Below are 230,686 nucleotides of genomic sequence, written 5' to 3'. Positions count from 1 at the left end.
TAGCCGCATGACTTCCACGTGCCGATAGTCACACCCATATTCGTTGCACCTCCAAGGTCTGCCGGGTCATTCACGAAACCGCCTTCCCATTTGAGAATCCAAGGCGCTAATTTATACACATTCGCCATTCTTATTTTCCTCCTTGATTTTTGGTTTTACATAAAAATACAATATATTTGCAAACGCCTTTGTTTAAACTTTAAGTTGTGTAGTATTAAGGGAAAGGGAGCCGTTGTGAAACACCTTCCTTTCCGCGAATCAGTAGCCGTTTTGCGGTTCTCTGTCACCGCATTTCTTCCTCTCACACCGTTTCAGTGCCAGTTCCAGTTTCAGGTCAGAATTAGCCTCCTTCAGTGTAAACAACTCATCCTGCACCTTACGGAGCCGGTCTGTCTGCTCCACAAATCGCTGTTCCTTCTCCGAAAGCTGCTTCTGCAGGAACTCGTTGTACTCCCGTAATGCCTTGAACTCCTCGACATCAGCATGCGCGTCCTCAATACGCGCATTGGTCTTGCGCGACATCCACCACTTAACAAGCTGCTTGATGCCCTCGATGCCACCGAGTGCGGTCACCAACATAATCCAATCATTCATTTCCATTTCTCCCGGTTTAACAATCGATACAAATTATAAGCACCCCCACATAAGCACAAGCAAACGCTGCCATCTCCGCCCAGAACAGCCATTTCCGGTATCTCAACATGATAACAACGGCTATCGGGAAAGCAACCGCAGGCAAGTACCACATACCGGAGAGACAAACCCAAAGAATTGTAGCTAATCCGGCTATTACTGTCCCTGCATAATGTACTTTGCTCTGAAATTCCTCCTTGAACAGCGGGGCTGTCCCGACGAACATCAGCCCACCGCAAGCAAGAAATGCCAAACATTGCAGGTTCTCCGATGAGCATTCAATCCACACCGGCATAAGCAGCATGGCAGGAACGGCCATCGCCGCCTGAAACAGCCACGCCGGGCGGTTCCGTTTCTTCAGTTGATAATAGGTGTCAGAGAGCGACCAGGGCACTCCGCACACTCTCACCGCATACATTATGTACATAGTGAGCAAAAACAGCGACATAAAACATAAGTAAATCATAAGCTATCAATTTAAAGGTTGAACACTAATTTTTCAGGATAACCGGAAGTGTAATCATACGCTCCGACCTCCTCTTTCGTAGCAAGTCCCATAACCGCGGCCAGATGTTCCTGCGTGGCATTATAGCATTCCAGGGCATACAGTTCCAGTGCGGCCAGCATCTGCAAGGCAAGAGGAATGGGGATTACATACTTCACGGCATCATACCACAGCACGGTTGTCTCCTTACCCACAGCCTGCTCGATAGTAATTGAGTTTACCAGTCCTACCCGCGTATCCTTGTCAAGCCACATCCGCTTGCCGCCAAGCGTAAAGGAATTCACGGCATCGGACCCGTCGTAAACAGCAATTTCATTGACCTTCGCGCTCTTCACACCCTCCAAAGTCGGTTCATAGGGAGGGGTTAATTCACATTCGAGAATTTCCTTTGCAGACGCTGCCGGATGGGCTTCGTAAAATGCTTCCTGTTCCGCATTCAACGGTACCCAGGCTCCATCCAGGTAATCCTCATAGGTTGTACCCACTTCATAGTTTTCGTCCAGTTCAAAATCAAGACGGACAACTTTCTCCTCTGAATAAATATGTATATATTGCATTATTGTTAAAGCCTATTTTTATTCATTATGATAAATCGGTAATTCGTTCTAATACCTGATGTAAGCGGTGCCGTATTTATTTCAGTAAATGAGCCCAGATAATCCGAAGATTTGAACATACGATACGGAGAAGAACTTTCCTGTGCTATCGCATACTTTCCGTCAGACGAAAGCCCCAAAGCAAAGCTATTGCCAATAACGGAATGCTTCAATGCCCAGGTTTTTCCGTAATCGGCGGATATACGTGCACCGGAATAAGAGTACCCTCCCTCTATAACCATATATTTCCCGTCATAGGATATGGCCAATGTACGGGCAGAGAAACTCGAATCGGTAATTTTAGTCCACGTCTTCCCATAATCCCCGGAATAATAGGCATAGTATAACTTTGATGAACTCTCCCTGTTGCAGCAACACAACATGTATTTGCCGTCACCGGAAATGGCAATCTTTGTGATAGGCCCCCTGAATATTTCACTGCTGAAAGTTTCTCCATAATCGGAAGATATAAACAGCTCATGGGTAGTATAATAGGGAGAATTTGACGCATATGCCACTACGTATCTGCCGGAATGGGACATTTCCACCCCCATGAGAGGCACGGTATTGTCTTTTAATCCATTGGAGACCCGCCATGTCTTCCCATAATCCCCGGAAAGCATCAAATCATATTTGTTATTGCTATTCTGACACACAACAGCGACCAGATTCCCCCTGCCGTTGCAGGCTATCGAGTATACGGAATAGCAATTATCAGGCTTGAAAGGTTCTGCCGTCTCCAGAAAATCCGTAGAACGCAATAATCCCACATTTGCCATATAGCACGAGCAATAGATATGCCTGCCGTCTCCGGACATGGCAATCCTCGTTCTATCGTTGCTGAAAAAGTATTCGTTTACATTAGGAAGGTCGGAAGGTTGTCTTCTGGTCCATGTCATTCCACAATCCTTGGAAATATCTATTAAGGCTCTACTGTCGGAGAATGCAATCACATACTGACCGTCCTTTATATTATTGCTTCGTCTTTTTAATACACTCATAAACCTTAGTCCCTTGTTTTTACGGATATTGAATAGGCGCCAGCGGCATAGCACCAGATACTAATCTCAAAGATATCTCCAGCGGAAACACTGATTGAAGTACCGGACATCGAAGTGAACGCGCCGGTATTGGGTATCGGCTGTGTGAATGCCGCCGATGCGACGCAGCGGATATACAAGTCATTGCCCACTGACATTCCGGAAGCAAGGCTGATGTTCGTGGCAGAACCCAAACTTGCAGTGATACTTCTCTTGGAAATTGGCAGGGAGGCCAGTGTCGTGACCGTATTCGCACCGGTGACTGTCGGGTCACCGACACCTTGCGGCCCTTGTGGTCCTTGCGCACCAGTCGCCCCTTTAGGTCCAGTAGCTCCGGTAGCACCCGTAGCGCCTTTTGCTCCGGTAGCACCCTTCAGGTTCTTGAAAGCAAAGGAAAAGGTTCTGGCCAATGCGGTACCACCGAGAGAAACGGTCACGGAGGGCGTACCGATGTTGGCGTCAACCGTAGCAGTAGCACCGGTAATACTGGCACTTGCACCTGCTGCACCCGTGGCACCAGTAGCACCGGTAGCGCCTTTTGCACCCGTATCACCTTTGTCTCCTTTATCGCCCTTTGGACCTTGTATTCCTTGTGCACCAGTGGCGCCTTTTGCACCAGCAGGACCGGTAGCACCAGTATCACCTTTTACTCCTTGCGGTCCTGTGGCACCGGTATCACCTTTCATGCCCTGTGGACCTTGTACGCCTTGAGGACCTTGCGCTCCCGTATCCCCCTTCTCGCCTTTATCGCCCTTTGGACCTTGCAATTGTCCTTGACTTTGCCAATCACCGTTATACCAGGCATAATATGTATAAGGCAATGCAGTTCCAACGGAATAGAAACCAGTGATGTTTGCCCCGTCAGGTACAGCAGTCTTTAAGGCATCAAGCGTATCGTAACGTCCAAGAAGGGTGAATGTATCTCCCGGCTTGCCTTTCACATAGATATCCGTCTTAACGTATTCTTTAGCGCTCTTATCCCATTGGTATACATAGTGGTCTGCACCGATGTAGGTAGGATGTTCTGCCGTATCAGTAGCATTCGCAGTAGCCGTCTCCGATTCCTGCTTGAGGGCAGCAAATTCAGTGACACGGGTACTTTCAGCATTTACGCGTCCGGTTTCGGCTGTTTGGCGGTTAGTTTCCGCACTATTACGTGTATCCTCAGCAGTGCTTCGGGCATTCTCAGCAGTAACGCGCTTACCTTCTGCTGTAGCACGACTGGTTTCAGCATTGACACGACCCGTTTCGGCTGTCTGTCGGGTTGACTCTGCGTTGGCCCGCACTGTCTCAGCATTTTTACGTTCCTCCTCGGCGCTGACACGTTTACCTTCGGCAGTAACACGGCCGGTTTCGGCAGTTGCCCGTCCGGTCTCAGACGTCTGTCGGACCGCTTCAGCTTTGCCTCGCTCTGTCTCTGCCGTTTTCCTGAGACCTTCGGCTGTCACACGTTCCTTTTCGGCATTGATACGCGTAGTTTCAGCAGATGCGCGGGTACTTTCAGATGAAGCACGCTTTGTCTCAGCCGTTTCACGGGATTTCTCAGCTTCCTTGCGTGCGTTCTCCACTATGACACGCTCCGCTTCGGCTTTGCGCACTTCCTCAGCAGCTTCCTCAGCAGGGGCAGACAGCAACTCAAGCGGTGCCTCGACCACCGATTCTTCCATACCGGCAAGACGGAGGGCGGGCAGGCTCACGATATCGGCCAGCGAATCGACAATCTCCACATCGCCCACACCTTGGGAGCCGACAAGAAGGGCTTTCTTCACCTCCTCTACAAGCTGGTTGAACTGATTTGATTCCAATACCATAATTTTCAGAATTGATTTAAGATGGCTGGATGACGTTCAGTTGGTTAATTACCGCACGTTTCACGGCAGCTATGAGCCGCGAGTTCTTCACCACAAGTTCAAGAGCCTTGCAATACTGTTCCGGGATTTCCACCGCATCTTTCGAGTAGTAGATTTCCCGTGCCAGGTCTTCAAAGCCTATATCCAGAAGGATACTTCCGTTGTACATCATTTCATTGCCGACCGTTTCGGCTACGTCGAAGGTCTGCTTGGCGCCTTCGAATGAGGTCTGGGCCTCGATTTTCTTAAAGTTGATTTTCATACTTTCTATTTTAATTATTCTATATACTCATCCATGACAGATACCAATTCCCCAAAACCCGTTTTATCACATGCCATTCACGCCCGTTGATATTCGTCCTGGAAGAGTTCGCGAACGTACCGGAAGGAAAACTGATGGTATTCCCGTTCGGCATTATCCATATCTCATGCCCGTCAGAAGAGGACGGAAGGGATATAGTACAGTTGCCGTAAAAAAGCAGTGTGTGGTCGGTCGCCTTAATGCTGTACCTTGTAACCGAAGAGAGTATCACGTCAGTATTCCGGTATACACCTTGCGTCTTCAGCGGCCCGGCAATTTCCAGAGTCCCGGAGGACGGAGCATACATCTTCCCCACTATCACATCACCACCGAAATAGCTCTCGCCGGAAGATACGTGTATGGCCCTATTGCGCCCCGGAATGGTTGCAGAGATGGTTACCACCCCTTTGACTGTGCCCGCTTCCATAGTCTGGTAGGGCCTTATCAGGATGCTATTGGCTCCTCCGTCCGACGCTATCGCATGCAGATAGTAGCTCTTGCTGAGTTCGAATTGCGTAGTGCTATCTGTAAGGTCGGTCACGAACGCTCTCGAGTTGGTGGATATACCGTTACCATGCAGATACAGATAGTCACCTATCCGGCCGCTGGAGGCGTTTATCTTTCCGTTTACGGTGATGCCGTTCAATATGGCGTTGGCACCGGAAATATTTCCTTTCAACGTAAGATTATTGGCTGTGATATCGTTAAGCGTGGCATTGGCACCGGATATGGTACCTTTCAGGGTAAGGTTGTTCGCGGTGATATCATTCAGTGTAGCCCCCGCCCCGGTAATGTTGCCCTTCAACGTAAGGTTATTAGCAGTAATGTCGTTCAGGATGGCGTCAATACCTGAGATATTGCCTTTTAATGTCAGATTATTAGCTGTGATGCCGTTCAGCGTAGCATCCGTGCCCGTTATGCTGCCCTTTAGAGTCAGGTTGTTTGCCGTGATGTCGTTCATCGTCACACGCCCGTTTGTATCGACCACGAAACTGCCGTTGATGATGGTCTTTCCCGTAAAGTTTATCCGGTCAGCCTCGATTGTAGCATTGGATATCAGCCTGCCCGCTTCGCCTTCGGTGATGAACGCGCTGATTTGAGCACGCCTGACGATATCACCGTTGGGGTCGACCTTTTCCGCAAACATGGTGGCGATATTGCTTTCCGTCACTAAACCGGCTTTGTCGATATTGGTAATGTTACCTTTGGAATCGAAGGTTATCTTCTGCACGAACTGGTCTATACGGCTGGCCGTCTGGCTAATGGCTGAGGTGTGCTGTTCCACGGTACCCTTCAGGCTGTTTGTGGCGGTCACCATACTTTCTATCTTCTCGGCAGTCACATGAAAGCTGCCTGCATGGGCGAACAGCTTGCCGTCCAGGTCAGAGACGGACGCACTGAAGTCTGCACGAAGACCGCGGGCCGATATGTCAATAGCAGACTTATATGCTTCGGTGATTCCAGTCTCAAGGCCTACAAGACCGGACGTGAATTCAGATTTCAGACCACGGGCGGAGATGTCGATAGCAGAGGTGTATTCTTGCGTTATACGACTCTCAGTATTCGTCAGGTCCTCCGTGAACTTCGCTTCAAGGTTGCGCGCGGTAAGCAGGAATTCACTGTGATACTCTTCAAGCTTGCCTGCCGTGCTTCTGATTTCGTCAAGGTTCGCCTGAATCTTCTTGTCTGTAAGTTCAAAACGCATATTGAATTCCTCGCGCAAGTCAGCAAGAGCATCATCGGTTAGCGTAAGTGCATACAAGTACATGTCACCGGTAAAAGACATGTGGAAATCACCGGTTCCGTTCCACTTACCGGTTATCTCCATCTGTTTGAATTCAGTACTGGGATATAGGTCCTTAGAAAAGGAAATCGGGGTGTATTCCTCAAAACCTTCTTTGTTCTCGTTCTTGAAATGGAAGGCAAGAGTGCCGGGGCGCTTCACCAGATACTTGAAAGAGATAGTGAACTGCCGGGGGCGCTTGAGTTCGTCGAAGGTCTCAAAATCCGGATGGCGGTAAAAGTCTGAGTTGACCTGCTCGATATAGCTGTTCTTAAGGCGTAGCACATTCTTTGCGCGTTCGCTTACTATATCGGCGAAAGATTCCTTGTTCGCATAGAAGTTACTGTTGAAGTACAGCAGCCGACCGTCAACTCGGAAGATGCGTATGTTGCTGCTACCGGTCCAGTACTGCATGTCAGCGGCAAAAGACGCATTGTTAAGGTAATTGTTCAGGGCATTGATTTCATCACGCACGGATGAGATTTCAGACTTGATAAGTCCTTCAATGACAGTGAACATTGTCAGGATGTCCTCACCGGCCATCGTAAGGAATCGCCCTTTGATTTCTACGCCACCTTCCGGTGTGTACTTGATGTAAGTGCTCTCATCACGGGCGCCGATATAGGAAGTACCGTACACTTTCATGTAGGCATGCCCGGTGGATTTGTCAACACCGAAGGAGATTACATCTTTCCCCGTTAGGTTGAAGTCGTCAATGCCGGTGTAGAAAGTTATAGACGGGGATGTCTCGTTGGTAGACGATAGCACGATTGCGCTTTGAAGGTCTACATCTGTACGGTGGCCCAATCCTATAATGTCATCGCCCGCTTGGGGAACATCGCTGTCCTCATCGCAGATGGTCTTGGACAAATCGATGTAGTCACGTCCCACGGCCACAACCTCACGCCAATAGTAGCGATTGGAGGCATTAAGAGTGGTTCCTTCGACGATGTTGCACTCCTTTGCCTGCGCCAGCGAGCCTACACTGAACTCGTTGGCTATCGCCTCACCGTCCTGCTCGGCAAGAAAACTGCAGCGGTAGACGTCTTCCAGTTCCTCCACGCGGATGCACTTCATACCGGCATGGGTGATTATTTGTTCACCGCCTACATGGGTAGCTCTCTTGACTTGCAATTCATCAAAGACGGCCTTTATCTTCACATATAGACGGTCAACGACAGCCTGCGAGGTGCCGTCCTTGCGTACCGTGATACCGCTGCCGTTCTTGCCTATCAGCAATCCCTTCAAAAAGTTTATGATTTCTTCCGCTACGTCGCTTGCGTCCTTGCGGAGGAACATTCTCAGGGTACGCAAGGCTGAGAACACATTGAAGTTGCTTGCGGCCGTAGCGTCGTTGGTCTTGATGACATAGATGTTGCTTCCTCCCGAACCGGTGAAGGTCTGTCCCTTAAAAGTCAACTCTTCGACTTGCGTTTCAATATCGGAAATGCGGGAATAGGCGGTGCTTTCGCCAATCGTATACTGCGGGGAATCGTAAGGCTTGTCGAGGTTGATTTCAAAGCCGATGACACGGGACAAGCGCCCGTCCTTGAAGTAGGCAGGATTGACAAGGTTGATGCGCTGTCCTATGTCAAAGCTGTGATTTATTTGGTCTTTGTGTACCCAGATGGAGTTGAGCGTAGCCGTATAGGTGCCGTCGTCGATGCAGGTCTTTGCCACGTACTTCTTTGCAGTGGCAAGCAGTTCCTCTTCGGCAGCAGCCACCAGCCCAAGTTCGGTTATCTTCTCGGCATTCCAACCAGACAGTACATACTTGTCACCTTTTGAAGGGAACAACACTTCATCCGGCAAGGAACGGCCGTAGTCTTCATTCTGTACAATCTCCCAAAGTTGGGCATCAGGATTCCATGTGCCGTCGTCGTTCTTTTCGGTCAAACCAAGAGGATTAAAAGCTACGCCGAACTCCATGCCGTTGAGCTTGCCGGATTCGAACCTGATTTTGAGTTCCTGTCCTTCAAGGATGTATTCCTTCGAGAAGTTGATGCCTGAATCCTTGAACCGGTAGAAGGTAGCTTTTGTCTTTGTACCATCTTCATTATCTACCTCGCTCTCATAAAAGCTTACACCGGTGATTTCACCTACTCTTTTGGGGCAGATGTCATCAAATACAACAACGGCTTCGACAGCTTCCAAATCGGTCAAGCCCTCGTGGGCATCCACGTATGGAGTGCCTGCCGGAAGCATAAGGCGCTTCTGGACGATACCGTTGACAACAGCGGTCTGGTCTACCGGGCGATAGTTGGTAGGGATGTTTCTTGTTGAACCGAACGCATAGATTCTTGTAGCATAAGTACCCTTGCTATCACTCCGGCTCATGTCCTTGGCTTCCTTATCCAGTTCTATCTTAACAGCATCGGAGAACTCACAGCGTCCGAAGTTGATTACATGGTCCGTTACCCAACAATCACAACCCCAGTTATCAGCCATGCTGAACATAGCATCAATGAGGTTGGTATTGTCATAGGTCATCAATTTGGAGGAGTTCTCGACACTATCGTCAATGGAAAACACGAAGTCTTTTCCCTCATATTTATAACCAAGAGCTTTCAAATTGCGAAGGAATACACCCATCTGGACATCCAGTGAAGCGGTAAGGGACCAGGACGCTTCCAGTCCTCCGTACTCCGGGGTGTACTTGAATATCTTTGTTTTCCACTTGAAATAGTAAGCGTCAAAACGAAGTTCATAGGAGTAGCCTCCGTTCTTGTAGGTCGGATAGGGAATATCTACAATCTGATAGATTTTTGCCAATTTACCGCCCATGGAGGCATCGAGTACCCCACGCAGGTCAACGTAATCACCTACTTGGAAATCGACTGGGGACAGAGTATTAAAAGGTAGTACGACATAGTCCTCTTTCATTAAAGAGAACTTGCCTTTTGCACCGGGATTGATACCAGTTGAAAAGCGGGTATTGCCTTGTATGTCCTTAATATCTATCATGTAAACAAAGGTCGGACATAAAAAAAAGAAGCCCTAAAAATTAGAGCTTCCATACACGACAATGAATTTAATGTCGTAAATTTCTAGCCTACAACACGGTTAGATGGATTATACTCACAGAATTTGGCTGATATTTTCCCAAATGTCCGGTCTAAGCTTTGGGCATAAGAAACGCTCTTTCCTAAATATAGCAAATGATAAATATCACTACTGTTCTCAGGAATCTGAATATCAATTTTACCTTTGTAAAGTTCTTCATAAAAAGCTGTTTTCTTTGCCTGATAATCGGCAGGAGAATCACCTTCTACTGTAAAAACAAGAGTTAACTCACGCTCATCAAGCTTGGGGTTATCCATAAGAACTTGTTTCCCATGTTCCAAGCGTGATTTATTCTCTATAAACTCTTTCAGAGGTACCGGTGCTCCCAGTACATCAAGAAAGTTATCTCCCATTCTAACACCCCACTCTTTTAGGGCTTCTCTTCCGTTTATTATTAATTCTGCCATAACTATTATAGATTCTTTATATCCTGCTTGATATCATTTGTATTATCGAGTATTCGCGGACTATTCTTGGCAAGAATAACAGAGTTTTCAAGTATATCTCTACGGTCCATGTTACCTTCTACTTGGAATGTTCTCATTTCATCTACGATTCTTTCCATATTGGAGACTTTATCGGTCAATGCCTTTATGTCCTCTGTCGGGAAAACAATATGTACCTGCGACTGATAGCCGCTCGCTATTGTCTCTTTGGCTCTATCTGCGAAATTAGGAGTTCCAGATAACAAAGCTGGGACATCCCCACTTCTAAGATTGAGCAATGAAAGTTTGCCATTGATGGATGAAAGTAAACCGGTCTGTTGAATGGACTGGTTCTTTATTTCTTCCCCGGCAACCTGCAAAGCTGTAAAACGTCCGTTAAGTTCTTCGCCGGTATCTTGTGACATGGCTTCAAAACCCTTGCTACTCGCCTGCTGTAAAAACATGGTTCCAAAGAACTGGTTGATGGCATCAACTTCTTTCTTCATGTCGTCAACCATCGTCTGTTTCATGGAGTCGAGGAGCTGCTTTTCTTCGGAAGTCAGGTCGTCATCTCCCATGGCCTTTTTCCACTCATTGTACCACTTCTGCATCTGCGGTTTGAAGTTCTCCACATACATGGCCTTAATCAAAGCCTTGCGCATGTATTCGCTCATGTCATCGGAAATATCCTCCGCTGTGGCCTCTATATCGTACAAGGAATTCAGAATACCATCAGAGAACGACTCCCATTCCTGCTCAGCTTCATTACGGGCGTTCTCCGCTTCCTGGGCGGCTTCTTCCGCACGGTTGATGGCTCCCGTATCAAGAGTGGGGAAAAGCTTGTTAGCCGCATCCACAATGTCGACACCGGCTTTCTGAATTTCGGCTATCATCTCGTCCAGAGTCTTGCGCTCGGCCGTATCAATGGCACCGTCTTTCATAAATTCGGTATATTTGTCATACCAGGCCTGAATCTGAGGCTGGAGCTGGGCAGTAAACATGGAATCCACCAAGGCATTGCGCATATATTGATAGATATTGTCGGCTATGTCCTCGGCGGTAGCTTCTGCGTCATAGAGCACACTCTTGATACTGTCGGAGAAAGAGTTGAACGCTTTCCTTACCTCCTCTCCAGAGTCTTTCCACGCGTCACTGATTTCCCCGGCAGCATCGGCGACCTCCTTGCTCAACCCGTCAATGTCATTCTTGATGTTTGTACGCTCTTCATCGGTTACAAGTCCATCCTCTGAGTATTCCTTCCATTTTTCCCAGATGGCCTTGATACGCGGTTCGTACTGTTCAAGGTACATTGCCTCAATAAGCTCTTTCCGCATGGAATCGGAGATATTCTTGGCAACAGTCTCAGCAGTAACTTCCGTATCATACAAGGAACTTAATATTCCATCGGAGAATGATTTGAATTCCTCCTCAAGTTCTTTCTTTAGGTTGCTCTCAGTAATGCCAAGAGTATCACTCAGAATATCCTTAGCGGCCGTAATGTCGTTAGCCAACTTCTCCGCTTCGTTTCTTAACGCATCCTTTTCAGTGCCGGTTATGTCACCGTCAGACATGGCTTCCTGAACCTTCTTGTATAACTCCTCTATCTGCGGTTGGAAGCTATCGGTGAACATCTTATCAACCATCTGCTGACGGATGTACTCAAAGATGTTATCTGTCACATCCTCGGCAGTGGCTTCGACGGAGGACATGGCAGACTTGACGCTATCAACAAACGACTGCAAGTCTTCGGCGTTCTTCAGCTTGTCAGCAAACAAACTATTAACGTCCTCTACGCCCTTCATCATCTGCTCAATGTATTGGTCAATCCGAGAGCCGAGTTGTACCATGTCACTCTCGGACAATCCGTCTTTGGAAAGCCCTTCAAAGGTCTTGTACAACTCTTCCATCTTGCTCTTGTACTCCTTTTCATACAGAGCGTTAATCATTGCCTGACGGAAGTAATCATAGATATTATCAGAAACATCCTTGGCCGTCACATCAAGGGAAGTAAGAGAACTCTGCATACTACCGATGAAATCCTCATAGTTATCCGTGCTACTGTCGGTATCCTCTTTGGTCCATCCGAAAATTTCCGCAAGCTTGTCACGTTCGGCAAGTGCGGAACCGGCAATTGCGTCATACTGCTTCCGAAGAGCCTCCATCTCCTCCTTCGTAATGCCTCCTTGGTCTTTATTGGCCTGGGCAAAGGCATCGTACCACGTTTGAAGGTCCTCGGTAAATTTGTTGCCTACCATTGTGGTAAGCACGGCACGCTGCATATATCCGCTGAAACTGTCAGAAAAGTCTTTCGCGGAACTGCCCATATCCATGAGGGTATCCACAAAACTGTCGAAAACGCTATCGAACGTTGTCTGTGTCAGTTGTTCACTAATCTGGTTCTGAATATCCTCAATCCTTTCCTCTCCATCTATAATGCCGTTCAAATATTCTTGCACGTCACCGTCCATCTTCGCCCAGAAGGCAGGAGCTTCGGATTTAAGTTTCTCCAATTGCTCAACAGTGAGGTCAAACAGTCCGGTCATTCTTCCGGTCCCGACAAACTCTTTGGCGGCATTGACTGACATGTCGAGTGCGTCGGCAATGTCCTGCCAGTCGCTTGACGAGGTGTTCTTTGCCATCCGCTTGCCAATGGAATGGGAACCTGCGGATGCACCGGAATTAAGACGTTCTTTTCCCAGTAGGCGATATGCCTCAATTTGCTTTTCAACAAGGCCAAGCGCCTCTTCTCCTACCTTGTCTGCCTCCATGCCGTAGGAAATGCTGATGTATTCCTGCTTCTTGTCTATCAGTTCATCCCATATCTCATTGAGCCTGGTGTACTCCTCAACCATCTCGTTATAGTGGGAATAATCGGCACCGAACATCCCGTCCAATGCGGACACTACAGAGGAAATTCCAGAAACCGCACTCATTGCGCCTCCGACAATATCACCCGACATGATTTGCCCGACCCCGGATGCCGTTTGTCCTAAGCCGCCAAGCGCATCAATGGCACTTGTTATCTTACTGTCGTCAAATCCGAATATGTCGGCGATACTTGAGCCAAACTCATTCAATGCAGGGGCAAAAGACGTCACAGTATTTCCTATATCGGTGATTCCTTGACCGATTTTCTTGGAATCGTTGCCACCCTTTTTTATGGCTTCTATCCCTTTCTCCAAGTCAGAGACGAAAGCCTGCCACGGTGATTTGCCTTTCAGCTCATCCTTTAGCCCTCTGATTGCATCTGTTACGTCCTTTATGGAGATTTCACCCTTTTCTATCTTTTCAATGTCCTTATCAGTGAATCCGAGCGCTTTCAATTCGTCAAGTGTAACATTCGTTCCGTCACTTTCCTTTGTACCAGACATGTACTTGACAAGTGTTTCATACTTATCAATGATGGACTGAATAGCGGAAACGGACTTATTGCTGGCATCTTCAAAGAGGTCTGCCATCGCCTTTGTGGAGTGACCGAACTGTTCATCAAGCTGTTCAAGAGCCTTGTTCTTTTGGGCTACCTTGGAAGCGTACTCCGGGCTGTCGGTTTGCAGTTTGGCTATCTCGTCATTGTATTTCTGTACAAGGTTCTTGCGCTTCTCCTGATAGTTTCCGTACTCAATGAAGTATTCCTGCCATGCTTTACGTTCGGATTCCAACTTCTCTTTACTGGCATCTTTAACCCCTTTCCCGTATGACTTGTAAGCGTTTTCTTCCCAAGCGGACAAATCAGATTCCTGCTCATCGGTCAGTTTTCCATTTTGGGCCTTTTCCCACTCTTTGCGCTGCTTGTCTATCGCATCGAGTTCTTTCTGATAGTCTAAGTCAATCTGAGCCAGCTTCTTCTCAGTACCATCCTCCATGAGGTTGATTTCATCCTGCTGGTTTTTCCGACGAATGGAAAGAAGTTGTTCGGCAAGTTGTTCTTGCTGTTTGAGTTGTTTGGCTGCTTCTTTTTGAGCTTGGCTTCCTTGCTTGGAAAACGAATCGTAAACTTTCAGTTCTTTTTCGGCTTCTTTTAGCTTTCTGACATTATCCTTGTAACTATTTACAACAGCGTCATCTATGCCTTTGAATTTTCCTGCATCCAACAATTTCTTTTGAGAAGATGCAATGGAGTTTAAAGCGGTTTCGGCTTCTTTCTTCCGGTTAGTCCAAAACTCCTTATTTTTAATAACAACTTTTTTATCATCTTTTCCTTTTTGCTTATTAGCCTCTGTTCGTATCTTTTCAATGTCAGCTACCACTTTTTTAGCGGCTTCAAGTTTGGATTTAGCATCAGATAATTGAATCTCATATTGTCCTGAATATGTACCTCTTTTAGAATCCGCAGCAATTAATGCATTAATTTTATCAACTTCTTTTTGAGCCAATACAACGCCTGTTTTAGCCCCAACAATCTCTCTTCTATCAGCCGCTTTATTGATTTGTTTTAACAAAGAAAGCTGATCCATTAATTTAATCTTCTCAATATCCATATTTTTAAAAACTTCCGGCAATATTCTCTGAAGTTTTAAATAAGCATCGGCTTTTTGGTATTGAGTAGATGTTTCATCTCTGATTACGCTAAGTAATTCATTTATCTTATTTTTCAGATTTTCAGAAGCATTTTTCATTTTCTCCATTGACTCAGCAGCAGAACGAGCCGTCTTTTCAGCATAAGTTGTATGCTCTGCCAATGTATATACAGCAACACCGAGTGAAACAACAGCCATTCCCACTGCTACATAGGGATTCATTGCGAGAACCTTGTTATATGCAACTTGAGCAACAGTAGCAGCTTTAGTTGCTGTAATCTTCGCCCATATAGACTTTACAGAACCTTGTTCAACAATAGTATTTATCAGTAACCCAGCTCGATAAACACCATAAATTTCGATAAGAGCCAATACACTCTTACCTATAATGTCATAGTTCTTAACGATAGTATCGACAGCAGATATACTTCCTGAAATCAAATCTTGATTAGCAAGTCCTATTTCAGCCAAAGCCGTTGTTATCGTATCTTCCAAATTAGACATTTGTCCCTCAATAGTCTTTGCAATAGCTTCCGTAGAACCTTCAACGCCTTTCATTGAGCCAAATTGTTCAACGGCTTTCATTACAGATTCAACTGTTCGGTCACATTCAACTGTCATATCACGGAACGAAAGCTTAACTTTATTCCCTTCTGTTTGAACACGAACACCGAACTCTTTCCAACGCTCTGGATTATTTATATCAAGTATCGCCTCTGTTAGCTGGTCGAAAGGTTTTGCTACTGTATTGGTAAAATCTCCCATTTTTTTCATGGCATCCATCGAAGGAGTGACACCACGATTGACGAATTTTATAAAATCATCCGTCAGTTCATCAAGTTGGAAGTTTGTTTTTGCGGCAAAGCTATTTATGTCAGATAGATATGCTTTTGCTTTTTCGGAACTACCATTCAGAGCATTAGTTAATACAGATTCATACTTTTGAAACATTCCAGCTGTTGATACTACATTTGAAGCAACTTGTTTCAACATTGCGATTCCACCAATAGCAGCAAGTGTCTTCTTGAATGAGACTCCTACACCTTCATTAACGGTAACAACAGCCTTGCTTTCATCCTTGAACAAAGCGTATTCATCCTTTAGAGCTTTGGTAGATAATCTTGCAAGAGCTTGTTGTGATTGTAATTCACCAAGAGCATACTTTTGTTCTCCTAATGCTGCCTTTGCACGGTTTAATTCATCTGATAAAGATTGTCTTTTAGGGTCGTACTTTCCTAATTTCTTATATTGTTCTGTAAGCATTGAAACATCATTCTGTGTCTCACGTATGATGTCTTTTTGTTTAATGATCTCTTCGGATAAGGAATTGACAGCTTTTTCGCCATCGTATATACCTTTTTTGAATCCCGTTTCCATCTCTGCTCCAGCTTTAGCGGCATTAGTTACCAACTCATCCAACCTTTGATTAGATGCAGCAAGTTGAACATTTAAAGCCTTGAAAGCAGCAGGAGACTGCGTGCCATCCATGCTCATTAACTCTTGTTTTAACTTCGCAATTTCATTACGGAGCCTTACAACCTCTTCCCAGTCACTACCTACCTTAAAATATAATTTCGCCATATCTATTTCTTTTTCCTACGATTAGCCAATTCCTTACCACTGATTCTATTCACTTTTTGACCACCATATACTGCGTGTAATTTATCCCGTTGCATCATCAGCAAATTCCGATAAGGGATAACCTCAAACACTTCTGTATAACTCAGATGAAGCGTGTCAATCAAATGGGCTATCTGCCCGAAGAACGTTGCGTTTCCTACTGTTTCGGTCTTGCTGCCAGCATCGACACGTTCCTCATCGAGCTGACACACTGAAAAGCCGAAATATCCATCATAGAGAAACAGACTTCCAAGGCATCTTTGACTTCTTCAAAAGTGCCGTTCTCCAATTCTTTGACCAAACTATCATTCCCGCAGATGAAACATGAAATACCTTTCAGCATATCTTCAGTAGCTTCAGGAAGCTCTTTAATAGCCTCCATGATATTATCTCCTCGCAGGGCGATATTGGAAAAATGATGAATGGCACGACAGATAATTTTAATTGTAGGAGGTTTGATGGTATAAACGATTCCACCTATCCCTACATTTTTAAAATCCAGCCCTAATAGGGCATCAGAAACCGTTTTTGCTGCTTGATTATTCATAACATTAAATTAAAAAGGCGGTGAGCAACCACCCACCGCCATCTGAAAACAATCCTTTTACTGAAAAATTATCAACCTTCCGGCACTACAACTTCCGATTCGTCAAACCACTTTTCGGAAGCCAATCCATCTACACCTGTGGAAAGGGGAACGGCCGAAACAGCCAATCCGACAGCCTTATCGGTATTAGAGCCACGGGCATTGATAGCCGCTTTCGGAAACACAACATAAACTCCGTCTTTGGTTTTACCAATCACACATTTATGAATAGGCTTATACTTGCCTCTTTCCCAATTCTTTTCTGTGGCTTTACCACCTTGTAAATCAGCCTTTGTAGCATAATCATACTCACCAATGGTGAAGTTGATTTTCACCTCACCCGGTTCAGACGTTTCCCGGTAGTACTCACCAGTCAAAGCGTTTTTGTAACGAGTTACACTTGCCTCTGCTTCTTCGTATTGATACGTGTCACCATGCACATTCTTGACCCGCTTCGTTGCTGCGTTTTTCAAGATGGTGGCTACTTCTGCGCCTGTTAATCCGGCAGCTGGAGTAGTAACCGTTTTAATCGGTTCTGCATAATACAGTTCGTCAATTTCTACTGCTGTAATCATATCATTTTACATTTAATACATTAAACAAAATTCTCACATTCACATAATGACACTTCAAAGCTGTGTCCGCTTCTGTACCGATAGAATCAATAGAGTAACGATATGTCATACCATCATAGGTGCTTACTACATCATCAAACAGCTTGCCAGCCTTTCTTTCAAGTTCGTTAAGCCGGATTGTGTTCGCTTCATTCTCGCTTAAATTGGGTACACATAGATTCACTTCTGCGAAAGATTTCTTCCAATAAGTTCCCGGCTGTTGTTTCTTCGTGTGGATGACAATCCTTTCGGACTTCAATTCACCCGTCAGCGTTTCTCCTGCTGGTACTATGTCTATTCCGAAAATCTTGCAGTCCCGGTAGAGGATGTTTCCTATGTCGGTGGTTACTATCATCGTTCAAATCTATCTTTCAATCTTTTTTCTGTCCTTATCGCTGCACTTCCTGCAACTTCAAATCCTTTGGATTCCACGAATGAAGCATAATCAGCTTCGTTTTTCAGAATTAAGCCATCTTCATTAACCTCATAATCATTCGATTCTCTCAAATGTTTTGTGTGGTCTTGATAGTTTCCGGTAGCTTTTGCATCTTCAACAAATGCCTCTCCCTCTTCTTTCATGCCAGCAACGACTTCGCTTGTTCCGTCCTCAAAGAACTGGTCAACATCCGAAAAGTCTGCATCTATTCCAACCATATTACTCTATAGGAAAAATAGTTTGTTTCCAAAGGGCTTTTAGCAACTCCTTCACCTCTTATGCTTCCATCGGCATTCAAACAACGAACCTCTGCACCTGCTTCAACCTTTGACGGCTTGTCAAAGACTACCTTGTACTTGAAATCATACAAAGCACCATTGATAGATACTTTCTTTTCCGCACTTACATCATCACAACGGCATTTGCACACCTCCTTCCAGCTTTCACCACCGGTACCGGGAATAGGTCTTCCGAACTCATCCTTATCCATCGGGGTGATAACCTTAACCTGCAATATGTGGGAAGCGAATATCATAAGAAAGTCACTTTAGGTTTGTTACTCAGTTCGTCTTTCAAACCATACTGTTTGCACAGCCATGAGTACAATTTCATTAGGCTATCAACATAATTAGACCAAGACACAGAAAATCCGCTTTCGCTGACCGAAGATGGATTTTGTATCATCCACGGAATTTGCTTTGCACAAGCGACCTCTAATTTTGCCCGATTTTCCTCGGCAAAAGGTTCTTCACCATCCAATCCCGTTCTTGAAAGTATATTTTCAACTACAAGATTAGACGGGGTGTTCTTATCAAATACGCTTAATACAAACTCCTTGTTACTCATGGCTGATATCATTCAATATGGTGTAATCAGTTTACTATATGCGGTATAGCTATAATGCGTACAATGTTTAGATTTATAGATGTATCTGAACGGACATTTGGGAACATTAATTCGTACCCCTTGAATAGCCATTCCCTCTTTTATCGAACACATCATAGCCGGGTTATTTGCAACCAAAAACATGGGATGCGTCATGGTCAGTACAACACAATCAGCCGGAGCCGTTTCCAAAGTGATAAACTGAATATCCGGCAGACCAACATCAACAGATGGATTCACATACTCACACTTGGGAGATTCCACACTTGATGCCTGCACGTCCAACGAGACCAAAGACATCATCAAAAAGCCACACATGGCAAAAATAAAATTCTTCATTTCTTTTCTGGTTTATAAAATTAGACAATGGAAGGGTAGAAACACTACCCTATCCTTACTCGATACCTAATGCTTCTTTCAGCTTGGCAGTTGATTCTTCATCCAGTTCTGAGACCTTAGCCAAAAGAGTTTCTTCTTTCATATTGCCGGAAGCTTGCGCACCGATAGACTTCAAAGCATCAATCAAAGCCTTCTTCTCAAACTCCTTTTCAAAGAGGGAGATTTTCACCTCCTTCTTTTCTTCAGGGGCTTTCACTTCGGGAGCTTTCACCTCAACCCGTTCAGCGAGTTTACGGCTCTCCATATCCAACACACGGGATTCTTCAGCAACTTCAATCACTTCACCCGGACTGTAATACTTACCGGTGAATTTGTCGCGGAAAACAGATATAACCTTTACTTTCATATCCTACCTCCTTATGCTGATTGGATGGATGCAATTTCGCTCAGGTCGAAATTGGTAATCAAGTCCGGGTTGGAAATCTGCGGAATCCACTCTGCCGTATATTCCATGTAGCGACCGTTCTTATCACGGTAGTTGGAGATAAGCATCTGCCCCTCTGACGGGATATAAGTACGTCCTTGTACTGGGTCTGTCGCTTCATACGGGGTATGATGGCGCATATAACCAATGTTGTCAGAAGGCAACAGAGTAATGCGGTTATCCGCGTAAATCTGCACATTCTTTCCCGTCTGGTCTTTTACGTAGTCCTCCTTGATTTCAATATGCGGCAAACCGATGCCGGTGAACACTTCGGAAGCCAAAGAAGAGGAAACCAATCCCGTACTCAACTTCATTTCGTTGCTGCCGAGAATCATCTTGTACTGCTCACCAAATTCAGATGAACCAAGAATAAGCTTGTTGAAAGATGCACGGGTCATTATCATCTTGGCATAAACACCAAAATCCGGAGCTAAAGAATGAAGTTTCTCTCTCAAATAAGAGATAAGCATATTCTTTCCGTCCACAACCACATCTCCACTTTTCGGCTTGATAAAGTTGAACGGAAGGGCAATCTCCAGCAGTTTATTATTGGTCTGACCGGAAGTGATTGCGGCATCTTTGTTGTAAACGGTGGCTTCACCAAGCATCAACAGCGCACCGACAATAATATCCATACGCTTGTGGGCGGCAAGGGTAATCTGACGGTAGTCGTCTGCCAGGAAGTTTACAATCTCTTCCATTGCAGCCTTTTGGTCGGCTGGCTTAGCTGCATTGAACTTGTCAATCAAATCCTGCAATTCGGAAAGACGGTCAATAGACATCTGATAAGCATCACCCAAATAGGCAATCTCACCATATCCGGAACCGATGTTCCGACGCTCACGGATGGGTTTCTCTCCAAAACGTGAATTGATAGAGCCGGCCATAACTCCGGTTACAGAACCGATATAATCCTTGAACACACGAGTAGTCACTCTGCGGAAAGTAAGATACTGCTGCCAATAGATTGTGTCCTTGCGTGTCTGGTTCACACGTCTGATGATAGCGGAAACAATGTTCGCATCATCGAATAATGTTTGAATCGTTAAAAACATATCCTACCTCCTTACTCGTTAAATTCAAACCATCCCTTCATGTTGGCTTTATCGTTCTCGGAGAACGGCATAACCAATTTTGAGGGTTCAATTTCTGCGGCTGTACGAAGCAATGAAACCAATGTGACTCCGTCCTCAACCTTTGTACGGTTAAACAGAGCCGAATTAGCTACATGCTTTTGTTTTAAACCATCAACTGCAACCGCATTGAATAATACGGCATCTTTGGCGATATTCTCACCAAAAGCAGCCTTGATAGTCAATACATCATAACCGACATTAGATTTATCAATTGCCGTTACTTCTGCACCTTTCTTGCCGCTTCCGACAAACATACCCACATAAGCCAAAGAGTTCTTGGCTACTTTGATAGACAAAGCCTCTCCACCAGTGGTATAGGCTTCTACTACTCTCACATTGATTACCGTGTATGCGAACTTATTTTTCAAGTCCGCACAAATCGGTGTAAATCCGGGAAGAAAACTTCCCACTACCAGGTTCTGCGTGTCGAGTTTGAACGGGCCACGTCTACGAATACCGGTCTGGACATCGTAGCGTTCCTCTTGCTCAACAGGTGGAACCAAATCGTACTTAAATCCTGCTGACATAATTAAATTTTGCTTTGTTCAACAATAGTTTTTGTCCCTTCGTCAATCATCTTGGCGAGAGATTCACTCTCTTTCTCCATCTTCTGCTCTGCTGATTCGGGAGGGGTCACGCCTTTGAAGCCGTCATTCGCGAACTCCTGTTTCAAGTCCTTGAAATAAACGTCCAAGTCCTCATCATCCTTGATGGCGCATCGTTTGGCGTAGTTTTCGGGAATACCATACTCCTTTGCTTTTGCCAAAATCTGCTGGCTACGTGTTGCTTGAGCCTTCTCCGTTTCAAACTGTGTTAGCTTGTCAGAAAGGCTCTTGTTGGAATCAATTAAAGCTTGCGCCCATGCAGGCACATCGTCTTTATTCTCTTCCGTTTTGATGGTTGTGGTAGTCTCGATTGGCTTACCGTCTTTAAGGTTATGTTTCTTCTCGTAGTTGGAAACTGCGGTCTTGGAAGCATCCCCGACACGGAAATCACCATAGGAATTTAGCACGTCCGAGAAGCTGATACCCTCAACAATGGAGTTTACCTTTGTCTCGTCCGTTACACCCTCTGCCTTCTTAGTGGCAATTCGGGTTAAGATAGCAGTGTCCACCCCAGTAAACTTCTGTTGCAGCCCTGCCAAGATTTGTTCTAAGATTGTCATACCGTATGAATTTGATTTATAAATTTCTACGGTAAATTTCGGCATTAATAAGCTATGTGAAAAATTATCAGATAGGTGATACACGACAATGAAACGATTGTCGTAAAATGGTATAAAAAAGGCGTGAAACCGAATGGAATCACGCCTAAATAAAGTATTGTAACTTATGCCGGTACAGCCATTAATTCACGCCCTACTGAACGTATTGTTTCTATAATATCTTCAAAACGTTTCTTAGACGGCTTCTTTGTTCCGCTTACATATTGAGCAAACAAACTCTGAGAAATACCTAAACGTCGTGCTATGGCAGCAGCATTCAATTCAGGATGAGCTATAAATAAATCATAAAGAGGATTAGATTTCCTTTCCCGAAAGAATCCCTCAAAACTCAAATCTTCATCAAGCTCTTTCCAATGTATTCCGTCATGGCTCGTTGTGAAATTTGCGCGCTGCGCAGGAGTAGCCCATTTCAGCCTTTGGAAATCTGAAAACTTCTCACATGCCTCCTTCCCGTCAGTGGTACGTATCCATACCTCCGTATCAGTCAACCATACCTTTTCAACTATGATATTTTCCATAACCACTTATTTTGATTTATTAAAAAATTTATTCCAATGCTCTGCTATTACTTCTTGATTTTCTTCTATAACTGATTCTACAAGTTTCAGTTCAGATGACTTCAAGCCATTATTTTTGATTAATGTAACTGGAAATAAAGTGAATTTAGCACTTACATCCCCTTTGATTACATGAACATGTATAGGCTCATGGTCATTAGCGTAAAACATAAAACGAAAACCAAATAAAATAAATATCGTTGGCATACCTTTCTCTATTGATTACCCTACAAATATAGGTAATTATTTAATTACCTACAACTATTCAAGCAAAAAATTAGCGGCAATTCTTTGATGTTGCCGCAAAATATTCTATTTTTCTTGTACTAAAATTATAATCCCTATAATTTTTCTGACTAAGAGGCATTTTTCTGTCCCTTATTTCCGATTTGCTCATTCTTTGCCGCTTGCTCCTCCTTGATTTCTGCAAGCTCCTCTTCTACCCTATCAGCATTCCCGGCAAACATGATTCCCTCACGCGTTGACCAGATGCCACCACTGACAGCGGAAACGGCAGTAGTCACCTTATCATTCAAATCATCAATCATATATGGAACCAGTTCTGTTTCTATGTCAATGGTTTGCGATGCCTTGCTAAACTCGGTTGGATTGATAGAGCCTAAAGCGGAAACAATGAAATTTACTCTCCGCTGTAAAAACTCGCCGATAACCTCACCGTGATTTTCTACCGCCATGTGTGCACCCATGAACATAAAGCGGAAAGCGGTTCCTGATGCTTTGCCTACCCCCTTCAACGTCTCAAAGGATATTCTTGGAGTGTTTGACATATCATAAGCCATATTGGTGAGTGTTTCTGCTTCAAAACGTACCGTATCCGGAACTTGGTTCCACGTCAGATACTGGGCATCCGCACCTTCACCTGTAAGTTTGACCATTCTATCCTTAACCTTACCCATGAAACCCTCCACGTCACCGATAAGTTTCAATAAAGGGAAGAAATGATAATCGATGCAATCTGCATAATTGGATAATAATTTCTCCAACCGAACCCGAAAAGTCTTTATCTTTTTGCAATAAGGTTCAGGACGGTAGGCATAGAGAACCGGTAATTTGGGGAATCCATGAGTAAAAGGCGTTCTTTCTTCATACCCTTTAGATAAATCCCACTGATAGACCATCTTATCAGTGATAGTCATAAAGCAAGTTATCTCCGAATCATCCATGAGCTTCTTCTTGTACTCACGTGAGAAAGCAATCATTTTACCTTCATCGTTAAAGAACGGGTATAGTTTATCACCTCTGAATGGAGACCATAACACGCTTTTCAGTTTCTTGGTGGGCTTGACCTTGCCACCGAACGTAGTCTTAACTTTCTTCCAAAACTTTGCCCAAAACGAATCATCATCGGTAACATACCAATATTCTGCCGCTTCTTGTTCGGAGAGCCAGGCACGGACAATCTTCTTGTTTTGGTATTTGATTTTGTTGGATTTAAATACAGCCTTTACCGCATCCAGCAGCTTCTTTTCATCATCATCAGTCGGAGTGCAATCCATAGACGGTTCTGTGCCGACCGTGAAAGCAGTTTGAATATTCACTATATCCTGTTCCAATGGAATGGAAATACGGTTCACCGGTTCAGTCTTATACTTTGCTTCGATTTCATAAGTCTTACCAGTTTTTTCATCGAAGTGTTTCTCAGCTTCTTTTTCAAGAACCTTTCTGTCCGGATACTTCTTTTTGTCAACCATAATTTCATGGCGTTCCGGATTCCAATCGTCCCAAAGTTTACAACAGTCGGGAAGTTCAGTCTTCCTACCTTTCTTCAGGTAGTTTATCTTCTGCCCGATATCGGGCAATGCTAATATTTCTTCTAAATTCAATGGCATAGCTTATATTTTTAGTGTGTGAATATTCCAGTTAAATCTTTCGGCTTCAAAATGCGTCCAAGCAAACAACCCAATACATAATATCTAATGGCATCCATCAAATGATTATATTCATCTACTGGCTCATTGATGTAGTTTCCATCCTTATCTTTATCCCAAACATATTTCCGAAGTTCAGTAATAATATTGTAAGAGCGTTCTGTTACAAAGAACTCCATGTCTTTAATCTTATCAATACCCGCTTTGATGGAGCCGGGAAACTTATCTACCGGATAGATATTCACGCCTCTGTTCTTTATCTCTTGAATCAATCGAGGGTCTTGCGAATCGGCAAAAACTTTCATAGAGAAAGGCTTTAACCTATTGGCAATAGCCGACGAAAGCATATCCGTTTCATAGAAAAGTTCATCAACATACAAACGGTTATCAATAATGCCACATCTTACAGCAGCGGAAGGATCATTAGTAAAGCCGAAGTCCTGCCCTATTCCTACCTTTTTGCATTCCTGCGGGAACTCTTTCACAATTCCCCACTTCTTGAACACAGCACCTTCTGCAACGTCAGCCCACCGGCCGATAACCACATGACCATACTTTTCAGGATTACTCACCTTTATATCCTCCACCTCTTTTAGAAACTCCGGTGAAAGATTCTCCAAATTATCAAAGTAAGTCGTATGAATGTGGAGCACATTCGGATGAGTGGAAATCTGAACCTGCACACCATCAATCTCTACCAGCTTGTGAGTTTTCTCAATGTATTTCTTGTAGATGAAGTGATTGGAATCGCAAGGATTCATAATGATGATAATCCGGTTCTGAATCCCTTTCTTACGGATGGAGAGCATTATCTTGTCGAACTCATCTTCGCTTGTCCACTCTTCCGCTTCATCGCAGACGAAAGTCGTAATGCCTTGAATGGATTTCAGTTTTGCTGTCTGGTTCCCGGAAGAAGTCTTGATACCCCGGAACATGATACGGCTCTTAGTCATCTTATTGACTATGTCCGTCTTTGTGGTCTTGAAATATTTCGTGGTTCCGTCCAAATCTATCTTCTCCATCATTTCGGGGATGATAGACATACCGGCAGAAACCATCGTGTAACGGGTGTAAAGAATCTGATGAACTATCTTCTCTACGGGAGTCATTTCAAAAGTCAACCGCTCAATAAAGGTAGAAGCATTGAAAGACTTTCCGCTACCACGCCCACCGGTGATAAGAATTATAAATTTTTCCTTATCCTCGTATAATGGATGGTAAATTTCTTGAGGTACTATCATTTCAGCTTGTCTTTAATCCAGGAATCAATGTTGATGCCGTGCTCTATGTCTGTTGGAATATCAGCATCTTCATCTTGTCGACGTTCAATCTTTCTCCAATCCTCATCGTGGTGATACAGCCAAACGGACATTGCTTGCAAATTTGGAGCTAACTCGCTTTCGCTAACTTGTAATTCGTCCTCACCTGTCAAATTTCCCTCTGAATCACGGAGCTTTCTTACCACGGTGCTTTTGGTTTTTATGCCACCGAGAGCCATTGCAAGGAATTTAGCCCTTACAGTGGCATTGATTGTCGCGCGCCCACGCGCTAAGACTTCGGATATTTCGGTGTACTCACTTTTCTTTTCGCAGAAAGTTTGTGGTAAAATCCCTATGGCATAGGCTATTTCCTTGTCAGTGAATCCCTTTTTGGCATACGATTCCACGAGAGAAAGAAAGTCCTCGCTTGTATAATCAAACTTTGGCTTTCTTCCTCCTTTACCTTTTCTATTTTGAGATTCACTATTGCTCATATTACTTCTTTAATTTTCCACATTTCTCACATTGTTCATACCTGAACTCAGAGAACATCACACTACCTTTCCAAACATAATGATGAACACAAAACAGGTTTTGCTTTAGAACATTCTTTATCCAAAGTATAAAATCGCCAATCATAATTTTAACCGTTATTGTTACCCATATATACACGGCGAGAAATTGGCTTGTTTCCATAGACATCAACTCCTCTTTTTGAGAAATAGCTATCTATTTTCTCAGCATATCTTCCCATTATAGATTTCGTTCTATCCCTTATGTTTCTTTGTCTTGCAGAACCTAACCCGTATTGCCTTCCAGCGTTGTACATTATTCGTCTGGACTGCTGATATAACTGGCTATATGTTTTCTTTCTAACTCAGCTTTCCTCCCAATAATTAATCTATTCTTTCTACTTGTTCATCAAATACTTCTCCCTTTATGAACTTCATATCCGGATCATACCCGAACCTTTCGCAGAAAGCGGCTTTAGCTTCATAGGTATCAAAGGACAACATCACATAGGCATCCATGTTCTCGACTTGCTTCTGTGCGTTTTCTTTTACCTGTTGCTTGACTTCCTTCATGTGGGCAACCTTTTCGGCACGTTCCAACTGCTTGGCGGCTTTATCGGCTTCTTTCTGTTCTGTTACAGGCGACATCATGCTTTCCAGTTCGTCAGCAATGGAGCTTTCTTCTTCGGTCTGCAAAAGGAAATCAACCCCAATCATATTCAAGTCGGCATCCGTCAATCCTGCATCTTTCCAGTCAATATCAGGAACAATACGGGCAAGAGCGTCAAAATCCCAAGAACCTTGTGCATTAGGGTTGTTCATTAGAATATTCAACTCCTTTTCCTGCTGTTCGTCCACGTCAATGACATCGACACGAATGCGATAGTCGTTATCGGGAAACTTTTGTAATTCGTCCATGACAGACAAACGCTGGTGTCCGCTGACTACGGTAAGACCTGTACGCTTATTCACAACTATTCCACCTACCAATCCGAATTTCTTGATGCCACGTTTCAGTGTCTTACGTGATTCATCAGATAGTTTTCGGGGATTATAATCCGCAAAGTGAATGGCAGAACGATTAAGTTCCACCGATTCACTCTTTATGTATTTACTTAGTTCCATATCATCCATTAGTTAACCCCAAACGTGAACGCATTGCATTTACTGCGGCTCTATTTCCTTGTCTTTGATAAATAGGAAGCAATGCACCTGCATTTGCACGAAGTATTCTACCTTGTCTATTTATGCCACCACGTGATACATTTTGATTATTAGCAGCAAGAGCACGCATCGTTTGTCTTCCTATTTCTTCTGCTGTTTTTGTTCTTCTTCTAACTCGGCTTTCCTCCTTACTTTTGTTGATTATGATACTCCCAAAGCACTCTTTCAGCCATCGGGAAAACTTTGTAAATTCTCTGTAAATCCTGCGGGTAATTCTTCTCCATCCAAAGCATACAATCAAGATTGAAACCTACTCCCGAACTGGCTTTCAATGAATATCGAATTGGTTCGGGTAAATTGTGCTGCCTCATATAAGCAAGAATATCCTTTTGTGTCCAATCAGCCAAAGGATAAACCATACCGTTATTCTCGTAACCGTTTACCTCATACCCTTTCAACATAAGCCTACGATTCATACCATCAGCTTTTTTCATGCCCAAGAATGTATAATAAACTCCATGAGTAAGCTGCATAGCCTTTACCACATCTGCCAACTTCAATAGCTTTACTTTCGGATTTGGCACACAATACATACCGCCACGGAGAATATAAGTAAGGTTCCAATGTGGTACTTGAACAAACTCTATCTTCGGATACTTAGCTTTAGTCCAGTTTATCCAACGGTTAATATGCTCCAAATTCTTGACAAAGTACATGAACACGCAAACAATCCGGTCAAACTTTGGATAGACTAAATCAAGCAGAACAAGCGAATCCTTACCAAGTGATAAAAACAGTAAAGCCTCATTCGATTTTACCCGAATGAGGTCTATATACCGGTTCGCTTGTTCTACCTTGCTCATAGCTAACCACCGCTTAAACCAAATGAAGTACGAAGATCACTGTAACGCTGTCTGCGTGATCCTAACTGTGTGGCACTTGCTGTACCTCTACGATTGGCAACCAATCTACCACCTGCCCCTGCACCATTCATATTTCTGCGAGGCCCGGCTACTCTGTTAATTCTTCTTGCGACTCTGCTTTCTAATTTTAAAAGTTAAACAAATCAATCTATATGTTTCTCTAATATCTTGCCCAACGTGTAATCAATTTGAGCAGCTAAATACTCTTCACCTTGATGCTCGTAAATAATATCGTTACCGTTTTCATCAGTAAGGATAACCGCTTCTGCCGCCTTTACCTCAACAACGATATAAGGGCGTTTGCCTGTATAAGCACCTGTAAGAAGTTTGATGGCATCATACTGAATTGGCTTCAACTCAACTTCACCTTCTTCAGGTAATTCTGCATCAGCCGGATATTCTTTACCACCACAAAGGTAGGTGATATACTTCTTTGCGTTGGTAGGCCTGATTTCACGGTATTCGTGAGTTTTCTTACCGGCCAAGATTTCATCAAAATACTTTTGCTTAATACTAAGCGTCAAAATGTTCATAATCGTGTAAATTTAAAAGTTAATAATCATAGTTGCGGGGCAGGGATTCGAACCCCGGACCTCTACCAAGTCAAAGTAGCGAGCTGACCACTGCTCTACCCCGCGATAGTACCCCAAAGGTACTACCACAACCAAAGATAACGAAATATCTTCAATTGTTATACACGACAATCGGCTTATTGTCGTGAACTAAGCCATTTATCACGTCTTTCTCTACATGCCTCTAAGGTAGGCGCACAACAAGAAAAAAGTTCACCGCTATCAGTACGGTAGTCGTACTGGTACATTCTCACTCTTTTTCCTCTCAACCTGGTGTTGTAGGTAGTGTAATTCTCTTTACCAGTTTGGCATACGCTGCAACCATTCTTGTTTATTGAGTTCATAAGATATATGTTTTTTAGGTTTCAATCCTTATAATCATTCATACTACCCCATCCACCAAATATATCTTCATCATTCTCACAATTAAGTCGAGCACGTTCTATTTCTTTATTCATACTATGTGAAAAGCCACTCAAATCTCCTAATGACAGGTCTCCAAATGATGAGTATTCTTGTGTTCTGGGTCTATATGTTTTACATATTCTGTATTTTTCAATACTTTTACATACAGGGTTATCCTTTTCAGACACTTTGTAGGATGTATATTCTCCATTGAATGTAAACGGTGTTTTTAACCTTCCCAATGCTTCCATGTCCTTTATATGCTTGTACATCATTTCAACCGGAAAAGTCATTGGTAAGCGTTCTCTCTTAATCATTATAGCTATCGCATCATATAATGCTTGCTCTTCATCGGTCAGTTTAAACCAGTCAATATTCTCAAAGCACCACATTATATACCCTATGTGGGTAAGTATGATGTACTTTATATCTTGTCCTTTGTATTTACCAAAGGTTAATACTCTTTCTTGATTCATAATCTACAATATTAATGTTTCACATTCAACCTTTCTTCACTTGTATAAGCCACTACAAGCCCAGTTTCATCATGTTGTATGGTGATGTACTTTTCACCCCTTTCTATGGTGGTAAAATCGCACATACTACATAACTTACCCAATACCTTGCCCAGTTGTTTCATCAGTGGGGCTTCGGGGCTGATAACTAAAACTAAATCCGCTTCCATAATCGTGTGTATTGTGGTAGCCCGAAGGCTACCGGATTAAACTTCAGTCAATCTGCCATACGTTTCTTTGCCGTGTTATTTTGACGCCTTGCAAACTCTTTGGCTAATTCGTAATCTGCGAAATAATTGATACGATTACCTGTTTCAGTGTTTACTACCTCATAAACCTTGCAACCATACTCAATTGATTCGCGAACTACATATTTACTCTGCTGGTTCATATTCTTATAGGTTATGCAGGGCTTTCGCCCTGCTGATTAAACATTTAATACCGTAATCTCTTTGTTGCCTATCTCTGTATCTACATTCAGAACCTCGTACTTTTGAGCCTTGTAGTTATAAACAACCTCACATGTATTAAACCTCTGCCATCTTCTCTTTGGTCATAAACAGTGTTTATATGCTGATACATCTTATTACCTAACATGAAGCTTACCTTACCTGTTGTACAGAAGTAAAATGCTACCGCATACTTCAATGTTTTCTTCTCATCAATTTTCTTTGTTGCCATGATCGTATATTTAAGCGTTAATACCAATTGCGTTTCTCATAAAGCCGCTTGCTTGCTCTACTGACATACCCAGCTTCTTTTGAATCAAAATGAGCATACAGCTTACTTGTTCTTTTGTGTTCAAATTGCCTTGTACAAACTCTGACATGATGAACTTCTCTATTGTTCTTTGTTTAATTACTGATGCTGCCATAATCGTATATGTTTTAATTGTTATTACTTCGTTTCTGATGGTGCAAATGTATGGGTTTATAATTACACTTCAAATAGAATAAAGATAAAAATGTAGCTGTTTAATAAACATTAGTAAAAATGCAATTGTAAGGGTATACAATTACACATTTATTAATAAACCAATCTTCTTGATGCAATAAATAGCTACTTTTATTGCATTATTGATTTTATCATATTATATTTGTTCCGTTTATTATAATATACATTTGAAATGGATATAAAAAGCATCATTAAAGAAAAGGGCTACACCATTCAGGATGTAGCAAAAAAGATGGGTGTAAATAGAGTTACTCTTACTCTTACCTTACAAGGAAATCCCACCTACAAAAAGTTGAAAGAAATAGCCGACGCCATTGATTGCAATATAGTTGACTTCTTCCGAGACGAAACAAATAACTCTTCCACTTGTAAAGGAGAAGATAACGAACTCACTGCCCTTATCCAGCACAAAGGAGACTTTTATAAAGCCAGTACCATAGAAGAACTGGAACAAATTGTAGAGAAAATTAGAATAGAGAAAGGAGAATAGGTATGGATTGGATAGATACAAATTCACTTATTAGTATTTGTACTTTCGCTATAGGATTAACCCAATTTTTATTTTGGAGATACATAGCCAAACAGAAATCTTATGAAACTGAAAAAGGAAAAAATCTTGCCACTAAAGAAGATATAGGAGAAATCACTAAAGAAATTGAATCTGTAAAAAATACCTTTACTATTGAAACAGAAAAATTGAAAGCTAAATTAACATTATTCACAAATGTACAATATGGAATCATTTCAGAAGAAAGAAACGCAATCATAGAATTTGTAAAAAGTTTGTATAATTTGGAAAGCTCTATATTTAAAACTCCTACGAAAATTACCGATAATAAAGCTATAGAACGAGAAATGGAGAATATGGACAATGCTCATTATGCCCTGAAATGCGCTCAAGCTCTTTTTAATCTTTACATAGAAGATGATGAACTTAAAATAGAAGCTATAAATTTAATAAAAGACACTGTAAACCAAATAAATATACTGCAAAAAGCCTATGGGGAAATAATGATAAAAAATATAGAAATTGAGTTAAGAAAAAAAGAGGTATACGAAAATACAACAGCCAAGAGAGATATAATGAAAAAAGTTTTTCAAGAAAGACAGGAAATATATACTAACGCTCGCGAAAAAACTACAAATTTGTATTCTTCATATATAAAAGACCGCGCTATTTTTGAAAACAAATGTAGAACTCGAATATATAAATTATTAGAGCCGGAGCACTAAACTCCGGCTTTATTGCAACCATACAAATCTAATAAAATGAAAGCAAGTCACAACTAATTGATTAGCCCTTTGATTCTTAACCGATTGACGATTTCGGTGTAAAGATACTCTATATCCCCGCTGAAATCCCCATAATTCTGATAGAGAAACACGACATCAGCACAGTTGTCGGAAATTGTACTCTTGGACTGAACCCCAAGCACCTTTGACATCTCCTCACGTACCCCTGCTGCCATTTTTCCACCGGCAAGCGAACTTGGAGAAAATAGGTACAGGATAATGAAAATGAACTTCTTCCGCTGGGTTACACTGTCAATATTCGGGGGACATCCCCTTTCATTCAACACCTCAACGAATATTTTGTAAATTTCAAGGATAAGGCTTTTGTCTTTCAAAATCGGGGCGGTCAAGGCATTTTCTTCCTCTGAAAGTTCCGATTTCTCAATACGAATCTTTTTAATACGAATTATTTTGTTAAAATCCAGCTTCATAACACGATTATTTTAAATATAAATAGTATATTTGCATCATAATCGTGTGAGGAGCTGATTCATGGTCGTGCGTGGGTTGGCTCTTTCTTTTATTTAACAGACTTATCCTTTTCCTGAATAACCCGATTTTTCTCGTTCACCTCCCTACCCCACATCATAGCGGAATAGATGGCTTTTGCATACAAAAAGAGTTCCTCACAACTGGTAAGGAACTCAACTCGAAAGGCTGCGCATTTCGCATCAGTCCAAACTGTTTCATTTCTACTCATTGGCTATTTGTTAATTTTGTAAATCTATTACGTTAATGGTTAACATACATATCCGTTTGCTAAACCATGTTATAAGATGGCTGAACAAAGGCTCATAATTTGCATAACTCCCACAAATCCGTACCTTTGCAATGTGTTTTTTATAGTATTAGATTAAGGTTAAACAAAGATTGGCTGTCTGGGATAGATAGCCTTTTTTGTATCTATCAGTCACCTTTGTTCTCATCCCTATACTTATGCTTCCAATAGCTATTTAAACAGTTATATACAGTAACGCAGATTATCAAAACTGTTACAACAAACCAATACCAATCAAATTCCATATCCTACTTTATTACATTCCACTCACTTTCCATAATCACATAGTCACACTTGTTGCATCGATGCAGATAAGTCGGGAACGGAGCCGTCGTATAATCTTCGACAGCTATTTCTATACTGCCACATTCCGGACACTCAATTTTTACCTCTTTAATACCGGAATAGTCCCAGAAAGACAGTTTCCCTTTCACGTTCTCAATAGGTTTGGAGTAAAGGATAGGATTAGCCAGTACCCAGTTATAAACTCCTTTCTCTGCCCAGATGGAAGAGTAATCCACAACACAATCCACAATTTCGACACTTCCAATAATAGCAGAATTTACATATCCATTGCCGCAAATAATCTCACTCTGGAATCCAAGTGAAAAGCTATCCCATTGCCTTTTCGTAAATACACTATTAGGATTAATCATTTCCACGGGGACGGCGCTTGAATGAATCAGCACCCTCTGCCCTAAGTATTTCTTAGGACACGGCCAAGTTCGGTTCTCAATGTCTTTAATACCGTGGACTATCAAGGATGCCCAAGGTTGTTTTATGGTTATTGCTTTCATAAATTATTTTTTATATTTACATTTGCGGAAAAATTTAATCTCAAATCGAATGAAAACTGAAACGGATGAATCTAAGTATTTTGTAGCACCACACAGATTAGTAGAAATAGAGGAAGAAAGAAAGCATATAGAGAATATATTTTATGCCAGATTTAACTACTTCATTTTGTTTTTTACCCTCTTTCTAAGTATAGAAGTCGCTATTTTCTTAGGAGATGCTATCCAAGCTGAATATAAATTAACTATACTGATAATATTATCTTTTTTAGGCTTTATTATATCAGCATTTATTTGTTGTACACTCCTTAAAATCAGAAAAGCGTTGGAAGTAACACTCAAATACAGGGACAGAAGTTCTATAACTGCCAAACTCATACGAGAAGACTTAGGAGAAAGGAAAAAAGGTTGGAATAGATATTTCTGTTCAGCAAACTACATACTCAGTTTTACAATTCCTCTTTTATGTAGTTTGTTCATGCTGTTGATTGGCGGCCTGCTAATATGCTGTAAATACATGCACATAGAGCTATTCGTCCTTACTAAATGTCCATAATATATTGAATCCAAGTTTGGTAATATACTTCTAATTTCTATTTCACAATTTTACTTTCTTTTCCATAATCAATCTCCTTTCTCCTTAATCCGTTCCAGTACATCCTTGTTTGCTTCGAGTATCTCATCGAATGAGGGGATAGGTTTCCAATGAGTAACATATCCAGTCTTGATGTAGGGATATATCCATTTATTCACTTCTCGCATTGCCATTTCATCAATACTACCATCAACATATTTCACTTGACACATGCCTTTTGCTAGTTCGTTAGGTATTGCATCCTCTACGCTTATCCACGGTGATTGCTTTGCCTGCCATTCAGCACCAGCCTTGAAACCTCTCGTCAGCCCATTGTCATAATCGACCACATTTTTTACCTTAAAAGGCAGTTTATCTAAATTATTGGATTCATAATTGGCAAAGTTCATTGCCGCTTCTTCTACTGTCTGTCTCATAACTATTTAGAATATTGTTGTCTCTTTGTACAAGTACCAGTACCAAATGCACCAATCGGGCAATCATCACAATAAAAAGTTACGCTTCTATAATCTACATCACTCCCACATGGATGTTCACTAAGCTCCATAACTTTTTCATTCAGAAGCTGTACATCTTCTTTGAGTTTATCTACCTCACTAATAGGGGTTAAAGCTCTATATTCTTGTTCTGTTAATATGTATTGCATAATTCCTTACTATTCAGTTATGAGCAAAAGCCACCGGTTTCCGCTCGTGTTAATACTTCATGTGCAGAAATGGCTTCTTTTTGCACACGTTAATCTCAATTCATTTCTCTTTTTCTATTCCGCTCGCTCTGTACCTCTGCCATACACATCTTGCACCATGACGCTTTCAGATGGTATTCCTTACCGTTACGACGGGCTATTCTATCGAAGAACCGGGATAATGGAAGTGCTCTACCGCAACGGGTGCACAGTTTACGCTCCACTCCGTCAACCACCACCCGGTTACGGGGTTTCCTCCTCACGATTTCACATGGTCCGCATTCGGACGCACCGTACCTCCTGCAATAGGCAAGTGAGTGCTTGCCGCACTTGGCGAAGGAGGTGCAATCCGAACGGGGAACTATCTGGTGAATGTTCATACGGCATCATTCATTAAGTCGAACAATGTGGGTGCGCTGACCTCCATCTCTGCCTCATACAGATATGAAAGACTATCTTTCCAGTAGTCGTAATTGAGTTCGGTTGACAGACCTTTCCTCCCCAGATTGATAGCGCAATAGGGAACGGTGCCGATACCTCCGAACGGGTCAAACACCAGTTCACCCCTGTTTGAATACCGTTCAATCAATCTTTCGACAATATCTAACTGAAGGGGACAAATATGATTCTGCCGTTTCTTCTGCGACTGCTTGGTATTGAGCGTGCGCATACGGGTGACATCATCCCATATCCAATCTTTCTTGCTTACCGGGTCAACGGCCATGAACGTTTTAGGCAGCTTTCCGTATGTTTCCAATTCCTCAGCGAATGATACATGTTCCTCGTAGTTATATATATGCTCACGTTCGTAGTTCCTGAACAGATGGCGTATCTTATCTATTCCGGCTCCTTTCATGTCCTCATAGCTCAATAGAGAGTTACCAGAAGATTTCCAACTTGCATGGGCATCTATCTGCCAACGGGCAAGCGAATATTCACTCTTATTCTTTGTCACCGGCAAATCAGCATAGGCTCGTGAGGTATCAGAAGGCAACTTTCGGAAGAGAAGAACATATTCCGGGCAACCGATACCCATCTTTGAACCGTCCTTGCACATCTCCGTATATCCAAGCCGATAAGTCTGGTTGTTCTCCCTTACCACATCCGTATCCACCGTGATGCGCCCCATGTAGCGGAAACCGTGTTTCATGTAGTGGAATACAGTCATTTCACTGAACGGGTCGATAGTGGGCATACCGTCACCCGTAGCGTTGCCAAACAGTACACGGTCTTTCACATGGATGCAAGCTAACCTACCGGGTTTAAGAATACGCATAAGCTCCGGTGTAAGATAATCCATCTGCTCGAAGAACTTGCCGTTGTCCTCATTATGCCCGAAGTCGTTATAGGTCGGAGTGTACTCATAGTGGTTGGAGAACGGGATGCTGGTTACAATCAAGTCCACCGAATTACTTTCCATAGTCTGGCATTCAAGAACATTGTCATTATTGATTGCCCTCCACAGTTTGCCGGACTTTTCTTCCCTGCTGGCAAACATCCACCGCATCATCTTCTCCTCTGCCTGCAAGCCGAACAAACCGTTCTCGCGGACTATATCGGTCATCTTGGCTACCATCTCGCGGTGTTGCGCCCACTTCTGCATGAAGCTCTTGTATATCTCTCCCTCACTTTCCGCATAGACCAGATAAAGGTCAACCGGATGCTGCTGCATGAAACGGTAGATACGGGCTATCGCCTGGAACTTGTCGTTGAAACGGTAGTCGATGAACATGATTGCCTTATGGCAGTGGTACTGGAAGTTCAAACCTTCACCAAGCATCTCCGGTTTGGCAGCCAGATATTTCAGACGGCCGTCCTTAAAGTCCGCTATCACTTCGTCGGCTTCCTCATCATCCTGCGAGCCGTACACAGCCTTACATCCGGGTATGGCATCACACAAAGCCTTCCGTTCATTCTCCAGGTCATGCCATAAAAGGAAATGATCGTCTTTGTTTTCAGGACGGTTAATGATTTCCACCACACGGACAATCTTTTCCTGCATGTTGTCCCGACGTTCTTTCGCTGCGTCGGCAAGTCCGAGAGCAGCCTCACGGAACATCTTCACTTGTCCGTCACGGTCGGTTCCGGCAGTGGAGTTATCAACACTAACCACTTCTTCATGTACACGCAGTTCCGGCAATTCATATCCGGTATCGGGGTAACCAAGGTCGGACGGTTTGGTGAGGAACAACGCCCATGTACTTACCCACAACCAGAACTCCTTCTCCTTGTGCGGATAAAGGGTAAGGTTATTCGCCTTCGTGCTGTCACGCTGAAAGAAACGGGTAAGCGCCTGCCCGGTATCCATCACACCGAGATAACCGGCATAATGTATCAGTTCCTTATATCTGTTGGGCGATGGCGTGGCGGTGGCGACAAAGCGGTAGGGAACATCCGCAAACAAGGGAAGGAACTCCTGATAGGTCTTGGTACCGAAACCACGTAATACGCTCGCTTCATCCAATGATGTTGCGGTGAAGTAGGAAGGTTCTATTCTTACACCATCTTCACCGTCGCGCACACGCTCGTAGTTCGTAACCATGATGTCAGTCGGGCATATCATCACATCAGCCATAGCTCGTACATAGGTCACTTTCATGTGCAGATGTTGTTCCGCTTGTGTAAGGAACTCGACCACTACACGCTTGGGGCATACGATTAATCCTTTGCCGCCTTTGTGTTTCAAGACTACCCGAAGTATCTCCAACTGGGTTACGGTCTTCTGCATACCGAAACTGGAGAATATAGCACGGCATCCACCGGATATTGCCCAACGAACGGTATCTTTCACATGGGGATATAACGACAAGGTTAATTCATCCGGATTGACCTCGAACCCGGTCTGACGGCTGATGGCCATCTTGTCTTTTAAAAATTCTATATATTCTTTCATTAAGCTACTTCTTTTAATTTCTTCAATCTTAACTCTCTAAGTTTTGCACAAAGTGCTTCGGCATTCTTCTTTGCCTGTGTAACCTCTACCGCATTTCCGATAAACTTCTTCTGGTCAGCTTGTGTACCAACTAACACATAATCCTCCGGAAAGCCCATGATACGTTTTAGTTCAGGAATGCGAAGCATCCGCATTTTAATATCCACTATGCCATACAGTGCCATGAACTCCTTTATCTTCACGGTCATAGGACTATCATTGTCGTAGATTTCAATCGCTACCTGACCGCTTTCTGTTGCTACCAGATAGGGCGGCATCTTATCCATTCGTGCTATCAGGGTGAAGCAGGGGTTATCAACGGAGCCGCCAGCACTGTTGAACTGTGGATTCATCAGATAATGCCATTTCCGGTTTGCGGTTATTGTCTGTGCCGGTTCCTCTATGTTGCTACCAATATTTGAGAAAGAAGTATTCATAATCCAAAGCTTGCATGTTATAAGTTTTTGCTTGGGATTGGTTAAAATTGCCGGACAAATATTGTCAATACTTGTATGTTGTCCTCCACCGGAATACTCATTGGCGATAAACCTTGGAGTTACTAATGATAATCTGTCTTTTGTTGTAACTGTCGCAGACGGCTCGTCTACCGAACGGTTAAAGCCGTTCCCATAGTGCGCTGACACGAAGGCATGATGGTCCCTGCATGTGATTGTTCCGGCAGGCTCTTCCACTGATACATTCTTGCTTTCGGGATGTCCGCTGAATTGTTTGGAAAGAAAGCAAACTTGCGCTACTCCAAGTCTGTTTTGTGTTGCTACCACCGGACATGGTTCGTCAATCCCAGGAGCGTTATATTTCCCCGTACGGCTCATAGAATTATACTTCACGAGGAAGGCATCCTTTCCTCCGGCTACAAACTTGATAAGTCCGGCATAGATACGCTCAAGCGTTTTCTCTGCAAGAGGCTTTTCCCTGAAGATGGTAGTTCCTTCATCAGAGAAATCAAGCACATCCTTTACCGGCTTCCACTTCTCCAGCCGCGAAAACATATCTTGCCTACCACCCTTACAGTGGGTCGGTTCAGGGAATACTATCGGCAAACTCTTTTTAGCAAAGATGCCGAAGAAGCGTTTTCTTGTGGTATAGGCGCCGAAATCGGCAGCATTCAGGATACGGTGTTCAAAGTTGTAACCATATTTTTTCACGTTGCGTACCCACTTCTGATAAAGTCTTCCTTTATCCATGCTGATAGGTTTCCCATTCTCATCCATATCTCCCCATGACATAAACTCTTCTACATTTTCAATCTGAATGTAGTCAGGGTCTATAACATCAATATAACGGAAGAGATGTTCTGCCAGCGTCCGGCTATCAGCATCTCTCGGTTGACCGCCTTTAGCTTTCGAGAAGTTGGTACACTCCAAAGAAGCATGAAGCATTATCATCGAATCAGGATATAATTCACGGATACGTTCAACAATAGTATTTATCGGTGAAAGCTCCAGTGTACGAATATCCTCAATGAAATGAAGTGCATCAGGAATGTTGGCATCATGTGAAAGGACAGCATTCTTATCGTGATTCACACAGCAAACGACTTTTGCACATCTATTGCCATTTAAACGGGCTTCTTCCACGCCTTCCGACAAACCACCGGCCCCACAGAATAGGTCTATGACAAATAATTCAATGTCGGACAACCCTTCTAAGCTGCATAATATCTCTTTCAATGATTTCATAACTCAATCAATCTCCTTCGGTTTCCAGTCATTAGGAACTTTTGCCCATTCTCTGAAAGCACTGTTGAATCCGTCCAAATCGGAAAACATATCCATCTTGGCGGTATCGGTGGTTACAAGGGTGGCGAACTCTTTGAAATACTTGTCGGCAACTCTAACAAAGTCGTTGTGCAGCTTCTTCAAGTTTCCAAGCAGAAGACCGTTTTCAGCCATTAAGTCGCTCGCTTCTTCCACCAAGCTGTTGGCTTCACAGTTCAGCAGGTGTGCAGCGGATAGCAACATGTTCATTCTGTCAATGCTACCATTGGCTACGGCGGCGTCAATTAGTTGTTTTCTTGGTTTCATAATCGTGTATCTTTTTTTCATCAGTTACAAGTAAGTCCTTAAACAATAGTCCGCTATCCAGTAGCAGACAAAATAAAAAGCGGCATACGCTGTCAGGATTGACAGAATAGTCGCTATCAGTTTTATATCTTTCATCTTCGGCTTTCCCCCTCGATTTTTATCACATTGAACATCTCTTTCACCCGGTCGGCAATATAATCCCCATACCGTTGGGAAAACTCCTTGTCCGGGTCCAGATTGGTAGTCATGTGGGTGTAGAAACAATATCTCTGCTCATAGCGCAGTTGCAAGACGGTCTGAATGGCATTGATGCCCGTACCAAAGTGTTTGGCATCCATAGGTTCCCGTCCCACCTCGTCAATGGCAAGATTGTGCATACATGACCTGTCTGTGTATAGGTTCAACCCGACAATTCCTTTCTCGGCAAACAGCAAGGCAATCTCGGCAGCACTGGTGAACTGAAAGGTCAATCCGGCATCCGCACCGCCAATACAATAACGGGCAATTTTTGCCGCATAGTTCTGTAATCCTTTCAGCAAAGTGGACTTGCCCACCCCAATAGAGCCGTGTAATAATAATCCCTTGCTTACATCCAATATTCCGGGAATCCCCCAAACCCATTGATAAAGGGCTTTCAATAATTGGCGATTACTATCATCAACCATAAAGACTGGCGAGATTGTCTTCATAGATACTACGAGTTGGTTGCGCCAATACATGTCAACCTGCTCCCTGCTCCATTGCTTATGGTTAGCTCTGTTTGCCGAAGACAATTGATTTGATACCGGCAGAGCTTTCGTCCGGCTTTGCATCTGTTTTCCGATTGCTTCCATTGTATTTTAAATTTAGCCATTCTTGATAATCTCTCTCCGTTCCAGTAAACACCACACCTGTCCAACCAGATTCTATCGCTCTCTCAACCTGCCTGATAGCAAATTCTTCTTCAAATTTGGAAAGTTTATCAAGTGAAAGTTGCAAAGCGTAATTAAGTTTCTTTTTCCATTTCGGTGTCTGACGAAGCGTTTCCCAAGCGGACATGAATGCTATTGAAGAAAACGGATAGACCAGAGGTTTTTCATCCTTTATCTCCTTTCGGGATTTTTTCTTTGGAAGTGGGGAGCTCTCGTGCGTATGCGCGAGACTATCCTCTTGTTTTATGTTTATATTATCTATAATATGTGGAATTTGACTTTCATCCGCAAAATTTACGGATGATATTGCGAATGATGTTATTTTATCATTCGCAAATTTTGCGGATGATGTTGAAGATGATATTGAGGAGGTGTCTATATTACTACTAACGTTTTCACCCGCAATATCATCCGAAGTTTCATCCGCATTTTTTGAGGATGATATTGCGGGAGATATTGAGGACGATATAACATCATCATCTATGCTTTTGACAAATGAATAATAGCATCCTATACGTCTATCCTTGCTGGTTTTATAGTATATGAGCTGAGCGCCAGCAAGACTTTCCCTTGATTTACGCAAAGTATTATCAGATATATCCAAATTAGCACAGAGCAGGCTACTACGGATGAAAAACACTTCTTTCCACTTCATATCATTACAGATAGCAACAAGTTCGTGATAAAGAGCCTGAGAAGCTGTAGAAAGATAAGTGTCACCCCGAACCTTACGGAGTTTGGAAATCAATTGATAGCTGTTCATAAATGAAAATATCTGTTTGCCGCACATTCATCAAAAGACTTCACACGCTCAATAAGATGTTTCTGTCTTTGTCTGAAGGCTAAATTATTATCATACTTATTATGACATTCCCTGCATAATCCAACGACATTTAAGGGATTGGTATAGTGTTCCGGGTACATACTCTTAGGAACAAGATGTGCAGCGTCCGACATCGGTCTACCACAAATTGCACAACATGGAGGTAAGTTCTTCTTTATTGCAGCAACCTCTCTATTCAACTGTGCTTGTTTCCTGCTTATCTGTCTCATGGTCAAATAAATTAGTATTACGGTGTTTTTGAATCAATCTTTCAACACGGTCTATTTCACTATCAATAAATTTTTCTTGTTTTTTTGCTGGTACGTAAAGTACCAGAGGAACGAATACAAAAATATTTCTTTTGCAAACGACGAAGTTTTACGACCTCATCATAAAATTGTTTTGCATTCATACAATGACAAGTTGTTGATTTAGAATTAAAAGCCTCGAAGCGCATTCTACGGGATATTACATATAATTCTCATGCAGTTCAGTAGCACTGCTCACTTGATAGCATCGGGGACACTATCCGCATACGCATTACAGAAATAACCATTTGCAACCGAACACTTTCATGTCCCCTTTCCAACACAAGTTTGTGGGAACAGGTGGATTCGAACCACCGACTACCGTTTGTGGTGCTCTCCCGTTAAGCTAAGAGTATATCTTGAGAGACTCGAACTCTCAACCTTCCACCACACACGGCGCTCTATCCGCTGAGCTACATTCCCTCATTTACCCGCCATATCTTCACAGACCGGGCAGGCAGGTTAACAAAGTTATCTTTCATGAACCTTCGCATGGCACTCTTCACAAAGAGTTACCAAACAACCCAAATGTTCCAATTCATGTCCGACAATAGACATACCGCCTATCTGGTAGGTTTTATGATGAATCTCCAGATTATAGGTCTTGCCACACATCCGGCAACAGTGTCCGTCACGAACACGAACCTTACGTTTTACTTCTTCCCAATAGGGGTTATTCTTCAAACTCGTCTGATACTTCGACGGCCTTCCTTTCTTGTACTTCAGTCTCGTCATAGTTCTCCTCTTTTCTCCATGGACTTTCTTCAATCGAAACTCTGTGCCACTCATGGCGTTGTATAGGAATTATCTCACCGTTATTTTCATCAAGGAAATCCTCAATCCAATGTTCTAACCATACATTCTGACCTTCCTCTTCCCAAACCTCTACAACTTCCTCGCCTTTACCAAATTTGCGAAGATTCTTACGGGTATCCTTAACCTCAATATCCGGTAATTCATACCCAAGGGATTTAAATGCTTCCTGGTTCATTTCACCCGAATTGAACAGGTCATTATATTCATGCTTAGGAATCTCTTGCACCAAAGCCAAACGAAAAGCTTCATTCACCCATGAATAATACAAATAATACCCCATTACTGGAATGCGGAAGGTATCAATCATCTTCAAAGGATAATCCTTGAGACCTTTTTTAGCCAAATTAACCAAGTCTTTGAATTGGGTGTTTAAAGCCGAAATCTTTGCTTCAAAATCTTTCTTCTCTGCATTGAATTTTGCCTTCAGACTTTCAAACTGGCTTTCAAGTTCCGGTATTTGTTCCTCGACTATTTCACCATAATTGGCACGAATAATGGATATTTCATACTCATCCATCACCCGGTTAGCAATTACATCCTTTTCTTGGATGGTTACAAAATGTTCCGAAAGTTTTTTCTTCACATCATCCATGCAAATGCAATCAGGAAAAATCACTTCGGGGAATTTTACTGTTGTCGGTAATTTGAATATTATTTCATCCGGCAAATAATCTTTTAAATCTGTCATTTCTTATTGTTTATTCGTTTAATCATTTTCTTGCAACGCCTGCATAAATCTTGAGCGGGGGAAGTCTTAGGCGCATACTTCTCTATTCTTTCAGAACATTGCCTAAGAAGACGCTCTATCGTTTGAATATCGGTTTTGCACAGTTCCATTCATTCAAAATCATCAATGGCCACCGGATGAAGCAGTTTATGGCTCCATTCAGGAAGCTGCATGTCGATAATACCACGGGCACCTTCTTCTGCCTTGGCATCATAGCCGGGAAACCATTTCTTTTCAAAGCAATCTTTAACAATCGAAAGAGCGTAGTGATACTTATATTTCCCATTTGCCAAATCATCGGGAGACCAGAAGAGAACGGCTACATCATAAGGCTCTACCGTCTGCAACATAATCATTATAGTTACATTGAATTTTCGCCCGGTAATACTGCTCATTACTTCCTGATACATACCTTCTGAGAGCTCGTACTTGAGTTTGGCACAATCGTAGTAGAACTTACCAAGGTCATCGGCACGTGTGGTCTTAAAAGAGATTACGGCATTCACACCGATATTCTCTTCTATATTGAAATAATCCGGTCGAACCCTTACATCAAGTTGGGTTTCCTTGTCTCGTCCATAAAAAGAAACTTCCGAACAAGCACCTTTTAAAAGCTGCTGTATGATACCACCACCATACCAGTAGTAGTTCCTTTTCAGAGCATTAATAATCATGCTCATTTCTTCGCTGATGAAAGAATACCCCAAATCAATGCAGGTTTGTCTCAATCTATCCCGGTATTCTTTTAAAACATTGAAATTCCAATTAACGGAAGGAATATCATCTTCAACCTCTTTCACATAGCCTGCTTCTTTCGCTAATAGTTCATTATAATACCGAATCATAGCTAACACCCCTTCTTTGGACGCCTGATTACAATTAGGCTCTACTTTTACAAGTTCAAATAGACGTGGTTCCAGAAATGCCATGTGGGCAAAGGTTCCTAATTGAAAGTGAGGCTTCTCTTTCTCCTCAAAAACCCGTTCCCAATCATAATAGAAAGAGCGCGGTGTTTTAAGAGCATTTTTCAAATTAGAGGAAGAAATATACTTACTTTGAAGATACATTTCCATAGGGTCACGTTTTACACTTCCATTAACACTCAATTCCATCAGGTCAATATTGACAGGAGGCTCATTACAGTTCAAGGCGATAAAATCCAAAACAGTTTCTTTGGTAGGATAATCTTCCGGATTATAGGCAGAGGGGTTAAGTTCTTCCCCCTCTGAAAAATCATCAATATTAAAATCCTCCATCATCCGGCAACAGGTAGGTTAAGACGAAGAGGTCTTACAGACCAATTGTCAGACTGAAAATTATTGGTCTTATTCTTTTTCTTACCCATGTAGGTAATTTTAAGAGGCATACCACTTTTGAGAGAACCGTTTTCTAAATATTGTTCCAGAATACCAACCAACCTACGGGAACCGTTTGTCACTGTCTGAACAGTACCGTTTACTGTCTTTTCAAGAAATGTGGCACAATCCAAATCAATCAGTTCGTCCGGATTAGTTGCACTCAAGACCTTTTGTGGTTTGATTTCCACAAAAAACATTTTCTTGAACTCACCAGCATGTTCAGGCGTCCAGTAGTTGCCACACAAATCTATTGGCAACTCCTGCGCATCTTCCAAAGAAGGAAGTTCATTCTTACTTAAATCCGCTGTTTGGATTTCAAATGCAGAATCTCTTAATACTAAATCTTTCTCATTACTCATAATCGTAAAATTTAAAGGGTTAATTATTCTCTTTCTGTAGAATAGCATCTACATCACTTTTTCGGTACAATCTCTTACCTCCTATTTCCAACCTGCACAAATATCCAATTTTATGCCATCTCCATAAGGTTGACTTATCGGTATGTAGAATCTGACTTGCCTCTTTAATGGTCAAGTAGTCCTCTTCCGGTCTGATGAAAGAGTCCCTGATACCTCTCACTGTCTTTTTTACAAGATGTTCTGCGAACTCTTTCAAATCAGTGGACTTTATAGTCAAAGTAACATTGGCACCACTATTTAAAATATCCTCCATGTTCATTCTCTTACCCTTTCTATATGTCCAATTCTAAATCTTCGTAACCTCCTCATATCACCTTGTTCGTGGCAAAGCGACAGAGAAAATATACACAGTAAGCAACATGCGACGGACACACGGACTATAGGCGAAAAATCCATTGTGAGCCTCACACCGGCTATCCGTTCATAAAGCATTGTTGCAAGTTCTCTCCCATTCCGTACATGCAATATTTCAAAAGCCTTTTGCAATTGGTTATTAATCGTGCTAACCGCCCGGCATTTGAAATTGGCGATTTCCTTTTTCTCATACCCTTGTGCATACATCCGTGCTGTAATCTCGCATTCAGGGGTGAGTTCTGTGAATACCCGTTCCATAATCGTGTGAGTTAGATGACTATGACTCCCTTTTTACAACGACAATACCTTTTTTCGGATAAGACTTTGAAGCCCATTTTTTACCCTCAAGAAGATGCTTGGCATTTAGAAGTGATACGTTGTTGCGGATTGTCTCAAGTGAAGATATAGGCAGCTCTATCGTGGCTCCTCTCTTCATGTTTCTCATTTTCTCTTTACTTTCTACCTTTTCCATAAATGTTATATTAGAATGATTGGTGGGCGTTGACGGACTCGAACCGCCAGTCTCCTCCAATGAGGTGTGTTAACCATTACACCGAACGCCCCAATAAGAAAGGTGCGCTATCTTCACAGACGGTACACCCAGTACAAACACAAAATAAAACACGACAAAACAGTTTATACTAACACTTTTCATGTAACTCCATGCCGGTTATCACTGCAAGTATAACAGACAAAATAAACATTGCAGATGTCAACACGATTCCCGTCATGTACAAAGGGCCATCCTTTATTATGGAATTACATAATATCATTGTCATACAAAGCAGTACAAGCAACGAAAAAGAGAACATAACTATCTTCATAACATCGTCATTGCAACCAGTTCATCACTATAGAATTCTACAAAATCGTGCTTTCCGAACTCTACCATTACTTTATCCCCATTGATGGCGCAAATCGCCCCAATCTTGCTTTCCCATCCGGGATGTTTACACTTAACCGGCATACCTATATATGGCATACGTGATTTATACATACTTTTTCCCATACTAATCGTGTGATTTTAAATTTTACCGCCCGTACAAGGATGAGGTAAAGCGGTGCGCACTTCGCTTTGCCCGTGGCTTTTAGTACGGTAGTAGCACTAACCTTTGCTGCGGTTGTGTACCCTACCCGATTCTCGCTATCGGATGCCAGTCTTTAGCTGTCAATAGGGCTATATTGTCGATGTGCGTGTCGGTCGCCTAATCCGTCATTACTTACACCTCAAAGACTATGGTTACACATCTATTAATTGTTAAACATTGCACAGCTCGCAAGCCCCAACTTGCTTATGTGCGTTCGTTATCTTTGGTTGGCAAAAACGGCTTATGAATTACACCGTAATTGCTTTCACAGACTTATCAAAGAACCAATCAATAGTACCCTACCCGATTCTCGCTATCGGATGCCAGTCTTTAGCTGTCAATAGGGCTGTCGTGCGTGATATAATCGTGTGATTAATCATCGTAAAAGAACTTCTCGCCCGGCTTTCTGAAAAGCCTATAACTTGCATACAAGCAGCCTAATACTATCAACGCCTCTATCATACAGCCATTCTATCAAGTTGAAACTCTATGTAATCAATCTCTTCTTGAATAATCTCTAAGGCCTCTTCTTTGGTATCGGTATTACAGAAAGCACAAGCCTCTGTGTCAGACATCTTATCAACTCTATCAAGGTCTATACAAGCCTTATCCAAAGCCTTTTCAAGCCCGTAGGCTTCTACACTGTCACATACTCTAAACTGTCTCATATCAGGCGATTTTTAAAAGGTTAGCCTTTTTATAGCATCTGAACTCTTGGCGTTCTGTATCGAAATAAGTTTGAACGGTGTCGTTTTTCTTTCTGTTGTCAGTACCAGTGATGGCTGGCATCAGCTTTTCATTTAGTGTACCGTAGGCTTCTCTCACAGAACCGTCCACCTTTTGAAAGTAGAACTTCACAATCTTGCTTTTCATCTGCAATTTCAATTTCATGTTAGCCCAAGCGCATTTTAATGCTTCTGACATCGTGAAACCGTTCTTGCGAACGAACTGCCATGCAAGGCTCATAACTTCATGTAAAAAACTCTTCGTGCTCATAATCGTGTGATTTAATATGTTTATACTATTTGCATCATCAATCATTTAGTTTATCTTTGCTACGTGATTGATTGATGATGCAAATATATGAACTTTATTCATATAATCAACACTGTATATGAACTATTTTCATATACAAACGGTTAATTTATGTTTCATGGCTGTAAATCAAGAATTTAAAAACACAATCAATAGGATTAAATATGAATATTCACTCAATCAATCCCAAATTGCTGATAGATTAGGGGTTAAAAAGACATACTTATCTGATATGATAAATGGTCGCGTACCGTATAATGAAACAATGAATAAAAAAGTCAATGATGTTTTCCCCTTGCCGCCAATGAACAAAGTTCATATACAAAAAGAAGACACATTGAAAATCTCGACCTCCGACATTAAAGAAGGTGACTATTCTGGAACATTGGTTTATGATATGGATGCAACTTGCGGAACTGATGACAGAGATATTTATTTCACGCAGGAAGATATTATAGGTTCAGTCAACTTGCCAGGCATTAACAAGGAATCTAAAATAATACGTGCCAATGGTGACTCTATGGAACCCAAAGTGTACGATGGTAACATGGTTGTTATTCGCGAGATTCATAATTGGGATGATATATTTTATGGTCAAATGTATCTCATACTATTAGATGAATACAGGATGATTAAATACATAAGGCGATACGAGCAGGATGAAACAAATTATATTATCCTTCGCAGTGAAAACCCGCTATATGATGATATAAAACTCCATAAAAATAAAATAAGAAAGTTGTTTGTGGTAGAGAATGTACTGTCTGTTAAAACCCAACTATAAAACATGAGATTCAACCAATACACTTGGAACTTATATAAAAATTCCCCAGAAGGAGAAGCCACTATATCCAGCTTTTCTGATAGAAAAGAATGGATTGAAAAAGAGCAGATATTAGAGAAATACAATCCAAGATTGAAAGATAGTTTTAATAAAGATACCATCTGTAATATATTGGAGTGTTTTTGGTGTTATAAAGTATCAGAATATGAAAATATAGAATTTCCCGAATTAGAACAAGCTGGCATCTTATATGAAGAAATCATATCTACCGGGCTACGAATAGAAAATGAACAAGTATTAGATATTGGCGACTTCGACCGGATGCTTGAATACATTCCGTTCTTATCAATAGAACTAAATTACCTGCTTGGCGATTACTTCTTCCCATACCTCTATATTGACCGATTCTATGAACTAAAAAAGTTAGCCGACCATTTTGAAATAGAATTGCCACCAATCCCCAAGAAGCCTAACTACAAAAGCAGGTGCATGTATTATTGGGAACTATGCAAGGTGTTCTACCAGTTCAGAACAGAAAATAGCTTGACACCCGATGAATTGAGTGCATTCATGTACGACTATGTGCCAAATCTCCTATATATGGAGGAAAAAAGTGAAATTCCCAAACCATCACAAGCATGGTTTATTGGGGGATTGATTAGAGGGTATGGCGAGCAATGGACTACCGGATTTTGGCAGTCAAACCAGGAAACGAAAAAGGGAGATATTCTGATTCATTACGAAACAGTACCTATTAGTGCAATCACTTGTTTGTGGACAGCACAAACCGATGGTATTATCGACCCGTTCTTCCACTATTACAGCAACACTTATATAAGCAACAGAATAGACATTCCTCACATCACATTAAAAGAGCTTCGGGAAGATGAATACTTCTCCAGCCACCCGCTCATAAGAAAGAACTTTCAAGGAGTAAACGGATGGCCAATGAGTAGTGAGGATTACTCCGAACTTCTACGGATGATAAAGGCGAAAGGGTTTGATACAGAAACCTTACCAAAGCTGTATGCTCCTTCACTACCCCAAAATGTAAGCATAGATATAGAATGGGACGTAGAGCAACAGTTATTAGAACCTTTGCTTAACTCTATGGGATGGTATGAGAACAAAGACTTCATTCGCCAATTGCCAATACATGCAGGACGTGGGCATCGAATATTTCCCGACTACGCTCTGCATTACGACAACAAGCCAGACGAAGAAAAAGCAAAGGTCTTAATTGAGGCAAAATTCTACATGAAGAACAATCAAGAAATAGAAGAAGCATTTTTGCAAGCTCGCTCATACGCTTGCCTCCTTGAATCTACTGTAATAGTCCTCTGTGATAAACAATGCTTAATCGTTTATGAGAAGAAACAAAGTTTTGACCGAGACAGTTATAAGAAATACTACTGGGGAGAACTTGAAAATCCCGATGTGTTCAACGAATTAAAGAACAAACTAAATCTATAAAATAATGAGAAAAATAACGTTTTTAGTAATGATAATATTAAGCTGCCTTGCTTGTAGTGATGGCAAAAGTGAATATATACAATCTGTCTCCCATGTTAATTCATTAATAAATGAATATCGTAAAGAATACAACCAAATTTCAACAGAAATGACAAATATAGCGTTGGAAGACTTTTCTAAAATTGATTCATATAGAAATAATAATCAAAGTAAAATTTTAAAATTAGAAAAGAAAGCTTCAACTGTTGTCAGCGAAATAGATAAGTTACTCTCTGCCAAATATAAATCTGAAAAGTTAAACAAGTTATTCCAAGACACAAGACAGGATATCATGGAGAGCCTATATAACACGAAATATGAGATAAACCGCTCATCCTATGCAGAGAGGGAATACACTATAACTACAAATCAATTAAAATACATGCAGCAGTATGATATTGAATTTAGAAGCCTCGTTGCAAATTAATAAAGAACAAACTAAATATCTAAGATTATGATTGACTTTCTAACCATCATACTCCTAATATTCGGAGTACTGCAAATCATCCTCTTCTTCAAGGTATGGGGAATGACGAATGACATCAAAGAGATAAGGAACAAGTACCTTAAAGACGAGGATGAGAAACGAAGACAAAAAGCAGAATACGACCCATCTCCTAAAATCAGCGGTGGGGTTAAAACAACAATATAGCCGGAATTATTTCCCGGCTTTTTCTTTCCCTATTCGCAAGTTGTGCAAATGTTGTGCAACTATCATAAAAAGAAAATGCTAACAAGTTGTAAATGAACCTATTAGCATTTTTCCTTGTGATTCCGTTGCGATTCGAACGCAAGACCCACGCCTTAGAAGGGCGTTGCTCTATCCAGCTGAGCTACGGAACCAGCCTTAATTGCGGTGCAAAGGTACGCTTTTTTACGAATATTGCAAATTTTTGTATCACCTTTTTTCGTTACCTATGTATAAAAGGCTCATTTGCTACATAAAAAGTAATGATTAGTTACCTTTACAAACAAGATACACGGTATTTATATACAGATGTATTAAAACATTTTGCAAATTATCAATGTTACTAATTATAAAAAGTAAAAATATGGAGGAATATTCAAATAGGAAAAGTAGCATTGACCCGAAAATGAATGAAAGAGTAATAACAGCTAAATTTTAAAGAGATGGAATGGGAAAATCAGTTGATACAAGAATTGCAATGGTCAAATAAAATCAGCAATAAGGCGAGTAAGGAATTGGTAGCCCAGGAAATTGCCGGACTGGCCAAAGACGGTGATGCCATAGGAGCAGGCTCCGGCTCTACCGTTTATCTCACTTTGTTTGCATTAGCTCAGCGAGTTAAACAAGAATCTCTGCATATAGAAATCATTCCGGCATCTGCCGAAATTTCGATGACATGTATACAGCTTGGCCTGCCGCAAACTACTCTGTGGAATAAGCGTCCGGATTGGACATTCGACGGTGCAGACGAAGTGGATCCGCATAATAACCTCATCAAAGGACGTGGCGGAGCCATGTTTAAGGAGAAACTCCTAATTAAAAGCAGTGGCAAGACTTACATCATTGTCGATGAGAGCAAGCTTGTCAGCAAACTGGGGAGCAAATACCCCATACCGGTAGAAGTGTTTCCACATGCTCTCTCCCATGTGGAAAACGAGATACGCTTATTGGGAGCTTCAAAAATCAGCCTACGTCTTGCAGAAGGAAAAGACGGTCCGGTATTTACCGAAAACGGTAATTTCATTCTTGACATTCATCTCAGCAACATTGTTCCTGATTTGGAACAGAAACTGAAAGCCATTACCGGGGTTATCGAAAGCGGGCTGTTCATCGGTTATGACATTACAGTCCTAATGGCAAACCGCTGATGTACCAAAGTACAAATAAGGTGGTCCATGCCAATAGAATGACTAAAGAATATCTCCAAGTATACTTCAGTAGTGAACCATAAGTGGATTGCCTATCATATTGCTGCATATAGGTCAAGACAAGTGGCATGTAGAACATAAAAGGTGTTATGGCATTTGTTGCACTGTCACCTATACGGAACGCACATTGGGTCATATCCGGCGAAATGCCCATACTTGCCAATACCGGAACAAAAATGAAAGACATAAAAGCCCATTTAGCTGTGGCAGATACCATAAAGAGATTGACCAGCGCCGTAAAAAGAATGAAGAGAATCAATATCCATAAACTACTCAAAGAGGCGGAGGACAGCAGATTAGCGCCTAAAATGGCAATGCACTTGTCCAAGTGGGAATATTCAAAACAAGCAAACATCTGTGAGGCAAAGAAAGCTATCACAAAATAAACGCCCAGCAGTTTCATCGGCTGCGTAAGTCCTTCTATCACATCACCGTCCGTACGGTATCGGCCGGAGGCAAAACCATAGACCATCCCCATCAAACCTATTCCAAACGAAAGCAAAAACAGAATACCAACTATAAACGGAGAACGAATCAGCCCACCATTGACACTCCGCAATATCCCCCATGAAGAGAATGTAGCCCACAGAATAATGGCAATATACAGCAAGCCTGCAAATACAGCTCCCAACATAGCTCTCCGTTCCTTGCGGGACAGTTGTTTGTAGCCATTAAAATGAATATCCCCTGCATACATTCCCAAGTGCGGCAACAAGCTCCTGCGGGTAATATGATAAATGATGAATGCAAGCAGGAACGTGGAAACAAAGAGAAAATAATAATTGCACAGCGGTCCAGTCTGCCCCGGAGCAATATTCATCCTATCAGCCGCTTCTTGCGTTACAGAGGCAATCATGGGGTCTAATGTACTCAAAAACACATTAGCGCTATAGCCACAAGAGACTGAAACATAAGCTGTAATTATACCTCCAATGGGGTGCAGACCGACGGACTGGAACAAAGTTGCAGCTATCGGCAACAGAATGATATATCCTGCATCTCCCACTATATTGGACAACAGTCCTAAGACAATGACCAGCAGAATAATGCGCCAAGGATCACGTGGACGTCGTACCCCCCTGCGAATACATGCATCGATGAAACCCGAATGCTGTGCCACCCCTATTCCGAACATAGCCACAATCACCAGCCCTAACGGAGCGAATCCCGTAAAATTGGTTATGACATGGCGCAGCAGCCAGCGTATGCCCTCCGGACTCAGCAGGCTCTGCACCCGTATTTCTTCTCCAGTCTGCGGTTGCAGCACGCTCAGACCATAGACATCGAATATCCATGAAAGGAGGATGACTGCCAGCGTCAGCAGGAAGAACATCGTAGCGGGATGTGGCATTCGGAGTTTACTCATCGTCGGCTTCCAGATTGTCTATATTCAAGATTCGAAGTTCCAATGCACGCACCACCAGACGAGTGGCATTCACCCCCACCCGTTCACTAGGCGGGAAAAGACGGCCGACCAAGTCATTCTGCCGTTTCTCCAGCGACTTGACTCCAAAAGGCATTCCCCTAAGATTGGCAATCATTTCTTTGGTATAGCCCAGTGCCAAATGACGGAGGAAACGCTCGTCATACTCATCAATATCATAGCTTATGATTGCTTCCTGACGTTTTGCATCATTCAGGACAGATTTCTTGAAGCGTTCCACTATCTTCTCCAGTATCGGATAGTTAAAGACCAGCTTCTTGCCGTCCATCACTGCCTGCACATCGGTTTTGGTCAGCAACTCTCCGGTTTTCAGGATAATGCCGTCAGCGCCGGCTTCAAGTACGTCCACCCATAACTTCTCATTCAATATTTCTCCCGTGAATATCAGCACATGTACTCCCGGATAACGCTTGAAGATATTCCGGCAGATGTCCACCCCGATTGTGGTCGAACCTCCCAATCCCAAGTCCAGCAGAACAAGATCCGGCACGCCGGCTTCAATCAATGTCCAGAACTCCTGCTCAGTCATAGCAGTACCTATTACCTCCGCATTGGGAATTTCATGGCGGAAAATCTCTTCCGTCCCTTTCAGCTCCAACTTGACATCTTCAACGATGATTACTTTAAATTTTTTGTCTTCCATATTTCATTTTTTCGGTAGCGTAAAATATATTGTAAAACCTCCTTCCTTTCCCGGTTCGGCATTGATACGGCATCCCCGGCGTCCGGCAAACTCGTCATGGTCGCGGATAATCTGCTTGCACACCAGATATTCCGTACCATACAGTTCTCCTTTCTCACCGGCCGTCATGCGGGACAAGTCGGGATAGAACAATTGGTTCAATTCTTCACGGGTCTTTTCCCTGCGCATATCTGTAAACAGAAAACGTATAAATTCCCCATCTTCCCGGGCCGACAGACAGACAGCTCCATCCAGAGTTACGGAGCAAGCCTCGTCTATCAGGTTTTCAAGCAGGAAACGCAACTGGTTCCAGTCACCGGTAATCCGTCCTTCCAACGGTTGTATCTTAAAATCAATATGCGCCTTGTTTCCCTTATACACTTTGCGGAAATATTTCCCGGCAGTAGCCATAAGTTCCGGCACAGATATTGTCGCACGCCTAAAAGTCACCTCTTCCAACTGGCGGGAAGCGCATGAACTGAGTGTCGTAAAGATACCTTTGTAATACTCTATCAATTCGCTGATGGCAACCACCGTTTCCCGCTCCTCCGCTTCTGTCTGTTTGCCGGACCGCAGTTTCCCTATCAGCTGCTTTATCTTGTTCGGATAATAAATCGTTTCATGCTTGATGGTCGAAAGACAATTATCCAGCACCATGTTCTGTACATGCAGCAAACTGTCTTCCCAGGAAGCTCGCCGGGCTTCATCTTGAGCCACTTCGATGTCCCGGTATTTCGTAGCCAACTTAACCACTGCATTGAAGATTACAATGGAGACATAACGGGCTATCAGTTCCAAAAGCAAATGGTCGGTCTCCTGCTCCGTACCTTCCCTGCGTTCCAGACACAGCACACCTATGCAACGACACATATTGCCTGCATCCACAACAAGCGGCAATGCTTGTATACCCTTTTCCGATATGTACACTTGCTGCTCAAAACAATTCTCCATATATTTCCTTCGGACAGGCAACTCGTCCACGGCGGTATCTTCCACTGGATTGGAAGTGTATTCCAGCTTATGTGTAGTCTCGTTGTATACAGCTATGCTTAACCGGTCGATACTCAAAAGTTCGTTCACTGCATCAAAAGCGGAACCTACAATCTGCCGCGGGATTTCCTTCAATGTATCCTCCTCACGCTGCAACATTTCCTCCGTATCCGAAACCGGCAACAAGGAGGCATTGAACACCTTTCCATTAATTTCCAGCACTTGCTCCAGATTCCAGCGGTTCACCAGACGTTTACGGAAGTAAAGTATGTAATATCCCAACAGCAATACGAACAGCAAAATCACCGCCAGCAAAATGCCCACCATCTTGTTGTTGGTGGAACGCTCCAGCTGCCGGCAATATTCTTCCAAGGATTGGTCTTCTCCCAACAGTTTGTATAAGGTAGTGTAGGCAGCATTATTATAACTATAGTCATCCCATTGCTTCAATGCAAGAAATGAGACTGCCGCTTCATTCCTGATATCCAGAATTACATGGAAATCCGAATTGAACATCTGGTTCCACCAATCCAGTTCCGCAGGCGCCCCGTCTCCCGTCAGCGTCATATAGCGATGTATAGGATGGGCGTATTGCTTGTAATGTTCGTTCAGGCAATACATTGCCGAATCTATGTATTGTAAAGCCAGTTCGTATTCTCCGTCCACATTGCAGTAATAAGCTTCATTGGCATAATCGGAGGCTTCGTCCAGCAAAGCTTCGTATTCATTCTGTGCAAGCAGTGCCAAAGAATCCGGCAACACCTCTCCGGAAGCAGTCTGTTCCACAGCATGCCGGCAGGATGACATGCACAAAGACAACACGACGAGCAACACCGACACAGACTTACGGATACCGGCAGGCAGACGGAAATAAAAACGGCTGCCTTTTCCCAGCCCGCTCTCCACATTGAACAGACAGACCTTGAACAAATCATTCGTCTTGCGATATTTTTCAATGATGCCCTTACAGTTCATCAGTCCAAAGCCACTTCCTTTGTTCTTCCTCAATTCCTCCTTGTCGGGAGCGTCACTCATACCGATGGCTTTCGAGTCATATACTTTTTCTCCCACAATGCGGGCTACATCTTCCGGTGACAATCCACAACCATTATCCTCTACCGAGATTTCCACATAATCTTCCTCCTGCCGTGCATATACTTTCACCATACCGCCCTGAGGGGTATATTTACGGGCATTCTCCGCCAGTGTATTTATCATAAACAATGTAAGGGCTTTGTCTGCCTTTACCCGGATATCCGTAGGCTGCACCTCCAACGACTGTCTCTTCATCTCGAATGTACGGCTTCCCTTCCTAAGCAGCTCGAAAAGTTCATTCAATTCGAACGTCTCTATGTTCAGGCTAAGGCTTCCTTGCTTCATCTTTATCCAAAGGGCAAGAATATCATTGTATTCATTGATGGTAGTAACCAACTCGTCGATATACTGGTATTTCTCCTCTTTGATCCGCTCCTCTTTGATGAATCCTTTTTGAGTCAGTTTCTGCACTTCGTTGATGATACGGTCTATGTACGGGTGAATTCCGTTGACAATAGCCATACATGCTTTCTTTATCAGATTTTGCCGTTTGTTCCCCGCGATGTGCTGCTCGTAAATGTAGCGTTGCTTTTCCAGTCTGCGGCGTTCGTCACCAAGGGAGATGGACGTCATGCCGTTGTCGATTGCCCATTGGATATAGGGAGTTATCACCCGTACCATCGCCTGCTCATCCTTGCTCATCCGACGCGGGAACACTAATTGCCCGTTGTCTATGCGGATATCCTTCACTCCAAACAGCTTTTCCAATTCCGGGCAGACAGCCGTCCGGATAGAGTCGACGATTTCCTCCTCAGTCTGTGCATCTGCCGGAATGGATGCCGTTATCTTCTGACAGATATCCAGCATCAGCTGCAGACGGCGGAGATGCACTCTGTTCCGGTCTTTGGAACGCTTGTTGAAAAACCAGAAGAAGAGGGATACAAGCACGAAGCCCACAATGACCAGTGACAACACGACGTTGAGTTGCCCCGCCTCCTTTTCCAATGCCTGATAGCGGCTTTCCAGTTCTTTATCCTGGCGTGTATCTTCAAGGATATCCAGGTAAATATTGCGGTTATAGTCTGATTTTTCTTTCATTCCGAGTCCTGCATACGAAACGCTCAACTGTTCACGAATACGTGAAATCCACTCGGGCACGGTTTTCAGTTTCTGCTCCATCCATGCCTTCTCCGCACAAATCGTATCTCGACGGTCAAATGCTTTCAGCCAGTCCAAACTATCGTGGCAGTCATAGAAAAGGCGGTGATGGTCATTTACACATTCCAGAGCAAGTTTTAGCGTGTCAAGAGCTTCTGTATAGTGACTGTGGGCATTCAGGTATTTGCCGATAGATACATATGCACCTGCTATCTGATACAAATCCTTGTATTGGCTGAATTTTTGCAATGCCAACTGCCCCAGACGCATGGGAAGCAGCGAATCTACCGGTACTCCAAAACGTGTCAAGGCATGGGAGCGGCGGTCTTGAAAAAATGCGTAATTATCCGGTGAAGCCATCAAGTTGGCAAGTCCCTGCACTCCATTGCCCTCAAAGTAAAGATAGCCCTTGCGCGAAGCCAACTGCCATGCGGTATAGAGCTCATCAAATTCTCTCAGTCTTCGCTCATCCGGTGTCTCACCCTCGCATAAGGCAGCAGAACCTTTGATGTAGTGATAATACAACAGCTGATTGGTATCTGCCAGCAACTCTTGTTTTTTAGTAACTTCATTAATAGAGGCTACAGCTTCCGGACGCTGTTGCAAATAATAATAATACACAGCAGATACAATATAAAATTCCGAACGGGCATAATTCAAACGCATTTGCTCGTGTTGGTCCACAAACAGATTGTCATCCTCCGCTATTCTTTTCATACGGTGCAAGGCACTATTGCGATAATCGTAGAACTCCTTGTTCAACGCCGTCCGCTGATAAATCTTCATCAAACCGATGTCGGCAATAAGGAGTTCCAGTTCATTCTTGGTCAGATTATAGACATCCATATGAAACTTTTCGGCCTGCTCAAAATCCATGCGCATAAAAGCACAAAAGCCCAGATTATTGGATGCTTCCGCTTTTCCTTGTTTATAGAGGCTGACTTCACGGTAGGCCCTTGATGCCGCATGGCAGGATGAATCCAGGTTTTTATAACGAAAAGCATAAGCCACCTGGTTTAGAGAGTCGATAAGGCGTACTTCCTTCATGGGTGCCGTTCCCACACACGAAACCATTGTTGTACAAAGGCACAACAACCCCGCAAACCATATAAAAGAAAGTCGTTTCATAAAGCAAAGCTACGAATAAATCCGGGAAAGAAAAATAATTTTTATACAATAACTCTTGTTTTATGTAACGGGAAATTCCTACCTTTGCATGCAAATTAACAAATAGGTAACATCTATTACACAAATGAGCGAAAAAGCACCCTTTATGGTATTCTCCGGAACAAATTCGAGATACCTTGCAGAGAAAATCTGCGCTAGCCTTGATTGCCCTCTGGGAAAGATGAACATCACCCATTTTGCAGATGGTGAGTTTGCAGTCTCTTATGAGGAATCTATCCGTGGCTCGCATGTATTCCTGGTTCAATCAACCTTCCCTAATTCTGACAACTTGATGGAACTTCTGCTGATGGTTGATGCTGCTAAAAGAGCATCGGCAAAAAGCGTTGTAGCCGTTATCCCCTACTTCGGTTGGGCACGTCAGGACAGAAAAGACAAACCCCGTGTTTCCATCGGCGCTAAGCTGGTGGCCGACCTGCTCTCTGTTGCAGGTATCGACCGTCTGATTACGATGGACCTTCATGCAGACCAGATTCAAGGTTTCTTCAATATTCCGGTGGATCATTTGTATGCATCAGCAGTATTCCTCCCCTATATTGAATCCTTGAAACTGGAAGACTTGGTAATCGCCACCCCGGATGTCGGCGGTTCAAAACGCGCCAGCACATTCTCCAAATACCTCGGTGTACCCCTGGTATTGTGCAACAAGACACGCGAAAAAGCAAACGTGGTTGCCACCATGCAAATCATCGGTGATGTAAAAGACAAGAATGTAGTATTGGTAGACGATATTGTAGATACAGCAGGAACCATTACCAAGGCTGCCAACATCATGCTGGAAGCAGGAGCCAAATCTGTCCGTGCCATTGCCAGCCACTGCGTAATGTCCGACCCTGCTTCTTTCCGTGTACAAGAATCCGCACTAACGGAAATGGTATTTACCGATAGTATCCCCTACTCTAAAAAATGTGACAAGGTTAAACAGTTGAGCATTGCCGATATGTTCGCCGAAACCATCAAGCGGGTGATGAACAATGAATCAATCAGTTCACAATACATTATCTAACCGCGGAGCGGTTAGATATTAAAAATTAAAGGCTGCGCGGTTCTGAAGTGAACATTGCGCAGCCTTTAATTTTTAATTTCTAATTTTTAATTCTAATTCTCCAGCCTTCCCATCTTGTAGGTTCCTTTTCGTATCACCTTTCCGTTCTTGTCTGTTTCTACAAACGGACCGTGTTTCTTGCCTTGTTTGAAGAAGCCTTCATAACGGTTTCCGTTCTTGTCCTCCTGGATACCGCTACCTTCTTCCATACCGTTCACAAAACCGCCTTTATATTTGGTTCCATCGGTCTGAATCAGGGTACCTTGGCCGTTGAACTTATTGTCTTTCCATTCACCTTCGTAAGAGTCACCTACATTCCATTTGTAAGTACCGTATCCGTCACGTTGGTTATCTTTCCAATTACCTTCGTAAACGGCGCCGCTTGCCCACGTAAATGTGCCGTGGCCTTCCTGCTTTCCATCCTTGAAGCTGCCCACATACTTGTTGCCGCTGGCATGGTAATAAATGCCCTCTCCGGTACGTTCACCTTGAACATAAGAACCTTCGTAACGGTCGCCGGTATGGAAAAAGTAAATACCTTTGCCATGCTGCATGTCGTCCTTCCAGTCACCTACGTATTTGTCACCGTTGGCATATTCAAAAGTTCCTTTACCGTCCCGGACATCATTTTTCCACTCTCCGTCATATTTGGAACCGTCATTCCAGGTCAGTGTTCCTTTGCCGTCTTTCTTGTCATTCTTCCACGAGCCTACATACTTGGAACCGTTCTTCCAGGTATACGTTCCTTGGCCTTCGCGTTTATCATTCACCCAGTCGCCCTCATAAATATCACCATTGTAATAGTACATGGTTCCTTTACCGTGCTGGTAATCCTGAAACCACATGCCGTCATAACGGTTGTTATTCATAAAATAGTAGATACCCCTGCCATGCTGCTGGTCTTGAAACCATTGCCCCTCATACTTTTCACCGTCGGGAAACATATATGTACCGTAGCCTTCACGCTTGCCCTTCACATACTCACCCTCGTAGACGTCGCCGTTCTTGAAAACGGTCTTCCCCTTTCCATTGGGCTTGCGGCCTTTTATTTCACCGGTATAGACGGCCCCGTTATCTTTGAACGTATAGGTACCTATCTTTATCTCCGAAGAGAATGTATTTTTCACTTTATCGAAAAAGCCGCTTTTTTTTTCCTGAGCAGTGGCTCCACCTTGGCATAAGAAAGCCAGAATGAGTGCAGTATATAGATATTTCATTAATTGATAATTGATAGTTGATAATTGACAAAGGTAGGATTTATCCGGTAAAATGATGCGATAACTCCCGCTTTTTATGACATTTTTTTGCCGCACACTATTTCTTTTAATTTCTCTTTGCATAAATGCCGCCCTGCAAGTTCACGGATTTCTTGTGGGGTAACCTCCTTGACAGCATCCAATGCTTCGGCAAAGTAAGTATCCTGCAAGCCCGATACCTGCACAAAAATCCAGGCATCCGCCAGCGAGAATGCAGATTCATAACTACGGCACATGTCTCCCAACATATAGTTCTTCACCATGGAAAGCTCTCCATCGGAAACCAGCTCGTTCTGAAGGCGGTCTATTTCATGATAAACCTCACCGATAAGAGGCTCCACAAATTCGTTGGCGGCTTCGGCACTGACCGCCAACACTCCCTGCCCCGGATAGGGCATGATGGCTGCGGAGATACCGTATGTGTATCCTTTATCTTCCCGGATATTGGACATCAGGCGACTGCCAAAATAACCCCCGAACAGTGTGACCAGTACGCGGGCCTTCAAGTAGTCCGGATGATTACGGTCCAGGGAAAGCATGCCCATACGGACGGCACTTTGCAGGGCGTCCGGACGTTCGATGAAGATACGTTTTCCGGAAGCGGTAACCGGATGAAATTCTGTCTTCTCCGGTTTGCGGAAATCCGTACCGAAAGCCTCGCAGCCAAACAAGGACTCTATCCGGCGGATGCAATCGTCGGTAACCTTGCCCGAGAGGTAGATGCTGCAATTATTGGAATGATAATAACGGTCATAAAACTCGCGTAGCACCGCAGGAGTGATGCGCCGATAATCCTCTTCCTGCACCAGACGTCCGCCGGGATGCTGCCCGCCGTACAGAGCCTTCACCAATCCGCGGTGCGCCAGAAAGTCCACCTTGGAAGAGTTGACAAGAAACTGCTGGATATTGTTGTCTACAATCACTCCCAGCTCTTTCTCGGGAAATACCGGCTCTTTGACGATAGACTCCAATATGTCAAGCGTTTGGGGAAGGTATTTATTCAGAGAATAAAGGGTGACATAGGCATACTCGGATGCACTGGACAATTCCAGCCAGGCTCCGTAATAGTCCAGCTTTTCCGCTATCCGGGCGGCATCGTAGCGTCGGGTGCCCTCGCGAAGCATGCGGTTCGTAAACAACGCCTGCAAGGGCTGTTTCTGTTGCCATCGGCCGCCTGCCATGAGGAGATCGATACGTGTCACTTCATTGTCACCGGCATTGAGCACGCTCAATGGCACGCCATTAGGCAACTTGATACGTTCCGGCCTTTGCACCACCAGTTGTTCCGGTTCAAGAATCCGGGGTTGGTCACTTCGGTTCAGCATGGGCTTTCTAGTTTACAGCCCATGGCTTTTAAGAAATTCTTCTGCCCGTTCCAAATCTTGAGGAGTATCTATGCCGATAGTTTCTACATCCGTGATACCTGCTTTGATAGTGTATCCGTTTTCCAACCAACGAAGCTGTTCCAATGATTCGGCAATCTCGAGGGATGACTGCGGAAGGGCGGTTATCTCTTTCAGTACCTCTACGCGATAGGCATAAAGGCCGATATGCTTATAATACGTATGGTTCTTCAGCCAGTCTTCCTTCGCCGCATTACGCTGGTAGGGAATGATGGAACGGCTAAAATAGAGGGCATTCCTGTTTTTGTTGAGCACAACCTTCGGAGAGTTCACATTTTCCAGTGCCTCGAAACCATTATCTACCGTAAAGGGTTTCACCAGAGTGGCTATCTGGGTGGCCGGATCGTCGAAACATGCTTTGACGGCTTGTAACTGCGAAGGCTGGATGAAAGGCTCATCCCCCTGGATATTCACCACGACATCAAACTGTCCTCCTATTTTTGTACAAGCTTCCTGACAGCGGTCGGTGCCGCTTTTATGTTCGGTGGAAGTCATTACCACCTTTCCTCCGAATGCTTTTACTGCGGCTTCAATACGCTCATCGTCCGTAGCCACGTATGCATCGTCCAAGATTCCTGCCACTTGCTCGTATACTCGCTGTATCACGGTTTTTCCACCTAACACCGCCAATGGTTTGGCTGGAAAACGCGTAGATGCGTAACGGGCAGGTATGATTCCTAAAAATTTCATTTTCAATCTTCGTTTTTTAAAATGAGAGTGTGTCCGAAAGTGTTCATATACTATCGACCCATCTCCTTATATTCTTTATTAATTATAACAGTTGTTTCAATCCTCGCAGGATATAATCACGTTTCAAATCTTTTGGCTTATAGACAGTCCCGTCACAAGACAACAAGTCTATATCCAGCCGTACAATTTCCTGCTCCTTCTCCTCGGGCTTCCTTCCGGCTTCCCGTTCGATGGCTTTCAGGCAGGCGGTGACTTCCTCTACCGGATTATCGGAAGCAAAGCATGCCACCTGATTGGAGAACAGATTCGGACGGTGAAAGAACAAAGGTGCCGTCTCCTCCTCTTCCGAGAAACGTATTCCCGAAAAAAGTTCCGTCAAGCGTCTGCGAGCCAGTTCCATGTTCTCCCTCCGCTGCTCGTTGCTCCCAATACTAATCGTATAATCCATTTTTTAAGGTGAAAGGGGAAAAGGTGAAAATTGAAAGTTTACCTTTCCACTTTCAATTTTCACCTTTCAACTAATTAAACAGTTCGTCGAGTCCCTCTATCGGTTCTTCTATATGGGTGTCTCCTTCCAGATTCACATCATCCTTGCACGGGTCATAGCCTTCGGGCAACTGGAATGTTTCATTTTCATCATATCCCAGAGATTTGTCACCGAGCACTTTCACCATGTATTTGGTCCAGATAGGCAATGCCATGGAAGCACCTTGTCCGTGAAGCATCGTATCGAAGTGGATGTCGCGGTCCTCACCGCCCACCCAGCAACCGGACACAAGCGAAGGCGTGAAGCCCATAAACCAGCCGTCGGCATTGTAGTTCGTCGTTCCGGTCTTGCCGCCCATGTCGGCTTTCACACCCAGACGGCGCACACGGCCTCCGGTACCTTCGTTGACAACGGCACGCAGCATGACCAGCATCTTGTAAGCGCTGGATACGCTGATGACTTCCTGCATTTCGGGAGCAAAGGTTGCCAGCACGTTTCCGTCGTTGTCCTCGATGCGGGTCACGAACAGCGGAGCTACCCGGATACCCTTGTTGGGGAATGCGGTATAGGCACTTACCATCTCGCCGACGGAAATCTCGCACGGGCCCAGACAGAGTGAAACGGAAGGTACTATATCACGGTTGCGGACACCGAAAGTATGTATAAGACGTTTCAGATTATAGGGATTCAGCTTGCTCATGAGATAGGCCGTAATCCAGTTGTCCGAGTTTGCCAGCCCCCACTTCACAGTCACCATGTCACCAATCAGCTTTTTGTTGGCATTACGCGGCGTCCACGGTTTTCCGTTTTCATCAATCAGCGTGTATTCCACGTGGCGCACTTCGTCGCAGGGAGAAAAACCGTTCTCCATAGCCAATGTATAAAGGAAAGGCTTGATGGTAGAACCTACCTGGCGGCGTCCCACCATGGCCATATCGTACTGGAAGTAATGGTAGTTCGGTCCGCCTACGTATGCCTTGACATGTCCGCTGCGCGGGTCCATGGACATGAAACCGGCACGAAGGAAGAACTTGTAGTAACGGATGGAATCCATCGGGGTCATAATGGTGTCTTTCTCCCCTTCCCAACTGAATACGGACATCTCCTCCGGGGTATCGAAGGCTTTCTTTATTTCAGCTTCGGTGGCTCCGGCTTTCTTCATAATGCGGTAGCGGTCGGACAACCTCATGGCACGTCCCAGAATCTCGTCCACCTGCTCCTGGGTCAGACGGAAGGTGTAGGGAGCTTTCTTGGCCCCTTTCTTTTCCTTGAAGAAGTAACCTTGCAGTTCCTTCAGATGCTCTGTCACGGCATCCTCGGCATACTGCTGCATACGCGAGTCGAGCGTGGTATAGATTTTCAGCCCGTCGGTGTAGAGGTTGTATTTGGTACCGTCTTTCTTGGTGTTCTTTTCGCACCATCCAAAGAGCGGATTGTTCTCCCAATCAAGTGAATCCTCGTAGTATTTCTGCATCTGCCAACCGCGGTAGTTGGCCTTGTCGGGCTTCTTGGCGGTGAGCACGCCGCGCAGGTATTCGCGGAAATAAGTGGCCAACCCTTCCTTGTGGTCCACACGGTTGTACTTCAGTTTCAGAGGCAACGCCTGGAGGGAGTCGCGCTCGGCTTCCGTAATATATCCCGCTTTCCGCATCTGGTCGAGCACCACATTGCGCCGTCCGCGGGAACGTTCATTGTAGCGCACCGGATTATAGAGAGACGGATTCTTGCACATGCCCACCAACGTAGCCGCTTCCTCAATCTTCAAATCTTTCGGTTCGCAACCGAAGTAGGTAAAGGCAGCAGTCTTGATGCCTACCGCATTGTTCAGGAAATCGAACTTGTTGAGATACATGGTGAGGATTTCCTCTTTTGTATAGTAACGTTCCAGCTTTACGGCAATCACCCATTCGATAGGCTTCTGGAACAGACGTTCCATCACATTGTCGGCACTGGGGGAATAAAGCTGCTTGGAAAGCTGCTGGGTGATGGTACTGCCACCGCCGGCATTCTTCTGCATCAGGATACCGCGCTTCACTATGGCACGCGTCAGGGCGTAGGCATCAATGCCCGAATGTTCGGCAAAACGTACATCTTCCGTAGCTATCAAGGCGTTGATGATATTGGGCGACAAATCATTGTATCCCACAAACACGCGATTTTCCTTACTATAGGAATAAGTACCCAATACTTTTCCGTCCTCGGAAAAGACTTCTGTGGCAAATTTGTAATTCGGATTTTCCAGGTCTTCCACCGGAGGCATATAGCCTATCCAGCCCTTGGCTATGGAAAAGAATATAAAGACACACACCAGCGAAATCAGTGCGATGAAAATCCATAGGATTTTGACGACTTTCCTTATCATGTTTCAGTTGCTAAAATCAAAGTTCAATAATAGGGCAAAGGTACGGAAATATATTGGATGTGCCTATGCTTTTTATATCTTTTTCAGGATAAGATTTCCGGCATCCACAAAAAAAACGCCCGTTTATTTTAATGGAAACTCTCAGTGAAATGCAAAACGATTGCAAAACAATTAGAAAACTTGAAGAAAAAATCGGAAAGGAAAAATACATCGTAATGAGCTATAATACAGATTGGAACAATAAAAACTTGCCCTCGCGCGCGTAAGAGGAGATTAAGATAATAAGAGAAGAGAAAAAAACGACGTTGTCGTTAAAAAGAACGACGGCGACGGCGTAAAGAGATACCACACTTCACTGTCCGGAATGCCACACTTCGACAAGGCAAACGCCGCACTTGACTAAGGCAAATGCCACACTTGAACATTCGCGAAATGCGGCATTTACTTTGTCGAAGTGTGGCATTCCGGATGATGAAGTGTGGCATTCCGGACAACAAGCCACACGGTTAAAAAAACAGCCCATATTTCGCAAAAAACTTCCCCGCATATTTCCGTAGCCCGCATATTTTCCGTAACTTTACACTCTCGAAAAGTATAAATGAATTCAACGATATGGAAAACAGAAGTTTAGTCACCATTGCCGAGCATAGCCGGGAAAAAATCCTCTATATGCTTGAGATGGCGAAAGAGTTTGAAGCCCATCCCAACCGGCATATATTGGACGGGAAAGTAGTTGCCACCTTATTTTTCGAGCCTTCCACCCGTACACGCCTCAGTTTCGAGACTGCCGCCAACCGGCTTGGAGCACGTGTCATCGGGTTCAGTGACCCCAAAGCCACCAGCTCATCCAAGGGCGAGACGCTGAAAGACACCATCAAGATGGTGAGCAACTATGCCGACATCATCGTGATGCGCCACCACCTCGAAGGGGCCGCACGCTATGCCAGTGAAGTCACCACCGTGCCTATTGTGAATGCCGGAGACGGTGCCAACCAGCATCCCTCACAAACCATGCTCGACCTCTACTCCATCTACAAGACGCAAGGCACGCTGGAGAATCTGAATATCTTCCTGGTCGGCGACTTGAAGTATGGCCGTACCGTCCACTCCCTGCTGATGGCCATGCGCCACTTCAACCCCACTTTCCACTTCATCGCTCCCGACGAGTTGCGGATGCCCGAAGAATACAAAATTTACTGCCGCGAGCACAACATCAAGTACGTGGAACATACGGACTTTACGGAAGAAATCATTGCTGATGCCGACATCCTCTACATGACCCGTGTGCAGCGCGAGCGCTTCACCGACCTTATGGAGTACGAGCGGGTGAAGAATGTCTACATCCTGCGCAACAAGATGCTGGAACATACCCGTCCCAACCTGCGCATCCTGCATCCGTTGCCCCGTGTCAACGAAATAGCCTATGATGTGGACGACAATCCCAAGGCATACTATTTCCAGCAGGCACAAAACGGACTGTATGCCCGTGAAGCTATTCTGTGCGATGTACTGGGCATCACGCTGGATGAGGTGAAAAAGAGTAAAGGAGTAATTCAGTAGAATCGTCTAATAACAAATATTTCAAGATGTTAAGCGAAAAGAAACAAGAATTGCAGGTTGCTGCTCTGGAAAACGGCACTGTAATAGACCATATACCCTCCGAGAGACTGTTTACCGTAGTCTCCCTGCTCGGACTGGAACACATGAGCAACAATATCACTATCGGCTTCAACCTCAAGAGCAAGAAGCTGGGCACGAAAGGTATCATCAAGATTGCCGACAAGTTCTTCTGCGACGAAGAGATAAACCGTATCGCCGTGGTGGCTCCCAATGTAAAACTGAACATTATCCGCGACTACGAAGTGGTGGAGAAACGCGAAGTCCGCCTGCCCGAAGAGCTGCGCGGAATCGTGAAATGCGCCAACCCGAAGTGCATCACGAACAATGAGCCTATGCCTACGTTGTTTCATGTCGTGGATAAGGACAATTGCGTCATCAAATGCCACTACTGCGAAAAGGAGCAGACCAGAGAAGATATTGAGATTATATGAAAGAAGACTGGAAACCCGGAACAATGATTTATCCGCTGCCCGCCGTACTGGTGAGCTGCGGAAGCACTCCGGAGGAATATAACATTCTGACTATCGCATGGACGGGGACGATTTGTACGAACCCGCCCATGTGCTACATCTCCGTACGCCCCGAACGCCACTCCTACGACATCATCAAGCGGAATATGGAATTCGTCATCAACCTCACCACGAAAGATATGGCACGGGCCACGGACTGGTGTGGCGTACGCTCCGGAAAAGACTACAACAAATTCGAGGAAATGCATCTGACACCGGGGAAAAGCACCGTAGTCAGCGCGCCTCTCATCGAGGAATCACCGCTTTGCATAGAATGCCGGGTAAAGGAGATTATGGCTCTCGGTTCGCACGACATGTTTATAGCGGATGTGGTAAATGTACGTGCCGATACCCGTAATCTGAACCCTGAAACCGGCAAACTGGAACTGGCGGAAACGAATCCCTTGGTCTATGTGCACGGTGGATATTATGAGCTGGGAGAAAAGATAGGCAAATTCGGATGGTCAGTAGAGAAAAAGAAGTAATAATGCGATAAAGGTTTTAAGAGATGGAGTTGCGACGAATCTTGATGGGCTTATATCTGTTGGCCTTCCCCGCCATGATGTGGGGACAGACTCCGGTTGTGCCCGGTACTGCCGACGAAGAGCATTCCGGGCACCGCAAGGAAACTCCGGTAAATTTCGGTTTCAAAGGCGGTTTCACCTCTTCCTTGTTCCTTGTATCCCAGTTCAGTGTCAACGGAGTACCCATTGACGAAGTGCAGAACAATTACAAGATAGGATATTTCGGTTCCCTTTTCATGCGGATAAACTTCGACCGCCACTTCCTGCAACCGGAAATATCCTACAACATCAACCGGTGCAACATCACCTTCGAGAAACCTCTGCCCGAAGACGCCGCATCAGGAGCCCGGCTGGAGGAAGCCTCCATTACATCGTCCATCCACAGTATAGACATCCCCGTCATCTACGGATACAACTTCATCAAGGAGGGGCCGTACAGCCTTGCCGTCTTTGGAGGACCCAAAGTGCGCTATATATGGGACAGGAAAAGTGACATCGACTTCGAGAATTTCGACCAGGTGAATATCCGTGAAAGGCTGCGTCCGCTCAATCTCAGTTTCACCGTCGGCGTATCCGTCACCATCTCACGCGTCTTTTTCGACTTCCGTTACGACATGGGGCTGCACAACATCTCCAAGAGCGTGACATACGATATTCCGGCCGACAACAACGCTGCTGACGAAAACACGAAAAACGAAATCCGTTTTCACCGCAGGGACAATGTGCTGAGTTTTTCTTTCGGAGTGTTCTTTTGACAGTAAATTTCTTCCTTTTCTTTCAATTTATTCATTTATTTCCCGTAAATTTGTGCGCTTAATAAGAGAACACAGATTTATCAAACTTATCTAATAAGCAGAATGAAAAGAGATGATTTAATTTTCGAACTTATCGAAAAAGAACACCAACGTCAGCTCAAAGGCATTGAACTGATTGCATCAGAGAACTTTGTAAGTGACCAGGTTATGCAGGCAATGGGCTCCTGCCTCACCAACAAGTATGCTGAAGGATACCCCGGCAAGCGTTACTATGGTGGTTGTGAGGTAGTGGACCAGAGTGAGCAGATTGCCATCGACCGCTTGAAACAGATTTTCGGCGCAGAATGGGCCAACGTACAGCCGCACTCCGGTGCACAAGCCAATGCAGCCGTATTCCTCGCCGTGCTCAATCCGGGCGACAAATTCATGGGACTGAACCTTGCACACGGCGGTCACCTCTCCCATGGCTCACTGGTCAACACTTCCGGTATTATCTATACTCCCTGCGAATACAATCTGAACCAGGAAACCGGACGTGTGGACTATGACCAGATGGAAGAAGTTGCCCTGCGCGAGAAACCCAAAATGATTATCGGCGGCGGTTCTGCTTATTCCCGCGAATGGGACTACAAGCGCATGCGCGAAATCGCGGACAAGATAGGTGCCATCCTGATGATTGACATGGCTCATCCTGCCGGACTGATTGCAGCCGGTGAACTGGATAACCCCGTGAAATATGCCCACATCGTGACCTCCACTACCCACAAGACTCTGCGTGGTCCTCGCGGTGGCGTTATCATGATGGGTAAGGACTTCCCCAACCCCTGGGGCAAGAAAACTCCGAAGGGAGAAATCAAGATGATGTCCCAGTTGCTGGATTCAGCCGTATTCCCCGGTATCCAAGGTGGTCCGCTAGAACATGTCATCGCAGCCAAAGCCGTTGCCTTCGGCGAAATCCTGCAACCGGAATGGAAAGAATATGCCAAGCAGGTGAAGAAAAACGCTACTGTCTTGGCACAAGCCTTGATAGACCGTGGCTTCACCATCGTTTCCGGCGGTACGGACAACCACTCCATGCTGGTGGACCTGCGCAGCAAATATCCCGATTTGACCGGTAAGGTTGCCGAGAAGGCGTTGGTGTCTGCCGACATCACCGTAAACAAGAACATGGTTCCGTTTGACAGCCGCTCGGCTTTCCAGACTTCCGGTATCCGTCTGGGTACTCCTGCCATCACAACCCGTGGTGCCAAGGAAGACCTGATGCTCGAAATTGCCGAGATGATTGAAACCGTTCTGTCCAACGTAGACAACGAACAAGTCATCGCAGAGGTACGTGCACGCGTAAATGCGAAGATGAAAGAATACCCGCTGTTTGCTTATTAATAAGCAAACAGAATTAAAAATTAAGAATTAAAAATTAAAGGCTGCGCAGTTCAAAGCGAACATTGCGCAGCCTTTAATTTTTAATTCTTAATTTTTAATTCTAAACGCGCTCCGCGCGTTTAGCTCAGCCCTTCTATATTTCCGTCCACAATATCAATGTGTTCGGCTTGTGGTTTCTTGGGTAATCCCGGCATACGGAGAATTTCACCGGCGATGGCTACAATCATTTCCGCACCGTTATTGACCACAATATCCTTGATGTGGAACTCAAAGTTGTTGACTGCACCGTATATCTTCGGGTCGGCAGAGAAGGAGTACTGCGTCTTGGCAATACAGACGGGGTAATGGCTGATACCCATCTGCTCTATCAGTTTGATAACCTTGCGGGAGTGGAGACTGTAAGTCACTACGCTTGCCCCGTAGAGGTTGCAGGCTACCTTTTCTATTTTACGTTCCACGCAATCGCTCTCTTCGTAGGTGAAGGTCAGCGGTTCGGATGGTTTGTTCTCGATAGTATCTACTACCAGATTGGCAAGGTCAACGGCTCCCTCTCCTCCTTTGGCAAAGGCGTTGTTCACGGCAAAACCTACCTCGAGCTTTTCTTCGCAATGGCGGCGGATAGCTTCCACCTCCTCGTCCGTATCACTGGCAAAACGGTTGAATGCCACGATGACCTGCTGGCCGAATGAACGCAAATTGCGTACATGCTTGTCCAGATTGCCGAAGCCCTCTTTCAGTCCTTCCATATTGGGTTCCTTGATGCGGTCCAGACTGACACCGCCATGCATCTTCAGTCCTTGTGCGGTAGCAACGATTATCGTCAGCTTGGGCTGTAGGCCGCTCTTGCGGCACTTGATGTTGTAGAACTTCTCCGCACCCAGGTCAGCCCCGAAACCGGCTTCCGTCACTACATAATCGCCGAATGTCATGGCCATTTTTGTGGCAAGAATGGAGTTGCAACCATGGGCAATATTTGCGAACGGTCCTCCATGAACAAAAGCAGCAGAGCCTTCGGTAGTCTGTACCAAGTTGGGGTTGATAGCATCTTTCAACAGTACGGTAATGGCACCGGCTACTCCTAACTCCTTCACTGTGAAAGGAGTACCATCGAAACGGAATCCCAGAATAATATTTTCAATACGGCGACGGAGGTCGTCGAGGTCCGTTGCCAGACAGAGAATAGCCATAATTTCGGAAGCCGGGGTAATATCGAAGCCCGACTCCTCAGTAATGCCGTTGGTGCTCGGTCCCAATCCGGTGACAATGCTCCGCAAGGAACGGTCATTCACATCAAGTACGCGCCGCCAGATGATTTCTTTCAGTCCGAAGCCGTCTGCCTGATGCTGGTACAAGTAATTGTCGAGCAAAGCGGAAATCATGTTGTGTGCGGAGGTAATGGCGTGAAAGTCGCCCGTAAAGTGCAGGTTTATCTTCTCCATGGGAAGCACCTGGGCATATCCTCCGCCGGCAGCACCGCCTTTCATGCCGAAGCAAGGACCTAACGAGGGTTCGCGTAAAGCCACAATCGCTTTCTTGCCAATCTTGTTCAGCCCCAATGCCAGCCCGATGGACACGGTTGTTTTACCGATACCCGCTTTCGTAGCCGTGATAGCCGTCACCAGTATCAGATTGCTCTTCTTCACTTTCTCTTCATCAATCAGATGCGTAGGAATCTTGGCTATGTAACGGCCATAGTTCTCTACTTCGTCACGCGGGATATCCACACTTTCAGCCACCTGCTTTATCTTCTTCAGCTCTATGCTGCGGGCTATTTCAATGTCCGATTTCATACAGAGTCTTTTCTTTAAATAACAACTTTAATGTTTTGAAAGTTGCAAAAGTACGAAAGATGTGGCAAAGTACAAAAGAATACCGTATTTTCACCTGACCACCTGCATCTTCTATCTATTTGAACCGCGACGTATCCACTGCCTCCCGTTGCTTCTCCTTATATCCACCGAATTTATAGGTGAACGATACGCCGAATTCGCGGAAGCATGAGTAATGATTCGTCACATTCTGCGTCTTGAAACGGATGCGGGGAGAAATCTGTCCCGTCTCAAAAATATCGTTGCAATAGAGGTTGAGAATGGCTTTGTTCTTGGCGAAGCCGTAGCGCAGGGCAATATTCACATTGCCCGACGTAGGCAGGTCGTAGATGCCCTGAATGGCTTTACTATGCACAAATCCGGTCACCGTCAGCTTCAAGTCGGGTTTGGTGGAGAGAGTAAAAGTATTGTTCATCTGGGCAATGCCATAGCATTGCTTTCTGTCGAAAGGAATATCCCAGAAATCACCATCCTTTTCGCGATGCCACAAGCCGATGAGGGTAAGGCGAGAATTCAACCAATCCTTCACCTTAAACGGGATAGAGGCTTGTATACCTGCTTGTTGCTGATAATCAAAATTGAGTGTCTTGTAGATTTCAACCAGACGTTCGGAAGATTGGTAGAGCGTCTGTACGGAGTAGTCCTTGGTATGGTTGAACCAAGCACTGAAGATGTATTTGCTCTTCAAAATATAGGTCATTTTAAGCTCATACTCTTGCGCCGGTTTCAGCAACGGATTACCATGCAGCTCAGAGTATCCGCCACCGATGTAAGAGACGGCATCCTGCACCGCCCAGTAGTCGGGATAGTCCTTGTCGCTGCTCAGAGAGAGCTGAAGGATATGTCCCGGTGACGGCATATAGTTCAAGTTGACGATGGGATACCAGTCCCACTGGTTCCAGACGGGAGTCTTGTAATGCTCCACAGCCAGGGAAGCGTCCAAAGCGAGTTTGTCGCCGAAACTCTTGCTGGAACCTGCATAGATATTCCAGGTCTGCTCGCGGCGGCGGGACTTCATATTGCTCAAGGCATCCGATGAGGTCAGTTGTCCGCCGGTTTCGGGGTCATAATAATATTGGTAGCTGTTGTCGATGCTGGTAGTATAGATGGCTCCGTAATTCAAATCCCAACCTTTTCCCAGACTGTGCTCCTGGGCCAGAAAGAATTTCCATCGGTTGATACGTTGGCAATCTTCGGTGTAGAAGTCGAGTTCCTCGTCCTGCATGCGGCTATGCAGCAACTGGTCGGACGGGGAACGGTAGTAGGTCAGTTCGGCACCGGCTTTGAGGCCGAAAGGGGTACGATAGTCCAGACGGCCGTTGTGCAGCCAGTCGGTGCTATTGCCATGAGTTGTGGACACCTGCGTGCCCGTCACGCCCTTCCAGTTGTGGGAGGTGGAATAGCCACCGTTATAGACGAAACTCAGCTGATGGTCCTTGGCGATGTTATAGTCCGCCCCTACCCTGAAATTATGGGTATGACTGCGGCCACGGCCCACCTCATATGTTGTCATGGGGTGAACCGAGCCGTCTGCCAGGGTGTGCACAGCCTCTTTGTCGGTAGTAGAGTAGCCCCGGCCATGGCTGTGCGAGTAAAGAAAATCTGCTGAGAATTTATTTTTGCTGAAGAGCAGGCTGGCGCGTTCCTCAAAGCCTTCGTTATGCTTCTGGCGATACTTGGCATAGAGTTCGCCTTGCCAGGAGCCGGGGCCGCCTGCCGATTGTTTCAGGGTGATATTGATAAGTGCGCCACGCACCTGGTAGCGTGCAGGGGCGTTGTACATCACTTCCGCCTTCTCTATGCGGCTGGCAGGGATGCTGCGCAGCAAGGAATAGAGCTGCTCTGTGCTGAGGGTGGTTACTTTGCCGTCCAGGATAACGGTGACTCCCTGACCTGCCAACTGCAGCCCTCCATTCATCTCGATGACGCCGGGAAGCTCTTTCACGGCATCGTAGGCATTGTCTACAGGGAGGTTCTGGATAAGGCGGGGCAGGTCGTACACCAGCTTGCCTTGCGCTGCCTTAACGATGGGGCGTTCACCGGTAATCATCACTTCCGGCAAGGTCTGATAAAGACTGTCCAGACGGGCATCGGTCGTGATAAGGCTGTCGGCGCTGAGGATGCGGTTGTCGTCCGCACCGGAGGTGGTTGCAGTACCGTTGTTCTCTTGTGCCGAAAGGCTGATGCTCAAAGCACAGCATACAATAGGGAGTAAATAGAATCGTTTCATGTTCTTCTTTTTATTTATGTTTATATTCTTCTTCTGCAAATCTTCGTCTGCAAAGTACGGCAGAATCAGCAGAAACTTGTGTTATCAGCGGCTTACCAAGTGTTATCCAGTGTTATCGGGAGTGTTATTTAGTCTTATCGGATGATAGGGTTCACAATATTAATCTTACCTTTGTATGTATAAAAGTAACCGGAAACAAACATGAAACTGCCATTCAAATATATTGCCATACTTGTCATCGTCTCCCTGGCCGGCATCTTCGCCTACCAAGCCTACTGGCTGACGGGGCTCTACCATACCATGCACAGTGAAATGGAAAGGGACATCACCGAAGCCATGCGCATGAGCGACTATAACGAAATGATGATACGCGTGGATAAAATGAAGCAGGACGACATAAACCACGGTGAAGTCAGCGTATCAGCCGGATACAGCGATGACGGAAAATCATTTGTCCGTAGCAGTACCACCATCTCCCGTGAAGATTCTTTGGACAACACCACCCTGCACGAAACCTTCATGCCCAAAGGAGACAGTGTTTACGTGACCCACCCGAACGATTCAACCCGCGTGGAAGTCAGTGTCAGGGACTCAGACAGCTCTCCCCAATCCGCATTGAGTGCCAAAGGGGGACTGGATGTGATTTTGCGCGACCAAAACAGTATGCTGGAACTCGCCACCTACTTCCAGCGCGGACTGCATTCGGGACTGGACATCATTTCCGACCCCGACGTAGTGCTTTATGACAGCCTGCTGACTTCATTCCTGCATGACCGTAACATCAATCTTCCCCATAGGCTGCTACATCTTCACAAAGGCAGCAAATGGGACTCTACCATTCTCTATATAGATACATTGGTAAACATCGGTACCCCCGGCTATGTGCCTACCTCAAAAGCCGTGGAATATAATTATTCTTTCGACATCAATACAAGTCAAAGCTACCGTCTCATCATGGAACCGGCCGGCATGTTGGTCTTGCGACAGATGTCGGGCATTCTCACCACATCATTCGTTATTCTGATCGTACTCGCTTTCTCCTTCTGGTTCCTGATACGCACCATCCTGAAACAGAAGACACTGGAAGAGATGAAGAGCGATTTCACCAACAACATCACCCACGAACTGAAAACCCCCATCGCCGTAGCATATGCCGCCAACGACGCTCTGCTCAACTTCAACCAAGCGGAGGAAAAGGCCCAGCGCGACAAATACCTGCGTATCTGCCAGGAACAACTTCAGCGCCTCAGTGGACTGGTTGAACAGATACTTTCCATGAGTATGGAACGCCGCAGGACTTTCCGCCTGCACCCGGAGGAGTTTGCAATACGTGATATTCTGGAAACGCTCATCGAACAACACAAGCTGAAAGCGGAAAGCTCCGTCCACATATCGGTGGACATCGAACCGGAAGATCTGAGCGTACTTGCCGACCGTACGCATTTCAGCAACATCATCAGCAACCTGATAGACAACGCCATCAAATATTCGCACGGAGAGGCCGAAGTGGCCATCCATTGCCGCAAGGTAACCGTCGAAGGGCAGAATGAACAGACTGAAATCTCCGTCAGCGACCACGGTATCGGTATTGCTCCCGAGAAGCAGAAGCACATCTTCGACAAATTCTACCGCGTACCCACGGGTAATCTGCACGATGTGAAAGGCTATGGGCTGGGATTGTTCTATGTGAAGACCATGATAGAGAAGCATGGTGGCAGCGTATCGGTAAAGAGTGAGTTGGGAAAAGGAAGTACCTTTACGATAAGGATATGATAACATTATTTGTTAGGGTACTTTACATTACTTGTTAAGGAGCTTTACATTACTTGTAACAAAAGCGACAATTATGGAAAAGATAACCGTACTTCTGGTTGAGGACGAACAGACCCTCGCCATGATTATCAAGGACACATTGGAAGGGCAGAACTTCATCATCCACACCGCAGCAGACGGTGAAGAGGGATTGCGCAAGTTCTTCGACCTCCGTCCCGACGTGCTGGTGGCAGACGTGATGATGCCCCGCATGGACGGCTTTGAAATGGTGCGCCGCATCCGGCAGACCGACAAACAGACCCCGGTACTATTCCTTACCGCCCGTTCCGCCATCAACGATGTGGTGGAAGGGTTTGAGCTGGGTGCCAACGACTACCTGAAAAAGCCTTTCGGAATGCAGGAACTCATTATCCGCATAAAGGCCCTGGTAGGCAAAGCTTTCTCCTTTACAGAGGAAAAGCCCAAAGAAACTACCGTTTTTGAAATCGGTGACTACCGTTTCAATTCCGTCACTCAACGACTTGCTTTTGCAGGCACCCCAACTTCACCTAACGCGGATACGGAAGTGGAACTCTCCCACCGTGAGTCCGAGATACTGAAACGTCTTTGCGAGAACCGTAACCAGGTGGTCAACACCCAGAATGTATTGCTCGACCTCTGGGGAGACGACAGCTTCTTCAACTCCCGCAGCCTGCATGTGTTCATCACCAAACTGCGGCATAAACTGGCCGGAGACGAGCGCATCCGTATCGTCAATGTGCGGGGAATAGGATATAAACTAATAGTGAACTAAACTAAAACTAAACTACTATTTATGAAAAAGTTATTATTCATTACTTTTATCTGTTCCTCACTCTGCGCCTATGCACAGAGCGAGATTCCGGAAGACACAATAAAGAACCGGACTCCCGTAAAGAAAGAGCAGATTCCCTTTTCTCCAAAAGAGAACAAGCGTACGGGCCTTGATGAAAGCCAGCCCCAACAAAGTCTGCAGGGCGAACAGCAGGAAGAGATAAATCTCCATCTCCCTCCCTCCGACTATGTGGAGCCCCTGCCCTGGACGGACATGAAGAAGATACACTTTCAGAAAAACATCTTTGAATGGGACTTCCAGCGTTTCGCCGATTTCCTGCTCTCGCCGGAAGTCGTACTGACGATGTACGGCAGCCATAACACCTATCCTGCAATGGGCTCCATCATGCAGGCTGGCGCAGGAGTTACTTATTACAGTCCCGACGGACATTGGGAATTGAGCGGAGGGGTATATGCCGCCCATTATTCCATCTCCCAACCTTCATCCATTACCGGTGCCCAGTATGCCAAAAGGGATGCCCCCCGAGGTACTCAATGGGACATAGGCTACAATGCCTCCGTATCCTACCGCATCAATCCCTACATGCGCCTGCATGCCTTCGGCCAGTATTCGGGCTACGGGAGAAGCAACTCCTTTCATGGATATATGAACCCGATGTATCCGCAAAGCGGTTATGGCATGGTACTGGAACTGAAAGTGACGGACTGGCTCGACCTCAACGGAGGGATGGAACGAAGATACGACCCCACCAAAATGAAATGGGTAAATTCGCCCATTTTCGCCCCTACCATTCGTATAAAGAAATAGAAATAATACAAAGATATTTCCGGAAATAGAGGGAAACGAGTATCTTTGTTCAGTCTGCCCCTATGCGGCAGACAGCAACTGAAATTGTGAACAAAGAACAATGAAACGAATCTTCTTCTGCATCATCATTTTACTTGCAGGCATGTCATCCGTCAGCGCACAGAGCGAGATGCCTGCCGATACGGTACGTACTGCAGTACGTGGCAAAGCGTCTCCCGAAGGCATGTCTCCGTCTGAAAAGGAACTTCTGCCGGACGTGAAGAATTACGACGGCTTCCTGCTGGATATGGGGCTGATGAATCTGTCCGCCCCCACTCTTCCCAAATTCACTTTGGAGATACCGGATGCCAGCAAAGACTATAGCCGCATCTTCCAGTTGAACCCGAACGTGACTTATTCACAAGGTCTTTCGAACATATTCTCACTCAGCAACTCCCGGTATTTCAGTTCGAATCCCTTCGGACTGACGGGCTTCTGGGGCTCTACCGACAACCTGCAAATGGGAAGTTTCACTTTGAAGAACGGCATGCGCATCCATACGTACGGCGAATATGACAAGGACGGCTGGAAAGTGCCCAACCCTTCCGCACTGCCTTGGGAAAAGAACAATTTCAAAGGGGCGTTCGAGCTGAAATCAGCCAACGGAGCCTTTGGCATACGCATCGAGGTACAGCAGGGCAGACACGTGCCCTATTGATGCCCATCACTTAACAACAGAATCAATGACAAGAAAGAAAATATTGGTGATAGGCGCCAACGGTTTTACCGGCAGACGCATCCTGGATGATTTGTCCCACAACGTGTCTTATCAGACAACGGGCTGTTCCCTGCACGACGACATCTGTCCCCATTCGGGCGACTATCGCTTTATCCGTACGGATATATGCAACCGCCAGGCGGTGAAAAAGCTTTTCCAGGAAGTACAGCCGGATGTTGTAATCAATACCTCCGCCCTCTCCGTCCCCGATTACTGCGAAACGCACCATGCAGAAGCGGATGCCGTCAACATTACTGCCGTGGAGCATCTGGCAGAATGCTGTGAGGCGGGAGGCAGCCGTTTTATCCATCTTTCCACCGACTTCGTTTTCGGTGGTGATACGGACCGACCCTATACGGAGGAGGATATTCCCGCTCCCGTTAATTATTACGGCTACACCAAACTGGAAGGTGAGAAACGTATCGCTGCCGTTTGCAGGGATTATGCCATCGTGCGCGTAGTGGTGGTGTACGGTGCCGCCCTGCCCGGACAGCATGGAAATGTGCTCCAACTGGTGGCAAACAGATTAAGGAGCAATGAGGAAGTGTTCGTCGTATCCGACCAATGGCGTACGCCCACCTTCGTGGGAGACGTGTCGCAAGGAGTGGAGAAGCTGATAAGTCATCCGCAAAACGGTATCTATCATCTCTGTGGCAGCGAGTGCCTGACCATTGCAGACATCGCTTATCGGGTAGCGGACGTATTGGGGCTGAATCGCTCGCTCATCCGTCCCGTCACTACGAAGGAGATGAATGAAAAGACGCCACGTCCCCGTTTCAGCGGGCTGAGTATAGAAAAGGCAAGCCGGGAACTGGGGTATCAGCCGCGCACGCTGGAAGAAGGAATAAAGCAGATGTTCGGATGGTAAATAATGCAGGTGCGGATGGCAGCAGATTCGACTACAGCAACTCCGGCTCTGCCAGTCCTTTCTCTTTGCGATACACACGTACCATCTCCAGAATCACATCTCCATATTTCTCCACCCCTTTTTTTCCGAAATACGGAATGCGTACAAGCATGGCCTTATCCGAAGGAAGCAGATTGCTGATGCCTAGAATTGCCTTCTGCTGAATGACGGTGTATACGGGCAGCCCTAATGCGGAAGCTTCTGCATTGCGCCATGCTACCAAGCGGTTGTAAAGTTCCGGATGCAGCACATCCGTGGGTACTTCAACAGCCGCAGCATCGCGTTTCCGCTCACGCGGACGTTTCTCTTTATCAGCCTGCTTACTGCTTCCCTGCCCTTCTTTGGCAGAAGCACTTCTCCCTTTGCCTTTACCCTTCTGCGAAGCCGAATCATCAATGGAAAGCAGTGCTTTCTGCTTCAAGTATCCTGCCATATGGAAACCATTCTCCAGCACATAATCCAGCAAATCAGTCTTCATGTCAAACACTTCCTCCAGTTCCTCCATGGCATCCCGGAGCTTCTTCTTCAACTCTTTATTATCAGAAGTTACCGTACTCGCCATCACCGCATCCAGCGGTTGCAACTGCTCTTGAAAATAAGTGGCGGCAGAGTGTATGCGCCCCTGCAAAGTCGGGTCGGCTGCATAGTCCTGCGCAGTATCAATCAGGCGGGTATACTGGATACTGAACTTCTGGGCTACTTTCGTCACTTTGTCGTGAAAACGTTCCATTTCCTCCTTACAGGCTGCGAGTTGCTTGGGAAAGAGCTTGTACAAGTGTTCGTCTATCAGCCGCACATACCGCCGCAAAGCCTGCTCCATGGGCTGGAAATCGAACAAGCCCGACAGCAGTTCCAGGAAATAGGTCTGCTGCAAGGAACGGAAGCGTTTCTCGTCCGGCTCGTTTCTCCGTGCCTCCATCGTGAAGGTATCTACTGCATGGTCACTGATAACGGCCTTTGCAGAAAGCGGGGCACTGAGCACCACTCCCTCCAATGTCTTGCAGCGGCTCAGAGCCACATAGGTCTGCCCATGCGCAAAGGAGGCACTGGCATCAATCACGGCACGTTCAAACGTCAGTCCCTGGCTTTTGTGAATGGTAATCGCCCACGCCAGCTTCAGCGGATATTGCCGGAATGTTCCTTCAATATCTTCTGTAATCTCCTTGGTTTCCTCATCAAGCACGTATTTGGCATTCGTCCACTCTTCCTCTTGAAGTAAGAAGGTAGCGTCGCTTCCCTTACTGCGCACTTCAATTCCATCTGCCGACACGGCTGTCACCTCTCCAATCATGCCATTGTAGTAACGGTGCTCACCGGAGATGTCGTTCTTCACAAACATTACCTGGGCACCGCGTTTCAGTTCCAGTACTTCATCCGTGGGATAGGAATATTCGGGAAACTTTCCGTCAATCTTGGCACGAAAGGCATACGAGCGTCCCGGAAGTTGTTCCAGCTCATGGTCATTAATCCGTTGGGCCTGATAATTGTGGGTCACCAGGCGGATGTATCCTTCTTCTTTATCTGGTACGAAATTGGGAATATACCGGCGGTTCAAGGCTTCCAGCACTTGCCCGTCACAACGGTTTTCGCGAATGCGGTTCAGTAATTCAAGAAAAGTCCCATCGTTCTGCCGATAGACTTTCTTTAGTTCTATAGTGCAGTATTCCGTCTGCTTCAAAGCCTGGCTGGAGAAAAAATAGGGCGTGTCATAGTATTTGCGCAGCATCTGCCACTCATCGTCTTTCACTACGGGAGACAGCTGCTGTAAGTCGCCAATCATCAGCAGTTGCACGCCGCCAAAGGGTTTGTTCCGGTCGCGGAACCGCCTCAAGACGGCATCCACCGAATCGAGCAAGTCGGCACGGACCATACTGATTTCATCGATGACCAATAAATCTATGCTGCGTATAATGTTAATTTTCTCTTTCCCGTAACGAAAACGGTAGGTTGCCTTGCCATCTGCGCTGAATGAGCTTTCGGGCACATAAGGAGCGAAAGGTACTTGGAAAAAGGAGTGGATGGTGACACCGCCTGCATTGATAGCGGCAATTCCCGTCGGTGCAAGTACAATCATCCGTTTCGGACTCTCTGCCCTCAGTTTTCGCAGGAAAGTTGTCTTACCGGTACCTGCCTTGCCGGTCAAAAAAAGATGAGTGCCTGTGTTTTCAATGAATTGCCATGCAAGCGCTATTTCGGGATTATTCTCCATTGATATGTTTATTATTCAACCAATCCGCTCTCTCTCAGAATGATACGGATTTCATCAGTAGCCATATATGATAATAGGACAAAGATAGCGGTTATTTCGTTATCCTTGTCCTATTATTCCATTTATTTGTACCCATCCTGAGAAAGCCCTTTACGGGGCAATCCGGACTATTTCAAGCTACCGCCGATAATATCGAGCAGCTCATTCGTAATGGCCTGCTGACGGCTCTTGTTATACTGTTTCGTCAAATCTTGAATCAGCTCGTTGGCATTATCTGTCGCCGTCTGCATGGCAAGCATACGGGCAGCATGTTCCGAAGTATTGGAATCGAGAAGCACGGTAAATATCTTCTGACTCAACACTTTTGGCAGAAGTTCCGCTATCAGTTCGCCGACGGAAGGTTCCACAATGTAATCATTATTAAAACTGCGGGCATCCTCCGGTACATCTTCTGCCGCCTCCTGCGCTACTTGCGTCAGGTCAATGGGCAGATAATTCTCGCGGAGCAGCACCTGCGAACCCATCGATTTGAAGTGATGGTAAATCAACTCCACATGGTCAATCTGCTTTTCCACAAACTCATGCATCAACTTCTCTGCCAGCTCATACGCTTCAACGTACGAAGGCTTGTCTGCCATCACCTGGTAGCTGCCTTGCGGCACATATCCCATTTTCTTGACGGCTTCCTCCATCTTTCTCCCAACGGGATATATCAGAATATTCTCCTTGCCCAGCGACTGGTAATCTTCCAAAGCCCGTTCCAGCATCTTCGCCACATTCGAGTTGAATGCACCGCATAAGGAACTATTGGACGAAAACGCCACAACCGCTACTCTCGTCACGGGTCTTTTCTCGGTATAGGGCGACTCGAAGGAAGCATCCGTACGCAGAAAGTTCGTCAGAATCTCACTCAGCTTCCGTTGATAAGGCAGCATATTCTCAATCCGCCCCTGCGCCTTATGCAGTTTGGCAGATGCCACCATCTTCATAGCCGATGTTATCTGGCGTGTACTCTTGACGGAGCTTATTCTATTTTTTACCTCTTTCAGTGAAGACATGATAATTAAGGATTAAGGATTAAGGATTAGGGATTAGGGATTATATTGCATATACGGTGTAGTTGGATTGCCGGATATATCAACAAAATCACTTATCACTAAACGCTAATCACTATTTACATGAATTGCCTTGCAACCGCCTCTGCCGTCTCCTCAATCTTCTTGCAGACATCGTCATTGATGGCACCCGTCTTTAAAACGTCGAGTACCTCCATGCGATAGTTCATCTCAAGAGACTCAAGGAAGTTGCGTTCAAACTCGCTGACCTTGTCCAAAGGAACATTCCTCAACAAGCCGTGCGTGCCGCAATAAAGAATGGCAATCTGCTTTTCTACCGGCATCGGGCTGTATTGGGGCTGTACCAGCAGGCGTGTATTCTTCTGTCCCTTGTCGATGGTCAATGCCGTCACGGGGTCCATATCGCCACTGAACTTGGTAAACGCTTCCAGCTCCCGGTACTGTGCCTGGTCAATCTTTAATGTACCTGCCACCTTCTTCATAGCCTTGACTTGGGCATTACCACCCACACGGCTCACAGAGATACCCACGTCAATGGCCGGACGGTTACCCTGGTTGAAGAGGTTCGTATCAAGGAATATCTGCCCGTCAGTGATTGAAATCACATTCGTTGGGATATAGGCGGACACGTCTCCTGCCTGAGTTTCGATAATGGGCAATGCAGTCAGCGAACCGCCACCTTTCACCTTGCCTTTCAGACTGTCCGGCAGGTCGTTCATCTCGCGTGCCACTTCCTCCTGGCTGATAATCTTCGCCGCACGTTCCAACAAACGGGAGTGCAGATAGAAGATATCACCCGGATAGGCCTCACGTCCTGATGGACGGCGCAGAATCAGAGACACTTCACGATAGGCCACCGCCTGCTTGGACAAGTCGTCATAGACCACCAACGCATGACGGCCGGTATCACGGAAATACTCTCCGATGGCAGCCCCTGCAAAGGGAGCGTAATACTGCAATGCAGCCGGGTCTCCCGCCGTAGCAGCCACCACAATGGTATAGTCCATCGCACCGTACTGGTGCAGGGTATTCACGATAGAGGCAACGGTAGAACCTTTCTGGCCAATGGCTACATAAATGCAATATACCGGATCGCCAGCATCAAAATTGGCACGCTGGTTGATGATGGTATCGATGGCAATGGCCGTCTTACCGGTCTGGCGGTCACCGATAATCAGCTCACGCTGTCCACGGCCGATAGGTATCATGGCATCCACAGCCTTCAGACCGGTCTGTAGCGGCTGATTCACCGGCTGACGGAAGATAACTCCCGGCGCCTTGCGTTCCAGCGGCATTTCATAAAGTTCTCCGCCTATCAGTCCTTTGCCATCGAGCGGCGCACCCAGAGGGTCTATTACACGGCCCAGCATACCCTCTCCCACCATGATGGAAGCAATACGCTTGGTACGCTTTACAATGAAGCCTTCCTTGATTTTATCCGTAGGGCCAAGCAACACAGCACCCACATTATCCTCTTCGAGGTTCATCACAATGGCCTTGATGCCGTTGTCGAACTCCAACAACTCGTTGGCTTCGGCATTGCGCAACCCATAGATACGGGCTACACCGTCACTGACTTGCAGTACCGTGCCAATCTCGTCCAACTGTACGCGGGTGTCAATCCCTTCCAGTTGCTTGCGGAGAATATCGGAGACTTCGCTTACTTTTATATTTTCAGACAACATCTTAGTATTTACTATTTTACAATTTACTATTTACTATTTGAAAGAACCCGAATCATATACTGTTTGACCTCTACAACTTACGCATCACAAGACTATTAAATAAGTAAATTGTAAATTGTCAAATCGTAAATCACACGATTCTTCTATTCTTATCAATGAACTGCTGTTTCACTTTCTTAAGCTGCGTAGCAATACTGGCATCCAGACGGAAGTCGTTGATGTCGAAGATAAAACCACCTTCAATGGAGGGATCCACTTCAGTCTGCAGCTCCATGCTGGCATGCAGCAGGGAGGAAGCACTGTCATGAATACGCTCCCGCACTTCCTGGCTGACGGGAACGGCTGTTATCAGCTTTCCTACACCGATATGCTTGTCTTTCCGGTACAAATCCAGAAAACTCAGGCAGATGTACTGGAGAAAGTTTTCCCGCCGGTTCTTCAACACCAGGGTCATGAAACGCGCAAACTCACGGCCCGCAGGAGCATCCCCCACAGCAGCGGTACAGATAAGTGTTAACTTCTCACGTATCGTCAGGATGGGGTTTTCCAATGCCATGCGCAAATCGGGATGTTTCCTGAAGCTACGGTCGAGCATACAAAACTCCTTGTACAGAGTATCTTCTGCCCCCATGCTCTTGGCATATTCCATCAATGCTTTCGCATAACGCATCGAAACGATTCCTATATCCATTTCTTTGAGAATTAATTGTTTTTACTTGCGGCCAGCACTTCATCCAACATCCGGTCTATCATCTCCATCTGCTCATGTTTCTCGTCCAGATTCTTGCGGATAATTTTCTCGGCTATATCCACGGACAAGACTGCCACCTGGCGGCGAATATCGCGGATGGCCTCTTCCTTCTCTTGCTGTATCTGCTTTTTAACTTCGTCCAGCTCCTTCTGCGCGGCGGCTTCCGCCTGCTTGCGTGCTTCGACGATAATCTTGTCACGCTCATGCATCGCCTCCCGCAGAATACGTCCTTGTTCTTTGTTGGCAGCAGCAATCAACGCTTCACTCTCCTCTTTCAGTTTGGAGAGCTGGGCATTTGCTTCGCGTGCCACTTCCAAAGACTGGTCGATGTAGGTCTTGCGACCTTCCACCATCTTGGTGATAACGGGAAAACCGTACTTGGCAAGCACCACAAACACCACACCGAATGAAAGGAGCATCCAGAACAGCAGACCACTATCGGGTAATAACAATGACATAATTTTATTTACTATTTGACAATTTACGATTTACAATTTGGCTGCGCGGTGATGCTGCACGGACAAATTGTAAATGGCAAATGGTAGATTGTACATTATAAAAAGAATACCAATAAACACACAACTACTGCCAACAAAGCAACACCTTCAATCAAGGCAGCGGCAATAATCATGTTCATACGGATATCTCCGGATGCTTCCGGCTGGCGGGCAATGGCCTCCATAGCAGAACCGCCGATTTTACCAATACCTACACCAGCACCAATAACAGCCAAACCAGCACCAATGGCTGCACCCAGTTTACTAACTCCCACACCTGCCGCAGCAGCTTGCAATAATACAGATAGTAACATAACTTTCAGTTTTTAAATGGTTATTTTTATTAATATTTATATTCCCAATAATCGTATCACTTCACCGCCTTCTCCTTATGCTCTTCCTGCGCCAGACCGATGAACACGGCTGACAGCATGGTGAACACATATGCCTGGATAAAGGCAACCAACAACTCAAGTGCATTCATAAAGATATTGAACAACACCGATGCCACGGTCAGCGTTCCGTTCAAAGCAGGTCCCATACTGGCCGAGATGAATATCAGGCAGGTAAGCACCAGCATTGCCATGTGCCCTGCCAGCATATTGGCAAAAAGACGTATCATCAAAGCAAACGGTTTGGTGAAAATACCGAAGAACTCGATAAACGGCATCATGGGGACCGGTACCTTCAGCCACCAGGGCACATCCGGCCAAAAGATATCTTTCCAATAAGTCTTGGTTCCAAAGATATTCACGGCCAAGAAAGTACAGATGGCCAATACCATCGTAATGGCTATATTTCCCGTCACGTTGGCCCCTCCGGGAAAGAAAGGAATCAGCCCCATAATGTTGTTGATGAAAATAAAGAAGAAGGCCGTCAGCAAGTAAGGTGCGAATTTACGGTACTTCGGACCGACACAGCTCTTTATAATATCATCGTTCACCATCATGATAAACATCTCCATAAACCCGATGAAACCACCGGGAGCGGCACTTCCCTGCGGGTGCTTGCGATACCAGTGCGCCACACTCAAAATGATGAGAAGCAGCAATGCGCTGTTGATGAGCAAAGCCAGTGTCACCTTCGTGATGGAGATGTCCAACGGGCGTATTTCGTTTCCGGTGGCATCATACTCCACCAGCTTGCCTTCGTACTTGCTTCCTGCGGGAGCGATGGAAAAGCCTTCATAACTTCCACCGTTCTCCTCCAGACGTGAGGATAGAAAGGCATGCCATCCGGTGGTAGAGCTATGCACTATTACCGGCAAAGGAATCGTAACGTGAGTTTCGCCCCACGTCGTGATGTGCCATTCGTAAGAATCGCCGATATGCCCGAAGACAATCTCCTTCACGTCCACCGTATTCTCGGCCCGCACCGTGGCGGGTAGCAACATGCCCAGTGCCAGCAGAACTACAGTCAGTATGTTACGCAATCTTTTCATTGTTACTTTTCTTTTTCAGTTTCCGGTTCGCCTCAAAAGTGAAGAAGAACCAGGAATCATAAATCAAATATATCAGATAGTTGGCTATAAACGTCAACAGAAACGCCCTGGCTTCCTCACGTACTGCAACGCAATAAACCAGCATCACAATCATGGAGACCAGCATTCTCATCACACGCATCAGCAGATAAATCTGCAACATTCGTCCCGGCATCCGGTGACGGCAGCTTTCGGTCATATTAATCATGAATACTCCGAAAACAAAGAAGAAAAGCGGAATCAGCGGATAACCGCCGAAATAGTGATGCGGATTTATCGAAAAATACGCCCAACCGCCTACAATTCCTATCAATACCGTCAAGAGCGCTGTATGCAATAAGTAGTTTCTCTTAGTAATAGTCACGCCAACAACCTCTATTTTTTAATTTTTAATTTTTTAATAGCCTATTGCTGTTCTATACAGACGGCAACCCTTCCGTTACTCATCTCCACGAATCCGCTTTGAATATCCAACTCATGTTCCTCACCGTCCGTTGCGTAAATCAATTTCCCCGTTCCCAACGATGATACAATCGGTGCATGCTGCGGCAGGATAGAAAAAGAGCCCATAGTGCCCGGCAATGTAACACTTTCCACTTCCCCGTTGAAGAGTTCCTTCTCCGGTGAAACAATATTCAAATGCAACTTTTTCATCATCAAAGCTCCCAGACTTTTAATTTTTAATCGTTTTTCCCCCTGCCTGCTCCAGTAGTTTCTTACCCTTCTCAATGGCTTCTTCAATGGTTCCCACATTCAAGAAAGCAGGTTCGGGCAGGTAGTCCACCTCTCCGTCAAGAATCATCTTGAAGCCTTTGATAGTGTCCTCAATGGAAACCATTGTACCTGGGACACCCGTAAACTGCTCGGCAACGGCAAACGGCTGTGAAAGGAAACGCTGCACACGACGTGCACGGTTCACCAACGTACGGTCGGCATCAGAGAGTTCCTCCATACCAAGGATGGAGATAATGTCTTGCAATTCCTTGTTGCGCTGCAATATTTGTTTTACACGTTGTGCCACTTCGTAGTGTTCTACCCCCACGATGTGTGGGTCGAGAATGCGTGAAGTAGATTCCAACGGGTCCACAGCAGGATAAATACCAAGTTCAGTAATCTTACGACTCAACACCGTGGTGGCATCGAGGTGGGTAAACGTTGTGGCAGGTGCCGGGTCCGTCAAGTCATCGGCAGGCACATATACAGCCTGCACGGAAGTGATGGAGCCGTTTCTTGTAGAGGTAATACGCTCCTGCATGGCACCCATTTCCGTTGCCAGTGTCGGCTGATAGCCTACGGCAGAAGGCATACGGCCCAGCAAGGCCGAAACCTCGGAACCGGCTTGGGTGAAACGGAAGATATTATCAATGAAGAACAGAATGTCACGCGGACCGTCCGTCTCCGCTCCCATGTCACGGAAGGACTCGGCCACCGTCAACCCAGACAATGCCACGGACTGACGCGCACCGGGAGGTTCGTTCATCTGACCGAATATCAAAGACACTTGTGATTTGGCCACTTCGTCATAATCTACTTTGGACAAATCCCAATGGCCTTCCTCCATACCTTTCTTGAATTCTTCTCCGTAACGGATAACACCGGATTCAATCATTTCTCTCAGCAGGTCGTTGCCTTCACGTGTACGTTCTCCTACACCGGCAAACACAGAGAAGCCGTGCTGCTTCTTCGCAATATTATTAATGAGCTCTTGGATAAGCACCGTCTTGCCTACACCGGCGCCACCAAACAGACCGATTTTACCGCCCTTGCTATATGGTTCCAGCAAGTCGATAACCTTGATGCCTGTATAAAGCACCTCTTGTACGGTAGTCAAATCTTCAAACTTAGGGGGGTCGCGATGGATGGGATAAGCACCTGTACGGTCCAACTCCTTCATGCCGTCGATAGAGTCGCCCACTACGTTCATCAGGCGGCCTTTGATTTGTGTACCTATCGGCATGGTGATGGGGCCTCCCAGCGGATGCACTGTCATTCCTCTCTGCAGGCCGTCCGTACTGTCCATAGCAACAGTACGCACCGTGTTTTCACCAATGTGCTGCTGTACCTCTACAATCAGTCTTTTGCCGTTCGACCTTTTTATTTCCAGTGCGTCGTGAATACTCGGCAACATCATTTCTGCCTCCGTTCCTTCGAAATAGACGTCTACTACAGGCCCGATTACCTGTGAGATATGTCCGACAATCTGTGACATAAGCAATCTTTTTATTCTATATTTCCTTAATTATTTTTCCCAATACTAAGTTGTAAGTCGCGTGTATCCTCATTAACAAGTCAGCCAAGTCGCGTCTTTCATCAGCTATGTACTCGTACCTATTAACGTTTGTCAGCTATGGTTTGTTCATCCCAATAGTTACATAAACAACAACGCAAATGTATAAACAATTTGCATGTAGTTGTTACCGTGTATAGCATTTTTTGAACAAAAAAGACTATTTTGAACGATTAATACTACAATTGGAACAAATTGTTACAGACATGATAACGTCAGTTAACAATTAGCAAGAAAAAGGAATTGCCCACCCATCTTATGAAAAAACACTGAATTGACAACAGAGGTTCTGTATATAATATACAAAAAATAAGCCTTGTCTCTCGACAAGGCTTATTCACAACACAAACACAAAATAAAACACGACAAAACTACTATGCAATCTTACCTGTCTATGCCGGGGAGGCATACGTACTAGTTACGGATATTCACATATACATAAACAGCTTCAGGCTGATTTGCACATTATAAACAAATGCGGGGAGGCATTTGTTTATTGCCTATTTGTTAAAAAACACAAATTCAAAGTTTGTCATTGAATACCTCTTTCACGAAGCTTCAACTGCCATTTCCATGCAGAAAGTAAAGTATCTTCAATACTTGTTTCTGCCTTCCAACCCAGTTCATTGTTTGCCAATTCCGGGTTTGCCCATACCTTCTCAATATCACCGGCACGCCGCCCTACTATCTGATAGTTCAGTTTTACACCGGTAGCCTTTTCGAAAGCATTAATCAGTTCCAATACGGAAAGTCCACGACCTGTACCGATATTGAATACTTCCACTTTTTCCTTCTGCTTGTTCTCCAAGATACGGCGGATAGCCACTACGTGTGCTTTGGCCAAATCGACTACATTGATGAAGTCGCGGATACAAGAACCGTCGGGAGTATCATAATCGTCACCAAACACGCTCAGTTTCTCACGGATGCCGATAGCGGTCTGGGTAAGATAAGGAATCAAGTTCTGCGGTACACCGTTAGGCAACTCTCCCAGCAATGCTGTGGGGTGTGCACCTATCGGGTTGAAGTAACGCAACAAGATGGCGTTTATCGGAGCACCGGAAGCAACCGTATCACGTACAATCTCTTCATTGATTTGCTTCGTGTTTCCATACGGAGACTCAGCTTTCTTAATAGGTGCCTTTTCCGTTACCGGAAGTTCGTCCGGCTGGCCGTAAACTGTGCAGGAAGAAGAGAATACGATACCTTCCACTCCATGCTTCGGCATCAATTCCAGCAGGTTTATCAGTGAAACCAGGTTATTACGATAGTAAAGCAATGGTTTCTGGACAGATTCACCCACAGCCTTGCTGGCCGCAAAGTGAATGATGGCTTTAATGCCTTTATATTTGGTAAACACAGCGTCAAGACCGGCATAATCCAAGCAATCCAATTCCTCGAATGCAGGGCGGATGCCCGATACCTTCTCTATGTTATCTACAACATCTGCGCTGGAGTTTGACAAATTATCAATAATAACAACTTCATAACCTGCGTTTTGAAGTTCCACCACCGTGTGAGAACCAATATAACCGGTTCCACCCGTAACTAAGATTTTCCCTTTCATATTAAATATAGATAATTTAGCTTTTAGGTTATCAATACGCCACAAATGTAAGGAAATAAATTAATAAAAACAGAAAAAGGGGGATAAATTTTAGTTTATCCCCCTTCCACTTTATTTCCGGTTTTTCTTCTTTAAATCTTCACAACCCCCGAAAAGCCCATGAATGCCATTGCCAGCAGTCCGGCAGTAATCAAAGCTATCGGAGTACCCTGCATACCTTTCGGTACACTAACCAGGCTCATTTGCTCGCGCAGGCCTGCAAACAGTGTCAGTGCCAAGCCGAAACCAAGTGCCGTGGAGAATGCATAAACCACTCCCGTCAGCAAATCATAATCTTTTTGGATAACAAGGATAGCCACACCGAGAATACAGCAGTTGGTAGTAATCAACGGCAGGAACACGCCCAAGGCCTGATACAGAGAAGGAGATACTTTCTTCAGGATAATCTCTACCATCTGCACCAATGCGGCAATCACCAGGATAAAGGTAATAGTCTGCAAATAGCCCAAATCAAAAGCGTCGAGCACATACTTCTGAATAAGGAATGTCACGATAGTGGCGATGGTGAGCACGAATGCCACCGCTGCCGACATGCCCAATGCAGTCTCCACTTTCTTGGAAACTCCCAAGAACGGGCAAATTCCCAAGAATTGCGACAATACGATGTTGTTTACAAAGATTGCCGAGATAAATATCAATATATATTCCATAATCATTAAATTAAGAATTAAAAACTAAAAATTAAAAGCCCGGCAGCCTACCGCCGATACGTTCTCAATTTTTTCATTTTTAATTTTTCATTATTAATTCTTCTTCATACTGTTGATTAAAGCAATGAGATAGCCCAATGCGATGAATGCACCCGGAGCAAGGACAAATACCAACATGCCGTATTCTTCAGGAAGGATACTCAAGTTGAATATCTTGCCGGTTCCCAGGAACTCACGCACGGCACCCAGTAATGTCAGTGCAATGGTAAAGCCCAAGCCCATGCCCAGACCGTCGAACAAGGAAGCCACCGGATTGTTTTTGGCAGCAAATGCCTCGGCACGTCCCAATACGATACAGTTTACAACAATCAGTGGAATGAACAGGCCCAGTGTGGCGTACAATGCAGGAACGTAAGCTTGCATTATCATCTGCAACAGTGTCACAAATGATGCTATGACTACAATGAATGAAGGGATACGCACCATATCGGGAATCAGATTCTTGATGGCAGAAATCACCACATTGGAACATATCAGCACGAACATTGTAGCCAGTCCCATACCCATACCGTTAATGGCAGAGGAAGTGGTACCCAGTGTAGGACACATACCCAGCAGGAGTACAAACGTAGGATTCTCTTTGATAATCCCGTTCATCATAACTTTAAAATTATTCATATCTTCTACTCCTTTCTCATTTAGCGCTGAGTGTATCCACAGCTTCGGGAGCTGCGGAATCAGCAGGTTGTTCAACATTCTTTTGAGTAGCGCCGGTAGTGCCGTCGGCAGTTTCCTGACCGGCATAGGCAGCATAAGCCGCATTCACTGCATTCAAAAAAGCACGTGAGGTGATGGTAGACGCTGTAATGGCATCTACTTTACCACCGTCCTTGCTCACTGTCAATGCAGCTTCACCCGGATTCATGCCGGTGATGTCACCTTTATTGCCTTTCTTGAACCAGTCGGCAGCCTTGGAACCCAACCCCGGAGTTTCCACATGCGACAACAAGGAGTAGTCGATGATTTTGCCTTCAGCATCGAAACCGACCAACACTTTCAGCTCACCGCCAAAACCCATGGCAACAGCTTCCACAGCAGCTCCGATATATTCTCCGCCTTTGGTGGCAGGATATACAGAATACTGTACTCCGTTTACTTCCTGCATCTTCTTCTCGGCGATGGGGTCATTGTCGAAGCCCGGAACCACCGCACTTACGGCATCGCTCAAGGTCTTTGCATTGGCCTGCGCAATGGGCTCCTTCGTCAATTCGTTTACATAAGCCAGCAACGCTACGGAGATTGCGGTAACGCCCGTAAGTACCAGCAACATATTCTTCAAGGATGATTCTAACTTTTTCATTTCTTCTTCGCTACCTCCCCAAAGCGTTTAGGTTTAACATAGGTGTTGATGAGCGGAGTGAACGCATTCATAATCAGAATGGCAAACGACATACCCTCCGGATATGCACCGAACAGACGGATGATGACAGTCAGTAGGCCGATGCAAACACCATAAATCAGCATACCTTTGTGGCTCATCGGAGAAGTCACGTAGTCCGTAGCCATAAAGACAGCACCCAGCATCAGACCACCGGACAACAACTGTACGACCGGGGATACATAAAGTTCCGGATTGACCAGATACATGATACCGGAGAACACGAATACCGTCACCAGAATAGATACCGGAATGTGCCAGGTGATGATTTTCTTCCACAACATGTAGAACAAACCAAGCAGCAGCGCCAAGGCACTCACCTCACCGAGACATCCTCCATTATTACCTATCAGAAGGTCGAAAGCTCCCGGAAGGTCGCTCAGGGACATGCCCGGAGCACCATTGATGACACCTTTCATAATAGCCAGCGGCGTAGCAGCCGTCGTGGCATCCGTATAGGCTGTCAACTGGCCTACAGCCGGCCATGTCGTCATCTGCACGGGGAATGAAAGCAGCAGGAACACACGTCCTGCCAGTGCAGGGTTAAAGGGATTGCAACCCAAACCTCCGAAGGACATCTTGCCTACCCCGATGGCAAACAAGGCACCAAGGATGATAATCCAGATGGGCAGGTTGGAAGGCAGGTTAAAGGCCAGCAACACACCGGTAATGATGGCAGAACCGTCGGTAATGGTTGTGGTCTCTTTTTTCATGAGGAATTTGCCGATGGCCCATTCAAAGAACAAGCAGGCTGCTACGGAAGTTGCCGTAACAATCAGCGCACCCAGTCCGAAAAAGTAAAGCGAAACGAGGAATGCCGGAATCAATGCGATAAGCACACCGTACATATTCTTCTTCACGCTGTCACCGCCGTGAACGTGGGGCGAAAGGGATACGATTAATTTATTCATACTTCGTTATTTTTTAGCTTGACGTGCACGAATCATCGCTCCTACCTTACCCTTACCCAAGCGGATATAATCCAGCATCGGACGGTTGGAAGGACAAGTGAACTGGCATGAACCGCATTCTATACACGACATAATGTCTTCTTTCTCTACTCTTTCAAAATCTCCGTGGGCCGAAACGGTAGCCAGCAGATACGGCTCCAACCCCATCGGGCAGGCTCCCACGCACTTGGCACAACGGATACAAGGCTGTACTTCGCCGCGCTTGGCTTCCTTCTCGTTCATAATCAGAATACCGGAGCTTCCTTTGGCTGTCGGTACATCCGTATTTACCAGAGCTTTACCCATCATCGGGCCACCGCCGATAATCTTACCCGTATCTTCGGGCAGACCGCCGCAAGCTTCAATCAGCTGCTTCATCGGCGTACCGATACGTGCCAGGAAATTGGACGGCTTTGCCAACGACTTACCGGTCACGGTAATGACACGCTCAAACAGAGGTTTGTTCTTCTGTACGGCCTGGTAAACGGCAAATGCGGTACCCACATTCTGCACCACAGCTCCCGTGGAGATAGGCAACGCACCGGCTGCAACCTGGCGACTGATGACAGCATCAATCAACTGCTTTTCACCACCCTGCGGATATTGTACCTTCAAGGGTACCACCTCGATACCTGCATAGCTGGAAGCAACCTTCGTCATCAGCTGGATGGCATCGGGCTTGTTGTTCTCAATGCCGATGAATGCCTTGTTCACCTTTACCGCCTTCATCAGAATGGATACACCTACCATAATTTCTTCCGCATGTTCCAGCATCAGCTGATGGTCGGCAGTCAGATACGGTTCGCACTCTACGGCGTTGATGATGACACACTCTGCCTTGAATGCAGGAGGAGGACACAACTTGACCTGCGTAGGGAAGCATGCACCGCCCAGACCTACGATACCGGCATCAGCGATTTTCTTCACGATTTCCTCGGAGGTCAGACTGCATTCCTTCACCAACGTTTCGGAACGGTCAATGGATTCTTCCCATTCATCCCCTTCTACGTCAATGAATATAGCAGGCTTGGCGTAACCGCTGGCATCGACAATCGTGTCAATCTTAGCGACTTTCCCGCTGACAGACGAATGAATGGCTGCTGATACAAAACCGCCGGGCTCGGCAATCTTTGTACCCACTTTCACAACATCACCTTTGGCAACGATAGGCTTGGCAGGAGCACCGATGTGCTGTCCCAGCAAGATAGCGGCCTTGGCCGGAATCTCTGCCTTGATGATAGGCTGATGTGCTGAAAGTTTATTTTCGTGTGGATGGACTCCACCAATTGAAAATGTCTTCAACATACAATTCTGTATTTTTAGTCGTTTATTTACTTTATTAATTCATACCTCAACTTGGGAAGTCTAAACCTCCGCTTTAGGAGTCTCAACCTCAGCTTTAGGAACTGCAACCTTTACTTGGGGAGCTGTATCGTCAGCCTTCGGTTTGCGCGGCGGGAAGTTGAGGGCAATGATTGTGTTTTGCGGACAAGCTTCCTCGCACTTGCGACAGGATTTGCACTTATTGGGGTCAATGTAAGCCAGATTGTTTTCCAGCGTGATAGCCTCGAACGGACAAACCTTCACACACTTGCCGCAACCGATACATGCCACGGTACAAGCCTTGCGTGCTACGGCCCCCTTGTCCTTGTTTACACACTGTACGTAAATACGACGTGATTTCTTGCCTTGAGGACGGATTTCAATAATAGATTTCGGACAAGCCTTGGCACAAGCTCCACAAGCCGTACACTTTTCCTCATCCACTTCGGGAAGTCCGGTCTCCGGATTCATGTGGATAGCATCGAACTGGCAGGCAGCCACACAGTCGCCGCATCCCAGACAGCCATAACTACAACCCGTTTCACCACCATAGAGAGAAGCCGCAATGGCACAACTCTTGGCGCCATCGTATTGGTTCACACGAGGACGGTTGGCACAAGTTCCATTACATCTCACCACCGCAACCATAGGTTCGGCAGCAGCGGCATCCAAGCCCAGAATCTCGGCAATCTTTGTCATGACGGGCTGTCCACCCACCGGACAAAGTTTACCATCCAGCGAACCTGCCTTTACGCAAGCATCTGCAAATCCGCTACAACCGGGGTAACCACATCCACCGCAATTTGCCTGGGGAAGCACCTCTGCTACCTGGGCAATCCGCGGATCTTCATACACGGCGAATTTCTTGGAAGCCACGTAAAGAATAGCGGCCGATACCAGCGCTATAACTCCCAATGAAATCACTGCAATCAGAATTACATTCATAAATTAGTTGTTTATTAATTATTTGTTTTATTATTAGTTAGTTCATCGGTCGTACGGAGAATGAGAACTTCTTACCCATCCGCGACTTGTTCAGCCACAATATATAATAATAAGGTATAAGAAGTGCCAGCGAACAAAGTGCAGAACGCAGCTCGTCATTCCAGATAGCCATAAAGACAAACAGTGAGATTATCAGAATAAGGAAAGGAAATATAAAGGCAAACAGAACTGCCATCACTCCCATTGAAAGTTCGCCCGTCACCCATACACGGTCACCGGGCTGGTAGGATGCGGCATTGGCATCGGCCACATCGACAAGTTTCTCTTTCGTATCCGCAGAGGTACAATGCCCCTTGACACTACACGAAGCGCACGCTGAAGTCTGGATGATTCTCACTTGGAGATGAGAACCGTTTATGTTTTCCACAATACCTTGATGTTTTATAGTATTCGCCATTTTGCAAAGTGTGCATTACAAATCGCGGCAAATTTACGCATTATTTGTGAACTGCAAACCTTTCCTATGCATTTTCTGTGTTCGTAAACGTGCTTTTTCTATGTTTTTATGTTTTTTCACCTGCCACAGACTACAAAAAGACAAAAAACAGACGGTCTGTCAAGGAAAAACAGACCGTCTGACTAACCAAAACAGATAATCTGTTCACTCCGAACAGACCATTTGTTTATTTACCATTTATAATTGATACCGAAACTGAGCAATTCTTTTACCTGAAAATAGCTGTCCCCTTCCGTCGGCTTGGCACTGTCGTCATAGCGGGCGTGCACATAGAGCTTGGTGGAAAGATAGCGGTTCAGCACAAAGTTCACCGTGTTTTCCCATTCGATACGCGTCCACTCATAACTGGTCTGGAAGTCCAGGCGGGAATCCAGCGTAATGGAAGGAATGATGGTCCACGAAAGTGTAGGCTGTATCTGCGAACCGAAGTTATGCTTCACGCACTTGCCCTCCTCAAGACCGAAACTCACTTCATTCACACCCTTATTCCCCACATAGCGCAGCATGTACGTCAGCGGAGCCATGAAAACGGACAAGCTGAATTTCTGCTTCTTCAACTTGTAGTCCATACCGATACTGCTTGACCAGTCCGCCGGAGCAAAGAAAGCCGAAACCAGCTCTTCACTGTTGGCCTTGTAGCCATTGCAGAACTGGGTCTTAAACTCAGTCGTGATGGTATAATACCACTTGGACGCAGCCTGAATACCCAGTTTACTGTACAGCCGGAGTTGGTCGGTACTTACCAGATAGTTATGAAACTCGTCGGAAGGTGCGGAGCTGAAGCCCAGCTTGGCATCGAGCAGATTTTCCCACTGCACCTTTTCACGGTCATTATAGTTGGCAAACAATTGCAGGTTGGCAAGCACGGCGTTAGTGCTCTCACCTCCCTTGTACCAGTTGTCGGAGATATAGTTCTGGGTAATCTGCAACGAACCGTTTCCACCCGTCACCCACCAGTTGGGCTTGTGGATAATCACGTCGGCTTCCTCCTTCACTCCCACCATATTCTCTTGTGCAAACAGTTTCACGACGGACGGCTTGGAAGAAACCTCCTTCTCTATATTATCCTTGAATATCTTCCCTTTCATCACCTCCTTCTCGGTCATTACAACCAGATTGGGACAATTCACATACGTGTTCAGCAGCGTACGGTCCACCAGTTTGTTGGCTCGGTCCTTTGAGGTGAAACTCAGTGTGTCGAACGGCAACATCTCGCGCGTCAGGGCAGGCACCGTATCAGGCACCTGGAAATGCCAGTCCACCTTGGAAAGGCGTCTCATGGGGGCATAATAATAGGTAAGGGGAAGGAACAACCTATAGTAGTTCGGATTGGAAGGTATATAACGCTCCGGAGTCGTGGGGTCATTCAAATAATCCAGCACTCCGATATACCTTTCATATAATATGGAAACAGTATCCAGCCTGTACCCCATACCTTCCGGTTTCAATTTCAGAATCATGTATTCTTTCATTATATCCGGCAAGGTGTCGGCTTTGGCAGTTGTTTCCTGTCCACTGTTCTTCGAGGCGGTATCCAGCGTATTCTGTGCCATCACCGACGAAGAAATCATCGTAGCAATTAACCAAAATGCAATGTGTCTATTCTTCATAATGCCCTAAAGTCTATGTTTCGAGCGCAAATTTAGCTTAAAATGTTTAGAAAACATAGAAAAGCCATAAGAAAAAGGCAAGAAGGACTTTCTTCGATGAAATCGTATTTTTTAATAATTGTTTCATCGAAACTTTCTCTACTTCCTCTTTTTTTTATAATTTTGCGCTTTTTAAGTTCTACGTGTACTGACGGGAGCAGTGCGCACCTTGAACGACAAGCCGTATAGGCTCTTGGCATTAGATTAAACAATTAATAAAATAATATAGTTGTGGGAGAAACAAAGTATATTTTCGTCACCGGTGGTGTTGCCTCTTCATTAGGTAAAGGTATCATCTCATCCTCCATCGGTAAATTGCTGCAAGCAAGAGGTTACAAGGTAACCATCCAGAAGTTTGACCCGTATATCAACATCGACCCGGGTACACTGAACCCTTATGAACACGGCGAATGCTACGTTACCGTGGATGGCCACGAAGCCGACCTCGATTTGGGCCATTACGAACGCTTCCTGGGCATCCAGACCACCAAAGCCAACAATATCACGACCGGACGCATCTACAAAAGCGTCATCGACAAAGAGCGCCGGGGTGACTATCTGGGAAAGACCATCCAGGTTATTCCCCATATTACAGACGAAATCAAGCGTAATGTAAAACTGCTGGGAAACAAATACAAATTCGACTTTGTTATTACCGAGATTGGCGGTACAGTGGGTGACATCGAGTCTCTGCCCTATCTGGAAAGCATCCGTCAGCTGAAGTGGGAACTGGGAAAAGACGCCTTGTGCGTACACCTTACTTATGTCCCCTACCTGGCAGCTGCCGGTGAGCTGAAGACCAAGCCCACCCAGCACTCCGTAAAGGAACTGCAAAGTGCCGGTATCCAACCCGATGTCCTCGTACTGCGTACGGAACATGAGTTGAGTACCACCCTGCGCAAGAAAGTGGCTCTGTTCTGCAATGTGGACGAAAATGCCGTGGTGCAGAGCATCGACGCGCCTACCATCTACGAGGTGCCCATCTTGATGCAGCGCCAGGGACTGGACGTTACCATTTTGAAGAAAATGGGACTTCCCGTCGGCGACACTCCGGGACTGGGACCGTGGCGCGCTTTCCTCGAACGCCGTCACAAAGCCGAAGAGACTGCCCCGCTGCACATCGCATTGGTGGGCAAATATGACTTGCAGGATGCCTACAAGTCCATCCGCGAGGCCCTTTCACAAGCAGGAACCTACAATGACCGCAAGGTATCGGTAGACTTCGTGAACAGTGAAAAGCTGACTGACGAGAATGTGGCAGAAGCCCTGAAAGGCATGGCAGGCGTACTTATCGGTCCAGGCTTCGGCGAACGCGGCGTTGCCGGCAAGTTCGTAGCCATCAAATATGCGCGTACGCACGACATCCCCACCTTCGGTATCTGTCTGGGTATGCAGTGTATCGCCATCGAATTTGCCCGTAACGTACTGGGTTATGCCGATGCCAACTCACGCGAGATGGACGAAAAGACACCGCACAATGTCATCGACATCATGGAAGAGCAGAAGTCCATCACCAATATGGGTGGAACCATGCGTCTAGGTGCCTACGAATGTGTTCTGCAGAAAGGCAGCAAGGCATACGAGGCATATGGTACCGAGCATATCCAGGAACGTCACCGTCACCGCTACGAGTTCAACAACAGCTTCAAGGATGCCTACGAAGCAGCAGGCATGAAGTGTGTGGGTATAAACCCCGAATCGGACCTGGTGGAAATTGTTGAGATTCCCGCATTGAAGTGGTTTGTCGGTACCCAGTTCCATCCCGAATACAGCAGTACGGTATTGCATCCGCACCCACTGTTCGTAGCATTCGTGAAGGCCGCCATCGAAAATGAAAACGAAAAGAAATAATTTGTAATAAGTAATTTGTAATCAACAAAGAATGGATAAAAATACCATCACAGGTCTTGTTCTGATAGCGATATTGTTAGTAGGTTTCAGCTTTCTGAGCCGTCCCAGCCAGGAGCAGTTGGAAGCACAGCAACGTTACTACGACTCCATAGCCCAGGTGCAACAGCGCGAAGCCGACTTGAAAGCCAAGGCGGAAGCAGCCCTGGCCAACGAAAGCGGAGCGGAAGCAAGCGTTGACTCCACTGCCCTCTTCTTCGACGCCCGTCAAGGAACCAACTCGCAGGTAACCATCCAGAACAACCTGGCAGAAATAACCGTAGATACAAAAGGCGGGCGCATAGCTTCGGCCACGCTGAAGGAATACATGGGACAAGACAAGACGACCCCCGTCACACTGTTCAGCGGCAATGACGCTTCCATGAATTTCCTCTTTTACAACAAGAAAGAGACTATCCAGACGGAAGACTATTATTTCACCGCAGTAAACCGTACGGACAGTACCGTCACCATGCGTTTGTCGGCAGACAGCAACAGCTATATCGACTTTACCTACAGCATGCACAATGACACATACCTGATAGACTTTACTATCCAGGCTGTCAATATGGAAGGCAAGCTGGCCGCTACCAACAATTATGTGGACATCGAGTGGTCTCAGCGTGCCCGTCAGATAGAGAAGGGTTACACCTACGAGAACCGTCTGGCTGAGCTGACTTACAAAATCGCCGGAGAGGGTACCGATTATCTGTCTGCCAACAAGAACGATGAAAAGGAAGTTCCGGAACGCCTGGACTGGATTGCTTTCAAGAACCAGTTCTTCTCTTCAGTATTTTTGGCAGATGCCGACTTTGAAAAGACCAAACTGAGTTCCAAGATGGAGACTCAAGGCAGCGGCTACATCAAGGACTATTCTGCGGAGATGAGCACGAAGTTCGACCCTGCTGGCAAGGAACCTACCCAGCTGTTCTTCTACTTCGGCCCCAATCACTACAAGACTCTGACCGCACTCGACAAGGGGCGTGACGAGAAGTGGGAGCTGAACCGTCTGGTCTATCTGGGCTGGCCGCTCATCCGCTGGATAAACAAATGGTTCACCATCAACATCTTCGACTGGTTGTCCAGTTGGGGGTTGAGCATGGGTATCGTACTGTTGTTCATGACGTTAATCGTAAAAGCTGTAGTATTCCCCGCAACGTGGAAAACCTACATGTCATCCGCCAAGATGCGCGTACTGAAACCGAAAATCGACGAGATAAACAAGAAGTACCCCAAGCAGGAAGATGCCATGAAGAAGCAGCAGGAAGTGATGGGCCTCTACAGCCAGTACGGAGTCAGTCCGATGGGTGGATGTCTGCCGATGCTGATACAGTTCCCTATCCTGATGGCCTTGTTCATGTTCGTGCCGAGTGCCATTGAACTCCGCCAACAGAGCTTCTTGTGGGCAGACGACCTTTCCACTTACGATGCGTTCATCAACTTCCCGTTCCATATCCCGTTCCTGGGAAGCCACCTCAGCTTGTTCTGCCTGCTGATGACGGTTACCAACATATTGAACACGAAGTACATGATGCAACAACAGGATACGGGTGCCAATCCGCAGATGGCTGCCATGAAGTGGATGTCATACCTGATGCCTATCATGTTCCTCTTCATATTGAACGATTATCCTTCGGGATTGAACTATTACTACTTCATCTCTACGTTAATCAGTGTGGTAACAACGCTCATCATGCGCAAGACAACCAATGAGGAAGCCCTTCTTGCCCAGTTGGAAGCCAACAAGAAAGACCCGAAGAAGATGAAGAAAACCGGTTTCGCCGCCCGTCTGGAAGCCATGCAGAAACAGCAGGAACAGATGATGAAAGAGAGACAGAACAAAAAGTAGTAAGACTACCATTCAAGATATTCTTTTGCAGAAAGCCGGACAATGACATTTGCCCGGCTTTCTTATCCTTACACCAACGAAAAAATTCACAGACTCTAAATTATGCAGACTAAATACACCTACAAACAGATCTGGCTTATAGCCTACCCCATCCTAATCAGCCTCCTTATGGAGCAACTGATAGGTATGACGGACACTGCCTTCCTCGGGCGTGTGGGCGAAGTCGAACTGGGAGCATCTGCCATCGCCGGTGTCTTCTACATGGTCATCTTCATGGTTGCCTTCGGTTTCAGCATCGGGGCACAGATACTCATTGCCCGGCGCAACGGCGAACGGCAGTATAAGGAAATCGGTGACTTGTTCTATCAGGGCATCTATTTCCAAGTCGGAATGGCGGCAGTCATGTTCCTGCTATCCTATTGCTTCTCACCGATTATCCTGAAACGCATCGTCGCTTCGGAACATATCTACGAAGCAGCCACCAGCTACCTGCATTGGCGTGTATTCGGTGCCTTCTTCTCGTTCAGCGCAGTCATGTTCCGTGCCTTTTTCTTGGGAACCACCCAGACCAAGACACTGACACTGAACTCCATCGTCATGGTGTTGAGCAATGTCGTATTCAACTATATCCTGATTTTCGGTAAATTCGGTTTCCCAGCGCTCGGCATTGCCGGAGCCGCCATCGGCTCCTCACTGGCCGAGCTGGTTTCGCTGTTATTCTTCATCCTCTATACCCGCAGCCGCATCGACTGCCGCAAGTACGGGCTGGATCGTATTCCTAAGTTCCGGCTGGACGTATTGAAACGGATGCTGAACGTCTCTTTCTGGACCATGATACAGAATTTCTTCTCCCTCTCCACCTGGTTCCTTTTCTTCCTTTATGTGGAGCATTTGGGAGAGCGCTCGCTGGCAGTGACCAACATTGTCCGCAACGTGTCCGGCATACTGTTCATGGTACTCATGGCGTTTGCCTCTACCTGCGGGTCACTGGTCAGCAATCTCATCGGTGCAGGCCACTCCGATTGCGTGGCAGGCACCATCCGGCAGCACGTACGCATAGCCTACGTCTTCGTACTTCCGCTGGCATTGCTTTTCGCGGTGTTCCCCAAGCTGATTCTGGGAATTTATACCGACATACCCGACCTGCAGGACGCTGCCGTGCATTCGCTTTGGGTGATGTGCTCCACCTATCTGTTCCTGGTTCCTGCCAATGTCTATTTCCAGGCAGTTTCCGGAACCGGCAATACGCGTACTGCATTGGGCATGGAGCTGGCAACGCTGGTCATCTACACAGCCTATATCACCTACATTATTCTGATTCTGCAACTCGACGTGGCCATCTGCTGGACCTCGGAAATGGTTTATTCCAGCTTTATTCTCATTTTCTGCTGGCTATATATCAAACGTGGGAATTGGCAAGGAAGGAAAATTTAGTATCTTTGCATTGAAATAACTGAAACAAAAAGCATATATGAAACAAGTAAATCTACTACTTATGTCAGCAGCCATGACATTGGCCTCTTGCGGAGGCACAAAAGATGCCGGACAGCAGCAGGACGCAGCAACGCTCATCCAGCGGTCGGACATCAAGATTGAAGGAAAGCGTATGACACCCGAGGCACTCTGGGCGATGGGACGCATCGGCAGTGTGGCCGTATCCCCCGACGAAAAGCAAATTGCCTACACGGTATCCTATTACAGCGTGCCCCAGAACAAGAGTAACAGCGAAGTCTTCGTCATGAATGCCGACGGTAGTGACAATACCCAGATAACGCATGACGCCTGGCAAGAAGGACAGCCCACGTGGTTTAAGGACGGCAAGAAGCTTGCCTTCCTTTGCAACGAAAGCGGCAGCAGCCAGGTATGGGAAATGAATCCCGACGGCAGCGGACGCAAGCAGCTGACTCAATACGAGGGAGACATCGAAGGGTTCTCTTTCTCGCCCGACGGCAAGAAACTCCTTTTCATTGCCCAGGTAAAGACCGTGAAGAGTACGGCAGACAAACATCCGGACCTTCCTAAAGCTACCGGCATCATCGTTACCGACCTGATGTACAAGCATTGGGACGAATGGGTGACTACTGCTCCCCATCCATTCGTTGCCGATTTCGACGGCAATGCCATCAGCAATGTCACTGATATTCTTGAGGGAGAGCCATACGAAAGCCCGATGAAGCCCTGGGGCGGTATCGAGCAGCTGGCATGGAGCCCGTCTTCTGATAAGGTGGCCTATACATGCCGTAAGAAAACCGGACTGGCGTATGCCATTTCCACCAACTCCGACATTTATATCTACGACCTTGCCTCCAAGGAAACCAAAAACATCACGGAAGAAAACAAGGGATATGATACGAATCCCCAATACTCTCCCGACGGCAAATACATCGCCTGGCAGAGCATGGAGCGTGACGGCTACGAAGCCGACTTGAACCGCTTGTTTATCATGAACCTCGAGACCGGCGAGAAACGTTTTGTAAGCAAGGCATTCGAATCGAACGTGGACGCCTTCTTGTGGAACAAAGATTCCCAAAGCATCTACTTCATCGGTGTATGGCATGGCGAGACACAGATTTACAACATCGACCTTGCCGGAAACGACAAGCTTACCCGGCTCACCGACGGCATGTACGACTATGCTTCGCTTGCCCTTTGCGGAGACAAGATTATCGCCAAACGCCACTCCATGAGCATGGGCGACGAAATCTATGCCGTAAACAGTGCACGCAACGGCGACGCTTTTGCAGAAGCAGTGCAACTGACCACAGAAAACAAGCAGATTTACGACCAGCTGGAGATGGGTAAGGTGGAAGCCCGCTGGATGAAGACCACCGACGGCAAGCAGATGCTGACCTGGGTGATTTATCCTCCACAGTTCGACCCTAACAAGAAGTACCCCACCCTCCTCTTCTGTGAAGGCGGTCCTCAGAGTCCCGTCAGCCAGTTCTGGAGCTACCGTTGGAATTTCCAGATTATGGCGGCAAACGACTATATCATCGTAGCTCCCAACCGTCGTGGTCTTCCGGGCTTCGGTGTAGAGTGGAACGAAGCCATCAGCGGTGATTATGGCGGCCAGTGCATGAAGGACTACTTCACTGCCATTGACGAAATGGCCCAGGAACCTTTCGTCGACAAAGACCGCCTGGGTTGCGTAGGCGCCAGCTTCGGAGGTTTCTCCGTATATTGGCTTGCCGGACACCATGACAAACGCTTCAAGGCATTCATCGCACACGACGGTATCTTCAACATGGAAATGCAATATCTGGAAACGGAAGAGAAATGGTTTGCCAACTGGGATATGGGCGGTGCTTATTGGGAAAAGAACAACGCTACGGCACAACGCACTTTCGCCAACTCCCCGCACCTCTTCGTCGACAAATGGGACACCCCTATCCTCTGCATCCACGGAGAGAAGGACTTCCGCATCCTTGCCAACCAGGCAATGGCCGCCTTCGATGCAGCCGTGATGCGTGGCGTTCCTGCCGAACTGCTTATCTATCCGGACGAAAACCACTGGGTGCTGAAGCCTCAAAACGGCGTGCTGTGGCAACGTACCTTCTTTGAATGGCTGGACAAATGGCTGAAGCCGGCTAAGTAAAGCCCCTCAAAAACAATAAAAACAAATAATCCCGGACTCTTTGTCAAGAATCCGGGATTATTTGTTTTTATCGTACACCGCCCGATTCATTTTTTATGACTATAATTTGGGCAGTTCAAATAAAGTCAATACATTTGCTTTATGCACACTCCGAAGAAGTGTAAACAATATGTCCTAATATAACCCGATAAAAGATGAATGAAAATTGGCCTGAGATTGTGGAAACACTGATACCGTATTTTGAAACAAATTCGGTAGAAGGTGATTACCAGCGGGAAATAGAGAACTGCTTGAAATTTCTTGGATGGAAAAAGACCAATGGAACAATGGTATCCCAGTATACATTACCGATAGGCAATAGTAACTCCATACGCCCGGACATTGTACTTTGGCGAAAGAACGAACATGATACACAATCCCCCGTACTCCCAATTGAAATAAAACGTCCGTCTAATATACAAAATGAGAGGCAAGAAAATCAGTTGATGTCGTATATGCGCCAACTGAAACTTAATGTCGGATTATATATAGGAGAAAAGATACAACTTTACTATGACATTCCCAATGATGGAGAGAATCCCATTTGTGTATTTACAGCGGAAATTAAAAAAGAAGATACAAATGGTTCCATCATCTGTGACTTATTGAGCTACGACAAATTCAATCTGGAAAAAATAGAAACATTCTGTAATGAGCAATATAAAAAAATCCAAGCGCGTAATAATCTGCATAGGAGGGTGTCAGAATTCTTATCCGAAGGCAATGGGGTAAAGAATATGATTTCGTTGCTCAAAGACAAGTTTACAGCTGAAGGATTTGAGGAATCCGCCATTAATGAAGAATTTGCCAATCTTACGCTTACAGTACATTACGAAAATAAGAGCATTCTCCCTTCATTACAACTTAAAACGAGGCAAACATCTAAAAACTCACAAAACGACTATAAAGAAAGTGACTCCAAAGACCATACAAAATTCTCATTGGATGGAATCAACTTCTATGTCAAAAGACGTTTTGTATTGGAAGTAATCAAGCACTATATCAAAGACCATCCCAACATAAACTATGTTGAACTGGAAAAAGTCTTTCCATCCAATTTACACAGTAAAGCATTGGGTGTAATACGTACCTTGATAGAAGTCCAAGAAAAAATCAAATCTCATCCCGATTTAAAGAAACGTTACTTTCTTAAGCCTGATGAAGTTATTTTATTGGCAGACGGAACAAAAATTGTTGTCAACAACCAGTGGGGAACATTATTTCCAAGATTTCTTGAAGCAGCAAAGAAACTGTACCAAGTAACCAATGATACGGAAAGCAATACTCCAATATCCCGATTAAAGATTACTTTTGGTAATGGGAAAGTAATTCAAGAAACACAAGCAGCCGAGACTTTCCGGCAATTTGTGATGACAGTAGGTGTGGAACAAGTGCAATCTTTAAATATCAAGGTATGCAAGATTCCCTTGATATCAAACACACTTCATGAGAAATACCAGCGCGCTCAAAAACCATTAGGCAACGGACGGTTTCTTATGACCTGCAGCAATACAAAAACAAAGAAGCGTGATATCGAGCGTATTGCCAAAGCTTTGGGTATTCAGGTGACCGTGGAAATTGTATAATGGAAGACAGTAATTCAAGAGATATGTCTTGAAAAATACTTTTTCATGAAGAGTACGTATATTGCGCTCAACAGTAAGATACACCCTATCAAGAAGATATAGCCATACCGTTGGTAATAAATATATCCTACTATTATAAAAGTCTGTATTGTCATATAGGCCAGAGAGACTATGACATGAGGAATCTTCAGTTCATTCGCCATAATCTGATACAGATGCTTGCGATGCGGTAGCCCGATATTCTCATGAAGCATCAGGCGGTGAATGATAGTCAGTACACTATCCACACCATAAACGGATAAAAGGACAATCCAACTGAAATCTTCCGTTTCAATGATGAGCCTGCCTATCAGGAAAAGAAGGATAAAGGCAATGCTCACCGAACCCACATCACCGGCAAAGCATTTGGCACGCTTGCGGAAATTGAAGAAACAGAAAACTAGAACGGAACAGATAACGGTATAGATGAAATCCGCTTCCACAAAAGTAACAACCTCCTTATTGATATAGGCCAACGCAGCAAGAATAACCAGAGAATAACCACCGGTTATGCCGTTAATGCCATCCATAAAGTTGTAGGCATTGATGATACCCGTACAGACTATCAAGGCTATGACTATCCACCACCAGGACAAGGAGAACAGTCCCCACTGATAAAACATCATAGCCATAGCAGAGAAATGAAAAAGCAGCCTTGTCATCTGTCCGGTGGATTTTATATCGTCCACGAAGCTGATGAACGTCACCAGTGTCAAGGCAAGCAGGAAACAAGGATATTCAAAGCCACTCGTCAGGAAATAGGCCAACGCTCCGAAATAGAAAATAATCCCACCACCGCGTAAAGTCACTTTCGTATGGGAACTCCGCTCATTGGGCTTGTCGATGATATTGTACCTATCAGCCACTCTAAAATAAAAAAGTTCTGCCAAAAACAGCAGAACCAATATTAACAGATAATACATAACAGTATTTTCCTCTTTAATTTTTAATTATCAATTTTTAATTCTTAACTTTTAATTTGAGAACGATTTTATCGTTCTCACTATCCCCTCCTCTGCCCTCACCGGCATTCTGTCAATTCCCAGGGCAGCCTTTATCTTCGCATTACTCACCACATAATTCTCTGTCAACTTGCGCAGACGCTCTGTATTCAAAGGCAAATGGAGCAGAGTCCCAAGCCGGGCACAGAATTCCATCAGTCCTCTGTTTATCTTCCAGATATGCGGCTTGCGGTCCAAAGCCCGACACATCAAAGCTATCAGCTCATTCGTGGACAAGGCCTCGTCATCTCCCATGTGGTAGATACCACTCCCCACCTCCTTAGTCAACAGCCCTTCCACCACGTAGCAAAGATTGTCTATCGAAGTAAAAGACCTCCTGTTCTCAAAAGCCCCCAAAGGCCAGGGAATGCCTTTCCTCACCACATTATAAAGAAGATTCAGATTGCCTTTATTGCCGGAACCATGAATCATGCAGGGACGCAGGATATAAACCTGCTTGTCATCATAAGGATTAGCTTTCAATTTCCCATTCTCAACCTTCAACTTGTCAAGGATGTAATTCTCGGCAGCTATCTTACTTTCCCCATAAGGCCCTACCGGAGCAGGCACCACATCTTCAGTCAGCATATCACCCACCACACTGTCTGCAGCGGCTTTCACAGAACTGAAGAATACGAACTTCTTCGCAGACGATTCCAGAAAGAAATCAAATATCTTTTGAGTCAATCCCGTATTAATATCAAAATAGGATTGGGCTGCGGACCGGTTTTTCGTATCATGGGCTTTACCAGCCAGATGAATAATGGCATCGAATTCAGGAAGATTCCGCATCGGAAAAGAAGCCGGTTCGATATCCTTCCAGAAAAAAGTCTTTACCACCCCCTCCTTTTCAGGAGCGACAATATCCAGCCCGTAAAGGCTATGACGTTCCTTTAGGGCAACAACGAGATTGGAACCCACAAAGCCGTGGATTCCAGTGACGAGTATGTTCATTGAAATATGCTAAAAAATATACTGACCGGAAACGTGGTTATTGGTTATGTATTTGATAAAATAAGTATCTCCGATGACAGAGAAGAAAATATACCACGTCGTATTAGAATTACGTTGATAAGTGATGTAATACATATCCTTACCATAACGCTCAAAAAAAGCGGGCGCTTTCTTTTTTAATTTAGAATGAATGTTCTGTTGAATATCAGCTATCAGTTCTTCCACATAAGAAATAGCAAAAGGATAAGTACCCAAATACTCCTTCTCAACAAGTATTTTTATAAGCCCATACAAATCCTCCTCTACTTCGGGAGCGAATACGACTCTCATCCAAACAAAGCCTTTATACGAGGGCAAAGCCTATCCAATAATTCTTCACCGGAAATAGCATGCCTAATGTCATCACGTCCTTCCGTAACGATATTCGGATTATTCTCATTACCCGTATATACAACTACCGGTTCACCAACATTCGGCACCATCGGTTCTTGTTCCTTATATGGCTTGTTCTTCTTCATGAATCCAATCTTTCTACAAAGATACCCGGGAATATCAAGATATCCTAATAATTGATTGATAAATATCGTATGTTCATAAAGCTTCAACTAAGTCTACATATTTTTGAGTTACCACATCCTTGGAATATAATCGCTTAATCACCTCTACACCATTTCGACCCAGTAAAGCCAGTTCGCTTTTTGAGACGGAATTCAGCCAGTCCGCCATTTCTCCCACCTTCTTTTCCAAACTCTTCTCTGTAATCAATTTTGCACAGCCATGTTCCTGCAGGAAGTTGATGATAGGCGTATCCTTTCCCGAGCAGACCAATAAAGGCCTACCACATGCCATGATTGTATAAACCTTGGAAGGGAATCCCTGCATCTCCATCTCAGGGTTCATGAAAATAAACTGGATGTCTGAATAGGCAAGAATGGACGGCATCAAACTTCTGGGCTGATAGGGCAAAATATGCACATTATCCAGCTCCAACTCACGTACTTTCTCCTCAAGAACGGGTTTCATGACTCCCTCACCGATTATAAAGTATTCAATGGAAACCCCTTTCGTCTTTTCTGCCAGACAAATTAAGGGCTCCCAATCTTGGGCATAACCAATATTCCCGGCATAAAGTAATTTCAAAGAATCTGTGGCAGGGAAAAAATGGGGATTCAGACATTCTACATTTCCACCTTGAGAATTATACAATTCTGTATCTACAAAATTAGGTATTATACAAAGCTTGGACTTATCCTTAAACCTTCCGGCTATTACATTATAAAAAACCTGGTCTATTGTCGTTACGGCCGTTGAGTTATTATAAACATACCGTTCCATCCTACGTAGCTGTTCTATAACAAGCCCGTCCTTTCGTTTCAAGATGTCAGGATATATTTCCTGCACATTATATATGGTTTTACATCCCTTGATTTTCGCCAGCCAAATGTTTATTACACCGATAGTCAAAGGAGGGGAAGGTGACAGTATGACATCTATATTTCTCTGGAACAAACCAATCAGGAAAGAGATAATATGCCAATAGACAAATCCCAGGACACGCAGAAATGTATTTCTGAATTTCTTCTGGGGTACATGAAGAACTCTGATTCCATGAAAACAGCTTTCTTTACAAATCCCCCAAACCTTCCATTTCAGAGGTTGTACTGCCAGTTGTGATTCCACAACATTGTAATGAGGCGTAGTTGTCAATACCAATACTTCATAACCGTTTTCTTGGAATTTCAGAGCAATATCATTATAAAGATAGGCTGTCGAAACTCCATCCGGACTGAAAATCAGGCTATGTATCAAGATTTTCTTAGGCATGTCTCACCATTATTTTCTCCAAACCATCTTGTTCACCACCCCCGTATAGCTCTGAATCAACTTCACAACCTTGGCCGATACATTCTCATCCGTATAATTGGGCACCGGCAGGCCATCGTCCTCATTCCTATTCATCTCCACGGCAGTATCTACAGCCTGAAGCAAGGATTTCCCATCAATGCCGGCAAGGACAAAGATACCCTTGTCAAGAGCCTCGGGACGCTCCGTACTGGTACGGATGCATACAGCAGGGAAAGGATGCCCCACAGAAGTGAAGAAACTGCTCTCCTCAGGCAGAGTACCGCTGTCACTCACAACGGCATAGGCGTTCATCTGCAGGCAGTTGTAGTCGTGGAAACCGAGAGGTTCATGCTGAATCACACGTCTGTCAAGTGCAAAGCCGCTTGATTCCAGACGTTTCCTGCTACGGGGATGACAACTGTAAAGTATGGGCATGTCATATTTCTCGGCCATAGCGTTAACCGCGCTGAAAAGGGACAGGAAGTTCTTCTCCGTGTCAATGTTCTCTTCCCGATGCGCGGAGAGCAGGATGTATTTACCTTTCTGGAGATGCAATCTCTGGTGAATATCGCTAGACTCTATTTCGGACAAATTCTCATGCAGGACTTCCGCCATGGGCGAACCGGTTACGTATGTACGTTCTTTCGCCACGCCCGAAGCGTTCAGGTATCTGCGGGCATGCTCCGAATAGCAGAGGTTCACATCGGAAATGACGTCCACAATACGGCGGTTGGTCTCCTCAGGCAGGCACTCGTCAAAGCAGCGGTTGCCTGCCTCCATATGGAAGATGGGGATATGCAGACGTTTCGCGCCTATCACGCTCAGGCAGGAGTTCGTGTCTCCCAACACCAGCACAGCATCAGGTTTCACCTGCACCATCAGCTTGTAGCTGGCGTTGATAATATTCCCCATCGTGGCACCGAGGTCATCACCGACGGCATCCATATACACATCGGGGGCTTTCAGCTTCAGGTCACGGAAGAAGACACCGTTCAGGTTATAGTCGTAATTCTGGCCGGTGTGGGCCAGAAGACAGTCAAAATAACTGCGGCATTTGTTGATGACAGCCGCCAGGCGGATGATTTCCGGACGGGTGCCCACTATAATCAGAAGTTTCAGTCTGCCGTTCTCCTGAAACCTGACTTGCGAATAATCCAATTTTATATCCATCTGTTCCTATATTCTTTAACTCGTTTCAGACTTTTTCAAAATAAGTGTCCGGACGTGCCGGGTCGAAACACTCGTTGCACCACATGAAAGTCACCAGGTCTTCCGTTTCCGAAAGGTTGACAATGTTGTGCGTATAACCGGGAATCATCTCCACGACCTCCATCCTCCCGCCGCTTACCTCGAAGCTGACAACCTCCTCCGTACCTATCTTGCGGAGCTGTATCAGACCGTGCCCGCTCACCACCACAAACTTCTCGTTCTTGGTATGGTGCCAGTGCTGGCCTTTCGTAACGCCCGGCTTGGAGATGTTCACCGAGAACTGCCCGCAGTCGGAAGTACGGATAATCTCTGTAAAACTGCCGCGGTCGTCCACATTCATCTTCAGGGGATAGCTGAACCGTTCTTCAGGCAGGTATGAGAGGTATGTGGAATAGAGTTTCTTTGTAAAGGCATCGCTCAAATCCGGAACGGACAAGGTACCGGGCATTTGCCTGAAAGACCTTATCAGTTCCACAATGCCGCCCAAGGTAATGGTATGTACTACGGGCACTTCGCAATAATCCCCGTTGCGGTGTTCCCTGCCGCTCAGGGCAGAGATAAGCTCGTCCACCACATCGTCTATGTAAACCAGATGCATCACCACCGAAGGGTCGTTCACCCGGATGGGCAAGTCATGGGCGATGTTGTTGCAGAAAGTGGCCACCGCGCTGTTATAGTTGGGGCGGCACCATTTGCCGAAAACATTCGGGAAGCGGTACACCAGTACCTTTGCACCCGTTTCCCTGGAGTACTCGAACAACAGTTGCTCCCCTGCCCGTTTCGATTCACCGTAAGGGTTGTCGAGTGCGGCCTGCGTGGAAGAGGAAATCATTACCGGACAGGTATTGCCGTGCTTCTTCAATGTATCAAGCAGCGTGGAGGCGAAGCCGAAGTTCCCCTTCATAAACTCAGACGCATCCTTGGGACGGTTTACGCCCGCCAGATTGAAGACAAAGTCAGCCTGTCTGCAATAGACATCCAGTTCGGCCGGGTCACTGTCCATGTCATATTCGTAGATGGCAAGTTCCTCACCCGCAATGCCGTAATTACGGGCTTTCCCGTCACGGATGTTGTGCAGCTGGGATACAAGGTTCCGGCCGACAAACCCTCGGGAGCCGGTTACTAAGATTTTCATAAACTAATGGGTTCTGTTTGTCACAGAAAAGAGAAGATATTCATAGTGAATGACAGAAATCATCCAAACCTATAAAACTTACTTTTGGGAAATTATATTGCTTCAATATATGAAAATGATGATCTTCCGTAACAATAAACTTGGCATTAGCCACAACTGCACAGTCCACAAACTTATTATCATCCGGATCTGATTTTATCAGATTGAAGTTATAATAAGGAGTAAAGAACAAAGTGTAAGGGTTATTGAGAATGACATCAATCACCAGCTTGGCTATTTCCACACCTGCCAAACGTTCTAAAATTTCCTCATATTCATTAAGAATTTCATCAGAAACGCATAACTGATTCGTTCCATCCAGAAAGCAATCCCAAATCTTACGGTACCTGCTTTTGGGAGAAATGCACTGTATCAGGCTATTTGTATCTAATACAATTCTATTCATCTCTTCGGAAGTGTACGGACATCAATTTTTCTCAGTTCATCAAGTTTTTCTTGGTTTAAAACTCCCGAATCCCATAAGTCATTCAAGCGGTCATCTAACTTCTGAGAAAAATATTTGGTCAACACTTCTTTAACTTCATTCAATCGCTCCTCCGAACCATCAAAAGCAAACATCTTCAAAAGATGTTGTTGAACTGAATTTAATACTGTTGCTGCCATATTCTCAATTATTAGTTTCAATATGGCAAAGATAGTTTTTTTTTCTAAAGGAACAATACATTCCCTCTTTCTTTCCTGTTGTATTATTCAAATTAAAGACTTATTCACTCTTGATTTCCGCACTCTTCGCCTTTTCCTCCATCCCGAGGTCTTCGCGGATGAAACGGAGTTTCAAAAGAAGCTTTTTCATGCCCTCCACATCCAGGCGGGCGGTGTTATGGCTGTGATAGTCCTCTATACGGGCAATATCCTCATTGCCTTCCGTGAAGAACTTGTCATAGTTCAGGTCACGGGTGTCGCAGGGAATGCGGTAGTAGTCGCCCATGTCGACAGCCTTTGCCATCTCCTCGCGGGTTACCAGTGTCTCATACAGTTTCTCGCCGTGGCGCGTACCGATGGTCTTCACCTCCGTCTCACCGTATTTCGGATCAACCTGCGCGTATGTTTCCTTCAAGGCCTGCGCCAGTACATCCAAGGTGGCGGCAGGAGCCTTCTGCACGAACAAGTCACCGTTGTGCCCGTGCTCAAACGCATAGATTACCAGATCTACGGCATCGTCCAGCGTCATCATGAAGCGGGTCATGTTGGGGTCCGTTACCGTAATGGGCCTGCCGTTCTTTATCTGCTCCACCCACAAAGGAATTACAGAACCGCGGCTTGCCATCACATTGCCGTAACGGGTACAGCAGATGGTCGTACCGGCTTCCTCACCCAACGCACGGCCCTTGGCTATGGCAACCTTCTCCATCATGGCCTTGCTGATACCCATGGCATTGATGGGATAGGCGGCCTTGTCGGTAGAAAGCACTACCACATTCTTTACACCATGCGCTATGGCGGATTCCAGTACATTGTCCGTACCGATCACATTGGTCTGCACGGCCTGCAAAGGAAAAAATTCACAACTCGGAACTTGCTTTAGAGCAGCAGCGGAAAATACATAATCCACTCCCATCATTGCACCGTCCACAGACTGGCGGTCACGGACATTGCCGATATAGAACTTCACCTTGGGATTCTGCAGATGATGACGCATATCATCCTGCTTCTTTTCGTCACGGCTAAAAATACGGATCTCTTTGATGTCACTATCAAGAAAACGACGCAATACAGCGTTACCAAAAGATCCGGTGCCTCCGGTGATTAATAAAACTTTGTCCTTGAATATAGACATAACTCACTAATATTTTTCCTATTTTCTAATTCTTTTATCCAATCCCAATAGTTGATAAAGTCTAATGCCAATCTTAAATGCCCAGGCATTATTCTTATAGTGCAAGTATTTTTTCGGCAATTTATGATATGACATTAGTTCTTCCTTACTAATAGCCAGTTTCTCTGCCACTTCATCAAACATCTTTTTACACTCCTCATCAGAAGCAGGAGGATTCTTTAAAATTTCAAGAGCTTCTTCACGGCTCATTTGTCCTGTAATAATCAAACTTGATAATTGCGCCCTACGAATATCATAGCCAAACCGAGTAGGAAGCCACCAAGCTTCAAGAAATTTAGTTAGCAAGTCTTCAAAATGCTTCTGACCATAAGGCTGATAATTATATTCACGTTGAAGAGTAGCAATCATTTCAGCTTTTGTAAATGGGACATAATTCAATAGTTGTAATGTTTTCACTCCTTTTATGTACGGAAGAATAAATTTGTGTTTAAGCCCTGTCGTATAAACATAATTTTTAGTTTTCACATTACCGTGCTTTTTTAATACATCTTTTACATAGGTCTTATCTGCCGTAGGTCCTGCACCATCAAACCAAGATTCTGGGTCTGCAATAATTTCAGTACAAATATTGTATCCGTTCAAAATGTATTTCACACCCAATTCCTCCGAATATTTATCTATTTGAGCAATGAAAGCATGGTCTTGAGGTGTATCCAAAGCAGCATGTCCTGTCTTAAAGAATGCAATCTGCATCTGCTTCAACTCTTCAAAATCCAATTTTTGAATATGAAGGTGGACATTCAGTTTGTCGCAAAGTTTTTTTATGTTTTCCTCTGCTATAGGTAAATTCCAACCAGCATCAATATGGAACACAAAAGGACGAAGTCCCCACTCCTTGACAGCGAGGTGCAACATATAACAACTATCCACTCCTCCGCTGAGTCCCAGAATACAATCATATTCTTTACCTTTCCCGGAGATTTTTACTTGTTCCAAAATGGCTTCTAATTCAGCTTCGTGACCTTTACCGTGATTCCACCAAGGTAATATATGTTGTTCATACTCTCGGCACCTGTCACATACACCATTTTCATCAAAAGTCAGATTAGAATCAGTTGTATCCATTACACAATGGGTACATACTTGGTAACCCTCAATAGCCATACATTTATTTATTAAGTAATTTATTATACAAATTTAAGTATTCTATATACCGCTTATTTTTGTCATATTTCATCACTGCTCGATTTCTACAAACCTCATAATACATTGATTTATCTTTAGCAGACAACATTTCTACCGCTTCACAAACAGCATTAACATCTCCAACAGGGACTACTAAGCCGGTTTCTTCTGATATCAATTCAGGACTTGCAGTCACATCATATACAATGGAAGGCGTACCACAAGCAAAGCCTTCTACAGTAGTTAATCCAAATGTTTCTGCGCATGAAAGGTTCATGACAATATCTGCTGCAGAATAATATTCAACTAATTCATCACAATTATCTGTTCGAGTTATTCCTATAATATTGTTAGGAAGAGAATCTTTTTGTTTAGGAGTAAGACCTACAAGAACAATCTGATACTTGTTTGGCAAAATATCAGCTAATTTATAATAGTCTATAAGTCCCTTTCTTTCCTCCCATGTGCTAGCAACACCAAGTAACATTTTTTTATCTTCTATTTTCAATCTCTGTTTTATTCTATTTGGACGAAAACGAAAAACATCTGTGTTAACTCCATTGACAATAGTTTTTATATCTTTCTCTTTGAAAAAGGACTTTTTTATTAAGGAAGTCAACCATTCTGAAACTGCTACAATATGCAAATTATTATTAGCAACAAATAGGTCACGTTTTAAATTATAGTTTCTTCTTGATTTATCAATTATAGATTGCGGATAAGTCTTCGTTAACGAACAATTTCTACAACCTTCTTCTGTTTCCCATTTATTACAATCTCCCAAATACGCACAATGTCCTGTAAAAGCCCAACAATCATGAAAAGTCCATACGACAGGAATATTTTTAGCATTTAAATATTCAAATAATAATCTATAATTCAGAAAGTACCCATGTATACAATGTAAATGAATAATATCAGGTTTCACATTTTCAATTTTGCAAATTAGTTTTTTCGTTCCTACTATCGTCCCTAAGCCATGTTCGTCAAACAAAAAACTTTTTGCAAAATGCATATATTCTTCCCATATTGAACCCACTTGAACAGATTTCATTTTGCTTGCTCCAACATATCGTGCACCATGTGCAATATAGCAATCCCATCCAAAATTTGTCATTAACGTACTAATATCTTCCGTAATCCGACCTGTGGATCCAACTCCTAAACATGTATCTATTTGAAAGAGCTTCATTTATAAAATAAATATTTGAATAAAAAAATCAAATTACCACCACATTATTATTGCCTGCACTTTTAGTATATTTTATAGTCTACTTACACACTCAACAACTTTCTTTTGGAATACCATGAGCGACGTAACAAACATTTATCGCATAAATGTATAAGCCGCATATACAAATTAGCCATATATATATAGACACATGGTAAATTCATCTCATTAAAATAATTACAACATGCTACTATATTAAAACACTTTTTCTTAGCTCCAATTCCTCCTCTGATATCTTCAATATGATGAGTTACCATTTGAGAAATGGGATATGCATAAAAACGCCCCTTAGGAGCAAAAGGCATTCTTTTTAAATAACTTGGTAATTGCACATTCATATTTTCTTTTATCAATATGTATGAATAGCCTAAGTGAATCAAATAGTTACAAACTTTGCATTCGGGGTATGTTTCAAAATCAAAAATTTCTGTATGCTTTTCTAAAAAAGAAGATTTTATGATGGCAAAATCTGTCGCCAACGAATAAAAGCGATCATACCATCTTGCACTAGCCCAAACTGCACTACTCACACTCAATTTGCCGACATATTTCTCAATCAATTTATCTGAATACAACCATGTATCAGCTTCCAATATAATTAAGTAGTCATATACAGTAACATCAATGCTATTCATACCTTCTAATAAAAGCTGAGAATTTCCTTTTAAATGCCCTGCATTTTTTTCTAAAACAACAACCTTATCAGCTTTTCTGTATATATCTTCAGTTACATTATACCCTTTATCTTTTCCGTTTGAAACAACGACTAAATCATAAGTGTATTTTTTCCATGTGTTTTTTATAATTTCAAGATTATAACGCAAATCTTCTATACGGTCATAAACTCTTATTAAGACACAAATTTTCATTTTTATTATCTTTAGAAAGATTTATTATTACAATAGGCAGAAAGAGAAACCAAATATGATCAAATGCACCTAAATAGGGATTAGTAGCATTTGCAATCATAAATAAATTCACTGCTACTATTAAAGACAAAACATATCTACACTCTACAATCGATTTTTTCAAACCCTGTATACTCCAAAACATTAAAATCAAATATTGCGTTACAAATATTAACATACCGATTATACCTCTTTCAAACAACATAGCTATATAAGAGAGCTCATATGTACCAGGTATATCAGAACGAATCACACTAGCATTAACCCCTGTACCATTTCCCAACAAAGGTTTTTCTACCCAACCGGCTATTAAAGATTCAAATTGTGCAATTCGGGGATCATTATTATCATTTCCAATGGTATTATCTAAAAAATCTCCTATCGCCTCAAAATCCACAAGACCATAAAATAAAGAAAATACAACAATTATTGATAAAATGAAGAACATAAAACCCACTTTCTTTTTATAAACAGTTATCAGTTCTGTTCTCTTGTTTTGATTCAAAAAACGTATCAATAAAAAAACAAAGAAAAAAGCCAAAAAAAAATTCAGAAAAATGACACGTCTAGAGGTAAAGAAGATATAAAATACACCAAGTGTAATATTTATCCAATCAAGCTTAACAAGCTTTCTTGTGACGAGAAAAAGAGAGAAGAAAAAAAAATATAAAAAGATAACACTTGTTACCGCTCCTCCAGATATTGCAATAAAAGGGAAACCAGGGCGTATCGTTGCATCATACCCTAAAATTTCTCCTTCTTTCATTAAAGTTAGATTGAACATTAAAAATGCAAATATTCCCATTATCAATATCACAAATAGGCAATATCTCATGCAAGAAATTAATGAATAGAAATATGATTTTGATATCAATAAAGTCAGGTATACAAATATTAATGGCCATAAACAATAAATTAATACGTATACATAAGGAGCCGGATTAGAAAGGAAAACACCGTAACATATTGAAAACAAATTAGAAAACACATAAACATATCCCCATATTAATAGTTTTTTAGATACTACAATAGTTTCTTTCCTTTGAAAAAAAGGAGATAATAGTAAAAGAAACAAAAGTATTGCTTTTATCCCTTGATATTTATAAGGGAAAATCAACATAAGTCCTATTAGAACATATCCAATATATTTTCCTAATATGCGACAAAATTGAAACACGATAAAGATTTTTATTAATCAAAATAAAGTTCCAAACTAATTTTCATAATAAAATGTTAGTCTTTTATAATACTCTTTCAAAACCACCAACAAAAAACACACAGTCCATAACAACAACAGATAGATTGTCTGACAAACAAAATCATTGAAATAGTCCCAAATAACAAACAAAGTAAATACTAATATAAAATTAGGATACAATATTGATTGATTTATCAAATATCGAAAATAATTGGGAAGTGACTGCTTTGCACTATTTTCATCCACATTTCCCAAATAAGAATCAAATGAAATAAGATTACGCATCACAAGCTCCACTGATATTATAGTTATAAAAATACAAGCCAGCATTGTCGCATCATACTTATCTGCTTGCAAATAAGTTATCCACATAGCTATATTCATCAAAGGATGACAAATTAAATGAGCCATATAATCCATTTCTTTACCGTATTTAGAAAATTGCTTTGTCGTACGAGCAACCTCTCCATCGCATAAATCCATTGTAAACCATAAATAAAAGCATATATATCCCGCTATTTTACACCATAAACAAGGAATCGCAAACAATGCGCTTCCAAGTACTCCCCACCCTATCATCATTAGAGTCACTGTATTAGGGGAAATTCCCTTCTTTATAAACATAGCAGAAAGATAGGGAGACAATGGTCTGCACATATGACCTGCCAACATTCCTTTTCTAATATTCGTAATTCTTGATTTAGACAAGTTTTTTATCTCATTTACAACATCTATATACGATTTCATAAGAATTATTTTTAATCATTTATTTTTCGCAATATTTTAAACAATACAGAACAATTTTTCCATGCTTCTATTCGCATTCTCCAAGCTATCATCATATAGATAGTAATATATATCACAATATTTACTCCAAAAGGTAAAAATATCCACCGATTGAATAACTGAACAAATACCGCTACTAAAAATGACAAACAAAATATGGGAAACAATCTCTTCAATTGTTCCACAAACGGATAATGGCAACACTTTGATACCAGCAATGCATTCACCACATAAATATTCAATGAGCTAATCACCATTCCCCACAAAATGCCATGTATCCCCCAATGCATGCCACTAAGCAAAAGAACAAAAAGCATACCCCATTTATAAAAACTCCACCTAAAAAGAGGTTTGCTTTTGCCCAAAGCAGCTACTGCATAGTAATTTACATTTTGCAAGCAAGCAAACAATCCTCCCACACACAAAATCTGGAAATAAGGAATAGCCCCCTCCCATTTATTCCCATACAAAAAACAAATCATAGGATGAGCTACCAAAATAAGTATTGCAATCAAAGGAAAAGTTACAAAAGAAATAATCTGAATACTCATATCCAATGTATTTTTCATCTGCTTCAAATCATTCTGCAACTGTGAAAAAAGAGGAAACATCACCTGCATTATCACATTAGGCAATGTCAGACAAGCTACATCGTCCAGTTTTTTTGCCTGCGAATAAAGTCCCATTTCTGTAGAAGAGAATTTACGGCCTATAATCAGCCCCTGCAAGTTTTTGCATATTTCCTGCAATATATTAGAAGCTAAAAGATAGCCCCCAAATTTAAAAAGTTCCCTCAAAGTACCGAAAGAGAATATACAAGAAGGGTGCCAACGAGTCACCAACCACAACATATTGGCGTTCACCAAAGCATTGGTCAATTGCATAGCAACCAAACTCCAAACTCCCCACCCCCGATATGCCAAATAAATGCCTACTAAAGAAGCTATAAAAAAAGAAGAGATATTAACTAATGATATTTTCTTAAAAGCCAATTGCTTACGCAACCTGTTATTTTGAATAATACCCAAAGAATTTATTATCAAAATAATGCCTAAGACCTTTAAGACATCACTTAATAATGGCATCTTAAAATATGAAGCTATCCAAGGGGATAACAAAAACAAAGTACCATACAAAAAGCAGGCAAAAAAAAGATTCCAGAAAAAAATCGTAGAATAGTCTGCTTGCGTTGGCTCTTTCTTTTGGATTAATGCACTACCAAAACCACCATCAACTAATACTTGGGAAACTACCAAAAAAATAGCAAGCATTCCGATACAGCCATAATCTGAAGGGGTCAATAATCGTGCCAACACCAAATTGACAGAAAATTGCAAGAGCACTGTACCAAACTTGTCAAACGATGCCCAAATTGTACCAGAGAGAACTTTTGAACTTAAAGACATAAAGCAACAACTACATTCAAAAATCAGATTAATATTCTTTTCTATGTATTGATAGTAGAACAGACAAACAACCTCTTTGATGTTATTTTCTTACCATATTTTAGTAAAAAATACAACTATAGTAAGATTAAAATTTCTGATATATCCTAGACTTGTAGTAGATACATTTAAGTAGTCAATTCCACCAATGGATTAGTCTTATAACTTTATGTCACCGCATACACACGCTTCATCAATATCTCTGCCTACAAGCCTGCCATTCACCAAATACTCCTTCCCCATAAGATTTTGTGCCCAATAAAGCACCTTATCTATATTCGGTGTTTCAACTGAAACCAATTCAGCAAATGATTTTATCAATACAAGACCATATGGTATGTCTTCTATAAAATAGCGGTGATGATTATCTAACTGATATCCCCCTTCCACTTCAATCATGTGTGGCTGTACCCCCTTAAAAGGAACAATAGACTGCATCTTTTTCGTCAACTGTTTTACATCATTACATCCATAATATTCCAAGACAGTAGGTATTTCAGTCCGATTAATCGGTAAATGAGAAATAACATCGCTCAATTCATCATCACAGGCAACCCACAAGGCCGATGATTCATCGTCCCAATCAACATCATATAAATTAGGAATGGTTTGATAAACTTTTTCCGGTGTCCAGTCCTTAAACAACACATATAAACGGCAAGGATGCAACAAGGGATTACTATTGCTTAAGGTTGCTTCCAAATAGTGAGACAATTTATATACCGGCGTAGAATACCACTCATTCAGAATTCTTACTACCTCATCCGAATTATCAATATTCATTGTCGCCACCTTCAAATAAGGCTTATACCCTTTTAGTTTGGCAGAATGTCCATATTCCAATGAACGTCCCGTAAAAGGTACACGCTGGAGAGCAAAAGATTTTGTATCAGTTCCCAAGATTTTCTGAACATCCAGAAAAAAACCAGAGCCACCAAACACACTGCCAACCCATGTGCCTTTTTGCAAAAATGGCTTTATTTTCTTCAATCCATCGCAAATTGCATAACCGGGCAAACATATCAATACAATATCAGCCACCGATATCACTTCTTCTGGATTATCTGTCATCATGTTCAAATTTGCGATGTATTCTTTTCCATCCAAATTTACTGTTTTAAAATTATGAGACCACAAATTGGGTTTTCTTGTCAATATATTAACTTCATAATTAGGATTACTACCTATCACTCCGGCAGAGATATGGCCTTGTGAACCTCCACCACAAATACAAACATTTATCATCGCAATTATATTTTCTTTAAAGCTTCAATCAATTTATTATTATCAACACTGTTACGGATGGCTATCCGTATATAATTCTTTCCTTCAAATCCGAATTTGGAAGCACAATCTTTAATAAATATATTGTGTCTCACCAGCAGTAACCTCATCAAATCTTTGGAGCTATACTTGCCTTGCACCTCACAGAGAAAATAATTAGCCTGTGAAGGAATGACACGAAGCCAGGGAATGGCAGCAAGTTCTTGTTGGAAACGCGTACGCTCCTCTACAAAAAGACGGGATGCCCGTTTGTAGTCATTTTCATATTTTCCAAATATCTGCATGTAGAACTCGGCAAAAGAATTGATATTCCAAATGGCCACATCTTGCCGCATCCAATCAATCAAACCACTGTCTGCCGAAGCCAATACCCCCAACCGAAGTCCCGGAACGCCGTAAGATTTTGAAATGCTCTTCATCACCACCAGATGAGGATAACGGGAAAGTATATCGTTGTGCAACAAAGTATTCCGTTCATATCCCACACTGAAATCCACAAAAGATTCATCCACCACCAACCTGATATCGTGCTCCCCGGTCCACTCAACCAAAGAAAGCAAATCGGCATATGGGATGAAATTTCCGGAAGGGTTATCCGGATTTATCAAGAGAAGCGTGGAAACAGATTTGTTCGCAAAGAACTCCTTCAAGTCTGATGCAGAATAAGAAAAGTTCTCATTCTGTGGGACAAACTTCACCAAGCGTTCTTCAATATAACGGTTAGGATACTCCTCAAATGTAGGGAATACCACCCCCACCTTTCCATCCAGACGGCGCATCAACGACTTTATCAGTTCAGCCGCTCCGTTGCCCACCACTGTGTATTTTTTATCAATATGGAAATACTTGGAAATAAGCAATGAATTGATTCTCATGCCCGAAGGGTATTCACTAAGCAGAACGTCAAAGTTGGCCTTCAACTCTTCCTTCAATTTCTTCGGAGGAAAATACGGATTGACCAGATAACAAAAATCCAGTAAATCGGGAAAACGCCAATACCCGCCATAACGCTTTTGAAAAAGGGGAAGTTGGTTATCTTCATCGCTAAAGATAGTCTCGGCAATATCCAAATCCTGCACATCGTCTATCTCATACCACTTTTGGCCATCAAGAGGAAGGGCTTTCAACGGGCAATTGTCAAGCAACGTAATTACTCGCAAAACCTGTTCATAATACTCATTGTTGCCCAATGCCTTGGTATAAGCCTCTAAAAAAGGCACATATTGCGAAGAAGAAAACTCACGACTAAACTTATAGACATTTACTGTCTTATAATAAGAATCCACATCGTTGTATTTAAAAGCCCGTTTAGATACAAAGTTCGTAATATTATTCGCTTTGTCTATGCATACCATAGTTCCATCCATCCAAGTTTCATATTTAGCTACCAATGCAAGATTGGGGTAGGGATTCTCTATCAACATCGGAAAGAGAGTGTCATCCAATATTAAATCAGATTCAATCAGTAAAGAATCATCCTCTTGAAGCTCTTGCTTAGCTAATGATAAAGAATAAATATTGTTAGTCTTATCATAAATAGGGTTCTCAATATATTTCAACGTAATTCCTTTATATGAATCACCTAAATATTCTTGCAATTTTTTCCCTTGATAGCCTACCACTATAATAACCCTTGAAAGATTTATTACAGAAAGTTGCGTTAAAACACGATCTATTAATGATATACCATTTACCTTAACCAGGCACTTAGTATTATCCTTGGTTAATTCTCCAAGGCGTTTGCCCATACCAGCAGCTAAAATAATTGCTTGCATTATTTTTTGAATTTTAATGTATTACATGAAGAAAAAACGTCTTAACAATTATCTCTCTTTTAGTAAGCACTCAACTCAGAGTATACCCCTTAATCAAGATACTAAATAGTGCCCCAAAATGAATTTGATAAAAAATATTTTTTGAATTTAAACATTGACTTATCGCCAAAGGATGTTGTCGAGAATCATTTTGACATGATTTCTATATGTTAAAATATTTTCATAAGAAAATATACCTTCCCCCGTCATACCTCTCCTATCTCCTCCACCAACGACGCATGCACAAACGTCGTCGCCACCGCCATCACCCCCTCGATGTTCACCACCACCCTCCTGTCATGGCGCACACGCACAAACACCCCTTCCACTCCTTCGAAGATGCCGCCGGTGATACGTACTCGGGTTCCTTGGGAGAGGTTCAGTTCGGTGGGTTCAAGATAGAGCACGGCCTGGTCGTAGGTGCCCGACACGGCGATGAAGCTGCGCATCTGTGAGTCCGGGATGACGATGGGCTGGCGGGTTTCGCGGTCCATGATATAGCGGATGGGGATGTTCATGCCCGGTTCGTTCTTTATTTCATCCATACGCTCGCGGGTGGAGCGGACGAAGACCAGGTTATGGACCGCAGGAACAAGCTTGCGCAGGCGGCGCTCTTTCCTCACGACATACTCATAGCGCATGGGAATATAGTTTTCAATGCCCTCTGCATCCAGGTAATCCTTGAAAAAAAGCTCTCGGCTATAGGTGACACGCACTGCATACCAGTGCATTTCTGCATTCTCGTTCACGAAAAAATATGATTGGGGGACACCGGAGTAGCGAAGTACCTCCCGGTCAAGTAATGTAATGCGGTTACTTTAAATAGGCTATATGCATTCATTTTATTTCAAAACCCTCCACCATCTCGGAAGGAAGGCGACGAAATAGTTATATTCAAGCTATCTTGCGATAAGCCGTTATCAACGAAACGTTTATGATGAAAGAAATGTTTTATAACACGTTCCGTTTAATGAACGCAAAGGTAACGTCAAGAAATGAAAGTACAAAATATTCTGATTGATAAAATGATAATCTTTTTTAATGCAGACATCATCACACTATATATCAAAGAATTACGCCTATTAGGTAAGATACACGCGCACGCGCGTCATTTCTTATCTTTTTAAAGAAAGGGTGTGTTACATATATAACCATAGGTTCCGGTACCTCACCCTATACATACAGACTACACACACGCTTCACTTGTTCACGGAGAGGGGCACCACAGATTACACAGATTGGCACAGAGGAGCACAGAGAAAAATTCTTCGCTACGTTCTGAGTGACGGATACTCACGGAAACAAAAGGATGATACGCACGGACATACACAAAAGTGATACGCACAGAAACTACAAAAATCCGTGCCAATCCGTGTAATACATAGTGCACAGACTTCTCTTTTTTATTAATTTTGCACCCGATTCGTTAACTTAATATAAAATTAGATTTTCAAATTGTAATTATGAGAACAAAAAAACGCCAATTAGCGTGATGCAAATCAAAGGGAGAGATTACCAAGTGCTGTACACCAAAGAGAGCAAAGAGGTGCAAGTGGCCATCGACCTGCTTTCTATGGTAGAACACAAGTCGTTAACCGTGGAATACAAGGAGCGGAAGGCTTTCCTGACACCCTTCATCCCGCTGCTGATAAATCCCCAAAAGGAACACGGACTGAAGGGTGTAAGCCCCTTCGCCAAGCTGCTGCATCTGCTTGTAAACTTTATGGACGCGGACGGAAGCGGCAATACGCTGAACCCCGATTGCATTGAGGATGAGATATATAAGCTCTTCAATGAGCTATATCCCAAGGAGTAAAACGGACCAAGGAATTCAAATTGTAAAAAAACGGCTGTCCCACTGCGGATGGCCGTTTTTGCTTCCTAAGGAAATAAACGGCATCTTTGCGCCGCCAATAAGGCAAACTTAATACAAATCGAATGGAAAACATTCCAGTGACCACCTACCGTGGTTTCAGCGCCGTCAGCGGGGAGACAACCTTCACGCAGGACATGGCTGACATAAGAAACGGCAAGCATGCCAAGTTAATCATCAAAATCGCCAGCCTCGTGGCGCAGGGAAAGGTGGAGGAAGCCAACCACGTCAAGAAGCAGCTTCCCTTCAGGACCCTCACGGCCAACTACCGGGAAAGAAGGCTCGCACCGAGCATCACCCGCTACAACCCCGTCATCACGCTCGACATCGACGACCTGGAAGAGAGACAGTTGGAGCAGACCCGGACCCTCATCAACGAAGACCCGCACACCCTGGGCAGTTTCCTCTCCCCCAAAAGGCACGGCTACAAGCTGTTCGTCTTCATGCAGACGGAATACGCCCGGCGTCTGTATGACCGTCTCCGGCAGGGCGAGGTGACCTACGCCACGCTCGAGGAGATACACCTGAAGCTGTACAGCGCCGCCAAAGAGCACTACGAGGCCCTTCTCGGAGTAGAGGTGGACGGAAGCGGAAAGGACATCTCGCGGGGATACTTCATGTCCTTCGACCCGCATGCCTATATCAATGCCGCACTGCTGGAACAGATTTCCCCGTTGCCGGCACGCATCATCCCACCTGCGAAGAAGGAGAACAGCCCAAAGAAGACGCCCGTCGAAACGGTACACCCCCTCCCCGCCTCCGTTGCCGCCACGCCGCAGGACGCAAAGCCTTGGGAGAAGCTGATATTTTCCCAAGCCGTGACTGCCGTGAAGCGCACCACCAGGTTCCGGGCGGGCAACCGCGACAACTTCCTCTTCGCCCTGGGCAACAAATGCTACAGCAAGGGACTGGACGAGCAGACAGCCATCAGACTGGCGAAAAACGAGTTCGGGCAAGAGTATCCCGACGTGGAATCTCCCCTGCACAATGCCTACATCTATACCGACAAAACCAGCGAAGCCGCCACAAAGAAGGAAGAGAAAAAGCCCGTCATCAACCAAGTGATGAGCTTTCTGGAAGAGCACTACGGCATCCGCAGGAACCTCATCCTGGACCGCCTCGAATTCATGCCCTACACCCCGTCGGCAGATGCCGGAAAAGGTTACCGCCCCATGCGCGGAAAGGACTACAACACCATGTTCGTAGACCTGCAGATGGCCGGCATCTCCTGCTACCAGAATTTCCTCAGAGCCGTGATAGACTCCAACTACGCCAAGGAGTTCAATCCCTACACCGACTATCTGTACGCGCTTCCCCCCTGGGACGGGACGGACTACATCGCCCGGCTGGCCGACACCCTGACGACCGAGAACCGGGAGCTATGGCAGAAGGGCTTCAAACGGTGGATAGTGGGCCTGGTGGCCTGCGCACTGAGCGACGAGGACATGAACCAGCTCGTCATCATCCTCTACAGCGAGCAGGGAAAGGGAAAGAGCAGCTGGATTCGGCGCCTGCTGCCGCCCGAGTGGAAAGAGTACTTCTACAACGGCATAATAGACCCGAGCAACAAGGACGATGCCCGCCTGCTCGCCACGCGAATCATCATCAACATGGAGGAGTTCGAAGGCGTGAAGCCCGGCGAGCTGGCAGCATTGAAGCGAATCATCGCGCAGGACAACGTGACGCAGCGCAAGGCCTACGACATCGAAGCCTTCACCCTGCCCCGCCACTGCTCCTTCATCGCGAGCACCAACAACCGGCAGTGCCTGCAGGACATCGGCGGAAACCGGCGTTTCCTCCCCATCACCATCACCGGCATAGACTACCACACCCCGGTGAACCATCCCGGCATCTACGCCCAGGCCCTCGCCTTGCTGAAAGGCGGTTTCAGATACTGGTACGAGGGCGAGGAGATAGAACAGTTGAACAAGCACAACGAACGGCACCGCATGAAAGACCCCGTGGAGGAGAACCTCTTCGTCTTCTTCCGCAAACCGCTGCCCGAAGACCTGCAGACAAAGTGGCTCCCTGCCAGCGTCATACTGACCAAGCTCAGCATATTCGGAAAGGTGCAGGTGAACCCGCACACCCAGCTGGTACTGGTGCAGGCACTGGAAAAGTACGGATTCGGTACACGGACCAACGAGCAGGAGACGACCGAATATGAGGTAGTGGACATCCAGCTATATCAGTAACCGGCATTCGAGGAGAAGAGAGAAGCCCCGTAACATATATTGTTGTGCATGACAACATATATTGTTACGGGGCTTTACATATATTGGCGTTTTCTTTACAAGGTTTCCCTATTTCCGGCCGGCATCCTGTCAGGGTTCTCCCAGATACTTCACCAGCACTTTCACTTCCAGCGGAGTGAAGGTGCGCCGGTATTTGTTGTAGCCCACCTTCTCCAGCTCACCCTTCAGCGCCTTGTTGTGGCGTATCCATGCCGCCAGGGTATAGATGGCATTGCTGATGCAGTAAGTCGGGTTGTAGAGCATGGCAAGCTCCTCCTTCGAATAGGCGTGGATGCGGAACGGACGAAGGTCTTCCTCCTCCTCTTCCCTCTTTTCTTTTTCTGTTTTCATTCTTTATGTTATTGGTTGATTATTACACCATAAAGATACTGAATATCAGTGATATGGCCAAGCATATACAGACATAAACGGGCATCGGACGAAGAACTTTTCCTGAACAGAAAGGAAACGGGAAGGAGACGGCGTAACCCGAAGAAAGCCATGAGCAGAAAAAGCCGGAGAAGTACTTTTGCAGCACCCCTCTTCCCCCCCCTAAAGGAGAAAGAGAAGAGTATTGCAATACGGGACTTTAATTTCTAATTGTTAATTGTTAATTTTTAATTATTTAATTGTTTATGGGAGTACCATTCAAGAAAATTGCGAGGAAAGATCCTCGAAAGGCAGATGCGGTGGCAAAGTTCTACCCGCAGCTGGTGACACTGGGCGACAATGCGACGCTGGACGACATTGCGTATGTGATGAAAGAGAAGAGTTCGCTGACGCTGGGAGACATCCAGAGTGTATTGACCAATTTTGTGGAGGCCATGATTACGACCCTCTACAGCGGCCAGTCGGTGAATATCAAGAACTTCGGCGTATTCAGCCTGTCGGCGCGTACGGCAGGCGTACTGGATGTAAAGGAGTGCACCGCCAAGAACATCAAAGCGGTGAAAATCAATTTCCGGCCTTCCAGCACCGTAAGACCGGACATCGCCGCCACGCGTGCCGGGCAGAAGATTGACTTCTACGACCTGGAGGCATTGGTGAACAAGGGAGACGGTGAAGGAGGAAGCTCCGGCGGCGGTTCCGGCTCGGGAGACGGAGGCGGTTCGGACGGAGACCAGGGCGAAAATCCGTTGGGATAAGTATGACTGATTTTACTACCGATTCGTATGTTCAACTTTTAAAACGTATATAGCATGAAAAAAAGTATCTGGGATAAAATTCTGAAAGTCGTAATTGCAGTAGCCTCCGCCATCTTAGGGGCATTGGGAGCCAATGCGATGAACGTGAGCATTTAAGTCGCCGGAAAGAAAGGACGGCAGGAAGAGGAAACCCCGAAAAAGGTTTCCTCTTTTTCTTCCCTCTCTATACAGCGCAGGATACGCCAGTCGCAGCTACGCACCCAATAGCGGAAAGCCATGTTCGGACGGAAATGCTCCGAGAAGTCCAGCAGACGTTCCAAATCGAACTCCTCGGAGATGACACCGGCACCGCTACGGAATGCATCGTAGGCGTTACAGTCCTGCTCGATATGCGCCGGAACCATCAGCAAAGGCTTGCCCAGATACATCGCCTCGCAGACCGACTCGAAGCCGGCAGTGGTGGCATAGGCCTTGCAGCCTGCCATGTAGCGCAGGAACTTGACGTCATCGAGCTGATGGAAACTCAAGGTATCGTCCACACGGCACACCTCGGCTTCGTCCTGCTTGTCCCAGAAGAAGTGGAGGGGTATTTCCGGATGGGCACTGTGCCAGTGGAGGATATTCTCGCCAAAACCGGAGTTTACCATGTATCCGTGGAGATAATCCCCTTCCGTACCTTCGCACGACAGCACCTCCCTCCGCAGCAATGGCGGAACCACGCGGACATACGCTTCTTCGTCATCCTCCATCTCGCGGAAGGAAAGGGCGAGCTTTTCGCGGGCACCTATGCACGTGAGGCGGGTGAAAAGGCGGAGCAGCCACAGATGGAAGCCGTTCTTACCGGGAAACTCGAAATCGCGGTGCAGGAACAGGTACTGGTGCCCGACGCTTATTTGAGGAACGGAAGGACGGAAGAAGAGATAGGTCATCCCCGTGAGCAGTTCGTAGAAGTTGATGACCAGTTCGGCACCACTCTCCTCGATGCGGCGGTGTATATAGTGCATGCTTTTCAGATAGACGGGCAAACGGGTGAGATTATAGGCCACACTACGCGCAAGACTTGCCCGCTTGTTGGCAGGCGTAGGCAGGAAATTGGGACTGAGAAAACGTTTCACCGGAGCTTGGATGCTGCGGTTGAAGAAACCGGGCAGACAGCGCGAATTGCTTTTGCCCACCAACACTTCCACTACCTCGTGACCGTTGCGGCGCAGCAGCTCTTCCATTGTTATGGCTTGGGTCAGATGCCCGCGGCCTTCTCCTTGAACGATAAAAAGGACTTTCATTGGGACGACTTGATGATTTACAAATTAATGTTGAAACACATGCAGCACATGACGTTGCATTTAGTTGATGCAAATATCGCACCTCCGTGTTACGGCAGAATGTGAAGAATGTGACAATTCGGTTATAAATGACAAAAGTCACACCGGCATCGCGCAGACATGACTTCAAGAGAATTTATGGAATAAATACGTAAAAAGGATAATTCGGTCGGCATATGATGCCGGAATATCAGACAAATTCCTCGACCATATACATATCACTGACAAAATCGTCAACAATCTGTTCCAGGTTTTCGCAGGCTTCGTCAGGCGTTTCACCGTAGGCGCTGCACAACACATTATTCATAAAATAAGCGTAAAAACCACCGCCGGCTGCCGCCTCTACGGTATAGTCATTTCTGTTCAGTTTCATATTCGGGCCTCCTTTCTTTTTTTACGCTGCAAAAATGAGGGAAAGTTGTTACGAGGAGATGTGAAGGAGGTTACAATAGTATGTAGATTGGTTGGCTTTGATGCAGTGGAAAATAAATGGATTGAATATTAGGAGTTTTCATTTATTCAGTTTACCTTTGATTAAAAATAAAAGCAATGGGTAAAATTAAACCATATAAAGAGCAGGACTCTTCCAAACAAACGGCACAAGAACCGATGATGGCAACTTATCATCAATCAGCCATACCGATGGACGACTTTATCAACAGTATTCCCCGAGATGCTTTGGCTGAAGCCCTTCTATTTGCCTTAGAAGAGAATAAAGCAGGACACTGTATATCAAACTCCCAAATAGAGAGTATGATAAATGAACGCATGGGATGGAAATAGTCTGGTCTAAGTTGGCTTATGAGCACTTTTTAGAGATACTTATTTATGTAGAGAATAATTTTGGCATGTTGACGGCACAGAAAACACGTCAAAAGATACAAGACAAAGTAAATCTTTTAGCAAAACATCCGTATATAGGAATTATAGACAGTAATTTTTCTACTCTATTTAACAACATTACTGTCCGTCATTTAAAACTTTCCCCTAACGTGATATATTATTTGATTGATGAGAATAGGATTGTCATTGCAGCAATGCTTCATTCAAAACAATCTCCGGAAACTGTACGTAAAACAATCTCAGAATTTCTGAAGCAATATAAATAGCTGTTCATCAATTCATGATGAGAGATAACTCTATAAATTTAAAACCGAGAGGACGTATCAAGATATACAATCACCCCGGATTACGCGGATTAACGCAGATAAAAGTTTCTGATTATCAGAACTCCTAAAATCATCTGTGTTAATCCGCGTAATCCGGGGTGGGTATTATTAATAGGAACGTGCGAAAATCACGCGGCAGGCAGAAGGCTTGCCGGTAACCATACACTTGCCCGGTTCCTTGTCACCCGGAACAAATGAATCGAAAGGAATACAACGGATGGTTGCTTTGGTCTCTTCCTTGATTTTCTCTTCGGTTTCGGTAGTCCCGTCCCAATGAGCCAGAATGAAGCCGCCTTCTTCAATCTTTTCCTTGAATTCCTCGTAGCTGTCCACGCTGGTGATGCGGCTGTTACGGTAATCGAGCGCTTTCTTGTAGACATTTGCCTGAATGTCCTCGAGCAAATCCTTCACGTACTCTTCGATACCCTCGCAGGAACGCGTCTCCTTCTCCAGTGTATCGCGACGCATGATTTCCATTGTATTGTTCTCCAGGTCGCGGCCACCCATCACCAGACGAACGGGAACACCCTTCACCTCATAGTCGGCAAACTTGAAGCCCGGACGTTTGTTGTCGGCATTGTCGTACTTCACGGAAATGCCCATCGATTTCAGCTTGGCAACAATGCCTGCCACTTTCTCGTCAATCTTAGCCAGCATCTCCGCATTCTTGTAGATAGGTACGATGACTACTTGTATCGGAGCCAGGTGCGGAGGAAGTACCAGACCGTTGTCATCGGAATGCGTCATGATAAGCGCTCCCATCAGACGGGTGGAAACACCCCAGGAGGTAGCCCAAACATACTCCAGCTTGTTCTCCTTATTGACGAACTGTACATCGAACGCCTTGGCGAAGTTCTGTCCCAAGAAGTGGGAAGTACCGCTCTGCAAAGCCTTTCCGTCCTGCATCATCGCTTCGATGGTGTAGGTGTTGAGGGCACCGGCAAAACGCTCGTTGGCAGACTTCACGCCCTTTACCACGGGCACCGCCATGTATTTTTCGGCAAACTCGGCATATACATTCAGCATCTTTACCGCTTCTTCTTCGGCTTCCTCGCGAGTGGCATGTGCCGTGTGTCCTTCCTGCCAGAGGAATTCGGCGGTACGGAGGAACAGACGGGTACGCATTTCCCAACGGAACACGTTTGCCCACTGGTTGCACAAGATAGGCAGGTCGCGGTATGAATTAATCCAGTTCTTGTAGGTGTTCCAGATGATGGTTTCGGAAGTGGGGCGGATAATCAGCTCTTCTTCCAGTTTTGCAGCAGGGTCCACCACCACACCGCCGCCATTCGGATCGTTCTTCAAACGATAGTGCGTCACGACGGCACACTCTTTGGCAAAGCCTTCCACATGTTCCGCTTCACGGCTGAGGAATGATTTCGGAATAAGCAAGGGGAAATAAGCGTTGACGTGTCCCGTTTCCTTGAACATATCGTCCAACTGACGTTGCATCTTCTCCCAGATAGCGTATCCGTAGGGCTTGATCACCATACAGCCGCGTACTGCCGATTGTTCTGCCAAATCGGCTTTTACCACCAACTCGTTGTACCACTGAGAATAGTTCTCACTACGTTTGGTAAGGTCTTTCAATTCTACTGCCATTCTATTTCGTTTTTTAAAGTTTTTCCTACGTTTAAAATGGCTTGACCCGAACATTTTCCTTGATATTTAAAAAAAGGCAGCCGCTGTGATGCAACTGCCTAACTCTAAATGGAGGAGCGGCAAGCGAGACTCGAACTCGTGACCCTCAGCTTGGGAAGCTGATGCTCTACCAACTGAGCTACTGCCGCATAAACATTTCCAAGGTCATGCCTTAAAAACGGTGGCAAAGTTAATAAATTACTTCCTAAAAAAACAAACGTTTCGTCAAATATTTCTTATTTTTGCTCGGGAAAACAAAGATATTCTTTCAAAATACAGACTAAATACCAATGAAACGAATCATACTCATCACCGGAGGAGCACGTTCCGGCAAAAGCACCTATGCGGAAAAGCTGGCACTCGAGCTCTCTCCCACTCCCGTTTATCTTGCCACAGCACGCATCTGGGACGAAGAATTCCGCCAGAGGGTAATCCGGCATCAGGAACGCCGAGGGCCGGAATGGACAAACATCGAAGAGGAGAAAGAACTCAGCCGCCACCGGCTGGAGGGGCGGGTCGTCCTGATAGACTGCATCACCCTGTGGTGTACCAACTTTTTCTTCGACCTGCATTCAGATACCGACCGGGCACTTGCCGCTGCCAAGGCGGAATTCGACTGCTTCACGGCACAAGACGCAACCTTCATCTTTGTAACCAATGAAATAGGTATGGGAGGAACTTCCGAGAACGAACTGCAACGAAAGTTCACGGACATGCAAGGCTGGATGAACCAATATGTAGCCGCCCGTGCCGACGAAGTGATACTGATGGTATCCGGCATCCCACTTACCGTAAAAAACACTCATTCATAAAACAACAAACAACTAAAATTCAACAGACTGATGAAAACATTTCATATCACCCGCCCGGACGAGTCAATCCGTCCTGCATTGATTGACAAAATCAACAACCTGACCAAACCCAAAGGCTCATTGGGCATTTTAGAAGAACTGGCACTCCAAATCGGACTCATACAACAGACATTATCCCCCGCCTTGAAACATCCGCAAAACATTATCTTCGCCGCCGACCACGGCATTGTAGAAGAAGGTGTCAGTCTCTCTCCGAAGGAAATCACCTGGCAGCAAATCAGTAACTTCCTTCATGGAGGGGCAGGTGTCAACTTCCTCTGCCGGCAGCACGGCTTTACCCTGAAAATAGTAGATGCAGGAGTAGACTACGACCTCCCCTACAAGAAAGGCATCATCAATATGAAAGTACGTAAAAGCACCCGGAGTTATCTGCACGAGGCAGCCATGACGGAGGAGGAAATGGAGATGTGCCTGGAACGGGGTGCCGAGGTGGTGCACCAATGCCATGAAGAAGGCAGCAATGTCCTCAGTTTCGGTGAAATGGGTATCGGAAACACCTCTTCATCCTCCTTGTGGATGACCTGCTTTACCGGTATTCCTCTGGAACAATGTGTCGGCGCAGGCAGCGGACTCGACAGCGCGGGCATCCGCCACAAATACGAAGTGTTGAAGCAGTCTATGGAGAACTACAAGGGCGACGGCTCTCCCCGGGACATCATCCGCTACTTTGGCGGACTGGAAATGGTAATGGCCATAGGCGCCATGCTGCAAGCTGCCGAGCTGAGGATGATTATCCTTGTTGACGGATTCATCATGACCAACTGCCTGCTTGCCGCCGCCAGGCTCTACCCGGAAGTGACGGATTACGCCATCTTCGGACACTGCGGAGACGAGTCGGGCCACAAACTGGTGCTCGACGCCCTGCATGCCCGTCCGCTGCTGAATCTGGGGCTGCGTTTGGGAGAAGGAACAGGGGCCATCTGTGCATATCCCATTGTCGACTCGGCCGTGCGGATGCTCAATGAAATGGATAACTTTGCACATGCCTCCATCACTAAATACTTTTAACATGAACAATGTCTTGGCTGCATTCATAATGCTCACCCGACTGCCCTTCTGGAAAATCAAGGAAGTGCCGGCAGAGTGTTTCAAGCATGTGGTTCCCTATTGGCCGCTTGTAGGCTGGCTGACGGGAGGCGTGATGGCAGCAGTGCTGTGGCTTGCCGGACAGATTATGCCGGTGTCATTGGCATGGATTCTTGCCCTCATCGCACGCCTGCTTGTCACCGGTTGCCTGCACGAAGACGGGCTGGCGGACTTCCTTGACGGCTTTGGCGGCGGCACCACCCGCGAACGGACTCTTGCCATCATGAAGGATTCCCACATCGGAAGCTACGGTGTCATCGGATTGATATGCTATTTCCTGCTGTTGCTCCAACTTCATCACCTGCCACTGGGACTTCTCTGCATCCTTGTGCTCAGCGGTGACTGCTGGTCCAAGTTCTGTGCCTCCCAGATTGTCAACTACCTGCCCTATGCCCGGAAAGAGGAAGACAGCAAAAGCAAAACCGTCTACAACCGCATGAGCCGGCACGAGTTACTGGCCGGATTTCTTTGCGGCCTGCTTCCTTTCGTACTGCTGCTGCCTATAAAGCTGTGGATTGCCACCCTCTTCCCACTGCTCACCTTCTTCCTGCTGTACCGATTGATGAAGCGGCGCCTACAAGGATATACGGGGGACTGCTGCGGGGCCACTTTCCTGCTATGCGAACTGTCCTTCTACTTGGGAAGCCTTATTCTAATTATAAATTAACAACTGAAAATTAAAGATGGAAGTAATACTCATTCGACACACTTCGGTAGATGTCCCTCCGGGCGTATGCTACGGACAGACCGATGTTCCCCTGAAACCTACGTTTGAAGCGGAAGCCGCCGTAACAGCAGAAAACCTGAAGACATACCTTCCGTTCGACCACGTCTACACCAGTCCCCTAACCCGCTGCGTGCGCCTCGCCACCTATTGCGGCTATCCCGATGCAGAACGGGACAAACGGATTATGGAAATCAATTTTGGCGACTGGGAGATGAAGCCGTTCGAGCAGAATGAGGACCCACGCCTGCAGGAATGGTATGTCGACTACATGAACGTGGCAGCTACCGGTGGAGAATCTTTTACCATGCAATACCGGCGTGTCAGCCAGTTTCTGGACGAATTAAAGAAGAAGCCCTATACACGCGTTGCCATCTTCGCACACGGAGGCGTATTAATCTGCGCACAACTCTATGCCGGAATCCTCAAAGCCGAAGAAGCCTTCGACGCATTGACGCCCTACGGCGGCATCGTCCGCATCAATCTCGACAAGGAATAGTGAACGAAATAGTAGGGCCTTCCTCCGCTTCGGTTTGTACCTTGTAGATACCTCCAAAATAATGAATAAAATGGGCATTGATTTCATGGCGAATCAGGCTCGTTTTATTCTCAAAATGCACCTTTGCAAACGGGGCGTTGACCACGTCGAAATAAAGGAGCGGTTTACTCCGGTCGCGTCTGATGCGGATAATCGCCTCATAACGGGCAGTGTCATTCTCTGACGGAGTCAACAGGCTGACAAGCAATGTATCGAACCACCTCCGGTCCGTCCTCGCAAACTGTTCCTTGAGATCGGTCTGCAGGCTGACAGACACAGTGCTCTCCCCACGACCGTTCACTTTATCCAGCACCTCACTGCACAACTGAATAATGTCACACTCCTCGTCCTCATACTGAATCTTGCCGGACTCCAAGCGGGACAACTCCAGAATGCTGTTGACATAATTCAGCAGACTTTCCGCATTGGTCTGAATCATCTGCCCGTATTCCCTCTTAGTCTCCTTATCCAGCTCCTCCTTCCCGGTCAGCAATTCGGCAAAGCCCACCACCACATTCAGCGGAGTACGTATATCATGGCTGATTTCCGATTTCAGACGTTCCTTCGCGATGTTGTCCGTCTCTGCCTGCAAAGCGGCTTCAGCCGTCTTCTTCTCTACGACAGCAATCTTTCCGGAGACATAGCGCGTATACAGATAGAAAAGCAGCATCAGCAGCAGACAGACGCCCAGGAGTATAAATCCTATACGGTAATTCATGTCCTGAATCTTCTGCTTCTCCAACAGCAGCTCGTCAATGTGGTAAATCTCCTTCACCTGCTTCAACTGGTTGGCCGAGAAGGCATTGTTCAGCGAATCCTGCTTGCGTATGAGGTAGCGCCGGGTCTCGATGGCCCCGTCAATGTCCCCCTTGTCATATTGCGTACTCGCCTTGTAGTTTATCAAAGTGGCAAAGGTGGAGACGTAGTTGTTCAGTACCGTAGGGGTCACCTCGTCTATCAATGCGATGCTTTTGTCATACTCATCGGTCTTGGCATAGTATTGAAGCTGTATCAACTGGACATTCAGCCAGAAGACGGGATCTACATGCGGTTCAAGCAGTTTCTTTACTTTCTCGATATGCTCGTGCGCCACTGTAAAGTTCTTCCGGTTCATGTAGTGCAGGATATACTTCACTTCGCAGTCAATCTCGAAATTGCTCCAGTTCTTCCGTGTCTCGGGTTCTTTGGAAATAACCGTCTGCAACGTCGTGTCCATTTCATGCAAATAGGGCAGCTTCAGGCTGTCTTTACCGCCATTGCCGTATACCTGGGCAATACGCGACAGTATATCCACCTTCAGGCTGGCCTTTGTCTGGGGAGAGAAATTCCGGTAAGCCTCCAAGAAAGAGTCCAGTGCCTCATTCGGGCGGCTGGACACTCCGTAGGCACATCCCAGACTGTTATACGCCGCTATCATCCCGTTATTGCTATGGCGGAGTTTTGATTCCTCCAACGTCTCCTTAGCCACATACACCGCTTTCTCTATCTGTCTCTTGGAAGCCAGGGCGCGGCTGATGGCAGCCTTCTGCTCCAGATAATAATCGTAAGTGCCTACCTGAGGGACAAAATCCTTCAGCACATCCACCCAATACGACAGACTGTCCGGGTCGTGTTTCTTGTCATAACATGCCGCCAGATAGTAAGCGCCCATATTCTCATAGAAAGCGTTCTTCTGCCGCCGCGCCTCCTCGTACAGACGGGTGGAAAAAGTCATGTTATAGGGAGCATACTGGTGCTTGTAGGCCATGTCACGGAGATACGTCAGCCGGACAAGGGTGGCCGGCAGGGTATCGGCAACCTTCAGGATGCTGTCCTGATACCGGACAGCCCCCGTGTCTTCTGCCAGCAGCGGACAGATATATCCGCAAAACAAAACATGGATGAGAATCAGTATTCGTTTCATTGCGCCGTTCCTCCGTGTAATGCGGGATTATACTTCAAAGGATGCGTAAAACAGAAACGCGCGCCACGGGTGTACCCACTGTCCACCCACAGCTTGCCGTTCATATATTTCACAATCAGTTGGCAGATGGAAAGGCCCAGTCCGCTTCCCTGCACAAAATCATTCAGCTTTTCAAAGCGTTCAAAAATCAAGTGCTGCTTCTCCGGTGGAATGCCGCATCCGGTATCCGTCACGGAGAAAAGTGCCGTACCGGCATCAGCCATCTTCAGTTCCAGCACGATGGAGCCTTGTTCCGTAAACTTGGTGGCATTCACCAGCAGGTTTATCAAGACTTGGCGGAGGCGCGCATCGTCCGTATCCAGCATCAGGACGGACAAATCCGTGTCAAAACGCATTTCAACCTCCAGCTTGCGCGAGGCCATCACGGTCTCCACGACCTCATTACACAACTTCACGGCATCATGCGTGCGGATGTTGAAGGTTATATTGTCATTCTCGAAATCCGAGAAATCCAGAATGTCATTGATAAGTTTCAGCAACTGAAAGGAATTCACCTTGATAATTTCGGAGAATTCCCGGCGCGATTCGTCATCGAACGACTCGTCCTCATCCGTCAGTACCGCCGAGAATCCGACAATGGCATTCAGCGGCGTACGTACCTCATGGCTCATGTTCGAAAGAAACATATTCTTCCGTTGTATGGCTTGCACCGCTTTCTCCTTCATCGCCTCCTGCCGTATCTGGGAACGCTTCAAACGGAATATCTTCTTCCAGCCCAGCACCAGGAGGAATATCAGAAACAGTACGGACACAATGATGCCTGCCAGATAGAAACGCATGGATACAATGCGGTCGCGTTCGTTCTGGTAGGCCAGTTGGTCGGCCTGGAAACGGGTACAGAGCCGGTCTATCTCCTTGGGATAGTTCTTCTCGAACGAAGTCTTGATATACGAAAAGACCTTGCCGTACTGTCCGTAGGCTTCTTCCTTGTTCCCCATCTTCACCAGTAAATCCGCCTTTTCGAGCAGAGCTTCCTTGTAGATGTTATGGTTTATCCGGGCATATTCGGTTTGAAGGAAATCATTGTAGGCGGCCAAGGCTGCCTCATGCGCTCCGGTGGCCACCAGATAACGGGCATCTATAATCAGAAGGTATTGCCGTATCTCCGGAATCAGTTGCGTTTCAAGCTGGCCTATCTGTACCAGACAATGGCTGGCAGCTTTCAAGTCACCCTTGAATAATTGGCAGGAAGCATTGGAGATGTGGCGCATGGCCAGCTCCAGCGGAGAAAGCCGGTCTTCCGGATAGAGGTTCAGACGTGCAAGATAACGCGAGGCGCCGTTTACATTCCGTATGCGCAGGTTATAATCTATCAGTTCCACCAGTAGCATACGGATATGCACATCCTCCCCGTCCATCCCATCCAGCAGTCTCAAGGACTCTTCATAAGCGGCACCGGCTTCCCGGAGCCTGCCGGTATAGCTGTACACCTCTCCCATGGCATTCAGCGCAAGGGCATTGCCGAAGGGGTAGGCAAGCGCGCGGGCTTTGGAGTACATCTGGTCGCTCTGGGCAATGGCCATACGGATTTCTCCACGGAAAAGGGAGGATTTTATAAGTATTCTTTCCAGTTCGAAATAGGTGTAATAGCGCTGGGATTCATCCAATTGGGACAAAAGGCCGTCGGCATTCAGCGAGTCACACTCCTCCCGGGTCAGATAGTCGAAACCGAGGCTGTTGTGAAAAGTGGAGATGACCTCATGGACTATACTTTCCTTTTCTTTAGTCCAAGAATCCGCTTTATCTGTTGTCGATGCAATTATTGTGCTCCCGAACCAAATAAAGAAAAGGAATATATATAGTTGCTTTATCCTCATTTATAAGACTTTGTCTGCTTTAAAAGTTACATTTTTAATGCAACGCGGTCTTGCAAAGATATTATATCTTTTTGGAACGGACAAAGAATCAGTTAAAATAACAACATTTTAAAAACAAAAGGAAGCCAAGGTCGATGTCACTATTACGGCAACCACCATCCACCACTCCACACGCCGGTTGATGCGGACAGCCACACGCATATCTTCTATCTTCAGAGGCCGTTCATTAGAACCGATATAAGGTTTCCATACCTCCTCGCCAAAATAGTTGTGCGGACCCCCGAAACGGCAATTCAAAATACCGGCAAGGGCGGCTTCCGGATAACCGGAATTGGGACTGGCATGCTGGCTGCCATATCTGCCCACAAAAGCAAACAAGGAAAGGCGACCGGAAACCAGTACCATCAGAAAGGCTGTCAGACGGGCGGGAATATAATTGGCAACATCATCCAAACGGGCAGCAAAACAGCCGAACCGACGATAGCGTTCATTCTTGTAGCCGACCATGGAATCCAGCGTGTTCACCATCTTATAGGCAAGCATGCCCGGAACTCCCAACAGCAGATACCAGAACAAGGGGGCAACTACCCCGTCACTCAAATTCTCTGCCAAAGTCTCCAATGCCGCGGTTCGTACCTCCTGCGCCGAGAGTGCAGACGTATCACGCCCTACGATACGTGCCACTTGCATCCTCCCTTCCTCCAAGGAACGGTCCACCGCCTTGAACACCATACGCACCTCGCGAACCAGCGTAGTGCCCGCCAAGCAATAGAATATCAGCAATATTTGCACCGTCAGAAGCATGCCCGGAGAAAAGAGTGCCGCCAAGCGGAGCAACAAAAGCGTAATGACATATACCCCCAAGACAAGAGACACCGCCACAAACGCACCTTTCAGGAAACACGAATCGCCCCGGTTCAACCGGTGCTCACAGAAAGAAATGGCTTTGCCGAAAGCCACAACCGGATGGGGCAGCCACGCCGGGTCGCCCAGCCAATGGTCGAGCAGCCAGGCAGTGAGAAGCGGCAGGTTCAAGTTGAAGGCGACACCCAAAAGTATAAGTACATCTTCTTCCATCGGTTATTCCTCCTCAAGCCATTGTCCTATTGCTTTTACAAGCCTGTCATTCTCCTCCCGGCTCTGGGCGGCTATGCGGAAGAAGTGCTCATTCAGCCCGTCAAAGTTGGAGGCGTCCCGAATCAAGATGCCATGCTCCCCGGCCAGATAGTCTTTCAAGGCGGAAGCCTTGCCCATACGGAGGCACACCAGCATGAAATGGGTTTCGGTGGCCCATACCTCCAGTCCTCCCAATGCCTCGAGCGCACTGCGCAGGCGGGCAGCCTCTTGCAAGTAAGACGCCACATCCAGCGGATTGGGAACATCATGTTCCAACAGATGGAGCCCTGCCTCAATGGCAAGCTGGTTGACCGACCAGGGCATACGGTTAGTACGCAGACGGTGCAGCAGGTGGGGGGCGCCGGTGACATATCCCAGTCGCAGACCGGGAACGGCATAACGCTTGGTCATGGAGTGCAGCAGCAAGACGTTGGGAAACTCTGCCGCCTCGGCAGCAGAGAAAAGCGGACGCAAGGTGAAAAACTCGTAAGACTGGTCGATGACGAAACATACCTGCGGATTATGACTAATAAGTGTTGCCAGATATTCCTTCTCCACAACCGTTCCGGTAGGGTTGTTGGGATTACACAGCCACAGCATGCGCACCTCTTCCGACAAGCGATACCCCTCGCTCTCCGCAGGAAGCCGATAGAGGGAAGTGACCCGATGGCCGTGCATGCGGCAGGCATCGGCATATTCACTGAAAGTGGGCTGCACAATGGCGGTGTTTGTCCCGCGGAAAGTCTGTGCGGTGAGATAAATGGCTTCGGTAGCTCCGTTCGTCACGCACACTGCCTCGGCAGGAAGACGGTGGCGGCGGGCAAGGCAGGCCTCAAGCGTGTAAGGCTCCGGTTCGGGATAGTTGCCGATGCCGTCAATCCGGGCACACAGATGCGCCTTCAAGGCAGAGAGGTCTACCCTGTTGTAAACGTTCGAGCTGAAGTTTGCCGTAATGGGACGGCTGTATTTATAGGAATCGTCTCCGTGTCCTTCAATCATGGTTCTTTGTCAATATTTGGTAGATAAGCGGCAGGTTAACGTGGCGACGCACGTGCTCGGCAAGCCTATCGTATTGTTCTTCTTTGAATGTATGGTAATCGAAAGCGCCGGCATTCCCGGACAGTTTGTCTGCAAAAGGCGCAAGCAGGAAATCTATGAATTCCGGATTGTCGAGAATGCCATGAATATAGGTCCCCATGCAGGTGGAGTCCACGCAGTAACCGTCGGTAGAGCCGTTCTCCAAAAGATTCAAGGGAGAATCGGGAGTACCTTCCACAGGGGTGGTCACTCCCATATGGATTTCATAGCCCTGCATGAATGGAGAATGGAGAGTGGAAGATGGAGAATGGGGATTGCACAGACCGAACTTCACCTGACGGGTCACCTTCTCTCCCGACATGCGGGTACTGATGGGCAACAGTCCCAGTCCGGGCAGGCGTTCAATGTCCCCCTCCACATGCTCAAGGTCGAGCACCTCCTGCCCCATCATCTGATAGCCGCCGCAGATACCCATCACGGTGGCACCTTCACGGTGGGCACGGATGATGGCAGCCGCCACACCGTTACGGCGCAATTCGTAAAGGTCATTAAGTGTGCTCTTGGAGCCGGGCAGCAGGATGACGTCGGCCTTTGCCAACTCATCCACATTGTTGGTATAGAAGAGATGTACGCGCGGGTCACGTTCCAGGACATTAAAATCGGTGAAGTTACTGAGGTGGCGCAGCAGAATGACGGCGATGTTCACCTTTCCCTTCTCGGCACGGACAGACTTTGCGGCAAGCGCCACGGAGTCTTCTTCTTCAATGTAGATATCACGGTAGTAAGGCACCACCCCGACAACGGGAATGCCGCAAAGCTCCTCCAGCATCGTAATGCCCGACTCGAAGAGACGTATATCCCCCCGGAACTTGTTGATAAGAATTCCTTTAATTCGCTCCCGCTCATGGGGACGAAGCAACATCAGCGAACCGTAGACGCTGGCAAACACACCGCCACGGTCAATGTCGCCCACAAGAATTACATCGGCTCCGGCATGCAGGGCCATCGGCAGATTGACAAGGTCGGTATCCCGCAGATTGATTTCGGAGATGCTTCCCGCGCCTTCCAGCACGACGGGATTATAGCGGGCGGCAAGGCGGTCGTAGGCAGCACAAACCTCCCGGCGCAGCTCGTCGCGTCCTTCCTTGCGGAAATACTCATAAGCATTGCGGTTGCCGATAGGACGCCCGTTAAGGACAACCTGCGAGGTATGGTCCGACTGTGGTTTCAGCAGTAGCGGATTCATGTCCGTGTGGCAAAGCACTCCGGCGGCTTCTGCTTGCACAGCCTGGGCACGGCCTATCTCCAGCCCTTCGGGAGTGGCAAATGAATTGAGCGCCATATTCTGTGCCTTGAACGGTGCGGGCTGATAGCCGTCCTGCTTGAAGATGCGGCAGAAGGCGGCAGCAATGATGCTCTTTCCCACATCACTGCCCGTCCCGGCAAACATAATCGGATGAAGTTTCTCCATAAATTCCATTTTAGCGAATGCAAAGATAGTGCAAATCCGAATATCTCTCCCATTCATAAGCCATATCTTCGGAAACTATTAGTATATTTGTAACGTTCTATTCAAAAAGATGACTACTGAACAATTCCCACCTCCTCTTGTTTAGAGAAACAAGAACCCCTAAACCGAACGAACTTATGAATAATCTATCATGCCGGAGATTTTTTCCGGTTGCTGCCTGCGTGCTGCTTGCCATCGGTGAAGTGGCTGCACAAACCTCCCTTCCCCTTAGCTTCGGTGATGCCCTAAGGCAGATGCAAAACGGCAACCGCAGCCTGAAAATAGCTGACAAGGGAATTGAAGCCGCCCGTGCGGAACGTGACAAACTGAATGCCCTCTGGTACCCCTCCCTGCAAGGTGCCGGTACGTTCGTGCATCTTTCCGAAAAGATAGAGGTAAAACAGCCCCTTTCCCAGTTCACCGACCCGGCAAAAGACTTTGTGCACAACATCGTGCCGGACGACCAATTCATCAGCAGCATACTCGACCAGATAGGCTCCCATACCCTCGCTTTTCCACTGGCTCCACGCAACCTGACTTCCGTCGGCCTGACCGCCGAATGGGTCGTATTCTCCGGCGGCAAGCGCATCCGGGCCTCGAAGATAGGCAACACCATGATAGACATCGCCCGCGAAAACCGGGGACAGACCGATGCCACGCAACGCACCCTGCTGGCAGAAAGCTACTTCGGGCTGAAACTTGCGCAAGAGGTAGTACGCGTGCGGCAGGAGACCTACAACAGCCTGCAACGCCATTACCAGAATGCCCTTAAACTGGAAGCTGCCGGCATGATAGACAAGGCAGGCCGGCTCTTTGCCCAAGTGAATATGGATGAAGCTGCCCGTTCACTGGAGGCTGCCCGGAAGGAGGCCTCCGTCGTGCAAAGTGCCCTGCGCACCCTGCTCAACCTGCAAGACACATGCAGCATCCATCCTACTTCGGAGCTTTTCATCAACGACCAACTGCCCGCCAAAGAGGAGTTCCTGCAAGCCATGCGGGTGGAGAACTACACCGTGAACCAACTGCAACTGCAGTCACAGATTGCCCGCCAGCAGCTCCGCATCGACCAGAGCGGCTACCTGCCGGACATCGCCGTATTCGGCAAGCAGACCCTCTATGCCCACGGCATACAAAGCAACCTCGTCCCCCGCACCATCGTAGGCGTGGGATTCACCTGGAACCTGTTCGACGGACTGGCACGTGAGAAGCGCATCCGCCAGTCGAAGATAGCCCAACAGACCCTTGCCCTGGGACAAGAAAAAGCCAAAGAAGACCTGAGCGTAGGCATCGACAAGCTCTACACCCAACTGCAAAAGGCACAAGACAACGTACGCGCCTTGAATACCACCATCGAACTGAGCGAAGAGCTGGTGCGAATCCGCAAGAAATCCTTTACCGAAGGCATGGCAACCAGTACCGAGGTCGTAGATGCGGAAACGATGCTGGCAACCGTCCGCGTGGCGCGTCTGGCAGCCTACTACGAATATGATGTGGCACTGATGAACCTGCTGGCTATCTGCGGAACGCCGGAACGGTTCGAGAAATATTTCGAGACAACTTATTAAAACCTACCCTTTATGAAAATCAATAATAAAAGCATCAGCATTGCATTCGTCATTATCCTGGCCGCAACGGTCATCATTTCGCTTGCCGGCATATTACTCATGAGCCGGCAGCCCCTGGTCCTGCAAGGACAAGTGGAAGCAACGGAAATACGTATCAGCGGAAAGCTGCCCGGACGTGTGGACTCCTTCCTCGTACAAGAGGGCGACTGGGTGAAGGCAGGCGATACGCTTGTCGTCATCAACAGCCCCACCATCGAAGCCAAATACCGCCAGGTGAATGCCCTGGAGCAGGTGGCCCAGGAGCAGAACAAGAAGATAGACGCCGGTACCCGCCGCCAGATTGTGGCCACCGCCCGGCAACTCTGGAACAAGACGCAGAGCGACCTTGCCCTCGCCAAGACCACTTACCAGCGCATTGTAACGCTTTATAAGGACAGTGTCGTCACCTCCCAGCGGCGTGACGAGGTGGAAGCCATGTACAAAGCCGCCCAAGCCGCCGAACGTGCCGCCTACGAGCAATACCAGATGGCCGTAGACGGAGCGCAGAGCGAGGACCGCGCCTCGGCCCGCAGCCTGGTGGAAGCGGCGCGAAGCACCGTCGATGAAGTCTCCTCCCTCCTCGTCGACTCCCGCCTGACTGCTCCCGAAGACGGCCAGATAGCCACCATCTTCCCCAAACGCGGAGAGCTGGTGGCCCCCGGCACTCCCATCATGAGCCTTGTCGTGATGGACGATGCACACGTGGTACTGAACATACGCGAGGACCTGATGCCGCAGTTCAAGATGGGAGGCACTTTCCGTGCCGATGTCCCCGCCATCGACGGCAAGGACATTGAATTCCGCATCTATTACATCAGTCCGCTGGGCAGCTTCGCCACCTGGAAATCCACCAAACAGACGGGCAGCTATGACATGCAGACGTTCGAGATACACGCACGTCCCACACAGCAGGTAGAGGGATTGAGACCGGGGATGTCCGTACTTTTAAAAATGAAGAATGAAAAATGAAAGATAAAGAATTTGGCTGCGCAATGAAAGCGCTTCGCATGGTTATCCGTCGCGAATGGCACCGCATGACCTCCCGCCGTCTATACCTCGGCGTCTGCGTCGTGCTACCCTTACTCTGTCTGTTCTTCATGGCCACCATCTTCGGAAACGGACAGATGGAGAACATTCCCGTGGGTATCGTCGACCTGGACAACACTGCCACTTCGCGCAATATCTCCCGGCGCATCTCTGCCGCCCCCACCTTCCGTGTGACGGAGCACTTCACCGACGAAGCCGACGCCCGCCGGGCATTGCAACAGAAGGACATATACGGCTACCTCGTCATCCCGCCCCGCTTCGAACAGAAGGCGGTGACGGGAACTGGCGCAACGCTCACCTATTATTACCACTATGCCCTTCTTTCGGTAGGCAGCGAGCTGATGGCGGCGTTCGAGAATACGCTTGCCCCCGTGGCGCTCTCGCCCATCGTGATGCAGGCCGAAGCTCTGGGAGTCAGCGGAGAACAGATACAGACCTTTCTGCTCCCCGTAGAAGCCAGTACCCATCCCCTCTACAATCCGGACATGGACTACTCCATCTACCTGAGCCAGCCTTTCTTTTTCGTACTGTTCCAGATACTCATCCTGCTCACCACCGTCTACTCCATAGGCAGCGAACTGAAATTCGGCAGCGCCGGCGAATGGCTGGAGATGGCACGAGGCAATATCCTCACTGCCGTAGCAGGGAAACTGCTGCCCTATACCCTCATCTTCTCGTCCATCGGTATCCTGGCAAACTATGTACTGTTCGGCCCGCTACATATCCCCTCCGCTGGCAGTCTGTGGCTGATGAATGCAGTGACCGTGCTCTTCATCATCGCTACCCAGGCATTGGCGGTCTTTATCTATTCTGTCTTTCCCAAGATTGCCTATATCATCAGTGTAGTATCCATGGTGGGGTCGTTGGGGGCTACGCTGTCCGGAGTCACGTTTCCCGTTACAGCCATGTATGCGCCCGTGCATGCGGCCTCCTACCTCTTCCCCGTGCGGCACTTCACGGAGGCGGCACAAGCCATGATTTACTTCGATGCAGGGTTTGCCTACTTCTGGCAGTCGGTAGCTACACTCTTCATCTTCCTATTGACGGCACTGCTGATACTGCCGTTGCTGAAATGGTGGATAAAAAAAGAGATAAGGGAAGAAGCAATCTCCGCCTCCCCATCACCTTGCCCACCTACCGCATTGTCAACAGCTTCCGTCATCCGCCACGAGTGGCATGCCATCGCCACCAATCCCGCCATCCTGCTCGTGCTGGCAGGCGGTATCTTCCTCTACGGACTGCTCTACAACTACATGTACGCCCCCAACCTGGTGCGCAAGGCTCCTGTCGCAGTGGTAGACCTCTCCCACTCTGCCCTCAGCCGCGAATACATCCGACTGCTCGACGCCACTCCCCAGACCGCCGTCTACGGCCAGACACCCAACATCCTCGAAGCCCGCCAATGGATGAAGCAGGGCGACGTGGCAGGCATCCTTTACCTGCCTGCCGACTTCGAGGCACGTGTGGCACGGGGCGAAACTTCGGTCTTCGTACTCTATGCCGCCACGGACGCTTTCCTCAACTTCAAAGGACTGCAAGAATCCAGTGCGCGCGTCATGCTTGCCGTGAACGATGCCCACCGCATGGAGGGCACCGTATTCCTACCTCCGCAAGGGTTGCTGGCAGTGGCTTCGTCCGCTCCCGTCAGCGTGTCCGGCACGGCGCTCTACAACTATACGGAGGGCTACGGTTCCTATCTGATTCCCGCCGTCCTAATTGTCATCATCTTCCAGACGATGCTGATGGTGATTGCCATGCTAACGGGCGAGGAAGCGGAAGCCCGAAGAAAAGGAATACGGCTGATGCGTGCCGACTCATTGAAGGATACATTACGGATTGTCGGGGGCAGGACCTTCGTATACTTCATGCTGTATGTGGTGTTCTCCCTATTCCTGCTGGGACTGCTGCCGCATCTGTTCAGCATCCCCCACATCGGCAGCGGAGGAGACATCGTCACAATGATGATACCCTTCCTGCTGGGCACGAGTTTCCTTGCCCTGGCCGTCTCCCGCTGGTTTACAGACTCCGAAGCGCCGTTACTGATGATAGCCTTCTTCTCTGTGGGCTATATCTTCCTTTCGGGCGTGTCCTATCCGCTGGAGCTGATGCCATGGTATTGGCAGGCAGCCCACTATCTGTTTCCGGCAGGTCCTGCCGTACTTGCTTTTGTAAAACTGAATTCAATGGGTGGAACGCTGGCCGACGTATGGCCGCAGATGCTGACGATGTGGATACAAGTATTGGTCTATGGAACTTTGGCGCTCTGCACTACACGCCACCTCTACGGAAAAGGAAAAGTGAAGGCATAAAAAAAGGCTATCTATCCCAGACAGCCAATCTTTTGTTAACCTTAAATCTAATACTATGAAAAACACATTGCAAATGTACGGACTTCCCCGAAATATCCAAAATTTCTGTCCATGACGGTCTCATTTATAACATGGTTTAATAGGAATATGCCGTTGTTAACAGATAGAGGCTGGTCAAATAAGAAATTTTCACTATCTTCATCCCCAAAATCGAACATCATAACTAAAGAATATTTTGCCATGATTCATACCATACTCGATACAGACCTTTACAAATTCACCACCTCGTATGCCTACATCAAATTGTTTCCCTATGCCATGGGCACTTTCAGCTTCAAGGACAGAGACGACACCGCCTATACGGACACGTTTCTGAAAGAACTGCAAGAGGCGGTGGACAGCCTGGCACAGACCGTACTTACTGCCGAAGAGCTGGAATACATGACCCGCCACTGCCGTTTCCTGCCGAGGGTCTATTGGGAGTGGCTCTCCTCCTTCCGCTTCCAGCCGGAGAAGGTAAGCATCCATCTGGACGAGGACCGGCACCTGAACATTGAAATCACGGACTATCTGTACAAGGCCACCCTTTACGAAGTCCCCCTGCTTTCTATCGTATCCGAAATAAAGAACCGTTCTTTGGGAAACGTGGCCGACATGGACGGCATACTCTGCAAACTGTCCGAAAAGGTGGCACTCTCCAACCGACACCAGCTGTATTTTTCAGAGTTCGGCACCCGGAGACGCTTCTCGTTCGAAGTGCAGGACAAAGTCATAGACCGTCTGAAGGAAGCCGCCGAATACTGTACCGGGACTTCCAACTGCCACTTCGCCATGAAATACGGCATGAAGCCTATGGGGACGCATCCGCATGAATGGTTCATGTTCCACGGCGCACAGTTCGGCTACAAACACGCCAACTACATGGCCTTGGAAAACTGGGTGAACGTGTACGACGGTGACTTGGGCATCGCACTGTCCGATACCTATACCTCCGGCATTTTCTTAAGTAACCTGAGCCGCAAGCAGGCCAAACTATTCGACGGTGTACGCTGCGACTCCGGCGATGAATTCGATTTCACCGACAAGCTCGTTGCCCGCTACCGCGAACTGGGCATCGACCCTACCACTAAAACCATCGTCTTCAGCAATGCGCTCGATTTTGGCAAGGCACTCGACATCCAGGAGCATTGCAGGGGCAAAATCCGCTGCTCCTTCGGCATCGGCACCAATCTGACGAATGATACCGGATTCAAGCCCTCCAACATCGTAATGAAACTGACGCAATGCAAGATGAACGTCAACCAGGAATGGCGCGAATGCGTGAAGCTGTCCGACGATGCAGGAAAGCATATCGGCAGCGAAGCGGAAGTACGGGCATGTCTGTATGATTTAAGGCTCGGACAGCAAATAGAACCCCTATGCTGAAAACAGCTTCCCGGCGGTTAGCGATAAGTGCTTACTGTCTTTTCCTTTTGTAGGCAAACTCTTGCCATTTCTCCTCCGGCCAGTCCTGCCGCTGCATCTCCATGCGGGCCATGACGAAGAACAAGTCCGAAAGGCGGTTGATGAAGCGCAGAATATCCTCGTTCACGGGGTCTTGGCGATGGAGTGTCCACAAACGGCGTTCGGCACGGCGGGCCACGGTACGGGCAAACTGCAGTTGGGCTGATATGGGAGTGCCACCAGGCAAAAGGAAGTAGCCGTTGTCCGTCATCAGCAGGACGGTCATGGCATCCATCTCCTGCTCACAGCGCAGCGTGAGCTCTGCGGCAGAAAGCGGATTAGGGTTCACCACTCCCGAGGGAGTGGCCACATGGCTCATCACCACCATCAGTTCCCGCTGGACAGCATGCAGCAACTCCTGCCATCCATCTTCTGCCGCCAGCATGGAGCGCACGATACCAATCACGGCATTCAATTCATCAAGGCATCCGTTTGCCTCGATACGGATGTCATCTTTCGGCACACGCGCGCCACCATGAATACCCGTTGTTCCTTTGTCTCCAGTTTTGGTATAGACTCTTTTCATTCTCTATTTGATAAGGAACTGTGCCCACTGCGGGATTTCCTCTACATATTGTTTGAAGAGGGTCCCGTTTACAGTGCGGAACAATAATCGAGGAATTTGATTTTCTATTGAATTATCGTAGACATATACCCTATCAACCAAGGATATTGCTTTGCCTATATTCAATAACGATTTATAATAACGGGAAATAATTTTGGAAATGGGAACTTCATGCCCTCCATTCAAATAGCGCTGTGTAATACGCCGTACATTTATCTCAGGATTATTTGTACAGACAAAAAAAATGCGAATAAAAAATCCTGCTTTTTTTGCTTCTTCAACAAATGCAAGTTTTTCGTCTGAGGAAAAGACTGTTTCAAATACAAAATCTTGCCTTTTCCTTAAACACTCATAACGCATTTTAGTCGCCAATTCTGCTGCCTTCAATACTGCAACGGGAGAATTCCAATCACCATATTGTTCTTGCGCTATATTATCAGGATTAATGTAAAGGCTATTTTCTGCCCATTCATTATGAAGCAGTTGCACTGTCGTAGAAGTTTTACCCGAACCATTCGGACCAGCTACTATACAAAGTGTCGGATTTTTTTCGTTCATCACATGGATATATCACTTACATTTTTAGCTCTATATGCTTTCAATTTTTCTCTCACCTCTTGCATTCTCCGCTCCAATTCTCTTTTTGCCTTGCGAGAACTTTCACGGGCCGCAACAGCCACTTGTTCCATCAAAGCATGCAGTTGTTCATCAGTAGGGTCTTCCAAAGAAGACAAGCGATAAGTATTCAGTTTCATAATCATAATATATTTAAATGAAAACAAAGATACTCCACTATTTCGAGAACACAAACGAAATTACATAAAATATCAATGCGCTATCCGGACTTTTTCATAATGAATTCAAACTTAGATTAGAACTGTTTTTAATCAAGGAATGATTAAAAAGCAAAAAACGGCCGGACATGCCATACAGAAGTCTTATTATATCCTTGTAAACAAACCCTTTCCCATTTGTATAAGGGATCATCGATATGCCAGAGAAGCATCCAGTTTCTATCTTTATCATATTGAGAACTGCAACTGAAACCAAGTCTGTAGTTCACGTTAAACTGCGGTAACGATTTACCAACTTTGGATAACTGTCCTTCTAATTTATCTAACGTTTCCTGTCCCCACTTTTCATCTTGTAAACCATTACCGGTATTGTGTTGGAAGTTTTCCGGAGATCTTCCACAAATATTCACCAACATATCAAACCATTGCCCTATACTTGGCAGAAACCACGGACTGCGTTCAATCCCATCCGGTACCTTATTGCTGTTATTGTAAGTTTTCACCAGATAAAAAGCACGACAGTCGCTTACAAAAGATGCATCACCCTCATGATTTGCCAGCATCTGTAAAGTTTCAGAGTAGCCATTCATGTTATTCTTGATTCTACTAAAATCATGCTTTGACTTTACATCAGCTATTGATATTGTGTCAATACCCACTTCGATTAAATCCACCGGTCCCCAATTCCCTTCTTTCAAACTATCCAACATCATCACATAGGCATGATTCCATCCCTTTTCATTGCACTTCTTGTCTGTCATCCTTTCCGGATCGCAAGTAATTACCATTCCGATAGCATTTTTATAATCATAGATTTTCCCATCTTCTTCCAACATTCCATTTCCTGGATGTACCTCTATTCTTCTATCGATTTCGTTCTGAAAGATAAAATCCCCGGGATAAAGCTTTCTTTCTATACTTCCTTTACCGGGTACGGGACTGATAACTTTCAGAGTATAGCATTTTCCAGAAACAAGAGTAATGGAGCTGCCCGAATAATTTATCTTTATATTCGTATCATCTCTTCCATTGGTAGTCGTATAGTTTCCGGTAACCCGTGCATTTGCTTGTGGCGGAACAATGGCACAATATTTCAAAGAATCTATCTGATATGGAGTAATACCATTCAGACTCACATTAATAGCTACCGAGTCTGTTCCTAAAACCCTCGATTCCATATGGTAAACAAAGCCTGCCTTTTCAGGAGCAAAACAACCTACGTATACTTGCGGTTGCAACACAAGCAATGCAAACTGGTGTTGAAACTGCAAGCTCAAGATTATTCCGGAAGAATTGTCAATAGCAGGTACGCCGGTGGCAATCAACAAGTCGCTGACAATATGCTTTTCTGTTGTGGACTGGTCTTTCGAAGGTTGCAGTTTTTCATTCCCGGTCAGTGAGGCAATAGCTCCGTCCATACCCTTTGAGACATCTATTGTGATATTCCTCCTATATGGATAGTATGCGACATAACTCACTCCATCATACCAATAAAGTGTACCATTTCCCACCGGATTCCAACTGCCGCTTGACCTATTGTAAACCAATTTGGCATTATCAATATCATCCATTATAGCACCGTCCTTTATGGCAAAAACACCAATCGAATCACCATCGACAAACTCCATTTTAAGATGTTCATCCTTTACAGAGGTACGTGTAGAGGACTTTCCTGCATGGGATAACTCTTCAAAATCAGCTACTATAGCCCGGATTGTAAAGGGGACTCCCTCACAGCCCGTAGACCTTTTCTCTATCGCAAAGATACAAACAAATTTGGAATATAAATATGCAGAAATACCGGGACTTTTCAAGCAAAACATGAAAGGAAAAAGAAGGAAAGTCCAGCAGATTCAAAAGATGTTTTACAAGATTAGGCTCCACCGAACAAAGACATCACATCCATCTCGCCCCAATACAGATGTGTATAGCTGGCAATCAGGTTCTTATAACGAAAAATGGGAGTAGCGACCTTCTCTCCTCTGGCATTGAAAACCTGCACTATCGAGGGAGTAAGACTGTACGCACCACTTTCTTTTCCACCAGCTTCGGGCACAGCAAGCTGCGTATAATGGAATTCGTGTCCTTTAAGCCGCCATCCGTTATAGTCGAATCGACGGTATCCCAATGTCAGTTTCCTGCGTTTACGCTCGTTCGTGATGCTGAAAGGTAATACTCCCACCATCTCATTTCCGACATTGCTTACACTGTTCCCGGTGCTTCTTCCGTCTGTATCACTGCCTCCCCCGTCCGTATCCCCATCAGAAAGAACGGACTGCGAAAGATATATCATCCCCCCGCATTCTGCCAGCGTCCTGCCACCAGCCTCTATATAGCTGCGGATAGACTCCCTGGCAAGCCTTGCCCCGGCAAGTTCCTCCAGACGGTTCTCGGGATAGCCGCCGGGCAGATAGAGCAAATCCGTCTCTTGCGGAATAGCCCGGTCCTGCTCCGGATTGAAGAAAGTGACCGTGCCCATACAGCGCAGAATATCCAGATGCTCCGCATAGAGGAAGGAAAAGGACTCTTCGTTGCGCGCTACCGAGATATGCAGCTTCCCCGGCTCTGATAGTACCGACTTCTCCTCCACAGCCGCCGCAGGCAATGGAAGCCCGATTGTCGAGAGTAGCAGTTCCCAGTCCACATGTTCCTCCAGCAAGCCTGCCAGCATGTCCAGCCCCTCCGTCTCCTTAGAACGGCTGAAATCCAGCCCCAGATGGCGTGACTCCTGCTCCAGTTCCTTCCGTTTGGGCAGATAGCCCAGACAAGTCACGTTCAAGTCTTCACAGACCTCCTGCAGCATCCGGTAGTGGTGGGGTGAGCCGACACGATTGAAGATAACTCCCGCAATACGTATATCCGGACGGAAATTGATGAACCCCGACAACAAAGGAGCCATGGAATAGGCAGCCGACTTGGCATCGACCACCAGCACCACAGGAATACCCAAGAGCCGTGCCACTTCTGCCGATGAGCCCCGGTCGCGGTCGTACCCGTCGTACATCCCCATCATCCCCTCGACCACGGCAACATCAGCATCTGCCGAATAGCGTGCATACAGACTGCGGACATGCTCCGGAGATGCCATGAAAGTATCCAGATTGATGGAAGGACGGCCACATACCGCCTCGTGATACTTAGTATCTATATAATCGGGACCGCACTTGAAAGGCTGCACCTTCAGACCTTTCTTCACAAACAATGCCATCAGTCCACGACTGACGGTGGTCTTTCCACTGCCCGATGTAGGGGCGGCTATGAGAAACTGAGGAATGGAATCCATTATGAAGCTATCAAATTAAATATTTTCCTCCTGCAAAGGTAAGCATATCTCCGACAAAAGTTTTATCTTAGCTGCGAAAATAAAACATACCACCATGATAACCGAAGAACTTAAGAAACTCTACATCGCACATACCGGACACGAACCGGAACAGATTGACGAACTCCCCTCCTCCGGCTCCAACCGCCGTTACTTCCGCCTCATCGGAAGTCCTACACTTATCGGCGTCAGCGGAGAGTCTGTGGAGGAGAACCGCGCCTTCCTCTACATGGCAGAACATTTCCGCCAGAAAGGACTGCCCGTACCGCAAGTGTTCATCCGCTCCGAAGATGATATCTATTATCTGCAAGAAGACCTGGGCGACTCGCTCCTATTCAATGCCATCGAGAAAGGCCGCAAGACCAGCGTATTCGGTGAGGAAGAGAAACAGTTGCTGCGCAAGACCATCCGTCTGCTACCCGCCGTACAGTTTGCCGGAGCCGACGGCATGGACTTCTCCTACTGCTACCCGCAGGCAGAGTTCAATAGCCGCAGCATTCTGTGGGACTTGAACTACTTTAAATACTGCTTCCTCAAGGCTACGGGAATGGACTTCCAGGAAGACCGGCTGGAAGACGACTTCCAGAAGATGGCAGACGTGTTGCTCCGTAGCAGCTCCGCCACCTTCATGTACCGCGACTTCCAGAGCCGTAACGTTATGATAAAGGACGGCGAACCGTGGCTCATCGACTTCCAGGGCGGACGCAAAGGTCCGGTCTACTACGACGTTGCCTCCTTCTTGTGGCAGGCCAAAGCAAACTATCCCGACAGCCTGCGCCAAGAGTTGCTGAAGGAATACATCGACGCCCTGCGCAAGTACCAGCCCGTGGACGAGGCTTATTTCTATGCCCAGCTTCGCCACTTCGTATTGTTCCGCACCATGCAGGTGCTGGGTGCCTATGGTTTCCGCGGTTACTTCGAGAAGAAGCCCCACTTCATACAAAGTGTCCCCTTCGCCATCGAGAACCTTCGCCAACTGCTCCAAGAACCTTATCCAGAATATCCCTACCTCTGCCGGATTCTGCGCGAACTCACCGATCTGAAACAGTTTACAGACGACCTGCAAAAGCGTCGCCTCGTGGTGAAAGTCACCAGCTTTGCCTACAAAAAAGGTATCCCCGAAGATTCCACGGGCAACGGAGGAGGTTTCGTCTTTGACTGCCGCGCTGTGAACAACCCCGGCAAGTACGAGCGTTACAAACCCTTCACGGGACTGGACGAACCCGTTATCCGCTTCCTGGAAGACGACGGCGAGATAGCCGTATTCCTGGAGCATGCCTACGCCCTTGTCGACGCTTCCGTGAAGCGCTACATGGAACGCGGCTTCACCAATCTGTCTGTCTGCTTCGGCTGCACCGGCGGACAGCACCGCTCCGTATATTCGGCACAACACCTGGCGGAACATCTGCACAAGAAGTTCGGCGTGCAAGTGAACCTGATACATAGAGAACAGAATATTGAACAGACGTTTAAGGCCAAAGTTTAATGTGCTAATGTGAGAATATGCCAATATGAAAGCCATGATTTTCGCCGCCGGCCTGGGCACCCGGTTGCGCCCCTTGACGGACAACATGCCCAAGGCCCTCGTTCCCGTAGCAGGAAAGCCCATGCTGGAACGGGTGATACTGCGGTTGAAGGAAGCAGGATTCAACGAGATAACGGTCAATATCCACCACTTCGGGGAGCAGATTATCGACTTCCTCCGTGCCCACGACAACTTCGGCACGGAGATTCACATCAGCGACGAACGCGGCATGCTGCTCGACACCGGAGGAGGCATCAAAAAGGCACGCCCCTTTCTGGACGGACAAGAACCTTTCCTGGTGCACAACGCGGATATTCTGACGGACATTGACCTTGCAGGTCTCTACCGCCACCATCTGGAGAGCGATGCGGAGTCTACCCTGCTTGTGAGCGAGCGCAAGACTTCCCGCTATCTCCTTTTTGACGACGACTACCACCTGCACGGCTGGATAAACAAGTCCACCGGAGAGGTGAAACCGGCAGGCTTCGACTACCGGGAAACGAAGTACCGGGAACTCGCCTTCGGAGGTATCCACATCATCTCCCCCTCCCTCTTCCACCTGATGGACGATGGGCAGTGGAACGGCAAGTTCTCCATCATTCCTTTCTACTTGTCCGCCTGCACAAAGGTGCACATACAAGGCTATCCGCTGCAAGGATTCCGCTGGTTCGACATCGGCAAACCGGAGACACTGGCACAAGCGGAGGAATACTACAAACAAAAATAACAAGTAATGTAAAGCAGCCTAACATTACTTGTTAGCTCCCTTTACATTACTTGTTATCAAATCAACCTATGTACCATAGATTATCTATGGTGAAACTACGCCAACGCCAGTATCAGCAACTGAGCCGTCAGCACCCGCAGGAACATAGCCAGCGGATAGACTGTGGCGTATCCCACCGCAGGGGCATCGCAGGATGTCAAGTCCGAGGAATAGGCCAATGCAGGTGGATTGGTGTTAGCTCCGGACAGCACACCTATCAGCGTATAGTAGTTCAGCTTCCAGAAATAGCGCCCCATGAATCCTGTCACCAGCAACGGGACAACCGTGATGATGGCCCCATAGCCAATCCACACATAGCCGCCTTCGTAGATAATGGTATCGATGAATCCCTTTCCTGCACCCAACCCCACGCAGGCCAGGAACAAGGCGATACCGATTTCGCGTATCATCAGATTGGCACTCATCGTCGTGTAGGTTATCAGCTTATATTGAGGCCCGAAACGGCTGATGAGGATGGAAACCACCAACGGTCCGCCGGCCAGTCCCAGTTTCACGGGTTGGGGAATGCCGGGGAACATGAACGGCAGACTGCCCAAGATACATCCCAGGGCAATACCCAGGAAGATAGGAATCAAGTTGGGATGGTTGAGACGCTTCAGCGAGTTACCCAGCACCTTCTCCGCATGGCTCACGGCAAGCTCACTGCCTACAATCGTCACACGGTCTCCCATCTGCAACTGCAAGTGGGGAGTTGCCACCAGGTCCACGCCCGAACGGTTGATACGGGTGATGCAGGCACCGAAGTTGTTACGTATCTTGAGCTGAGACAGAGACTTGCCGTTCAGTTCCGGCTTGGTGATGAGGATGCGGCGTGAAATCAAGTTCTTGTCCTCCCGTTCCCACTCCACCGAAATTTTTCTTCCGAAGAAGGCAACAATGGCCTCCACATCTTTCGGGTTGGCAATGAACAGAATTTCATCCTGCATGTGCAGCACCGTATCGGCATTCGCCAGTTCTGTTTCCTGACTGCCGGTGTGCCGGATGCGGGAGATGACAAACGCACGGTTCAACAATGGTTTCACATCTCTGATCCGCTTGCCGTCTATTGCCTCATTGCGTATCTCTACCGATATGGGACGCACGGTCAGCTCCTGCAGATGACCCAGCCCGTGCTCGGCATCCTCCTCTTCTTTTTGGGTGTTAATCCGCATGAAAATCTTCAAGGCTAGCAGCGCCAGGATGCAGCCCACCACACCCAGCGGATAGGCAACGGCATATCCGAGTGCGATTTCCGGAGCATCCACCCCGTTGAGGTCACTGTTTGCCTGCTGGGCAGCACCCAGACCGGGGGTATTGGTCACGGCTCCGGACAAGATACCCACCATCGTAGTAATGGGGATTCCGGTGGCAAAGTGCAACACAATGGTGATAACCACGCTGAGGAAGACGGAAAGCATTGCTACCATGTTCAGCGTAAGTCCGCCCTTCTTGAAAGCGGAGAAGAATCCCGGTCCCACTTGCAGACCGATGGAATAGACAAACAGTATCAAGCCGAACTCCTTCAGGAAGTGCAGCAGATGTTCGTCGAGGTTCATGTCGAAATGTCCGAAGACAATGCCCACAAACAAAATCCAGGTGACACCCAGCGAGATGCCTGCCACCTTCAACTTGCCCAGCATGATACCGAAGGTGATGACCAGGGACAGAATTAGGACAGAGTGTGCCACTCCTCCGCCCCAAAGGTTGGGATAACCCTCAAAGAGGTTTCTTAATAGTTCCATAGTTTCTATCTTTAGTTTTTACTTTTCAGCCTTATTGTTTAATTCTTAATTCTCTATTTAAAAAGTGTATCCCCACAGAAATCACTTCTCCGGGGATACGCATTTCACACATAAAAAATAACTACTATTATAAAGGCATGTTGCCGTGCTTTTTCGGTGGATTGCTCTGATTCTTGTTGTGCGCCATCTCCAATGCCTGCACCAGCTTGTAGCGGGTGTCACGCGGCATGATGACCTCATCTATGAGGCCACGCTCGGCGGCGCGGTAAGGGTTGGAGAACTTGTCTTCATACTCCTTGATAATCTCCTGCTTCTCTTCGGCAGAGGACTTGCGGTAGAGGATGTTCACTGCACCCTCGGCACCCATCACGGCGATTTCCGCCTGCGGATAAGCCAGGTTCACGTCGGCACCCGTCGGTTTGCTGGACATCACGATGTAGGCGCCGCCGTATGCCTTGCGGGTAATCAGCGTTATCTTGGGCACGGTGGCCTCGGCATAGGCATAGACAATCTTGGCGCCGTGGCGGATGATGCCGTTGTGCTCCTGCATCGTTCCGGGCAAGAAGCCGGGAACATCTTCGAAGGTTATCAGCGGGATGTTGAAGCAGTCGCAGAAACGAATGAAACGTGCCGCCTTGTCGCTGGCATCAATATCGAGCACACCCGCCAAATAGGCAGGTTGGTTTGCCACGATACCTACCGAACGCCCGTTCAGACGACCGAAACCGATAACGACGTTCTTGGCAAAGTGAGGCATCACTTCGAAGAAGTACTGGTTGTCCAGCACCGGTTCTATAATATCCTTGATGTCATAGGGCATGTTCGGGTCCTCAGGAATGACGGTCTGAAGCGCCTCTACCCGGCGATGGATATCGTCGGAGCAGGGAGTGAAGGGAGCATCCTCCATATTGTTGGACGGCAGGAAGCTCAGCAGCTCGCGGATGCTCATCAGTGTCTCCTCCTCCGTATTGCACATGAAGTGGGTAACGCCGCTCTTGCTGCTATGCGTATAGGCACCGCCCAGTTCCTCCTTGTCCACCTCCTCGTGGGTCACGGTCTTTACCACGTCCGGACCGGTGATAAACATGTGGCTCTGCTCCTTTACCATGAAGATAAAGTCGGTAAGCGCCGGAGAGTAGCATGCCCCACCGGCACACGGACCCAGAATAGCGGATATCTGCGGAATGACACCCGACGCAATGGTGTTCTGATAGAAGATGGAGGCATAGCCTGCCAAGCTGTTCACACCTTCCTGGATGCGTGCGCCGCCCGAATCGTTGAGGGCAATGACGGGAGCACCGTTCTTCAGGGCAAGCTGCTGCACCTTTACAATCTTTGCGGCATTCGTCTCGCTGAGCGAACCGCCATGCGCCGTGAAGTCGTAGGCATAGACAAATACAAGGCGGCCGTCTATCTTTCCGTAACCGGACACCATGCCGTCTCCGGCAATCTGTTTCTTCTCCATGCCGAAGTTGGTGCAACGGTGGTTCACGAACTTGTCCAGCTCATTGAACGAGCCTTTGTCCAGCAGCATGTCAATACGTTCGCGGGCAGTCATGCGGCCGGAGGCGTGTTGTTTCTCTATCTTGTCTACGCCCCCACCCAGCGAGGCACGTTTATCCAGTTCCTCAAACTGGCGGTATATTTCTTCTCTGTTCATATTTGCATTTACAATTTAGTGATTTATAATATACGGACTGAATGCGACTCGGGATTATTCCTCCTTTATCAACTCCAATTCAATCAATACTTGGTTGGCATTTACCGGTTCGCCCTCGCTCACGAGGATGTTGCGGACGATGCAGTCGGCATTTACCTTATAGTTACTCTGCATCTTCATGGCTTCCAGCACCACGGCAATGTCTCCGGCAGCCAGTCGGTCGCCCACCTTGACGGGGATGCTCACTACCTTGCCCGGCATCGGCGCCAGAATCTTGTCGCCCTGCTTCTCGTCGGCTCCTTTCTTCATGTGCAGATACTTGGCTTGCGTGTCCACGATGTCCACATGAAAGGAACGCTGGAGCATGCTGATGTCATAACTCTTGCCGCCCTCGCCGCGCACAAGGCCTGCGTTGAACGAGTTTCCGTTGTGCAGGATGGAGCAACTTCCGTTCTCTGCCATCACAATGTCCACTTCGTAGGGCTTTCCGTCAATGGTAAGTTGTACCTTATTCCCTTCCTTACCCACCAGGGTAATGTCTGCGATACGGTCTCCTATATGTATTTCCATTATTAATTATCCATTATCAATTATCCATTCCTTAAATCCTGAGCACTCCCTTCTGCAAGCCAAATTCCCTCCAACGGCTGATGGGGCGGCCATCGGACAGCTGTGCCGAAACATTCTCCTCCAGATTGACCAGATAGTCCATATAGGCAGCTATCATGGCGATGTTCTCCAACTCTTCGTTGGCAGTGTTGGTACGTACCAGCATGCGGGCGTTCTTCTCGATAAAGAGGGTGTTGTACTCTCCCTTCACAAAGTCGGGCACGTGCATGATGCGCTTCAGATAGGCAAGGTTGGTCTTTACGCCCGTAATCTTGTACTCGTAGAGCACACGGCGCATACGCTCGATGGCATACTGGCGGGTGGTTGCCCATACGATGAGCTTACCTATCATAGGGTCGTAGTAGATGGGAATCTCATAGCCGTCGTACACGTAGCTATCAATGCGGACACCGATTCCGTTCGGTTCCGTCAGTTGCTTGATGACACCGGGAGACGGCATGAAGTTGTTTTCCGTATCTTCGGCACAGATGCGGCACTCTATAGCATGGCCGCGCTGGAACAGTTCCTCCTGCTTGAGGTGCAGCACCTCGTCGTTAGCAATGCGGATTTGCTCTTTCACCAGGTCCACGCCTACCACTTCTTCCGTGATGGGGTGCTCCACTTGCAAGCGCGTATTCATTTCGAGGAAGTAGAACCGACGGTTCTTGTCTACCAAAAACTCGATGGTACCTGCACCGGAGTAGTTCACTGCCTTGGCTGCGGCAACCGCCTTCTCCCCCATCTCCCGGCGCAATTCCGGCGTAAGGAAGGGTGACGGGCTTTCTTCTACCACCTTCTGATTGCGACGCTGCACGGAGCATTCGCGGTCGAAGAGGTGGATGACGTTGCCGTGGTTGTCGCCCAATATCTGGAACTCGATGTGGTGGGGTTCTTCCACGAACTTTTCCAGATAGACCGTGTCGTCTCCAAAGGAGGACATGGACTCGGAGCGTGCCGTGTTGTAGGCTTCCACCACTTCGCTCTCGTTATGGATAAGGCGCATACCTTTACCACCGCCACCCATAGACGCCTTCAGCATCACGGGATAACCTACCTCGTTGCAGATGCGCACGGCTTCTTCGGCACTCTGCAAAGGTTGTTCCGTTCCGGGAACCACGGGTACGCCTGCCGCAATCATTCGCTTGCGGGCAGCTATCTTGTCGCCCATCGCCTCCATCGTCTCGGCGGCGGGACCGATAAAGATAATCCCTTCCTCCTTGCAACGGCGTGCAAACTCCGAGTTCTCCGACAAAAAGCCGTAACCCGGATGGATGGCATCGGCACCGCATCGCTTTGCCGTGGCAATCACTTTTTCAATATTCAGATAACTCTCTTTTGCCACGGCCGGTCCTATCGGATAAGCCTCATCGGCATATGCCACATGATGAGAGGTGCGGTCGGCCTCGGAGAAGACCGCAACTGTAAGCAGTCCCATCTCCCGGCACGAACGCATGACGCGCAAGGCAATCTCACCTCTGTTGGCAATCAATACTTTCTTAATCATTTTACTTTTTCTTTAATATATAAAGGATATATATAGTCACACCACAATGCGGACATACCTTTAACAAAGGCATTCCATTTCTTGTTTAAATGTTCAACTAATATCTTCGTACTGTCTTCCTAACCCACGAGCAAAGGCAGCCTTTAATGAATGGCAGGTCTTCTGACTGACTCCTAATCCTGAAGCCTTCCCGATATTTCAATGCATATCAGTGGCAAGGGTGTTTTTCATGATATAAACGGAGCTTCACAGCAGCGGGACTGTCCGGGATTTACACCCGATTCCCTTTTAATCCAGATGATGGAAACATGCATCCGGAACCAATTCGCGGGCAAAGATAACAAAAATTATCAGGAGTATTCGCAAACCTAATAGTTTTTGTTATCTTTGTCCCAGTTTTGGTTTCACCTCTCCCGGTTCTGTTGGAGATGAGTGATGAAAAAGGGAATCAGGTGCAAATCCTGAACAGACCCGCTGCTGTAAATCCTTCCAAAATCTTTGAATATTCTACAAGCCACTGTCCGCCCGGCGGATGGGAAGGCATTCAAAGAGGGATAAGTCAGAAGACCTGCCAAGACAACATAGTTTTAGTGCTTTCGGGGAATAAAGCAACAAAACATTGAGTCGAGGCATTCTTTATCCATATAAAGGAATCTTTCTCTTTGTTCATTTTTCCTTGAGGGCAAGTTACGAACGCTTATAAGGAACTGAAATGAGATTCATCACAGGACTGCTATTTACATTTATCTGCCTACTGCCTGCAGGTAGTATGGCACAGAATAAGGTCACCTTATCCGGAAAAGTCAAAGACCAGCACGGGACACCGGTAGCCCAAGCCACCATCGCAGTGGAAAACACCACCTCCGGCACCTATACGGACGACCGGGGGAAGTATTCACTGCAAGTCGCTCCGGGTAAACATACCTTCATCGTCTCCTTCCTGGGCTACCAAACCGTGAAACAATCCCTCGACATCCGGCAGGATAAAAAACAGAATTTCACATTGCAGGAAAGCGCCGTGGCATTGAATTCTGTCGAAGTATACGGAAAGACCCAAACGCAGAAAGTGAAGGAAGGGGCCTTTGCTGTCAATGCACTCGACATCAAGCCGATAGTAAACTCACTAAATAACCTCAACGACCTGGTGAACCGTACAACGGGCATCAAGGTGAGAGAGGAAGGCGGGGTTGGCTCGGACTTCGACCTCTCCATCAACGGCTTGTCCGGAAATTCAATCCGCTACTTTCTGGACGGAATGCCACTGGACACCAAAGGAAGCGGTGTTTCCCTCGCCAACTTACCCATTAACATCATAGACCGGATTGAGATATACAAAGGAGTAGTCCCTGCCAGCTTGGGAACAGATGCACTGGGCGGTGCCATCAATATCATTACAAAGCAGGAGAAGAAGAATTATCTGGATGTATCTTACGGCATCGGCTCCTTCCATACACACAAGACGGACCTGAACACCCAGTTCGTAGAAAAGGGAACCGGACTAATAGTCCGGCCAACCGTTGGCATCAACTACTCCAAAAACGATTATAGAATGAAGAATGTGCAGATGCGCGACGAAAGCGGAGACAATTTCATATATGGCAATCCCAAGCGTTTTCATGACGGCTACTTCTCGCTACTGGCACAGGTGGAAGCCGGATTTGTCAACAAATCCTGGGCTGATGCCTTCTTTGTTTCCGCCTCCTATTCAAAAACAGACAAGGAACTGCAGACGGGGTCTGTCCAAAACAAAGTATACGGAATGGCAGAAAGGAATTCCGATTCCTGGAACATCTCTGCCCGCTATCAGAAGTACAACTTCATCCTGAAGAACATGCAACTGAATGCCTCCCTCTCCCACACCTGGGACCATTCCTTGACCGTGGACACTGCCTATCGGAAGTACTATTGGGATGGAGGATACATCGTGAGCCAGCGCAACGAGATTATGGGCAAAGAACCATCCATACGCCACTACAAGCGTCCGCTCACCATTATGCGCACCAACCTGGACTATCAGCTGAATACCCATCACAGCTTTAATCTGAACTACCATTTGAGCCGTACCGGAAACGACCGCTTCGATGACCTTGATACCAGCTTCGAGCCGTCAAAAGATGTGGTTACCAAACATATCCTGGGACTCTCCTACAACCAGTCTCTGTTGGATGGCAAGATGGAAAACGTATTCTTCATAAAAGACTACATCAACCATCCCAATATCCGGCAGACCGACCAATCCAGCGTGACCGGCTCGAAGGATGTGCAAGGTTCCACCACCAAGAACTACTTGGGCTACGGTGCTGGACTTCGATACACCATCGTAGAACCTTTATCCATCAAAGTATCCTACGAACATAGTGTGAGACTACCCATTGCCCGCGAGCTGTTGGGAAACGGTACCACCATCTATGCCAACGTGGCACTGAAACCGGAAAACAGTAACAACTTCAATGCTTCTCTATTCGGCACATGGCACCCGGGCAATGGACATACATTCTATTACGAGATGAGCGGATTTTTCCGCAAGGTAAACAACTACATTCAGACCAGCATTGCCGAGAAAGAAGGCACGATGCAATATACCAACGTCCCTGCCGTCCACGTGAAAGGTGTGGAAGGGGAAATACGCTACGACTGGCAAGGCAGACTGCAGCTCTCCACCAACGTCAGTTACCAAGACACCCGCGACCAGCAGAAGTACAAGGGCGACGGAAAACCCTCCGCCACCTACAACAACCGTGTGCCCAACCGTCCCTGGCTCTTTGGCAGTGTAGAAGCATACTATACCTTCCGCAACATCGCCCTGCCCGAAAGCAGACTGCGCCTGGGTTGTACCTATCAGTGGGTGCACTGGTACTTTTTGACCTGGGAAGCTTACGGCTCGTATGACAACAAGGCACGCATTCCCGCCCAGCACATCTGTAATGCCGACATCACTTACTCATGGAGACGCGGACGCTATAATCTGGCTTTGGAGTGTACCAACTTCCTCGACAAGACAGCCTATGACAACTACAAGCTGCAGAAGCCCGGACGTGCTTTTTTTGCTAAATTCAGACTATTCATTAACTAATCATTTAATAATTCATTCAAAATGAGAAAATTCAAATTTACACTGATTGCCTTTATGGCTGCCATGATGGCACTGTCATTCACAGCGTGTTCCGATGATGACCCGGAACCTAATCCTAATCCGGACCCGGAAGTCAATGAGGATAACTATCACTTCGACCTATTTGTAACCGTAGACAAGCACGGCGGGATGAGTAGCAAGAATACCACTATCGTCCATAGCGTCAACTCATTGGCCGCAGAGCAGGGTGTCATCACTGTGAAAAGAGAAGGTTCGGAACTGGGAGATTACTCCATGGAGACTATCTCTAAAGGAAAATATTACTACCAGATTCCCGCAACCAATGACCGTTTCGTGAAATATCAAATCAAGAACAATGCTGTTCAGGTAATTGCAGAACGTCCCTTCAAGACCAACAGCTATAAGGTGCGTGCCTACACACATGCCTGGATTGACGACAATACACTCATCATCATGTCTACCAATGGCGGGAAAGACCAAGTGATTTATACAAAGCTGAACGCAAAAGACCTGACAATCCTCGATGAAGGTACTCTGAACATACCTGATCCTACCAACTGGACCAAGCTGACAAGCTCCGGTATCCTTACCTACCGCAAATCGGACAATAGATTGTACTACTTCTATTATTGGAAAGAAAAAGCCGGTCTGACAATTGCAAGCGAACAAGAGCCTAATTTCCACACAGCCATCATCAATCCGGTAACTATGGAAGTAGAAAAAGACATCAAATCTCCCGTTGAAGGTGAAATGGCAGGAAGTGCCTATGGAGAGCTGATGCAAAACTGCGTGATGTATGACGAAGCAGACAACCTCTACCTGGCTTGTTTCCATGAAGAGGCAAGTGGTATTGAAAAGGGGATGCTACTACGCATTAAGGTAGGCGCAACAGAATTTGACACTTCCTACAACGGTTATCAAAATGCAGACGGTAAGTTGATGACAGTTCAGTATTTAGGAAACAACAAAGCTTTGGTCTATGCTCGCAATGACAAAGCTCCTATCAGCGATAAAGCAGCTGCTGCAGGAATCAAAAAGCCTACAGCTATCGATGCATTCTCACACTACTATACCGTCATCGATCTTACCACCGGAACCAAGACACGCTTAAGCTATGATGGCAAGGAAATCGGTTACAGCGGCGGTCGCTTCTCACAGCGTTCTGTCATCTTCAACAACAAAGCATACATTGGTGTAAACACTGAAGAAGATGCCAACGCCGTTATCTACATCTATGACATCAAGACCGGTAATGTAGAGAAAGGAGCCGAAGTGGACGGACGCTTCTACTTCGATATGATACGTGTCATAGAGAACGATTAAAACAAGCATCAGTATTTATGAAGAATTTGTTTGTCTTTTTATTCCTTTGTAATTTCCTCCTCCTCTGCCATGCGCACGGGGGAGGCAACTACGAGCACAGCGATATGCTTGCAAGTATGAAACCCGGCGACAAAGCCGCCCTGCTCATGGTGCACTTCGGCACTACGCACGACGATACCCGCGCCCTCACCATTGATGCCATCAACGCCAAGGCACAAGCCGCCTTCCCGGAGTTGAAGTTCCAAGAAGCCTATACGTCGCGCATCATCATCCGCCGCTTGAAAGAGCGCGGCATCACGAAGCTGACTCCACTGGATGCCATGCTGAAACTGCGCAGCGAAGGTTACACACACCTCATCGTACAGAGTACCAACATCATTGACGGAGTAGAAATGGAATCCCTCCACCGGGATGTGGAAAACGCACTACCCTTCTTCAAGGAAATACGTGTAGGTACTCCCCTGCTCTACTCTATCGAAGATGCAGAGAAAGTGGCAAGTATTCTGGGGAACCGCTACAACGCCCCGGCACAAAGCAAGAAAGCTACCAAAGAACACTTCGTCCTTGTGGGCCACGGCACCTATACCCCCAGTACCGCCATCTACAGTCAGATGGACTATATGCTGAAAGCAGGCGGACTGACCAATTTCCATGTGGGCACCATCGAAGGTTATCCAACCTTTGACACCATGCTGGCACAACTGAAAGCCGGGAAAGCCAAACGTGTGACCCTCATACCCTTCATGTTTGTTGCCGGAGACCATGCCAAAAACGACATTGCCGGAGAGTGGAAGGAGATGCTCGAGAAAGAAGGCTTCACCGTCAGTGCACAACTGGAAGGACTGGGACAAATTCCGGAAATTCAAGAAATATTCATTGACCATATCCGTTTCGGACTGAAGCACCGCATGCTGGACATCATGACGAAGAAGGCGGCCTATGCTGCCGGAAAAGACACAGAATAATATACCCATTAGTGGGTATTTAGTGTTCTTGAATCATCTTGTACTTTTGCAGGAAAAACGCGAACGACAATGAATGTTATCACCAAACTGATGTACTCTATTCATAGGATACTGGGCACTTTGCTCTGTATCCTATTTCTCATGTGGTTCCTCTCCGCCTTCGTGATGATGTACCACCGCTTTCCCCGTGTCAGCGCCAAAGAGAAAATGCAAAAGCTGGATATGCTCTCCCAAACCGGAGACTCACTTCCGGACATCTCCTCCGTCACAGCCCGCCTGCCCCGTGGCGTAAAGGTCAGGTCTACGATACTGAACCTCAATGCCGGACACCCCGAGTTCAGCTTTAGTACCACAAAAGGCACGCTTCATTTCCTTGCCGATTCCACCATCTCACGACCCTCTCTGGACAGTGAACACCTGCACCGGACAGCAGCTTTGTGGTGTTCTTCTCCCATTACCCGTATCGACACCCTCCACTCTCTGGACCAATGGATTCCCTTCGCTGAACTGAAAAAGGAAATGCCCATTTATAAAATATACTTTGCCGACGATGCCGGGACACAGCTCTATCTGAGTTCACAAAACGGTGAGGCCTTGCAGTTCTCCAACAGAAGCGAACGCTTCTGGGCATGGCTGGGTGCCATTCCCCACTGGGTATACTTCACCTGGCTGCGGCAGGACACCGTCCTTTGGACTAAGACCGTCATCTGGCTCACAGCTCTGGGTTGTCTCATGGTCATTGCCGGCATTTGGGTAACTGTGGATGTATGGCGTAAGACGCACCGAAGCCGCCATCCCAAGTTCTCCCCCTACCGAAAAAGATGGTATCACTGGCACTACGTCAGCGGAATCTTTTTCGGCATCTTCGTACTGACCTTCACCTTCAGCGGCATGATGTCTCTGGCAGACATTCCCGAATGGATTCATAAACCGGCACTGAAGAAAGGCAGCGCCACACGCACGCTCCATGCCCGTGCCCCACAACCGGAGGATTACCCCTTGGACTACCGCCGTGTCATAGCTGCCTATCCCCAAGCTTTGCAGATAGAGTGGCGCAACTTCCGCGAACATCCCTACTACATCGTAAAAGATAGAAAAAACGAGTATTACATCGATGCCGCCGACAGCCTGCCGCGTCCGTTACAACTCTCCGAAGAAGAAATCCTGAAAGGCGTGGAAAGCATTTATACCTCCCAGCGTGATTCTTCACAACATATCCCCGGCATACGTATCTCCCGGCTCGAACATTTCGAGACCTACTATCGCGACATGAGCAATATGTATCGCGGACGACCCCAGCTTCCCGTCTGGAAGATAACGGTGGACGACCCGGACCGGAGCGTCTATTACATTCACCCGGAAACGGGAATCATCCGCCATGTAGACACCTCCTCCCGCTGGAAATACTGGAGCTATACAGCCCTGCACCGCATGCGTCTGCCCGGTCTGAACTCCAATGCCACCCTGCGCAAGACTGTGCTTTGGGTATTGCTGCTTGGAGGTACAGCCGTTTGCATCACGGGTGTGGCGTTAAGTGTGAATTATATAAGAAGAAAATGTTGTAAAAGACAAAAACGCTATTAACGAGAATAAACTTGTATGAATAAGAAAAGACTTGGAATATTCCTCGGCAGCATAGCCCTATTGATTGTCTGCAGCTTTGCGGCCTATCAGTACTGGCTTGCTCCTACACGTATACTTATTATCAACGCAACCCTGGCACAAGCTGCCGACATTGCCCTGAACAATGACTGCGCCCGGATAGAAGTCACCTGCATAAAAAAAGAAGAGGTGAAGGACCTTTCCGGCTATGATGCCATCGTGATGTACAGCAGAGGGCTATACCTTGACGACGGCCAGATTGCCGAAGTGGAACGGGTGGGTGCCAGCGGAGTACCAGTCTTTACGAATACGTTACGAAATTTCACCCTCTCCCTCAATCACAATGTTACCAATGAACAACAGCATACGCTACGGGAGTATCTCAAGAACGGCAACAAGCACAACTACCGGAATGCCTTACTCTACCTGCGCCACATCGCCACTCCCCACCGGTGGAGACACCAGGATTACGAGCCTCCCATCCCATTGCTGGAGAACATGTTCTACCACCGCGAATACGGCCGCTACTTCAGTACTCCGCAAGAGGTGACCGCCTATCTGAAAGAAAAAAATCTCTACCATGAGGACGGACGCAACCTTGCCCTGATTTCCGGACTCAACTTTCCGATGGAAGGAAACCGTGCCCACGTAGATTCCCTCATCACGTGCTTGACACAAGCAGGCTTCAATGTCTATCCTTTCACAGCCGGAGGTCAACCGCGTGCCGATATGATACGTACCCTCCATCCCGATGCAGTAGTCTACCTGCCTATGGGACGGCTGGGCAATGACTCACTCATCAACTGGCTGCACCAGGAAAACATTCCTTTATTCATGCCCTTCCCGCTGATTCAGCCCCACGAGGAATGGCTGGACCCGGATACCCCCGTCAGCGGTGGCACACTGACCGCCCGTGTAGTGGTGCCTGAGATAGATGGAGGCATGCTACCCCTCTGCATCGCTACCCAAAACGAAAACAAACACGGATACTATCTGTACACCGCTGAAAATGAACGGATAGATGCCGTAGTGGACCATATTACCAAGTACATGTCCTTGAGAGACATGTCCAACAAAGAAAAGCGCGTTGCTATCTGTTACTTCAAGACTCCGGGAAAAGACGCCCTGCTGGCAAGCGGTATGGAAGTGATTCCTTCACTCTATAACTTCTTGAAACGCCTGCGTTCGGAAGGGTACGACGTCAGTGGACTGCCTGCTACTGTAGAGGAGTTCGGCAAGCGGATACATCGTGACGGTGCCGTCATGGGTTCGTATGCCAAAGGAGCACAAGAACAGTTTTTGAAAACGGCACACCCGATATGGCTTTCTACCGAGCAATACGAACAATGGGCACACGAAGTACTCCTTCCCGAGAAATATCAGGAAGTGACAGACAGATATGGAGATGCGCCCGGCAATCTGCTGGTAACAGAGGACAGTATTGCCATTGCCTGCCTGCAATTCGGCAATATCCTACTCTTCCCCCAGCCCCGCCCGGCATTGGGAGATGATGAGTTCAAACTGGTGCATGGAATGCCGGTAGCGCCGCCCCACAGCTACCTGGCTCCTTATCTGTATATGCAAAAAGGATTCAAGGCAGATGCAGTGATTCACTTCGGCACCCACGGCAACTTGGAATACACGCCCGGAAAGAATGTGGCACAGTCGCAGGCCGACTGGTCGGATGTACTGATTGGTAACCTCCCCCACTTCTATTTCTATACCACCGGAAACGTAGGCGAGGGTATCATTGCCAAACGCCGGACACATGCCGTACTGGTCACCCATCTCACTCCGCCCTACGTGGAGAGCGGTATGCGCCAACGCTATTCGGCCTTGCTCGAAGATATTCACAAAGTGCTGGACGAAGGTACCGAAAAACACCGAACCCTAGGAATAAGTATCAAAAAAGAAGCCATGCGTCTGGGACTGCATCGCGACCTCAACCTCGACTCCATCTCCAGTGACCCCTACACAACCAAGGAGTTGGAACGTCTGGATGCCTTCACCGAAGAGATAGCCAACGAAAAGATACTGGGTGCGTACTACACCATGAACGAGCCTTATTCTGACCGCGACCTGCTGACTACCACTCTCGCCGTCGCTGCCGACCCGCTGGCATACGAAACGGCCCGCAAGGACCGCGATAAAGGCAAAATCACCACAGAGCAGTTGCAAGACTTCACCTATATAGCCCACCACTACTTGCCTGCCGCCAGGAAAAGGCTGACCGCCTTACTCCAGAATCCACCCAAGGATACTGCATCTGTAGCACCGGAGCTTCGCCCCGCCCTACTCTATCGCGAACAGTTGCTTGCCTCCCCCGTCAACGAACAGAATGCCATGGTGCGTGCACTCAGCGGAGGAACCGTATTCCCTGCGCCGGGAGGTGACCCCGTACTGAACCCGAACGTTCTGCCCACCGGACGCAACATGTACAGCATCAACGCCGAGAATACTCCCAACCCAAGGGCTTGGGAAGATGGAAAGCGATTGGCAGAAGCGACTTTAAAACAGTACATCAGCAAGCACGGCGAATATCCCCGGAAAGTAAGCTATACCTTCTGGGCAGGCGAATTCATCAATACGGAAGGAGCTACGCTGGCCCAGGTATTCTGGATGCTGGGAGTAGAACCCGTACGCGACGCCCAAGGCAGAGTGGTTGACCTGAAACTGGTGCCCAGTGAAGAACTGGGGCGTCCGCGCATCAATGTGCTGGTACAAGTGTCCGGACAGCTACGCGACATAGCCGGTTCCCGCTTGAAGTTACTGACCGATGCTATACGTCTGACATCGGAAGCCGGAGATGAGACCTATCCCAACTATGTGGCATCGGGTACACTGTTGCAGGAAAAATTACTGGTAGAAAAGGGAACTTCCCCCAAACGTGCCCGTGAAATGTCTGTGATGCGTGTATTCGGACCGGTCAACAGCGGATACAGTACCGGTATGATGGCCTATACCGAGCACAGCGGCTCGTGGGAAAGCGAAAAGGAGATAGCCGAAGGATACCTCAACAATATGGGTGCCTCTTATGGGGACGACGGAAATTGGGGAGACGTCCAGGAAGGTTTGTTTGCCTCGGCACTGTCCGAAACGGATGTTGTCATCCAGCCCCGTCAAAGTAACACATGGGGCCCCATCTCCCTGGATCATGTATACGAATTTACGGGTGGACTCTCGCTCACCGTCAAAACCGTGACCGGCAAGGAACCGGATGCCTATATGGCAGACTACCGCAACCGGACCAACCGCCGCATGCAGGATGCCAAAGAGGCCATTGCCGTAGAGACACGTTCCACCATCTTGAACCCTACCTTTATACAAGAGCGGATGAAAGGCGGGGAAGGTTCGGCGCAGATGTTCGGCGAAATCTTCCGCAACATCTTCGGCTGGCACGTCATGCGTCCGTCGGCCATGGACAAAGAACTGTTCAATGACTTGTATAGAATGTATATAAAGGATGAGAATAAGCTGGGCATTCACGAGTACTTCCTCCGCGTCAATCCCGCCGCATTCCAGGCTATGACAGCCGTCATGCTGGAAAGCGCCCGCAAAGGTTACTGGAAAGCATCTGATGAGCAACTGAAAACCACTGCTTCCCTGCATGCACAAATCACACGCGAAAAAGGTGCCGCTTGTACCGAATTCGTTTGCGACAATGACAAGCTACAGTCGTTCGTTGCCGACCAGTTGGATAATAGCGAGAAGCAGACCTATACCCAGAACATGAAGGAGGTACACGAAGCATCCGCAACCGATGGCAAGGATGTCGTACTGAAAGAACACAAACTGACTTCCGAACAAACGGTACGTAAGAACAGGGTGAACGGAGTGGTTGCAGGCAGTCTTGTCGTCATCACCTTCATCGGACTGGTCGTACTGTTGAAGAAAAGAAAAAAAGAATAAATAGAAACAGAGTATTATGGAATACGTCATTCATCTGTTAGCCCTATTCATCGCCCTCAATTTTCTATTAAAGGTGGGGTTCTATCCACGCTGGGGAATGTGGACGGTTGCCGCAGGCTGTGCCTTTTTTGCGTGGCTGGTGACTCCATGGATGACGGAACAGTCCAAGACCGTGGTGGCAGCTTTCTTTGCCTCCCGTCCACAGATGTTGAACTTGTCGGTATGTGTCACTCTGGAAGCCGCCATAATGATAACTTTCTGTTTCGACTGTTTCGCAAAAATGCGTACCCGCAACACGGCCTTCAAACAAGCGGTCACCCTCTTCCTGAAGTTATACCCCGGCATACTGATAGGCGGAGTAATATGCTATGTCCTGGCACTGCTGCTTTTCACTTTTCCCGGAATAGATTTCGGCAGTCTCTCATGGATAGCAGCCGGTGTTACTTTCTTTGCAGTCGGTGCCGGTAGCCATTTGCTGCGATATGCTATCGGTGACAAGCCGCTGCGCTTGGAAGTATTGTTCATTGTCAATATTTTCATTGTTATATTGAGCATCATTGCCACGGGCTATTGAAACGAATTAAAGAATTAAAAACTAAAAAGATATATGGAAACAATCTCAAACACACTGTTCTGGATTTCGAACGGGCTGCTGGTTCCCGTCATAGTCCTGCTGCTGCTATTCTTTCTACGTGCCATTCTCCTTGCGGGAGGTTTCTTCGGGGAATTCTATCAACGGATGAAATTACAGAAGCAATTCGCTGAAACACTGGAGAACATTACCCCAGAGAATATAGACGGACTGCTGCAGCAACTCCCATCGGCAGGCAACTCCCCTCTCCTCCGCAGCATGTCCAAATTGTCCGCACACCGGGATGACGACGCCTACTGCGAACACCTGCTTGCCAATTATGAAGTGGAAGCCGAGAAGGAGTTGGGACGTTCGCGTACTTTCATCAAGCTGGGTCCTATGTTGGGACTGATGGGTACCCTCATCCCGATGGGTCCCGCACTGGTGGGGCTGGCACAAGGAGACATCTCCTCCATGGCCTACAATATGCAGGTGGCTTTTGCCACTACAGTGGTAGGTTTGGTCATTGCTGCTGTCGGCATCATTACCCTGCAAGTGAAACAACGCTGGTATGCCCGCGAAATGAACGACTTGGAATATCTGTACAAAGTGATAAGCCGCCAAACGGCCGAAAAGGAATAACGGACTAACGATACGAAAACTATGAAGAGTAAGAGAAACAGATTACTGCACAGCGATTCGGACTCCGACCCCATGGGTACGGTAGCCAATCTTTTTGACGTAGCGATGGTCTTTGCCGTAGCCTTGATGGTGGCTCTCGTCTCCCGCTTCAATATGACGGAGATGTTTTCCAAAGAAGACTTCACCATGGTGAAGAATCCCGGAAAGGAAAATATGGAAATCATTACCAAAGAAGGGCAGGAAATCAAGAAATACACTCCCAGCGAAGACCCAAAGACCTCCGGTAAAAGAGGAAAGAAAGTGGGAGTTGCCTATCAGCTTGAAAATGGAGAGATTATCTATGTGCCGGAATAAGGGAATACAGTACCTATTAATAGCTATTTGGCCATCGCAGTATAACAACTATTAAGTATTTCACCCTCCGATAATGGTATGTACATTTGCAGCGTTATATAAAATAAAACAATATATGATAAAGCAAAGACTTCTCACAGCTCTCCTTATGGGAGGAATCATCGCCACCGGTGCCTATGCACAAGCAGAAAAAGGTGACAGCGACGATATGACCAAGAAAACTCACGAGTTGAACCCGGTCGTAGTAACGGGTACGGGTACACATCAGCGACTGAAGAACACTCCGTCTCCGGTATCGGTTATCACTGCCAACGAGATAAAGCGTGCCGGTATCACCGACTTCCAGCAGGCCTTGACCATGATGGTACCCTCGCTCTCCTTCCGTCCGAACGCAATGGGGTCCTATCTGATGATGAACGGACTCTCCAACAAGCACGTGCTGATATTGGTCAACGGACGCAAGGTCACGGGAGACATTACCGGTAACATCGACCTCAACCAAATAGACATGACCCGCGTCAAACGCATCGAGGTACTGAACGGAGCCGCTTCTTCCCTTTATGGTTCGGATGCCATCGGCGGTGTAATCAATATCATTACCAACGAGCCTAAAGATGTGGTAGCCTTCAGCAGCAATAGCAGCTATACGAGAAAGAATCAATTCTCCCAAGGCTTGAATCTGGACATCGCCCAAGGAAAAATAGGGTCCTATACTTCCTATAAATACGACCACTCCGACGGTTGGCAAAACAGCCATCTGACAGAAGATGGAGAAGACATCATCGAAACGATTGCCCCGCTCTCCCTGGGCTACAGCTCGAATAACTTTTCGCAGAAGTTTACCTATGATGCTACGGACCAGCTTTCCTTCTATGCCAACGGTGGATACTATAACCGCGGACTCGAACGTCCGGTAGAACGCGAAGACATCACCGGCGGAAGCAAGTACAACACTACCTACGAAGGTTACAACTGGGGGGCAGGCGCCAAATACAAACTGAGTAAACGCAACGTTATCCAGTTCGACTATTCAGGAAACAATTACGCATCACGCTACAAATACCTGATAGAAAACAGCGGATACCTGCCCGGACAGTATGCGCTTACCAAGCTTCAGAAATTCCATGATGCCGAGTTGAAAGGTATCTTCGGTTTTACAACCAACAGCACTACGGTGTTCGGTGTGGACTATCGCCGTGAAGTGCTCCGCCGTCCCGACTCTGATTTGGACAAAAGTGTCTATACGACATCAGCCTACGGCCAGCATGAAGTGAAGCTATGGAACCATCTGACCGGTGTTGTGGGTGTACGCTACGACCATCACGAACAGACGGGTGGACGCTTCACCCCCAAAGTGGCAGCCATGTACAACATAGGCAACTTCAATGTACGTGCCACCTATGCTGCCGGATTCCGCGCTCCGGGAATCGACGAGCTCTACTACCACATGTTCAAGAAGACAATGGGTACACGAGCCACCATCTCATTGGGTGACGAGAACCTCGACCCCGAACGCAGCAACTATTACTCCATCAACATGGAATACCGCACCAACCGTTTCAGTGCTTCCGTCACTGGTTACCTGAACTATGTAAAGAACATGGTAACTTCCAAATCCACTAAATTCGATGACCTACCGGAAGCAGAGCAGAACCAGTTGCGTGAAGAGTTCCCCGAAATCGGTGACCTTTCATCCACGAAAAACCTAAGTGTCAAGAACTACTTCAATTTCGAGAAAGCTACCGTCAAAGGCTTTGAAGTGAACTTGAACGGCAATCTGTTCCCGGGCTTCACCCTGGCCGGAAACTATACCTACGCCTATGGACGCGGTCTGAACGAAGGAGGCGAATGGCAAAACATCGAACGCAGCATACGCCATACAGCCACCATCACCGGAAACTATACACACAGCTGGAGCGACTATACCTTGAACCTCAACTTGAACGGTCGTCTGCAAAGCAAAGTCTATTATCCGGGTGACGCGGACGGCAATGCTCCGGGCTACGGCATCTGGAACCTCAATACCCGCCATACCTTCGACGGCTTCCGCAACTTTGTCATCGAACCGGGCATCGGCATAGACAATATCTTCAACAAGAAGGACAACCGCCCGCTGAACAAGAACTTCGCCTTGTATTCCCCGGGACGTTCGGTAGTAGTCAGCCTGGCACTCAGACTAAAATAATTTCTCCATAACGCTTTTAGAAACAACAACAATTATGAAACATTTTTTCATCACTCTCTATTTACTCGGCATCAGCCTCTTCTCCTCCGCACAACAAGAGGAGAAGGCGGCTCTGCTCATCACCCATTATGGCAGTTCGGACCCTCAGACACGTGCCTTGACGCTCGACGTCGTGACCCGTGAGGCACAAGAAGCCTTTCCGCAGTTTACAGTGCGCGAAGCATACATCTCGCCGATTGTACGAAAAAGACTTGCCAAGGAGGGTGTGTACAAAGACAGCCCTACGGATGCACTGCTGAAACTTCGCGCCGAAGGCTACCGGACCATCTACGTCCAGAGCACCACCTTGATAGAAGGCAGTGAGATGACCTCCGTCCGCAGGGATGCAGACAAGCTCCGTCCCTTCTTCAAGGAGATAAAAGTGGGAAATCCCCTGCTCTACTCCGTCGAAGACTGCGAGAAGGTAATCGGTATACTGACCGCCGAACAGCCGGAAAAGAAAGAAGACATTGTCTATGTGGGGCACGGCAACCAGCTACCCAGCACGGCTACTTACGCCATGCTCGACTTCATGATGAAAGCCCATGGACTGAAGAACTTCCACGTCAGCACCATTGAAGGATATCCTACCCTGGACGCAACCCTGCTGCAACTGAAAGAGACACGCCCCAAGAGCGTGACATTGGTTCCGTTGCTGTTGGTATGCGGCAACCATACCAAGGAAGATATTGCCGGCGTGTGGAAGACGGAACTTGAAAAGCAAGGCTATCAAGTGAATGTACGCATGCAGGGAGTGGGCGAAAACAAAGCCATCCGCCAGCTCTATATGGAACACATCAAAGCCATGCTAAAAGATTGATAACCAGCAAGCGTAAAAGGGTTACACCTTTTACATACCAAGGCTACACCCTTTGCTCCGGATGGCTACACCATCCCGGACAAAGGGTGTAGCTCTTTTCAATGTACACAGATTACGGACATTTGTAACCATATTACGGATTCCTCCTCCTGCAATATGGAACTTTCCGGATTATTCTCTACATTTGTACAAAACTAACAGGAACGTTTATGGAAGAAGTAATCAAGCTCAATGCTGTAGACCAATACAACAAGATGTTCGGTCTCGAAACCCTGCATCCGCTGGTCAGCGTAGTCGATTTGTCCGAAGCCACCGGATATCCCAGGCATTTCACCTTGAACTATGGCGTATACGCCCTTTTCCTCAAAAACACCAAATGCGGAGACATACGCTATGGAAAACAGTATTACGATTACCAGGAAGGCACGGTAACCAGCTTCGCCCCGGGCCAGGTGACCGAGGTCAACATGCTGGAAGGTATGCAGCCCAGCGCCTCCGGCCTGCTGTTCCACCCCGACCTGATAAAAGGCACCTCGCTGGGACAAGGAATAAAGCAGTATTCCTTCTTTTCCTATTCCTCTACCGAGGCACTGCATTTGTCCGAAGACGAGAAAGAAATCTTCCTCGACTGTCTGAAGAAGATTAAGATGGAAATCCAACGCCCCATCGATAAGCACAGCAAGGGTCTGATTGCGCGCAACATCGAGCTGCTGCTGGACTACTGCATGCGTTTCTACGAACGCCAGTTCATCACCCGCTCGGCAGCCAACAAGGACATCCTGATGAAATTCGAAGCACTGATAGACGACTATTTCCAAAGCGACAAACCGCAGACCGAAGGACTGCCTTCCGTGAAATACTTCGCAGACAAAGTGTTCCTCTCCTCCAACTATTTCGGAGATTTGGTGAAGAAGGAAACCGGAAAGACGGCGCAGGAATATATCCAGAACAAAATCATCGACCTGGCCAAAGAAATGATTATAGGAAGCGGGAAGACAGTCAGCCAGATTGCCTATGAACTGGGATACCAGTATTCGCAGCACTTCAACCGCGTGTTCAAGAAGAACGTAGGCTATACTCCGAGCGAATACCGGCACTTGCAGGTTTAGACAATAAAGTTTCACCACAGATTACGCGGATTAGCGCAGAGTTTTTTCGGTTTCATCAAATATAAGTTCTATCTTTGTATGCCAATAGAACATATGGATATGAAACACCCCAAAATAATTGTTGCCGGCATCGGACCGGGCAATGAATCGGATATGACTCCCGCCGTAATTTCCGCTTTGCAAGAATCAGATGTAGTGGTGGGATATAAGTATTATTTTCAATTTGTAATCCCTTATCTCCACCCCTCAACAGCATGCATAGATACCGGCATGAAGCGTGAACGCGCCCGTGCCGAGCAGGCTTTCGAGCTGGCGGAGCAGGGAAAGACGGTCTGCGTCATCAGTTCCGGGGATGCGGGCATCTATGGTATGACGCCGCTTGTCTACGAGATGAAGCGGGAAAGGAACAGCGACGTGGAAATCGTTTCGCTGCCGGGCATCAGCGCTTTCCAAAAGGCAGCCTCACTGCTGGGAGCTCCCGTAGGACATGACTTCTGTGTCATCTCCCTTTCAGACCTGATGACTCCCTGGGAGCGTATTGAAAGGCGTATCATCGCAGCCGCTGCCGCCGACTTCGTGACGGCAGTCTACAACCCCAAAAGTGAAGGACGCTACTGGCAGCTTTACCGCTTGAAAGAACTCTTTCTGCAGGAAGGACGCTCACCGGAAACGCCCGTGGGATATGTACGCCAGGCAGGACGCCCGGAACAAGCGGTACACATCACCACGCTGGGAGATTTCAATCCCGAAGAGGTGGATATGTTTACAGTCATATTGATAGGCAACTCACAGTCCTACGAATGGAACGGAGCCTTCATCACTCCGCGCGGCTATTACCGGGACACGAATACCGAAGCCACGGGCATCGGGCAAGACATCATGATTCGCAGTTTCCGTACCATCGAAAAGGAACTGAAGAACAAACATATTCCCCTCGACCATAAATGGGCTTTACTCCATGCCATACATACCACCGCCGATTTTGAAATGGAGTATCTGCTGCATACGGACGAAGGTGCCGTGGCTTCCTTGTATCAAGCCATCGAGAAAGGCGGAATCAAGACCATTGTCACAGACGTCACGATGGCAGCCAGCGGTATCCGCAAAGGAGCTTTGCAGCGGCTGGGCGTAGAGGTGAAATGTTACCTTGGCGACCTGCGCACAGCGACGATGGCTGCAGAGAAAGGCATCACCCGTACCCAGGCAGGCATCCGCCTGGCTGTGGAGGAGCATCCCGATGCTTTCTTTGTATTCGGCAATGCACCTACGGCACTTATGGAACTCTGCGACCTGATACGTAAGGGCAAGGCACATCCGGCGGGCATTGTTGCTGCACCGGTAGGCTTCGTGCATGTGCAGGAGTCCAAACACATGGTGAAACCCTTTACGGAAATACCCAAGATTATCGTAGAAGGACGTAAGGGAGGCAGTAACTTAGCTGCCACGCTGGTGAACTCCGTGCTGTGCTACAACGATGCGGAGCAGTTGCGCCCGGGCAGGGATGTGTAAGTGAAAAGAGACATTCCATAACATTACTTGTTACGACCGATAACATTACTTGTTATGCCCCCTTACATTACTTGATATTTTCATAAGATTACTCATTGAATGAAACACAGATTTATAATCATAGGAATGGATGACAACCGTTCCCCCTTCTTTCCACCGGAAGCACTGGCACAGATACGGAAGGGGAAGGTCTTCTCCGGTGGCATACGGCATAAGGAGATTGTCGGTCCTCTGCTGCCTGCCGGGGCCGAATGGATTTCCATCACCGTACCGCTGGACCGCGTCTTTTCCCGTTATGAAGAAATATTTGCCCGCTTCGAAGAGACGGCGACGGACGACTCCATCATTGTATTCGCTTCCGGCGACCCGTTGTTCTTCGGTTTTGCCAATACCATAAAGCGCAAGCTTCCCGGGGCAGACATTCTGCTCTATCCCGCTTTCAATTCCTTGCAGACATTGGCACACCGCCTCGTCATGCCGTATGACGACATGCGCACCGTCTCCCTGACAGGACGCCCCTGGCAGGAGTTCGACCGTGCCCTCATAGAGCGTGCCCCCAAAATAGGCATCCTCACCGACCGCGAACATACCCCGGCCACCATTGCCGCCCGCATGCTGGAATACGGGTACTCCCACTACACACTATACATCGGCGAGCATCTCGGCAATCCCGAAAAGGAACGCATACGCCGGATGACACCCCAGGAAGCGGTTTCCGGTGACTTCGAACATCCCAACTGCCTGCTGCTGGACAGCCATCCCGGACAATGCCGCACAAACTCCCTGCACGGTAGCGAAGCCCCAGACTTTCCAGTCCGTCCCTTCGGCATCCCCGATGAAGAGTTTGCACATCTTGACGGACGCGCCCGCATGATAACCAAGGCTCCCATCCGCCTGCTCACCCTGCAGGCATTGGAACTGAACCGCCGCCGCGTCTTCTGGGACATCGGTTTCTGTACCGGTTCCGTCTCCATCGAAGCCCGCCTGCAATTTCCTCATCTCGCCGTCATCTCCTTCGAGATACGCCCCGAAGGAAAAGAGCTGATGGACACCAACTCCCGCCGCTTCGGCGCGCCGGGCATTACGGCGATAACCGGAGATTTCCTGCACACCGACCTCACTCCCTTTGCCCGCCCCGATGCCGTCTTCATCGGTGGACACGGCGGACATCTGGAGGAAATGATAGAGAAAGTGAAACAAGTGCTGCACCCCGAAGGCTGCATCGTCTTCAACTCCGTATCGGCAGAAAGCAAGGAGGCGTTCTGCCGAGGAATCGAGCGGAACGGAATGGTGCTCCACCCTTCCACCCATATCGCCTTGAACGAATATAACCCCATTGAAATTATGAAAGCCACGCTTTCTTAAACATACCCATTATGAAAACAGCTATTATTCTAATCTCCGAAGCCGGTTTGAGCATAGCCCAATCACTGCTCAACGAACTTCCCGACTCCGAAATCTTCACCCTCAGGCACGAAGAGGGATGCACACATATAGAATCCGCCGGCAAATTCACAGCGGAAAACTTCAACCGCTATGATGCCTTTGTCTTCATTGGCGCCATGGGAATCTGTGTCCGCACCATCGCTCCTTGCGTGAAGAACAAATATACCGACCCTGCCGTGATTTGCGTGGACAGTACCGGTAAATTTGCCATCTCCGTACTTTCCGGACACATCGGAGGAGCCAACGAACTGACCCACCAGGTAGCGAATATCCTCGGGGCCGAACCGGTAGTCACCACGCAAAGCGACTGCACCGGTCTATGGGGACTCGATACCCTGCCCCAACGTTTCGGGTGGTTTCCGGTCATCAACGCCGAACCCTCCACCCTCCTGCTGGCAGAACTTGCCAAGACGCCCGAAGAGAAAAAAAGAGTATGCATGAACGAGCATATCAGCCTCTTCGTTTCCGGCAAGCCCACCGCCCTGCTGCTCACGGTGCGCAATGAAGGCACGGACTGGATGGAGGCGCACCTGCCGCCTCATGTAGAAGTATTCTACCGGGTGCAGGACATTAAACCTTCACGCTTCAAACTGATTCTGTGCGTATCTCCCCAAGTCCCCAACTTCCCGGAAATGCCTATGATATGCTACGTGCCCTGTGTCGTACACCTCGGCATCGGCCTTGCCCGGCTGGCAGGTCCCGTGCGGAAAGTGGAGAAAGAGATTATGAACACACTGAAGGAATACGGCATCATGCCCCAAAGCATCGCCTCCATCTCCACGATTAAAGCTAAAAGTGACGAACCGGTAGTGAAAGCGCTCCAAAAGAAGTTCCCGGTCTACTTCTATACAGCCGAGGAACTGGCAGAGATAGAGGTGCCCCATCCCAGCAAAACCGTCATGAAGCACATGGGTACCCCCAGCGTCAGCGAAGCCGCCGCCTTACTGAGTGCAAACAACTCCCGGCTGCTGGTGCCCAAGAAGAAAGGAGAGAACTATACCGTGGCCGCCGCCCTTGACATAAGAACTGTGCGCCAGGGCCACATCGAAATAGTGGGTGCCGGCCCGGGCGACCCGGACCTGGTTTCCGTACGCGGACGCCAAATGCTGGAACGCGCCGACCTCATTCTGTATGCCGGCAGCCTCGTTCCCAAGGAGCTGACTCTCTGTGCCAAGGCCGGTGCTACCGTACTCAGCTCCGCTTCCATGGATTTGGAAGAACAATTTGAAGTGATGAAGAAGTTCTATGACAAGGGAAAATTCATCGTACGCCTGCATACGGGTGACCCATGTATCTATGGTGCCATTCAGGAACAGATGAACTACTTTGACCAGCACGGCATGAGCTACCACATCACCCCCGGCATATCCTCCTTCCAGGCGGCGGCAGCTGCCTTGAAGTCGCAGTTCACCATTCCGGAAAAAGTGCAAAGCATCATCCTAACACGCGGCGAAGGACGTACGCCCATGCCCGAACGCGAAAAGCTACATCTCATGGCACGCTCACAAAGTACCATGTGCATCTTCCTCAGTGCAAGCATTGCGGAGCAGGTGCAGGAAGAACTGTTGCAGGAATATCCGGAAACTACCCCCGTAGCTGTCTGCTACCACTTGACATGGAAAGACGAACAAATATTCAGGGGGGAACTCAAAGACCTTGCCAGAATAGTGAAGGAAAATAACCTCACCTTGACAACCATGATTGTCGTAGGCGAAGCCATCGGCAACCGTGAAGGTCTGTCACGGCTCTATGCACACGAGTTCAAGCATCTGTACCGGAAATAAATCAACGATTAATCACCCATAAACATTCAAACATGATATTAATATTTGGCGGAACCACCGAAGGACGCATAGCCATCCAAACCCTTGAAGAAGCCGGAAAAACTTTCTACTATTCTACCAAAGGGGATGAGCAGGACGTACTTCTGCATAATGGCATCCGCCTGCAAGGCGCGATGGATGCAATAGAAATAGAAACATTCTGTGCACAGCATCACATAAAGCTGCTGATAGACGCCGCGCACCCCTTTGCCACACAGCTGCATGAGACTCTGGAACAAGTCTCCGTGGAATCGAATATCCCCGTCATCCGTTTCGAGCGTATCTTCCCGGAACGCGATGAAGAACACATCACCTGGTGCAGGGATTATGACGATGCCATCGAGAAGATACAGAAAGAAAAGATTTTCATCTTACTTGCACTGACCGGCGTACAGACCATAGGTAAGCTGAAGCCTTTGTGGCAGAATGCCTGCTGTTACTTCCGCATCCTTGACCGTGACAGCTCGCGCAAGCTCGCCCGGGAACAAGGTTTCTCCGAGAAGAACCTCTACTACTACACGCCCGGAGAAGACGAGCAAATCCTGATGAAACAGCTTCATCCCGAAGCCATACTCCTCAAGGAAAGCGGGATATCCGGTGGATTCTGCGAGAAGGTGGAAGCTGCCCGGCAACTGGGTATACGCATCTTTGCCATCTGCCGCCCCAAGACATCCGGCAAGTTTATCTGTGTAAACGGCGAGCATGGCCTGCGCCGCATAGTCGAGAAACATTTACCCGACTTCTTCCCCCTACGCAGCGGACTGACTACCGGAACATGTGCCGCCGCTGCCGCCGTAGCCGCCACCTGGGATGTATTCAATATCTACTTCAAAAAGCGTCCTACGGAATTTCCGGTAGTTCTTCCCAACGGAGAAACCATACAGGTTCCCGTAGAGCCGCAGCACCATATTCCCCACTCCGACCTTCTGGAAAACGGTGACGGCATGTTCGAGACAAGCGCTACCGTCATCAAGGATGCCGGCGACGACCCGGACATCACCAACGGGATGAAAGTTGTGGCCAATATAGCCATACCTTTCCGCATAGACGACCCGCTGCCGGAAGACACTCCCCAGGACGACTACAACATCATCGTCTGCGGCGGCGAAGGCGTAGGTGTCATCACCATGCCCGGTCTGGGACTTGAGCTCGGTAGCTCTGCCATCAACGACACCCCACGCGAAATGATAAAGAAGAACGTCAAGCTATGGCTTGAACGCCTCCATATTGCCAAACAGCCCAATCCTATTCTCATTACCATCTCCATCCCCGGTGGAGAAGAAATAGCCAAACGCACCTTCAATCCCCGCCTCGGTATCGAAGGAGGCATTTCCATTATCGGGACCTCCGGCATCGTGAAGCCATTCTCCTCGGAAGCCTTCGTCAATTCCATCCGGAAGTCCATGGAAGTGGCAAAGGCAACCCAGAGCCCTCGTATCGTCATCAGCTCCGGTGCAAAGAGCGAACGCTTCATCAAGGCGTATTATCCCGACCTCCCCACCCAGGCTTTCGTGCATTACGGCAACTTTATCGGCGAAACCTTGAAAATAGCAGCCGAAGAGCAAGTACCGCACGTCACCCTCGGCGTGATGATGGGAAAGGCCGTGAAACTGGCCGAAGGCAATCTGGATACCCACAGCAAGAAAGTGACCATGAATAAGGAATTCATTCAAGACCTGGCACGCCAGACGGGATGCAGCGAAGAAACACTTGCCGCCATCGGACAGATGAACCTGGCGCGCGAACTCTGGGACATCATTCCCGAAGAGCTGCTGGAAAAGTTTGGCAAGGCACTGATTGAGCTCTGTCACCGGCACTGTGCCCCCTTACTGCCCAATGGCGAACTAACAATATTACTCATAACCGAAAACGGAAAAATTTACTCATGAAGAAGAAGATAATCATTACCGTCTGTATGGCAATGACCGTACTGACCGGTCTGGCACAAAGCCCGCTGTCCTTTCATGCAAAAGCTGGAATCGGTACCTCCCATTTTCATGGAAAACACTCCAGTAGTGACACCCAAATAGCTTACAAAGCTGGTGTCGGTGCAGAATATGTCCTCAACAAGACCTGGGTGCTGCAATCCGCATTGGAATTCGTGTCCATCGGCGGTAAAGACGAGATAAGCCACATCGGCAAGGCCAAAATGCATGAACTGTATCTGCAAATCCCCCTCATGATAGCGGCCCGCCTCCATCTGGGCAGGGATTATCATGCCTCGCTGAGCGTCGGCCCTTATGCGGCCATAGGCGTGGCAGGCAAGACCTCCGGCGAGACCTACGATTATAGCAGCAGTAGTATGCAGGGAGGATACCAGTTCAAGATAGACACTTTCGGCAGTATGGTAGACGGGAAAATGGGTAACAACCGTTTCGATGCAGGTATTGCCCTGGGACTTACTTTTGAATACAGAAGATTCATCATCGGTGCAGAGACACAAGTGGGACTGGTAAAAGTCAATGAGCAGATAAACCAGATGATAGGTCATTCGGAAGAAAGAGGATATTTCCCCAAGAACTTCGCCGCATTCTTCACGCTGGGGTACCGGTTCTGGTAAGGGAACATTTTGCCATACAGAGTTGTTTAGTATACAAACAGATACTCAACAATATAAACTGAATAATATGGCAAAAAGAATTCCTATCCTGCTGGCAGCAATGACAGCCCTCACCTTCGCCCCTCAAACAGCAGAGGCATGTACCGGTATCACCCTGACGGCCAAAGACAATGCGCACGTCGTAGCTCGCACCATCGAATGGGGAGGCAGTGAGCTGAACAGCCAGTACGTCATCGTACCGCGCGGTTATTCGCAACAATCACTGACACCCGGAGGCAGTCTGTCCGGCATGGAGTTCACCTCACGCTATGGCTACGTAGGCCTGGCAGTGGAGCAAAAGGAGTTCGTGGCCGAAGGTCTGAATGAAGCCGGGCTCTCCGCCGGGCTGTTCTACTTTCCCGGATATGGCAAATATGAGGAGTACGACCCCACACGAAAAGCGTCGAGCATAGCCGATTTACAATTGGTATCATGGCTGTTGGGAAGCTTTTCTACTGTGGACGAGGTAAAGGAGGCTATTGAAAATGTAACGGTCATAGCCATTGACCCACGCGCCTCCACCGTACATTGGCGGATTGCAGACAAGACCGGCCGCCAACTGGTATTGGAGTTCATCGACGGACAGCCCCGTTTCTATGAAAACAAACTGGGAGTATTGACAAACTCCCCCGGCTTTGACTGGCAGATGACCAACTTAAACAATTATGTGAACCTCTACCCGGGCAGTGCCGAAAGCAAATCGCTGGGCAATGTGACTATAGCCCCTTTCGGTTCGGGAAGCGGCTTTTTGGGAATTCCGGGAGATGTGACTCCCCCTTCCCGCTTTATCCGTGCCGCTTTCTACCAGACTTCTACACCACCACAGAATACCGCACTGGAAACCGTTCTCCAATGTTTTCAGATACTGAATAACTTTGATATACCCGTAGGCATCGAGTTTCCCCTCGGCCAGGTTCCTGCCAATATTCCAAGTGCCACCCAATGGACATCGGCCACAGATATGACAAACGGTATCATCTACTATCGCACCATGTACAACAGTACAATCAGAAGCATTGATTTGAGACAGATAGACTTCGGGCGCATCGAGTACCATGCAGCTCCCCTCGATAAAGTGAAGCGGCAACCGATAGCTCCCGTGAAAATTGAATAGGGACGCAGAAACTTCAAGATTGCCGCTGTTGCAGTTGTTCCGCCTCCTTCCTCTTCATCTCCGCCAGCACCCCGCAGGTCAATGGAATGGCGAGGAAGAAGGTCAGCATGTCCGACGCCGCCTGGCACATCTCCACCCCTTTCAGTCCTAAGAAATAAGGAAGAATGAAGATGAGGGGGATGAAGAACAGCCCTTGACGGGCAGAGGAAAGTATCGTAGCGCGTACGGGCTTGCGGATAGTCTGCAGCATCATGTTGCTGACCACAATCCATGCACCCAACGGATAGGTGATGAACTGCCAGCGCAATGCTGCCGCACCGGTAGCTACAACAGCAGGGTCTCCCTTGCGGAAGATGGAGACAATCTCCTCGGCATATCCCATACCTGCCACCGCACAAACCAGCAAAAAGAAAAAGCCTACCTTCACACAGAACCAGAATCCTTGGCGCACTCTGGCATACAGCCCGGCACCATAATTGAATCCGCATACCGGTTGGAAGCCTTGCCCGAAACCAATTAGGAAAGCATTGATAAACATAGAGATACGCGTCACAATGGACATCCCTGCAATAGCTGCGTCACCATATGCACCGGCCGCCACGTTCAGCAAAATGGTTGCCACGCTTGCCAGTCCCTGCCGGGTGAGTGACGGAGTTCCACCCCCAATAATTTCCTTGATGAAAGCCAGTGTAGGCGTAAAGTTTCTGTAACGTATACGTATATTTCCTCCTCTGCGCCCCATATATAGCAAAAGGATGAAACTACATATCTGGCTGACTACTGTGGCAAGTGCGGCACCGGATATGCCCATATCGCATACAAAAATCAGGATAGGGTCGAGCACCACGTTGATGACCGCCCCACTCACAATCCCCACCATGGCATACGCCGCATTACCTTGAAAACGTATTTGGTTATTCAGCACCAATGAGGCGGTCATAAAAGGAGTACCCAGCAGAATGATTCCCAAATAGCGCTCCGTATACGGAAGAATAGTAGGCGTCGACCCCAAAGCAAGGGAAAGCGGTGTAAGGAACAGCAATCCCAGCACAGCCAGAGCCGCTCCGATAAACAAGGCAAAAAAGAAGCCGGTGGATGCCATCTTCTCGGCACTCTCCGTTTCCTGCGCCCCCAACTTACGGGAGATGTAGTTCCCCGAACCATGACCGAAGAAGAATCCCACAGCCTGGATAATGGACATCACAGAAAACACGATACCTACGGCAGCCGTAGACTGGGTATTTATTTTACCCACAAAATAGGTATCTGCCATGTTGTAGAAGGACGTCACCAGCATGCTGATGATGGTCGGCACAGCCAATGACGTAATCAGCCGGGGGACCGGAGTCGTCGTTAAGTGGACATAATTATCCTTTGCAGAATGGTGCATCATAGGGAATGGAATGACAAGACTATTTGCAGCAATTTCTCAATGGAGTACACTGTTACCGGCTCCTTGCCCGGTCGATGGAATACGAAGCTGCCGTCTCCCTTCAAATCTCCGGTTTCGATATAAATCTCCGATTCAACATTCCGGTTTGCCAGAATCCCGTTTCTCTGGAGTGCCTTGCGCACCATGGCATACTTCTGCCCGTGGCCCGCCAAGCGTATCTGGGAGGTATATTCATTGGCTACCCTGAACAGTCCCGTTTCCAAATCAAAGGCAATACCCTTACGGGCAAAGAAGTTGCTCAGGCTGCCGTTCAACGAAAGGTCCTCGGGCGTACCGATAGTTACGCCGTTCACCTTGTCCATCAGCCATATTTTGTCCGCTATCTGCAGGGCCAGTTCCAGGTCGTGAGTAGAAAGGAAAATCGTCTTGTCCGTTTGCCGGCTGAGCTGGTGAAGCAGTTGCATCATCTCTACTTTACTGGGAAAATCAAGGAAAGCTGTCGGTTCATCCAGATAGATGACGGGAGTTTCCTGGGCGAGCGCCTTGGCTATCATCACCTTCTGCCGTTCACCGTCACTCAGCGTATGCACCATGCGGTGTGCCAGGTGGGGAATGCCTACCAGGGCGATGGATTTGTCCACCACAGTCTTGTCCTCTTTCGAAAGAGTTCCCCAGAAACCGGTGTAGGGGCTACGCCCCAGACCTATCAGTTCTACGACGGACATATTGCGTATATCGCACTTCTCCGTCAGCACCACACTAATGACGCGCGAAAGCTGCTTGTCGGTATAGTCCCCAATCTCTTTTCCTTCAATAAATATGTTTCCTCCAAGTTTTGGCTGGAAGGCAGACAACGTACGAAGCAGCGTGGACTTCCCCACTCCATTGGCTCCCAACAGGCAAGTCAGCTCACCACTGTTAATTCCGGCGCAAATGCCGTCTGCCACCACTTTCACATCCCCCTTACCGGGGTAACCGATGGAAAGATTCTCTATATGTATGGTTTCCTTATTCATTCAATTCTCCTTTCCGTTTTCTAAAAAGTACAGAAGCCACTACCGGCGCACCTACCAGTGCCGTCACCGAGTTGACCGGCAAAGCTCCCTCGAAGCCGGGCATACGGGCTATCAGATTGCAGACCAATGCCAGGGAAGCGCCTACCAGCAATGTGGCAGGCATCAGTACCCGATGGTCCGAAGAGTGGAAGATGGCACGGCACAGATGGGGAACCGCCAATCCGATAAACATAATCGGACCGCAATAGGCCGTTACAATAGCCACCAGCACGCCGGAGCATGAGATAACCAGCAGGCGTGCCCGCTTGATGTTCAGTCCCAGATTGCGTGCATAGCCATCGCCCAGCAGCAACAGATTCATCGTCTTTATCAGCAGGAAGGACAACGGAAGCAGCACAGCCATGATGCAGACAAACAGCACCATCTGGTCGCCCGAAACACGGGCAAAGCTACCCAATCCCCAAATGACATATGCACGTATATCTTCCTCCACACTGAAATATTTCAATACGCCGATGACGGCACTTGCCACATAGCCTATCATCACACCGATTATCAGCAGCGTCACGTTGCCCTTCACCTTCTGGGAGACATAGACAATGAGCGCCATCACAGCCAGCGCACCGATAATGGCGGCAACCGACAAGGCAACCTCGCCCATATACCCCAAACGGCTCAATGCCACACCGCCCATCGCCCCGGACAGTAATACCACACAAGCCACACCCAGGCTGGCACCTGAACTGATGCCCAATACCGAAGGCCCTGCCAGCGGATTGCGGAACACCGTCTGCATCTGCAGACCGCTGACTGACAGCCCTGCTCCCGCCACCAATGCCGTCAACGCTTGGGGCACGCGGGACTTCCAGATAATATTCTGCCAAATAACGGATTCATCCGTATTTCCCCACAATATGTTCCACACGGAGCGCAGAGGAATGTGAACCGACCCCAAAAGCAGGTTCAGCAGGAAAAAAAGAAAGATAGATGCCAGTGTCAGCAACATCAACGGAAGTACGGGTCTTTTTATCATTTCAGCAGTTCGTAGTAAGTCGGTTTATAGTCAGGCAACAAATCGGGATGGAAAGCATGTATCAAGTCTTCCAATACAATTTCGGGCTGCATGGGCATACTTTCGTAGAAGGGTTTCTCACGCATGTTGCAGTATACCACTCCCTTCTCACGAAACGCACGGAAGTCGGCATAACGCGGGTCGAGGGACTTCAAGGCATCATACGTGAATGTCCCGTCATAGCTGTTGACAATGCGCCAATAGTCGGCACTCTCCGCCTGGCTATATACGGTTTCAAAATCCAGCGTGACACCTCCCGAACGGGGATCGTCTTTCAAGAAATAATCCGCACCGGCATCACGGAACAGTTCGGCAAGAAAGCTCTTTCCTCCCACTGCATACCAGTTGCCACCCCGTATCTCGCCGCTGAATACCATCGGACGCTTCTTCACGTTGGCAGCCAGCTCCTTCAATTCGTTATAGCGCTTCTCTATCGCAGCAAACTTTTCATTCGCCTCCACTTCCTGGCCTATAAACATGCCGATGAATTTTATCCATTCAGCCTGCCCCAACGGGGTCATCTCCTTATATCCCAAATGGGGAACCAGTGGAATACCGATTTCCCGCATGGCATCATATCCACCCCGCTTGAAAGGAGAGATAAAGATAACATCCGGATTCATGCTCATTATCACTTCATTATCAAAGTTCCCTTCGATACCAATCTTCACGGTCTCGCCGGACTTCAAACGGTCGTTCATCTCCTTGTTGAAGAGATGGCGCGTACTGGTGATGCCCACCACATAATTGCAGGCATCCAGACGGATGAAGTTGGAAAGTTGCAGGGATGTCATACACATAACGTGCTCCACCGGTGTTTCTATCACCGTATAGTCGCTCGGTATGCCGGCAGGCTTTATGCCTTTCGGTACCAGTGCGTAATGGAAGGTGTTGCCGTTTTCTTTCTGAGGGTCGTGTATATCCACCAGGCGGACATGGTGCGGCAAGTACTTCACCGTATAGCCTTTGGCATAAAGCGGTACAATGGTAGCTGCCGTGTCTGTCATAACCGGAGAATAGCCCGTTTCGGAAGAAGATTCGGTAGCAGTCTGTCTTGATTTTAAGCCGCAAGAGGAGGTTACGCATAAAACGCACAGCAGTGCAATGCCTATGGCAGATATCCGGGTCATGATTATCGGGGTTTATGGAATTCGGGCACAATATTCGTCATTTTTGGGGAGATACGCAAATGCTCCTCCTGCAAATTGACGGATACTGTGCCTAAATAATCTTTAAAAGCCCATCAAGTCATTCAGCGCTTCGCTCATGCTGGGATGTGTAAAGACAAAATCACGGAGGAAGGTATATTCCTGCCCGGTCTTCATAGCCATTGCCACCAGGTTGATGACCTCACTCGATTCCGGGCCAAACAGCGTACATCCCAAAATCTTGTCCGTATCGGCGTCCACCACTACCTTGAAGAGTCCGTTCGTATCGCCCAAAGTCCTGGCACGCGGAATGGCGGCTACCGGCAGCTTGTTGACCTTTATATTCAATCCCTTCTTGCGTGCTTCCGCTTCGCTCAGCCCGATGCGTGAAAGCGGCGGGTCGATGAATACCGAATAGCTCACCGGGTCACGGTCGGACACCTTGCGTTCTCCCGCCCCGAAAAGGTCTTCGCGCAGAATGCGGTAATCATCCAAAGAAATGTAGGTAAACTGCAAACCGCCCTTTACATCACCGATAGCATGTATCTTGGGGTTGGTAGTCTGCAAATAGTCGTCCACCACAATGGCACCGCGCTCATTCACCTCTACACCTGCCGCCGCCAGATTCAAGCCAGCCGTATTCGGACGCCGGCCGGTAGCCAGCAGGATGGCATCTGCGTGTAACTGATGTTCCTCTCCCGTGACCGCATCCCGGTAAATGACGTCAGAGTCTTTCACGGACTGCACGCGTGCATTCAGCCTGAAAACGATTCCTTTCTGTTCCAATACCTCCCGGACACTGTCCGCAATGTCCCGGTCCTCCCGGGATATCAGTTCGGAAGAGCCCTCGAGCACCGTGACTTGCGAACCGAATGAAGCATACATGGAAGCAAATTCTAGTCCGATGTATCCCCCGCCTACAATGACGAGCTGTACCGGCAGCTCAGTCAGTTCCATAATGGAGGTGCTGGTATATACCCGTGGGTTACCTTGTATCCCCTCTATCGGTGGAATGACGGTTTCGGCACCCGTATTGATGAATATCCGGGGAGCTTGCAATTGTAATGTCCCTTCCACCATCCCAACTTCCACCACATCCGGACCTGCAAAGGAGCCGATACCCGTATAGACCGTTATATGAGGATTGTCGGCCAGATTGTGATAGTTCTTCTGACGCAGGAAAGAGACGACCTCTTCCTTCCTTGCAATGGACTGACGATAGTATGCCTTCTTGACCTCCCAAGAAGCGTCTTTGTCCGCATGCTTTGCCGCATGCACCAATGTTTTTGTGGGAATGCAACCGATATTGATACATGTCCCTCCGTACATCTTTTCCGAACGCTCCACTACGGCAACGTCCAGCTTCCGTTTTGCCAACTCGGCAGCCAGTGTCTTTCCACCTTTGCCGAATCCGATGATAATGGCATCATACTGTTTCATACTTCTATTTCTTTAATTGGTTCAATACTCTTTTTGCACTGTCAGACAGTACGACAATGGCACCGGCAAGAATGGCCGTATCCTTGATGACCAAGCGCCCTGCCCCCGTCAGCAACGGAAAGCCGTGCTCCCCGCTTCCCAAGTCGGGCACCCACACTTCAGGGGTTGTCACCAGGAAAGAGAGGGTACCTATTGTCATGACAATGGCAAGTGCGGCTCCCGCCAGTCCGATTTTCGGAGAGAATATCCCCAGAAATGTCAGGATGCCGATGGTCATAATCAGAATGCCCAGACCGTGAGAGAAACCATACGTATTGTTCTCCACGTGCCACTGATGTTTCGCCTCATTGAACTCGCCCTCTTTCAGCTTATACTCCTTGTACTCCGGGGCACTCTTTGTATAAAAGAAGCTCATGAACGGGCTGTTCGCCACAAAAGGGACAATCCCTTCAGCCTCATAATTCCAGAATTTCAACCCACCAATCCATACGAAAATAACCAGGATGGCTACACGAATCAAATTAACACCCAACTTTTGAGTGGAAGCGGCCAGCGTCAACGCAGCCATAAACAAGTTTTGCAATTTCGTTTTCATCTTTGTTCTACTTTTTAAATGGTTTCAGTAATATGACTTGATTTTTGTTTTTGCAAAGTTCCTTGTTTTCCACCACGTACGAAATGGCAATTATTCCGCAACAGTTGGCAATTCTTCCCGTTTCACTCTTTTCCGGTAGTCCGAGACACTCTCGCCGGTCATTTTCTTGAAAAAACGGCTGAACGCGGACAAGTCTTCGAAGCCCAGAATGGAGCTGATTTCCTTAGCGCTTTTGTGGGTATACAGCAGCAATCTCATGGCTTCTGCCTCAATGCGGTCATGAATCACCCGTAAAGGGGAAGGCAACCCGCAGGTCGAGAACAGATTGGAAAGTGTCTTGGGAGAACGGCAAAGAATATCGGCATAATCCTGCACTTGCTTCTTCTCCTTGAAATGCCGGTCCACTAATACGTAATACTGCCGGATGATGTCAAACGTCTTTTCCTTCTCCTGCCCCACCCCAAAACGCTGGCGCGCAATGCGTGTGCAGGTAATGATGAAACGTTTCAAGACAATGCGCAGCATCTCCTCCTGCAGATTGTCATGGATGACCGATTCCTGCCGGAAAATGCGGACTATGTCATGCAAGTTGGAAGACTGCCCGGCAGAAAGTGCCAGTTTCATCACCTTGGAAGAGCCATAAAAAAGGAATCCATTGCAAGAGACCTCGTTGTCATGTCCATAGATGCAATAAAAATTGCTGTTGAATACAAACGTCAGGTATTCACCGTCCACCTCTTTTACCTCCAGGTGATGCAACGGGGTCAAGGTCACGATTTCATCCTTTTCCAGGCGCATGGGGATATGGTCTATTTCCAGAGTCAGCGTACCGCTCTGTACCCAAATGAATTTGTACAGAGTCTTGTCACGTTGCAGCGACGCACGCTCATGGTAGCTGGAAGTCATGGCTATGTTGCCATTCAAACGGGTGTTCAGTTGATAATCCATAAAAAACAGATTGTTTTAGTAAATAACAAAGATAGCGAATATCTTGTTTGCTACAGATTATTTCCCCACTTTTGTAGCCGTTTTGCTGTTCTTTAATTTTTAACCTTTAATGTCTTCATGCAAATGTTCCCCGTCATATTTGTATCTCTCGGTCCCGGCGAACCGGAACTGATTACCGTAAAAGGCTTGAAAGCCCTGCAGACAGCCGACTGTATATTCTGTCCCGAGACACTGGCCAAAGATGGAAACAGAGTTTCACGCGCAGCCGACATCCTATTGCAACTCGACATTCCGGAAAACACGGTGCACCGCTTTCCACTCCCCATGAGCAAACAGCGCGAAAAAGCCCTGAGCGCCTACGACGAGGTCTATATGGAGAGCTCCACCCTCCGGCAACAAGGAAAGAAGGTCTGTATCGTTGCCGAAGGAGATGCCGGATTCTACTCTTCCATACATTATGTATATGACAAACTGCAGGCAGACGGCATCCCCGTGAAGCACATCCCCGGTATCCCCGCCTTCATTGCCGCCGGCGCACTGGGCGGGCTCCATGTGGCCAGCCAGGAAGAGCGGCTGACGGTGATACCCGGCATTACTACGACAGAAGAGATAGAGAAACTGACAAGCGAAAACAGTGCGGTTGTCATCATGAAGTTGTCCAGATGCACCGATGAGATTCACCGCTGCATCCGCCTGCATCCCGAATACCGGTATCACTATTTTGAGAATGTAGGCACTCCGGAAGAGAAGTATATCAATGACAGCAAGCGGATAGCGACCATCCGCTTCCCCTATTTTTCCCTGCTTATCATTCGTACAGAGACCTTTTGAGCCCGATTTAATACAATTTCGCACGCCATAGGCATTATTTTAATGAAAATGGGTTACCTTTGCGCCGTTGAAATATAAAAAAGATAAGAACATGAAGAAAGTCGTTTTTTATATGATGCTGCTGGTTATGAGCATCGGTTATGCCTATGCACAAGGAAAGGCAGACATCAAATTCGAACAGACCACCCACAACTTCGGCACATTCTCCGAAAACAGTCCTGTGGTCAGCTACACCTTTAAGTTTACGAACGTAGGCGATGCTCCGCTTGTCATCCATCAGGCTGTAGCTTCCTGCGGATGTACCGTTCCCGAATATTCACAAGAACCGATAGCACCGGGAAAGACTGGAACAGTGAAAGTAACTTATAATGGAACCGGAAGATACCCCGGACACTTCAAGAAATCCATTACCCTGCGCACCAATGCCAAAACGGAAATCATGCGATTATTTATCGAAGGGGACATGACCGCTAAAGATGCCAAATAAGCATTTTACCATACAGAATTAAGGAGATTTTTTTAAATCTCCTTTTTTTTTGCTTTCTTTGCCTAAAATGCGAAGATAGGCTGCACCTCAGCAGAATAATAATGAGCTTGCTCATTTTATCCTGCATTCGGTTTGCACTATCTTTGAAGTCTATTAAAGAAAAACATAAAACTACAAAACCTATGAAACAAGAAGAAGAACCTATTACCGGACTACCGGAAAATGCGTTCCGTGAATTGAAACCGGGAGAAGTGTACAACCCTCTGATGAGCCCGGATAAGAAGTATTCAGAAGTAAATGCCTGGTCGGTGACATGGGGTATTCTGATGGCCATCCTCTTTTCGGCCGCAGCCGCCTATCTGGGGCTGAAGGTGGGACAAGTATTCGAAGCCGCCATCCCCATCGCCATCATTGCCGTCGGCGTATCGGGTGCCGCCAAACGCAAAAACGCATTGGGCGAAAACGTCATTATCCAGTCTATCGGTGCCAGCTCGGGCGTCATCGTGGCAGGTGCCATCTTCACCCTTCCGGCACTCTATATTCTCCAAGAGACCTATCCGAAAGAAATCACCGTCACCTTTGCACAAGTCTTTATCAGTTCCCTGCTGGGAGGTGTGCTGGGTATTCTTTTCCTTATCCCCTTCCGCAAATATTTCGTGAGCGACATGCACGGCAAGTATCCCTTCCCCGAGGCGACAGCCACCACACAAGTGCTCGTCTCCGGTGAAAAGGGCGGAAGCCAGGCAAAACCATTACTCATGGCTGGTATTATCGGAGGTCTATACGACTTCATCGTGGCAACCTTCGGCTGGTGGAACGAGAATTTCACTACCCGCGTATGCGGCTTCGGCGAAATGCTGGCCGAGAAAGCCAAGCTGGTATTCAAGGTTAATACGGGTGCTGCCGTGCTCGGTCTGGGCTATATCGTAGGACTGAAATACGCGTCCATCATCTGTGCCGGTTCGCTGGCCGTATGGTGGATTATCATCCCCGGCATGTCCATGATTTGGGGAGACTCCGTACTGAACCAATGGAACCCCGAAATCACGGCAACCGTAGGCGCCATGGCTCCGGAAGAAATCTTCAAATACTACGCCAAGAGCATCGGTATCGGTGGTATAGCCATGGCAGGCATCATCGGCATTATCAAGTCCTGGGGCATCATCAAGAGCGCTGTAGGACTGGCTGCCAAGGAAATGGGAGGTAAGTCCAACGTGGAAGCCAGTGTGAAACGCACACAGCGGGACATCTCTATGAAGATTATCGCCATCGGTTCCATCATCACGCTGCTGCTGGTTGTTCTCTTCTTCTACTTCGATGTGATGCAGGGCAACTTGACACATACCATTGTAGCTATCCTGCTTGTTGCAGGTATCGCTTTCCTGTTCACCACCGTGGCAGCCAATGCCATTGCGATTGTGGGCACAAACCCCGTATCCGGAATGACGCTGATGACATTAATCCTGGCATCCGTAGTCATGGTAGCCGTAGGGCTGAAAGGTCCCGGAGGAATGGTTGCGGCACTGGTGATGGGTGGTGTTGTATGTACGGCACTGTCCATGGCGGGAGGCTTCATCACAGACTTGAAAATCGGTTACTGGCTGGGTAGCACGCCTGCCAAGCAGGAGACCTGGAAGTTCCTCGGAACCATCGTTTCTGCCGCTACCGTAGGTGGTGTAATGATTATCCTAAACAAGACATACGGTTTCACCAGCGGACAGCTGGCCGCTCCGCAAGCCAATGCCATGGCGGCCGTTATCGAACCGTTGATGAACGGTGTGGGTGCGCCCTGGCCGCTCTACGGTATCGGTGCAGTGCTGGCCGTCATCCTCAATTTCTGCAAGATTCCCGCACTGGCATTTGCATTGGGTATGTTCATCCCATTGGAACTGAATGTTCCGTTGGTAGTGGGCGGTGCCATCAACTGGTACGTGACCAGCCGCAGCAAGGATGCCGCTCTCAATGCCGAACGCGGGGAGAAAGGTACCCTGCTTGCCTCCGGTTTCATTGCCGGCGGTGCATTGATGGGCGTGGCAAGTGCTGCCATGCGTTTCGGAGGAATCAACCTCGTAAACGATGCATGGTTGCAGAACACCTGGTCCGAAGTGCTGGCGCTGGGTGCTTATGCCATTCTGATATTCTACCTCATCAAAGCTTCCATGAAAACCAAATAACTTTTAAATACCAAGAACATGAAAAAGATTCTACTTTTATCTTTTCTATTTGCAGCGACCATGTTATCTGCACAAAAGCCCGTTGAGCTGCCCCTATGGCCCAACGGTGCCCCCAATAACAACGAACTGACCAATTCCGGACAGAACCATAACAACGAATGGGTGTCCGATGTCACCACCCCTACCCTTACGGTGTACCCTGCCTCCCACCCCAACGGCATGGCCATCATCATGTGTCCGGGAGGCGGCTACGGGGGGCTGGCCATGAAGCACGAGGGACACGACATGGCTCCCTGGTTCAACACACAAGGCATCACCTATGCAGTACTGAAATACCGTATGCCCAACGGGCACCATGAAGTGCCCCTTTCCGATGCCGAACAAGCCATCCGCATGGTACGCGAACATGCCGCCGAATGGGGTGTCAATCCTCAGCGTGTAGGCATCATGGGCGCTTCTGCCGGCGGCCATCTGGCAGCTTCGCTTGCCACACTATACAGCAGTGACAAGACCCGTCCCGACTTCCAGATCTTGTTCTATCCGGTGATTTCCATGCAGAAAGGCGTTACCCATGGAGGTTCCCGTAAGAACCTTATCGGAGAAAATCCATCTCAGGAACTGGAACAAAAATACTCCCTCGAAAGGCAAGTGTCCCCACGCACTCCGCAAGCTTTCATCATGCTTTCTTCGGACGATGACGCGGTGCCGCCCATCAACGGCATCGGTTACTTCCTTGCCCTGCGCGACCATAAAGTACCTGCCAGCCTGCATGCCTACCCCACCGGCGGACATGGCTGGGGATTCCGGGACAACTTCACCTACAAGCGTCAATGGACGGAAGAACTGGAGAAGTGGTTGCGTGAAGGGCTCGTATTCCCGGTCTCTGAACCTACCACAAAGAAATAAAAGCAATTATGAATAAAAAGTATTTTTTACTCACTTGCCTCGCAGCGTTTCCCTTTGCCCTGACTGCTCAGGAGAACAATCGCTACGAAGAGATTACCAACCCCAAGCTGACAAGCATCAACCGGGAGCCTGCCCGCAGCACGTTCACCTCCTACGTCACGGAGGCTGATGCCGTCATCAATGACCGCAAGAACGGAACCTTCCGCTTATCCCTTAATGGGAAATGGAAATTCCATTACGTGGAAGCCTTCGCCGACCGCCCCACGGACTTCATGATGGACCGTGTGGACGCCAGCCGTTGGCCGGACATCAATGTACCCGGAAACTGGGAGTTGCAGGGATTCGGCACGCCCATCTATGTGAACCAGCCTTATGAATTCTGTTCTTCGGGCTATCCTCCTTATTGGGACAAGCCCAATCCTCCATACGTTCCCCAAGAATGGAATCCCACCGGCACCTACCGCCGCGAGTTCACTCTTCCGGGAGACTGGGACGATAAGGAAATTTTCCTGAGTGCCGACGGCGTACGCGGGGCAGCCTTCTACTACCTCAACGGCAAGTTTGTAGGCATGAGTAAAGATGCAAAGACTCCGGCGCGTTTCAACGTCAGCGCCATTGCCAAGAAAGGGAAGAATGTCATTGCCATTCAGATACACCGCTTTTCCGATGCCAACTATCTGGAATGCCAGGACTTCTGGCGCATCAGTGGTATCGAACGGGACATTTACTTATATGCCCAGCCTCAAATCCATCTCACGGACTTCAAGGTGGAGTCTCCTTTGGATGAGAACTACCGGAACGGTATCCTCAAGGTAAAGGTGCAGTTTACCAATGAAAGCGGACAAAATTCCCCATTTGTCGTTGGTTACCGCCTGCTGGACAAGAACGACCAGCAGATAGCCCAGTCCTCTACTCAGGTCAGCGGTGACCAGACAGAGGTGGAGTTCACCAAGAAAACCATCCAGGAACCTTTGCAATGGACAGCCGAAACGCCCAACCTCTATACCCTTGTCATCAGCCTAAAGCGCCCGAATGGAGATGTGATTGAAGCGACAAGCTGCAAAGTAGGATTCCGCACAGTGGAAATCAAGGACAAACAACTGTTGGTAAACGGACAACCTATCCTCGTGAAAGGCGTGAACTATCACGAACACAACGAGAATACCGGTCACTATGTCTCCGAAGAACTGATGAAGAAAGATTTCGAGCTTTGGAAGAGATACAATGTCAATACCGTCCGCACCTGTCACTATCCCCAGCAGGAACGTTTCTACGAACTCTGTGACGAATATGGTATCTACGTCATCGACGAAGCCAATATAGAAAGCCACGGCATGGGTTACGACCTGCGTGTAGGCGGCACGCTGGGAAACAATCCGCTCTTCATGAATGCCCACCTCGACCGTACCATGAATATGTACGAACGGGACAAGAACCATCCGTCAGTCATCATCTGGTCGCTGGGCAACGAAGCCGGAAACGGATTGAATTTCTACGTTACCTACAACACCTTGAAGACGCTCGACAGTCGTCCCATCCAGTATGAACGCGCACTGTTGGAATGGAATACGGACATCTACTGCCCGATGTACGCTTCCCCTTCCTATCTGGAAAAGTATGCCCGGAACAAGGAGATGACGCGTCCCCTCATTCTTTGCGAGTATGCCCATGCCATGGGCAACAGCCTCGGCAACTTCCAGGACTACTGGGACATCATCGAGAAATATCCTATCCTCCAGGGCGGCTGTATCTGGGACTGGGTAGACCAGGGCTTTGCCGCCAAGACAGACGACGACCGTAAATACTGGACCTATGGCGGCGATTATGGCGAGAACGGCACGCCCTCCGACGGCAATTTCTGCATCAACGGCGTGGTATACCCCGACCGCAGTGTCAAGCCGCAGACAGAAGAGATGGGAAAAGTATACCAGAACATCAAGTTCCTTGATTTCGACAAGCAGACTTCCACCGTGAAAATCCGCAATGATTTCTCCTTCACCAATCTCGACAAGTACGACTTCTACTACATCATCCGCGACCACGGAAAGGAAGTCTACCGTGGCAAGATTGAAAATATCCATGCCGCACCGGGCAAGACGGTAACCACCGGCTTCCTGAACGGCATACCCAAAGAGAAACAGACAACGGGAGATGTGCGTATCGAGTTCTATGCAGCCATCAAGACGGCAGAGCCTTTCCTCCCGGCCGGCACGGTCATCGCACGCGAACAGACCTACGTCCATACTTTCTACAAGAAAGAGGCTACGGCACAGCAGCCCGCCACTTCTAAGGAAGAGGGAAATTTGGTGGCGTTCTCCGGTCCCGACTTCAAAGCCACCTTCGACAAGCAAAGCGGTCTGCTCACCTCCTATTTATACAAGAAGCACGAGTACATACTGAACGGTCAGGGTCCCCGGCCATTCTTCTGGCGTGCACCGACGGACAATGATTATGGAGCCAACCTCCCCGTCCGCCTCAAAGCCTGGAAAGAGGCAAGCTACCAGGAACCAAAAGCCGAAAGTTTCCAAGTGACTCCGGGCAGCAATGCCACGACAATAAAGGTGACCTACCGTTTTCCACAGACAGACGCCCGTTGGGACATCACCTATAAGATATATGCCAGCGGAGTCATCAAGGTAGACAACCGGTTCGTGGCCGAAGGAGACCAAGCTCCGATGATACCGCGTGTAGGCCTGCGGATGCAGTTGCCGGAAAGCTTTACAGACTTGACCTACTACGGTCGCGGTCCGAAAGAGAATTACCGAGACCGCCGTACCTCCCAGTTCATCGGAGAGTATGCCATCCCGGTCAAGAACATGTACGAGCCGTATGTCCGCCCACAAGAGAACAACCATCGCACAGATATCTATTGGTGTGCCTTTACCGATAAGACGCAACGGGGCCTGCTGCTCATCGCCGACCGCACCTTTGAGCTGAACGCCTCCAACTATCCCCTGGAAAGTATGGACAGCGGCGATACGATTGACAACGGCGCTCCGCGTACCGAAAAGACCCATCACCGCCACCTCACCGACCCTCTGCCGGAAAAGATGGTCGATTTGTTCATTGATTACCGCATGATGGGTGTCGGTGGAGACGACAGTTGGGGCGCAACCGCCCATGAGCCCTATCTGATTCGTCCGGGCAAAGAGAACGCCATTGAATACGGTTTCTCCCTTGTTCCGTTCGATAAAAAGGAGGATTATAAATATTTAATCCGGCAATATTGAATTTAATCCCTCCGGATTAAGCTTTTATAAAAAGGATGTAGTAAATTTGCTGCATCCTTTTTACGTTCAAGAACAATAATAATCAAAAGAAAGAAAAATGAAAACAATGACTAAATTTATGTTCAGCGCCCTCTGCGCCGCAGCCATGGTAACTTCCGTTTCTGCCCAGGGAGGGAAAGATATGTTGAGCAATGGAATAAAGTATCTGGATGTGCCATACGTAGCCCATACGTTGGAGGCTGATGGTCCCGAAGAACTCGTCATCAACTGCGATGAAGTAGACTGTACCACGCTGGTGGAATATGTACTGGCAGAGACACTCACCCCCAAATTGGCCGACGGAGACATCTCGGAAAGCGCTTTCGCCGATAACCTGCAAAAAATCCGTTACCGTGACGGTAAAATCGACGGGTACACTTCCCGCCTGCATTATATTGCCGACTGGATAAACAATGGCGTACGCAACGGCTTCCTTCAGGATGTAACGGGCGCCATGAGTCCCGACACCGAACGGTTGTCTATCTCCTACATGTCTTCCCATCCCCAACTTTACAAGCAGCTGGCAAATTCTCCGGAGAACATAGCCAAAATGAAGAAGATTGAACAATCCTTGTCCGGCAAGGAAGTTCACTATCTTCCCAAAGCCAAACTTCCCGCCGATGGTCTCCCGTGGATTAAAGACGGCGATATCATAGCCATCACCACCAACACTCCGGGGCTGGATGTAGCCCACATGGGAATCGCTTTCTATGCGGATAGCAAACTCCTGCTGGTACACGCTTCCTCTACCGACAAGAAAGTGGTCGTCTCCAAAGTCCCCTTGTCCCAAATGCTGAAAGACAATAATAAGTGGACGGGAATACGGGTACTGAGGATGAAGAAATAAAATGAAATACTATATATGGAAAAGGCGATGAAGATTTGATTCTCCATCGCCTTTTCCGTATATAGGATTGTTCGTTCCTATTCCTTTACGACAATATATTCATCAATATTCCGTGTTTCTTTACTGAAGTTCACACCTACTTTCACTAATTTTCTGCCATCCAAGGTATAAGGAATCAGATACCCCTTCTCATCTATTTGTTTCAGAGCTGCGTCGGCCGTACCGTCCAGTTTAAACTCAAAAACATAAATAGCGGTAGGGGTATGAACGACTGCGTCCGCACGGCCGCGGCTGCTGCGAACCTCGGACCGGATGAACTGTCCCAGCAAAGTAAACACTACATGAAAAATAACCTGATAATGACGTTCCGTATCATCACTCAACTCGTACGGAATACCGGAGAAGAATATCTTAAGACGCTCCATAAACGCCTCCACATCCCCACTCTTCAATTCACGCATGAATTTAGCGATGTGGAAACCAGTCTCATCATCAGTAACTTTAGTATAAAAAGGAACCAGAAAATTGAGGAAACCATAACAAACTTCATCATTCGGAAATTGAAGCGTATAAAGGCAAACCTCCTTATCATAAGCTTTTATAGTCAAGTAACCGCTCTGATAAATCATAGGCAGAGGATTATTAGCTTCTGCACGATATTCAGAGAAGGCAGAGGCAGTAACCTCTACGCCATTCAGCAAAAGGCGAAGATCATAGTCACTCTTTTTTAATAAATCCACCAAATAAGTAGGTGTACCCGTCTGAAACCAGAAGTTGCCGAACTTCAATTTCTGGAATACATTCAGAAGGCTGAAAGGGTTAAAAAGCCCCACCGAAGTATCTTCACAAAAATGATAGCCGTCATATTTCTTTGCCAAACGAAAAATCGTTTCCTCCAAAGTCAGTTCTTCATTCTCACTTAACCGTTGTATTTCCGGGCCAAATGTTTTTATAAGTTCATCTTGTGTAATGCCGCACAAAGCATTGTATGCTCTATCCATGCTTATATCATTCAGCTGGTTCAAGTCACTGAACACACTTACTTGCGCAAACTTGATCACTCCGGTCAAGAAAACAAAACGAAGATAACGGTCAGCGCTCTTCAAGACACCGTAGAACGCTTTCAATATTTTCCGATACTCATCCAGCAAGTTCTCATCCAAGACCGCTTGAAGCAATGGCTTGTCATACTCATCAATCAGCACAACAACCTGCTTTCCCGTCAGCGTGCATGCCCGCTCTATCACGTAAGCAAAACGCTCCTCCGGACTACGGTCTTTCTTCTCCTGACCATAGAGCAACTCCCATTTCTCCAGATACTGATTAAGCATAGCCGTCAGGTCAGCAGCAGTTTCATATTTCCGGGCATTCAGATCCAAGTGCAAAACCGGATATTCTTCCCATTCCTTTTCCAGCTGTTCGATGGCCAAACCTTGAAACAAATCCTTGCGTCCTTGAAAGTAGGCTTCAAAGGTAGAAAGAAGCAGGCTCTTGCCAAAACGACGGGGACGGCTCAGGAAATAAGGAGTAGAAGTAGATGCTATTTGATAAATCATAGCCGTCTTATCTACATAAAGAAAACCGCCTTCACGTAGTTTATCAAAAGTCTGTATGCCTATCGGCAGTTTACGTATCTGTTCCATGTTATTATAACCTGATTGGTGTATCACAAAGGTACGATTTATATTTCAAAAAAAGACGAAAGGCGATGGAGATTTTAGTCTCCATCGCCTTTCATTATTTTACTAATCATCATTCTGACATTACTTAACGATTATGCTTATGCTTGTACTGCCATATAAGCAGAAAAAAAGAAAAATAAAAGTCAAGAGTACTATAGCCCCTACTGCAAGCCCTCCTTTATCTTTTCCACAATATAGTGTACATCTTCATCCGTCACCCACGGACCACTGGGTAGGCACAAACCACGCTTAAACAAAGCCTCACTCACCCCGTTCACATAAGAAGGACTCTGAGCATAAACCGGCTGCAAGTGCATAGGCTTCCATAAAGGACGGCTCTCAATACCCGCCTTATCCAGCCATAGGCGCATGGCTTCCACATTACGGTTAGGTTCACAAGAAGTATGTACACTATTCACCTCGTGAGTAACACCTGCCGCACCACCTACAGCACCCTGAACAGCCTCACGGTAAGCATCTTCCTCACCTTTCACAAGCAGTCCCTCATCCAGAAGGACTGTATTCAGCCAATAATTGCTGTCATAACACTCCGAAGGATTCTCATGAAGCGTGATTCCCTCCACATCAGCCAACAGCTCACGATACAAACCGCACAGATGCTTATGGTGTGCTATGTGCTCATCCACCACCGTCATCTGACCGCGACCGATACCGGCACAAATGTTACTCATCCGATAGTTATAGCCTATACGCTCGTGCTGGTAGTAGGGATAGGACTCACGGGCCTGGGTGGCATAGAACATAATCTCTTTCTTGACATCTTCATCCGGGCAAATCAAAGCACCGCCACCGCTGGTCGTTATCATCTTGTTGCCATTGAAGGAAAGCACGCCATATCTGCCAAAAGTTCCGAGGACTTGCCCGTCAAACTTGCTGCCAAAGCCTTCGGCGGCATCCTCTATGACCGGAATATCATATTTATCTGCCACCGACATGATTTGGTCTATCTTGTAGGGCATCCCATATAAAGCCACCGGGACAATCGCTTTCGGCTTCCGACCCGTCTTATTGATACGGTCTTGAATCGCTGCCTCCAAAAGTACAGGATCCATATTCCAAGTATCCTTTTCGCTATCCACAAATACGGGTGTGCCACCGAGATACGTCACTGGATGACTTGAGGCGCAAAAGGTAAAACTCTGCACTATCACCTCATCACCCTGCCCCACTCCACAGGCCAGCAGAGCCAGGTGCACCGCTGCCGTACCGGCACTCAAGGCGACCACTTTCTTGTTATGACCAACAAAATGTTCCAGTTCCTGCTCGAAGGCATTCACGTTCGGACCGAGTGGAACCACCCAGTTCGTATCGAAGGCTTCCTGTATGAAGCCCATTTCCTTGCCGCTCATGTGAGCGAGGCAAAGATAAATTCTCTTATCCATAATATATATATGTGATTATTCTAACAATGCGACTTTCTCAAGTAGTGAGGAATAAAAAGAAAGGAAAGGGCTTTATAAATCGGGAAAATCTACTCATAAATGTTTCCATGACCGGGATATAGGCTGCAATCCTTTATTAGCTCCATAATATGCCCTTCCGAGATTCGCGAATCCTCCTTATCACCGTTAAGGAATGAAGCGATAACTTTAATATCGAAATATATGTCAGCAACAAAGAGTGTACCGTTCCGCCCTTTTCCTAAACAAACTTCTTTATAGGGACAATATTTCTATTGAATTGACAATCTGCAATCTGATGAATATTCATTTCAGTTATGGCCGTTGAAAGCCTCAGTGGTAGCATTACCTTCCTTATTAATTCCTTCTCTTACAAACACTTTCTTTATAGTCAGCAGAACAACCTTCGTATCCAGCCAGAAAGAGATATGATCCACGTACCACACATCCAGCTCAAACTTACGTTTCCAACTGATATTATTCCGTCCGTTTACCTGTGCCCATCCCGTAATGCCTGGACGGACTTCATGACGACGAAACTGTTCTTCTGAATATAAAGGCAAGTATTTAGGAAGCAATGGCCTCGGACCAACAAGAGACATATCTCCTTTCAAGACATTTAGTAACTGTGGCAGTTCATCTATTGAAAGCGAGCGTACTATTTTTCCAACTTTTGTCAAGCGTTCAGCATCCGACAATAAATTTCCTTCAGAATCCCGCTCATCCGTCATTGTTTTAAATTTGATGGCCTTAAATATTTTTGCATTTTTGCCCGGACGATTCTGGGTAAAGAAAACACCTGCACCATTGTTAGCAAAATAGAGGAAAATAATCAGAAGAAGCAATATGGGGAAAATAGCAGCCAATACAAAAAAGGCGATAATAAAATCAATCACACGTTTCAAAAAACAAGAATACATAATACTCTCTATTTATCTATTCATTAGTATTTTTCCATTTAGAATATTAACGTTCTCTTTCAATACCTTTGCCGGATTTCCAGCAGCAATACAATTAGGCTGAATATCTTTAGTTACCACGCTACCCCCCCCTATAACCACCTGATTACCAACAATTAAGCCTGGCATAATTATAGATCGTACGCCTATAACACAATTAGCGCCGATATATGTATCAGCTTTTAAATTCCTACAATGGTCATGCGCCAATATCATAGCACCGGAAAGCACCCAAGTATTATCTCCAATATGAATACCTTTAGGATTAACAGACTTGTCCAAATGGGCTTTCCATGAAATCCTACAATTCCTGCCTATATCCATTCCGTATCTCCAACGAAGATAACAAGGGTATAAGTCAACAAGAATTCCCCAAAGTTTTTTTCGAATATTCATCACCTCTAATAACTAATTACCCAAAATATTATAAATATCATCAGAAAGATTATTCACACTTTCTTCTTCTGTAACATCACAATGTTCTTTATAGCCATCATAGTGATATGCCACTATGGAATTTTCTTGAAAAGAGTAAAGATAAGCCAATAAATCATGTTCGTTGAATCTATAATTATCTATAAAATTCATAATCTTTGATGCAGATAAACTATCTTTAATTCTAAGGACACCATTAAACTTTTCGTACCATATAGACCCAAAAATAACAACTGGCTTCTTATTGCAAATAGCCTCCCATCCTACAGTGCCTGATATTGTCGCTACAGCTTTGGCATTTTTCATCAGTTCATAGGGATTAGCATTTAAAGGCATTAATTTCACTCTTGGATTATTAATCAAGTCTTTATAAAAATCAATTGTTCGTGATGTTTGTCCAAGAAATTGAGCCATAAATTCTGTCGGATGCTCTTTTACATATATATAATAATCGCTTGGTGTATATTTCAACAACATCTCAATTGCCAACAATTGATTGACAAACAAGCCACCGGTTGGTGATGTTGTTTGTTCTGGTTGATAATGGAGTGGAAATAAAATATAATTATCATTTTTATTTGGCATTGTGGTGGACAAATCATAAAACTTTCTAAGCTTTGTCTTAAAACTCATTGCCCTTTTCCATAATACCCAATAATTAAAAGGAGTCATATATGTAGACTCCAAGCTTAAATCTTTCTTTTTAAAACAAGTTTGAGTATTCTTCCAAAAATGCTTTTTTGAGCCATGAGGGGTCTGTTTTGCAAATTGTAATCGTCTCTCAATATATTGTGTAATCCAATATGAAATTTTATTACTTTTTTGGCTATTGGCTTTATGTTCCTTCATATAATAAGGAACAGCTACTGAATAGTCAGAAATTACAGACTCGTAGGATTTACGAATATTCTTATCAATGCCATCCCATTGTAAATTTCCTAAATCCAGGTATTTGTTGTAGCTTTCAGTAAATCTATCATCTAGAACTTCAAAATCTTTAGAAGAATAGATTCTTCCTTCTGTCATAGAATATTGATAAGTCAAAAAAGGTATTCCTCTTTCCTTACACAAAAGATACAATACATAATCATAAACTCGATGTGGGGTTACAGCACTGATTACAACATCTATTTTATATAAATCAAGACATGCTTCCCAATATTTAATCAAGTTATTATAATGCCTTTCCCTTTCCATGTAACAAAAGCTTCTTCTATCATAATCAATGCGATTCATCATTGTAAATGCTTGAATTTCATAAGAAGAATATTTATGTATGAAATCTATGTCAACTTGGTAATCATTAAAGTGCGCTTGTACTTTTTGTGGGAATACAGCTTTCCATGCCTCTTCCGTACTTTGGTACTCTATTTCAGGGAACTTGTCTCTTACAATATGGTAAGAGTTATCATAACTATATCCAATCCAATAAACAGGTTCATAACCATGTTTCTCCTTGAGTACGCCAGCTACCTTAACCCATGGATCTACCACACAAGTGTTGTATAAAACACGTTTCATTGTTTCTCAAAATTTTATTCCATATTTGTTACTTAGGATTTCTATTCCTCTATTGTATGATATTAAAGATAAGGAATCTTCCGCATCAAACATAATATCGAATTCATCTTCTATATACGATATGAGATTCAATTGATGAATTGAATCCCAATTCTTAACATTCTCACGTGAAAATGAATCATTAAATTCCGCTTGCTCTACTGCAAAAACATCTACAAAGATTTCATTGTACTTTTCTAAATTAGTCATAATAATATTTTTTAAATTGCGAAACTACCTTCTACTTGCATAACTTGCCCTGTTACATATTTAGACATATCCGAAGCAAAAAAAACAAATGCATCTGCTACTTCTGATGGCAAGGCGTAACGTCCCATACCTACACTTGTAAGTCTGTCTTCAAAACGTCCTTCAATCTCTTTCAAAAAACGTTCCGTAGCCACCATACCCGGTGCCACAGCATTGACTCTTATATTATAGCTTGCCAGTTCTTTCGAAGCAGATAAAGTTGTAGCGATAACAGCTCCCTTTGTAGCCGAATAAGCTAACTGACCTTTAGCACCCTTCAAACCAACAAGACTTGCCATGTTGATTATCGAACCAGACGATTGCCTAACCATCAATTTTGATACCATTTGAATCAGATGAATAAGTCCCATGACATTAACATCAAACATTTTTTGAAGTTTAGCAAAATCAATCATAGGAAGCATCTCATAAGTTACAATACCTGCATTATTTACTAATACATCAATCCGTCCATACTCTTTTTTTATACGAGTAATAGCCGCCTTTACTTCTTTAAATTCAGTAATATCAAAACAGATAGGAATAATTTTGGTAGCATACTTTTCTGATAAAGAAACGCTCCAATCATTCATATCAGAACCTATCAAGTCATTTGCAAACACAATTGCACCTTCTGAAGCAAATCGTTCAACAATTGATTTGCCAATACCGTTAGCGGCCCCAGTAACGAGACAAACTTTTTTATCCAACAATTTATCCATATTTTCTATTTATTAAGAACGACTTTTCCGGTTTCATTTCTCTCGATAGATTCCACTGTTATCACTCTTATATTTTTATGAAACAACTTTGTCTTTTCCATAATAAAGGCCTGTACTGCATTTTCTATTTCCCGATTAGTTATTCTAATCTCCAAAAAGTCATCACTACCACTACAAACACAATCTGTATTAAAATTGGACTTCACTAAATATTCGACTTCATCCAATCCAATTCTTAAGCCAAATATTTTCAAAAAGCGCTTCATTCTACCAACTATGAAATAAAAACCTTCACTATCCCTTCGTACAATATCACCAGTATGCAAAATTCCATTATTATCATCACCCTTTTGTAGGTCTTCCTTACATACAGCATAACCTAATGTCACGTTTTCCCCTCGATATATCATCTCGCCTATCGCTTCACCTTCTGTAGTCTCTACACCTTCAGAATCAATAATGGACAATGTTCCATTGGGAATAGCCTGGCCTATACTTCCTATTTTATCAACTGCCCTTTCCGGTTTTAAAAAAGCCATTCGCGCCGTTCCTTCAGTTTGCCCATACGTTGGAATGAATTTTTTATTTGTTTGAATAGCGTACTCACTGCATTTTTTAAACAATTCAGAGCTTAGTTTTCCACCGCCCTGAGTGATTATTTTAAGGTCTGGAAGATCCATTTTAAAGAAATGAATCTTATCCATTATTTCATAACTAAAAGGAACGCCTGTAAAACTTGATACCTTATACTCCTTCAAATCACTCCAAAAAGATCTATCCATCAAAGATTTTGAAGAAATAAATAATTTTGCACCGACCAAAAGATGGCTTGTTATCACAGACAACCCCATTGTATAGTGCATGGGTAATGCTACAACAGGGATTTCGTTTTTAGTTAATCCAAATAGCATGGCTACGTTATGAGCATTTGCTTCTATATTACGATAGCTATGTCGCACCAATTTAGGACTACCCGTAGAGCCCGATGTAGGTAACAACAATGAAAGTTCTTTATATAATGGAGGTGAACATGAAGCAACTTTCATCAATACATAATTGCATTTGGAAAACAACCTTTCACCTTTAAAATTATCACACATAGATTCCGGAGACCATATATATTGAGGAGCGTATTTTTCAATCAATTGTTCATACAACTCCCTATCTGTATTGGCACTCAGTATTAGAGGAACAATCTTAGCACTTAATGACGCCACATACCCCATCAATGAACCTATAGAATTCTGCGCAAATATCACAATCAGACTTCTTGATATTACACTCTGCTCAAACTCTTCTGAAAAAGCACATAATTCGCCATACGTGACGGATTGTTTGCTATCATCGATTGCCGCAACTCTATCTTGAGGCTTTTTATCAATATCCAAAAACATAGGCTATTTAATTAAATTATAAATTTTCTTGCCGGATTACCACGATATGTAAAACCATCTCTTGCGTTATTCATTAATAAAGACCCTGCTGACAATTTCACATTATTACCAATTTTAAATCCCTGAAGCACAGTAGTTCTTACACCCAGCAGATTTTTATCGCCTATCGTTACGTGACCGGATAGACGTACAGCTGGGAAAAAAACATTATTATTCCCAATAATTACATCATGGCCAAAAATTGAATCATTCACCACAATATTAAAATTTCCTATTCGCACATTGGGAGAAAAACGACATCCTTCACCTATCACATTACCAACTCCTATCTGAAAAGTATCAATATCAATAAATGATGTATCCGGATCTATCAAATTAGGAAAATCTAAAACAGAGTTGACCAAATTAGAGACAATCTTTTCTAAAACCTTCACATTCGCTATTGCAACGACTACAGAAAGAGGGGTTGTCCATTTGTTCAATAAAGAAACAGCCCCTAACACAACACCATAATTATTTGAAGTTTCTCGTAAAGATTCATTATCATCAAAAAAGCCTATGAAATTCCATTTTGTTCCATCTGCATTTCTCTTATTGATTTTTCTTATCAAGCAAGCAATTTCTTGTCCATAACTACCTGCGCCTATTATTGCGATATTCTTCATTTTCATTTAAAAATAGAATCCACCATATTACAATATGCAATTTTCATTTTCTCAAATGTATAATCCGCTTCAAATCGCATTCTTGAATTCTTTCCCATCTTCTCCCAATCGTAATCACTCATTTCACAGAAAACATTTACTAATTGATCAACATTTGGTTCTAACAGAATTCCATTGCAAGACTCTCCATCTGTATGGATTAGCTCTGGAATTCCGGATATATTAGTAGATATTATGGGAAGTCCAGCACGCATTGCCTCAATGATGGATATAGGTAACCCTTCGTTGTAGCTCATCAGAATATAAATAGAATTTTGGGCAAGATATTTATATATTTCAGTATTAGAGAGAGTACCTAAAAAAGACACGTGTTGATCCAATCCATTATCTGAACAATACTTTATCAAATTTTCCTTTTCAGAACCATCGCCAATAAAAGATACATGGATATTGTCCAACAAAGATTTATTGATTTTAGACAACGCTTCGCAAATAAGTTGTTGTCCCTTTCTTCCATTTATGGTACCAACACAGCACATTCGATATTGAGGAGTGAGGGATAAAACCTGCGTATTAAGTTGAAGTTTCTCTTCATTGCTATAATCTTCAATACCGTTAATCACCAAAGAAATTCTTTCATTAGATATGTGGGGATATATTTTTTTAAAATTGTTCATCCCTATTTGAGATATGAATACGCACTTGTCAACACGGTTAATGCAATACTCTATTTTTCTTACATGCTTAGCATTAAGCCATGATCCCTTTAAAGATGGATAATTATAAGAGATCATCTTGAAAGGAATAGCATCACTGTGGAAAAAGAGTAACACTTTTACATCACGCTTATTATGCTTCAAAAAGTAATAGCACGCATCAATAGAATGAAATGAAACAATATCCGGTTCTCTATTATATTTCAAATATTGTTTCACTACTTCATTGCTACACTTAATATCTCTAAGATAAAATATGGAACTTAACAAAAAACTGGACTTAACCATTTGGCGAATTTGCCTTTTTATAGAAGTAAGGAAATTCTTCCGAGGAACGACTTTAGGCACTGAAAATAACTTTTGCACATCATCATATTTATCAACTATGCCATCAGATGATATTACTGTTACTTCATAACCTCGAGAAACGAAATATTCCTCATTTTTCAATATACGCCTCATTGTGCCGGCAGGTCCCATTGGACGTGTCAATGATCCGAATATCACAACATCTAATTTTTTCATCATAATACTTTCTTGTAATTATTTTTATAGCCAAACACCATCAAATAGCACATGATAATAAAATATTGCGTATCAAATAAATAATAAGCGACACTAAAAAAATCACTAAAAAGGATTGTTATAATTAAAACTACAGACACTTTCCCAAGGTACGACTTTTGAGAATAAGAGATAAGCAAAAGTCTAATCAGAAATGAATAATAGATAATGAGTCCAATTATACCAACTCCCACAAGCAATTCTATATAATTATTATGTGCATAAAAGTTCTTTCCAGCAAACATTGGGGTTTGGTTTGATAATACGCGGAAACAATTTATTCCATGCCCTAAAAGAGGCTTTTCAAGAAACCAGTCAATCCCCCAAAACAGCAAAAAAACCCTGCTATTATCACCCGATTTGTCTCCACCCAATATATTGGCAGCTTCTTCAATTCTCGCTCCCATTGTTTCATAAAAAACACCACTAAATACCAAAATTAAAACACATGATAATACGACAACAATTATCGCGATACGATATAAAAAAGGAGTCTTGAATAAAAACCAAAAAGAGAGTAAAGATAACAATGAAAATATGAGCAAAGCACGACGCGATCCAGATAGCATCAAAACATATATAGCAAGTAATGATACCACCATCAATATAAACCACGTTTTTGCATTTCCACATCTTCTATTCCAAATAAAGCCGGAAAATAAGCCCAAACATAAATCTACTGCAATAGAGTTCAAATTCCATCCATCAAATAAACCTTCACCTCTCCCGGCAAAAGATGAAGTATCTGTCAATAGTATTACATATAAGCAAAGTATGATTGAACAGGCATAAAACAAGTTCAACAAATTATACACATCATTTTCATTTCTATAATAGATCATAATCAGCATTGACACAGAAAGTATTGGTAATATATTTTTAAAAACATATAACGTAACCTTTGTATCAATTGTCCAAATTACAGAAAGTAGAGAAAATGATAAAAAAGAAACTATCCAAATGATATAATTCTTCTCAAATGTAACTTTTCGAGTAAATAATATATATAAAAGCAAAAGCGACGGTATCAATGGTCCCCAAAAGGTTATTCCTGTTGACAATATAACCCCTCCACGAATCATATTAGAAATCAAGTAAATAGCTATTGAAAGAGTAACAGATTGCCTCAAATCTATCTCTAAAAAGCTATTTACGACTTTATCTCCAAGATAATTATTCATACGAATTAACGGGATATGATTTTATGTGCTAAATATATCCGATACAAAAATTCTACAACATAGGATGCTAATGCCATTATCACAAATGCTGTTACCGTTGACAGATAACCTCCAACCCACATCACAATCAGAATCAATATATAAATTATCGTAGTAAAGATTATACTGTATAACACATATTTGTTATAGCCCTGAGCAATAAACAAATTTGAAGATATATAACTACTGACTTCCAAAAAAAGAGGAGCCAAAAGATATAATCTTATAGGAAGCAGATCGACTTTTTCAGCATATAAGAAAGGCACAATAAAAGGGAGAAATAATTGTAATACGACCACTATAATAACAGTAAGCCATATAATTAATCCACCTGTTTTCATAAAGAGTCTGATATTTTTATCCTTTGCCATTCGTGGAAACATTGCGACTCCTATCACAGAAACAAATCGGGCCACTACATTCATTATCTTGGAACCCAAATCATAAAGAGCCACATCTTTCATATTTAACATTCCCCCAATAAGAAAATAGTTTAATTTATCCTTTATAGTACAAATCATATCGGTACAGAACACTGGTGTAGCATCTTTTGCATAATATTTCAATGTACTCTTTGCTGGAATTGTAAACGATAATTTATGTTGATAAAACATAATATAAAATGCAATAGCCCCACCCAATATACTACCAAAAGTCAAAAATAGCGGAACCAAAATATAATCATCTTTCGAGTCAATGAACATAAAAGTCAACACTACAAATACCGATTTAATCAAGATATTCAGTATGGTTATATATTTCATTTTTTCTATTCCTTGAAAATAGAATTGAGGAAATAATAACTCATTGAATGTCAACCCAAAAGTAATTAAAAACAGCAACAAATATTCTCTATAGGAAGGAATTATGAATATTATGAAAAGATATACAGCAAAAGCAAAAGCCCATAACAACATTTTCATAATCGTAACAGCCGATACTATCTCTGACAATTTATCCACATCATCCCGATGGATGGATATATGTCTTGCCGTCACTTTTCTAAAACCATAATCAATAAACAACGTTGCGTAGCTTACCAAGATTTGCGCTGTAATCACCCATCCATATAAATCAGCACCAAGTACTCTGATTAGATATGGATATGTAATTAAAGGGACAAGCATCGTAAAGACCTGAAATATGGTAATATACGACATATTCTCTATCACTATCGAATAACTGTTATAATAGCGTTTGAATTTTTGATACAATTGACTCATCTTTTGCTTCTATACATTACAGAATTTTCCCCCATTATTATCCACTTCAACAAATATCTTCTTTTTACTTTTGATTGCATTTAAAATATTTTTCCCTAATACAATCCAAAAGCTACAGCCCAATAACGTAAGAAATGGGAAAACTAATAAAATAAGAATTTTGTGGGGCTCTGAAGCGTAAATGGGAACCATAGGAGGTTCTACAATAGAATATATCGGAGTTATCTCTTGTACTTTAGTCTCTGCTATTTGCAGTTGTTGAGCCACTGAAGAATATACTGCATAAGCAAGATTCATTTCCTGCTCTAATCTTACCTGTTCTGCTTTATAACTGAGTAAAATAATATTATTATTTGCATCTACAAATTTTGTATAATCCGCTTGTGCTTTTTCATAAGCCAATTTCTTTCTTTCATACAAATCCTGTTGAAATTTGAAATCCTCCCGTGCTTTGTTGGTACGATATTTAACAATGTAATTTTGAAGTTTTACAATAACCGTATCCGCCAATGAAGCTGCAATATGCGGATCTTGCATTTTCACAGTCAATGAAATTAAACCAGTCACCTTATCCATTTGTACCGTTATCCGTTCTGACAAATTTTCTACGACACTATTTTCTTCTGGAGTTAAAGCATTCGATTTTTTTTGCTCCAGAATATCTTCATCTTTAAATAAAGATACTCCCCAAAGTAATAAGTTCTTAGGAGCATTTACTATATAGTTCCACCATGGGATTCTATTATAGCCCACCATATAAGCATAAAGGGTTGTATCAACCTTTGCTTCGGGTACACTAACAGGTACTATAAACAAATCTGTAATAAAAGGAGTCGATTTGACGATATCAGGATATATTTCCGGATAAATAGCATCCGCACCTGCTTGATTTAAATTAAAACCAGCAATAGCTGCTAAGGAAGGCAAACCACCCCCCTTGTTTTCAGAGGCTTCGGGTGCTATTATTGCCTTCGACTTATACTCTTTAGGGATGCTAAAAGCTATGACTAATGCCACCAATAAAGATATCACACAGCATTTAATTATCCATTGCCGTTTAGACCATATATGTAGAGCGACTTCTACTAAGTCTATTTTAACCTCTTCTTCATAAATAGGTTCAATATCATTTTGTTGTTTCATTTTATTTAAATAACTCATCTTAATTGATAATTTTTAGCCTATTAGAAATCTTCCGAATTTTGTTTTCAACATTAAGTGACAAAAAAGTATCGACAGAACCAAAGCAAGCAGAAATGAAATCCAAGGCAAAGTAACTGAACTAAATAATATGGGAAAATCTGTTTTATAATATAAATACTTTAATACGAATTGCTGGAAGATATACACCCCATAGCAATAACCACTTAGAGTTATAAATCTTGAATGATTATGAAGATATTCCTGTACTATAGCCTTATTTGAAAGACCATAAAGTGACAATATCATCATTCCCCCCCCCAATAAATGCAGTGTATTCATTGTCAATATTCTACATATTTTCAAAGAAAGAGAGTGCGTTTCCCAATCTATCACGTTTTCTTTCAGGCATACCCCAAACAAGACATATAACACAATGAGCAACATACTGACCTTAGTGTCAAAAACAATACGTTGTGACAAATCGTACTTCATTACGAAATAGCCAGATAGAAAATAAATGAAAAAAGTAGCTGTGTGTCCTAATCTCAAGGGCAAATATACTTTCAAGGACAGAAGCGCTGCACAAGCAGCCAACACCCAAAAGAATTGGGGCGATATTCTAATATATTTTTCTATAAGATATACGCCGACAAAGCACCAAAATATCATAGGAAGATACCAAAGATGTCCACAACCTTGTAGAATGTCATACAAGACATGGTACCACGAAGCCGACAAATCGAAAAATATTACATAATAAAATGCCGAGAAAAAGAAGCAAGGAAGCAACACACGCTTTGCTTTTTTAACTATGCACCCTTGAAAAGTCATATATTCAGGATGGTGCTTGATGGAATATCCAAACAGCAATCCCGAAATAAAGGTCATGGCTTCTAACTGAAAATTATGAGATAGTTTGGCCATAAAACTATATAACGGAACATCGACCGCATTTACTTGACATGCAGGAAAGGGATTGCTCCAAGCTCCAGAATAGATAGCAAAGGCATGGTAGAACACTAATAAAAAGATAAGTACCAACCTAATAACTACTACATCCATCAAATATTTCTGTTGCTTTATCTTCATTTACCCTATGCAATCATATTCCACCCCCAACTCCTTTAACTCATTTTTATCATAAATATTCCGCCCGTCAATCACCAAAGGACGAACCATAGTACGCTTCAGCACTCCCAAACTAGGCATACGAAATTGCTTCCACTCCGTCACAAGCAGCAAAGCGTCTGCATCCAATACAGCATCATACATATCCGTAGCATAAAGTACCTTATCCCCGATCCTACGTCTGCATTCATCCATCGCAATCGGATCATAAACTTTCACACTTGCGCCGGCCTCTATCAGTTTATCAATCAAGACTAAGGACGGAGCTTCGCGCATGTCATCGGTCTCAGGCTTGAAAGCCAAACCCCATAAAGCGATTTGCTGACCTTTCAAGTCCCCATTATAATGCTTCAACAACTTCTCAAAAAGAATGCTCTTTTGTCTCTCGTTTACCTCTTCCACAGCTTTCAACACACGCATCGAATAACCGTTCTTCTCCGCAGTCTTCATCAACGCCCTCACATCTTTCGGAAAACAAGAGCCACCATACCCGCAACCCGGATACAGGAATTTACTGCCAATACGGCTATCCGCACCAATGCCTTTGCGAACCATATTCACGTCAGCCCCAACCAGTTCACAGAGATTGGCGATGTCATTCATAAAGCTAATCCGCGTGGCCAACATGGAATTGGCAGCATACTTTATCATCTCGGCACTCGGAATATCCGTAAATATCAACCGGTAGTTATTCATCATGAAAGGTTTGTAAAGACGTCCCATAATAGCCTTGGCCTTTTCCGATTCCACACCTACCACCACACGGTCGGGCTTCATGAAATCATCCACCGCATCACCCTCTTTCAGGAATTCCGGATTGGAAGCCACGTCAAACTCCATCTTTACATGACGCTTGTCAAGCTCTTCCTGAATGGCAGCCTTCACCTTTTGTGCGGTACCCACCGGAACCGTGCTTTTGGTCACAACCAGCACATACTTATTCATGTTACGGCCAATGGTACGCGCAACTTCCAGCACATATCTCAAATCAGCACTGCCATCCTCGTCAGGAGGGGTACCAACCGCACTGAACACAACCTCCACTTCATCCAGACACTCCTTCAAGTCTGTCGTAAATTTCAGACGACCCGCTGTATAATTGCGATGGACCATATCCTCCAAACCCGGTTCATAAATGGGAATAATGCCTTTCTTCAGATTTGCTATCTTACTTTCCTGCACATCCACACAAGTCACATCAACGCCCATCTCTGAGAAACACGTGCCAGTCACCAAACCGACATAGCCGGTACCAACTATTGCTATTTTCATATTATCTTGGTTTACTTTTGATTACAATCGATAAAAAGAACGATACCAGTCTATCGTTTCCTGAACTCCTTCTTTAATCGGCTTGTCAGGCTTGAATCCTAATTCACTCTGCAAAGCCGAAGTATCCGCATTCGTTTGGTAAACATCCCCTGGCTGCATCGGAAGGTATATTTTCTCTGCCGGACGACCTATCGCTTCTTCTATAGCATGGATAAAATCCATTAGTTTCACCGGATGCGAATTGCCGATATTGTATATTTTATAAGGAGCGGTAGAAGAACTGGGATCAAAAGCCTGGGCACTCCAGTCAGGATCAGGAGCAGGGATATGGTCTATCACACGAAGAATCCCCTCGACAATATCATCAATATAAGTAAAATCGCGCAGCATGTCACCATTATTGAAAACCTTTATCGGCCGCCCGTGCAACATGGCATCGGCAAAAAGAAAAGGTGACATATCCGGACGTCCCCAAGGACCATAAACCGTAAAGAAGCGCAAACCTGTAGAAGGAATGCTATATAAATGGCTGTACGTATGAGCCATCAATTCATTTGATTTTTTAGTCGCCGCATACAGGCTTACTGGATGTGCGATGCTGTCTTTTTCTGAAAAGGGTACTTTTCCGTTCAGGCCATAAACGCTACTGGAACTAGCGTAAACCAAATGTTTCACCTGATAATGACGGCAGCCCTCCAATACATTCAAGAAACCGTCTATATTGCTTTCCACATAAGCGTACGGGTTTTCTATAGAATAGCGAACTCCGGCTTGTGCAGCAAGGTTCACGACTTTGTCAAAATGCTCATTGGCAAAAAGCATTCGCATAGCCTGTTTGTCCTCCAGATTCATACGGACAAAACGAAACTGCTCATATACATTACTTTGGACGAATTTATACCAATCAACATATTCCTGCTGAATACCTAAGACAGCAAGGCGACCATACTTCAAACTTACATCGTAGTATGTATTGATATTATCCAATCCTACTACAATATCTCCCCTATTCAAAAGACCTTTACAGACATAAAAGCCTATAAATCCGGCTGCACCGGTTACTAAAATCTTCATTTCAAATTTCTTAACTAATGCTCTAATAGAAGCATATCCTTTAAATAGTTATCCTTCATTTTTAGGGTCACTTTTCAATGACCCTAAAAAATTATTTCAAAATTGTCAGTAATAATTAACCAATCCAAGCGCCACTACCCTTTCTTCCTAACCTCCAGCCATTTCTCCACCCACTCGCCGGCCAATTTCCTGATTTCGTCATCATCCAGTTCCTCCAGTTCATCGATATAGTATCGTAGAAGAGCTTCGTATGTACTAAGTGAGGCATTACGCCCTTTTTTTTAAGTCTATGTACGTAGATGGAGAAATATGCAAATCCTTGCAAAGAGTTTCGATGGTGACTCCACTCTGTTTTCTCGTTCGCTCGATAAAAAAGCCCAATGAAGGGTGAATAAAGTTTTTAGCCATTTAGATAGTTTTTAAGTAATTAGAGAGAATAATGTGTTATATATTGTTATTATTTACTTCGTTCCTTTAAAATCTTTCTCACATGTGAGAAAGATTCAAAGAAAGAGAAAGAATATCTTTGAGCCAACTATTTAAACATATAATATGCCAAAATCTTTTAAAATGTCGCTTTTCATGCCACCCATCTCACCGATGAAGGACGGAGCGACCGGGAAAACCGTGAAAAGCGCCACACTCACCCCCCTGCGTACTTTGGAACTGAAAGAAGTTTACAAACTCATCACAGCCAACAAACGGCTGATTATCCTGACCCAAGCCATCCGCGAAGCTGCCCTACAAGGCGATGATAACAACTGCCGGATGCTGAAACAGCAAACCTTACCCTACGTCACCCCCTGCGGCGTATTCACCCGACGACGGAGCGACTGCCTCACGGAATCCTCCGGCCTGGTTGTAGTCGATATCGACCACCTTGAATCCGCAGAAGAAACGGAAAACTTACGGCAAAAACTGTTCGATGACCCCTATCTATGCCCTGCACTGGTGTTCGTCAGCCCCACCGGACGAGGTGTAAAGGCTTTTGTACCCTGCCCTGCCGGACAGGACAGCACGGAGGCGGTGCGCTGGGCCATGAACTACGTCCACTGCATGTATGACGCCGAGAACACACAACCCGGAAAAGGAGTGGACACTTCGGGAAAAGACCTCGTACGCGCTTGTTTCCTCTGCCACGACCCGAAAGCACTGCTCAGAAAAGTTGTGAATTTCGAATTATGAGTCATTGCAAATCACCGACTACAAATTACTAATTATAAATTACCAAATCTGATGGAACCACTATCTTCATTGCACCTTCTGGCCGAAGCAGTCAGAAATGCAGGAGCAGACATTGCTCCAACCTATCAAGAATATATACAACTGGCATTTGCCATTGCCAACGATTGCGGAGAAGCAGGACGGCATGATTTTTTAAGTCTGTGCAGCCTGTCGTCCAAGTACGACCAACGGGCAGCCGACAAGCTCTTCAGCAATGCCCTGAAGACCGGCCGTAACGACGTGCATCTGGGAACCGCCTTTCATCTGGCCGAGCTTTGCGGCGTGAAGATTCAGCATGAAGCCGCAACCACCATTGGTACACTTGGTACACAAAGTTCACCCCTCTCTTCTGCCTCACACACACGCGCACGCGAGGAAGAGTCCGCATCGGGCATTGAACCAGTGTCTCCATTACCCACTTTCGACGAACACCTCCACTGGCCTTATCCCCTGAATCGCATCATGAGCTGTGGAACCTCCCCCGCCCAATATGATGTACTGCTACTGGGTGCCGTCACCGTATTGGGTGCCAGTATGGGAAAACACGTCCGATGTTCCTACGGAGGAAAAATGATGTCCCCCTGCCTGCAAACCTTTGTAGTAGCCCTGCCTGCATCCGGTAAAGGAGTGCTCTCCTTGGTACGCCTGCTTGCCGAGCCCATTCACGATGAAATACGTGGGCAGGTAAACGAAAGCATGGCATGTTACCGCCGCGAAAAAGCAAAATACGACACACTGGGCAAGGAACGTGGAAAAACGGAGACTCCCGTAATGCCTCTCAACAAGATGTTCCTCATCTCGGGCAACAACACCGGAACCGGCATCCTGCAAAACCTGATGGACTCCGACGGTACCGGACTGATATGCGAAAGCGAAGCCGACACCATCTCCACCGCCATCGGTTCGGAATACGGACACTGGAGCGACACCATGCGCAAAGCCTTCGACCACGACCGACTGTCCTACAACCGGCGCACCGACCACGAATACCGAGAGGTAAAGAAAACTTATCTTTCCGTACTTCTGTCAGGCACTCCCTCACAAGTAAAACCCCTGATTCCCACTGCTGAGAACGGGCTCTTTTCCCGCCAGATATTCTACTACATGCCTGCCATACATCATTGGCAAAACCAGTTCGACCGCAATGACAGCAATCTTGAAGATACCTTCAAGGCTCTGGGCATGGAATGGAAGGACAAACTGAAAACCATTGTCATGAACGGAATATTCACCCTTCACCTTACGGACGGACAGAAAGATGAATTCAACCGGCTCTTCTCCCGGCTTTTCATACGCTCCGGACTGGCCAACGGAAACGAGATGTCAAGCAGCGTGGCACGTCTGGCCATCAACATCTGCCGCATCATGGAAGTGGTGGCCATGCTCCGCGCAATGGAACAAGGGGAAATCACCGCCTCGCCTTACGTGTCGCCCGACCCTCACACAGCCACAGACAATCTGAAAGACCACATTGTCAGCCGATGGAATCTCCTCATTGCTTCCGATGACTTTCATGCCGTACTCTCACTGGCCGAAAGCCTTTACCGGCATACCACCCATATCCTCTCCTTCCTGCCCAACACCGAAGTGACAAGCCGCGGCAATGCCGACCGGGATGCGCTGGTAGACAGCATGGAAGAAGAATTCACACGGGCCTCTTTCCTGCAGAAAGCCGGAGAGATGGGCATCAAATCGGAAACCGCCTCCACCTGGCTCAAACGCATGCAGAAACACGGGCTGGTGGAAAATGTAGATGGCAAGGGAAACTACCGGAAACCAAAAGTCTGACATTCACTTCGCTTCACGCACACGTATGTGTGTGAGGCGAAAGGATGGATGAACCTCTGTACCAAGTGTACCAACCTCACCTTTACGATTCCCGACCTGACCTTTACGCCATCCAACCTCAGGTTTAAGGCTCTCCCAGTGCAGCCACTATCAGCCGCACCTGGGCAGGCGTATAAGAGCGGGAACGGGAAGAACCACCCAAGGCGGAAAGTCCGTCACGCAAATCGGGACAAAGGTCTATCCAGTGTTTCAGTTTGCGGAAGGCAGCCTCCGGACAAAGATTGGGACAATAGATTTGGGCCAATTCAGTACGCCCGTATGTACGTATGACAAAAGAATCCATAGTTGACAGTTACGATTTATATTTCATCAAAAGTAACTATAAATCATGACATTATCAAACTTGCAAGCGTAAATAACCGACTAAAACAGACCCAAACAGACGAGAACCTGCAAAAACCGGCAAACGCCCATATCCACAGCCTTATCTTTGCATCGTTGAGTTCAACACAGCAAATGTTTTTATCCTTTAACTTCTAAATTTTAATTGTATGATTCGTTACAAAAAGTATCAAGTGACGGGCGAAGACAGCCCACTGAAAGGCCTCTGGTATGCACGCCCCGTAATCGAAGAAACCTTCGACATCGAAAAGCTGGCCAAGCACATGTCCAATCACAACACCCCCTATTCGAGTGGTGTCATCAAGGGGGTACTGGCAGACATGGTTTCCTGCACCAAAGAATTGATTCTGGACGGCAAGAACGTGAAACTGGATGACCTTGCCATCTTCTCCGTAGGAATCGTCAGCAAGAAAGGGGCGCAATCCGCTGCTGACTTCTCGCTGGCCAACAACGTGAAGGGGCTGAAGCTCCGCGCCCGTGCCACCGGCGAACTGAGTAATGCCCAAATCAACCTGGATGGACAGCTGAAGGAATCTTCCCTGTACACCGTAGGCGGAAAAGCTCCCGATGGCAGTGGTTCCGACGGCGGTTCCGGAGGAAGTGACGGTGATCAAGGCGAGAATCCGTTAGGATGAGAATAATTACAAATTACTAATTATCAATTACCAATCATCATGAGTGAAGACAAAAAGTCAAAATCCGTGTGGGGCATTGTCCTCAAAGTAATCATCACCGTAGCTACCGCCATAGCGGGAGCTTTAGGTCTGGGCGCTTGCAAATAGCCATGCGCACGATTACCCTGCTCATTGTTCATTGTTCGGCCACGCCTCAAGGCGTGGCCCTGGGCTTTGAGGATTGCCGCCGCGACCACATCCACCACCGCGGCTTCCGTGACATCGGCTATCATTTCTATCTGACCCGCAACGGCGAAATACACCGCGGCCGCCCGTTGGAAAAAATAGGTGCGCATTGCCTCAATCACAACCGCCATTCTATCGGCATCTGTTATGAAGGAGGACTGGATGCTGCAAGTTTTCCTGCCGATACCCGCACACTGGAACAGAAGGCTTCGTTACTGGCACTGCTACGTGAGTTGAAGCGTATCTTTCCACGGGCGCTGATTGTGGGGCACCATGATTTGAATCCAGCGAAAGCTTGTCCGTGCTTCGATGCGGAAAGGGAGTATAGGGGGCTGTAAAAGGCTCCCTTCTTCATTCTATACCCAATTTCATCAACCCCATGCGCACTTCTTTATTGGGGATATCCAGCGTATAAAGATGTGTAAGCGGAGAATAATTCTTTATCGTCACATACCCGCTTTGATAAAGCAACGGGGTGATATTTGTCATCCGTTCCGTAGGGGCATTGTTTACTTGCAAAGGAACAAAATCTGTTCGTATTTTGCTAACGAAGGGGGATGAAAGATACTAAAAAAAGAGGGGAAGAAGGAAATCTATTTTTCTGTAATCAATCTATCAACTTCACTTATCAAGAATGAAATCTGAGGATACAAATTATCAATTTCATCTTTGGTAAACTCTTTGAAATCATCATAATCACTTGACTGCCTTTTATCGTAAATTTTAGAAAAGATACGCCCGCATTCAGACGACAACAAATTCGTCTTTACAAAATGAAGTCCAAAAGCTTGTCGAACTCCCATGTGACTTTTCACTTCAATTCCATGCAAAATCAACAATGCTGAAACCATATGAAAACAAGCGTAATACATCCTATTTACAGCAGAATTCCATAGTTCATTATCTATCAAGACATCAACATCATGCATCAAGTCACATGCCTTTTGACGCCTATAATTGACAATATCACGCTTTATATCCTCTTCCATCACAGCAACACACCATCTTTCATTACATTATAATAAAATACAGTCTTTCTCTTTGCTGCCTCCCAAGCTTTACGAGTCATCACAATCGGGCTAATAATAGTACCTGTTTCTATTTCCAAATCATATATTGGAGCAGTAATGACATCCTCCTCCATAGGAGAAACTGTATCTTTATCCACTAAAATCAGAATATCAATGTCACTATTCTGTTTTGCCTCTCCACGTGCCTCAGAACCATAAAGAATAGTCTGAGAGTTGGGAGCAACACTCTTTATCATATATTTCAGACGCTTCACCAATTCCTTGCGATTCATATAGACTATGTTTTTAGTGTTTAGACTACCGCAAAGATAGTTTTATTTTTAAGAATTGCAGTAACAATATTCTCTTTTTTGATGACCTCTAACTATTCACGAACTCCCATGCAAATCTCGTTCCTTTCTCCAAATCCTGATTTACTTTCTTTCCCAATATATCTTTCAGATACTTAGGGTGCAAACCGAAGCCCGGACGAACGGAGCGAACGTTCTGCTCTGTAATCACTTCTCCGGCTTTCATATCCTCGGCTACATAGAGCGAACGGGAGAACTCCCTTCCCGACTTCATCTTATCAGTAAGTTCATACGATACTGAGCCGATAGCCGCTTCGGCCATGCGTATATCTTTCACCATTTGGGCAAACTCCTGCTCGTTCATTGAGAATGAGGCATCGGGGCCGCCAATACTACGGTCGATAATAAAATGCTTTTCAATCATGGTTGCACCTTGTGTCACAGCCACTACGGCAGACACACTGCCAATGGTATGATCGGACAAACCGGACTTCACTCCATAGCGCTCTGCCAAGTCTTTTATCATACACAGATTGGCTTCCTCAATGGGGGCAGGATAAGAGGAGGTGCATTTCAACAGCGTAATATCATCATTGCCCGCCGCACGGCAAGTATCTACAGCCAACTGAATGTCTTCTTCAGTGGCAATGCCGGTAGACATCACCATCGGTTTCATCTTCTTGGCGGCATACTCTATCAAAGGAATATCCGTAATTTCAAAAGAGGCAATCTTATAAATAGGGTTGCCCAAGGACTCCAAGAAATCTACCGCAGTTTTATCAAACGGTGATGAAAAACAGATAAGTCCTTCCTCCTTGGCCACACGAAACAATTCTTCGTGCCACTCCCAAGGGGTATAGGCTTGCTTATAAAGATCGTACAAACGAGTTCCATCCCAGATTGTACCTTGCTTAATCTTAAAATCATCAGCACGGCAATCCACCGTTATAGTGTCAGCCGTATAAGTTTGCAACTTTACGGCATCGGCACCGGATTTCTTGGCAGCAACGATAGTATCTATAGCTATTTGCTTATTTCCATTATGATTAGCAGATAATTCTGCTATTATCATTACCTTACTCATCTATTTGTTCAAGTCTTTAATTAAATAATCATATTCATCATCATTGGATATTTGTCTATACCCCAATTTCAAATGAAAGTGCAACGACCGGCTATTACTCCTCAATACCTTTGCCATAACAGAAGTCACCTGCTGTTCCTGAAGAAATTCAGACAAGGTGTTTTCAATCAACACAGCATCTCCATTTCCCCAAAACTCCGGCAATATAAATAGCCCGCGCTCCAAATGCGTGGCTGAACTATATTCTATATTTACAGAACCAAGAAGTTGTTCTTCCCGATAAACGGCCATATATATCTTCTTATACTGAACACTCAGGCTGTCTACAAACTTCAGGTGGGATTCCCAAAGAATAGGCTCCGTATGCGCCATTTGAATACGCACCTTTTCTTCATTTCTTGCCTGCCATATCAATAATTGCTTGTCTTTATCCAAAATTCTATAATCAACAAATTTCAGTCCATTCTTCTTTATCTCTATAGGAACAAACATATTTTGAAACAGCCTTCTATAACGCAATGACACTAAAGAAAAATCCATTGTATGCAAAGAATTGATTTTTTCTACAATCAAAGAATAATTCATCTCTGCAAAGTCCAAATTCAACAAGTTCCCCAAAGGATATATTAAATTATTTGCGGCATATTCAGCATAAACTTCCTTTTGGTTGTCTACATAATATCCGGCAACAACGGGTAATTGTTGGGACAATGCTTCCAAGCACACTGTGCTGGTCGGCACAAAAGCAATATCTGATTGTCTAAAGAGCTCTGACATCTCGGATGCAGACAAATTGTGCTGATAAGAAACCTTTGAAGAGCAATGCAATGTATCCAATTGGTATTTATCACCTAC

At 46.2% G+C, this 230,686-nt stretch carries 217 protein-coding genes, 4 tRNA genes, 2 pseudogenes and 2 riboswitches (2 of these 225 running past the window's edge); of the genes and pseudogenes, 68 read left to right on the top strand and 155 right to left on the bottom strand.

The window, feature by feature from the left end:
* The 36 genes and pseudogenes from DW096_RS02120 to DW096_RS01945 form a co-directional block, all read right to left on the bottom strand.
* On the bottom strand, positions 1 to 128 hold the beginning of the coding sequence (locus tag DW096_RS02120; RefSeq protein WP_118930759.1) for a glycoside hydrolase family 108 protein. It extends 397 nt beyond the left edge of the window; 128 of the gene's 525 nt are visible here — the first part of the coding sequence; it begins with the start codon at positions 126 to 128; its stop codon lies beyond the left edge, outside the window.
* 130 nt (positions 129 to 258) lie between these two features.
* Positions 259 to 600 carry a hypothetical protein gene (locus DW096_RS02115; RefSeq protein WP_118930760.1) on the bottom strand — a complete coding sequence of 114 codons (342 nt, stop codon included), beginning with the start codon at positions 598 to 600 and terminating at the stop codon, positions 259 to 261.
* 10 nt (positions 601 to 610) lie between these two features.
* Entirely contained in the window at positions 611 to 1,099 is a 489-nt protein-coding gene (locus DW096_RS02110) for a hypothetical protein (RefSeq protein ID WP_117881345.1), read from the bottom strand.
* A gap of 11 nt (positions 1,100 to 1,110) precedes the next feature.
* On the bottom strand, positions 1,111 to 1,695 hold the full coding sequence (locus tag DW096_RS02105) for a DUF4376 domain-containing protein (protein WP_057281083.1): 585 nt from the start codon (positions 1,693 to 1,695) through the stop codon (positions 1,111 to 1,113).
* A gap of 5 nt (positions 1,696 to 1,700) precedes the next feature.
* Positions 1,701 to 2,735, bottom strand: a complete 1,035-nt coding sequence (locus DW096_RS02100) for a sialidase family protein (RefSeq protein ID WP_057281084.1) — start codon at positions 2,733 to 2,735, stop codon at positions 1,701 to 1,703.
* 5 nt (positions 2,736 to 2,740) lie between these two features.
* Positions 2,741 to 4,585, bottom strand: a complete 1,845-nt coding sequence (locus DW096_RS02095; protein WP_118930761.1) for a hypothetical protein — start codon at positions 4,583 to 4,585, stop codon at positions 2,741 to 2,743.
* 16 nt (positions 4,586 to 4,601) lie between these two features.
* Positions 4,602 to 4,886 carry a hypothetical protein gene (locus DW096_RS02090; RefSeq protein WP_008664647.1) on the bottom strand — a complete coding sequence of 95 codons (285 nt, stop codon included), beginning with the start codon at positions 4,884 to 4,886 and terminating at the stop codon, positions 4,602 to 4,604.
* A gap of 19 nt (positions 4,887 to 4,905) precedes the next feature.
* Positions 4,906 to 9,672: a hypothetical protein gene (locus DW096_RS02085; protein ID WP_118930762.1), complete on the bottom strand. Its 4,767-nt coding sequence runs from the start codon at positions 9,670 to 9,672 to the stop codon at positions 4,906 to 4,908.
* An 83-nt stretch (positions 9,673 to 9,755) separates the two neighbouring features.
* Complete coding sequence (locus tag DW096_RS02080) at positions 9,756 to 10,178, bottom strand: hypothetical protein (protein WP_005837071.1); 423 nt, start codon at positions 10,176 to 10,178, stop codon at positions 9,756 to 9,758.
* Positions 10,179 to 10,183: 5 nt separating this feature from the next.
* Complete coding sequence (locus tag DW096_RS02075; RefSeq protein WP_118930763.1) at positions 10,184 to 16,294, bottom strand: hypothetical protein; 6,111 nt, start codon at positions 16,292 to 16,294, stop codon at positions 10,184 to 10,186.
* A gap of 196 nt (positions 16,295 to 16,490) precedes the next feature.
* Positions 16,491 to 16,880 (bottom strand): hypothetical protein, encoded by a 390-nt coding sequence (locus DW096_RS02065; RefSeq protein WP_044468604.1) that lies wholly within the window; start codon positions 16,878 to 16,880, stop codon positions 16,491 to 16,493.
* A 71-nt stretch (positions 16,881 to 16,951) separates the two neighbouring features.
* Positions 16,952 to 17,494: a hypothetical protein gene (locus DW096_RS02060; protein WP_005837065.1), complete on the bottom strand. Its 543-nt coding sequence runs from the start codon at positions 17,492 to 17,494 to the stop codon at positions 16,952 to 16,954.
* Position 17,495: 1 nt separating this feature from the next.
* Entirely contained in the window at positions 17,496 to 17,888 is a 393-nt protein-coding gene (locus DW096_RS02055; RefSeq protein ID WP_005837063.1) for a hypothetical protein, read from the bottom strand.
* Positions 17,885 to 18,187, bottom strand: coding sequence for a hypothetical protein (locus DW096_RS02050; protein ID WP_005837061.1), 303 nt, complete (start codon positions 18,185 to 18,187; stop codon positions 17,885 to 17,887). The genes DW096_RS02055 and DW096_RS02050 overlap by 4 nt, the downstream gene beginning before the upstream one ends.
* Complete coding sequence (locus DW096_RS02045) at positions 18,175 to 18,504, bottom strand: hypothetical protein (RefSeq protein WP_117880660.1); 330 nt, start codon at positions 18,502 to 18,504, stop codon at positions 18,175 to 18,177. The genes DW096_RS02050 and DW096_RS02045 overlap by 13 nt, the downstream gene beginning before the upstream one ends.
* Complete coding sequence (locus DW096_RS02040; RefSeq protein ID WP_227212649.1) at positions 18,501 to 18,815, bottom strand: DUF6706 family protein; 315 nt, start codon at positions 18,813 to 18,815, stop codon at positions 18,501 to 18,503. The genes DW096_RS02045 and DW096_RS02040 overlap by 4 nt, the downstream gene beginning before the upstream one ends.
* A 12-nt stretch (positions 18,816 to 18,827) precedes the next feature.
* The gene (locus tag DW096_RS02035) at positions 18,828 to 19,193 is read right to left on the bottom strand and encodes a hypothetical protein (RefSeq protein WP_117880664.1); all 366 of its coding nucleotides are present in this window, start codon (positions 19,191 to 19,193) and stop codon (positions 18,828 to 18,830) included.
* 55 nt (positions 19,194 to 19,248) lie between these two features.
* Positions 19,249 to 19,599: a hypothetical protein gene (locus DW096_RS02030; RefSeq protein ID WP_118930764.1), complete on the bottom strand. Its 351-nt coding sequence runs from the start codon at positions 19,597 to 19,599 to the stop codon at positions 19,249 to 19,251.
* Positions 19,600 to 19,610: 11 nt separating this feature from the next.
* On the bottom strand, positions 19,611 to 20,732 hold the full coding sequence (locus DW096_RS02025; protein ID WP_117880668.1) for a hypothetical protein: 1,122 nt from the start codon (positions 20,730 to 20,732) through the stop codon (positions 19,611 to 19,613).
* 11 nt (positions 20,733 to 20,743) lie between these two features.
* Positions 20,744 to 21,340, bottom strand: coding sequence for a head fiber protein (locus DW096_RS02020; protein ID WP_118930765.1), 597 nt, complete (start codon positions 21,338 to 21,340; stop codon positions 20,744 to 20,746).
* A 2-nt stretch (positions 21,341 to 21,342) separates the two neighbouring features.
* Entirely contained in the window at positions 21,343 to 21,978 is a 636-nt protein-coding gene (locus DW096_RS02015) for a hypothetical protein (RefSeq protein ID WP_118930851.1), read from the bottom strand.
* Between the two features lie 164 nt (positions 21,979 to 22,142).
* Positions 22,143 to 22,556 (bottom strand): DUF2442 domain-containing protein, encoded by a 414-nt coding sequence (locus DW096_RS02010; RefSeq protein WP_117880674.1) that lies wholly within the window; start codon positions 22,554 to 22,556, stop codon positions 22,143 to 22,145.
* A gap of 6 nt (positions 22,557 to 22,562) precedes the next feature.
* Positions 22,563 to 22,802: a DUF4160 domain-containing protein gene (locus DW096_RS02005; protein ID WP_005824559.1), complete on the bottom strand. Its 240-nt coding sequence runs from the start codon at positions 22,800 to 22,802 to the stop codon at positions 22,563 to 22,565.
* Positions 22,803 to 22,951: 149 nt separating this feature from the next.
* Positions 22,952 to 24,445: a phage portal protein gene (locus DW096_RS02000; RefSeq protein ID WP_118930766.1), complete on the bottom strand. Its 1,494-nt coding sequence runs from the start codon at positions 24,443 to 24,445 to the stop codon at positions 22,952 to 22,954.
* 11 nt (positions 24,446 to 24,456) lie between these two features.
* Positions 24,457 to 25,725, bottom strand: coding sequence for a PBSX family phage terminase large subunit (locus DW096_RS01995; protein WP_118930767.1), 1,269 nt, complete (start codon positions 25,723 to 25,725; stop codon positions 24,457 to 24,459).
* A complete protein-coding gene (locus DW096_RS01990; RefSeq protein WP_118930768.1) occupies positions 25,722 to 26,237 on the bottom strand; it encodes a hypothetical protein in 516 nt (171 codons plus the stop codon). Before DW096_RS01990 ends, DW096_RS01995 begins: the two co-directional genes overlap by 4 nt.
* Before the next feature lie 402 nt (positions 26,238 to 26,639).
* Entirely contained in the window at positions 26,640 to 27,380 is a 741-nt protein-coding gene (locus DW096_RS01985) for a ParB N-terminal domain-containing protein (RefSeq protein WP_120028684.1), read from the bottom strand.
* Positions 27,381 to 27,607: 227 nt separating this feature from the next.
* Positions 27,608 to 28,282, bottom strand: coding sequence for a phosphoadenosine phosphosulfate reductase family protein (locus tag DW096_RS01980; RefSeq protein ID WP_118930769.1), 675 nt, complete (start codon positions 28,280 to 28,282; stop codon positions 27,608 to 27,610).
* A 203-nt stretch (positions 28,283 to 28,485) separates the two neighbouring features.
* The gene (locus DW096_RS01975; protein ID WP_120028659.1) at positions 28,486 to 28,875 is read right to left on the bottom strand and encodes an ASCH domain-containing protein; all 390 of its coding nucleotides are present in this window, start codon (positions 28,873 to 28,875) and stop codon (positions 28,486 to 28,488) included.
* Between the two features lie 32 nt (positions 28,876 to 28,907).
* Positions 28,908 to 28,980 (bottom strand) — tRNA-Val (locus tag DW096_RS01970).
* A 71-nt stretch (positions 28,981 to 29,051) separates the two neighbouring features.
* Positions 29,052 to 29,258 (bottom strand): DUF3873 family protein, encoded by a 207-nt coding sequence (locus tag DW096_RS01965; RefSeq protein WP_118930770.1) that lies wholly within the window; start codon positions 29,256 to 29,258, stop codon positions 29,052 to 29,054.
* A gap of 21 nt (positions 29,259 to 29,279) precedes the next feature.
* Positions 29,280 to 29,795 carry a hypothetical protein gene (locus tag DW096_RS01960; protein WP_118930771.1) on the bottom strand — a complete coding sequence of 172 codons (516 nt, stop codon included), beginning with the start codon at positions 29,793 to 29,795 and terminating at the stop codon, positions 29,280 to 29,282.
* 11 nt (positions 29,796 to 29,806) lie between these two features.
* Entirely contained in the window at positions 29,807 to 30,004 is a 198-nt protein-coding gene (locus DW096_RS01955; protein WP_118930772.1) for a hypothetical protein, read from the bottom strand.
* A gap of 47 nt (positions 30,005 to 30,051) precedes the next feature.
* Positions 30,052 to 30,225, bottom strand: a complete 174-nt coding sequence (locus DW096_RS19255) for a hypothetical protein (protein ID WP_158589289.1) — start codon at positions 30,223 to 30,225, stop codon at positions 30,052 to 30,054.
* A gap of 36 nt (positions 30,226 to 30,261) precedes the next feature.
* Positions 30,262 to 30,515: pseudogene (locus DW096_RS01950) on the bottom strand (hypothetical protein).
* Between the two features lie 10 nt (positions 30,516 to 30,525).
* Positions 30,526 to 30,708: a hypothetical protein gene (locus tag DW096_RS01945; RefSeq protein ID WP_118930773.1), complete on the bottom strand. Its 183-nt coding sequence runs from the start codon at positions 30,706 to 30,708 to the stop codon at positions 30,526 to 30,528.
* 252 nt (positions 30,709 to 30,960) lie between these two features.
* Between DW096_RS01945 and DW096_RS01940 the strand changes: the two genes are divergently transcribed.
* Together DW096_RS01940 and DW096_RS01935 are read left to right on the top strand one after the other, a co-directional pair.
* The gene (locus DW096_RS01940) at positions 30,961 to 31,278 is read left to right on the top strand and encodes a helix-turn-helix domain-containing protein (protein WP_118930774.1); all 318 of its coding nucleotides are present in this window, start codon (positions 30,961 to 30,963) and stop codon (positions 31,276 to 31,278) included.
* 2 nt (positions 31,279 to 31,280) lie between these two features.
* Positions 31,281 to 32,021 carry a hypothetical protein gene (locus DW096_RS01935; protein ID WP_118930775.1) on the top strand — a complete coding sequence of 247 codons (741 nt, stop codon included), beginning with the start codon at positions 31,281 to 31,283 and terminating at the stop codon, positions 32,019 to 32,021.
* 53 nt (positions 32,022 to 32,074) lie between these two features.
* Here the strand turns inward: DW096_RS01935 and DW096_RS01930 are convergent, their stop codons facing one another.
* Both DW096_RS01930 and DW096_RS01920 read right to left on the bottom strand, forming a co-directional pair.
* Positions 32,075 to 32,512: a hypothetical protein gene (locus DW096_RS01930; RefSeq protein ID WP_118930776.1), complete on the bottom strand. Its 438-nt coding sequence runs from the start codon at positions 32,510 to 32,512 to the stop codon at positions 32,075 to 32,077.
* Positions 32,513 to 33,107: 595 nt separating this feature from the next.
* Positions 33,108 to 33,656 carry an ASCH domain-containing protein gene (locus tag DW096_RS01920; RefSeq protein WP_117880719.1) on the bottom strand — a complete coding sequence of 183 codons (549 nt, stop codon included), beginning with the start codon at positions 33,654 to 33,656 and terminating at the stop codon, positions 33,108 to 33,110.
* Positions 33,657 to 33,705: 49 nt separating this feature from the next.
* Here DW096_RS01920 and DW096_RS01915 point away from each other — a divergent pair, with 49 nt between their 5' ends.
* The gene (locus DW096_RS01915; protein WP_117880721.1) at positions 33,706 to 34,209 is read left to right on the top strand and encodes a hypothetical protein; all 504 of its coding nucleotides are present in this window, start codon (positions 33,706 to 33,708) and stop codon (positions 34,207 to 34,209) included.
* 68 nt (positions 34,210 to 34,277) lie between these two features.
* On the opposite strand, the gene DW096_RS01910 is transcribed toward DW096_RS01915, so the two are convergent.
* The 20 genes from DW096_RS01910 to DW096_RS01825 all read right to left on the bottom strand — a co-directional run bounded on the left by DW096_RS01910 (position 34,278) and on the right by DW096_RS01825 (position 47,710).
* Positions 34,278 to 34,664 (bottom strand): DUF551 domain-containing protein, encoded by a 387-nt coding sequence (locus tag DW096_RS01910; RefSeq protein ID WP_118930778.1) that lies wholly within the window; start codon positions 34,662 to 34,664, stop codon positions 34,278 to 34,280.
* A 2-nt stretch (positions 34,665 to 34,666) separates the two neighbouring features.
* Positions 34,667 to 34,894 (bottom strand): hypothetical protein, encoded by a 228-nt coding sequence (locus DW096_RS01905; RefSeq protein ID WP_118930779.1) that lies wholly within the window; start codon positions 34,892 to 34,894, stop codon positions 34,667 to 34,669.
* Between the two features lie 95 nt (positions 34,895 to 34,989).
* Positions 34,990 to 35,313, bottom strand: coding sequence for a hypothetical protein (locus DW096_RS01900; protein WP_118930780.1), 324 nt, complete (start codon positions 35,311 to 35,313; stop codon positions 34,990 to 34,992).
* Positions 35,310 to 37,826: a DNA methyltransferase gene (locus DW096_RS01895; RefSeq protein ID WP_120028658.1), complete on the bottom strand. Its 2,517-nt coding sequence runs from the start codon at positions 37,824 to 37,826 to the stop codon at positions 35,310 to 35,312. Before DW096_RS01895 ends, DW096_RS01900 begins: the two co-directional genes overlap by 4 nt.
* Positions 37,826 to 39,565 carry a DNA cytosine methyltransferase gene (locus DW096_RS01890; protein WP_227212652.1) on the bottom strand — a complete coding sequence of 580 codons (1,740 nt, stop codon included), beginning with the start codon at positions 39,563 to 39,565 and terminating at the stop codon, positions 37,826 to 37,828. Before DW096_RS01890 ends, DW096_RS01895 begins: the two co-directional genes overlap by 1 nt.
* A 3-nt stretch (positions 39,566 to 39,568) precedes the next feature.
* The gene (locus tag DW096_RS01885; protein ID WP_182416679.1) at positions 39,569 to 39,910 is read right to left on the bottom strand and encodes a hypothetical protein; all 342 of its coding nucleotides are present in this window, start codon (positions 39,908 to 39,910) and stop codon (positions 39,569 to 39,571) included.
* A 131-nt stretch (positions 39,911 to 40,041) separates the two neighbouring features.
* Complete coding sequence (locus DW096_RS01880) at positions 40,042 to 40,599, bottom strand: ATP-binding protein (protein WP_133303538.1); 558 nt, start codon at positions 40,597 to 40,599, stop codon at positions 40,042 to 40,044.
* 61 nt (positions 40,600 to 40,660) lie between these two features.
* A complete protein-coding gene (locus tag DW096_RS19355; RefSeq protein WP_199711478.1) occupies positions 40,661 to 41,584 on the bottom strand; it encodes a hypothetical protein in 924 nt (307 codons plus the stop codon).
* Positions 41,581 to 41,874, bottom strand: coding sequence for an HNH endonuclease (locus DW096_RS19705; RefSeq protein WP_354002481.1), 294 nt, complete (start codon positions 41,872 to 41,874; stop codon positions 41,581 to 41,583). Before DW096_RS19705 ends, DW096_RS19355 begins: the two co-directional genes overlap by 4 nt.
* 549 nt (positions 41,875 to 42,423) lie before the next feature.
* Complete coding sequence (locus tag DW096_RS01870; RefSeq protein ID WP_080782321.1) at positions 42,424 to 42,687, bottom strand: HNH endonuclease; 264 nt, start codon at positions 42,685 to 42,687, stop codon at positions 42,424 to 42,426.
* A complete protein-coding gene (locus DW096_RS01865; RefSeq protein WP_118930782.1) occupies positions 42,626 to 43,456 on the bottom strand; it encodes a hypothetical protein in 831 nt (276 codons plus the stop codon). Before DW096_RS01865 ends, DW096_RS01870 begins: the two co-directional genes overlap by 62 nt.
* Positions 43,457 to 43,605: 149 nt before the next feature.
* Entirely contained in the window at positions 43,606 to 44,754 is a 1,149-nt protein-coding gene (locus DW096_RS01860) for a PD-(D/E)XK nuclease-like domain-containing protein (RefSeq protein WP_117880737.1), read from the bottom strand.
* Positions 44,751 to 45,212, bottom strand: a complete 462-nt coding sequence (locus DW096_RS01855; RefSeq protein WP_118273779.1) for a hypothetical protein — start codon at positions 45,210 to 45,212, stop codon at positions 44,751 to 44,753. Before DW096_RS01855 ends, DW096_RS01860 begins: the two co-directional genes overlap by 4 nt.
* A gap of 19 nt (positions 45,213 to 45,231) precedes the next feature.
* Positions 45,232 to 45,525 carry a helix-turn-helix domain-containing protein gene (locus DW096_RS19700; protein ID WP_165859454.1) on the bottom strand — a complete coding sequence of 98 codons (294 nt, stop codon included), beginning with the start codon at positions 45,523 to 45,525 and terminating at the stop codon, positions 45,232 to 45,234.
* 2 nt (positions 45,526 to 45,527) lie between these two features.
* Positions 45,528 to 45,884, bottom strand: a complete 357-nt coding sequence (locus DW096_RS19515) for a DNA-binding response regulator (protein ID WP_118930783.1) — start codon at positions 45,882 to 45,884, stop codon at positions 45,528 to 45,530.
* Between the two features lie 19 nt (positions 45,885 to 45,903).
* Positions 45,904 to 46,098, bottom strand: coding sequence for a hypothetical protein (locus DW096_RS01840; protein WP_117880743.1), 195 nt, complete (start codon positions 46,096 to 46,098; stop codon positions 45,904 to 45,906).
* A 20-nt stretch (positions 46,099 to 46,118) separates the two neighbouring features.
* Positions 46,119 to 46,189 (bottom strand) — tRNA-OTHER (locus tag DW096_RS01835).
* A gap of 257 nt (positions 46,190 to 46,446) precedes the next feature.
* A complete protein-coding gene (locus tag DW096_RS19205) occupies positions 46,447 to 46,635 on the bottom strand; it encodes a hypothetical protein (protein ID WP_118273778.1) in 189 nt (62 codons plus the stop codon).
* Between the two features lie 537 nt (positions 46,636 to 47,172).
* Complete coding sequence (locus DW096_RS01830; protein WP_117880745.1) at positions 47,173 to 47,382, bottom strand: hypothetical protein; 210 nt, start codon at positions 47,380 to 47,382, stop codon at positions 47,173 to 47,175.
* A 1-nt stretch (position 47,383) separates the two neighbouring features.
* On the bottom strand, positions 47,384 to 47,710 hold the full coding sequence (locus tag DW096_RS01825; RefSeq protein ID WP_117880832.1) for an SH3 beta-barrel fold-containing protein: 327 nt from the start codon (positions 47,708 to 47,710) through the stop codon (positions 47,384 to 47,386).
* Between the two features lie 157 nt (positions 47,711 to 47,867).
* Here DW096_RS01825 and DW096_RS01820 point away from each other — a divergent pair, with 157 nt between their 5' ends.
* Genes DW096_RS01820 through DW096_RS01805 form a run of 4 tightly spaced genes read left to right on the top strand, consistent with a single transcriptional unit; the run spans position 47,868 to position 50,697 of the window.
* Complete coding sequence (locus tag DW096_RS01820; RefSeq protein WP_118930852.1) at positions 47,868 to 48,533, top strand: XRE family transcriptional regulator; 666 nt, start codon at positions 47,868 to 47,870, stop codon at positions 48,531 to 48,533.
* 3 nt (positions 48,534 to 48,536) lie between these two features.
* Positions 48,537 to 50,006 carry a type I restriction endonuclease subunit R gene (locus DW096_RS01815; RefSeq protein WP_118930784.1) on the top strand — a complete coding sequence of 490 codons (1,470 nt, stop codon included), beginning with the start codon at positions 48,537 to 48,539 and terminating at the stop codon, positions 50,004 to 50,006.
* Between the two features lie 4 nt (positions 50,007 to 50,010).
* On the top strand, positions 50,011 to 50,472 hold the full coding sequence (locus tag DW096_RS01810) for a cell division protein ZapA (protein ID WP_118930785.1): 462 nt from the start codon (positions 50,011 to 50,013) through the stop codon (positions 50,470 to 50,472).
* 27 nt (positions 50,473 to 50,499) lie between these two features.
* On the top strand, positions 50,500 to 50,697 hold the full coding sequence (locus DW096_RS01805) for a hypothetical protein (protein WP_022400758.1): 198 nt from the start codon (positions 50,500 to 50,502) through the stop codon (positions 50,695 to 50,697).
* Positions 50,698 to 50,814: 117 nt separating this feature from the next.
* Here the strand turns inward: DW096_RS01805 and DW096_RS01800 are convergent.
* Positions 50,815 to 50,888: transfer RNA gene (locus tag DW096_RS01800), tRNA-Arg, on the bottom strand.
* A gap of 288 nt (positions 50,889 to 51,176) precedes the next feature.
* Here DW096_RS01800 and rpiA point away from each other — a divergent pair.
* Entirely contained in the window at positions 51,177 to 51,881 is a 705-nt protein-coding gene (gene rpiA / locus DW096_RS01795; protein WP_016273732.1) for a ribose 5-phosphate isomerase A, read from the top strand.
* Here the strand turns inward: rpiA and DW096_RS01790 are convergent.
* Genes DW096_RS01790 through DW096_RS01780 form a run of 3 tightly spaced genes read right to left on the bottom strand, consistent with a single transcriptional unit; the run spans position 51,856 to position 58,378 of the window.
* Positions 51,856 to 53,307 (bottom strand): AbgT family transporter, encoded by a 1,452-nt coding sequence (locus DW096_RS01790; RefSeq protein ID WP_119958392.1) that lies wholly within the window; start codon positions 53,305 to 53,307, stop codon positions 51,856 to 51,858. The two genes, rpiA and DW096_RS01790, sit on opposite strands and share 26 nt — an antisense overlap.
* Positions 53,300 to 54,028, bottom strand: a complete 729-nt coding sequence (locus tag DW096_RS01785; protein ID WP_005829066.1) for a DUF5932 domain-containing protein — start codon at positions 54,026 to 54,028, stop codon at positions 53,300 to 53,302. The genes DW096_RS01790 and DW096_RS01785 overlap by 8 nt, the downstream gene beginning before the upstream one ends.
* Positions 54,029 to 54,031: 3 nt before the next feature.
* Entirely contained in the window at positions 54,032 to 58,378 is a 4,347-nt protein-coding gene (locus DW096_RS01780; protein ID WP_057281124.1) for a DUF5113 domain-containing protein, read from the bottom strand.
* Between the two features lie 124 nt (positions 58,379 to 58,502).
* Between DW096_RS01780 and DW096_RS01775 the strand changes: the two genes are divergently transcribed.
* Positions 58,503 to 59,441, top strand: a complete 939-nt coding sequence (locus DW096_RS01775) for a ribose-phosphate pyrophosphokinase (protein ID WP_005829068.1) — start codon at positions 58,503 to 58,505, stop codon at positions 59,439 to 59,441.
* 92 nt (positions 59,442 to 59,533) lie between these two features.
* On the opposite strand, the gene DW096_RS01770 is transcribed toward DW096_RS01775, so the two are convergent.
* The 5 genes from DW096_RS01770 to DW096_RS01750 all read right to left on the bottom strand — a co-directional run bounded on the left by DW096_RS01770 (position 59,534) and on the right by DW096_RS01750 (position 65,678).
* Positions 59,534 to 60,697 (bottom strand): phosphatidylinositol-4-phosphate 5-kinase, encoded by a 1,164-nt coding sequence (locus DW096_RS01770; protein WP_057087589.1) that lies wholly within the window; start codon positions 60,695 to 60,697, stop codon positions 59,534 to 59,536.
* Positions 60,698 to 60,771: 74 nt separating this feature from the next.
* Positions 60,772 to 62,061: a pitrilysin family protein gene (locus DW096_RS01765; protein ID WP_057281125.1), complete on the bottom strand. Its 1,290-nt coding sequence runs from the start codon at positions 62,059 to 62,061 to the stop codon at positions 60,772 to 60,774.
* A 12-nt stretch (positions 62,062 to 62,073) separates the two neighbouring features.
* Positions 62,074 to 62,829: a 3-deoxy-manno-octulosonate cytidylyltransferase gene (kdsB, locus tag DW096_RS01760; protein WP_016273726.1), complete on the bottom strand. Its 756-nt coding sequence runs from the start codon at positions 62,827 to 62,829 to the stop codon at positions 62,074 to 62,076.
* Between the two features lie 82 nt (positions 62,830 to 62,911).
* Positions 62,912 to 63,277, bottom strand: coding sequence for a 2-amino-4-hydroxy-6-hydroxymethyldihydropteridine diphosphokinase (locus DW096_RS01755; protein WP_016273725.1), 366 nt, complete (start codon positions 63,275 to 63,277; stop codon positions 62,912 to 62,914).
* Between the two features lie 70 nt (positions 63,278 to 63,347).
* On the bottom strand, positions 63,348 to 65,678 hold the full coding sequence (locus DW096_RS01750) for a transglycosylase domain-containing protein (protein ID WP_057255865.1): 2,331 nt from the start codon (positions 65,676 to 65,678) through the stop codon (positions 63,348 to 63,350).
* 612 nt (positions 65,679 to 66,290) lie between these two features.
* Between DW096_RS01750 and pyrB the strand changes: the two genes are divergently transcribed.
* The 5 genes from pyrB to glyA all read left to right on the top strand — a co-directional run bounded on the left by pyrB (position 66,291) and on the right by glyA (position 70,469).
* Positions 66,291 to 67,238 (top strand): aspartate carbamoyltransferase, encoded by a 948-nt coding sequence (gene pyrB / locus DW096_RS01740; protein ID WP_005829081.1) that lies wholly within the window; start codon positions 66,291 to 66,293, stop codon positions 67,236 to 67,238.
* 26 nt (positions 67,239 to 67,264) lie between these two features.
* Positions 67,265 to 67,729, top strand: a complete 465-nt coding sequence (gene pyrI / locus DW096_RS01735; protein ID WP_005829083.1) for an aspartate carbamoyltransferase regulatory subunit — start codon at positions 67,265 to 67,267, stop codon at positions 67,727 to 67,729.
* Complete coding sequence (locus DW096_RS01730; RefSeq protein ID WP_005829084.1) at positions 67,726 to 68,292, top strand: flavin reductase family protein; 567 nt, start codon at positions 67,726 to 67,728, stop codon at positions 68,290 to 68,292. The genes pyrI and DW096_RS01730 overlap by 4 nt, the downstream gene beginning before the upstream one ends.
* Positions 68,293 to 68,315: 23 nt before the next feature.
* The gene (locus DW096_RS01725) at positions 68,316 to 69,086 is read left to right on the top strand and encodes a porin family protein (protein WP_008663573.1); all 771 of its coding nucleotides are present in this window, start codon (positions 68,316 to 68,318) and stop codon (positions 69,084 to 69,086) included.
* A 102-nt stretch (positions 69,087 to 69,188) separates the two neighbouring features.
* Complete coding sequence (glyA, locus tag DW096_RS01720; protein ID WP_120028656.1) at positions 69,189 to 70,469, top strand: serine hydroxymethyltransferase; 1,281 nt, start codon at positions 69,189 to 69,191, stop codon at positions 70,467 to 70,469.
* 119 nt (positions 70,470 to 70,588) lie between these two features.
* Here the strand turns inward: glyA and DW096_RS01715 are convergent, their stop codons facing one another.
* On the bottom strand, positions 70,589 to 72,259 hold the full coding sequence (locus DW096_RS01715) for a formate--tetrahydrofolate ligase (protein WP_005829089.1): 1,671 nt from the start codon (positions 72,257 to 72,259) through the stop codon (positions 70,589 to 70,591).
* A 115-nt stretch (positions 72,260 to 72,374) separates the two neighbouring features.
* Positions 72,375 to 74,528 carry an outer membrane beta-barrel family protein gene (locus tag DW096_RS01710; RefSeq protein ID WP_120028683.1) on the bottom strand — a complete coding sequence of 718 codons (2,154 nt, stop codon included), beginning with the start codon at positions 74,526 to 74,528 and terminating at the stop codon, positions 72,375 to 72,377.
* A 201-nt stretch (positions 74,529 to 74,729) separates the two neighbouring features.
* Between DW096_RS01710 and DW096_RS01705 the strand changes: the two genes are divergently transcribed.
* The 5 genes from DW096_RS01705 to DW096_RS01685 all read left to right on the top strand — a co-directional run bounded on the left by DW096_RS01705 (position 74,730) and on the right by DW096_RS01685 (position 79,547).
* A complete protein-coding gene (locus DW096_RS01705; protein ID WP_120028655.1) occupies positions 74,730 to 76,301 on the top strand; it encodes a sensor histidine kinase KdpD in 1,572 nt (523 codons plus the stop codon).
* Between the two features lie 73 nt (positions 76,302 to 76,374).
* On the top strand, positions 76,375 to 77,094 hold the full coding sequence (locus tag DW096_RS01700) for a response regulator transcription factor (protein ID WP_035448477.1): 720 nt from the start codon (positions 76,375 to 76,377) through the stop codon (positions 77,092 to 77,094).
* Between the two features lie 21 nt (positions 77,095 to 77,115).
* Entirely contained in the window at positions 77,116 to 77,922 is an 807-nt protein-coding gene (locus tag DW096_RS01695) for a hypothetical protein (RefSeq protein WP_120028654.1), read from the top strand.
* 100 nt (positions 77,923 to 78,022) lie between these two features.
* Complete coding sequence (locus tag DW096_RS01690; RefSeq protein WP_057255874.1) at positions 78,023 to 78,619, top strand: hypothetical protein; 597 nt, start codon at positions 78,023 to 78,025, stop codon at positions 78,617 to 78,619.
* A 25-nt stretch (positions 78,620 to 78,644) separates the two neighbouring features.
* Complete coding sequence (locus DW096_RS01685) at positions 78,645 to 79,547, top strand: SDR family oxidoreductase (protein ID WP_120028653.1); 903 nt, start codon at positions 78,645 to 78,647, stop codon at positions 79,545 to 79,547.
* A gap of 31 nt (positions 79,548 to 79,578) precedes the next feature.
* On the opposite strand, the gene DW096_RS01680 is transcribed toward DW096_RS01685, so the two are convergent.
* From DW096_RS01680 to DW096_RS01590, 19 genes are all read right to left on the bottom strand, one after another.
* Complete coding sequence (locus tag DW096_RS01680) at positions 79,579 to 81,795, bottom strand: AAA family ATPase (protein ID WP_117748790.1); 2,217 nt, start codon at positions 81,793 to 81,795, stop codon at positions 79,579 to 79,581.
* A 167-nt stretch (positions 81,796 to 81,962) separates the two neighbouring features.
* The gene (locus DW096_RS01675; protein ID WP_120028652.1) at positions 81,963 to 82,853 is read right to left on the bottom strand and encodes a F0F1 ATP synthase subunit gamma; all 891 of its coding nucleotides are present in this window, start codon (positions 82,851 to 82,853) and stop codon (positions 81,963 to 81,965) included.
* A 116-nt stretch (positions 82,854 to 82,969) separates the two neighbouring features.
* A complete protein-coding gene (gene atpA / locus DW096_RS01670; protein ID WP_085929908.1) occupies positions 82,970 to 84,553 on the bottom strand; it encodes a F0F1 ATP synthase subunit alpha in 1,584 nt (527 codons plus the stop codon).
* A gap of 133 nt (positions 84,554 to 84,686) precedes the next feature.
* Positions 84,687 to 85,247: a F0F1 ATP synthase subunit delta gene (locus DW096_RS01665; protein ID WP_005829118.1), complete on the bottom strand. Its 561-nt coding sequence runs from the start codon at positions 85,245 to 85,247 to the stop codon at positions 84,687 to 84,689.
* A gap of 11 nt (positions 85,248 to 85,258) precedes the next feature.
* Complete coding sequence (gene atpF, locus DW096_RS01660) at positions 85,259 to 85,765, bottom strand: F0F1 ATP synthase subunit B (protein ID WP_005836994.1); 507 nt, start codon at positions 85,763 to 85,765, stop codon at positions 85,259 to 85,261.
* Between the two features lie 95 nt (positions 85,766 to 85,860).
* Positions 85,861 to 86,118 (bottom strand): ATP synthase F0 subunit C, encoded by a 258-nt coding sequence (atpE, locus tag DW096_RS01655; protein ID WP_005829122.1) that lies wholly within the window; start codon positions 86,116 to 86,118, stop codon positions 85,861 to 85,863.
* 56 nt (positions 86,119 to 86,174) lie between these two features.
* Positions 86,175 to 87,245: a F0F1 ATP synthase subunit A gene (gene atpB / locus DW096_RS01650; RefSeq protein ID WP_008663554.1), complete on the bottom strand. Its 1,071-nt coding sequence runs from the start codon at positions 87,243 to 87,245 to the stop codon at positions 86,175 to 86,177.
* Positions 87,229 to 87,648 carry a hypothetical protein gene (locus DW096_RS01645; protein WP_005829126.1) on the bottom strand — a complete coding sequence of 140 codons (420 nt, stop codon included), beginning with the start codon at positions 87,646 to 87,648 and terminating at the stop codon, positions 87,229 to 87,231. The genes atpB and DW096_RS01645 overlap by 17 nt, the downstream gene beginning before the upstream one ends.
* Positions 87,649 to 87,689: 41 nt before the next feature.
* Positions 87,690 to 87,938 carry an ATP synthase F1 subunit epsilon gene (gene atpC, locus DW096_RS01640; RefSeq protein ID WP_034523421.1) on the bottom strand — a complete coding sequence of 83 codons (249 nt, stop codon included), beginning with the start codon at positions 87,936 to 87,938 and terminating at the stop codon, positions 87,690 to 87,692.
* A 19-nt stretch (positions 87,939 to 87,957) separates the two neighbouring features.
* A complete protein-coding gene (gene atpD / locus DW096_RS01635) occupies positions 87,958 to 89,493 on the bottom strand; it encodes a F0F1 ATP synthase subunit beta (RefSeq protein WP_005829130.1) in 1,536 nt (511 codons plus the stop codon).
* 610 nt (positions 89,494 to 90,103) lie between these two features.
* Complete coding sequence (galE, locus tag DW096_RS01630) at positions 90,104 to 91,138, bottom strand: UDP-glucose 4-epimerase GalE (RefSeq protein ID WP_005836990.1); 1,035 nt, start codon at positions 91,136 to 91,138, stop codon at positions 90,104 to 90,106.
* Positions 91,139 to 91,269: 131 nt separating this feature from the next.
* Positions 91,270 to 91,848 carry an electron transport complex subunit RsxA gene (rsxA, locus tag DW096_RS01625; RefSeq protein ID WP_008663551.1) on the bottom strand — a complete coding sequence of 193 codons (579 nt, stop codon included), beginning with the start codon at positions 91,846 to 91,848 and terminating at the stop codon, positions 91,270 to 91,272.
* 93 nt (positions 91,849 to 91,941) lie between these two features.
* Positions 91,942 to 92,526 (bottom strand): electron transport complex subunit RsxE, encoded by a 585-nt coding sequence (gene rsxE / locus DW096_RS01620; protein ID WP_005829138.1) that lies wholly within the window; start codon positions 92,524 to 92,526, stop codon positions 91,942 to 91,944.
* Between the two features lie 16 nt (positions 92,527 to 92,542).
* Positions 92,543 to 93,208, bottom strand: a complete 666-nt coding sequence (locus DW096_RS01615) for an RnfABCDGE type electron transport complex subunit G (RefSeq protein ID WP_005829140.1) — start codon at positions 93,206 to 93,208, stop codon at positions 92,543 to 92,545.
* Positions 93,205 to 94,197: an RnfABCDGE type electron transport complex subunit D gene (locus DW096_RS01610; RefSeq protein ID WP_005829143.1), complete on the bottom strand. Its 993-nt coding sequence runs from the start codon at positions 94,195 to 94,197 to the stop codon at positions 93,205 to 93,207. The genes DW096_RS01615 and DW096_RS01610 overlap by 4 nt, the downstream gene beginning before the upstream one ends.
* Before the next feature lie 6 nt (positions 94,198 to 94,203).
* The gene (gene rsxC, locus DW096_RS01605; protein ID WP_005829145.1) at positions 94,204 to 95,541 is read right to left on the bottom strand and encodes an electron transport complex subunit RsxC; all 1,338 of its coding nucleotides are present in this window, start codon (positions 95,539 to 95,541) and stop codon (positions 94,204 to 94,206) included.
* Between the two features lie 60 nt (positions 95,542 to 95,601).
* On the bottom strand, positions 95,602 to 96,504 hold the full coding sequence (locus DW096_RS01600) for a Fe-S cluster domain-containing protein (protein WP_005836987.1): 903 nt from the start codon (positions 96,502 to 96,504) through the stop codon (positions 95,602 to 95,604).
* Between the two features lie 37 nt (positions 96,505 to 96,541).
* Positions 96,542 to 96,961, bottom strand: a complete 420-nt coding sequence (locus DW096_RS01595; protein WP_005836985.1) for a SoxR reducing system RseC family protein — start codon at positions 96,959 to 96,961, stop codon at positions 96,542 to 96,544.
* A gap of 230 nt (positions 96,962 to 97,191) precedes the next feature.
* Positions 97,192 to 98,631, bottom strand: a complete 1,440-nt coding sequence (locus DW096_RS01590; protein ID WP_008663544.1) for a DUF3078 domain-containing protein — start codon at positions 98,629 to 98,631, stop codon at positions 97,192 to 97,194.
* Positions 98,632 to 98,901: 270 nt separating this feature from the next.
* Here DW096_RS01590 and DW096_RS01580 point away from each other — a divergent pair, with 270 nt between their 5' ends.
* From DW096_RS01580 to DW096_RS01560, 5 genes are all read left to right on the top strand, one after another.
* Entirely contained in the window at positions 98,902 to 100,521 is a 1,620-nt protein-coding gene (locus DW096_RS01580) for a CTP synthase (RefSeq protein WP_008663543.1), read from the top strand.
* A 31-nt stretch (positions 100,522 to 100,552) separates the two neighbouring features.
* Positions 100,553 to 102,406, top strand: a complete 1,854-nt coding sequence (yidC, locus tag DW096_RS01575; protein WP_035448466.1) for a membrane protein insertase YidC — start codon at positions 100,553 to 100,555, stop codon at positions 102,404 to 102,406.
* A 102-nt stretch (positions 102,407 to 102,508) separates the two neighbouring features.
* Entirely contained in the window at positions 102,509 to 103,840 is a 1,332-nt protein-coding gene (locus tag DW096_RS01570; RefSeq protein ID WP_118930788.1) for an MATE family efflux transporter, read from the top strand.
* A 37-nt stretch (positions 103,841 to 103,877) separates the two neighbouring features.
* Positions 103,878 to 106,001 (top strand): S9 family peptidase, encoded by a 2,124-nt coding sequence (locus DW096_RS01565; protein ID WP_120028651.1) that lies wholly within the window; start codon positions 103,878 to 103,880, stop codon positions 105,999 to 106,001.
* Positions 106,002 to 106,195: 194 nt separating this feature from the next.
* Positions 106,196 to 107,626 (top strand): hypothetical protein, encoded by a 1,431-nt coding sequence (locus DW096_RS01560; RefSeq protein WP_057087617.1) that lies wholly within the window; start codon positions 106,196 to 106,198, stop codon positions 107,624 to 107,626.
* A 14-nt stretch (positions 107,627 to 107,640) separates the two neighbouring features.
* Here the strand turns inward: DW096_RS01560 and DW096_RS01555 are convergent, their stop codons facing one another.
* The 19 genes from DW096_RS01555 to DW096_RS01465 all read right to left on the bottom strand — a co-directional run bounded on the left by DW096_RS01555 (position 107,641) and on the right by DW096_RS01465 (position 126,228).
* A complete protein-coding gene (locus tag DW096_RS01555) occupies positions 107,641 to 108,588 on the bottom strand; it encodes a glycosyltransferase family 4 protein (protein ID WP_117887369.1) in 948 nt (315 codons plus the stop codon).
* A 51-nt stretch (positions 108,589 to 108,639) separates the two neighbouring features.
* A complete protein-coding gene (locus DW096_RS01550) occupies positions 108,640 to 109,620 on the bottom strand; it encodes an NAD-dependent epimerase/dehydratase family protein (RefSeq protein ID WP_120028650.1) in 981 nt (326 codons plus the stop codon).
* A 9-nt stretch (positions 109,621 to 109,629) separates the two neighbouring features.
* Positions 109,630 to 109,950, bottom strand: a complete 321-nt coding sequence (locus DW096_RS01545) for a hypothetical protein (RefSeq protein ID WP_005829173.1) — start codon at positions 109,948 to 109,950, stop codon at positions 109,630 to 109,632.
* Entirely contained in the window at positions 109,947 to 110,138 is a 192-nt protein-coding gene (locus tag DW096_RS01540) for a hypothetical protein (protein WP_005836975.1), read from the bottom strand. Before DW096_RS01540 ends, DW096_RS01545 begins: the two co-directional genes overlap by 4 nt.
* A gap of 73 nt (positions 110,139 to 110,211) precedes the next feature.
* Positions 110,212 to 111,444 (bottom strand): glycosyltransferase family 4 protein, encoded by a 1,233-nt coding sequence (locus DW096_RS01535; protein ID WP_005829176.1) that lies wholly within the window; start codon positions 111,442 to 111,444, stop codon positions 110,212 to 110,214.
* Between the two features lie 9 nt (positions 111,445 to 111,453).
* Positions 111,454 to 112,635: a non-hydrolyzing UDP-N-acetylglucosamine 2-epimerase gene (gene wecB, locus DW096_RS01530; protein WP_118930789.1), complete on the bottom strand. Its 1,182-nt coding sequence runs from the start codon at positions 112,633 to 112,635 to the stop codon at positions 111,454 to 111,456.
* Positions 112,636 to 112,660: 25 nt separating this feature from the next.
* Positions 112,661 to 113,809 carry a capsular polysaccharide biosynthesis protein CapF gene (locus DW096_RS01525; protein WP_120028649.1) on the bottom strand — a complete coding sequence of 383 codons (1,149 nt, stop codon included), beginning with the start codon at positions 113,807 to 113,809 and terminating at the stop codon, positions 112,661 to 112,663.
* 40 nt (positions 113,810 to 113,849) lie between these two features.
* Positions 113,850 to 114,254 carry a putative toxin-antitoxin system toxin component, PIN family gene (locus DW096_RS01520; RefSeq protein WP_022400851.1) on the bottom strand — a complete coding sequence of 135 codons (405 nt, stop codon included), beginning with the start codon at positions 114,252 to 114,254 and terminating at the stop codon, positions 113,850 to 113,852.
* Positions 114,251 to 114,472 (bottom strand): hypothetical protein, encoded by a 222-nt coding sequence (locus DW096_RS01515; protein ID WP_005829183.1) that lies wholly within the window; start codon positions 114,470 to 114,472, stop codon positions 114,251 to 114,253. Before DW096_RS01515 ends, DW096_RS01520 begins: the two co-directional genes overlap by 4 nt.
* A 100-nt stretch (positions 114,473 to 114,572) precedes the next feature.
* Positions 114,573 to 115,646, bottom strand: a complete 1,074-nt coding sequence (locus tag DW096_RS01510; protein WP_008663517.1) for a polysaccharide biosynthesis protein — start codon at positions 115,644 to 115,646, stop codon at positions 114,573 to 114,575.
* 18 nt (positions 115,647 to 115,664) lie between these two features.
* Complete coding sequence (locus tag DW096_RS01505; protein WP_118930790.1) at positions 115,665 to 116,810, bottom strand: N-acetyl sugar amidotransferase; 1,146 nt, start codon at positions 116,808 to 116,810, stop codon at positions 115,665 to 115,667.
* Positions 116,811 to 116,814: 4 nt separating this feature from the next.
* Positions 116,815 to 118,023, bottom strand: a complete 1,209-nt coding sequence (locus tag DW096_RS01500) for a glycosyltransferase (protein ID WP_118930791.1) — start codon at positions 118,021 to 118,023, stop codon at positions 116,815 to 116,817.
* 83 nt (positions 118,024 to 118,106) lie between these two features.
* Positions 118,107 to 118,931 carry a glycosyltransferase family 2 protein gene (locus DW096_RS01495; RefSeq protein ID WP_118930792.1) on the bottom strand — a complete coding sequence of 275 codons (825 nt, stop codon included), beginning with the start codon at positions 118,929 to 118,931 and terminating at the stop codon, positions 118,107 to 118,109.
* Positions 118,900 to 119,736, bottom strand: a complete 837-nt coding sequence (locus tag DW096_RS01490; RefSeq protein ID WP_133303544.1) for an O-antigen ligase family protein — start codon at positions 119,734 to 119,736, stop codon at positions 118,900 to 118,902. Before DW096_RS01490 ends, DW096_RS01495 begins: the two co-directional genes overlap by 32 nt.
* A gap of 447 nt (positions 119,737 to 120,183) precedes the next feature.
* Positions 120,184 to 120,915, bottom strand: coding sequence for a CDP-alcohol phosphatidyltransferase family protein (locus DW096_RS01485; protein WP_118930794.1), 732 nt, complete (start codon positions 120,913 to 120,915; stop codon positions 120,184 to 120,186).
* Positions 120,916 to 120,926: 11 nt separating this feature from the next.
* Positions 120,927 to 122,360: a lipopolysaccharide biosynthesis protein gene (locus tag DW096_RS01480; protein ID WP_118930795.1), complete on the bottom strand. Its 1,434-nt coding sequence runs from the start codon at positions 122,358 to 122,360 to the stop codon at positions 120,927 to 120,929.
* Between the two features lie 198 nt (positions 122,361 to 122,558).
* Positions 122,559 to 123,644: an NAD/NADP-dependent octopine/nopaline dehydrogenase family protein gene (locus DW096_RS01475; protein ID WP_118930796.1), complete on the bottom strand. Its 1,086-nt coding sequence runs from the start codon at positions 123,642 to 123,644 to the stop codon at positions 122,559 to 122,561.
* Positions 123,645 to 123,649: 5 nt separating this feature from the next.
* The gene (locus DW096_RS01470; RefSeq protein WP_118930797.1) at positions 123,650 to 125,458 is read right to left on the bottom strand and encodes an aminotransferase class I/II-fold pyridoxal phosphate-dependent enzyme; all 1,809 of its coding nucleotides are present in this window, start codon (positions 125,456 to 125,458) and stop codon (positions 123,650 to 123,652) included.
* Between the two features lie 245 nt (positions 125,459 to 125,703).
* A complete protein-coding gene (locus DW096_RS01465) occupies positions 125,704 to 126,228 on the bottom strand; it encodes a UpxY family transcription antiterminator (protein ID WP_118930798.1) in 525 nt (174 codons plus the stop codon).
* A gap of 761 nt (positions 126,229 to 126,989) precedes the next feature.
* Between DW096_RS01465 and DW096_RS01455 the strand changes: the two genes are divergently transcribed.
* Both DW096_RS01455 and DW096_RS01450 read left to right on the top strand, forming a co-directional pair.
* Complete coding sequence (locus DW096_RS01455; protein WP_005829213.1) at positions 126,990 to 127,313, top strand: hypothetical protein; 324 nt, start codon at positions 126,990 to 126,992, stop codon at positions 127,311 to 127,313.
* 122 nt (positions 127,314 to 127,435) lie between these two features.
* Positions 127,436 to 129,565: a VapE domain-containing protein gene (locus DW096_RS01450; protein ID WP_118930799.1), complete on the top strand. Its 2,130-nt coding sequence runs from the start codon at positions 127,436 to 127,438 to the stop codon at positions 129,563 to 129,565.
* A 129-nt stretch (positions 129,566 to 129,694) separates the two neighbouring features.
* Here the strand turns inward: DW096_RS01450 and DW096_RS01445 are convergent, their stop codons facing one another.
* Positions 129,695 to 129,955: a DUF4248 domain-containing protein gene (locus tag DW096_RS01445; RefSeq protein WP_005829216.1), complete on the bottom strand. Its 261-nt coding sequence runs from the start codon at positions 129,953 to 129,955 to the stop codon at positions 129,695 to 129,697.
* A 284-nt stretch (positions 129,956 to 130,239) separates the two neighbouring features.
* On the opposite strand from DW096_RS01445, the gene DW096_RS01440 reads away from it, so the two are divergent.
* On the top strand, positions 130,240 to 130,749 hold the full coding sequence (locus DW096_RS01440; RefSeq protein WP_005829218.1) for an HU family DNA-binding protein: 510 nt from the start codon (positions 130,240 to 130,242) through the stop codon (positions 130,747 to 130,749).
* 54 nt (positions 130,750 to 130,803) lie between these two features.
* On the top strand, positions 130,804 to 130,905 hold the full coding sequence (locus tag DW096_RS19250) for a smalltalk protein (protein ID WP_005829220.1): 102 nt from the start codon (positions 130,804 to 130,806) through the stop codon (positions 130,903 to 130,905).
* Here the strand turns inward: DW096_RS19250 and DW096_RS01435 are convergent.
* Both DW096_RS01435 and DW096_RS01430 read right to left on the bottom strand, forming a co-directional pair.
* Positions 130,902 to 132,032, bottom strand: coding sequence for a glycosyltransferase family protein (locus DW096_RS01435; RefSeq protein ID WP_008663500.1), 1,131 nt, complete (start codon positions 132,030 to 132,032; stop codon positions 130,902 to 130,904). The two genes, DW096_RS19250 and DW096_RS01435, sit on opposite strands and share 4 nt — an antisense overlap.
* Before the next feature lie 229 nt (positions 132,033 to 132,261).
* The gene (locus tag DW096_RS01430) at positions 132,262 to 132,444 is read right to left on the bottom strand and encodes a hypothetical protein (RefSeq protein WP_005829223.1); all 183 of its coding nucleotides are present in this window, start codon (positions 132,442 to 132,444) and stop codon (positions 132,262 to 132,264) included.
* A gap of 176 nt (positions 132,445 to 132,620) precedes the next feature.
* On the opposite strand from DW096_RS01430, the gene DW096_RS01425 reads away from it, so the two are divergent.
* A complete protein-coding gene (locus tag DW096_RS01425; RefSeq protein WP_005829224.1) occupies positions 132,621 to 132,854 on the top strand; it encodes a hypothetical protein in 234 nt (77 codons plus the stop codon).
* Positions 132,845 to 133,180 (top strand): type II toxin-antitoxin system RelE/ParE family toxin, encoded by a 336-nt coding sequence (locus DW096_RS01420; RefSeq protein WP_005829225.1) that lies wholly within the window; start codon positions 132,845 to 132,847, stop codon positions 133,178 to 133,180. Before DW096_RS01425 ends, DW096_RS01420 begins: the two co-directional genes overlap by 10 nt.
* 168 nt (positions 133,181 to 133,348) lie before the next feature.
* On the opposite strand, the gene proS is transcribed toward DW096_RS01420, so the two are convergent.
* Positions 133,349 to 134,842, bottom strand: coding sequence for a proline--tRNA ligase (gene proS / locus DW096_RS01415; protein WP_005829226.1), 1,494 nt, complete (start codon positions 134,840 to 134,842; stop codon positions 133,349 to 133,351).
* A 115-nt stretch (positions 134,843 to 134,957) separates the two neighbouring features.
* A tRNA-Gly gene (locus tag DW096_RS01410) sits at positions 134,958 to 135,030 on the bottom strand.
* A 141-nt stretch (positions 135,031 to 135,171) separates the two neighbouring features.
* Between DW096_RS01410 and cobU the strand changes: the two genes are divergently transcribed.
* The 4 genes from cobU to cobC are packed head-to-tail and all read left to right on the top strand — an operon-like array spanning position 135,172 to position 138,062.
* A complete protein-coding gene (gene cobU, locus DW096_RS01405) occupies positions 135,172 to 135,693 on the top strand; it encodes a bifunctional adenosylcobinamide kinase/adenosylcobinamide-phosphate guanylyltransferase (RefSeq protein WP_008663490.1) in 522 nt (173 codons plus the stop codon).
* 30 nt (positions 135,694 to 135,723) lie between these two features.
* A complete protein-coding gene (gene cobT / locus DW096_RS01400; protein ID WP_008663488.1) occupies positions 135,724 to 136,761 on the top strand; it encodes a nicotinate-nucleotide--dimethylbenzimidazole phosphoribosyltransferase in 1,038 nt (345 codons plus the stop codon).
* A 1-nt stretch (position 136,762) separates the two neighbouring features.
* Positions 136,763 to 137,506 carry an adenosylcobinamide-GDP ribazoletransferase gene (cobS, locus tag DW096_RS01395; protein WP_008663483.1) on the top strand — a complete coding sequence of 248 codons (744 nt, stop codon included), beginning with the start codon at positions 136,763 to 136,765 and terminating at the stop codon, positions 137,504 to 137,506.
* A gap of 16 nt (positions 137,507 to 137,522) precedes the next feature.
* Positions 137,523 to 138,062 (top strand): alpha-ribazole phosphatase, encoded by a 540-nt coding sequence (gene cobC / locus DW096_RS01390; RefSeq protein ID WP_120028647.1) that lies wholly within the window; start codon positions 137,523 to 137,525, stop codon positions 138,060 to 138,062.
* Here the strand turns inward: cobC and DW096_RS01385 are convergent.
* The 5 genes from DW096_RS01385 to DW096_RS01365 form a co-directional block, all read right to left on the bottom strand.
* Positions 138,043 to 140,004 (bottom strand): sensor histidine kinase KdpD, encoded by a 1,962-nt coding sequence (locus tag DW096_RS01385; RefSeq protein ID WP_118930800.1) that lies wholly within the window; start codon positions 140,002 to 140,004, stop codon positions 138,043 to 138,045. The genes cobC and DW096_RS01385 overlap by 20 nt on opposite strands.
* Positions 140,001 to 141,881 carry a HAMP domain-containing sensor histidine kinase gene (locus tag DW096_RS01380; RefSeq protein WP_118930801.1) on the bottom strand — a complete coding sequence of 627 codons (1,881 nt, stop codon included), beginning with the start codon at positions 141,879 to 141,881 and terminating at the stop codon, positions 140,001 to 140,003. The genes DW096_RS01385 and DW096_RS01380 overlap by 4 nt, the downstream gene beginning before the upstream one ends.
* A gap of 108 nt (positions 141,882 to 141,989) precedes the next feature.
* Positions 141,990 to 142,958: an adenosylcobinamide-phosphate synthase CbiB gene (gene cbiB, locus DW096_RS01375; protein ID WP_120028646.1), complete on the bottom strand. Its 969-nt coding sequence runs from the start codon at positions 142,956 to 142,958 to the stop codon at positions 141,990 to 141,992.
* Between the two features lie 3 nt (positions 142,959 to 142,961).
* Positions 142,962 to 143,996 carry a threonine-phosphate decarboxylase gene (locus tag DW096_RS01370; RefSeq protein ID WP_117962426.1) on the bottom strand — a complete coding sequence of 345 codons (1,035 nt, stop codon included), beginning with the start codon at positions 143,994 to 143,996 and terminating at the stop codon, positions 142,962 to 142,964.
* On the bottom strand, positions 143,989 to 145,506 hold the full coding sequence (locus DW096_RS01365; protein ID WP_182012120.1) for a cobyric acid synthase: 1,518 nt from the start codon (positions 145,504 to 145,506) through the stop codon (positions 143,989 to 143,991). Before DW096_RS01365 ends, DW096_RS01370 begins: the two co-directional genes overlap by 8 nt.
* A 176-nt stretch (positions 145,507 to 145,682) precedes the next feature.
* Here DW096_RS01365 and DW096_RS01360 point away from each other — a divergent pair, with 176 nt between their 5' ends.
* From DW096_RS01360 to pncB, 4 genes are all read left to right on the top strand, one after another.
* Complete coding sequence (locus tag DW096_RS01360; protein WP_117962423.1) at positions 145,683 to 147,110, top strand: TolC family protein; 1,428 nt, start codon at positions 145,683 to 145,685, stop codon at positions 147,108 to 147,110.
* A gap of 12 nt (positions 147,111 to 147,122) precedes the next feature.
* Positions 147,123 to 148,118, top strand: coding sequence for an HlyD family secretion protein (locus DW096_RS01355; protein ID WP_016273657.1), 996 nt, complete (start codon positions 147,123 to 147,125; stop codon positions 148,116 to 148,118).
* Positions 148,115 to 150,505 (top strand): ABC transporter permease, encoded by a 2,391-nt coding sequence (locus tag DW096_RS01350; RefSeq protein WP_117962421.1) that lies wholly within the window; start codon positions 148,115 to 148,117, stop codon positions 150,503 to 150,505. The genes DW096_RS01355 and DW096_RS01350 overlap by 4 nt, the downstream gene beginning before the upstream one ends.
* 240 nt (positions 150,506 to 150,745) lie before the next feature.
* A complete protein-coding gene (gene pncB / locus DW096_RS01340) occupies positions 150,746 to 151,930 on the top strand; it encodes a nicotinate phosphoribosyltransferase (protein ID WP_005829296.1) in 1,185 nt (394 codons plus the stop codon).
* A 31-nt stretch (positions 151,931 to 151,961) separates the two neighbouring features.
* Here pncB and DW096_RS01335 read toward each other — a convergent pair whose 3' ends face one another.
* The 5 genes from DW096_RS01335 to DW096_RS01315 form a co-directional block, all read right to left on the bottom strand.
* Positions 151,962 to 152,534, bottom strand: a complete 573-nt coding sequence (locus tag DW096_RS01335; protein ID WP_005836935.1) for a cob(I)yrinic acid a,c-diamide adenosyltransferase — start codon at positions 152,532 to 152,534, stop codon at positions 151,962 to 151,964.
* A gap of 3 nt (positions 152,535 to 152,537) precedes the next feature.
* Positions 152,538 to 153,131, bottom strand: a complete 594-nt coding sequence (locus tag DW096_RS01330; RefSeq protein ID WP_005829300.1) for a zeta toxin family protein — start codon at positions 153,129 to 153,131, stop codon at positions 152,538 to 152,540.
* The gene (locus DW096_RS01325; RefSeq protein ID WP_005836934.1) at positions 153,131 to 153,328 is read right to left on the bottom strand and encodes a hypothetical protein; all 198 of its coding nucleotides are present in this window, start codon (positions 153,326 to 153,328) and stop codon (positions 153,131 to 153,133) included. The genes DW096_RS01330 and DW096_RS01325 overlap by 1 nt, the downstream gene beginning before the upstream one ends.
* A gap of 143 nt (positions 153,329 to 153,471) precedes the next feature.
* Positions 153,472 to 155,190 carry a fimbrillin family protein gene (locus tag DW096_RS01320; protein WP_117962419.1) on the bottom strand — a complete coding sequence of 573 codons (1,719 nt, stop codon included), beginning with the start codon at positions 155,188 to 155,190 and terminating at the stop codon, positions 153,472 to 153,474.
* Between the two features lie 50 nt (positions 155,191 to 155,240).
* Positions 155,241 to 156,650, bottom strand: coding sequence for a cobyrinate a,c-diamide synthase (locus tag DW096_RS01315; RefSeq protein WP_009038538.1), 1,410 nt, complete (start codon positions 156,648 to 156,650; stop codon positions 155,241 to 155,243).
* Positions 156,651 to 156,744: 94 nt separating this feature from the next.
* Here DW096_RS01315 and DW096_RS01310 point away from each other — a divergent pair, with 94 nt between their 5' ends.
* Both DW096_RS01310 and DW096_RS01305 read left to right on the top strand, forming a co-directional pair.
* Positions 156,745 to 158,175: an RNase adapter RapZ gene (locus DW096_RS01310; RefSeq protein ID WP_009038539.1), complete on the top strand. Its 1,431-nt coding sequence runs from the start codon at positions 156,745 to 156,747 to the stop codon at positions 158,173 to 158,175.
* A 25-nt stretch (positions 158,176 to 158,200) separates the two neighbouring features.
* A complete protein-coding gene (locus DW096_RS01305; RefSeq protein WP_009038540.1) occupies positions 158,201 to 158,941 on the top strand; it encodes a nucleotidyltransferase family protein in 741 nt (246 codons plus the stop codon).
* A 95-nt stretch (positions 158,942 to 159,036) separates the two neighbouring features.
* On the opposite strand, the gene DW096_RS01300 is transcribed toward DW096_RS01305, so the two are convergent.
* From DW096_RS01300 to accC, 4 genes are all read right to left on the bottom strand, one after another.
* A complete protein-coding gene (locus DW096_RS01300) occupies positions 159,037 to 160,722 on the bottom strand; it encodes a putative transporter (protein ID WP_009038541.1) in 1,686 nt (561 codons plus the stop codon).
* 127 nt (positions 160,723 to 160,849) lie between these two features.
* On the bottom strand, positions 160,850 to 162,382 hold the full coding sequence (locus DW096_RS01295) for an acyl-CoA carboxylase subunit beta (protein ID WP_009038542.1): 1,533 nt from the start codon (positions 162,380 to 162,382) through the stop codon (positions 160,850 to 160,852).
* 54 nt (positions 162,383 to 162,436) lie between these two features.
* On the bottom strand, positions 162,437 to 162,952 hold the full coding sequence (locus DW096_RS01290; RefSeq protein WP_005836686.1) for a biotin/lipoyl-containing protein: 516 nt from the start codon (positions 162,950 to 162,952) through the stop codon (positions 162,437 to 162,439).
* 31 nt (positions 162,953 to 162,983) lie between these two features.
* Positions 162,984 to 164,495, bottom strand: coding sequence for an acetyl-CoA carboxylase biotin carboxylase subunit (gene accC / locus DW096_RS01285; RefSeq protein ID WP_057252490.1), 1,512 nt, complete (start codon positions 164,493 to 164,495; stop codon positions 162,984 to 162,986).
* Positions 164,496 to 164,629: 134 nt separating this feature from the next.
* Positions 164,630 to 164,835, bottom strand: a riboswitch (cobalamin riboswitch).
* 42 nt (positions 164,836 to 164,877) lie between these two features.
* A riboswitch (cobalamin riboswitch) is annotated at positions 164,878 to 165,086 on the top strand.
* 121 nt (positions 165,087 to 165,207) lie between these two features.
* Between accC and DW096_RS01280 the strand changes: the two genes are divergently transcribed.
* From DW096_RS01280 to DW096_RS01200, 17 genes are all read left to right on the top strand, one after another.
* Positions 165,208 to 167,568, top strand: a complete 2,361-nt coding sequence (locus tag DW096_RS01280) for a TonB-dependent receptor (protein WP_118940790.1) — start codon at positions 165,208 to 165,210, stop codon at positions 167,566 to 167,568.
* A 21-nt stretch (positions 167,569 to 167,589) separates the two neighbouring features.
* Positions 167,590 to 168,912, top strand: coding sequence for a hypothetical protein (locus DW096_RS01275; RefSeq protein WP_117703344.1), 1,323 nt, complete (start codon positions 167,590 to 167,592; stop codon positions 168,910 to 168,912).
* A 17-nt stretch (positions 168,913 to 168,929) separates the two neighbouring features.
* Complete coding sequence (locus tag DW096_RS01270; RefSeq protein ID WP_120028645.1) at positions 168,930 to 169,877, top strand: sirohydrochlorin cobaltochelatase; 948 nt, start codon at positions 168,930 to 168,932, stop codon at positions 169,875 to 169,877.
* Between the two features lie 69 nt (positions 169,878 to 169,946).
* Positions 169,947 to 171,461, top strand: coding sequence for a PepSY domain-containing protein (locus tag DW096_RS01265; RefSeq protein WP_005836677.1), 1,515 nt, complete (start codon positions 169,947 to 169,949; stop codon positions 171,459 to 171,461).
* A gap of 15 nt (positions 171,462 to 171,476) precedes the next feature.
* Complete coding sequence (locus DW096_RS01260; protein WP_120028644.1) at positions 171,477 to 175,388, top strand: cobaltochelatase subunit CobN; 3,912 nt, start codon at positions 171,477 to 171,479, stop codon at positions 175,386 to 175,388.
* A gap of 16 nt (positions 175,389 to 175,404) precedes the next feature.
* On the top strand, positions 175,405 to 175,962 hold the full coding sequence (locus DW096_RS01255; protein WP_005829371.1) for a hypothetical protein: 558 nt from the start codon (positions 175,405 to 175,407) through the stop codon (positions 175,960 to 175,962).
* 33 nt (positions 175,963 to 175,995) lie between these two features.
* The gene (locus tag DW096_RS01250; RefSeq protein WP_117681278.1) at positions 175,996 to 176,601 is read left to right on the top strand and encodes a MotA/TolQ/ExbB proton channel family protein; all 606 of its coding nucleotides are present in this window, start codon (positions 175,996 to 175,998) and stop codon (positions 176,599 to 176,601) included.
* Between the two features lie 21 nt (positions 176,602 to 176,622).
* Positions 176,623 to 176,955: a DUF2149 domain-containing protein gene (locus DW096_RS01245; protein WP_005836672.1), complete on the top strand. Its 333-nt coding sequence runs from the start codon at positions 176,623 to 176,625 to the stop codon at positions 176,953 to 176,955.
* Between the two features lie 115 nt (positions 176,956 to 177,070).
* Complete coding sequence (locus DW096_RS01240) at positions 177,071 to 179,140, top strand: TonB-dependent siderophore receptor (RefSeq protein ID WP_181979431.1); 2,070 nt, start codon at positions 177,071 to 177,073, stop codon at positions 179,138 to 179,140.
* 34 nt (positions 179,141 to 179,174) lie between these two features.
* Positions 179,175 to 179,999 carry a sirohydrochlorin cobaltochelatase gene (locus DW096_RS01235; RefSeq protein WP_120028643.1) on the top strand — a complete coding sequence of 275 codons (825 nt, stop codon included), beginning with the start codon at positions 179,175 to 179,177 and terminating at the stop codon, positions 179,997 to 179,999.
* Between the two features lie 209 nt (positions 180,000 to 180,208).
* Entirely contained in the window at positions 180,209 to 181,108 is a 900-nt protein-coding gene (locus DW096_RS01230; RefSeq protein ID WP_005836667.1) for an AraC family transcriptional regulator, read from the top strand.
* A 99-nt stretch (positions 181,109 to 181,207) separates the two neighbouring features.
* A complete protein-coding gene (gene cobJ / locus DW096_RS01225) occupies positions 181,208 to 182,617 on the top strand; it encodes a precorrin-3B C(17)-methyltransferase (RefSeq protein ID WP_117878214.1) in 1,410 nt (469 codons plus the stop codon).
* A 99-nt stretch (positions 182,618 to 182,716) separates the two neighbouring features.
* Entirely contained in the window at positions 182,717 to 183,982 is a 1,266-nt protein-coding gene (locus DW096_RS01220) for a bifunctional cobalt-precorrin-7 (C(5))-methyltransferase/cobalt-precorrin-6B (C(15))-methyltransferase (protein ID WP_035448407.1), read from the top strand.
* A gap of 11 nt (positions 183,983 to 183,993) precedes the next feature.
* Positions 183,994 to 185,847 (top strand): precorrin-4 C(11)-methyltransferase, encoded by a 1,854-nt coding sequence (cobM, locus tag DW096_RS01215; RefSeq protein WP_005829394.1) that lies wholly within the window; start codon positions 183,994 to 183,996, stop codon positions 185,845 to 185,847.
* Between the two features lie 32 nt (positions 185,848 to 185,879).
* The gene (cbiD, locus tag DW096_RS01210) at positions 185,880 to 187,775 is read left to right on the top strand and encodes a cobalt-precorrin-5B (C(1))-methyltransferase CbiD (protein WP_120028642.1); all 1,896 of its coding nucleotides are present in this window, start codon (positions 185,880 to 185,882) and stop codon (positions 187,773 to 187,775) included.
* Positions 187,772 to 188,446: an outer membrane beta-barrel protein gene (locus DW096_RS01205; protein ID WP_057255916.1), complete on the top strand. Its 675-nt coding sequence runs from the start codon at positions 187,772 to 187,774 to the stop codon at positions 188,444 to 188,446. The genes cbiD and DW096_RS01205 overlap by 4 nt, the downstream gene beginning before the upstream one ends.
* Before the next feature lie 67 nt (positions 188,447 to 188,513).
* Entirely contained in the window at positions 188,514 to 189,599 is a 1,086-nt protein-coding gene (locus DW096_RS01200; protein ID WP_118930805.1) for a linear amide C-N hydrolase, read from the top strand.
* A gap of 13 nt (positions 189,600 to 189,612) precedes the next feature.
* Here DW096_RS01200 and DW096_RS01195 read toward each other — a convergent pair whose 3' ends face one another.
* The 7 genes from DW096_RS01195 to DW096_RS01165 form a co-directional block, all read right to left on the bottom strand.
* A complete protein-coding gene (locus tag DW096_RS01195; RefSeq protein WP_005829402.1) occupies positions 189,613 to 190,992 on the bottom strand; it encodes an MATE family efflux transporter in 1,380 nt (459 codons plus the stop codon).
* On the bottom strand, positions 190,989 to 192,008 hold the full coding sequence (locus DW096_RS01190) for an ABC transporter ATP-binding protein (protein ID WP_005829404.1): 1,020 nt from the start codon (positions 192,006 to 192,008) through the stop codon (positions 190,989 to 190,991). Before DW096_RS01190 ends, DW096_RS01195 begins: the two co-directional genes overlap by 4 nt.
* Positions 192,001 to 193,038 carry an iron ABC transporter permease gene (locus tag DW096_RS01185; RefSeq protein ID WP_034529853.1) on the bottom strand — a complete coding sequence of 346 codons (1,038 nt, stop codon included), beginning with the start codon at positions 193,036 to 193,038 and terminating at the stop codon, positions 192,001 to 192,003. Before DW096_RS01185 ends, DW096_RS01190 begins: the two co-directional genes overlap by 8 nt.
* Positions 193,038 to 194,210 (bottom strand): ABC transporter substrate-binding protein, encoded by a 1,173-nt coding sequence (locus DW096_RS01180; protein ID WP_118930806.1) that lies wholly within the window; start codon positions 194,208 to 194,210, stop codon positions 193,038 to 193,040. The genes DW096_RS01185 and DW096_RS01180 overlap by 1 nt, the downstream gene beginning before the upstream one ends.
* 102 nt (positions 194,211 to 194,312) lie before the next feature.
* Positions 194,313 to 195,668 carry an FAD-dependent oxidoreductase gene (locus tag DW096_RS01175; protein WP_044468337.1) on the bottom strand — a complete coding sequence of 452 codons (1,356 nt, stop codon included), beginning with the start codon at positions 195,666 to 195,668 and terminating at the stop codon, positions 194,313 to 194,315.
* A 4-nt stretch (positions 195,669 to 195,672) separates the two neighbouring features.
* Positions 195,673 to 196,263 carry a DUF417 family protein gene (locus DW096_RS01170; RefSeq protein ID WP_118930807.1) on the bottom strand — a complete coding sequence of 197 codons (591 nt, stop codon included), beginning with the start codon at positions 196,261 to 196,263 and terminating at the stop codon, positions 195,673 to 195,675.
* A gap of 90 nt (positions 196,264 to 196,353) precedes the next feature.
* Positions 196,354 to 197,211, bottom strand: a complete 858-nt coding sequence (locus DW096_RS01165) for a helix-turn-helix domain-containing protein (RefSeq protein ID WP_005836651.1) — start codon at positions 197,209 to 197,211, stop codon at positions 196,354 to 196,356.
* A gap of 123 nt (positions 197,212 to 197,334) precedes the next feature.
* Here DW096_RS01165 and DW096_RS01160 point away from each other — a divergent pair, with 123 nt between their 5' ends.
* The 6 genes from DW096_RS01160 to DW096_RS01135 all read left to right on the top strand — a co-directional run bounded on the left by DW096_RS01160 (position 197,335) and on the right by DW096_RS01135 (position 205,725).
* Positions 197,335 to 198,042 carry a precorrin-2 C(20)-methyltransferase gene (locus DW096_RS01160; RefSeq protein ID WP_016273623.1) on the top strand — a complete coding sequence of 236 codons (708 nt, stop codon included), beginning with the start codon at positions 197,335 to 197,337 and terminating at the stop codon, positions 198,040 to 198,042.
* A 91-nt stretch (positions 198,043 to 198,133) separates the two neighbouring features.
* On the top strand, positions 198,134 to 198,529 hold the full coding sequence (locus DW096_RS01155) for a DUF1573 domain-containing protein (RefSeq protein WP_005836647.1): 396 nt from the start codon (positions 198,134 to 198,136) through the stop codon (positions 198,527 to 198,529).
* 182 nt (positions 198,530 to 198,711) lie between these two features.
* Positions 198,712 to 200,703, top strand: coding sequence for an OPT family oligopeptide transporter (locus DW096_RS01150; RefSeq protein WP_009038562.1), 1,992 nt, complete (start codon positions 198,712 to 198,714; stop codon positions 200,701 to 200,703).
* Positions 200,704 to 200,721: 18 nt separating this feature from the next.
* Entirely contained in the window at positions 200,722 to 201,609 is an 888-nt protein-coding gene (locus tag DW096_RS01145) for an alpha/beta hydrolase (protein ID WP_005836645.1), read from the top strand.
* Positions 201,610 to 201,617: 8 nt separating this feature from the next.
* Complete coding sequence (locus DW096_RS01140) at positions 201,618 to 204,839, top strand: glycoside hydrolase family 2 TIM barrel-domain containing protein (RefSeq protein ID WP_009038563.1); 3,222 nt, start codon at positions 201,618 to 201,620, stop codon at positions 204,837 to 204,839.
* A 97-nt stretch (positions 204,840 to 204,936) separates the two neighbouring features.
* The gene (locus DW096_RS01135; RefSeq protein WP_120028641.1) at positions 204,937 to 205,725 is read left to right on the top strand and encodes an N-acetylmuramoyl-L-alanine amidase-like domain-containing protein; all 789 of its coding nucleotides are present in this window, start codon (positions 204,937 to 204,939) and stop codon (positions 205,723 to 205,725) included.
* A 77-nt stretch (positions 205,726 to 205,802) separates the two neighbouring features.
* Here the strand turns inward: DW096_RS01135 and DW096_RS01130 are convergent, their stop codons facing one another.
* The 16 genes from DW096_RS01130 to DW096_RS01050 form a co-directional block, all read right to left on the bottom strand.
* Positions 205,803 to 207,368, bottom strand: coding sequence for an ATP-binding protein (locus DW096_RS01130; protein WP_118930808.1), 1,566 nt, complete (start codon positions 207,366 to 207,368; stop codon positions 205,803 to 205,805).
* 200 nt (positions 207,369 to 207,568) lie between these two features.
* Entirely contained in the window at positions 207,569 to 208,810 is a 1,242-nt protein-coding gene (locus DW096_RS01125; RefSeq protein WP_120028640.1) for a DegT/DnrJ/EryC1/StrS aminotransferase family protein, read from the bottom strand.
* A gap of 329 nt (positions 208,811 to 209,139) precedes the next feature.
* Positions 209,140 to 209,748: a sugar transferase gene (locus DW096_RS01115; protein ID WP_118930809.1), complete on the bottom strand. Its 609-nt coding sequence runs from the start codon at positions 209,746 to 209,748 to the stop codon at positions 209,140 to 209,142.
* Positions 209,749 to 209,760: 12 nt separating this feature from the next.
* Positions 209,761 to 210,183, bottom strand: a complete 423-nt coding sequence (locus DW096_RS01110; protein ID WP_233555708.1) for a DapH/DapD/GlmU-related protein — start codon at positions 210,181 to 210,183, stop codon at positions 209,761 to 209,763.
* Positions 210,184 to 210,195: 12 nt separating this feature from the next.
* Complete coding sequence (locus DW096_RS01105; protein ID WP_118930811.1) at positions 210,196 to 211,743, bottom strand: hypothetical protein; 1,548 nt, start codon at positions 211,741 to 211,743, stop codon at positions 210,196 to 210,198.
* Between the two features lie 6 nt (positions 211,744 to 211,749).
* Complete coding sequence (locus DW096_RS01100) at positions 211,750 to 211,992, bottom strand: acyl carrier protein (RefSeq protein WP_118930812.1); 243 nt, start codon at positions 211,990 to 211,992, stop codon at positions 211,750 to 211,752.
* A gap of 11 nt (positions 211,993 to 212,003) precedes the next feature.
* Entirely contained in the window at positions 212,004 to 212,753 is a 750-nt protein-coding gene (locus DW096_RS01095; protein WP_118930813.1) for an SDR family NAD(P)-dependent oxidoreductase, read from the bottom strand.
* A 5-nt stretch (positions 212,754 to 212,758) separates the two neighbouring features.
* Positions 212,759 to 214,147, bottom strand: a complete 1,389-nt coding sequence (locus tag DW096_RS01090; protein ID WP_118930814.1) for an AMP-binding protein — start codon at positions 214,145 to 214,147, stop codon at positions 212,759 to 212,761.
* Positions 214,148 to 214,158: 11 nt separating this feature from the next.
* Entirely contained in the window at positions 214,159 to 214,812 is a 654-nt protein-coding gene (locus tag DW096_RS01085; protein WP_158589288.1) for an acetyltransferase, read from the bottom strand.
* A gap of 2 nt (positions 214,813 to 214,814) precedes the next feature.
* Complete coding sequence (locus DW096_RS01080) at positions 214,815 to 216,056, bottom strand: glycosyltransferase family 4 protein (RefSeq protein ID WP_118930816.1); 1,242 nt, start codon at positions 216,054 to 216,056, stop codon at positions 214,815 to 214,817.
* Positions 216,053 to 217,273 carry an O-antigen ligase gene (locus DW096_RS01075; RefSeq protein WP_118930817.1) on the bottom strand — a complete coding sequence of 407 codons (1,221 nt, stop codon included), beginning with the start codon at positions 217,271 to 217,273 and terminating at the stop codon, positions 216,053 to 216,055. The genes DW096_RS01080 and DW096_RS01075 overlap by 4 nt, the downstream gene beginning before the upstream one ends.
* A 5-nt stretch (positions 217,274 to 217,278) precedes the next feature.
* Entirely contained in the window at positions 217,279 to 218,472 is a 1,194-nt protein-coding gene (locus tag DW096_RS01070) for an oligosaccharide flippase family protein (protein ID WP_233555707.1), read from the bottom strand.
* Positions 218,473 to 218,544: 72 nt separating this feature from the next.
* Positions 218,545 to 219,696: a Wzz/FepE/Etk N-terminal domain-containing protein gene (locus tag DW096_RS01065; protein WP_233555706.1), complete on the bottom strand. Its 1,152-nt coding sequence runs from the start codon at positions 219,694 to 219,696 to the stop codon at positions 218,545 to 218,547.
* A gap of 15 nt (positions 219,697 to 219,711) precedes the next feature.
* Positions 219,712 to 220,740: an acyltransferase family protein gene (locus DW096_RS01060; protein ID WP_158589287.1), complete on the bottom strand. Its 1,029-nt coding sequence runs from the start codon at positions 220,738 to 220,740 to the stop codon at positions 219,712 to 219,714.
* Between the two features lie 27 nt (positions 220,741 to 220,767).
* The gene (locus DW096_RS01055; RefSeq protein WP_120028638.1) at positions 220,768 to 222,078 is read right to left on the bottom strand and encodes a UDP-glucose/GDP-mannose dehydrogenase family protein; all 1,311 of its coding nucleotides are present in this window, start codon (positions 222,076 to 222,078) and stop codon (positions 220,768 to 220,770) included.
* A gap of 21 nt (positions 222,079 to 222,099) precedes the next feature.
* Positions 222,100 to 223,152: an NAD-dependent epimerase gene (locus DW096_RS01050; protein ID WP_118930820.1), complete on the bottom strand. Its 1,053-nt coding sequence runs from the start codon at positions 223,150 to 223,152 to the stop codon at positions 222,100 to 222,102.
* A gap of 552 nt (positions 223,153 to 223,704) precedes the next feature.
* On the opposite strand from DW096_RS01050, the gene DW096_RS01045 reads away from it, so the two are divergent.
* Both DW096_RS01045 and DW096_RS01040 read left to right on the top strand, forming a co-directional pair.
* Positions 223,705 to 224,337, top strand: a complete 633-nt coding sequence (locus DW096_RS01045; RefSeq protein WP_199711477.1) for a BT4734/BF3469 family protein — start codon at positions 223,705 to 223,707, stop codon at positions 224,335 to 224,337.
* 51 nt (positions 224,338 to 224,388) lie between these two features.
* Complete coding sequence (locus DW096_RS01040) at positions 224,389 to 226,164, top strand: DUF3987 domain-containing protein (protein WP_120028637.1); 1,776 nt, start codon at positions 224,389 to 224,391, stop codon at positions 226,162 to 226,164.
* Between the two features lie 124 nt (positions 226,165 to 226,288).
* Here DW096_RS01040 and DW096_RS01035 read toward each other — a convergent pair whose 3' ends face one another.
* Positions 226,289 to 226,507 carry a DUF4248 domain-containing protein gene (locus DW096_RS01035; RefSeq protein WP_005829478.1) on the bottom strand — a complete coding sequence of 73 codons (219 nt, stop codon included), beginning with the start codon at positions 226,505 to 226,507 and terminating at the stop codon, positions 226,289 to 226,291.
* A gap of 208 nt (positions 226,508 to 226,715) precedes the next feature.
* Here DW096_RS01035 and DW096_RS01030 point away from each other — a divergent pair, with 208 nt between their 5' ends.
* From DW096_RS01030 to DW096_RS01025, 3 genes are read left to right on the top strand one after another with little or no spacing between them, the layout of a single operon-like run.
* Positions 226,716 to 227,201 (top strand): DNA-binding protein, encoded by a 486-nt coding sequence (locus DW096_RS01030; protein WP_009038578.1) that lies wholly within the window; start codon positions 226,716 to 226,718, stop codon positions 227,199 to 227,201.
* 39 nt (positions 227,202 to 227,240) lie between these two features.
* On the top strand, positions 227,241 to 227,348 hold the full coding sequence (locus DW096_RS19695; RefSeq protein ID WP_005829485.1) for a smalltalk protein: 108 nt from the start codon (positions 227,241 to 227,243) through the stop codon (positions 227,346 to 227,348).
* A 2-nt stretch (positions 227,349 to 227,350) separates the two neighbouring features.
* Positions 227,351 to 227,764 carry an N-acetylmuramoyl-L-alanine amidase gene (locus DW096_RS01025; protein WP_035448365.1) on the top strand — a complete coding sequence of 138 codons (414 nt, stop codon included), beginning with the start codon at positions 227,351 to 227,353 and terminating at the stop codon, positions 227,762 to 227,764.
* 13 nt (positions 227,765 to 227,777) lie between these two features.
* Here the strand turns inward: DW096_RS01025 and DW096_RS01020 are convergent.
* The 5 genes and pseudogenes from DW096_RS01020 to pseG all read right to left on the bottom strand — a co-directional run.
* A pseudogene (locus DW096_RS01020) lies at positions 227,778 to 227,933 on the bottom strand (AAA family ATPase); the annotation flags it as partial.
* A gap of 86 nt (positions 227,934 to 228,019) precedes the next feature.
* Complete coding sequence (locus DW096_RS01015; RefSeq protein ID WP_034529826.1) at positions 228,020 to 228,415, bottom strand: HEPN domain-containing protein; 396 nt, start codon at positions 228,413 to 228,415, stop codon at positions 228,020 to 228,022.
* On the bottom strand, positions 228,415 to 228,729 hold the full coding sequence (locus DW096_RS01010; protein ID WP_008663357.1) for a nucleotidyltransferase domain-containing protein: 315 nt from the start codon (positions 228,727 to 228,729) through the stop codon (positions 228,415 to 228,417). Before DW096_RS01010 ends, DW096_RS01015 begins: the two co-directional genes overlap by 1 nt.
* An 88-nt stretch (positions 228,730 to 228,817) precedes the next feature.
* A complete protein-coding gene (gene pseI, locus DW096_RS01005; protein WP_117681554.1) occupies positions 228,818 to 229,831 on the bottom strand; it encodes a pseudaminic acid synthase in 1,014 nt (337 codons plus the stop codon).
* Positions 229,832 to 230,686: the 3' portion of a UDP-2,4-diacetamido-2,4,6-trideoxy-beta-L-altropyranose hydrolase gene (pseG, locus tag DW096_RS01000; RefSeq protein ID WP_118930821.1), read on the bottom strand. Its footprint extends 612 nt past the window's final position; 855 of the gene's 1,467 nt are visible here — the last part of the coding sequence; the start codon falls outside the window, past its right edge; the stop codon is at positions 229,832 to 229,834.

This window comes from Bacteroides sp. AM07-18 (genome assembly GCF_003602695.1).
Lineage (GTDB): Bacteria > Bacteroidota > Bacteroidia > Bacteroidales > Bacteroidaceae > Bacteroides > Bacteroides uniformis.
The sequence above is the reverse complement of the archived record's forward strand: the minus strand, read 5'-3'. Positions and strand labels throughout refer to the sequence as shown.

Bases quoted from the DNA above. Each gene is read 5' to 3' on its own strand.
- DW096_RS01190 (WP_005829404.1), bottom strand. From the start codon at position 192,008: ATGAATAAGGAAACCATACATATAGAGAATCTTTCCATCGGTTACCCC.
- DW096_RS01805 (WP_022400758.1), top strand. From the start codon at position 50,500: ATGATTGACTTTCTAACCATCATACTCCTAATATTCGGAGTACTGCAA.
- DW096_RS01350 (WP_117962421.1), top strand. From the start codon at position 148,115: ATGAAAGATAAAGAATTTGGCTGCGCAATGAAAGCGCTTCGCATGGTT.
- DW096_RS01860 (WP_117880737.1), bottom strand. From the start codon at position 44,754: ATGATGGAGGATTTTAATATTGATGATTTTTCAGAGGGGGAAGAACTT.
- DW096_RS02050 (WP_005837061.1), bottom strand. From the start codon at position 18,187: ATGGTTGGAATAGATGCAGACTTTTCGGATGTTGACCAGTTCTTTGAG.
- DW096_RS02055 (WP_005837063.1), bottom strand. From the start codon at position 17,888: ATGATAGTAACCACCGACATAGGAAACATCCTCTACCGGGACTGCAAG.
- DW096_RS02035 (WP_117880664.1), bottom strand. From the start codon at position 19,193: ATGAAGAATTTTATTTTTGCCATGTGTGGCTTTTTGATGATGTCTTTG.
- DW096_RS01175 (WP_044468337.1), bottom strand. From the start codon at position 195,668: ATGAAACAGTATGATGCCATTATCATCGGATTCGGCAAAGGTGGAAAG.
- DW096_RS01975 (WP_120028659.1), bottom strand. From the start codon at position 28,875: ATGAACATTTTGACGCTTAGTATTAAGCAAAAGTATTTTGATGAAATC.
- DW096_RS01075 (WP_118930817.1), bottom strand. From the start codon at position 217,273: ATGAATAATTATCTTGGAGATAAAGTCGTAAATAGCTTTTTAGAGATA.
- DW096_RS01440 (WP_005829218.1), top strand. From the start codon at position 130,240: ATGGGAGTACCATTCAAGAAAATTGCGAGGAAAGATCCTCGAAAGGCA.
- DW096_RS02115 (WP_118930760.1), bottom strand. From the start codon at position 600: ATGGAAATGAATGATTGGATTATGTTGGTGACCGCACTCGGTGGCATC.
- DW096_RS01885 (WP_182416679.1), bottom strand. From the start codon at position 39,910: ATGAAACCAAGAAAACAACTAATTGACGCCGCCGTAGCCAATGGTAGC.
- DW096_RS19355 (WP_199711478.1), bottom strand. From the start codon at position 41,584: ATGAACAGCTATCAATTGATTTCCAAACTCCGTAAGGTTCGGGGTGAC.
- DW096_RS19255 (WP_158589289.1), bottom strand. From the start codon at position 30,225: ATGAACCAGCAGAGTAAATATGTAGTTCGCGAATCAATTGAGTATGGT.
- DW096_RS01055 (WP_120028638.1), bottom strand. From the start codon at position 222,078: ATGAAAATAGCAATAGTTGGTACCGGCTATGTCGGTTTGGTGACTGGC.
- DW096_RS01525 (WP_120028649.1), bottom strand. From the start codon at position 113,809: ATGAAAATCTTAGTAACCGGCTCCCGAGGGTTTGTCGGCCGGAACCTT.
- DW096_RS01445 (WP_005829216.1), bottom strand. From the start codon at position 129,955: ATGAAAACAGAAAAAGAAAAGAGGGAAGAGGAGGAGGAAGACCTTCGT.
- DW096_RS01035 (WP_005829478.1), bottom strand. From the start codon at position 226,507: ATGGATTCTTTTGTCATACGTACATACGGGCGTACTGAATTGGCCCAA.
- cobJ (WP_117878214.1), top strand. From the start codon at position 181,208: ATGAAACACCCCAAAATAATTGTTGCCGGCATCGGACCGGGCAATGAA.
- DW096_RS01270 (WP_120028645.1), top strand. From the start codon at position 168,930: ATGAAGAATTTGTTTGTCTTTTTATTCCTTTGTAATTTCCTCCTCCTC.
- DW096_RS01080 (WP_118930816.1), bottom strand. From the start codon at position 216,056: ATGATGAAAAAATTAGATGTTGTGATATTCGGATCATTGACACGTCCA.
- DW096_RS01165 (WP_005836651.1), bottom strand. From the start codon at position 197,211: ATGGATTATCAACTGAACACCCGTTTGAATGGCAACATAGCCATGACT.
- proS (WP_005829226.1), bottom strand. From the start codon at position 134,842: ATGGCAGTAGAATTGAAAGACCTTACCAAACGTAGTGAGAACTATTCT.
- DW096_RS01930 (WP_118930776.1), bottom strand. From the start codon at position 32,512: ATGAAGCTGGATTTTAACAAAATAATTCGTATTAAAAAGATTCGTATT.
- DW096_RS01325 (WP_005836934.1), bottom strand. From the start codon at position 153,328: ATGAAACTGAATACTTATCGCTTGTCTTCTTTGGAAGACCCTACTGAT.
- DW096_RS01495 (WP_118930792.1), bottom strand. From the start codon at position 118,931: ATGAAAATTTGTGTCTTAATAAGAGTTTATGACCGTATAGAAGATTTG.
- DW096_RS01490 (WP_133303544.1), bottom strand. From the start codon at position 119,736: ATGAAAGAAGGAGAAATTTTAGGGTATGATGCAACGATACGCCCTGGT.
- DW096_RS01030 (WP_009038578.1), top strand. From the start codon at position 226,716: ATGATTCGTTACAAAAAGTATCAAGTGACGGGCGAAGACAGCCCACTG.
- DW096_RS01810 (WP_118930785.1), top strand. From the start codon at position 50,011: ATGAGAAAAATAACGTTTTTAGTAATGATAATATTAAGCTGCCTTGCT.
- DW096_RS01775 (WP_005829068.1), top strand. From the start codon at position 58,503: ATGAGCGAAAAAGCACCCTTTATGGTATTCTCCGGAACAAATTCGAGA.
- DW096_RS01935 (WP_118930775.1), top strand. From the start codon at position 31,281: ATGGATTGGATAGATACAAATTCACTTATTAGTATTTGTACTTTCGCT.
- DW096_RS01600 (WP_005836987.1), bottom strand. From the start codon at position 96,504: ATGAATGTAATTCTGATTGCAGTGATTTCATTGGGAGTTATAGCGCTG.
- atpB (WP_008663554.1), bottom strand. From the start codon at position 87,245: ATGAAAAGATTGCGTAACATACTGACTGTAGTTCTGCTGGCACTGGGC.
- cobS (WP_008663483.1), top strand. From the start codon at position 136,763: ATGAACAATGTCTTGGCTGCATTCATAATGCTCACCCGACTGCCCTTC.
- DW096_RS01960 (WP_118930771.1), bottom strand. From the start codon at position 29,795: ATGAATCAAGAAAGAGTATTAACCTTTGGTAAATACAAAGGACAAGAT.
- DW096_RS01290 (WP_005836686.1), bottom strand. From the start codon at position 162,952: ATGGAAATACATATAGGAGACCGTATCGCAGACATTACCCTGGTGGGT.
- DW096_RS01705 (WP_120028655.1), top strand. From the start codon at position 74,730: ATGAAACTGCCATTCAAATATATTGCCATACTTGTCATCGTCTCCCTG.
- DW096_RS02025 (WP_117880668.1), bottom strand. From the start codon at position 20,732: ATGTTTTTAACGATTCAAACATTATTCGATGATGCGAACATTGTTTCC.
- DW096_RS01305 (WP_009038540.1), top strand. From the start codon at position 158,201: ATGAAAGCCATGATTTTCGCCGCCGGCCTGGGCACCCGGTTGCGCCCC.
- DW096_RS01790 (WP_119958392.1), bottom strand. From the start codon at position 53,307: ATGAGTAAACTCCGAATGCCACATCCCGCTACGATGTTCTTCCTGCTG.
- DW096_RS01155 (WP_005836647.1), top strand. From the start codon at position 198,134: ATGAAGAAAGTCGTTTTTTATATGATGCTGCTGGTTATGAGCATCGGT.
- rpiA (WP_016273732.1), top strand. From the start codon at position 51,177: ATGGAATGGGAAAATCAGTTGATACAAGAATTGCAATGGTCAAATAAA.
- DW096_RS01865 (WP_118930782.1), bottom strand. From the start codon at position 43,456: ATGACAGATTTAAAAGATTATTTGCCGGATGAAATAATATTCAAATTA.
- DW096_RS01945 (WP_118930773.1), bottom strand. From the start codon at position 30,708: ATGGCAGCATCAGTAATTAAACAAAGAACAATAGAGAAGTTCATCATG.
- DW096_RS01425 (WP_005829224.1), top strand. From the start codon at position 132,621: ATGGGTAAAATTAAACCATATAAAGAGCAGGACTCTTCCAAACAAACG.
- DW096_RS01335 (WP_005836935.1), bottom strand. From the start codon at position 152,534: ATGAAAAGAGTCTATACCAAAACTGGAGACAAAGGAACAACGGGTATT.
- DW096_RS01365 (WP_182012120.1), bottom strand. From the start codon at position 145,506: ATGGAGAAACTTCATCCGATTATGTTTGCCGGGACGGGCAGTGATGTG.
- DW096_RS01115 (WP_118930809.1), bottom strand. From the start codon at position 209,748: ATGTATTCTTGTTTTTTGAAACGTGTGATTGATTTTATTATCGCCTTT.
- DW096_RS01890 (WP_227212652.1), bottom strand. From the start codon at position 39,565: ATGAAATCATTGAAAGAGATATTATGCAGCTTAGAAGGGTTGTCCGAC.
- DW096_RS02040 (WP_227212649.1), bottom strand. From the start codon at position 18,815: ATGAGTAACAAGGAGTTTGTATTAAGCGTATTTGATAAGAACACCCCG.
- DW096_RS01250 (WP_117681278.1), top strand. From the start codon at position 175,996: ATGGAAACAATCTCAAACACACTGTTCTGGATTTCGAACGGGCTGCTG.
- DW096_RS02060 (WP_005837065.1), bottom strand. From the start codon at position 17,494: ATGATTACAGCAGTAGAAATTGACGAACTGTATTATGCAGAACCGATT.
- DW096_RS01465 (WP_118930798.1), bottom strand. From the start codon at position 126,228: ATGCACTGGTATGCAGTGCGTGTCACCTATAGCCGAGAGCTTTTTTTC.
- DW096_RS01300 (WP_009038541.1), bottom strand. From the start codon at position 160,722: ATGGAACTATTAAGAAACCTCTTTGAGGGTTATCCCAACCTTTGGGGC.
- DW096_RS01320 (WP_117962419.1), bottom strand. From the start codon at position 155,190: ATGTTTTGCTTGAAAAGTCCCGGTATTTCTGCATATTTATATTCCAAA.
- pncB (WP_005829296.1), top strand. From the start codon at position 150,746: ATGATTCATACCATACTCGATACAGACCTTTACAAATTCACCACCTCG.
- DW096_RS01555 (WP_117887369.1), bottom strand. From the start codon at position 108,588: ATGTATTATCTGTTAATATTGGTTCTGCTGTTTTTGGCAGAACTTTTT.
- DW096_RS01700 (WP_035448477.1), top strand. From the start codon at position 76,375: ATGGAAAAGATAACCGTACTTCTGGTTGAGGACGAACAGACCCTCGCC.
- DW096_RS01475 (WP_118930796.1), bottom strand. From the start codon at position 123,644: ATGATAAATGTTTGTATTTGTGGTGGAGGTTCACAAGGCCATATCTCT.
- DW096_RS02000 (WP_118930766.1), bottom strand. From the start codon at position 24,445: ATGCCATTGAATTTAGAAGAAATATTAGCATTGCCCGATATCGGGCAG.
- galE (WP_005836990.1), bottom strand. From the start codon at position 91,138: ATGAAAGGGAAAATCTTAGTTACGGGTGGAACCGGTTATATTGGTTCT.
- DW096_RS02010 (WP_117880674.1), bottom strand. From the start codon at position 22,556: ATGGAAAATATCATAGTTGAAAAGGTATGGTTGACTGATACGGAGGTA.
- DW096_RS01195 (WP_005829402.1), bottom strand. From the start codon at position 190,992: ATGATGCACCATTCTGCAAAGGATAATTATGTCCACTTAACGACGACT.
- DW096_RS01135 (WP_120028641.1), top strand. From the start codon at position 204,937: ATGAAAACAATGACTAAATTTATGTTCAGCGCCCTCTGCGCCGCAGCC.
- DW096_RS01205 (WP_057255916.1), top strand. From the start codon at position 187,772: ATGAAGAAGAAGATAATCATTACCGTCTGTATGGCAATGACCGTACTG.
- DW096_RS01675 (WP_120028652.1), bottom strand. From the start codon at position 82,853: ATGTCTTCACTGAAAGAGGTAAAAAATAGAATAAGCTCCGTCAAGAGT.
- DW096_RS01590 (WP_008663544.1), bottom strand. From the start codon at position 98,631: ATGAAGAATAGACACATTGCATTTTGGTTAATTGCTACGATGATTTCT.
- DW096_RS19205 (WP_118273778.1), bottom strand. From the start codon at position 46,635: ATGGGAAAAAGTATGTATAAATCACGTATGCCATATATAGGTATGCCG.
- DW096_RS01765 (WP_057281125.1), bottom strand. From the start codon at position 62,061: ATGCTGAACCGAAGTGACCAACCCCGGATTCTTGAACCGGAACAACTG.
- DW096_RS01535 (WP_005829176.1), bottom strand. From the start codon at position 111,444: ATGCCTAAGAAAATCTTGATACATAGCCTGATTTTCAGTCCGGATGGA.
- DW096_RS01260 (WP_120028644.1), top strand. From the start codon at position 171,477: ATGAATAAGAAAAGACTTGGAATATTCCTCGGCAGCATAGCCCTATTG.
- rsxA (WP_008663551.1), bottom strand. From the start codon at position 91,848: ATGGAATATATATTGATATTTATCTCGGCAATCTTTGTAAACAACATC.
- DW096_RS01280 (WP_118940790.1), top strand. From the start codon at position 165,208: ATGAGATTCATCACAGGACTGCTATTTACATTTATCTGCCTACTGCCT.
- DW096_RS01050 (WP_118930820.1), bottom strand. From the start codon at position 223,152: ATGAAGATTTTAGTAACCGGTGCAGCCGGATTTATAGGCTTTTATGTC.
- DW096_RS01900 (WP_118930780.1), bottom strand. From the start codon at position 35,313: ATGAACATTCACCAGATAGTTCCCCGTTCGGATTGCACCTCCTTCGCC.
- DW096_RS01500 (WP_118930791.1), bottom strand. From the start codon at position 118,023: ATGAAGCTCTTTCAAATAGATACATGTTTAGGAGTTGGATCCACAGGT.
- DW096_RS01295 (WP_009038542.1), bottom strand. From the start codon at position 162,382: ATGAACAGAGAAGAAATATACCGCCAGTTTGAGGAACTGGATAAACGT.
- DW096_RS19700 (WP_165859454.1), bottom strand. From the start codon at position 45,525: ATGGAGGATATTTTAAATAGTGGTGCCAATGTTACTTTGACTATAAAG.
- DW096_RS01070 (WP_233555707.1), bottom strand. From the start codon at position 218,472: ATGTCGTATATTACCATATTTCAGGTCTTTACGATGCTTGTCCCTTTA.
- DW096_RS01160 (WP_016273623.1), top strand. From the start codon at position 197,335: ATGTTCCCCGTCATATTTGTATCTCTCGGTCCCGGCGAACCGGAACTG.
- rsxE (WP_005829138.1), bottom strand. From the start codon at position 92,526: ATGAATAATTTTAAAGTTATGATGAACGGGATTATCAAAGAGAATCCT.
- DW096_RS01840 (WP_117880743.1), bottom strand. From the start codon at position 46,098: ATGGAAAAGGTAGAAAGTAAAGAGAAAATGAGAAACATGAAGAGAGGA.
- DW096_RS01235 (WP_120028643.1), top strand. From the start codon at position 179,175: ATGAAACATTTTTTCATCACTCTCTATTTACTCGGCATCAGCCTCTTC.
- DW096_RS01010 (WP_008663357.1), bottom strand. From the start codon at position 228,729: ATGAATCGCAAGGAATTGGTGAAGCGTCTGAAATATATGATAAAGAGT.
- cobM (WP_005829394.1), top strand. From the start codon at position 183,994: ATGAAAACAGCTATTATTCTAATCTCCGAAGCCGGTTTGAGCATAGCC.
- DW096_RS02015 (WP_118930851.1), bottom strand. From the start codon at position 21,978: ATGACAATCTTAGAACAAATCTTGGCAGGGCTGCAACAGAAGTTTACT.
- DW096_RS01995 (WP_118930767.1), bottom strand. From the start codon at position 25,725: ATGATAGTACCTCAAGAAATTTACCATCCATTATACGAGGATAAGGAA.
- wecB (WP_118930789.1), bottom strand. From the start codon at position 112,635: ATGGATATAAAATTGGATTATTCGCAAGTCAGGTTTCAGGAGAACGGC.
- DW096_RS02085 (WP_118930762.1), bottom strand. From the start codon at position 9,672: ATGATAGATATTAAGGACATACAAGGCAATACCCGCTTTTCAACTGGT.
- DW096_RS01220 (WP_035448407.1), top strand. From the start codon at position 182,717: ATGAAACACAGATTTATAATCATAGGAATGGATGACAACCGTTCCCCC.
- DW096_RS01240 (WP_181979431.1), top strand. From the start codon at position 177,071: ATGATAAAGCAAAGACTTCTCACAGCTCTCCTTATGGGAGGAATCATC.
- DW096_RS01870 (WP_080782321.1), bottom strand. From the start codon at position 42,687: ATGACGAGACTGAAGTACAAGAAAGGAAGGCCGTCGAAGTATCAGACG.
- DW096_RS01025 (WP_035448365.1), top strand. From the start codon at position 227,351: ATGCGCACGATTACCCTGCTCATTGTTCATTGTTCGGCCACGCCTCAA.
- DW096_RS01520 (WP_022400851.1), bottom strand. From the start codon at position 114,254: ATGAATAGAATTGTATTAGATACAAATAGCCTGATACAGTGCATTTCT.
- DW096_RS02045 (WP_117880660.1), bottom strand. From the start codon at position 18,504: ATGATATTCGCTTCCCACATATTGCAGGTTAAGGTTATCACCCCGATG.
- DW096_RS01690 (WP_057255874.1), top strand. From the start codon at position 78,023: ATGAAACGAATCTTCTTCTGCATCATCATTTTACTTGCAGGCATGTCA.
- DW096_RS01755 (WP_016273725.1), bottom strand. From the start codon at position 63,277: ATGGATTATACGATTAGTATTGGGAGCAACGAGCAGCGGAGGGAGAAC.
- atpD (WP_005829130.1), bottom strand. From the start codon at position 89,493: ATGTCACAGATTGTCGGACATATCTCACAGGTAATCGGGCCTGTAGTA.
- DW096_RS02080 (WP_005837071.1), bottom strand. From the start codon at position 10,178: ATGGCAGAATTAATAATAAACGGAAGAGAAGCCCTAAAAGAGTGGGGT.
- DW096_RS01355 (WP_016273657.1), top strand. From the start codon at position 147,123: ATGAAAATCAATAATAAAAGCATCAGCATTGCATTCGTCATTATCCTG.
- DW096_RS02065 (WP_044468604.1), bottom strand. From the start codon at position 16,880: ATGAATAATCAAGCAGCAAAAACGGTTTCTGATGCCCTATTAGGGCTG.
- DW096_RS01275 (WP_117703344.1), top strand. From the start codon at position 167,590: ATGAGAAAATTCAAATTTACACTGATTGCCTTTATGGCTGCCATGATG.
- DW096_RS01480 (WP_118930795.1), bottom strand. From the start codon at position 122,360: ATGTCTTTAAGTTCAAAAGTTCTCTCTGGTACAATTTGGGCATCGTTT.
- DW096_RS01145 (WP_005836645.1), top strand. From the start codon at position 200,722: ATGAAAAAGATTCTACTTTTATCTTTTCTATTTGCAGCGACCATGTTA.
- DW096_RS01315 (WP_009038538.1), bottom strand. From the start codon at position 156,650: ATGGATTCCATTCCTCAGTTTCTCATAGCCGCCCCTACATCGGGCAGT.
- DW096_RS01565 (WP_120028651.1), top strand. From the start codon at position 103,878: ATGAAACAAGTAAATCTACTACTTATGTCAGCAGCCATGACATTGGCC.
- DW096_RS01685 (WP_120028653.1), top strand. From the start codon at position 78,645: ATGACAAGAAAGAAAATATTGGTGATAGGCGCCAACGGTTTTACCGGC.
- DW096_RS01510 (WP_008663517.1), bottom strand. From the start codon at position 115,646: ATGTCTATATTCAAGGACAAAGTTTTATTAATCACCGGAGGCACCGGA.
- DW096_RS01615 (WP_005829140.1), bottom strand. From the start codon at position 93,208: ATGAAAAAGTTAGAATCATCCTTGAAGAATATGTTGCTGGTACTTACG.
- DW096_RS01920 (WP_117880719.1), bottom strand. From the start codon at position 33,656: ATGAAAGCAATAACCATAAAACAACCTTGGGCATCCTTGATAGTCCAC.
- DW096_RS01710 (WP_120028683.1), bottom strand. From the start codon at position 74,528: ATGAAACGATTCTATTTACTCCCTATTGTATGCTGTGCTTTGAGCATC.
- DW096_RS01980 (WP_118930769.1), bottom strand. From the start codon at position 28,282: ATGAGCAAGGTAGAACAAGCGAACCGGTATATAGACCTCATTCGGGTA.
- DW096_RS01310 (WP_009038539.1), top strand. From the start codon at position 156,745: ATGATAACCGAAGAACTTAAGAAACTCTACATCGCACATACCGGACAC.
- cobU (WP_008663490.1), top strand. From the start codon at position 135,172: ATGAAACGAATCATACTCATCACCGGAGGAGCACGTTCCGGCAAAAGC.
- DW096_RS01955 (WP_118930772.1), bottom strand. From the start codon at position 30,004: ATGGAAGCGGATTTAGTTTTAGTTATCAGCCCCGAAGCCCCACTGATG.
- DW096_RS02110 (WP_117881345.1), bottom strand. From the start codon at position 1,099: ATGATTTACTTATGTTTTATGTCGCTGTTTTTGCTCACTATGTACATA.
- DW096_RS01430 (WP_005829223.1), bottom strand. From the start codon at position 132,444: ATGAAACTGAACAGAAATGACTATACCGTAGAGGCGGCAGCCGGCGGT.
- DW096_RS01715 (WP_005829089.1), bottom strand. From the start codon at position 72,259: ATGAAATCGGACATTGAAATAGCCCGCAGCATAGAGCTGAAGAAGATA.
- DW096_RS01230 (WP_005836667.1), top strand. From the start codon at position 180,209: ATGGAAGAAGTAATCAAGCTCAATGCTGTAGACCAATACAACAAGATG.
- DW096_RS01665 (WP_005829118.1), bottom strand. From the start codon at position 85,247: ATGGATATAGGAATCGTTTCGATGCGTTATGCGAAAGCATTGATGGAA.
- DW096_RS01750 (WP_057255865.1), bottom strand. From the start codon at position 65,678: ATGATAAGGAAAGTCGTCAAAATCCTATGGATTTTCATCGCACTGATT.
- DW096_RS01915 (WP_117880721.1), top strand. From the start codon at position 33,706: ATGAAAACTGAAACGGATGAATCTAAGTATTTTGTAGCACCACACAGA.
- DW096_RS02020 (WP_118930765.1), bottom strand. From the start codon at position 21,340: ATGTCAGCAGGATTTAAGTACGATTTGGTTCCACCTGTTGAGCAAGAG.
- DW096_RS02105 (WP_057281083.1), bottom strand. From the start codon at position 1,695: ATGCAATATATACATATTTATTCAGAGGAGAAAGTTGTCCGTCTTGAT.
- DW096_RS01540 (WP_005836975.1), bottom strand. From the start codon at position 110,138: ATGAAGAAGAACAAGCCATATAAGGAACAAGAACCGATGGTGCCGAAT.
- DW096_RS01085 (WP_158589288.1), bottom strand. From the start codon at position 214,812: ATGAAGAATATCGCAATAATAGGCGCAGGTAGTTATGGACAAGAAATT.
- DW096_RS01730 (WP_005829084.1), top strand. From the start codon at position 67,726: ATGAAAGAAGACTGGAAACCCGGAACAATGATTTATCCGCTGCCCGCC.
- DW096_RS01560 (WP_057087617.1), top strand. From the start codon at position 106,196: ATGAATGAAAATTGGCCTGAGATTGTGGAAACACTGATACCGTATTTT.
- DW096_RS01725 (WP_008663573.1), top strand. From the start codon at position 68,316: ATGGAGTTGCGACGAATCTTGATGGGCTTATATCTGTTGGCCTTCCCC.
- pyrB (WP_005829081.1), top strand. From the start codon at position 66,291: ATGGAAAACAGAAGTTTAGTCACCATTGCCGAGCATAGCCGGGAAAAA.
- cbiB (WP_120028646.1), bottom strand. From the start codon at position 142,958: ATGGAAGAAGATGTACTTATACTTTTGGGTGTCGCCTTCAACTTGAAC.
- DW096_RS01420 (WP_005829225.1), top strand. From the start codon at position 132,845: ATGGAAATAGTCTGGTCTAAGTTGGCTTATGAGCACTTTTTAGAGATA.
- DW096_RS01330 (WP_005829300.1), bottom strand. From the start codon at position 153,131: ATGAACGAAAAAAATCCGACACTTTGTATAGTAGCTGGTCCGAATGGT.
- DW096_RS01200 (WP_118930805.1), top strand. From the start codon at position 188,514: ATGGCAAAAAGAATTCCTATCCTGCTGGCAGCAATGACAGCCCTCACC.
- DW096_RS01940 (WP_118930774.1), top strand. From the start codon at position 30,961: ATGGATATAAAAAGCATCATTAAAGAAAAGGGCTACACCATTCAGGAT.
- DW096_RS01785 (WP_005829066.1), bottom strand. From the start codon at position 54,028: ATGGAAGACAAAAAATTTAAAGTAATCATCGTTGAAGATGTCAAGTTG.
- DW096_RS01060 (WP_158589287.1), bottom strand. From the start codon at position 220,740: ATGGATGTAGTAGTTATTAGGTTGGTACTTATCTTTTTATTAGTGTTC.
- DW096_RS02095 (WP_118930761.1), bottom strand. From the start codon at position 4,585: ATGGTATTGGAATCAAATCAGTTCAACCAGCTTGTAGAGGAGGTGAAG.
- DW096_RS02090 (WP_008664647.1), bottom strand. From the start codon at position 4,886: ATGAAAATCAACTTTAAGAAAATCGAGGCCCAGACCTCATTCGAAGGC.
- DW096_RS01990 (WP_118930768.1), bottom strand. From the start codon at position 26,237: ATGAGCAATAGTGAATCTCAAAATAGAAAAGGTAAAGGAGGAAGAAAG.
- DW096_RS01265 (WP_005836677.1), top strand. From the start codon at position 169,947: ATGAATGTTATCACCAAACTGATGTACTCTATTCATAGGATACTGGGC.
- DW096_RS01125 (WP_120028640.1), bottom strand. From the start codon at position 208,810: ATGGATAAGAGAATTTATCTTTGCCTCGCTCACATGAGCGGCAAGGAA.
- DW096_RS19515 (WP_118930783.1), bottom strand. From the start codon at position 45,884: ATGGAACGGGTATTCACAGAACTCACCCCTGAATGCGAGATTACAGCA.
- atpC (WP_034523421.1), bottom strand. From the start codon at position 87,938: ATGAAAAAGTTGCATTTGAATATTGTTTCACCGGAGAAGGAACTCTTC.
- DW096_RS01455 (WP_005829213.1), top strand. From the start codon at position 126,990: ATGCAAATCAAAGGGAGAGATTACCAAGTGCTGTACACCAAAGAGAGC.
- DW096_RS19250 (WP_005829220.1), top strand. From the start codon at position 130,804: ATGAAAAAAAGTATCTGGGATAAAATTCTGAAAGTCGTAATTGCAGTA.
- DW096_RS01610 (WP_005829143.1), bottom strand. From the start codon at position 94,197: ATGAATAAATTAATCGTATCCCTTTCGCCCCACGTTCACGGCGGTGAC.
- atpF (WP_005836994.1), bottom strand. From the start codon at position 85,765: ATGTCATTGTTATTACCCGATAGTGGTCTGCTGTTCTGGATGCTCCTT.
- DW096_RS01855 (WP_118273779.1), bottom strand. From the start codon at position 45,212: ATGAGTAATGAGAAAGATTTAGTATTAAGAGATTCTGCATTTGAAATC.
- DW096_RS01825 (WP_117880832.1), bottom strand. From the start codon at position 47,710: ATGAGCACGAAGAGTTTTTTACATGAAGTTATGAGCCTTGCATGGCAG.
- DW096_RS01040 (WP_120028637.1), top strand. From the start codon at position 224,389: ATGGAACCACTATCTTCATTGCACCTTCTGGCCGAAGCAGTCAGAAAT.
- pyrI (WP_005829083.1), top strand. From the start codon at position 67,265: ATGTTAAGCGAAAAGAAACAAGAATTGCAGGTTGCTGCTCTGGAAAAC.
- kdsB (WP_016273726.1), bottom strand. From the start codon at position 62,829: ATGAAATTTTTAGGAATCATACCTGCCCGTTACGCATCTACGCGTTTT.
- DW096_RS01435 (WP_008663500.1), bottom strand. From the start codon at position 132,032: ATGAAAGTCCTTTTTATCGTTCAAGGAGAAGGCCGCGGGCATCTGACC.
- DW096_RS01090 (WP_118930814.1), bottom strand. From the start codon at position 214,147: ATGTTTTTGGATATTGATAAAAAGCCTCAAGATAGAGTTGCGGCAATC.
- DW096_RS01380 (WP_118930801.1), bottom strand. From the start codon at position 141,881: ATGAGGATAAAGCAACTATATATATTCCTTTTCTTTATTTGGTTCGGG.
- DW096_RS01905 (WP_118930779.1), bottom strand. From the start codon at position 34,894: ATGCAATACATATTAACAGAACAAGAATATAGAGCTTTAACCCCTATT.
- DW096_RS01140 (WP_009038563.1), top strand. From the start codon at position 201,618: ATGAATAAAAAGTATTTTTTACTCACTTGCCTCGCAGCGTTTCCCTTT.
- glyA (WP_120028656.1), top strand. From the start codon at position 69,189: ATGAAAAGAGATGATTTAATTTTCGAACTTATCGAAAAAGAACACCAA.
- DW096_RS01985 (WP_120028684.1), bottom strand. From the start codon at position 27,380: ATGGAACTAAGTAAATACATAAAGAGTGAATCGGTGGAACTTAATCGT.
- DW096_RS01385 (WP_118930800.1), bottom strand. From the start codon at position 140,004: ATGAAACGAATACTGATTCTCATCCATGTTTTGTTTTGCGGATATATC.
- DW096_RS01770 (WP_057087589.1), bottom strand. From the start codon at position 60,697: ATGAAATATCTATATACTGCACTCATTCTGGCTTTCTTATGCCAAGGT.
- DW096_RS01830 (WP_117880745.1), bottom strand. From the start codon at position 47,382: ATGAGACAGTTTAGAGTATGTGACAGTGTAGAAGCCTACGGGCTTGAA.
- DW096_RS02100 (WP_057281084.1), bottom strand. From the start codon at position 2,735: ATGAGTGTATTAAAAAGACGAAGCAATAATATAAAGGACGGTCAGTAT.
- DW096_RS01015 (WP_034529826.1), bottom strand. From the start codon at position 228,415: ATGGAAGAGGATATAAAGCGTGATATTGTCAATTATAGGCGTCAAAAG.
- DW096_RS01545 (WP_005829173.1), bottom strand. From the start codon at position 109,950: ATGAGAGTCGTATTCGCTCCCGAAGTAGAGGAGGATTTGTATGGGCTT.
- atpE (WP_005829122.1), bottom strand. From the start codon at position 86,118: ATGTTACTATCTGTATTATTGCAAGCTGCTGCGGCAGGTGTGGGAGTT.
- DW096_RS01370 (WP_117962426.1), bottom strand. From the start codon at position 143,996: ATGATTGAAGGACACGGAGACGATTCCTATAAATACAGCCGTCCCATT.
- DW096_RS01680 (WP_117748790.1), bottom strand. From the start codon at position 81,795: ATGGAGAATAATCCCGAAATAGCGCTTGCATGGCAATTCATTGAAAAC.
- rsxC (WP_005829145.1), bottom strand. From the start codon at position 95,541: ATGTTGAAGACATTTTCAATTGGTGGAGTCCATCCACACGAAAATAAA.
- DW096_RS01450 (WP_118930799.1), top strand. From the start codon at position 127,436: ATGGAAAACATTCCAGTGACCACCTACCGTGGTTTCAGCGCCGTCAGC.
- DW096_RS01065 (WP_233555706.1), bottom strand. From the start codon at position 219,696: ATGAGTTATTTAAATAAAATGAAACAACAAAATGATATTGAACCTATT.
- DW096_RS01880 (WP_133303538.1), bottom strand. From the start codon at position 40,599: ATGAAGACAATCTCGCCAGTCTTTATGGTTGATGATAGTAATCGCCAA.
- yidC (WP_035448466.1), top strand. From the start codon at position 100,553: ATGGATAAAAATACCATCACAGGTCTTGTTCTGATAGCGATATTGTTA.
- cobT (WP_008663488.1), top strand. From the start codon at position 135,724: ATGAAAACATTTCATATCACCCGCCCGGACGAGTCAATCCGTCCTGCA.
- DW096_RS01095 (WP_118930813.1), bottom strand. From the start codon at position 212,753: ATGGATAAATTGTTGGATAAAAAAGTTTGTCTCGTTACTGGGGCCGCT.
- DW096_RS02075 (WP_118930763.1), bottom strand. From the start codon at position 16,294: ATGGCGAAATTATATTTTAAGGTAGGTAGTGACTGGGAAGAGGTTGTA.
- cbiD (WP_120028642.1), top strand. From the start codon at position 185,880: ATGATATTAATATTTGGCGGAACCACCGAAGGACGCATAGCCATCCAA.
- DW096_RS01820 (WP_118930852.1), top strand. From the start codon at position 47,868: ATGGCTGTAAATCAAGAATTTAAAAACACAATCAATAGGATTAAATAT.
- pseI (WP_117681554.1), bottom strand. From the start codon at position 229,831: ATGAGTAAGGTAATGATAATAGCAGAATTATCTGCTAATCATAATGGA.
- DW096_RS01170 (WP_118930807.1), bottom strand. From the start codon at position 196,263: ATGAAAACGAAATTGCAAAACTTGTTTATGGCTGCGTTGACGCTGGCC.
- DW096_RS19695 (WP_005829485.1), top strand. From the start codon at position 227,241: ATGAGTGAAGACAAAAAGTCAAAATCCGTGTGGGGCATTGTCCTCAAA.
- DW096_RS01515 (WP_005829183.1), bottom strand. From the start codon at position 114,472: ATGGCAGCAACAGTATTAAATTCAGTTCAACAACATCTTTTGAAGATG.
- DW096_RS01910 (WP_118930778.1), bottom strand. From the start codon at position 34,664: ATGAGACAGACAGTAGAAGAAGCGGCAATGAACTTTGCCAATTATGAA.
- DW096_RS02005 (WP_005824559.1), bottom strand. From the start codon at position 22,802: ATGCCAACGATATTTATTTTATTTGGTTTTCGTTTTATGTTTTACGCT.
- DW096_RS01550 (WP_120028650.1), bottom strand. From the start codon at position 109,620: ATGAACATACTCGTCACTGGAATCCACGGCTTTGTGGGTTCCAATCTC.
- DW096_RS01570 (WP_118930788.1), top strand. From the start codon at position 102,509: ATGCAGACTAAATACACCTACAAACAGATCTGGCTTATAGCCTACCCC.
- DW096_RS01470 (WP_118930797.1), bottom strand. From the start codon at position 125,458: ATGCAAGCAATTATTTTAGCTGCTGGTATGGGCAAACGCCTTGGAGAA.
- DW096_RS01110 (WP_233555708.1), bottom strand. From the start codon at position 210,183: ATGAATATTCGAAAAAAACTTTGGGGAATTCTTGTTGACTTATACCCT.
- DW096_RS01895 (WP_120028658.1), bottom strand. From the start codon at position 37,826: ATGAAAGAATATATAGAATTTTTAAAAGACAAGATGGCCATCAGCCGT.
- DW096_RS01485 (WP_118930794.1), bottom strand. From the start codon at position 120,915: ATGAAATCGTATATAGATGTTGTAAATGAGATAAAAAACTTGTCTAAA.
- DW096_RS01780 (WP_057281124.1), bottom strand. From the start codon at position 58,378: ATGAAACGACTTTCTTTTATATGGTTTGCGGGGTTGTTGTGCCTTTGT.
- accC (WP_057252490.1), bottom strand. From the start codon at position 164,495: ATGATTAAGAAAGTATTGATTGCCAACAGAGGTGAGATTGCCTTGCGC.
- DW096_RS01045 (WP_199711477.1), top strand. From the start codon at position 223,705: ATGCCAAAATCTTTTAAAATGTCGCTTTTCATGCCACCCATCTCACCG.
- DW096_RS01595 (WP_005836985.1), bottom strand. From the start codon at position 96,961: ATGGCGAATACTATAAAACATCAAGGTATTGTGGAAAACATAAACGGT.
- DW096_RS01245 (WP_005836672.1), top strand. From the start codon at position 176,623: ATGAAGAGTAAGAGAAACAGATTACTGCACAGCGATTCGGACTCCGAC.
- DW096_RS01965 (WP_118930770.1), bottom strand. From the start codon at position 29,258: ATGAACTCAATAAACAAGAATGGTTGCAGCGTATGCCAAACTGGTAAA.
- DW096_RS01505 (WP_118930790.1), bottom strand. From the start codon at position 116,810: ATGGCTATTGAGGGTTACCAAGTATGTACCCATTGTGTAATGGATACA.
- DW096_RS01815 (WP_118930784.1), top strand. From the start codon at position 48,537: ATGAGATTCAACCAATACACTTGGAACTTATATAAAAATTCCCCAGAA.
- DW096_RS01255 (WP_005829371.1), top strand. From the start codon at position 175,405: ATGGAATACGTCATTCATCTGTTAGCCCTATTCATCGCCCTCAATTTT.
- DW096_RS01695 (WP_120028654.1), top strand. From the start codon at position 77,116: ATGAAAAAGTTATTATTCATTACTTTTATCTGTTCCTCACTCTGCGCC.
- cobC (WP_120028647.1), top strand. From the start codon at position 137,523: ATGGAAGTAATACTCATTCGACACACTTCGGTAGATGTCCCTCCGGGC.
- DW096_RS01360 (WP_117962423.1), top strand. From the start codon at position 145,683: ATGAATAATCTATCATGCCGGAGATTTTTTCCGGTTGCTGCCTGCGTG.
- DW096_RS19705 (WP_354002481.1), bottom strand. From the start codon at position 41,874: ATGAGACAGATAAGCAGGAAACAAGCACAGTTGAATAGAGAGGTTGCT.
- DW096_RS01130 (WP_118930808.1), bottom strand. From the start codon at position 207,368: ATGGAACAGATACGTAAACTGCCGATAGGCATACAGACTTTTGATAAA.
- DW096_RS01105 (WP_118930811.1), bottom strand. From the start codon at position 211,743: ATGAAACGTGTTTTATACAACACTTGTGTGGTAGATCCATGGGTTAAG.
- DW096_RS01180 (WP_118930806.1), bottom strand. From the start codon at position 194,210: ATGACCCGGATATCTGCCATAGGCATTGCACTGCTGTGCGTTTTATGC.
- DW096_RS01150 (WP_009038562.1), top strand. From the start codon at position 198,712: ATGAAACAAGAAGAAGAACCTATTACCGGACTACCGGAAAATGCGTTC.
- DW096_RS01100 (WP_118930812.1), bottom strand. From the start codon at position 211,992: ATGACTAATTTAGAAAAGTACAATGAAATCTTTGTAGATGTTTTTGCA.
- DW096_RS02030 (WP_118930764.1), bottom strand. From the start codon at position 19,599: ATGAAAGTAAAGGTTATATCTGTTTTCCGCGACAAATTCACCGGTAAG.